Origin of the sequence: Zobellia barbeyronii (assembly GCF_018603515.1) — a bacterium.
Lineage (GTDB): Bacteria > Bacteroidota > Bacteroidia > Flavobacteriales > Flavobacteriaceae > Zobellia > Zobellia barbeyronii.
Map to the genome: position 1 here is coordinate 288,358 of NZ_JACATN010000002.1, position 230,686 is coordinate 519,043.

173 protein-coding genes and 1 tRNA gene (2 of these 174 running past the window's edge) are annotated in these 230,686 nt (G+C 36.3%); 84 read left to right on the plus strand and 90 right to left on the minus strand.

All coding sequences use genetic code 11. The features are described 5' to 3' along the window. The 3 genes from HW347_RS05795 to ccsA (HW347_RS05805) all read right to left on the minus strand — a co-directional run. Positions 1-279, minus strand: partial view of a FecR family protein gene (locus HW347_RS05795; protein WP_214610977.1) — the 5' end (the start) only. It extends 849 nt beyond the left edge of the window; only the first 279 of its 1,128 coding nucleotides appear in the window; the start codon lies at positions 277-279; the stop codon falls past the left edge of the window. 188 nt (positions 280-467) lie between these two features. Further along, positions 468-1,037 carry an RNA polymerase sigma-70 factor gene (locus HW347_RS05800; RefSeq protein WP_214610978.1) on the minus strand — a complete coding sequence of 190 codons (570 nt, stop codon included), beginning with the start codon at positions 1,035-1,037 and terminating at the stop codon, positions 468-470. 123 nt (positions 1,038-1,160) lie between these two features. Next, positions 1,161-4,340 (minus strand): cytochrome c biogenesis protein, encoded by a 3,180-nt coding sequence (gene ccsA, locus HW347_RS05805; protein ID WP_225901831.1) that lies wholly within the window; start codon positions 4,338-4,340, stop codon positions 1,161-1,163. 288 nt (positions 4,341-4,628) lie between these two features. Between ccsA (HW347_RS05805) and HW347_RS05810 the strand changes: the two genes are divergently transcribed. The 12 genes from HW347_RS05810 to HW347_RS05865 all read left to right on the plus strand — a co-directional run bounded on the left by HW347_RS05810 (position 4,629) and on the right by HW347_RS05865 (position 25,082). Further along, the gene (locus HW347_RS05810; RefSeq protein WP_214610979.1) at positions 4,629-5,393 is read left to right on the plus strand and encodes a Rossmann-like and DUF2520 domain-containing protein; all 765 of its coding nucleotides are present in this window, start codon (positions 4,629-4,631) and stop codon (positions 5,391-5,393) included. After that, positions 5,377-5,904 (plus strand): KdsC family phosphatase, encoded by a 528-nt coding sequence (locus tag HW347_RS05815; protein ID WP_214610980.1) that lies wholly within the window; start codon positions 5,377-5,379, stop codon positions 5,902-5,904. Before HW347_RS05810 ends, HW347_RS05815 begins: the two co-directional genes overlap by 17 nt. A 3-nt stretch (positions 5,905-5,907) precedes the next feature. Continuing rightward, on the plus strand, positions 5,908-6,489 hold the full coding sequence (locus tag HW347_RS05820) for a Maf family nucleotide pyrophosphatase (protein WP_214610981.1): 582 nt from the start codon (positions 5,908-5,910) through the stop codon (positions 6,487-6,489). Positions 6,490-6,525: 36 nt separating this feature from the next. After that, entirely contained in the window at positions 6,526-7,473 is a 948-nt protein-coding gene (locus HW347_RS05825) for a septum formation inhibitor Maf (RefSeq protein ID WP_214610982.1), read from the plus strand. A gap of 4 nt (positions 7,474-7,477) precedes the next feature. Then, positions 7,478-8,032, plus strand: a complete 555-nt coding sequence (locus tag HW347_RS05830; RefSeq protein WP_214610983.1) for a mechanosensitive ion channel domain-containing protein — start codon at positions 7,478-7,480, stop codon at positions 8,030-8,032. 150 nt (positions 8,033-8,182) lie between these two features. Further along, on the plus strand, positions 8,183-10,708 hold the full coding sequence (locus HW347_RS05835; protein WP_214610984.1) for a PIG-L family deacetylase: 2,526 nt from the start codon (positions 8,183-8,185) through the stop codon (positions 10,706-10,708). A 107-nt stretch (positions 10,709-10,815) separates the two neighbouring features. Beyond that, the gene (locus HW347_RS05840; protein ID WP_214610985.1) at positions 10,816-12,549 is read left to right on the plus strand and encodes a sodium:solute symporter; all 1,734 of its coding nucleotides are present in this window, start codon (positions 10,816-10,818) and stop codon (positions 12,547-12,549) included. 141 nt (positions 12,550-12,690) lie between these two features. Then, on the plus strand, positions 12,691-13,731 hold the full coding sequence (locus tag HW347_RS05845) for a LacI family DNA-binding transcriptional regulator (protein ID WP_214610986.1): 1,041 nt from the start codon (positions 12,691-12,693) through the stop codon (positions 13,729-13,731). A 172-nt stretch (positions 13,732-13,903) separates the two neighbouring features. Next, positions 13,904-16,957: a SusC/RagA family TonB-linked outer membrane protein gene (locus HW347_RS05850; protein ID WP_214610987.1), complete on the plus strand. Its 3,054-nt coding sequence runs from the start codon at positions 13,904-13,906 to the stop codon at positions 16,955-16,957. A 28-nt stretch (positions 16,958-16,985) separates the two neighbouring features. Continuing rightward, positions 16,986-18,545, plus strand: a complete 1,560-nt coding sequence (locus HW347_RS05855; protein ID WP_214610988.1) for a SusD/RagB family nutrient-binding outer membrane lipoprotein — start codon at positions 16,986-16,988, stop codon at positions 18,543-18,545. Between the two features lie 103 nt (positions 18,546-18,648). Further along, positions 18,649-21,948: a VCBS repeat-containing protein gene (locus HW347_RS05860; RefSeq protein ID WP_214610989.1), complete on the plus strand. Its 3,300-nt coding sequence runs from the start codon at positions 18,649-18,651 to the stop codon at positions 21,946-21,948. Further along, entirely contained in the window at positions 21,948-25,082 is a 3,135-nt protein-coding gene (locus tag HW347_RS05865) for a DUF5107 domain-containing protein (protein WP_214610990.1), read from the plus strand. Before HW347_RS05860 ends, HW347_RS05865 begins: the two co-directional genes overlap by 1 nt. A 54-nt stretch (positions 25,083-25,136) precedes the next feature. Here HW347_RS05865 and HW347_RS05870 read toward each other — a convergent pair whose 3' ends face one another. Then, positions 25,137-25,985 (minus strand): DUF2911 domain-containing protein, encoded by an 849-nt coding sequence (locus HW347_RS05870; protein ID WP_214610991.1) that lies wholly within the window; start codon positions 25,983-25,985, stop codon positions 25,137-25,139. A gap of 298 nt (positions 25,986-26,283) precedes the next feature. Here HW347_RS05870 and HW347_RS05875 point away from each other — a divergent pair, with 298 nt between their 5' ends. Genes HW347_RS05875 through HW347_RS05885 form a run of 3 tightly spaced genes read left to right on the plus strand, consistent with a single transcriptional unit; the run spans position 26,284 to position 28,799 of the window. Beyond that, positions 26,284-26,781 carry an SRPBCC family protein gene (locus HW347_RS05875; RefSeq protein ID WP_214610992.1) on the plus strand — a complete coding sequence of 166 codons (498 nt, stop codon included), beginning with the start codon at positions 26,284-26,286 and terminating at the stop codon, positions 26,779-26,781. An 11-nt stretch (positions 26,782-26,792) separates the two neighbouring features. Then, positions 26,793-27,485 carry an SDR family NAD(P)-dependent oxidoreductase gene (locus HW347_RS05880; RefSeq protein WP_214610993.1) on the plus strand — a complete coding sequence of 231 codons (693 nt, stop codon included), beginning with the start codon at positions 26,793-26,795 and terminating at the stop codon, positions 27,483-27,485. A 3-nt stretch (positions 27,486-27,488) separates the two neighbouring features. Beyond that, positions 27,489-28,799 carry a cryptochrome/photolyase family protein gene (locus HW347_RS05885; RefSeq protein ID WP_214610994.1) on the plus strand — a complete coding sequence of 437 codons (1,311 nt, stop codon included), beginning with the start codon at positions 27,489-27,491 and terminating at the stop codon, positions 28,797-28,799. Between the two features lie 9 nt (positions 28,800-28,808). Here HW347_RS05885 and HW347_RS05890 read toward each other — a convergent pair whose 3' ends face one another. Beyond that, positions 28,809-29,858 carry a DUF6340 family protein gene (locus HW347_RS05890; RefSeq protein WP_214610995.1) on the minus strand — a complete coding sequence of 350 codons (1,050 nt, stop codon included), beginning with the start codon at positions 29,856-29,858 and terminating at the stop codon, positions 28,809-28,811. 320 nt (positions 29,859-30,178) lie between these two features. On the opposite strand from HW347_RS05890, the gene HW347_RS05895 reads away from it, so the two are divergent. Further along, a complete protein-coding gene (locus HW347_RS05895; protein WP_155596105.1) occupies positions 30,179-30,628 on the plus strand; it encodes a VOC family protein in 450 nt (149 codons plus the stop codon). A 55-nt stretch (positions 30,629-30,683) separates the two neighbouring features. On the opposite strand, the gene HW347_RS05900 is transcribed toward HW347_RS05895, so the two are convergent. The 4 genes from HW347_RS05900 to HW347_RS05915 all read right to left on the minus strand — a co-directional run bounded on the left by HW347_RS05900 (position 30,684) and on the right by HW347_RS05915 (position 33,387). Further along, positions 30,684-31,004, minus strand: coding sequence for a GNAT family N-acetyltransferase (locus HW347_RS05900; RefSeq protein WP_317195304.1), 321 nt, complete (start codon positions 31,002-31,004; stop codon positions 30,684-30,686). 26 nt (positions 31,005-31,030) lie between these two features. Beyond that, positions 31,031-32,338 carry a UDP-N-acetylglucosamine 1-carboxyvinyltransferase gene (gene murA, locus HW347_RS05905; protein WP_214610996.1) on the minus strand — a complete coding sequence of 436 codons (1,308 nt, stop codon included), beginning with the start codon at positions 32,336-32,338 and terminating at the stop codon, positions 31,031-31,033. A gap of 16 nt (positions 32,339-32,354) precedes the next feature. Continuing rightward, a complete protein-coding gene (locus tag HW347_RS05910; protein ID WP_214610997.1) occupies positions 32,355-33,017 on the minus strand; it encodes a DUF4290 domain-containing protein in 663 nt (220 codons plus the stop codon). Between the two features lie 82 nt (positions 33,018-33,099). Next, positions 33,100-33,387, minus strand: coding sequence for a DUF493 family protein (locus HW347_RS05915; protein WP_214610998.1), 288 nt, complete (start codon positions 33,385-33,387; stop codon positions 33,100-33,102). Positions 33,388-33,456: 69 nt separating this feature from the next. Between HW347_RS05915 and HW347_RS05920 the strand changes: the two genes are divergently transcribed. The 5 genes from HW347_RS05920 to HW347_RS05940 all read left to right on the plus strand — a co-directional run bounded on the left by HW347_RS05920 (position 33,457) and on the right by HW347_RS05940 (position 38,040). After that, complete coding sequence (locus HW347_RS05920) at positions 33,457-34,038, plus strand: AAA family ATPase (protein WP_214610999.1); 582 nt, start codon at positions 33,457-33,459, stop codon at positions 34,036-34,038. Further along, positions 34,038-35,936 carry a RecQ family ATP-dependent DNA helicase gene (locus HW347_RS05925; RefSeq protein WP_214611000.1) on the plus strand — a complete coding sequence of 633 codons (1,899 nt, stop codon included), beginning with the start codon at positions 34,038-34,040 and terminating at the stop codon, positions 35,934-35,936. Before HW347_RS05920 ends, HW347_RS05925 begins: the two co-directional genes overlap by 1 nt. Positions 35,937-35,973: 37 nt before the next feature. Then, positions 35,974-36,921, plus strand: coding sequence for a methionyl-tRNA formyltransferase (gene fmt / locus HW347_RS05930; protein WP_214611001.1), 948 nt, complete (start codon positions 35,974-35,976; stop codon positions 36,919-36,921). 174 nt (positions 36,922-37,095) lie between these two features. Next, the gene (locus tag HW347_RS05935; protein ID WP_155596098.1) at positions 37,096-37,368 is read left to right on the plus strand and encodes an HU family DNA-binding protein; all 273 of its coding nucleotides are present in this window, start codon (positions 37,096-37,098) and stop codon (positions 37,366-37,368) included. Positions 37,369-37,479: 111 nt separating this feature from the next. Beyond that, a complete protein-coding gene (locus HW347_RS05940) occupies positions 37,480-38,040 on the plus strand; it encodes a YqgE/AlgH family protein (RefSeq protein WP_155596097.1) in 561 nt (186 codons plus the stop codon). Between the two features lie 20 nt (positions 38,041-38,060). On the opposite strand, the gene HW347_RS05945 is transcribed toward HW347_RS05940, so the two are convergent. Next, positions 38,061-38,906, minus strand: coding sequence for an aminotransferase class IV (locus tag HW347_RS05945; RefSeq protein WP_214611002.1), 846 nt, complete (start codon positions 38,904-38,906; stop codon positions 38,061-38,063). A 57-nt stretch (positions 38,907-38,963) separates the two neighbouring features. Continuing rightward, positions 38,964-39,347: an START-like domain-containing protein gene (locus HW347_RS05950; protein WP_214611003.1), complete on the minus strand. Its 384-nt coding sequence runs from the start codon at positions 39,345-39,347 to the stop codon at positions 38,964-38,966. A gap of 137 nt (positions 39,348-39,484) precedes the next feature. Here HW347_RS05950 and HW347_RS05955 point away from each other — a divergent pair. Further along, positions 39,485-39,558: transfer RNA gene (locus tag HW347_RS05955), tRNA-Met, on the plus strand. A 56-nt stretch (positions 39,559-39,614) separates the two neighbouring features. Continuing rightward, positions 39,615-39,893, plus strand: coding sequence for a hypothetical protein (locus HW347_RS05960; protein ID WP_214611004.1), 279 nt, complete (start codon positions 39,615-39,617; stop codon positions 39,891-39,893). A 46-nt stretch (positions 39,894-39,939) separates the two neighbouring features. Here HW347_RS05960 and HW347_RS05965 read toward each other — a convergent pair whose 3' ends face one another. From HW347_RS05965 to HW347_RS06010, 11 genes are all read right to left on the minus strand, one after another. Further along, on the minus strand, positions 39,940-41,388 hold the full coding sequence (locus tag HW347_RS05965) for a DNA/RNA non-specific endonuclease (RefSeq protein ID WP_214611005.1): 1,449 nt from the start codon (positions 41,386-41,388) through the stop codon (positions 39,940-39,942). 237 nt (positions 41,389-41,625) lie between these two features. Next, positions 41,626-42,846, minus strand: a complete 1,221-nt coding sequence (locus HW347_RS05970; RefSeq protein WP_214611006.1) for an McrC family protein — start codon at positions 42,844-42,846, stop codon at positions 41,626-41,628. Beyond that, positions 42,839-45,208 (minus strand): McrB family protein, encoded by a 2,370-nt coding sequence (locus HW347_RS05975; protein WP_214611007.1) that lies wholly within the window; start codon positions 45,206-45,208, stop codon positions 42,839-42,841. Before HW347_RS05975 ends, HW347_RS05970 begins: the two co-directional genes overlap by 8 nt. Positions 45,209-45,289: 81 nt before the next feature. Beyond that, on the minus strand, positions 45,290-46,312 hold the full coding sequence (locus tag HW347_RS05980; RefSeq protein ID WP_214611008.1) for a PD-(D/E)XK nuclease family protein: 1,023 nt from the start codon (positions 46,310-46,312) through the stop codon (positions 45,290-45,292). Beyond that, entirely contained in the window at positions 46,313-46,732 is a 420-nt protein-coding gene (locus tag HW347_RS05985; protein ID WP_214611009.1) for a hypothetical protein, read from the minus strand. A 200-nt stretch (positions 46,733-46,932) separates the two neighbouring features. Then, the gene (locus HW347_RS05990) at positions 46,933-47,904 is read right to left on the minus strand and encodes a hypothetical protein (RefSeq protein WP_214611010.1); all 972 of its coding nucleotides are present in this window, start codon (positions 47,902-47,904) and stop codon (positions 46,933-46,935) included. Next, complete coding sequence (locus HW347_RS05995; RefSeq protein WP_214611011.1) at positions 47,901-50,141, minus strand: AAA family ATPase; 2,241 nt, start codon at positions 50,139-50,141, stop codon at positions 47,901-47,903. Before HW347_RS05995 ends, HW347_RS05990 begins: the two co-directional genes overlap by 4 nt. Beyond that, the gene (locus HW347_RS06000) at positions 50,138-51,448 is read right to left on the minus strand and encodes a restriction endonuclease subunit S (RefSeq protein ID WP_214611012.1); all 1,311 of its coding nucleotides are present in this window, start codon (positions 51,446-51,448) and stop codon (positions 50,138-50,140) included. Before HW347_RS06000 ends, HW347_RS05995 begins: the two co-directional genes overlap by 4 nt. Beyond that, positions 51,438-53,066: an HsdM family class I SAM-dependent methyltransferase gene (locus HW347_RS06005; RefSeq protein WP_214611013.1), complete on the minus strand. Its 1,629-nt coding sequence runs from the start codon at positions 53,064-53,066 to the stop codon at positions 51,438-51,440. Before HW347_RS06005 ends, HW347_RS06000 begins: the two co-directional genes overlap by 11 nt. A gap of 8 nt (positions 53,067-53,074) precedes the next feature. Next, positions 53,075-53,848: a hypothetical protein gene (locus tag HW347_RS20635; RefSeq protein WP_225901832.1), complete on the minus strand. Its 774-nt coding sequence runs from the start codon at positions 53,846-53,848 to the stop codon at positions 53,075-53,077. After that, positions 53,838-56,138, minus strand: a complete 2,301-nt coding sequence (locus tag HW347_RS06010) for a type I restriction endonuclease subunit R (protein WP_225901833.1) — start codon at positions 56,136-56,138, stop codon at positions 53,838-53,840. The genes HW347_RS20635 and HW347_RS06010 overlap by 11 nt, the downstream gene beginning before the upstream one ends. A gap of 671 nt (positions 56,139-56,809) precedes the next feature. On the opposite strand from HW347_RS06010, the gene HW347_RS06015 reads away from it, so the two are divergent. Then, a complete protein-coding gene (locus HW347_RS06015) occupies positions 56,810-57,709 on the plus strand; it encodes an SMP-30/gluconolactonase/LRE family protein (RefSeq protein WP_214611014.1) in 900 nt (299 codons plus the stop codon). An 81-nt stretch (positions 57,710-57,790) separates the two neighbouring features. On the opposite strand, the gene HW347_RS06020 is transcribed toward HW347_RS06015, so the two are convergent. Beyond that, positions 57,791-58,201: a hypothetical protein gene (locus HW347_RS06020; RefSeq protein ID WP_214611015.1), complete on the minus strand. Its 411-nt coding sequence runs from the start codon at positions 58,199-58,201 to the stop codon at positions 57,791-57,793. Between the two features lie 424 nt (positions 58,202-58,625). On the opposite strand from HW347_RS06020, the gene HW347_RS06025 reads away from it, so the two are divergent. The 3 genes from HW347_RS06025 (at position 58,626) to HW347_RS06035 (ending at position 61,760) form a co-directional block, all read left to right on the plus strand. After that, complete coding sequence (locus HW347_RS06025; protein WP_214611016.1) at positions 58,626-59,930, plus strand: sugar phosphate isomerase/epimerase family protein; 1,305 nt, start codon at positions 58,626-58,628, stop codon at positions 59,928-59,930. Positions 59,931-59,956: 26 nt separating this feature from the next. Then, positions 59,957-60,718, plus strand: coding sequence for a ThuA domain-containing protein (locus HW347_RS06030; protein WP_214611017.1), 762 nt, complete (start codon positions 59,957-59,959; stop codon positions 60,716-60,718). Positions 60,719-60,992: 274 nt separating this feature from the next. After that, positions 60,993-61,760: an exodeoxyribonuclease III gene (locus tag HW347_RS06035; protein ID WP_214611018.1), complete on the plus strand. Its 768-nt coding sequence runs from the start codon at positions 60,993-60,995 to the stop codon at positions 61,758-61,760. Between the two features lie 13 nt (positions 61,761-61,773). Here HW347_RS06035 and HW347_RS06040 read toward each other — a convergent pair whose 3' ends face one another. Together HW347_RS06040 and HW347_RS06045 are read right to left on the minus strand one after the other, a co-directional pair. Next, positions 61,774-62,223, minus strand: a complete 450-nt coding sequence (locus tag HW347_RS06040) for a pyridoxamine 5'-phosphate oxidase family protein (RefSeq protein WP_214611019.1) — start codon at positions 62,221-62,223, stop codon at positions 61,774-61,776. Between the two features lie 87 nt (positions 62,224-62,310). Continuing rightward, the gene (locus HW347_RS06045) at positions 62,311-64,536 is read right to left on the minus strand and encodes a PAS domain S-box protein (protein WP_214611020.1); all 2,226 of its coding nucleotides are present in this window, start codon (positions 64,534-64,536) and stop codon (positions 62,311-62,313) included. A gap of 437 nt (positions 64,537-64,973) precedes the next feature. Here HW347_RS06045 and HW347_RS06050 point away from each other — a divergent pair, with 437 nt between their 5' ends. The 5 genes from HW347_RS06050 (at position 64,974) to HW347_RS06070 (ending at position 69,118) form a co-directional block, all read left to right on the plus strand. Next, a complete protein-coding gene (locus HW347_RS06050; RefSeq protein ID WP_214611021.1) occupies positions 64,974-65,741 on the plus strand; it encodes an SDR family NAD(P)-dependent oxidoreductase in 768 nt (255 codons plus the stop codon). 104 nt (positions 65,742-65,845) lie between these two features. After that, positions 65,846-66,280 carry an RbsD/FucU family protein gene (locus HW347_RS06055; RefSeq protein ID WP_214611022.1) on the plus strand — a complete coding sequence of 145 codons (435 nt, stop codon included), beginning with the start codon at positions 65,846-65,848 and terminating at the stop codon, positions 66,278-66,280. Between the two features lie 193 nt (positions 66,281-66,473). Continuing rightward, complete coding sequence (locus HW347_RS06060) at positions 66,474-67,121, plus strand: DUF6796 family protein (protein ID WP_214611023.1); 648 nt, start codon at positions 66,474-66,476, stop codon at positions 67,119-67,121. A 1-nt stretch (position 67,122) separates the two neighbouring features. Beyond that, entirely contained in the window at positions 67,123-68,751 is a 1,629-nt protein-coding gene (locus HW347_RS06065; RefSeq protein WP_214611024.1) for a CRTAC1 family protein, read from the plus strand. Continuing rightward, positions 68,741-69,118 carry a hypothetical protein gene (locus HW347_RS06070; protein WP_214611025.1) on the plus strand — a complete coding sequence of 126 codons (378 nt, stop codon included), beginning with the start codon at positions 68,741-68,743 and terminating at the stop codon, positions 69,116-69,118. Before HW347_RS06065 ends, HW347_RS06070 begins: the two co-directional genes overlap by 11 nt. 75 nt (positions 69,119-69,193) lie before the next feature. Here the strand turns inward: HW347_RS06070 and HW347_RS06075 are convergent, their stop codons facing one another. Further along, the gene (locus HW347_RS06075) at positions 69,194-70,066 is read right to left on the minus strand and encodes an RNA polymerase sigma factor (protein WP_214611026.1); all 873 of its coding nucleotides are present in this window, start codon (positions 70,064-70,066) and stop codon (positions 69,194-69,196) included. A 61-nt stretch (positions 70,067-70,127) separates the two neighbouring features. Next, positions 70,128-70,877, minus strand: a complete 750-nt coding sequence (locus HW347_RS06080) for an SDR family oxidoreductase (RefSeq protein ID WP_214611027.1) — start codon at positions 70,875-70,877, stop codon at positions 70,128-70,130. A 392-nt stretch (positions 70,878-71,269) separates the two neighbouring features. Here HW347_RS06080 and speB point away from each other — a divergent pair, with 392 nt between their 5' ends. Further along, positions 71,270-72,046, plus strand: coding sequence for an agmatinase (speB, locus tag HW347_RS06085; protein ID WP_214611028.1), 777 nt, complete (start codon positions 71,270-71,272; stop codon positions 72,044-72,046). Positions 72,047-72,082: 36 nt separating this feature from the next. On the opposite strand, the gene HW347_RS06090 is transcribed toward speB, so the two are convergent. The 8 genes from HW347_RS06090 to HW347_RS06125 form a co-directional block, all read right to left on the minus strand. Next, entirely contained in the window at positions 72,083-74,644 is a 2,562-nt protein-coding gene (locus HW347_RS06090; RefSeq protein WP_214611029.1) for a cyclic nucleotide-binding domain-containing protein, read from the minus strand. A 248-nt stretch (positions 74,645-74,892) separates the two neighbouring features. Further along, positions 74,893-75,996, minus strand: coding sequence for a DUF4056 domain-containing protein (locus HW347_RS06095; RefSeq protein ID WP_214611030.1), 1,104 nt, complete (start codon positions 75,994-75,996; stop codon positions 74,893-74,895). Then, the gene (locus HW347_RS06100; RefSeq protein WP_214611031.1) at positions 75,993-76,751 is read right to left on the minus strand and encodes a tetratricopeptide repeat protein; all 759 of its coding nucleotides are present in this window, start codon (positions 76,749-76,751) and stop codon (positions 75,993-75,995) included. Before HW347_RS06100 ends, HW347_RS06095 begins: the two co-directional genes overlap by 4 nt. Further along, entirely contained in the window at positions 76,721-77,821 is a 1,101-nt protein-coding gene (locus HW347_RS06105; RefSeq protein WP_214611032.1) for a glycosyltransferase, read from the minus strand. Before HW347_RS06105 ends, HW347_RS06100 begins: the two co-directional genes overlap by 31 nt. Next, positions 77,822-78,439: a 1-acyl-sn-glycerol-3-phosphate acyltransferase gene (locus tag HW347_RS06110; protein ID WP_214611033.1), complete on the minus strand. Its 618-nt coding sequence runs from the start codon at positions 78,437-78,439 to the stop codon at positions 77,822-77,824. Positions 78,440-78,441: 2 nt separating this feature from the next. After that, positions 78,442-79,101 carry a carotenoid biosynthesis protein gene (locus tag HW347_RS06115; protein WP_214611034.1) on the minus strand — a complete coding sequence of 220 codons (660 nt, stop codon included), beginning with the start codon at positions 79,099-79,101 and terminating at the stop codon, positions 78,442-78,444. Continuing rightward, positions 79,102-80,562, minus strand: coding sequence for a 1-hydroxycarotenoid 3,4-desaturase CrtD (crtD, locus tag HW347_RS06120; protein ID WP_214611035.1), 1,461 nt, complete (start codon positions 80,560-80,562; stop codon positions 79,102-79,104). Then, a complete protein-coding gene (locus HW347_RS06125) occupies positions 80,559-81,257 on the minus strand; it encodes a lycopene cyclase domain-containing protein (RefSeq protein WP_214611036.1) in 699 nt (232 codons plus the stop codon). Before HW347_RS06125 ends, crtD begins: the two co-directional genes overlap by 4 nt. A gap of 587 nt (positions 81,258-81,844) precedes the next feature. Here HW347_RS06125 and HW347_RS06130 point away from each other — a divergent pair. Continuing rightward, positions 81,845-82,840, plus strand: coding sequence for an alpha/beta hydrolase (locus HW347_RS06130; protein ID WP_214611037.1), 996 nt, complete (start codon positions 81,845-81,847; stop codon positions 82,838-82,840). Between the two features lie 136 nt (positions 82,841-82,976). After that, a complete protein-coding gene (locus tag HW347_RS06135; RefSeq protein WP_214611038.1) occupies positions 82,977-83,576 on the plus strand; it encodes a GNAT family N-acetyltransferase in 600 nt (199 codons plus the stop codon). Here HW347_RS06135 and HW347_RS06140 read toward each other — a convergent pair whose 3' ends face one another. Further along, on the minus strand, positions 83,577-84,959 hold the full coding sequence (locus tag HW347_RS06140; protein ID WP_214611039.1) for an exonuclease domain-containing protein: 1,383 nt from the start codon (positions 84,957-84,959) through the stop codon (positions 83,577-83,579). 140 nt (positions 84,960-85,099) lie between these two features. Beyond that, entirely contained in the window at positions 85,100-85,543 is a 444-nt protein-coding gene (locus HW347_RS06145; protein ID WP_214611040.1) for a DUF4199 domain-containing protein, read from the minus strand. Between the two features lie 310 nt (positions 85,544-85,853). Between HW347_RS06145 and HW347_RS06150 the strand changes: the two genes are divergently transcribed. The 6 genes from HW347_RS06150 (at position 85,854) to HW347_RS06175 (ending at position 96,027) form a co-directional block, all read left to right on the plus strand. Continuing rightward, on the plus strand, positions 85,854-86,615 hold the full coding sequence (locus tag HW347_RS06150; RefSeq protein ID WP_214611041.1) for a threonine/serine exporter family protein: 762 nt from the start codon (positions 85,854-85,856) through the stop codon (positions 86,613-86,615). Positions 86,616-86,618: 3 nt separating this feature from the next. Continuing rightward, the gene (locus HW347_RS06155; RefSeq protein WP_214611042.1) at positions 86,619-87,131 is read left to right on the plus strand and encodes a threonine/serine exporter family protein; all 513 of its coding nucleotides are present in this window, start codon (positions 86,619-86,621) and stop codon (positions 87,129-87,131) included. 149 nt (positions 87,132-87,280) lie between these two features. Next, the gene (locus HW347_RS06160; RefSeq protein WP_214611043.1) at positions 87,281-87,799 is read left to right on the plus strand and encodes an NUDIX domain-containing protein; all 519 of its coding nucleotides are present in this window, start codon (positions 87,281-87,283) and stop codon (positions 87,797-87,799) included. A gap of 529 nt (positions 87,800-88,328) precedes the next feature. Beyond that, complete coding sequence (locus tag HW347_RS06165) at positions 88,329-89,516, plus strand: glycoside hydrolase family 88/105 protein (RefSeq protein ID WP_214611044.1); 1,188 nt, start codon at positions 88,329-88,331, stop codon at positions 89,514-89,516. A 44-nt stretch (positions 89,517-89,560) separates the two neighbouring features. Next, positions 89,561-92,755 carry a chondroitinase family polysaccharide lyase gene (locus tag HW347_RS06170; RefSeq protein WP_214611045.1) on the plus strand — a complete coding sequence of 1,065 codons (3,195 nt, stop codon included), beginning with the start codon at positions 89,561-89,563 and terminating at the stop codon, positions 92,753-92,755. 65 nt (positions 92,756-92,820) lie between these two features. Next, positions 92,821-96,027 carry a chondroitinase family polysaccharide lyase gene (locus tag HW347_RS06175; protein WP_214611046.1) on the plus strand — a complete coding sequence of 1,069 codons (3,207 nt, stop codon included), beginning with the start codon at positions 92,821-92,823 and terminating at the stop codon, positions 96,025-96,027. Between the two features lie 39 nt (positions 96,028-96,066). Here the strand turns inward: HW347_RS06175 and ccsA (HW347_RS06180) are convergent, their stop codons facing one another. From ccsA (HW347_RS06180) to nrfH, 3 genes are all read right to left on the minus strand, one after another. Next, positions 96,067-99,189: a cytochrome c biogenesis protein gene (gene ccsA, locus HW347_RS06180; RefSeq protein WP_225901834.1), complete on the minus strand. Its 3,123-nt coding sequence runs from the start codon at positions 99,187-99,189 to the stop codon at positions 96,067-96,069. 88 nt (positions 99,190-99,277) lie between these two features. Continuing rightward, positions 99,278-100,771: an ammonia-forming cytochrome c nitrite reductase gene (nrfA, locus tag HW347_RS06185; RefSeq protein WP_214611047.1), complete on the minus strand. Its 1,494-nt coding sequence runs from the start codon at positions 100,769-100,771 to the stop codon at positions 99,278-99,280. Between the two features lie 11 nt (positions 100,772-100,782). Next, positions 100,783-101,379 (minus strand): cytochrome c nitrite reductase small subunit, encoded by a 597-nt coding sequence (gene nrfH / locus HW347_RS06190; protein WP_214611048.1) that lies wholly within the window; start codon positions 101,377-101,379, stop codon positions 100,783-100,785. A gap of 182 nt (positions 101,380-101,561) precedes the next feature. Here nrfH and HW347_RS06195 point away from each other — a divergent pair, with 182 nt between their 5' ends. Beyond that, entirely contained in the window at positions 101,562-102,041 is a 480-nt protein-coding gene (locus HW347_RS06195; RefSeq protein ID WP_214611049.1) for a DUF7738 domain-containing protein, read from the plus strand. Between the two features lie 86 nt (positions 102,042-102,127). Beyond that, complete coding sequence (locus HW347_RS06200; protein ID WP_214611050.1) at positions 102,128-103,420, plus strand: alginate export family protein; 1,293 nt, start codon at positions 102,128-102,130, stop codon at positions 103,418-103,420. Positions 103,421-103,476: 56 nt separating this feature from the next. Here HW347_RS06200 and moaA read toward each other — a convergent pair whose 3' ends face one another. The 5 genes from moaA to HW347_RS06225 all read right to left on the minus strand — a co-directional run bounded on the left by moaA (position 103,477) and on the right by HW347_RS06225 (position 107,469). Then, positions 103,477-104,481 (minus strand): GTP 3',8-cyclase MoaA, encoded by a 1,005-nt coding sequence (gene moaA / locus HW347_RS06205; RefSeq protein ID WP_214611051.1) that lies wholly within the window; start codon positions 104,479-104,481, stop codon positions 103,477-103,479. 1 nt (position 104,482) lies between these two features. Beyond that, a complete protein-coding gene (moaCB, locus tag HW347_RS06210) occupies positions 104,483-105,394 on the minus strand; it encodes a bifunctional molybdenum cofactor biosynthesis protein MoaC/MoaB (RefSeq protein ID WP_214611052.1) in 912 nt (303 codons plus the stop codon). 6 nt (positions 105,395-105,400) lie between these two features. Beyond that, positions 105,401-105,841, minus strand: a complete 441-nt coding sequence (locus tag HW347_RS06215) for a molybdenum cofactor biosynthesis protein MoaE (RefSeq protein ID WP_214611053.1) — start codon at positions 105,839-105,841, stop codon at positions 105,401-105,403. A gap of 94 nt (positions 105,842-105,935) precedes the next feature. After that, positions 105,936-106,277: a winged helix-turn-helix domain-containing protein gene (locus HW347_RS06220; RefSeq protein WP_155596019.1), complete on the minus strand. Its 342-nt coding sequence runs from the start codon at positions 106,275-106,277 to the stop codon at positions 105,936-105,938. Positions 106,278-106,287: 10 nt separating this feature from the next. Beyond that, complete coding sequence (locus HW347_RS06225) at positions 106,288-107,469, minus strand: molybdopterin molybdotransferase MoeA (protein ID WP_214611054.1); 1,182 nt, start codon at positions 107,467-107,469, stop codon at positions 106,288-106,290. Between the two features lie 314 nt (positions 107,470-107,783). Between HW347_RS06225 and HW347_RS06230 the strand changes: the two genes are divergently transcribed. The 7 genes from HW347_RS06230 to HW347_RS06260 all read left to right on the plus strand — a co-directional run bounded on the left by HW347_RS06230 (position 107,784) and on the right by HW347_RS06260 (position 115,334). Continuing rightward, positions 107,784-108,017 carry a hypothetical protein gene (locus tag HW347_RS06230; protein WP_214611055.1) on the plus strand — a complete coding sequence of 78 codons (234 nt, stop codon included), beginning with the start codon at positions 107,784-107,786 and terminating at the stop codon, positions 108,015-108,017. An 11-nt stretch (positions 108,018-108,028) separates the two neighbouring features. Then, the gene (locus HW347_RS06235; RefSeq protein ID WP_214611056.1) at positions 108,029-110,356 is read left to right on the plus strand and encodes a molybdopterin-dependent oxidoreductase; all 2,328 of its coding nucleotides are present in this window, start codon (positions 108,029-108,031) and stop codon (positions 110,354-110,356) included. A 3-nt stretch (positions 110,357-110,359) separates the two neighbouring features. Continuing rightward, the gene (locus tag HW347_RS06240; protein ID WP_214611057.1) at positions 110,360-111,082 is read left to right on the plus strand and encodes a nitrate reductase cytochrome c-type subunit; all 723 of its coding nucleotides are present in this window, start codon (positions 110,360-110,362) and stop codon (positions 111,080-111,082) included. Beyond that, positions 111,072-111,701: a cytochrome c3 family protein gene (locus tag HW347_RS06245; protein ID WP_214611058.1), complete on the plus strand. Its 630-nt coding sequence runs from the start codon at positions 111,072-111,074 to the stop codon at positions 111,699-111,701. Before HW347_RS06240 ends, HW347_RS06245 begins: the two co-directional genes overlap by 11 nt. A 10-nt stretch (positions 111,702-111,711) precedes the next feature. Continuing rightward, the gene (locus tag HW347_RS06250) at positions 111,712-112,848 is read left to right on the plus strand and encodes a 4Fe-4S dicluster domain-containing protein (RefSeq protein WP_214611059.1); all 1,137 of its coding nucleotides are present in this window, start codon (positions 111,712-111,714) and stop codon (positions 112,846-112,848) included. Positions 112,849-112,928: 80 nt separating this feature from the next. Next, complete coding sequence (gene dsrP / locus HW347_RS06255) at positions 112,929-114,155, plus strand: sulfate reduction electron transfer complex DsrMKJOP subunit DsrP (protein ID WP_214611060.1); 1,227 nt, start codon at positions 112,929-112,931, stop codon at positions 114,153-114,155. A 171-nt stretch (positions 114,156-114,326) separates the two neighbouring features. Continuing rightward, the gene (locus tag HW347_RS06260) at positions 114,327-115,334 is read left to right on the plus strand and encodes a hypothetical protein (protein WP_214611061.1); all 1,008 of its coding nucleotides are present in this window, start codon (positions 114,327-114,329) and stop codon (positions 115,332-115,334) included. A gap of 263 nt (positions 115,335-115,597) precedes the next feature. Here HW347_RS06260 and HW347_RS06265 read toward each other — a convergent pair whose 3' ends face one another. After that, positions 115,598-117,361 carry a DUF262 domain-containing protein gene (locus HW347_RS06265; RefSeq protein ID WP_214611062.1) on the minus strand — a complete coding sequence of 588 codons (1,764 nt, stop codon included), beginning with the start codon at positions 117,359-117,361 and terminating at the stop codon, positions 115,598-115,600. A gap of 152 nt (positions 117,362-117,513) precedes the next feature. On the opposite strand from HW347_RS06265, the gene HW347_RS06270 reads away from it, so the two are divergent. The 3 genes from HW347_RS06270 to HW347_RS06280 all read left to right on the plus strand — a co-directional run bounded on the left by HW347_RS06270 (position 117,514) and on the right by HW347_RS06280 (position 121,195). Further along, complete coding sequence (locus HW347_RS06270) at positions 117,514-118,038, plus strand: hypothetical protein (protein WP_214611063.1); 525 nt, start codon at positions 117,514-117,516, stop codon at positions 118,036-118,038. 428 nt (positions 118,039-118,466) lie between these two features. Continuing rightward, entirely contained in the window at positions 118,467-120,509 is a 2,043-nt protein-coding gene (locus HW347_RS06275) for a M13 family metallopeptidase (protein WP_214611064.1), read from the plus strand. 71 nt (positions 120,510-120,580) lie between these two features. Next, entirely contained in the window at positions 120,581-121,195 is a 615-nt protein-coding gene (locus HW347_RS06280) for a hypothetical protein (protein ID WP_214611065.1), read from the plus strand. A 158-nt stretch (positions 121,196-121,353) separates the two neighbouring features. Here the strand turns inward: HW347_RS06280 and hxlA are convergent, their stop codons facing one another. Together hxlA and hxlB are read right to left on the minus strand one after the other, a co-directional pair. Next, complete coding sequence (hxlA, locus tag HW347_RS06285; protein ID WP_214611066.1) at positions 121,354-121,983, minus strand: 3-hexulose-6-phosphate synthase; 630 nt, start codon at positions 121,981-121,983, stop codon at positions 121,354-121,356. A 53-nt stretch (positions 121,984-122,036) separates the two neighbouring features. Then, positions 122,037-122,621 carry a 6-phospho-3-hexuloisomerase gene (gene hxlB / locus HW347_RS06290; protein WP_214611067.1) on the minus strand — a complete coding sequence of 195 codons (585 nt, stop codon included), beginning with the start codon at positions 122,619-122,621 and terminating at the stop codon, positions 122,037-122,039. Positions 122,622-122,849: 228 nt separating this feature from the next. On the opposite strand from hxlB, the gene HW347_RS06295 reads away from it, so the two are divergent. Next, on the plus strand, positions 122,850-123,692 hold the full coding sequence (locus tag HW347_RS06295; protein ID WP_155596005.1) for a helix-turn-helix domain-containing protein: 843 nt from the start codon (positions 122,850-122,852) through the stop codon (positions 123,690-123,692). A 201-nt stretch (positions 123,693-123,893) separates the two neighbouring features. Next, positions 123,894-124,079 (plus strand): DUF4269 domain-containing protein, encoded by a 186-nt coding sequence (locus HW347_RS20820; protein ID WP_394370273.1) that lies wholly within the window; start codon positions 123,894-123,896, stop codon positions 124,077-124,079. An 85-nt stretch (positions 124,080-124,164) separates the two neighbouring features. On the opposite strand, the gene HW347_RS06305 is transcribed toward HW347_RS20820, so the two are convergent. Together HW347_RS06305 and HW347_RS06310 are read right to left on the minus strand one after the other, a co-directional pair. After that, a complete protein-coding gene (locus HW347_RS06305; protein ID WP_155596003.1) occupies positions 124,165-124,569 on the minus strand; it encodes a hypothetical protein in 405 nt (134 codons plus the stop codon). Positions 124,570-124,846: 277 nt separating this feature from the next. Beyond that, a complete protein-coding gene (locus HW347_RS06310; protein WP_214611068.1) occupies positions 124,847-125,986 on the minus strand; it encodes a Gfo/Idh/MocA family protein in 1,140 nt (379 codons plus the stop codon). Positions 125,987-126,217: 231 nt separating this feature from the next. Here HW347_RS06310 and HW347_RS06315 point away from each other — a divergent pair, with 231 nt between their 5' ends. The 6 genes from HW347_RS06315 (at position 126,218) to HW347_RS06340 (ending at position 133,778) form a co-directional block, all read left to right on the plus strand. After that, positions 126,218-126,502: a hypothetical protein gene (locus HW347_RS06315; protein ID WP_155596001.1), complete on the plus strand. Its 285-nt coding sequence runs from the start codon at positions 126,218-126,220 to the stop codon at positions 126,500-126,502. A gap of 70 nt (positions 126,503-126,572) precedes the next feature. Continuing rightward, positions 126,573-127,043, plus strand: a complete 471-nt coding sequence (locus HW347_RS06320) for a hypothetical protein (RefSeq protein ID WP_214611069.1) — start codon at positions 126,573-126,575, stop codon at positions 127,041-127,043. Between the two features lie 11 nt (positions 127,044-127,054). Beyond that, positions 127,055-127,741, plus strand: a complete 687-nt coding sequence (locus HW347_RS06325) for an SGNH/GDSL hydrolase family protein (protein ID WP_214611070.1) — start codon at positions 127,055-127,057, stop codon at positions 127,739-127,741. Positions 127,742-127,851: 110 nt separating this feature from the next. Continuing rightward, on the plus strand, positions 127,852-129,573 hold the full coding sequence (locus HW347_RS06330; RefSeq protein WP_214611071.1) for a phytoene desaturase family protein: 1,722 nt from the start codon (positions 127,852-127,854) through the stop codon (positions 129,571-129,573). A gap of 112 nt (positions 129,574-129,685) precedes the next feature. Continuing rightward, positions 129,686-132,988, plus strand: coding sequence for a DUF5107 domain-containing protein (locus HW347_RS06335; protein ID WP_214611072.1), 3,303 nt, complete (start codon positions 129,686-129,688; stop codon positions 132,986-132,988). Between the two features lie 19 nt (positions 132,989-133,007). Continuing rightward, entirely contained in the window at positions 133,008-133,778 is a 771-nt protein-coding gene (locus HW347_RS06340; protein ID WP_214611073.1) for a carbohydrate-binding family 9-like protein, read from the plus strand. Positions 133,779-133,787: 9 nt separating this feature from the next. On the opposite strand, the gene HW347_RS06345 is transcribed toward HW347_RS06340, so the two are convergent. The 4 genes from HW347_RS06345 to HW347_RS06360 all read right to left on the minus strand — a co-directional run bounded on the left by HW347_RS06345 (position 133,788) and on the right by HW347_RS06360 (position 141,523). Beyond that, complete coding sequence (locus HW347_RS06345; RefSeq protein ID WP_214611074.1) at positions 133,788-134,948, minus strand: mandelate racemase/muconate lactonizing enzyme family protein; 1,161 nt, start codon at positions 134,946-134,948, stop codon at positions 133,788-133,790. A gap of 30 nt (positions 134,949-134,978) precedes the next feature. Beyond that, on the minus strand, positions 134,979-136,280 hold the full coding sequence (locus tag HW347_RS06350; RefSeq protein WP_214611076.1) for an MFS transporter: 1,302 nt from the start codon (positions 136,278-136,280) through the stop codon (positions 134,979-134,981). 258 nt (positions 136,281-136,538) lie between these two features. Beyond that, complete coding sequence (locus tag HW347_RS06355) at positions 136,539-138,290, minus strand: RagB/SusD family nutrient uptake outer membrane protein (protein WP_225901835.1); 1,752 nt, start codon at positions 138,288-138,290, stop codon at positions 136,539-136,541. 17 nt (positions 138,291-138,307) lie between these two features. Beyond that, complete coding sequence (locus HW347_RS06360) at positions 138,308-141,523, minus strand: SusC/RagA family TonB-linked outer membrane protein (RefSeq protein WP_225901836.1); 3,216 nt, start codon at positions 141,521-141,523, stop codon at positions 138,308-138,310. 283 nt (positions 141,524-141,806) lie between these two features. Here HW347_RS06360 and HW347_RS06365 point away from each other — a divergent pair, with 283 nt between their 5' ends. From HW347_RS06365 to HW347_RS06375, 3 genes are read left to right on the plus strand one after another with little or no spacing between them, the layout of a single operon-like run. Beyond that, a complete protein-coding gene (locus HW347_RS06365) occupies positions 141,807-145,187 on the plus strand; it encodes a VCBS repeat-containing protein (protein ID WP_214611077.1) in 3,381 nt (1,126 codons plus the stop codon). A gap of 14 nt (positions 145,188-145,201) precedes the next feature. Then, the gene (locus tag HW347_RS06370) at positions 145,202-147,037 is read left to right on the plus strand and encodes a CRTAC1 family protein (protein ID WP_214611078.1); all 1,836 of its coding nucleotides are present in this window, start codon (positions 145,202-145,204) and stop codon (positions 147,035-147,037) included. A gap of 47 nt (positions 147,038-147,084) precedes the next feature. Further along, positions 147,085-148,362, plus strand: coding sequence for a glycoside hydrolase family 117 protein (locus HW347_RS06375; protein WP_214611079.1), 1,278 nt, complete (start codon positions 147,085-147,087; stop codon positions 148,360-148,362). A 71-nt stretch (positions 148,363-148,433) separates the two neighbouring features. On the opposite strand, the gene HW347_RS06380 is transcribed toward HW347_RS06375, so the two are convergent. The 13 genes from HW347_RS06380 to HW347_RS06440 all read right to left on the minus strand — a co-directional run bounded on the left by HW347_RS06380 (position 148,434) and on the right by HW347_RS06440 (position 167,201). Next, positions 148,434-150,974 carry a glycoside hydrolase family 2 TIM barrel-domain containing protein gene (locus HW347_RS06380; protein WP_214611080.1) on the minus strand — a complete coding sequence of 847 codons (2,541 nt, stop codon included), beginning with the start codon at positions 150,972-150,974 and terminating at the stop codon, positions 148,434-148,436. Between the two features lie 97 nt (positions 150,975-151,071). Next, positions 151,072-152,091 (minus strand): L-rhamnose/proton symporter RhaT, encoded by a 1,020-nt coding sequence (locus HW347_RS06385; RefSeq protein WP_214611081.1) that lies wholly within the window; start codon positions 152,089-152,091, stop codon positions 151,072-151,074. Positions 152,092-152,137: 46 nt separating this feature from the next. After that, entirely contained in the window at positions 152,138-153,181 is a 1,044-nt protein-coding gene (locus HW347_RS06390; protein WP_214611082.1) for an aldose epimerase family protein, read from the minus strand. A 35-nt stretch (positions 153,182-153,216) separates the two neighbouring features. Then, positions 153,217-154,311 carry a mandelate racemase/muconate lactonizing enzyme family protein gene (locus HW347_RS06395; protein WP_214611083.1) on the minus strand — a complete coding sequence of 365 codons (1,095 nt, stop codon included), beginning with the start codon at positions 154,309-154,311 and terminating at the stop codon, positions 153,217-153,219. Next, positions 154,312-155,766: an aldehyde dehydrogenase gene (gene aldA, locus HW347_RS06400; protein WP_225901837.1), complete on the minus strand. Its 1,455-nt coding sequence runs from the start codon at positions 155,764-155,766 to the stop codon at positions 154,312-154,314. Positions 155,767-155,772: 6 nt separating this feature from the next. Next, positions 155,773-157,167 (minus strand): sulfatase, encoded by a 1,395-nt coding sequence (locus HW347_RS06405; protein ID WP_214611084.1) that lies wholly within the window; start codon positions 157,165-157,167, stop codon positions 155,773-155,775. A gap of 45 nt (positions 157,168-157,212) precedes the next feature. Continuing rightward, positions 157,213-157,977, minus strand: coding sequence for an SDR family NAD(P)-dependent oxidoreductase (locus HW347_RS06410; protein WP_214611508.1), 765 nt, complete (start codon positions 157,975-157,977; stop codon positions 157,213-157,215). A 30-nt stretch (positions 157,978-158,007) separates the two neighbouring features. Beyond that, positions 158,008-159,024 carry a zinc-dependent alcohol dehydrogenase gene (locus HW347_RS06415; protein ID WP_214611085.1) on the minus strand — a complete coding sequence of 339 codons (1,017 nt, stop codon included), beginning with the start codon at positions 159,022-159,024 and terminating at the stop codon, positions 158,008-158,010. A 16-nt stretch (positions 159,025-159,040) separates the two neighbouring features. Further along, on the minus strand, positions 159,041-160,186 hold the full coding sequence (locus tag HW347_RS06420; protein ID WP_225901870.1) for a glycoside hydrolase family 117 protein: 1,146 nt from the start codon (positions 160,184-160,186) through the stop codon (positions 159,041-159,043). 123 nt (positions 160,187-160,309) lie between these two features. Next, a complete protein-coding gene (locus HW347_RS06425) occupies positions 160,310-160,999 on the minus strand; it encodes a helix-turn-helix domain-containing protein (RefSeq protein ID WP_214611087.1) in 690 nt (229 codons plus the stop codon). A 283-nt stretch (positions 161,000-161,282) separates the two neighbouring features. Then, positions 161,283-162,080 (minus strand): IclR family transcriptional regulator, encoded by a 798-nt coding sequence (locus tag HW347_RS06430; RefSeq protein ID WP_214611088.1) that lies wholly within the window; start codon positions 162,078-162,080, stop codon positions 161,283-161,285. A gap of 93 nt (positions 162,081-162,173) precedes the next feature. Then, entirely contained in the window at positions 162,174-163,817 is a 1,644-nt protein-coding gene (locus HW347_RS06435; RefSeq protein ID WP_214611089.1) for a tetratricopeptide repeat protein, read from the minus strand. A gap of 3 nt (positions 163,818-163,820) precedes the next feature. Beyond that, positions 163,821-167,201, minus strand: coding sequence for a VCBS repeat-containing protein (locus HW347_RS06440; RefSeq protein WP_225901839.1), 3,381 nt, complete (start codon positions 167,199-167,201; stop codon positions 163,821-163,823). Positions 167,202-167,394: 193 nt separating this feature from the next. On the opposite strand from HW347_RS06440, the gene HW347_RS06445 reads away from it, so the two are divergent. Continuing rightward, the gene (locus HW347_RS06445; RefSeq protein WP_214611090.1) at positions 167,395-167,979 is read left to right on the plus strand and encodes a transglycosylase domain-containing protein; all 585 of its coding nucleotides are present in this window, start codon (positions 167,395-167,397) and stop codon (positions 167,977-167,979) included. Between the two features lie 3 nt (positions 167,980-167,982). Here the strand turns inward: HW347_RS06445 and HW347_RS06450 are convergent, their stop codons facing one another. The 10 genes from HW347_RS06450 to HW347_RS06495 form a co-directional block, all read right to left on the minus strand. After that, positions 167,983-169,443, minus strand: coding sequence for an FG-GAP repeat domain-containing protein (locus tag HW347_RS06450; RefSeq protein ID WP_214611091.1), 1,461 nt, complete (start codon positions 169,441-169,443; stop codon positions 167,983-167,985). 170 nt (positions 169,444-169,613) lie between these two features. Further along, positions 169,614-171,230 (minus strand): RagB/SusD family nutrient uptake outer membrane protein, encoded by a 1,617-nt coding sequence (locus HW347_RS06455; RefSeq protein WP_214611092.1) that lies wholly within the window; start codon positions 171,228-171,230, stop codon positions 169,614-169,616. A gap of 28 nt (positions 171,231-171,258) precedes the next feature. Continuing rightward, on the minus strand, positions 171,259-174,270 hold the full coding sequence (locus HW347_RS06460; RefSeq protein WP_214611093.1) for a SusC/RagA family TonB-linked outer membrane protein: 3,012 nt from the start codon (positions 174,268-174,270) through the stop codon (positions 171,259-171,261). 661 nt (positions 174,271-174,931) lie between these two features. Next, positions 174,932-176,536 carry a sulfatase gene (locus HW347_RS06465; protein WP_225901840.1) on the minus strand — a complete coding sequence of 535 codons (1,605 nt, stop codon included), beginning with the start codon at positions 176,534-176,536 and terminating at the stop codon, positions 174,932-174,934. 159 nt (positions 176,537-176,695) lie between these two features. Next, on the minus strand, positions 176,696-177,580 hold the full coding sequence (locus HW347_RS06470; RefSeq protein WP_214611094.1) for a phytanoyl-CoA dioxygenase family protein: 885 nt from the start codon (positions 177,578-177,580) through the stop codon (positions 176,696-176,698). 65 nt (positions 177,581-177,645) lie between these two features. Next, positions 177,646-178,440, minus strand: a complete 795-nt coding sequence (locus HW347_RS06475) for an alpha/beta hydrolase (RefSeq protein WP_214611095.1) — start codon at positions 178,438-178,440, stop codon at positions 177,646-177,648. Positions 178,441-178,446: 6 nt separating this feature from the next. Then, complete coding sequence (locus HW347_RS06480) at positions 178,447-179,565, minus strand: Zn-dependent alcohol dehydrogenase (RefSeq protein WP_214611096.1); 1,119 nt, start codon at positions 179,563-179,565, stop codon at positions 178,447-178,449. Between the two features lie 42 nt (positions 179,566-179,607). After that, entirely contained in the window at positions 179,608-180,864 is a 1,257-nt protein-coding gene (locus tag HW347_RS06485; RefSeq protein ID WP_214611097.1) for an NAD(P)/FAD-dependent oxidoreductase, read from the minus strand. A gap of 5 nt (positions 180,865-180,869) precedes the next feature. Continuing rightward, a complete protein-coding gene (locus HW347_RS06490) occupies positions 180,870-181,178 on the minus strand; it encodes a 2Fe-2S iron-sulfur cluster-binding protein (RefSeq protein ID WP_214611098.1) in 309 nt (102 codons plus the stop codon). Positions 181,179-181,183: 5 nt separating this feature from the next. Then, complete coding sequence (locus HW347_RS06495) at positions 181,184-182,347, minus strand: cytochrome P450 (protein ID WP_214611099.1); 1,164 nt, start codon at positions 182,345-182,347, stop codon at positions 181,184-181,186. Positions 182,348-182,532: 185 nt separating this feature from the next. Between HW347_RS06495 and HW347_RS06500 the strand changes: the two genes are divergently transcribed. The 9 genes from HW347_RS06500 to HW347_RS06540 all read left to right on the plus strand — a co-directional run bounded on the left by HW347_RS06500 (position 182,533) and on the right by HW347_RS06540 (position 192,907). Continuing rightward, positions 182,533-183,372 (plus strand): AraC family transcriptional regulator, encoded by an 840-nt coding sequence (locus HW347_RS06500; RefSeq protein WP_214611100.1) that lies wholly within the window; start codon positions 182,533-182,535, stop codon positions 183,370-183,372. A 170-nt stretch (positions 183,373-183,542) separates the two neighbouring features. Continuing rightward, entirely contained in the window at positions 183,543-185,084 is a 1,542-nt protein-coding gene (locus HW347_RS06505) for an alpha-L-fucosidase (protein WP_214611101.1), read from the plus strand. Between the two features lie 173 nt (positions 185,085-185,257). Next, complete coding sequence (locus HW347_RS06510; RefSeq protein WP_155595966.1) at positions 185,258-186,274, plus strand: zinc-binding alcohol dehydrogenase family protein; 1,017 nt, start codon at positions 185,258-185,260, stop codon at positions 186,272-186,274. 51 nt (positions 186,275-186,325) lie between these two features. Beyond that, complete coding sequence (locus HW347_RS06515; RefSeq protein WP_214611102.1) at positions 186,326-187,978, plus strand: UxaA family hydrolase; 1,653 nt, start codon at positions 186,326-186,328, stop codon at positions 187,976-187,978. Between the two features lie 39 nt (positions 187,979-188,017). Further along, positions 188,018-189,466, plus strand: coding sequence for a tagaturonate reductase (locus HW347_RS06520; RefSeq protein ID WP_214611103.1), 1,449 nt, complete (start codon positions 188,018-188,020; stop codon positions 189,464-189,466). A gap of 26 nt (positions 189,467-189,492) precedes the next feature. After that, positions 189,493-190,320: an amidohydrolase family protein gene (locus HW347_RS06525; protein ID WP_214611104.1), complete on the plus strand. Its 828-nt coding sequence runs from the start codon at positions 189,493-189,495 to the stop codon at positions 190,318-190,320. Between the two features lie 78 nt (positions 190,321-190,398). After that, on the plus strand, positions 190,399-191,193 hold the full coding sequence (locus HW347_RS06530; RefSeq protein WP_214611105.1) for an SDR family oxidoreductase: 795 nt from the start codon (positions 190,399-190,401) through the stop codon (positions 191,191-191,193). 24 nt (positions 191,194-191,217) lie between these two features. After that, complete coding sequence (fucP, locus tag HW347_RS06535) at positions 191,218-192,561, plus strand: L-fucose:H+ symporter permease (RefSeq protein WP_214611106.1); 1,344 nt, start codon at positions 191,218-191,220, stop codon at positions 192,559-192,561. Positions 192,562-192,565: 4 nt separating this feature from the next. After that, positions 192,566-192,907, plus strand: coding sequence for an L-rhamnose mutarotase (locus HW347_RS06540; protein ID WP_214611107.1), 342 nt, complete (start codon positions 192,566-192,568; stop codon positions 192,905-192,907). Between the two features lie 91 nt (positions 192,908-192,998). Here HW347_RS06540 and HW347_RS06545 read toward each other — a convergent pair whose 3' ends face one another. The 4 genes from HW347_RS06545 to HW347_RS06560 form a co-directional block, all read right to left on the minus strand. Further along, on the minus strand, positions 192,999-194,678 hold the full coding sequence (locus tag HW347_RS06545; protein ID WP_214611108.1) for a sulfatase family protein: 1,680 nt from the start codon (positions 194,676-194,678) through the stop codon (positions 192,999-193,001). A gap of 162 nt (positions 194,679-194,840) precedes the next feature. Further along, complete coding sequence (locus HW347_RS06550; protein WP_214611109.1) at positions 194,841-195,944, minus strand: NHL repeat-containing protein; 1,104 nt, start codon at positions 195,942-195,944, stop codon at positions 194,841-194,843. Between the two features lie 59 nt (positions 195,945-196,003). Continuing rightward, positions 196,004-197,521 (minus strand): DUF1501 domain-containing protein, encoded by a 1,518-nt coding sequence (locus HW347_RS06555; protein WP_214611110.1) that lies wholly within the window; start codon positions 197,519-197,521, stop codon positions 196,004-196,006. Between the two features lie 26 nt (positions 197,522-197,547). Next, positions 197,548-200,796 (minus strand): DUF1553 domain-containing protein, encoded by a 3,249-nt coding sequence (locus tag HW347_RS06560; protein ID WP_214611111.1) that lies wholly within the window; start codon positions 200,794-200,796, stop codon positions 197,548-197,550. 231 nt (positions 200,797-201,027) lie between these two features. On the opposite strand from HW347_RS06560, the gene HW347_RS06565 reads away from it, so the two are divergent. Next, the gene (locus HW347_RS06565) at positions 201,028-201,891 is read left to right on the plus strand and encodes an AraC family transcriptional regulator (RefSeq protein WP_214611112.1); all 864 of its coding nucleotides are present in this window, start codon (positions 201,028-201,030) and stop codon (positions 201,889-201,891) included. A 3-nt stretch (positions 201,892-201,894) separates the two neighbouring features. Here HW347_RS06565 and HW347_RS06570 read toward each other — a convergent pair whose 3' ends face one another. The 6 genes from HW347_RS06570 to HW347_RS06595 all read right to left on the minus strand — a co-directional run bounded on the left by HW347_RS06570 (position 201,895) and on the right by HW347_RS06595 (position 217,565). After that, positions 201,895-203,217, minus strand: coding sequence for a Gfo/Idh/MocA family protein (locus HW347_RS06570; RefSeq protein ID WP_214611113.1), 1,323 nt, complete (start codon positions 203,215-203,217; stop codon positions 201,895-201,897). Then, positions 203,214-205,049: an arylsulfatase gene (locus tag HW347_RS06575; RefSeq protein WP_214611114.1), complete on the minus strand. Its 1,836-nt coding sequence runs from the start codon at positions 205,047-205,049 to the stop codon at positions 203,214-203,216. The genes HW347_RS06570 and HW347_RS06575 overlap by 4 nt, the downstream gene beginning before the upstream one ends. A 9-nt stretch (positions 205,050-205,058) precedes the next feature. Beyond that, positions 205,059-209,279: a two-component regulator propeller domain-containing protein gene (locus HW347_RS06580; RefSeq protein ID WP_214611115.1), complete on the minus strand. Its 4,221-nt coding sequence runs from the start codon at positions 209,277-209,279 to the stop codon at positions 205,059-205,061. 26 nt (positions 209,280-209,305) lie between these two features. Beyond that, complete coding sequence (locus tag HW347_RS06585) at positions 209,306-212,764, minus strand: VCBS repeat-containing protein (protein WP_214611116.1); 3,459 nt, start codon at positions 212,762-212,764, stop codon at positions 209,306-209,308. A 147-nt stretch (positions 212,765-212,911) separates the two neighbouring features. Continuing rightward, positions 212,912-214,468, minus strand: coding sequence for a RagB/SusD family nutrient uptake outer membrane protein (locus HW347_RS06590; RefSeq protein WP_214611117.1), 1,557 nt, complete (start codon positions 214,466-214,468; stop codon positions 212,912-212,914). 16 nt (positions 214,469-214,484) lie between these two features. After that, entirely contained in the window at positions 214,485-217,565 is a 3,081-nt protein-coding gene (locus HW347_RS06595; protein WP_214611118.1) for a SusC/RagA family TonB-linked outer membrane protein, read from the minus strand. Between the two features lie 375 nt (positions 217,566-217,940). Between HW347_RS06595 and HW347_RS06600 the strand changes: the two genes are divergently transcribed. From HW347_RS06600 to HW347_RS06615, 4 genes are all read left to right on the plus strand, one after another. Continuing rightward, positions 217,941-218,747, plus strand: a complete 807-nt coding sequence (locus HW347_RS06600; protein ID WP_214611119.1) for an SDR family oxidoreductase — start codon at positions 217,941-217,943, stop codon at positions 218,745-218,747. 56 nt (positions 218,748-218,803) lie between these two features. After that, entirely contained in the window at positions 218,804-220,006 is a 1,203-nt protein-coding gene (gene uxuA, locus HW347_RS06605) for a mannonate dehydratase (protein ID WP_214611120.1), read from the plus strand. 386 nt (positions 220,007-220,392) lie between these two features. Continuing rightward, positions 220,393-221,103, plus strand: coding sequence for a Bax inhibitor-1/YccA family protein (locus tag HW347_RS06610; RefSeq protein ID WP_214611121.1), 711 nt, complete (start codon positions 220,393-220,395; stop codon positions 221,101-221,103). 92 nt (positions 221,104-221,195) lie between these two features. Then, entirely contained in the window at positions 221,196-221,624 is a 429-nt protein-coding gene (locus tag HW347_RS06615) for a YybH family protein (protein ID WP_214611122.1), read from the plus strand. A 29-nt stretch (positions 221,625-221,653) separates the two neighbouring features. On the opposite strand, the gene HW347_RS06620 is transcribed toward HW347_RS06615, so the two are convergent. Further along, on the minus strand, positions 221,654-222,607 hold the full coding sequence (locus HW347_RS06620) for a hypothetical protein (RefSeq protein ID WP_214611123.1): 954 nt from the start codon (positions 222,605-222,607) through the stop codon (positions 221,654-221,656). Between the two features lie 123 nt (positions 222,608-222,730). Continuing rightward, a complete protein-coding gene (gene dnaK, locus HW347_RS06625) occupies positions 222,731-224,638 on the minus strand; it encodes a molecular chaperone DnaK (RefSeq protein WP_214611124.1) in 1,908 nt (635 codons plus the stop codon). 317 nt (positions 224,639-224,955) lie between these two features. Between dnaK and HW347_RS06630 the strand changes: the two genes are divergently transcribed. From HW347_RS06630 to HW347_RS06640, 3 genes are all read left to right on the plus strand, one after another. Then, positions 224,956-226,383 carry an L-serine ammonia-lyase gene (locus tag HW347_RS06630; protein ID WP_214611125.1) on the plus strand — a complete coding sequence of 476 codons (1,428 nt, stop codon included), beginning with the start codon at positions 224,956-224,958 and terminating at the stop codon, positions 226,381-226,383. Positions 226,384-226,623: 240 nt separating this feature from the next. After that, complete coding sequence (locus tag HW347_RS06635) at positions 226,624-227,403, plus strand: DUF3050 domain-containing protein (protein ID WP_214611126.1); 780 nt, start codon at positions 226,624-226,626, stop codon at positions 227,401-227,403. 130 nt (positions 227,404-227,533) lie between these two features. Further along, a complete protein-coding gene (locus HW347_RS06640) occupies positions 227,534-228,331 on the plus strand; it encodes a DNA/RNA non-specific endonuclease (RefSeq protein WP_214611127.1) in 798 nt (265 codons plus the stop codon). Positions 228,332-228,392: 61 nt separating this feature from the next. On the opposite strand, the gene HW347_RS06645 is transcribed toward HW347_RS06640, so the two are convergent. Further along, entirely contained in the window at positions 228,393-229,325 is a 933-nt protein-coding gene (locus tag HW347_RS06645) for a 3-keto-disaccharide hydrolase (protein ID WP_214611128.1), read from the minus strand. A 449-nt stretch (positions 229,326-229,774) separates the two neighbouring features. On the opposite strand from HW347_RS06645, the gene panB reads away from it, so the two are divergent. Both panB and HW347_RS06655 read left to right on the plus strand, forming a co-directional pair. Beyond that, the gene (gene panB / locus HW347_RS06650; RefSeq protein WP_155595938.1) at positions 229,775-230,593 is read left to right on the plus strand and encodes a 3-methyl-2-oxobutanoate hydroxymethyltransferase; all 819 of its coding nucleotides are present in this window, start codon (positions 229,775-229,777) and stop codon (positions 230,591-230,593) included. A 33-nt stretch (positions 230,594-230,626) separates the two neighbouring features. Continuing rightward, positions 230,627-230,686 carry the start of an RluA family pseudouridine synthase gene (locus tag HW347_RS06655; RefSeq protein ID WP_214611129.1) on the plus strand. The gene runs 639 nt beyond the window's last position, so 60 of the gene's 699 nt are visible here — the first part of the coding sequence; it begins with the start codon at positions 230,627-230,629; its stop codon lies beyond the right edge, outside the window.

The following is a 230,686-nucleotide window of genomic DNA, read 5'->3' on the forward strand; positions in this document are numbered from 1 at the left end:
ATTGAAAACCATGGCAAGTCCCACTAAACCAATAAAAATGGCCGCGTACTTTAGTATAAAACCGTTGAAGTTATTTTTATTTGCTTGTGGAACCTTAGTCTTACCTGCAATTTTCTGCCAAACCTCTTCTTTTGTTTCGCTATCAAATCTAAAATCTGACGTTGGATTACTCTCACTTTGGTATGATTCAAGAAAACGCTCCATTAAGTCTCTCTCTTCCTGAGAACACTCATTGTTCACATATTTTTTAAAGAGCTTTTTTGCTTTTTTTTCGTTCATTTATATCTCAATTAGAAAACGATATCACAACTAAGTACCCAAACTAATGCGATGGTACACGTTAGAAGTCCATTATTTTTTAAAATCGATAAAATAAAAGTGAAAAAATTAAGGAATACACATTACTGATGTAACCTAAAAGAATGTTAAAACCCTAATAAACAGATATTATAAGCTGATGATAGTTTCTAATGAAGAAGGATAAGAGAAATAATAACAGCTTCTTCTAATTGAAGATTGTTTCGTAGAAATGCCAATGCTTTTGAAATTTGATTTTTTACCGCCTGTACGGATATCTCAAGTTCTTCCGCTATTTCTTTATTCGATTTATGATCATACCTGCTCAACACAAAAATATGACGACATCTTTTAGGCAATTTTGCTACTTGATCCCGAATGATTTGATTAAGCTCAGAATATTCTATTTGATCTGAAACGTTCATTGAAACGTCTATAATATTCAATCTGGTCAAATCTTCAGTTGAAAATTTGTTATTTCTGAAATGATTGAATATTTGAAATTTTACAGCTTGAAAGAGATACGGTTTTAGAGAAGATATGTTACTAGTCTTTCTTTTTGCCCAAAGCGATATAAAAACCTCCTGAATAATATCTTCACAAATTACCTTGTCCTTTATAATGTTGTGAGCGTATATAAACAGAACTTTAGAGTATTTCTCATAAACAGCCTTGAAAGAAGAATTATCGTCTTCCTTCATGCCTTCTAAGAGCCTTATGTCTTCAGTTATCATTTTCATCTCACCGCGTAACAAGATGCTAAATCTATAAAAAATAGATTAAATATTACGACAATGGTAAAAAGAACACTTATTTTTAATTAAATACCTTACAATTCTAACTAAAAATTAGAAATACGCCCCCTATTTACTATAGTTAATCTTATACCTCCAATAACTTATAGCACCAAGAATTGCGGCTGCCAGAACTATATACCAAATATAATCTGGCGTAATAGCGGCTGCGCCACTTTGCCCGTAACTATGTAAACCTACCAAGTAGTAGTTTACTCCAAAATAAGTCATCATGATACTTCCAAAAGCAATAACACTAAGAAAGTTGAATGCCCATCTACTTCGCAAAGCAGGTACCAAGCGGGTATGAATAACAAAGGCGTATATCATAATAGATATTAGTGCCCATGTTTCTTTTGGATCCCAGCCCCAATACCTACCCCAACTTTCGTTGGCCCATTGGCCACCTAAAAAGTTACCAATAGTTAACATGACCAAACCTACTGTCATGGACAATTCATTGATTATCGTCAATTCTTTTATATTCAAGTCCATTACAGCCTTGTTTTTCTTATTGGTAAAAATCATAAGTAATAGAGAAACTAAACCTAGAATCATTGCAACAGATAACGGTCCGTAACTAGCCACAATAACCGCAACATGAACCATTAGCCAATAACTATCAAGTACCGGAACCAAAGTAGAAATTGCTGGATCCACCCAGTTTAAATGGGCAATTGTCAATAACATACTGGTAACAAATGCAGAAGCTGCAATAGTCATATCACTTTTTCTGGCAAAGAGAAGCCCCATTCCCATAGTTGCCCAAGAAACGTACAGAATACTTTCATATGCATTGGTCCAAGGAGCGTGACCTGAAATGTACCATCGCAAAATAAGACCTGCTGTATGCCATAAGAACAAGATGAAAATAGTACCCTTTAAGGAGTAAACTGCCATACGCCAAATGGAGCGGTCTTTAAAAATTTGGAATACTAAAACAAAAAACATGATTACGCCAACTAAAGCATATAGCTTATATAGCATATTGAAAATATTCAGCTTATTGTAAATTACTTCGGCATTGATCTTATCTTCTGAAGGGAGCACCTCTGCTCCGTGGTTTTTTTGGTTTTGCTTGAATGCTTCTAACAACTTATCCGCATTGGCATAATCACCCGTCTCCTTTGCTTTACGCAAGGTCATTAGATAATAAGGCACCGAGTTTTTTATAAAATTAGCATAAAGCGAATCTGAAACTTGGTACTGCCCTCCCCTATATTCTATGGCTGAAATCCATTTGTTATTTTCATCATTCAATAAAGGGAAAACCTTTATAATACGACCACTTAAAGCTTGATCCAAAAGACTTAAACGAATGTTGGCTTCTTTAATATCCTTATCAAACTGATTAGGGATATTGGTAGATGTAGCTTTTGCTAAAAATGGCTCTAATTTGTAATTACCTTCCTTATCAAAGAAATCAGTTGCTTTTACAAATGGTTGTCCTTCTGGTATACCTATTACGTGACGTATACTATCGTTCTTTCCTTTTTTATCTACAGCTAAAAACTCTGCATTATACCAAGCGGCCGGACTTAACATCATGGATAAGAATACCTGATCAGCATTCATATCTTTATAAACATCCTTTAAACTTAGCTTCCGAAGCAATTCTGAAGAAAAGGTATTTATTGGCTTCATCCGCCCTCCTTCATCTTGAATCACAAGTTTTCCGAACTTCTCCGCATGCTCTTCAGAAACAATCGTAGTTTGTAAAAGCGAATCTATTTGGGACTGTGTAGGCGCCATATTACTATGGTCATGACCATCATCTGCGGAATGTTCTTGGGCATTCACATTTAACAACATACCCAAAACAAGAACCGCTGTCAGTTTTGCTTTTTTGCTTTTCAATTTATCAAGAGAAACGGCTAAATCCTTAAACCTTGTTTTTCCAAAGAACATAATACCCATTAAGCCAATGTACAGCAAGAAGTATCCTAAATAGGTAATACGCGTACCCCATTGATCATGATTTACAGATAGAACAGTTCCTTTTTCATCTGGACTAAAACTAGATTGGAAAAAGCGATACCCCTTATGATCAAGAATATTATTCATAAAAATGCTATAGTCAAAATCCCTGTCGTCTTCAACAGTAACCTTACTCATGAAAGATTTGTACCCCTGCTCTGTACCAGGATATTTTTCTGCTATAAAATCATTCAGTTTAATACTAAAAGGAAGTTCATATACTTTGGAACCATAGCTCAGACTAAAATCCAGTCCGCCTACATTTACTTTCTCAGAGAAATTAGAAATACCTTTCCCTCCCAATAATTTTTGCTGAACGGTTTCTCCATTAACCGTAATATCTACTATCATGGCATCCAGAGTAGCATCAGTCATTTTTTCCTTTGAGACTTTTACAACACCATAAGAACCCTTTACTACAGGTTCAGGAACTACAAATTGCATTCCTGCCGTTGAGTATAATGAGCGTAATACAAATTCTTGAAGACTATCCTTTGCGACCTGACCTTTAAACTGGTCTGCCATTCGCATATAATTACCCTCAAAAGGAGTTCTTATAGTATAAGCCCCATCCTTTTCAAAAATGTTAATGGCACCTTCAGTGTCATTGTTCAATGAAAAAAGCACATTGTGAATGCTAGAAACTTTGCCACTTTCTAGAAAGTGCTCATGTCTTTGCCCATCACCTGCCTCAACAATCTTTAAATACGTTTTTCCGTTTTCATCTGGAATTAATCCCTCTTCTGCCCCATCAATAAAACCTGCATAAGAAATAGTAAAGGGTTGACCGTTAAAATCTGACTTCCAAGGTAATCTAGATTTTATATCCTCTGCCGTAACTATTAAATCTTCCTGTAATGTTTTTCTTTTAGCCTCTCCGTTAATGTCACCGTCTACATAAGCGGTTAGATAAGTTTTGTCCGAATAGAATACTTTTTCCGATTTGCCCTCACGAATAGGCATCATACCCTCGTAACTGATATAACGGGTTACAAATGCTCCAATTATGATAAAAATCCATGAAAGGTGAAGTGTTAGAACTGCCCATTTTTCCCAACGTAGCAAACGGTATCTGAACATGTTACCAATAAAATTGATTACAAAAAAGACCATAATAGCCTCAAACCATGTGGTGTTGTAAATCCAAATTCTAGCTGTTTCAGTGCTGTATTTACTTTCTATGAACGTTCCTAGCCCCATTGCAATAGCAAAGACTATAAAAAGAACGGACATTAAACGGGTGGAGAAAAAGAATTTTTTGAGCATGTTCATCGGCAGCAACTAAATTGGTTTTCAGCAGGCAAAAATACGCCCTTTTTCTTATTTACAGGAAGATAGAGCAATCTAAAGTCTTGCGAAAACTGTTAATTATAAGTGAAAATTTTATGGGATTCATTTTAGGGAAAGTAGATTTTTTTATAGACCGAAATAGATAATAGTCTTTATTACAAATTCCATAGAAACGGGAGTATCATTTTCTTCTCCTTAAAGTAAAATGTTTGAATTATTTTTCAGCAAAACAAAGTCTCTTTTACGTAATTATATGCTTATTTTCGCCTCATGATTAAGGTAAGCATTTTAGGTACCGGCAATGTTGCAACCCACCTTTTCAAGGCTTTTTCAAAGTCGGACGAAATAGAGATTGTTCAAGTTATAGGTCGAAATAAAAAAGCGCTTCTAGCTCTTGCTCCAGAGGAAAAAATAACCTCTGATTTCTCTAATTTAAATGAATCTGATATCTATATAATCGCTTTAAGTGATAATTCTATAAAAACTGTATCAGAACTACTTACACATAAAAATAAATTAATAGTTCACACTTCTGGAAGCACGCCAATGAACGAACTGTCTCGCCACGAGAGACATGGTGTTTTTTACCCACTGCAGACCTTTAGTAAATCTAACGAACTAGATTTCAAGAAGGTTCCAATCTGTTTAGAAGCAGAAAACAAAGAAGACTTGGTGCTATTGAAAAAGCTAGCAAATCTTGTTTCAGAAAACGTATACGAAATACACACGGAACAACGCAAAAGCCTTCACCTTGCTGCCGTATTTGTAAATAATTTTACCAATCACCTTTATCATATGGGTTCTGAAATTTGTAAGGAAAATAATGTTCGTTTTGAAATTTTAAGCCCGCTTATACAGGAAACGGCAAGAAAAATCGAAACCTTATCACCTTACGAGGCCCAAACTGGTCCTGCTAGGCGAAACGATTCAAAAACCATTGCAAACCAGTTAGAACAAATAAAAAAACAAGAGCTCAAGGCAGTCTACGAACTGTTGAGCAAATCTATACAAGCAACTTATGGAAAAGAGCTATAAAGAATATTTAAAAAACATAGACACCTTTGTTTTTGATGTGGATGGTGTTTTCACTGATAGTACATTGCTTATAACCTCGGAAGGCGAAATGCTTCGCAAAATGAGCGTGAAAGATGGCTACGCCGTTAAAACCGCACTACAGAAAGGTTATAAAATATGTATTATTTCTGGAGGCACAAATGAAGGTGTAAGAAGCCGCTTGCAAGCTTTAGGCATAAAGGATATTTATTTAGGAGCACACCAAAAAATGGATGCTTTAAAAGAATATATGGACAATCATAATATTGACGTCAGCACTATGCTTTACATGGGTGATGATATTCCTGATATCCCCGTAATGAAAGTGGTTGCACTACCTACCTGCCCACAAAACGCTGTTCAGGAAGTAAAAGCTGTATCTATGTATATTTCTCATAAAAACGGCGGAGAAGGCTGCGTAAGAGATGTTATTGAGCAGGTTTTAAAAGTAAAAGGAGACTGGATGACAAATTTTAGCGCCGCAAACGATTAAATTATGTTAGACTTAAATAATCACTCCATAATTCTAGCTAGCGGCTCACCAAGAAGACATCAATTTTTAAAAGAAATGGGGCTTCCGTTTGAAGTACGGTTAAAATCTGTGGACGAAGTTTATCCGCCTGAATTAGTAGGAAGCCAAATCAGCGATTATTTAGCAAAACTAAAAGCAGATGCTTTTGAAGGTTCTTTAGAAGCCGGTGAAATCCTTATTACATCAGATACTGTAGTTTGGCATAATAGCGTATCACTAGCCAAAGCAGCAGATGCTAAAGAAGCATTTGAAATGCTGAATGCTCTTTCCGGAGACTGGCACGAGGTGATAACTTCGGTTTGCTTCACCACTTCTAGCTCACAAAAAGTTGTTCACCAAGTAACCAAAGTGAAGTTCAGAGAGTTATCTGATGAAGAAATCCACTACTACATCAACAATTTCAAACCTTATGACAAGGCTGGTGCTTATGGTATTCAAGAATGGATAGGCCTAACAGGTATTGAAGAAATTAAAGGATCTTATCCTAATGTTGTAGGCCTACCTACACAATTGGTATACAAAACGTTAATAGAAATGGTCAAGTAGTTCTTTTTGGTTAATTTTAAATAAAATTACTACCTCATGAGAATTATTACCAAACAAGCCCTTCCTCTAACATATATAGCTTTACTAATTTCCTTTACGCAATCTTGCCAAGAGGTTAAAAAAGAGACTAGTGAAGACGTTGCTGTTAATTCCGAAAAAACGGTAGAATTACCGAAGAAAGAACTTTCGGGCGAATTTAAGAAGTATTGGTACGCCGGTGATGCCGAAATTACATCTTACAAACTTCAACTAGCACGATATGGTGAAATAAGAGACGGCAAAGCTGTTCTTGTTTTTGTTACCGAACCTCTCCTAAAGGATAAGCAAGTGAAAGCAGATGGAAACAACCCAGATAATATCCCTGTTTTAAAACTGAATGTAACCAAGAAATATCTCACCGGAATCTACCCTTATTCCATAATGACAAGTACTTTTTATCCGGTTCATGATAACGACCATGCGGTAAAAGTTTCGTTCTCTGCACAGGAGTGGTGCGGACAGGTTTATGCACAGCTAAATAACCGTGAAAAATTTGATATAATGTCTCATTCGTATTTTGAAAGTGAAGCGGACCAAGACTTCAAATTAGAAAAAACCGTCCTTGAAAATGAGCTATGGAACAAGATTAGAATTTCACCTGAAACACTACCTGTAGGAGATTTAAAAATTATACCTTCTCTAGAGTTTATACGGTTGTCTCACAAAGAATTAAAAGAGTATGAATCAACTGCTAGTTTAAATAGTAAAGATGGTATTTCAACTTACCAAATAACTTATCCTGAGTTAGAAAGAACCCTAACAATTAACTTCACAACAGCTTTTCCTTATACTATCGAAAATTGGTCTGATACCTTTAAAAGCGGCTTTGGAGAAAATGCCAAATCCATGACTTCTACAGCCACAAAAATAAAAAGTTTAAAGACTCCTTACTGGCGACAAAATGGAAATAAGGATTTACCTTTGCGCGACAGTTTAGGCCTATAAGTTTATGCAAGAATTTTTTTTAACGTACAAGCACGAAATGATAGCTACCGCCATAACATTTGGCGTGCTAATCATCCTAAAATTCATTACGGATAAAACCATTCGGAAAATTGGTAGAATCAGTGACATTGTAGAGGCACGAACATTATTAATTACTAAGTACGCCTCTATTTTACTCATGCTTTTAGGTTTTGGGGTCATATCATTTATATGGGGGGTGAATTACAAAGATATTGGTCTTGTCTTTTCTTCTGTATTCACTGTCATAGGAGTCGCTTTATTTGCTAGCTGGTCTATTTTAAGCAATATTACTGCAGGAGTTATCCTATTTTTCTCGTTTCCATTCAAGATTGGTGATCGCATAAAAATTTTAGATAAGGATATTGAATCGGAAGAACCATTTTTAATTGAAGATATTAGGGCTTTTCACGTTAGCTTAAGAAAATCTAACGGAGAATTGTTAGTTTACCCTAATAACTTAATGATGCAAAAAGCGGTTACATTAATCTACACTTACGAAGAGACAGCAGAAACACCAGACGGAACTGAAGAAGCATAATTGCGTTTCACAAGATTCCCTATAGTACATTCCTAAATTAATTTTTGTTAAAGAAGTTTTAAAAAACCAGCTAAGCCCTTTAAACTTTCTATCTTTGGTATGGTGTCGCTTCTGTAAATCATTGGCTTCTTCCAGACTAAAACCAACTTTATGCGCTATTTTTTGGCATTCCTTGCCGGAATACTCTTGTGTTCAAATATTACCAATGCACAAAAACCTGTGCAACAATCCTCTTCTGAAATATACCATTCACTTGAAAAATTGAATTTCTTAGGTACAGCACTTTACATTGCTGCGCACCCAGATGATGAGAATACAAGACTTATTTCTTACCTATCTAATGAAACTAAAGCCAGAACAGGATATTTATCCTTAACCAGAGGCGATGGTGGACAAAACCTTATTGGACCTGAACTTCGTGAGCTTTTAGGTGTTTTACGTACACAAGAGCTTTTAGCGGCCAGACGTATAGATGGCGGCGAACAGTTTTTTTCGCGAGCTAATGATTTTGGTTATTCCAAACACCCAGATGAAACCCTAGAAATATGGAACAAAGAAGCAGTGCTAGGCGATGTCGTTTGGGCCATTCGTAATTTTAAGCCAGATGTAATCATCAACCGTTTTGACCATAGAAGTCCCGGCACCACTCATGGGCACCATACTTCATCGGCCATGTTAAGTTTTGAAGCTTTTGATTTGGCTAGCAATAAAAATGCCTACAGTAAACAATTAGAACTTACAGAAACTTGGCAACCACAACGGTTGTTTTTCAACACTTCATGGTGGTTTTATGGCAGCCAAGAGAAATTTGACGAGGCCGATAAATCAAAAATGGTCAATTTAGACATTGGTACCTACTACCCTATTTTAGGAAGGTCTAATAACGAAATTGCCGCTTTGGCCAGCAGCCAGCATTTATGTCAAGGTTTTGGCCGCTTATCTCAAAGAGGCACAGAAAATGAATACGTTGAGCTATTAAAAGGTTCAATGCCAAAAAATGCTAATGACATTTTTGAGGGCATAGATACTTCTTGGTCTCGTGTACCCGGTGGTAAAGCTGTTGGAGAGATTCTTTACGCTGTTGAAAAGAACTTTGACTTCGCAAACCCATCAAAACATTTGCCGCAACTGTTAGAAGCTTACGAACTACTTCAAAAAGTAGATGACCAGTATTGGAAAGCTTTAAAATCACAAGAGTTAAAGAACATCATTTTAAATGTTGGAGGCCTTTATCTTGAAGCTTCCGCCGAAACAGCTTTCTCTAACCCTGGAGGAAAGTTGAAAGTAAACATTGAGGCCGTTAATAGAAGTTCTGCGGATATTGTTTTGAAAACTATTTCTATCTCTTCTACGGATAAGGAGTTAAAACCTTCCATCGCCTTAAAAAATAATGAAAAGCAAACTTTTGAAATCGATTTAGATATACCTGAAGCCACGGATTATACGAGTCCGTATTGGCTTAAAGAAAAAGGTACTCTGGGTATGTACAAAGTAGATGATCAAAAACTTATTGGAAAACCTGAAACGCCACGAGCATTTTTAGCAAAATTCCAACTTGAATTTAATGGTAAGACCCTAACTTTTGAAAAGCCTGTTATTTATCATTACGCAAAACCCGATAAAGGTGAATTGTTTCAGCCTTTTGAAATACTACCAGAGGCTACGGCAAGTTTTAGTGATAAAGTATTAATTTTTGCCGATGGCGAGCCTAAGAAAATTTCGGTTACAGTCAAAGCTCATGCAGATAATATAAAAGGCGAACTGCAACTAAGCCATTCCAAAGGATGGGCAGTAGATGCCGAATCAAAACCTTTTGAAATTGCTAACAAAGGTGATGAACAAACACTAATTTTTACACTAACCCCACCTGCTGACGAAGACGAAAATTTTATTTCTCCGGTTATAAAACTAAACGGCAAAGAGATCACCAAAGAGTTAGTAATGATAGATTATGATCACGTTCCTACTCAATCCGTTTTACTGCCCTCAGAAGCAAAAGTAGTACGTTTAAATATTAAAAAATCAGGAGAACACATTGGCTACATAGTTGGTGCCGGAGATGAAGTTCCTGAAAGTCTAAGTCAAATAGGTTACATCGTTCACACCATAGAACCTAGCAGTATTGCAAAAGGTTCGTTAGACAAGTATGATGCTGTAGTTGTTGGTATTAGGGCGTACAACGTGGTAGATGAATTGAAATTCAAACAGCGTTATCTTTTTGATTATGTTGAAAAAGGAGGTAATCTTGTAGTGCAATACAATACAGCAAGCAGATGGGGCAATCAGTTTGAAAATCTGGCTCCCTACCCTATTACATTATCTCGTGACCGGGTAACGGATGAAAATTCCGCTGTAGAAATAATAGATAAAAAGAATACCTTAGTAAATTATCCGAATAAAATTGATGCTGCTGATTTTAATGGATGGGTACAAGAGCGCGGACTTTATTTCCCTGACAAATGGGCTAAAGAATTTACTCCTGTTCTTTCTATGAGCGATAAAGGAGAATCCGATAAAAAAGGAAGTATCTTAATAGCGCCTTACGGAAAAGGAAATTACATCTATACCGGATTAAGTTTTTTTAGAGAACTACCTGCCGGTGTACCTGGAGCATACAAGCTATTTGCAAATATGCTTTCTGTTGAAAAAAATGTACAACCTACGAAATTGAATTAAAGCTATGTTAGACAAGTTCGATTGGAAAAAGGAATACTCGTTAGTACTGATACTTAATATCATATACATACTTGTTTTTAGTTACTTAATGACTGCATTTACCTAATATGGGAACATTAGACTGGGTTATTTTATCGAGTACACTGCTTTTCATAGTTGCCTATGGCGTTTGGAAAACCAGAGGAAGTAAAAGTGTAGATGACTACGTAGGTGGTGGAAAAGATGCCAAATGGTGGACCATAGGTCTGTCTGTAATGGCAACGCAAGCCAGTGCCATTACTTTTCTATCTACCCCGGGGCAGGCATTTCATGATGGCATGGGTTTTATTCAGTTTTATTTTGGGCTTCCCATAGCCATGATTATAATTTGTTTGGTTTTCCTACCCATTTATCACAGGTTAAAGGTCTATACCGCTTACGAATTTCTCGAAAACCGTTTTGATTTAAAAACACGGTCATTGGCCGCTATCTTATTTTTGGTACAAAGAGGTCTAGCTGCAGGTATTACTATTTTTGCGCCTTCCATTATATTATCTGCTGTACTAGGTTGGGATTTAAGAACCTTAAATGTTATTATTGGAGTTCTGGTTATTATTTATACCGTATCAGGTGGTACCAAAGCGGTAAGCGTTACCCAAAAACAACAAATGTTCATTATCATGACAGGAATGTTCATCACTTTCTTTTTTATATTAGGATATTTACCTGCCGATATCAACTTTGGAAAAGCACTTAAGATAGCTGGTGCCAGCAACAAGTTAAATATAATCGACTTTAGTTTTGACACCAAAAGCAGATATACTTTTTGGAGTGGTATTACAGGCGGACTATTCTTAGCTTTGGCTTATTTTGGTACCGATCAAAGTCAAGTACAACGTTACCTTTCAGGGAAATCCCTTCGCGAAAGTCAGTTAGGTCTAGTTTTTAACGGCCTGTTGAAAATACCAATGCAGTTCTTTATTCTATTGGTAGGTGTTATGGTATTTGTTTTTTATCAATACAATCCTTCGCCTTTAAACTTTAACCCTGCAGCTACAGAGGCTGTGATGAGTTCCGAATACGCCAAAGATTATGCTATTCTTCAGGAAGGACAGGAAAAGCTAGAGGCAGAAAAGAAAATGGCCCAAAATAAGTTTTCTGCCGCTTTAGAGTTAAAAGAATACAGCGCTGTAGAAGAGGCAAAACAAGAAATTATCAGCTTAAACATAAAAGACAGTACTAATCGTGCGGCTGCCAAATCATTAATAAAAGAGGCTGATAGTACTGTTGAGACCAATGACAAGGATTACGTTTTTATCCACTTTATCCTTCATAACCTCCCAAGAGGATTGATAGGACTACTTTTAGCGGTTATTCTATCCGCAGCAATGTCATCCACCGCATCTGAACTTAATGCTTTGGGCACCATAACTGCTTTGGATTTGTACAAGAGAAACATAAAAGGAAAATTGACTGATGAGCACTATGTTAGAGCTACAAAAGCCTTTACTCTTTTATGGGGTATAATAGCAATTTCCATAGCAAGTATTGCCAACCTATTTGATAACCTTATTCAACTTGTTAATATAATCGGTTCCATTTTTTATGGTAATGTCTTGGGTATATTTCTACTGGCCTTTTTCTTTAAGTTTGTTAAAGGAAATGCTGTTTTCTTTGCCGCATTGCTCACACAACTTATCATCTTTGTGCTTTTTTATAATCTTATTTTTATTCACCCTACGGGCGAAGAAAAACTGGGATACCTATGGCTTAACTTCATAGGAGCTGCTTTGGTAATTGCTATGGCTATTGCTTTTGAAGGCTTTGATAGGCTATTAAAAAAACAGCCCGTAAGTCGTTAGAATATATTTAGTTACAGCTATTTACTATTTTATTTTCGATTAAAAATTAGCCGAAAACGCTTTCTATAAGTTATATATCTATAATTTAGTGAAGAATTTTCTCTCACCCCAACCGATAACTAAAGCCTCTTTTATCCTAAAATGACCAATAAAAAAAAGACAATTAAAGATATTGCCAAACTTGCAGGGGTATCCAAAGGAACAGTAGATCGCGTACTACACAAAAGAGGAAAGGTATCTAAAATTGCACAGGAAAAGGTTGAAAAAATATTAAAGGAAATAGAGTATCACCCCAATCCAATTGCAAGAAGTCTCAAAGAGAATAAAGCCTATAGAATTTCTATACTCATTCCAGATTCTGAAATAGATATTTATTGGCAACCAGCACATGAAGGAGTGAAAGTTGCGGAAAAAGAATTTGGGCCTTTTGGTATTGAGGTTAAAATATTCATTTATAATCCTTCCAAAAAAGAAGACTTTTACCAGAAATCTATTGAAGCTATCAACGTTTCTCCTGATTTACTGTTAATGACCCCATTGTTTGAAAAAGAATCTTTTCAAATAAGTCAAGCCTGCAAGGAGAACGATATTAGAGTGGGTCTTTTCAATAACCACCTAAGTACAAATAAAACTCAAATTTTTATTGGGCAAGATTTAGTGCAAAGTGGGAAAATAGCAGCAGACCTTATTGATAAAACTGTGGCTCCTCAATCTGATATAGGTATAATACATATAGACAAAGAACCTCACCTACTACTAAAAGAACAAGGGTTTAAAAACTACTTTGATAATAAAAAAAGTTCACATAGGATTCTAGAAGCAAAGAACTTCAATTCGGATAACCAATCTAAATTTGAACAAGACATAGAGCAATATTTTCGTGACAATCCAAATATAAAGGCTCTTTTTATCACAAACTCTAAAGCATACAAAGTAGCCGAAATAGTATCAAAATTAATGAAACCATGCTCCCTAGTTGGTTACGATTTAGTACCAAAGAACATTTCTTACCTAAAACAGGGCAAGATTGATTTCTTAATTCATCAAAGACCAAAAGAACAGGCTTATTTAAGTATCAGCCATTTTGCAGAATTTTTCCTTTTTGGCAAAAAAGTACCTCTCCAAAACCTACTTCCTATTGACATCGTTACTTCTGAAAATGTGGATTACTATATAAATTAGGATAGTTTTTATTGACTTAGGACTCTAATACTATCATTAATACTATTCTCATAATCAAAAGTGTGTTCGAGCACATTTAACTTAAAAAGCGTTTGGTTTCTTAAAAATTAAGTTTACATTCACTAAACTTTAAGAAAACATTTAGAACTAACACCTTTTTAAAACTAACACTATGATGAAAAACATTTTAATGTTCCTAGTACTAATAATGGGTACTCACCCCATATTGGCGCAGGACAAAACGGTTACCGGTACGGTCACCGACGCTAATGATGGAATGCCATTGCCTGGTGTAAATGTATTAGTACAGGGAAGTACTACAGGAACACAATCAGATTTTGATGGTAATTATACCATAGAAGCTTCTACTGGTGATATTTTGATTTTTTCCTACATTGGAATGAAATCTCAAAATGTAACCGTAGGTGCAAATAGCACTATCAATTTGGGAATGCAGGAAGATGCAAGCGAACTAGATGAAGTGGTAGTTACTGCTTTGGGTATAAAAAGACAAAAGAAGTCGTTGACCTATGCCACACAAGGGGTAGACACCAAGAGTATTGATGAAGCTAGACCGCAACAAGATCTTGTAAATAGTCTTCAAGGAAAAGTAGCTGGACTATCTATACAAACATCAGGAAATGGTGTTAGTGGATCTTCTAAAGTAGTTCTTAGGGGTAACCGTTCAATAGCAGGTAGTAGCCAAGCACTATATGTTGTAGATGGTGTGCCATTAGGTGGTGATATTTCTAACTTAAGCCCTGATGACATTGCTTCTATTAACGTGTTAAAAGGAGCTAATGCTGCCGCACTTTATGGAGCAAGAGCAAACAACGGTGCTATTATAGTTACTACAAAAACAGGAACAAGTGATGTAACTACCATTGACTTTAGTTCTACTCTTACTGCAGATACAGGAAGAATTATGTATGATTACCAAAATGAGTATGGCCAAGGTAGTGGTGGTCTTTTTAATAACGCATCCACTGGTTCATGGGGTCCTAGAATGGATGGGTCTTCAGTTGCTAACTGGTCACCAAGTCCAGATATCAATTCTGCAACTCCTTACACTGCACAACCAAATAATGTTACTGATTTTATGCAAACGGGCTTTAATATGGCCAATAACGTTTCTATACGATCTGGTAATGACAAGAACAGAACCTTTTTTGGGTATACTAACGAAAATAGAAAAGGTATCGTAGCGGGTAACGAATTGAAGAGACATAACGTTACACTTAAAATAGACAACAAATTGTTCAATGACAAGCTTGAACTTAGTGCTAAAGCAAACTACATTAGAACAGAAACAGATAACATATTAGAGACGGGAGAATCATTCGCTAATCCATGGAGACATGCATACAGGCTACCTAGAAACATACGTACTTCGGATGCAGAAGTTTTTGAATATTTAGCTTTGGATGGGAGTACAAAACAAAACTATTGGAAACCTAAAGATAATGGTGGAGCGAATCCTTATTGGACTACCAATCGTAATCTTAACAATTCTATTAATAATAGAGTAATAGGATATGCTTCATTAAAATACAATATTCTTGACAACCTTAGTTTAATGGTGCGTACTGCTGTAGATAACAGTACTACTTTCAGAGAAGATATTGATTATAATGATACTTATGTACTTGCTGATAATGGAAACTATGAAACAAGAAATAGTATTGACTTAGAATGGAATTCCGATTTCTTGTTGAGCTACGACAAACAAATTAATGACGATTTCAATTTTAATATCAATTTTGGTGGTAACAGTCGTATGGCAGAAGATAAGTTTGTATCTACCAATAATAAAGGATTGAATGCTCCTAATATTTTTGCGATTAGCAATGCTTTAAACCTTGCTTCAGAGCAAGATTATAATAAGAAAAAGGTAAATTCCCTTTATACTTTTGGACAAGTAGGCTACAAAGATGCTTTGTTTTTAGATCTTACTTATAGAAGTGATTGGAGTTCAACTCTACCAGTTGATAATAATAGATTTGATTATTACTCTGCAGGTCTTAGTACCGTAATATCCGATCTTGTAAAATTACCTGAAGTTATTTCATATCTTAAGCTAAGAGGTTCTTATGCAGAGGTAGGTAACGATACTGACCCATACAAGATTTTCCGGACCGCATCTTCTGTTGCAGGTGGTTTTATTCAATTAGACCCTGCACTTCCTAATACAAATTTAAAGCCTGAACGTACACAATCTTTAGAATTTGGTGTTGATGCCAGGTTCTTAGATAACCGTCTAGGTATTGATTTAACTTACTATAAGAGTAACAGTATAGATCAGTTATTCCCTGTGAGTGTTGATCCTGCTTTTGGATTTAGTACCCGATTTGTAAATGGAGGTGATATTCAGAACAAAGGGGTTGAAGCTATTTTAACAGGAACACCTATTCAAACTAATGACTTTAGTTGGAATGTCTCTGTTAACTTTAGTAAAAATGAAAGTGAAGTGCTACGCCTTTCTGGAGGGTTAGAAACTCTTATCCTTGATGCTGGCAATCCATTTTTCAGACAATTTGAATTGGAAATAGGTGAACCATGGGGTAATATGTATTCCAGAGGTTTTGAAAGAGACGACCAGAATAGAGTTATTGTAAATGCAGATGGTACACCATCCGTAACTGACGGTAAAAGCGTTTTAATTGGTAACTACAACCCAGATTGGTTAGGTGGTATTAGTAACAGCTTCCGCTACAAAAACTTAAGTTTAAGCTTTTTAATAGATATTAGACAAGGTGGTGTAATTGGCTCGCTTACAAATGCTATTTTGGCTTCAGATGGTGCACTTGATGTTACCACTATTGGTCGTGATGGGACTCTGGTATTTGGTGATAATGTTTTTGGAGACTTAGAAGTAGTTAAGGCCGATGGAACTCCAAATGATATCCAAACAAATGCTGAAACATTTTGGGCTTCTATTGGTGGAAGAAACGCTCCTGTTGGTGAAGCTTTTGTTGAAGATGCATCCAACATCAGGATGAGAGAAATAACATTGGGTTATAGCCTACCTTCTTCATTAATAGATAAAACGCCTTTTAGAAACATAAAGCTGACGTTGGTAGGGAGAAACCTTTTCTTCTTCTCGAACAGCGCAAGTGTTGACCCAGAGGTAATCGTTGACCCTACACTTACAAGTGCAGATGGTTATGAATCTTTTTCTCCTCCATCAACCAGAAGTTTAGGTTTGAACCTAAAATTTGGATTTTAAAAAATTGTTTATATAAAATATGAAAATCATGAAAAATATAAGTTTCTTACTTGTTACGGTCTTGCTACTAGCGAGCTGTACCGATGATTTTGAACAAACCAATACGGACCCGCTTTCATTTGCCATACCTGGAATTTCTGAAAGTGAACTATTGCAAGGGCAAGCTTTTGCACAAGCTCAGTACACATCATTAATGGGCCAAGATTGGAGGTATCAGATTTCAGAAAATCTATTTGCTGATATTTGGTGTCAATATTTCACAACCACTGCATCAGGCTTTGACTCTGACCGTTATGTACAAGTTGGCGGTTGGTCAGATTTAGCGTGGAACTCTTTTTATCAAGAAGCAGTGCCTCAGATAATCTTAGTAGAAGACATAACCGAGGCCAATGAAAATGCAGTAGGTAATGCAATGATTAAGATATGGAAAGTAAATGCCTTTCATAGAATTACAGACTATTGGGGACCAATACCATACTTAGAAATAGGAAATACAGAGCTTGAAGCTATTCCTTACGATTCTCAAGAAGCTATTTACAGAAGCTTTTTTGTGACATTGGATGAAGCTGTTGCTCAATTAGAATCAAACCTAGACAAATTATCATTTTCTGGTAGTGACCGCACCTACGGCGGGGACCCTGCAAAATGGTTAAAGTTTGCGAATAGTCTTCGTCTTCGTTTAGCTATGAGAGTAAAATATGTTGATCGTGCGTTGGCACAATCAGAAGCGGAAAAAGCAGTAGCGGCTGGAGTTTTTCTATCTAATGGAGATAATGCCTATGTTTCTGTTGATGAAATAAATAGAAACCCACTAGAAACTATTACAGATTGGGGTGAGTTTAGAATGAGTGCTACAATGGAAAGTATATTAGAGGGCTATGAAGACCCCCGTCTGCCTCAATATTTTGCTCCAGCAGTAGATGGTGATAGCGATGGTGATGGAAGCCCTTACGAAGGGTTGTTAAATGGACAAACGAAAGTTTCTCTAGAAACAAGTAAAAATGCGAGTCATTCCGACCTTGCTACTATATATATTGATGAAGCATTAGGAGGAATCAACCCTCCAATAGAAGTGATGACCGCCGCTGAAGTTTTCTTCTTACGCGCTGAGGGTGCTTTAGAAGGCTGGGCTATGGGTGGCACAGCAGAAGATTTGTATGCACAGGGAATAGCAACATCTATGGAGCAAAGAGAAGTTGGTGATGCCATTTCTATTGCTGCATATATTTCAAGTACGAATACACCAATAGCTTATGAAGTGGGTGCGGCAGCAGTTGCAGATATTCCTGTTGCATTTAGTTCCGACCCAGAAACTCAGCTTGAACAAATCATTACTCAAAAATGGTTAGCCCTATACCCTAACGGTTGGGAAGCATGGGCAGAATTAAGAAGAACGGGGTACCCTAAACAGTATGCACGCGCACAATCTGAAAATTCTGATGTAGCGGTTGACGAGATTATGAGAAGAATGGTTTATGTCTCAAGTCAATTCGATACTAATGCAGAATCTGTAGAAGCAGCCATAGCTGGACCTGAACTTAACGGTGCTGATAAAAACAACACTAAACTTTGGTGGGATAAAAAATAATTACACATGAATTTATAAAAAAGCACCAACTTAAATATTGGTGCTTTTTTTTTACTATTTATTTCATACTATCTTAGAAGTCCTCTTCAAACAAAGTAAAACTATGTGTTTCAGAATACTTTTCACTCTTATCTTTTTATTGATTTTTCTTTCGTGTAACGATAGTGATGATAAAAAACTTTTCACAAAAATAGAGTCTTCAAAATCTGGTGTGAAATTTAAAAATATTCTAAAAGAAACAGAACAATTTAACGTCTTGGAATATGGCTACTTATATAATGGCGGAGGTGTATCCGTAGGTGACGTCAATAATGATGGGCTTACAGATATTTATTTTACCGGAAACATGGTAGGTAGCAGACTTTATATTAATCAAGGGAATTTTGAGTTTAAAGAAATAGCTCAAGAAGCTGGTGTTTTTGCAGAAGGGCTTTGGAATACAGGAACCACCATGGCAGATGTAAACGCAGATGGTTTTTTAGATATCTACGTATGCCGATCCGCAGCTCCAGACGCCAATAAAAGAAAAAATCAACTTTTCATAAATAATGGTGACTTAACATTTACGGAGAGTGCATCAAAATACGGCGTCGATAATTCTGGCTACTCTACTCAAGCTTCATTTTTTGATTATGATAAAGACGGGGATTTAGACCTCTATATAATTAACCACTCTACTCAAGAATATGCAGGTTTTGGTCAGATTACTGGCTCGTTAAAGAAAAAAAACAACCCCGCCTACTCAGATAAATTATACCGTAATGATAACGGAAAATTTAAGGATGTTAGTTCTGATGCTGGTCTAGTATCAAATGTTCTAGGCTTTGGATTGGGTTTAGCCGTTTCCGATATTAACAATGACGGTTGGCAGGATATCTATATCTCCAATGACTACAATGAGCAAGATTACCTCTACATCAATAATAAAAACGGTACGTTTTCAGAAAGTCTAGAAAAATATATTGGACATACTTCGTTATTTTCAATGGGCTCGGATATAGCCGATATTAATAATGATGGCTTTATGGATATTATGACCTTAGATATGTTACCAGAAGGTAATTATCGTCAAAAAATGGTTTCAGGCCCTGATAATTACGATAAGTACCAACTCTTGGTTAATTCTGGTTTTTACAACCAAACCATGCGTAATATGCTTCAGCTTAACAACCAAGGAGAATCGTTTTCAGAAATAGGACAGCTTTCTGGAATATCCAATACAGATTGGAGTTGGGCTTCCCTTTTTGCGGATTTAGACAATGATGGTTTTAAAGATGTATTTATAACCAATGGGTATAAGAGAGACTATACTAATATGGACTTTATTAATTATGCCGTCCAAGCAAAATTAGAGGAGAATAAAACCGGAAAGCAAACGGCCATTATGGAACTTTTGCGAAATATCCCAGCTACAATAGAAGAGAACTACACCTATAGAAACAACGGAGATTTAACTTTTTCAAAAGTCAACTCTGAATGGGGCTTAGACACTAAATCTCTTTCAAACGGTGCTGCTTACGCCGATTTGGATAATGATGGTGATTTAGATTTAATAGTCAATAATATTGAGGAAGAAGCTTTCGTATACAGAAATAACAGTGAGAAATTCAATAAAAATAATTTCCTCAGAGTAAAATTAATCGGTAGTGGTAAAAATACCTTTGGTATTGGCTCAAAAATAACCATTGAAAGTAAAAGTCAAATTTTAGCTCAGGAAGCAATTTCCACAAGAGGTTACCAATCCTCCGTTGATCAAACGCTGGTATTTGGTTTAGGGAAAAATGATACAATAGATAAGCTTACTATCGTATGGCCAGATTTTACAGAACAAACTTTATCAAACCTACCAAGCAATCAAACGCTAAATCTAAAACAGTCTGAAGCTCTTTCACCCAAGAATGAAGCTAAAATAGACAGCCTTGGCATTTTAGTTGACGTTAGCAATGATAGTTTAATACGTTTTCAACACAAAGAGAACAACTATATAGATTTTAAAAGCCAACAACTACTACCTCATAAACTTTCTACTCAAGGTCCAAAAATAACAAAAGGTGATATAAACGGTGATGAGTTAGAAGATTTGTTCATTTGTGGCGCTAAAGGACAAAGTGGTCAACTATTTCTACAAAATAAAAAAGGTGAATTTAATAATGGGGCGGTTGCTTTTGAAAGCGATATGGCTTCTGAAGACACCAATGCTCTTTTCTTTGATGCAGACAATGACAATGACCTAGATTTATATGTGGTGAGCGGCGGAAATGCATTTAACCAAGACTCCAAAGAATTACAAGATAGACTCTATCTGAACAATGGCAAAGGTAAATTGAAAAAGTCAACAACCTCCTTGCCTACTATGCTTACAAGTGGTTCCTGTGTTAAAGCCAATGATTTTGACAATGATGGAGATCTAGACCTCTTTGTTGGTGGTAGATTAGTGCCTGGTAACTATCCATCTAGCCCAAGAAGCTACTTGCTTCAAAATGATGGTAAAGGTAATTTTAAAGACATTACTACAACTGTGAACTCTTCTTTAGAACATATAGGCATGGTTTCAGATGCGCTATGGAGTGATTTTTCGGGCGATGGTATTGATGACCTTATCATAGTAGGTGAATTTATGGCCATAAGAGCTTTTGAGAACACAGGCGGAAAGCTGGTTGAAATCAATAATTCTACTCTAAGTAATGCAAAAGGATGGTGGAACAGTATTGAACAGGGCGATTTTGATAATGATGGTGATATAGATTATGTCATTGGAAATTTTGGTCTGAACTCTCAACTAAAAGCTTCCGAAAAAGAACCCGTAAAGTTATACGTAAAGGATTTTGATAATAATGGCTCTATAGACCCTATTCTAACATCTTATATAATGGGTGAAAGTTATCCCGTGTTTTCTAAGGATGATTTAATTGGGCAATTAAGTTTTCTAAAAGGAAAATACTTGAACTACGCAGATTATGCCGACCAAAAAATCACCGATATTTTCTCAAAAGAAGATTTGGTAGATGTGGAAGTTTTGGAGGCTACAACTTTCGCTACCAGCTATCTTGAAAATTTAGGTGATAACATTTTTAAAATTTCGCCACTCCCCGCCTCTGCTCAATTTGCTCCAATTTATGGTATTCTTGTAGAGGACCTTAATAGCGACGGAAACTTAGATGCCATATTAGCTGGCAACTTTTTTGGGACACGGGTAAAGTATGGTAGATATGATGCCAACAAGGGAACTCTCCTCATGGGAAAAGGAAAAGGAATGTTCCAGGTTCTTAATCAAAAAGAAAGCGGACTAAACCTAAATGGAGAAATCAGGGATATTAAGTCCATTCCATTAGCCAACAAAGAAACCTTACTAATTTTTTCTAGAAATAATCAAGTTCCTACAACATATAAAACTCATTTCTAATGTCAAAACATCTTCAATTGGCCCTATTGCTTTTAGCGGTTGGCCTATCTTTTAATTCTCAAGCACAATCCATATCAATAAAAGAAGAAATAGTTTCTATAGATACTTATGATTTCGGAGAACCTAACCCTGTTCCACTATTAGTTAATAATACCAAGATTCACCCGTATTTTAAGTTTGAGGGCTATCAACATAAACCAAAGAAAAAAGAGTGGAAAGTTGTAACCTTAGAAAACGATTATATTAAAGTGATGGTGCTACCCGAAATTGGCGGGAAGATTTGGGGAGCTATTGAAAAAAGCACAGGTGAAGAATTTCTCTATAAAAATGAAGTAATTAAATTCAGGAATATAGCTATGAGGGGTCCGTGGACCTCAGGCGGTTTAGAATTCAATTTTGGGATAATTGGTCATCACCCGTCTACATCAACACCAGTAGATTATGTAACCCGTACCAATACAGATGGTAGCGTTAGTTGTTTTGTTAGCAACGTAGATTTACCATCTAATACAAAATGGACTGTTGAAATTCGTTTAGAAAAAGATAAGGCCTATTTTGAAACCAACGCATCTTGGTACAATGCCTCTCCCCTAACGGAATCTTATTATAATTGGATGACTGGTGCTGCTGAAGCAACAAATGACTTAGAATTTTTTATTCCGGGCAATGCATATGTAGAACATAATGGAAATGCGCATTCTTGGCCAATTGACCAAGAAGGTCGCGACCTAAGTAGTTACAAGAATAATAATTTTGGGCCGGCAAAATCATACCATATTGTTGGTGAGTTTAACGACTTTTTTGGTGGTTATTATCATGATAAGGAGTTTGGTTTTGGCCAATGGTCTCTTTACGAAGAAATGCCTGGGCAAAAATTATGGCTTTGGGCCTTATCCCGCTCTGGTGGTATTTGGGAAGATTTACTTACGGATACAGATGGGCAATATATTGAATATCAAGCCGGAAGACTTTTTGACCAATATGAACCATCAGGAGCTATCAACCCCATAAGTCAGGTAGGTTTTGACCCGTTTGTCATGGACAAGTGGAGCGAAATATGGTTTCCATTTAAAAAAATTGGCGGTATGGTAGATGCATCGCCACATGGAGTCTTGAACGTTGAAATGGTTAATGGAGAAACTATTATTAGCGTAAACGCACTGCAAGATTTAAAATCAGAAATCCATATTAATGTTGGAGGAGAAACTACAACCCAGAAATTGATTTTAAAACCAATGGAAGTGTTCACGAAAACTATTTCTATTGATATCGCACAAGGAATAGAAGTTTCTATAGATGGTACTGAATTATCATACAATACCAACTCTAAGCTAAATGAATTAAAAAGACCTTTTAAATCTGATGAAGATTTAAATATCTCCGAAAGTGAAAAATTGCTTTTTGCAGGAATTGAGGCTTTAGAGTTTCGAGAATTTGAGAAGGCACGAAAATATCTATCCAAATTAATTAACATTGACCCTTCTAATACATCAGCATTAGTGAGATTGGCAGAGTTGGAGTATAGAAGAAGTAATTATGACCTTGCTTTAGAAAAAGCGAACACAGTTCTTAAAATGGATACCTATAACTCCAGTGCAAATTATATGGCAGGTATAGCTTATCGCGCTAAGAATGATACTGTTAATGCTTTGGAATCTTTAGGTTGGGCAGCTCGTGATATTAAATATAGATCAGTAGCGTATGCTCAAATGTCCGAAATTTATCTAGCTGACAAAAACTATGATAGAGCTAAAACCTATGCTAACAAATCTCTAGATTTTAATACTTACAATCTTAACGCCAGAGAGGTTTTACTCTTATTGAGCAAAGCAAATAGTAATCAAGATGAGTTTAAAACCGAGAAGGAACGTATTTTAGCTATGGATCCTTTAAATTATCTAATTGCTATTGAATCCCAATTGTCCAAATTTAGTAATGGTGATTCTAAATTAAACTTTACTATTGAAAATGAGTTTGTAGAAGAGACCTACTTATTCGTAGCGCTACGATACAGAGAGCTAGGTTTTAATCCCGAAGCACTAGCGATACTCTCCTCTGAAAGTATTGAGAGTCCTAAAAACAACCTGTGGATAGCTTATTTACAAAAAGACTCCAACCCTGATCAGAGTAAGAAAATCTTAAGTAAAGTAATCAATCCCAACATTGATTTTGTTCTTCCATATCGCAGAGAAACTATTCCGGTCTTGGAGTGGGCTGTAGAACAAAATGTAAACTGGAAACTGAAGTATTATTTAGCTCAAAATTACATAGCAGTTGGTTTAAAAGACAAGGGAATTTCTATTCTAAAAGAATTACAAAATGAACCAGATTCGGATGTTTTTTATCGATTTAGAGCGAAACTAAATATGGCTAACCCAAATGATTTTCCTTCCAATTCTGCCACTGAAGATTTACAAAAAGCTTTGGACCTAAAACCAAAAGATTGGAAGGTATGGGAAGAAAACATACTAGTTAACCAAGAACTTGGTAATGACAAACTTGCTTACGCTCTTTCAAAAAAAGCATTTAAAAAATTTCCTGAAAACTACAATATAGGTTTAGCACATGCAAAATCCTTATTAAGCCTTGAACATTATGAACAGGTTTCAAGTGTTCTTGAAAACATAGAAGTTCTTCCTTTTGAACATGCAAGTGAAAGTAGAAAAATATATGAAAAAGCGTATATAAGAACAGCTATCCAAGAAATCGAAAAAGAGAATTACTCAAAAGCGCTATCCGTTCTAGAAAAAGCAAAGCAATGGCCAGAAAATATTGGCGTTGGCAAACCGTACGCCCCTGATGAAAGAACAGGTGATTATCTAATTGCTATAGCCCTAAATAAAACTGGCAAATACAAAGAGAGTAAGCAAGTTTTACAATCCATTATAGATTACACAAAAGAGCACTCCGGCAGCAATAGTACCAACCATATATTTGGTTTGTTAGCAGCTAAAAAGATTGGAGAAGACACAAAGCCGATTGAGGAACAATTGAGCGTAACGTTAAATAATGCTAAGACTCAAATAGCCTTGGCTATTTTCAATGAAGATGTAAAAGTTACTGCGGAGCTCAACGAAAAAGTCAAATTACCTGAGCAAGAATTAAAATTCTTAAAATCACTTAAAAATTTATAAATAAAAAAGCCCTGATTTTAAAAATCAGGGCTTTTTTTCTACTGGAAGGGATACTTATTTAGCACTCCACTCTTTAATAGACTCTGTATTCATTTTAATGTAATCATCGTTACCGGCTTCTTTTGCTTTTTCCAAAGACTTTTTAGCAGATTTGATAGCCGCTTTTTTGTCACCAGATTTTGCTTGGATAAGCGATTGCTGACGCAATTGCCAGAAAGCAGGCTCTTCCGTCATAGACATAGCTTTATCCATCCATTCAGATGCTTTTTTAATTTCTTTATCTTCACTTGAAAAGTATACGGCGGCAGCATAATAGTCATCTGCTTTTGGAGAACCAGCTAATACTTTATCAATATCAGCCATAACCTTTGCGTCTGTAGGAACTTCAAAAGGAACAGCCACATAGCTTTTCTCCCACATCATACCCAAGTTGGCCGAACCACTTGTCATATCATCTATAGTAATTGTGAAAGCTTCAATATCTACAGGTAAAGCGTAAACTTCTGCAGTAGCCTTAGCTACCACTTTACTGTCATCCCACTCTTTTGGTGTTCCTCCACCATCAATATCAGTATAAAAGAACACTTCCCAAGAAGTTGCTCCTGGTTTAGTGAAAACAGAATATGTACCTGCTTTTACATCTTGACCGGCAATCTTAACGTCATCACTAAAAGTAACTTTAGTATATCCGTTTGCTCCTGTTCTCCATAATTTACCAAATGGAACAAGCTCACCAAAAATGGCCCTTCCACGCATAGATGGTCTTGAGTAATCTACAGTTACCTCGGTTAAACCTACAGTCTGCTGTAACTTAGAAGCTGGACTAGGTGCTGGTGTGCTTATTTGTGCCTGCATTGTTACAGAAGCAAATACTACACTTGCTAATAGAATAAGTTTTTTCATTTGAATCGATTTATTAGTTTTCACAAAACTAAATATAAAGCATTCCTTATCTGTTAATGAAATCTTAAATAAGACATCTAATTATATAATGACTTTTCTTTAGACAAGGGAGTTTTTCAAATTAATAAATATTGAAGATATTCATCGTTATTCCTTCTTCACAGATATCTTTTGATATAAGTAATGTCTTTATCTAAAAAATAGAATGTAGCTTTAAGAATTGCCACAAATCTGATTAAAGTTATTTTGTTTATCAATAAAGTAAATAACTTCAACAAAATGTTTTTACATTTGTAATATGAAATTATATCAACTGCATTCCAAACAATCCTTTCCTATAAGTGTTGAAAAGGCATGGAACTTTTTGTCCGACCCGAATAACCTAAAAGTAATTACACCCCAGCACATGGGTTTCAAAATACATTCAGGTAATGAACGAGCTATGTTTGCCGGTCAAATTATTCAGTATACTGTTTCTCCATTCCCAGGTTATACTACTAAATGGGTTTCGGAAATAACGCATGTAAAGGAAGGTGAATATTTTGTTGACGAACAACGTTTTGGTCCCTACGCACTTTGGCACCACAAACATTTTATAAAACCTGTTGATGGTGGGGTTGAAATGGAAGATATCATTGATTATAAAATTCCGTTTGGCATTCTTGGACAACTTGCCCATCCTATTTTGGTTAAAAAACAATTGAAACAAATTTTTTCCTTCAGGGAACAAAAGCTTATCGAGCTTTTTGGCAGTTTAGAGAACAGCACAAAAGAGCTTCATTTTAATTCTTTCTAGATATTTTCAATATGAAAAAAAATATACTTTTAATTGGTGGTTCTTACGGAATTGGACTTGAATTAGTCAAACAACTTTCTGAAGATTATTCGGTTTATGTGGCCTCAAGAACGTCCGAAGGATTGGAAGGAACCAGTGCAACTCACATTACTTTTGATGCAAATACAGACTCTTTAGATATTACTGCGCTACCCAATGAGATTCATGGTTTTGCCTATTGCCCGGGCTCAATTAATTTAAAGCCTTTCAAAATGATGTCTTTAGACACTTTTGAATCAGATATGCAACTCAATTTTTTCAACATGGTTAAGATTGTAAAAGATACTCTACCTTTAATGACTGCAGGCGGTGCTATTGTACTTTTTAGTACGGTTGCCGTTGGTTCAGGTATGCCTTATCACACTAGTGTTGCTGCTGCCAAAGGAGCTGTTGAGGGCTTCGCAAAGGCATTGGCTGCAGAATATGCTCCCAATATTAGAGTAAATGTAATTGCGCCTTCACTGGTAAATACGCCATTGGCCAAACGCCTATTGAGTAATGACAAGAAAATAGAAATGATGTCACAAAGACACCCTTTAAAGCGGATTGGCGAAGTGGAAGATATTGCGAATACAGCAGCATTTCTACTCTGCGAAAAAAGCTCATGGATTACCGGTCAAGTTATTGGTGTAGATGGCGGAATGTCAACTTTAAATTTAAGCTAGTTTATGTCAGATAAAATATCGGTTTTTTGGTTCAGAAGAGATTTACGTTTAGATGATAACGTTGGCTTTCTTGAAGCTCTTAAGAGTTCTCATAAAGTCTTACCTATTTTCATTTTTGATACTGAAATTCTTGAAAACCTCCCCAAAGATGATACCCGTGTAACGTTCATTTTTGAAAACTTGCAAAAAATGCGAGATACGCTTCAAGATGAAAACCAAAGTTCAATTGGTATCTATCATGGTAAAACAACAACCATATTTAAAAATCTTATAGAGGAATATAATATTGATGCCGTTTATACGAATCACGATTATGAACCTTATGCCAAAGAGCGAGACGAAGAAATTAAAAACCTACTAGAAAAAAATGAAGTCTCTTTTCTCACATTTAAAGATCAGGTCATTTTTGAAAAAGATGACATTCTCAAGGCCGATGGTACTCCGTACATTGTGTACACCCCGTTTAAAAATAAATGGAAAGAGCATTTTAATCCAGAGGAACAATTAAACATACATTATACAAGTCAATATAGAGATAACCTAATCCAGAATTCTAGGTTACCTAACCTGTCATTGTCCGAAATGGGTTTTGAAACATCTTCCCTTAAAGTTCCGGACTATACCGTAACTCCCACTTTAATAGACAACTACGAGGATACAAGAAATTACCCTGCAATTAAAAATGGCACATCATTATTAGGACCACATTTACGGTTTGGTACTGTTTCTGTTCGTAAAATGATGAAAAAGGCCATTGCCGAAAAAAATGAAGTCTTTTGGAGCGAACTCATCTGGCGTGAATTTTTTATGCAGATTCTTTGGCATTTTCCAAGGACGGTAAACGAAGCATTCAAGAAAAAATACGACCGTATTAATTGGAGAAACAACGAGAAAGAATTTGAAAAATGGAAAAATGGTGATACTGGTTATATGCTGGTAGACGCAGGAATGCGCGAACTCAACGAAACAGGGCATATGCACAACCGCGTGCGAATGTTAGTTGCTAGTTTTCTGTGCAAGCACTTACTTATAGACTGGCGCTGGGGCGAAGCTTATTTTGCCGAGAAGTTACTGGATTATGAAATGAGTAGTAATGTAGGTAACTGGCAATGGGCTGCCGGTAGTGGTGTTGATGCCGCTCCGTACTTCCGTATTTTCAACCCAATGACCCAAGTAGATAAATTTGATAAAGACAAAAAGTATATTTCAAAATGGGTTCCCGAGCATGCTACTGACAAATATGTCAGTAAAATGGTAGACCATAAAGAGGCTCGAGAACGATGTTTATCTACTTACAAAGAAGCATTAAGCTAAACTTAGAACCTAGCGAGAAAGTTGTCGATCTAATTGGCGTTGCTCAGATATACGATACTTAAGAACATTTACATAACGTAGGGCTTCATCATTATTATAATCCGTATACGATTTTGAGGCCCATTCCATTGCCTTTTCAAGATCGCCGTTAATTTCATTTATAATAGCCATATTGTAACAGGCTCTTCCGGCTACTTTGCCGTCTGGGTTATTTACTTCTTTTTCCCATAATGCTGCAGCACCGTCCCAATCACCTGTTTGTGCACGTCTTTTTGCGATTACAAAATTATCTGAGCCTTTAACAAAGTAATCTCTAGATATTCGTTTATTTAGAGGGCGCACATCATAACCGTAAGAGTTACCTACGTTGCTGCTACGTTGCAAAACGGCTTCTTTTCTGCCTATTACCGCCTCAACAGCTTTCATTGGGTTGATACCTGATCCAATAGATGTAACATGATTATTATTTATATATTCATCAAGTACCAGTTTACTTTGTGGGTCATACACTCTCCACCCGTTTTTAATTGCCGTGTTAAGGGTAACTTTGTGGCCTGGTAATGCAGCTTTAATACCTAAATCATTTGGTATATTAACCGTTGTAAGCTTGTAGTCTACTTGCGTATCTGTATCATAAAACTCTAACGAGAACAATACGTCTACATTATTAGCATCGCAAATCTCTTGAACTGCCTGCCAATTTAAAGCCGCAGGAAAAATACCCAATCCTTTTCTTTGAATATCAGTATCGTTAATTATCGTGATTGTTTCAAAACGATTATTACGTGTGAGTTCATCAAATAGTCCGGTTACAGCAGATTCTGCTCCTTCTTTGTCCAAATTGAGTCCCTCTAATGAAAGAATCTTATCTATTTTATCTACTACCTTATTTTCTTCGGATGGAATACTTCTGTTGATTAAACCAATGCGAACTGCATTAGACGGTAGACTAATCCTAGCTGGCTCAGTCACACCCATTGTTAATTTGTTAGTTGATACACAACTGGATAAAAGAAGTAATATAGCACCTGCGGAAAGGAATCGGTTAAGATTTTTCATAGGACAAAAGTTAAATCGTTATACTTTTCAAAATTTTTCAAAAAGCTAAGTAGGTTCGATATAAACTAAAACTGACCCTAATTATTGCCTTTAGCTCAGCTATGGTCAATAAACTCGACCAACTACATAATATAAGATGCCGTCCATAAAAAATATAACTCAGTAATACTTCTACTCTATTCTTTTATACCCATTAAAAAATAAACAGGAGGAAGTAACCAACTCTAACTTTTAAAATGCTTTTGTATCTTACACCTTTAGAATACAGCCTCAACACTGTTTTATTTCAATTCAACAATTAACTCTTTAGTCCAAACCAAATGAAAAAATTATTTCTTGCCTTACTTTTTGTAACCAGCTCCACCCTACTCGTTGAAGCTCAAACTTTCGACTTTAAAATTGACCATTTTGCTTTAGTAGTTGAAGACTCAGATGTAAGTGCAGATTTCTATGCCAACATTCTAAAATTAGAAGAAACTCCTCATCCGGATTTAAAACCTGGTTTTCGTTGGTTCGTGGTGAGCGGAAATTCTCAAATACATCTTATAGAAAAGGAGTTTGCTCCTTTTGAGAAGAATAAATCAATGCATTTGTGTCTTTCTACACAAGATTTAGATGGTATGATCGCCCATCTTGAAGAAAACAACATTCCTTATTGGGATTGGCCAGGTAAAGAAAATGCTGTCACCCTTCGCACTGATGGTGTACGACAAATATACCTTCAAGACCCAGATAAGTATTGGATTGAGATTAATACCGCAAAACATTAGAAAACAAAAAAGAGGCCAATTGGCCTCTTTTTTTATTATGATAATAATTTGTTATTCAATCAATAAAATACCCTTCTGCCAAAATAGCTTTTCCAGCTTCTGGATGACGTTTAATGTACGCAGCTACAAACGGACATAAAGGTGCCATTTTCATACCACTATCTGCTATAAACTGGAACACTTTAGAAACTAAAGCACTACCAACTCCTTGTCCTTCTAAAGAAGTAGGAACTTCAGTATGCGTTAAATAGATGATATCCTTTTTAGAAATCATATAATCCATAAAGGCAATTTGGCCGTCAATTTCTATCTCAAACCTACCTTTGTCACCTTTCTTATTTACAAGCGGTATATTGGTATAATCTCTTCTAGCCACAAGAAAATTGCTAAGCGTTAATTATTTTAAACTCTAGTAATTTTTGCTCCAATAGCTTGCAAACGTGTTTCAATATCTTCATACCCACGATCTATCTGCTCAATATTATGAATAGTAGAAGTACCTTTTGCAGATAGCGCTGCTATTAATAAAGAAACTCCCGCTCTAATATCTGGCGATACCATAGTAGTAGCCTTTAAGGTTGATTTAAAATCATGGCCTATTACTGTTGCACGGTGCGGATCACAAAGAATAATCTTTGCACCCATATCTATAAGCTTATCTACAAAGAACAAACGACTTTCAAACATCTTCTGATGAATAAGCACCTCTCCTTTAGCTTGAGTAGCTACCACAAGAATAATACTTAATAAATCTGGTGTTAAACCTGGCCAAGGAGCATCAGCAATGGTAAGAATAGAACCATCTATAAAGTTCTGTATCTCGTATCCGTTAATGTGCTTTGGAATAAAAATATCGTCTCCTTTTCGCTCTACCGTGATACCCAACTTTCTAAATACAGTTGGTATCTGGCCTAAATCATCCCAACTTACATTTTTGATAGTAAGCTCACTTTTAGTCATAGCAGCAAGTCCAATCCAGCTACCAATTTCAATCATATCTGGAAGCATTCTGTGGTCTGTTCCACCTAAGGACTCAACACCTTCAATTTCTAATAGGTTAGAACCTACACCAGAAATTTTGGCGCCCATACGATTCAACATTTTACACAACTGTTGCAAATAAGGCTCACAAGCAGCATTGTAAATAGTTGTCTTACCTTCGGCCAAAACAGCCGCCATAAGAATATTGGCAGTACCGGTTACGGAAGCTTCATCCAGTAACATATAAGTACCCTTTAGTTTCTTAGCCTCTACACCATAGAAATACTCTTCTTTGTTGTATCTGAACTTAGCTCCTAATTTTATGAATCCTTCAAAGTGTGTATCTAGACGTCTACGTCCAATTTTATCACCGCCTGGCTTAGGAATATATCCTTTGCCAAAACGGGCAAGTAATGGACCTACCAACATTATAGACCCTCTAAGACCACGACCATCTTTTTTAAATTGGTCTGATTGTAGGTAATCTAGGTTGATATCGTCTGCCTTAAAGCTATACGAACCCTTTGCTTTTTTCTGGATTTTTACACCCAAATCTTCAAGCAATGAAATCAGCTTATTGACATCTACGATGTTTGGAATATTGTTAATGGTAACCGTTTCGCTAGTAAGTAGTACGGCACAGAGAATCTGTAAGGCTTCATTTTTAGCGCCTTGTGGCGTAATTTCACCAGAGAGCTGGTGACCGCCTTCAATTATAAAGGTACCCATGTAAGATTGAGGAGTATTAATATCGCTTTTTACCGCGATTGTTATTGTTATTGCTACGTTGGTTATTTTTCTTTCCTGTATTACTGTTCCTAGGAGTTTTAGCTACTCTGTTCTTCAAAAACTGACCACTATCCGTAAGCGTTTCTCCGGTCATATCTATTTGACCATCACTAAGCTCAAGAAGGTGTTTAAAAATAGCTTTATCGTCTACAGTATCTTTGTTCCAATTCAGGTAACATTTTTTCATGTGGTTGGCAATGGCATATTCTAAACCATCACGCATATCTCCCTTTTCCCATTTTACGGCAACATCAATCATTCTTTTAATGTTGTTTCCGTAGAAACGATATTTTGGAAAATTCTGAGGATATTCTAACGAATCTGGACGTTGTCTTAAAACCTCTTTACTGGTAATAGGAAAAGGCGACTCTACATCCAATTTAAAATCGGACATAATAAACAACTGATCCCAAAGTTTATGCTGAAAATCAGGCACATCTCTTAAATGCGGCTGAATATTACCCATAACACTAATGATAGATTGGGCCACTTTATTTCTCTCTTCATCGTCCTCAATGGAAATGGCATGATCTACCATTTTCTGAAAATGACGCCCGTACTCTGGAATGATCAATTTTGACCTTTCCGTGTTATATTCTAGGTTTTCTACTAAATTCAAATTGAAAAGTTTTGCTTAAAAATAAATAAGGAAGTGTTCTTATAACGTCTGCAAATTAAGAAAATTATGGGTCAAATACTATTTATAGGGATATTACCCCTTCAACCTTGCCTACTTCTTGGTATTTCTCGATTACAGCATCGGGATTTTTCATGTCTACTGAGATGGAAACACTAGTATACTTTGCGTTTTTAGATTTCTTCAATTGTATTACGGCACCGGTATTATCAAATATTTCGTGAATACTTTTTATTTTTTCAGGCTCGCTTTTTACTATAAATTTATAGAGGTAATTAGAAGGCCAAGTAGATGTTTCCTCTAACTGTTTGCGTAAGTGTTTGTAGAAATCTTCTGGAGATTGATTTTCCATATATCCGTTTTTTACAAAGATAACGGTAAACGTTCAATTTTAAAATCATTGCGGAATGATTACTTTTGCATGAACAACAATTATCTATTGGATCTTAGAAAAGTAGTTATTACAGGTGGCCCAAGTACAGGCAAAACATCAGTTATAGAAAACCTTGAAAAAAATGGTTTTCCGGTTGTACACGAACTTATACGAAGCATGACTTCGTTAGAAAAAAATGAGGATGACGCTAATGAATTCGCGGTTAACCCTATTCTTTCCGTAAAGGATCCTAAGAAATTTAATCAGAGTCTTTTAGATGGCAGAATAAAACAATATGTAGATGCCGAAAACATTACTGAAAATATTGTGTTTTTTGATCGAGGAATACCTGATGTACACGCATACATGAACTGTTTTGGACAGACGTATAGCGAGGAGTTTGAGAAGCCTTGTCACACCTATCGTTACCATCAAATTCTACTAATGCCACCATGGAAAGAAATCCATGTAGTAGATAACGAAAGGTTTGAGTCTTTTGAGGAAGCCCAGCAGGTTTATGAGCATCTTAAAGCTACATATGAACAAGTAGGTTACCCTATTACTTTAGTACCAAAAGGAAGTATTGAAGAACGTACAAGCTTTATTCTAGAACTGCTAAACTTAAAATAATGCAAGAAGACCCGATATCCATTTTACGGCAATATTGGGGCTTTGATAGCTTTAAAGGTTCCCAAAAAGAAATAATAGATGCCATTTTAGATAAGCGAGACGTGTTGGCCTTATTACCAACAGGTGGCGGCAAATCTGTATGCTTTCAAGTTCCTGCTATGGTACAAGAAGGCTTGTGTATTGTAGTCTCTCCTCTAATTGCACTTATACAAGATCAAGTAGAAGGTCTCAAAAAAAGAGGTATTAAAGCCATAGCGCTTACTGGTGGAATTCCTTTTAATGAACTTTTGGACCTTTTAGACAACTGCTTATATGGTGGATATAAATTTGTATACCTATCCCCAGAGCGTTTACAGCAAGAATTGGTTCAGGAGAAAATACGTCAGATGAACGTAAATCTTGTAGCTATAGATGAAGCACATTGTATTTCTCAATGGGGGCACGACTTTAGGCCTGCTTATCTAGAGTGCGCAGAACTACGCAAACTCCTACCCCAAACACCAGTGGTAGCATTGACTGCCACTGCAACGGATAGAGTTGCCCAAGATATTGTGGAGAGCCTACACTTAACAGCTCCGGTAATTGTTACAGATTCGTTTGCCCGAAAAAATATTGCTTTCAAGATTTTATGGGAAGAAGATAAGCATTACAGATTAGCACAGCTTTGTTCACAAATTAAGAAAAGCGGAATTGTATATGTGGGTACCCGGAGAGGCACCGTAGAGCTGGCTCAGTTTTTAAACTCCAAAGGATGTAGCGCTACTTTTTTTCACGGAGGGATAACAAAAAAAGAAAAAGAGAAAAAATTAGACCACTGGCTTACAAATAAAATCCAAATTATGGTGGCCACAAATGCCTTTGGTATGGGGGTGGACAAGCCAGATGTTTCTCTAGTGGTACATTATCAAATACCAGATTGTCTTGAGAATTATTATCAAGAAGCAGGAAGAGCAGGTCGTGATGGAGAACCTGCGGAAGCCGTACTGATTACCAACCCGAATGATGAAGAGCAACTGAAGAACCAATTTTTAAGCGTTCTACCGGATACTGCCTTTCTAAAAAAAATATATAACAAACTCAACAATTACTTTAGAATAGGATATGGCGAGGGCAGCAACGAAACCTTTCAGTTCAATTTTAATGAATTTGTGAGAACCTATAGCTTAAATTCATTTTTAGCCTATAACGGTCTCAAAATCCTAGACCGCAACTCTGTGGTTTCCCTTTCGGAATCATTTTCAAAAAGAACAATCGTACAATTCATTTCTGAAAAGGACGCCATTTTTGATTATCTAGATTTACATACAGATGCCGCTAGTATTATCCAGACCATTTTAAGAACCTATGGTGGTATTTTTGATTTTGAAACAAAAATCAACCCTGGTATCATTGCCAAGAAAACCAATACTTCAGAAACACATGTTTTCAAGGTTTTGGAACAACTTAAAAAAGATGGCATCATTACCTATGAAGCACACCAAAGCGATTTAGAAATTACCTTTCTTGTTCCTCGTGAAGATGACCTAACGATAAATGTCTTCGCCAAAAAAGTACAGGAACAAAACCAAGTTAAGACGGAAAAGGTTTTTCAAATGATAGACTACATTAAGAATGATACCAAATGTAGAAGCAGACAAATTTTAGAATACTTTGGAGAAAATAATACGGAAGACTGTGGCATATGTGATGTTTGCCTAAAAAAGAGAACACCCAAGCAACCTACATTCATTGAGGTTTCAAAGGAAATCACCTCCATATTACAAGATTCGCCACATACATCAAGAGCACTAATAGCCGTAATGACCTATAGAGAGAAGCTTGTTTTAAGAGCTTTGCAGCTTATGTTAGAAGATGATGTTATTGAGATTAATACAAAAAATGAGTATCGAATAAAATAGACCTTATATAGTATAGGTTAAAAAATAAAGGAACACAATGAAAGATTTACGCATCGTCTTTATGGGAACGCCAGAGTTTGCAACTACCATTCTAGCGAAATTAGTGGATAATAATTATAACGTAGTTGGTGTCATTACGGCACCGGACAGACCAGCCGGAAGAGGCAGAAATCTGCAACAATCTCACGTAAAAAAATACGCACTAGAAAACGGATTAAAAGTACTACAGCCCACCAATCTTAAAAATGAAGATTTCCTAGCTGAATTGAAGGCCTTGAATGCAAACCTTCAAATTGTGGTTGCTTTTCGCATGTTGCCAAAGGCGGTATGGGCAATGCCCGAGTATGGAACATTCAACCTTCATGCTTCCCTTTTACCAGATTACCGAGGTGCAGCCCCAATAAACTGGGCTATCATCAACGGAGAAAAAGAAACAGGAGTAACTACCTTCTTTATAGATGATAAAATAGATACCGGAGAAATCATATTACAAGACTGTACAGACATAGAAGAAAACATGTCTGCAGGAGAACTACATGACAAATTAATGGTCATAGGTGCCGATCTTGTTCTAAAAACGGTAAAAGCTATTGCCAAAGGACCTGTTGCCACAATTGCACAGCCTATTTCAAAAGAATTAAAAGAAGCTTTTAAAATACATAAAGATACTTGTGAAATTGATTGGAAGAAATCTATTGATGATGTCTTTAACCATATAAGAGGATTGAGTCCTTATCCAGGTGCATGGACTACATTAGTAAACGGAGAGGAGAAGGTATTTGTAAAAATATATGATACCCAGAAAGAAATAGCTGACCACCAATTAAATGTAGGAGAAATAGAATTCACAAAAAAAGAACTTAAAGTTGCGGTAGCTGGTGGGTACATAAACCTACTAGAAATACAGTTGCCAGGTAAGAGAAAAATGAAGATTCAGGATGTTCTAAATGGTCTAAACTTGCAAAAAAATGCCCAAATGTTGTAAAGCCTTGGTATCATTGGGCTGCGAGAAGCGTAAAAAAACCCCTACTTTATCAACAAACACCCATAGTTATTAACAAAAACAGTGATTTCCCCCCATTTTACTTGCGTTGGAAGGAAATCCCTATAAATTTGTTTAACATTAAAATACGTTTAACAACAATTAATTAATTAAATTATGAACAAAACAGAATTGATCGATGCAATGGCAGCAGACGCCGGCATCACAAAAGCCGCAGCAAAAAAAGCATTGGAATCTTTCTTAGGAAATGTTGAAGGATCTCTTAAAGGAGGTAACAGAGTTTCTTTAGTTGGTTTTGGATCTTGGTCAGTATCTAAAAGAAATGCAAGAGAAGGAAGAAACCCTTCTACAGGTAAAACTATCCAGATTGCAGCTAAGAACGTTGTAAAGTTCAAAGCAGGATCTGAATTGGCTAATTCAGTAAACTAGTCTTACTAGCCTTAATATTAAAAAGCGTCTACATTGTAGACGCTTTTTTTTTATTCATACTTGCTTTTTATAAGAAATGTCTTATTTTAGTTATCATTAGTTCATATAATTATGGTAGACCTAAAACCAGAAAAGGGCAAGCTCCTTATTGCAGAACCAACCTTGACCGGAGACGTATCCTTTAATCGCTCCGTAGTTCTCTTAGCGGAACATAATAAAGAGGGCTCAGTTGGCTTTATTTTAAATAAACCATTAGAGTACACCATTGGCGAACTTATAAACGAGATCGAGATACCTTTTCAAGTTTACAACGGTGGCCCTGTAGAACAGGACAACCTTTACTTTATACATAAAGTTCCAGAATTGATTACCAATAGCATTGAGATTTCCGATGGTATTTTTTGGGGCGGTGATTTTGAGGACACTATAGATCTTATAAATCAGAAAGTTATCTCAGAGGAAGACATTCGTTTTTTCCTTGGTTACTCCGGTTGGTCTTCACTTCAACTGGATAAAGAGTTATTATCCAAATCATGGGTGGTTGTAGAGAACGATTATGATAGTGCATTAATCCATAAATCATCCGAAGCATTTTGGAAAGAAAAAATGGTAGAATTAGGAGGAGATTACCTTCTTTGGTCAAATTCTCCAGAAAATCCAAGTTTAAACTAGGTACTCCCCTATTCTTTCTGCTATGAAAGCCTTGCGGTGGCGTTTAGCTTACCCAAAAGCTCTTTTGCTACAGTACTTCCAAATTCTTTCTTTCTGTACCTTGTAATGGGTTGTATGCCCGCAATGCTATTTGTAATAAACAGCTCATCTGCCTTTTGAAGTTCAAAAGGAGATATTGAGGCCTCTTCAAACTTATACCCTTCAATTTTACCAAGAATATCTATCAACTTTTTACGGATGATTCCGTTTAGGCAACCATCTTTTAAAGGAGGCGTTTTTATCACACCATTCTTAACTAAAAAGATATTCCCGTTCAAAGCTTCAATTACTTGTTTTGAACTATTTAAGAGAAGGCAATTTTGATAGTCATTTTCTTTGGCAAAAATACTACCTACAACATTTATGATTTTGTTGTTTGTCTTTAAGGTTGATAACATATCTGCATTAACATAGAAATCCTTAAAGAGCTCAACCTCATAAGCATCTTCACTAAGCACATAAAAAGGATTTTTAAGCGGCAGAGCTTCTATGCAGTAGCTAATTTCATTAGTGGTAGGTAAATATAAACCTCCCTTTTCCCTAAAAACGGTAAAGCGGATGCGCGCCTGAGAGTTAGACAAACTGTTTGCTTCAACCGTTTCACTAATTTTTGACTCCAAGAATTCCATTGTGAAATCCATAGGTATCTCCATTCGCAATACGCGCATAGAGGCCATTAACCTAAGATAATGGTCTTCCCAAAAGAACAGTTTTCCGTTAACCATTCTCATGGTTTCAAAAAGAGCATCGCCATAGCGTAAGCCCCTGTTTTGGTGGTCTAAAAATTGTGTATTTTCCTCTAGTAGATTTCCGTTGTAATTAACCATAAAAAAAGTCCCGATGATTATCGGGACCAAATATAAGGTGATATTAGAAGAATACGATTACTTAGAGCCTAAAACCTGTTTAAGATCCGTTACTTGATTAGTCCAAAGCATTTTTGCTTCATCTACTTCGTCTTCTTCTGCAAAGTCAGTTATAAAAAGTGAAACATCTTTGGTAATTTCATCTACGATTATTTTCAATTCAAAAAACGAATCGTCATCATTTTCCACCCATGAGAATTTCACAAACTCGTCACTTTTACGTTTTAATAATTTGGCTTCTTCTTCAGAACCGTCCCATATAAAACTGAACACTTCACCCTTCAAATTCACATTATCAGCAAACCACTCTGAAAGACCTGATGGGGTCGATAAGTATTGGTATAGCAATTGTGGTGAAGCTTGTATTACAAATTCTAGTTCAAATTTTATTTTATCGTCCATTCTTTAGTGTTTACGATGGGCAATATATAGATTTCCTTATGATAAAAAAATAAAAGAGATAGAATAATTTTATCAAAGTATTGCCGAGGAACAAGAAATAAACTTTACATTTGCAGCCGTTATCAAAATAATTATGCGGCGAGGTAGCTCAGTTGGTTAGAGCGTCGGATTCATAACCCGGAGGTCGGGGGATCGTGCCCCCCTCTCGCTACAAGGCTTAGAGCCATTAAAAAAACAACGGTTTAGTTCATTCTAAACCGTTTTTTTATGTCCATATTTTTCAGGGCAAGCAGACAGGTTACCAATATTTCTGCCTACCAATACAATCTTCTAAAACTCTCAACAGAAGGCTATAGTCCATTCTATACCAAATCTTTTACAGATCAAACGAATGACAAGGCCAGTGAGAATGTCTTTGCGTGGTCTGCAGATCTAATCAGCACAAAACCTGAACCAGAATACAATCAGAGCCAAAAGTGCAGGGAATTTCATTATAAGAGGCTTTTGATTTTTTATTTAGTTGTACCCATGAAGCACCCTAAGTAGTCACCTATGCTAAATTAAATCTCCCTCAATTAAAAAAACCTGCTTGCTAAACTGACGGTTCAGTGTCCACAGTAGACTCTAAAACAGATTCTATAGTATCGGATATATTCTCTAAAAGATCATACCCCGTTAAGTTCTCTATATTATCTACTGTAGTTTTAAATTGTGTCCAATCCGTATTTATATCTTGGTCATTGGGTACCAGTACAGCTATTACCCTTGTGGATGTGGTCACACGTTGAATATCATTACTACCGTTAGGTAAAATTAACGCTACTTTCCAGAAAGAATCCGGCACGTTTATTTCTCCATTTGATATGGTATTTGCAGATCCATTACTTCCCGTTCCACCGGTGCCAACAACCCCAGAAATAATATGGACTTCATTGCCCTCTAAAGTCAGCGAACGTAAATAACTCTCAAGATTGGCCCATGACCTACGGTTATTGTCCGGGGCTTGTGGTGCTATATTGGTCATATAATAAGTATTCTCATTTGAGTCCTCGCTCCCATTTCGGTCCGCCGAAGGGCATAAATGGCCCCTATCAAACCCAGAATTGGTATAGTCACTGGTTGTTGCTCTAAAGAAAGTACTAGGCAAAGTTGTATCCGACTTGAAACAGTTACATCTTGAAGTTGTACCCGTCCATGCCGTACTCAAATGCCAGCTAACCCAGTTGGCGGTTCCGTTGCTATTATTATATGAAAGGCTGAAATCTGGTTTAGAAAGGAAATAATTATCGGGAGAAGAAGCAGCATCTGAGGGATTTCCAAAAGTAAGGTTGCTATCCATAGATGGACTATCCCCTCCACCTGATGTATCTACATCAATTTCAATATTATCTATATTGATTCTATTAGAACCTCCAGAAATTTTGTAAATACCATACCGAACACTTTGGGTATCATTCACCTCAAATGTAACCGTATTCAATGTCGTGGAATTTGTGGTTATCGTGTCTCCAACAAAATACCAGGTTACACCATCATCGTACGATGATACCAACCTCCAATTAGATGCTCCATTACTACCGTAGGCAGCATGACGAACAAGAATACTGCTAGCTCCATTATCCATATTAAAACTCATGGTTAATGAACCGCTATTTCTAATTCTTACGGACTTAGACCCAAACTTTCGGTCATTCGTTAAAGAACCTAAAAGGGCATCATCAAGATACCAATCTCCCGAAGGGGATAAACTTACACTACCTCCGGCATAGCTTCCTTTTGAACCGGACTCAAAAGTTTCAGTAAACCCAACATCTTTTGCTGTTAAGCTTTGAGATTTATGTTTATGTGGACCTTGATTATCATAGTAATAGGTGGGAACATCCAGTTCTCCATTTATTGTAATCCCTTCTAATGGAGTTTCTTCTATTGGAATTTCCTCATAAATAGAATTATCCGGATGATATTCATCTTTAGAACAACCAATTAGAAAAAAGGATACGAGAGTAAAAAAAGAAACGTAATTCGGGGCGAAATACTTCATAGGGTTAGTTACTTTTATAGTTTACATTAGATTAAAATGTAAATATAATGTAATACTTTACCTACTTTAAATGTAATGTGTAGAATACTCTGATATTAATACAAATAGTAAAAAATTAGATTCTAGTTGAACCATACTATCTCCATACCAGCGCAACCTATGCCCATAACATCAGTATACCTAGAGTAATTGACCAATCTGTCATAACAAAGAAAAATATACCACTGCTAGAATATTTCAAGAAAACCACTCCATTATTTCATCCCCCAGTTTATCATTAAGTTTATCCCCATTAAGAATATTTAATTTACCAATAGCACATTGATGTTTTTCTTCGCCCTCAAAAGCTATGAAATCAGGTTCTTCAGTTTTTAATGCTGGATATAACAATAGTGCATTGAGTGAATCCCAGTATTCATTGTAGACATACATTTGCCTTAAATCATGTGTAGAAGGTTTACTACCGCCTATATTTTTCCATTTGGTATCTATTACATAGGTCTTGTCCCCTTTATGAATAACAATGTCAGGTCTAATACTGGTGCTGTTCCAAAAAGATTTTGATTCCTGACCTTTGACTTCTAAACCTTCAATATCAAGTGCTTTCAATTTTATCAGAACATACTCCTCCCATAAATCATTCATATTAAACAACAGTGCAAGCATTTTCTCTTTACCACTTGAAACATTAGGAGCAAAGTTTAGTATAATGAGCCTGGCAATATCTAATGCGGTTTTATACGGGCGTGTCTTCCTGTTAGTACTTAACCTTTCAAAGGTGTCTTTACTTGCTTTAATCTTAGAAACTTCAGGAAAGTTAGCCTGAACCTGTTTACACTTAGAATACAAATGTGTTCCTGTTGAAAACTGACTTATTATATCTAAAGCCAGTGCTAAAATTTGATGAATTTGATGATCATGATTGTATACTTGATGAGACGTATGAAAACGTTCTTTGTGAATTAAATTCTGATTAATATGAGCCGCGAACTCTAGCTTCCCTTTTAGCGCCTTTACATTACCCGTACTGACTCTATATTGCTTTATTAAACCTTGATGAACCAGTAACTGAATCTCGCTTAAAAACCATTTAAAATAGATATCTAGCAGGTGTATTTGCTGCTTGTTTACGTTGGCATTGCCAACTTTGTTCACTTTTAAGCGTTTGGTAGCTTTCAGCATTTGGATAAGCACTTGCTGCCACAAAGACTCATCGGAAGAGGCACCATCTATCTTTGGAAGAATCTCTATAGTTAAACCATCAATCTGAATAACGCCTACATACTGCGAGAATTTAATGCTCTTATGCCTTAGAGTAAAATATTTATCATTGTGGAGCTGATTTAGCTTTGCCAAAGCATTGAAGTGTTTTTCTTCAAAACGTACCTTGTCATAGTTTTGTCCAATACGTAGTGTACTGTGTTCAAAAACCTGCAATATGTTCTTACGCTTATTCATTTACCGCACCCAATAACAATTGAACGGCAGTTTCTATATCTTCTATAGTATTACTAAGTTCAAAGGTGATATTGCTTTCAGGCTCTTCAATATTCTTAAACTTTGGGAAAATGTTTTTGACGATGTCTTTTTCCTTTACGAATCCACTACCTAATACTAAAGCTATCTTTTCATAATCATTATAAAAATATTCTTGAAGAAGCGGTATAATATTATTCTTAAACACACTTAATAGTCCTTCTGTATCACCACTCTCTAGCTTAATGAAATAGGAATGACCTATGGTGTGGTCTCTATCTAACAAAAGCTCTATTCTCTGATTAATTACCTCCAAGACTTCCTGTAAATTAAAACCTTCAAATTCAATATCATTTAGCAGTTCTGGTTCAGGCATAACCTCTTCAAAAATGAACCTTCTTCTTAATGCCGTATCCAGTGCTTCAACGCTTCTGTCTGCCGTGTTCATTGTGCCAATGATGTAAAGGTTAGAAGGCACGCCAAATGATTCATCTTTGGAATAAGGTAATTTTACTCTTATTTCTTCAGCAGCTCCTAAACGTTTATCAGGTTCTAATAGCGTTATTAATTCTCCAAAAATTGCTGAAACATTACCTCTATTGATTTCATCAATAATTAACACATAAGGTTCTCCTGTTTTGTCTTTATAATCTTCTTTACTGAGAGATTTTACAACTTGAATCTTATCTTCCCATGAAAATTTCCTATCAACCCTATTGCTGTTTTTAGATACAAAAATATTTTGGCGAATTGCGTTTAAAACGGCCCAGTTTATTGTAGAGTTACTGCCTCCTATTACAGATCTAAACTCTTGGTCAATATTATTAATTTCAGTTAAATTTGGAAAAGCTGCATGCAAGCGTGATAACCGCTGTTTGGATGCTGTGTAAGTGTTTCCTTTCCCTGGATGTTTAAGTATAAGGTTTCCTTGCTGAGAAATACCTTCTACCAACACCTTTCCTTTATTTTTGGTAATTAACTCTATTATTTCTTCGGAAGCCAGCTTTTCTTCAATTTCTTGAACAAAATCATCAAATGCTAAAGAGAAATCAAGTACATTTTCCGATGCTAACGATTCCTTTTCTCTGCTCAGTGAAAAAGTTGCTTGAATAGAAAGCCTCTTAAAAATCCCTTCTACAACACGGTAAATAATAGGGTCTCCTTCATTTTCTGGTTCTATTGGCTTTATACCCTCTACAAAGTCTTCATAAGACATACTCTGATGAAAAGTTGTAAAGTTTATTCGTCCTTCTGAAACTAAACTATCAAATCGAAATTTCAATTCCTCTCGATTTAGGCCACTAATATCTACTCCGCAACATTCTAATGCTTTATTAATGGTCTTATATGTTTTACCAGTTCCAGGAGGGCCGTAAAGAATAGAATTTATAGGTGACTGTTTCGGGGGCTTAATCTTCTGTGTATACGTGGCAATGCCATGTCCTTCTTTTGTAAATTGAATAAACTCCTTTATAGCAGCAGAAAAAAACCTATCTCTTCCATAAGAAGGTGCTTTTTCATAATGATACTTTCCGTTTTGTTTTCTTTGATTCTCTAATAAATCTTGATATAGTTCCGTAAGTTCTGCTATGTCTTTAATGGCATAGATATCTATCCGTAATATCTCATTTAAAATATCAATAGCCCTTAAATAAGATTGTGCCTTTTTACTACTTTCAACCTTGTCTAACCATATAGCAAAACTCTTACGAACAGCTTCAGACCGTTCCTCATCCTTCTTTCTATGATTATACTTCTTAAACCTACTTTCTAACTTGCCTTGCATTTTATTAAACTCTTTTGGAGTAATACGATGTGCCACAAACTCAGGGTTGTTTTCTTTTTCCTTTAGTATAGCTTTATCTACCACTGGCATTAAGACTTCTAAGTCTTTCCAAATATCAATTAGCATTTTTTCTAAAGAAGTATATCTCTCTTGTCTTTGACCAATTTCCAATTTAAAAATCTTGTTGTTCTCAGCGCTTGGTTTAGTATTCAATGTATTAATTGAAATACCTTCTAAAATTCTAAGGAAGTTTAAAACTGATTGGTTTTGGCTGTTGTGTGGTGAGTTTGTTTGCTTCAATTCAAAATGATACTCATAAACGTCATTATTAGAATCAAATATGAGATTGATGCAATCACTGGAAGAACCTGGGTATGCTATTGGTAAAGTCCAAAAAGTAGTTGCAAAATAATTAGATTTCTTCGTGCCAATGAAATAGTCTAATTCTGAGCCTTTTGAACCTTTTACTCTAACAGAAAATGTAAAATTTGGGTCTGCTTCATGTTTCTGCATAAACCATTGATATACTTCCTTTTCATAATCTTCGTAATCAATCATAATTATAATACTTTATTGAACCCTGTATTCTCTGCGTGCTTAATCTTCAACATTTCGACAATGGTTTAAACTATACAGATATTATCTTGTTAAATTCCATGGCAACTCTTTATCCTGATTGATAAAATCCTTTAATTTCTCAAAACTACTTGTAAACCAATCTTGAATTTCTTTATCCGCATTTTCGTTGTTTAGAAACCTACCCAAGTCCTCTTCCAATTGAAAAACAGTACCGATTTCGTATTCAATTTTTTTAAATCCTGAAGAATTTCCAAGATTAACATAGGTTGTAAAATGTTCATGTTCTTTATTCACAAGTACTCGGGTAAACATTTTTAAATTTTCAAACTTAATACCATATAATATTTCGGATAATTTGCCCGTCTTTGATAGCAACACCTTCTCCACCGAGTACACAATTCTATTGTGATTTCTAATTTGGTCCCAATTAAAGTTCTTGTTATAATTGACTTTGCCAAATCTCTTGGTAAATTCCGGTTTGCTGTTTTCTATATGAAATTCAACAATTTCAATAGTTTTTCGCATACTTTCCATAGCAATTAGATTATCGCTCCTTAAAGTGTTGTCTTGGGCCATTTTATGTTCTTTTAAAAATTCTAAGTATAAATTTACTACTGGCTTATCTTCAAATGTTTGTAAAAATTTTGCTACTTCATACCATCTAAATTGGGAAAAGTCAACATTGTCTTTATGAAAATCTTCATTAATATTCTTAGGGTCAGAATATTTTGTGCAATACCGTAAATACTTGCCTTTTCCATCATGATGTTTAATTAACGCTTTAGCATAACGTTCCAACTGTTTATCTCCTTCTGAAGATTCAACTTTGTTTTCTACAAAGCAAACATTAGTATCGCCAATAAAAACTAAGTCTATAAAGCAATTGTGTTCGTTGGGTATATCCTGAAAATATTGTGTATCAACTGTATACTCCTCTTCTGGCAGATTCAAAAACCCTGAACAAAAAGCAGCACAAATATCAGGGTACATTTTGAGAATGCCCGCAAAAGATTCAGTATTAAAATCCTCTAATGGATTCTTAATACTACTGTTTCTGTATAATTTGTATAAACTGTTAAACATTTAATGTCTGCCGCAGTGTGGTTTAAAATGCCTAGCAACTGCTTTTTCTAAAAGCTTTAAATAATCATCTCGTAAATTACTAAACTCAAATACTTTCAAAGTTAAATTAATATCAAGCCCACTGGCATAGCTAGATAATTGTAACCCCTGTGTTGCATCCGTACCATAGTAACCTAAATGTTGATTAATACGCCCAGCAATATTAGAATGTTTTTGTTTTGTTTTTTCTCCCTTACCTGTCCTAATTCCAACGTAAATTACATTGCTTTGAGAACCCTCGTACGCTTTTAAAGCTTTAGCCGGAACATTTCTATAACCTTCGTTATTTTTATTCTCTCTATAGTTATTTAATAACTCTATAAGTGTATCTCTTTTTTCTTTATCCTCAATTTCAAACCAGTAAAGACAGTGATTTTTCATTTCTTCTAGCTTTTCAAATAGATCAAAAAATGCTTCTCTATCATAAACTTCATTAATATTATTCTCATACTTTTCTAAGGTTTTAGTATTGAATACAAACTTATAGCCCTAAGAATGATTTATGGATTTGTCCGTAATTTCAGCTACTATATCGTTAATGAGTTGATTTATAATTTAGTAGTATCCCCTAAAACCATATATCAACTAATAACTTTTAGCTCTTTTAAAATATCTCTCTTAAACTTACTTAGTGGACGTTTATGATAGTTATCTTCAGTAATTTCAATACCAAAAATCAATCTAAACCTCTCTTGCTCTGAAATTTTGAGATCACCAAAAGTCTTTTCTAACAAAATATTCAAGTAATTTTTGGAATATTTATATTTTAAATCAATTAAATCTTGAAGTTCTTTTTCTGAATGACCTTCATAAATCAACGGAAGATTTAATGCATTGACGGTGTTAATACCTTTCGTAAACACACCCATCTTTTTAAAAACAATTTTATTAGAATTAACACCCGTTGGGAGATAGCTAAAACTATATGTTGAAGATATATTTATATCAACATATGGATTTAAAAAATCTTGCAGATTAAATTTTGCAGCAGACTTAATTGTATTACAAGTAGCACAGGATGGAATTAAATTATAAAATGACAAGGCCAACAAAGGATAATCAGTTTTAGAGAACCAATGATCAAATTGTGGAACCATACCTTTGCCACCAGCCTTATTTTTATAAACGAAAATATATTCTCTGTTGCAGTAAGTACAAGTGTGTTGATTTAATAAGTCAGCTAACCAGTAGTTTTTTTTCTCATTTAAGAACCAGTTTGTATAGCCTGAATCTAAAAATAATTCTTTGCTATACTTTTTAAAATCAGGTTTTGTTTTTCCGGGGATAGAAGTATATATAATTTGCAATCTATTTAAAAGGGCAAAAATTATTGGAGGCTTCCCTTTTATGATTTCTTCTATGACCTTACTTGTAAACAAATCTCTAAACTCTTTATCTAATCCCTTTCTTTTTTTTCCGGTTCCATTACACAAAGAACATGTAGAAATACCGCAATTATAACCAGACCTACCTCTAATTTTAATATTAAGCCAGCAAATTACTACCTTGCTATACTCATCCAATGCATAAATCTGATTACCTAAATAAATCATTCTATATCATTTTTTAGGTCATTAATATTGAGCCCCGCATCATCTAAAATTCGCTTTGCCCTAGAAAGTGCATCATTTCTGTCAATTTCATCAGGGAATGCTTCATAGAACATTTCCTGCATTTTATATTTTAAAAGCGGTTCATCAATAATCTCTATTATTGATTTTAAATATTGACTTTCCCTAGGAACGAGTTTTTCCTCCAAATCCTTAAATTCTTTTTCTTTTCTTTCTAATGACTCTTTATTGATTGATTTCTGACTATCTTTAAGTTCTATTATTTCTTTTTTTAGAATTTCAAAATTCAAATTATCAATTGTTTCCTGAATCTTTTCTTTAGCAAACTCTCCCATGAAACCATCGTCTAAAAAGAAACTATGAGCTAAAAGATCGTGAACATTTGCGCCAAATGTTGCTAAATCAACATCCTCATTACGATTTATAATTAATGACTTATTTTCAGTGATATTTCTATCTATAAAAGTGACATTATCAATAGGTATATCTGATAAGGTTAAAGGATCATGGGTAGTAAAAATAATCTGAGTTTTTAAATCACTAAACTCAGCAGACTCCGTATCGAATAAATTTCTATTTGGATTAAGTTTACTAAATAAAACGGGGATTGATTTAGTAATAGCATCAACAAATTTTCTCTTCCACACTGGATGATAACCTAGCTCTGGTTCGTCAAGTAAAAGCAAATAATAATTAAATATTGGTTGGTGAGATGCGTTTTGTCTATTTATCCTGTCATTGATTCTAGCAAAGAAATTAAGTAATGCTTTTTCACCTGAAGATAAGGGGTATCTAGATCTTATAGAAAGTAAATCTAATGAATAAACAAAGCCACTGGTCTCTCCTATAACTTTGTTATAATTCGCAATTAAATTATAAAAATCTTCCTCATTGTGCTCTTCAATATTATAAACCAAAGATTCTTCCTTGATCTCAAATTTATTTTCTGAAATGATATCTATTATATTCTGATAAAGATCAAAAAAGACTTTGAATCTCTCTAAATACCTTAGCATTAATTCAACTGCATCAGACGATTTAAAACCTTTTTCAGTCCACTTTTTATGGATATCCTCATTAATTATACCTTTTATTAACTCATAATCTTTAATAGAAACTCGTTTTAGCTTATTTTGAATAATATCTCTAACTATGCCATAAATACTAACCATGTATAAATCGAAGAAAGCATTAAATCTATCTTCAAATGATTCCTTTTCAATAATGGTTTGAAAATTCCCTGTCCCTTGAAAAGGTGTTTGAGGGAAAGTAGCGTCAACAATGAAATAAGAGAATAATGTAACTTCAAAGTTTTTTATGAAATTATTACTGTTATGAATATTTTGTGAATCATCTAAATTCTTATATTCCTCTAACTCCCAAATTCTATCAAATAAAGAATTTAATCCCGAATCATTTATAATAGCGATATATCTTTTTAAAAAATTGTCTTTAATAAAATCTTTACTATTTAGAATATTATCCCATTTTTTTGAATCTAAATCTTCAATATCAGATTCTATATAAGTTTTTAATACTGTTGATCTATCTTGACTGCCCAAATTAGCCGAGGCATAAAGGTTTTTGAAATTAAATTTTCGGTGTTGAGCAATCTTAATTTCAAGTTCTTTATACTCTGGAAAATCTGGATAAACCTCCTTTAGTGTTTTTTTTACAGGATCATTTAACAAAATGACATCTTGAAGTAACTGCTTTAGATAAAGTTGATCAAGATTTTCTTCACCTGTAGAAACAAGTCCTAATTGCGATAAAGTATTTATTTGTTCAATATCAACAATTGGTGTATAGTATTGCTTAACAGAACTTAAGGCATTAGAGTTTATTTCTTTTATTTCAAAATCAGAGGTTACATTTTTTTTTTCTAATTCATTGTAGTAAAACCATGATTCTTCAGTTTCTTCGAATAAGTAAAATACATCCTTCTTTTTTTTGTCACCATCCGAATGTAATGCTCTTAAAATACTTGTTTTACCAATACCATTTCTACCAACAATCGCTGAAATATTAGATATATCTTCTCCCCAAAAATCCGGAATAAAATTTTCGTTTACTGACTCTATTTTAACTTCAATTGCTTTACTAGTCTCAACGATATCATAATTGTTAATTCCTCCAAAATTTAGAGTAATTCCTTCATGGTCCTTTCCGAACAAGTGTGGTAAGACATTTTTTGGTAAATAAACAGCAGCTAACCTCATAAACTATCATATTTAGCATTCTCCTCCGCAACCATACCCAACTCCTGCTCTGCCTCACCAACAGTAACCTGCCCATTCATTAACATAGGCAACAACCAATCTCTAAGCTCTGAGAGTTTTTGGTTTTCTTTAGAGTTAACTACTATTTTATCATGAAAAGGATCAGCTATTTTCTTAAATTGTTTTAAGACATCTTTATTAGGAATACAAAGTTTCAAATTGAATAAATCAACTTTTGTGATAGAGCCAAATGTTGTTCCTGAAGTATTTCTTCTATCAAAAATTTGCTTAAAATATTCCATTTGGCTCCATAAAAAAGAAATAGAACCTTCTTTTTCTCTTAACGCAGCTAAACCACGTCCAATACAACAGCTTTCCATTGCTTGGTTTAAAGTTCCAACAGGTGCTCTTACTGAAAGTAAAATATCATTTTCTTCTGCCATTCGAGATGGTTCTGTTGTATATTTTCTAACTGTAGGAAACCTTGAACCAAAATCTGTAGAACCTTGATAAAAAACGGTTCCTATTCCATCTTCATTATATGAACTTCCTGAAGGCGATTGTCCCATTGTGATATTGGCTATATCTGTAAGTACTCCATCCTCCCAACCCTCAGGAATCTCACGTTTCAATTCCTTATTAAAAACCATTTTGCCACCAGATGATTTATAAGGTTTACCATTAGCATCTGGAAAATCGAACTGTACAAACCAATAATCGTAAAGCGTTTTTGCCATCGCTTCTAACTCATGGTTTATTTTCTTGTTGACTTCAATTTTGGCGTCTAATGATGTTAATATATCAGCTATATCATCTTGGATATTTATGGATGGTAGCCAAAGCGGCAATCTATCTAAGATTTTTTGATTTAATGAGGGCATAGTAGAGCCAGTACTATTTTGCAACAACCATTTTCCTATTGCATTTTGCCTAAGTTGGTAACTGATAAATTTGCTGTTAATTTCCTTTGACAGTCTTAATCGAATTCCATCTGAACCAAGAAACCAACCAACTTGATTTTTTTTAATTATTGCATTTCTATCAATCGCTCCTTTTCGTCCAAATACTATATCTTCCAATTGCAAAACGAATTGTGGCAACCTGTTAGTTACTCTCTCTGGTACAAATGGAGTCCTATGTGATAATTGAACAAACCCTTCTCTTATTTCACCGGTTGAAATTACAGGGACTCCAATATCAGAAAATTCAGAAGCTTTAAGCACTGTGCCAAATGGACCTGTCTGTACATCAGCAAACCCTTGTTTTTGCAATTCTCCCAAAGAGGTTTTATTAAATCTATGCGTCATATTTAATATCCTCTAATTGCTTAATTATCTCTTCTTCGAGAATTTTAGATTCCACAAATAAGCTTTCCAAATTACTTTCAAACCCCTTCATTTTAAAAGTAAACTCTTTCGCAGTAATATCTATATATTCAATTTTAACTTCAAAATATTGTCCTGCGCTTAGGCTATAATTTTTGGCTTTTATTTCGTCATAACTTACCACAACCGATAAATCGTCTTTGGCTTCTTTCGTATTAAAAACATTTATAATATGTTGTTCTTCTTCAGGGCTTAAAACCGTTTTTTGGTTTTTACCTTCTTTTACCTTGGTTCCTAATTTAGAAGCATCTACCAATACCACATCTTTTGTATTGGTTTTATCTAAAAACAAAATACTAACGTTTGTTCCTGTGGTTGCAAAAATATTAGAAGGCATAGATACTACACCTGCTAGCATTTTACTTTCTACTAGTTTTTGTCTTATTTTTTTATCGATACCAGATTGTGCGGTTATAAACCCTGTAGGCACTACAATAGCAGCTTTACCTTTTGCTTTAAGGCTGTGCATAATGTGCTGTATAAACAACAAGTAAATCGCCATAGAATCTTTCTTTTTTGCTGGCACATTGGGAATGCCAGCAAAAAAACGTTCTTTATTGGTTTTACTGTCTAAATCTGCGCTGTAATCAGAAAAATCTAGCTTAAATGGTGGGTTAGAAACAATATAATCAAACTGTTCTACTTGTCCGTTCTCTTGTTTATGATAAGGACTTAAAATAGTATTACCTTGTATAATATTTGGTATGGAATGTACTAGATTATTTAAAATCAAATTCAGTCGCAGCAATGCAGACGTTTTTCGCGAAATATCTTGTGAGTAAATGGTACACTTATCTTCACCTATGGCGTGAGCCAAATTCATTAATAACGTTCCAGATCCAGCACTTGGGTCATAACAAGTTACATTAGTTATATTAGCATCTGTAACTAAACAAGCTGCCATAATTTTAGCAACTGCATGAGGTGTAAAATATTCGGCATAAGTTCCACGACTATTTGAATTGTAATCTTTAATTAAATATTCAAAAATAGTAGCAAAAAAATCAAAATTCTCGGTAAAAATATGCTCGAAACTGAAAGCAACCATTTTATTTACAAGTGCTTTACAAAAAGAATCTTTATTATCGGTTACGTGATTACTTAGAGCTTCAAACAAGACTACTTTTTCTCCTCCTTCTGAAAGAACTGAAAAAATATCGATATTATCTTTAGCAATACTTACTAAAGTATTATCAAAAATAGATGCAAAATTAGGTTGATTTTGCTGTTTAAATAAGTTCGATAACAAGTTTTTAGGAGCAATTCGTGCTGTGTTTTTACTTATCTGCATGCTTAACAATTCTAAGTCACCCAAAGGTATCTGTTCAAGTGCCTCGTCAAAATTTTCAGCTATAGCCAAAACTGGTTCGAGTTGTTTTAATTCGTAAACATATTTATCATTTAAGAATTTATATAAAAATACTTGAGTAATAATTGCAAACTCGTAAGTGTCATTTCCTAAACCATAATTTCTACACACATTTTTAAGATCGTCTATAAGTGCTTTGGTTTGGGTTTCAAATTGTGCTGTGGTCGTCATATTATATTTTAGGCTACAAAGCCATTGTATTCGTTCATATATTCTTTTACAATAATACGGTTGATACGTCTTACATCGGTAGTATTAATATCTATTTGTTGCTCCTTTTTAAATTGGTTTACAACTAATCGCATTACCATTTTTTCTACATAGCTCTCATTCTCTAAGATTTTAGAATTTTGTGTTATCTCCTTATCTACCGCCGTCTTTAATCCTATTAAAGCATCAAATAATTTACGCTCATTATCTGTTAAAGGGTCTTTTTCCATTAATCGTTTATGAATGCGAGCATACTTGGCGTCATACTCATACTTAGCTCTAAGCAATTGGTTTTCACGCTCTAGCTTTTTAGCACTATCATATATGGCATTTAAAGCTTTGATGTTGGCTTCCATTTCTTCTTTGGTGACCTCACTAAGATTTTTCTTTTTAAAGAGTCGTTCTAATTCTTCCTTTAAAGAAATAAAGACCGGGTCTTTTTGGTCAAAGTTACCTCCTAGCATTTCACGAGTGCGCTGCAAAGTATTTTTCAACTCATCTGCCAGTACCATTTCTTCTTCCTTCACTTTTGTAAAGGCAAAAATAACATCTTCCAAAGCCGTGTTCAGAATATTGTCTGTACCTACATTATTTTCTAATGCCTCTCTTGTATTAATCAGCGCCAACCTATCATTAGTGAGCCTAGATAAAACCGCCAATTTTTTAAAATCTAGTTTCTCCAACAATTCAAAATTACCGGATAAACGAATTAAATTATATAACTCTTTAGCACTATTTGGCAATTTGGCGTATTTCCGTGCGTTCGTTTATTTCTGAAATTTGCTCCCCAAATACGGTAGCATTTTTGGTGTTGAACTTAAAAAGTACATCTTTAATACCCTCTATCTCTTCCTTAATCTCACTGGCCGATTTAAATAAATCTGTATAATGCTGCATCTCATCACCAAGTTCAGATTGCAGTTCATTAAAATAATCTTGGTTGGTCTTATCAAACTCTTTTTGAATATCGGCAAAGTCAACTACAAAACCATATTTATGGTTCTTATAGGTTCTATTGACACGCGTAAGGGTTTGCAATAAGTTATGCGACTTTATTTTACGACCTATATAAAGCTTCTTTAAACGTTTGGCATCAAAACCCGTTAAGAGCATGTTATAGACAAATAACAAATCTAATTTTCCAACTTTAAAATCGGACACCCAATCTCTACGTTCTTGTTTTGTTCCAACATCATACAAAATGGTCTGGGCTTTTTTCACATCACTAGCTTCCTTCTTTTTATCACCATATAATGCCCGTTCTTCAGCAGCCATGTCTAAAGAGGATTCTGTGCTTTCCGCATATTTATCCTCAAATATTTCGAGCATCATTTTAGCTTGGTCAGAAGAGTCACAAACCACCATACCGCCAATTGTATTGTCGTTCATGGCAATTCTAGCCTGTTCCATATCTTTTATGATATAGTCCAACATAGGCTCTACGAACTTATGGTGAGCGTAAACTTTATTCTTATCTGCATTCCCCTGAAGGATTTTAATCTCTTCTAAGGTCTGCTGTAAAGTCAACTTATAGTTGGTCTCTATCTCCTCCCTAATCAATCGTAGGGTGTACCCATCTTTAATAGAGAGGTTGTAGTAATATTTATGAATATAATCTCCAAAAAGGGTCTTAGAATTATATTCAGAACCCAATAATGGCGTACCTGTCAACCCTATTTTAATGGAATGGATATCTGCTAATTCTAAGTTAGCCAAGAAACTACCCTTAGGGTTATAGCTCCTATGAACTTCATCTAGAAAGAAAATGCGTTGAATACTTAAATTATAATCCGTGTTTTTGATGACATCCGGATCATCCTTAAACTTTTGAATATTCACTACCGTAATTTCCGCCTTCCCCGAATTGTTGTGAATTACTTCGGTTGACTTAATATCTTTAGTAAATGACTCTCTTGAATCTATTTTGTGAACCACTAGACCTCTAGCCGTAAACTCCCTAGATGCCTGAATCAGTAAATCTAACCGGTCTACAATAAAATAGAACTTTGGAATTATATTTTTCTTCTGATAATAATCAGTCAGGTGTTTTACATTAAAATACGCCAAAGCCGTTTTACCCGAGCCTTGCGTATGCCAGATGATACCTTTCTTAACCCCATTTTCTAGTTTGTTTTCTATAGCTTTTGTAGCAAAAAGCTGTGGATAACGCATTACATGCTTCTCCAACCCCTTTTCTTCCTCTACGTAGGCGAAAGCATATTGTAAAATAAATTTTAACCGGTCCTTCTGAAAAAGTGAAGTGGATATGGAGTTAGTGGATGTATTTGGTTTTTTATTGGATATATACTCGTTCGAGTTTTTTATGCTCAATAAGTTGGTATCCTTTAGCACAAAATTTTCAACCTCTTCATTTAAAGGGGCTAGTATAGTTTCTAGGTTAATGGTTTCTTCTTCCCTAAAATAATTAAAGATTGGTCTATGGTAATTAGTTGTGCTATAGAAAGCACCCTCTAACATTTGAGTATCCTCGTCGCTATATTTCATGTTATTAGAAAACACCATGAGTTGAGTGAGGTTGATGAATTTTCGAAACTTTTTGTTTTGAAAACGAGTTTTCATTCGTCTATGCTCCGCTAAAATACCGTCCCTATTATTTGGTTTTTTAACCTCAATGAATACTAAAGGCATCCCATTAATTAAAAGAATGATATCCGGCCTAAAAGACTCATCATCCTTTTGGTAAGGCAGTTCCGTTACTACATGAAAAGAATTGTTTTCTTCAAAATTTTCAAAATCAATTAGCTTAACGCCTGATTGGTCAATTAACTTATTATAGAAAGCACGACCTAAGTCTTCATTTTCTAAAGAAAGAGAAACTTCATCGTAGACTTTATCAATATCGCTTTCAGATAGACCAGGATTAATTTCACCTATTTGCTTTTGGAATATTGTGGTAAAAATATTAGTACTATGGTCCCATGAATCATGCTTCAATGATAGGTATTGATAACCTAATTGAACCAGATGTAATATAGAGGGTATTTTTACTCTAGAATCTTCGTTATGAATCATTAATGGTAACGGTAGGTTTGGAAAACTAAATATAAAACAATTATTCTTTTAAAGGTAATTCTGACACTAAAGAACCTATATAATTTGTGCAATTTAAAAGGAGTGTCTCTACATACATAACACTCCCAAAAACTTTAGTGACAGCCAGTGCTTATTCCATGCAACTTAGCGCCTTTATTCCGATTATTTTTACAGATTTCTGTAATGTAGACGAGAATCTTTTTAGCGCCTTAATTAAAAAAGAATACTAACTCAATTTTCTAAGATTCTCTCTTTCCTCTTTAGGGAGTTAAAGAAGAACTTTTCTTTCCCAAAAATCTATACCGTAAAAAGCGACGACTCTGAGAGACAATACATTTATCTATCATTTAGGCAGCCCGTCACCAAAAATTCAATTTTGCTGCAATAGCCTTGGACAACGAATTTTAAAACCAAACCACTTCCTTCTACAAACCTTCCGTTTTCAACGAAATAATATAAACGTCTGAAAAGCTAAAATACCCCTTCAGCTAATTGCAGAAGTGGCTTTCAAGAATATGTTTTCTTTTCAGAACGATACAGAACCATCCGCGACACAATTTTGATAGTATTCGCTTCAAAATTACCATAATCATATATTACTGATCATTAAATTTGTAAAGCATCAATATTTAACATTAAAAAGTACAGTTATGACAATCAAGCAAGTCGTATTAATAATCGCTTTAACATTCGCCTTTATAGGTCAGGCGCAATCTGAGATAGCATTTCCGATTGAGGTGGGCATGAAACCTGAGAGTATCACAAAAGGTTTCCACGACAATTATTATGTAACCGTAATGAACGCAAAAGAACCGGGCGATGGCGAATTGGTAGAGATATCCAAAAACGGCGTAAAGGTTTTTGCCAAAGGTTTTGATGAGCCCAAAGGAATTGTCTACTTAAATGGCAATCTGTATTTCTCTGATGTTACCCGTATTTGGAGAGTTGATAAAGAAGGGAACGCTAGCATTTTTGTAGATAAAGCAGATTTTCCAGAAACAGTTCTCTATTTAAACGATGTTTCATTAGATGGCAAAGAAAACGGGATGTATGTAGCCGATATGGGAGCTACCCAATATATGCGTGATGCTAATAATGATTTATGGCCGCTAGATAGCGAAGAAGCCGAGAAAGTTCCTGAGTTGGGACGTATTTACCATGTAGATTTGGAAGGGCATATTACCATAAAACAAGATACTTCACCTCTTATGCTAAACCCTAATGGCGTAGGAGTTGACAACGATGGAAACATTATGGTAGGTGCTTTTTTTAAGGGTAATTTTCTAGTTACTAAAAATGGTGAGCTTAGTCCGCTTAAAGGTGAATTTAGAGGAGCTGACGCCGTAGAACAAGATAGTAAGGGTAATTACTATGTAAGTAGTTGGGTGCATGGAAAAGTTTGGAAAATAGACCCCAAAACCGAAACGTCTACCGTTCTTATTGAAGGTCTAGAATCTGCTGCAGATTTTTATCTTGAGGAAGATAAAGACAGATTATTAGTGCCCGATATGATGGCAGGAAAAATATATGCGGTACCACTTAAAAACTAGTTTTAAAAAACTTAGTTCTACTAACTCATCCAAATTGCTTTAAACTGTTTACAGAGAAACCTGGATGAGTTAGAACACTACTTAATAACTTACTTTAGACTTATTGTCCAACTTTTCTTCCATAAGCGGGTACAAATCATAGGTAGGATAAAATTCGGTTTCGAACGCTTTCCAAGCCGTTTTTTCTATCGCCAAATTTACGTCCCTAAGTTTGGAAGCCGGCAACTCCAATACCACCATTTGCCCTATACCCATTACTACGTACCAATTAACGACCGAAACGCCTTCTGGAGGAAAACTTTTATAAAACCCCTGTTTGGTCCTGACGTCTTCAATCTCACTTAAATTCATTGACTGATCATGTTTTAAGAAAATGGTTAAAAGCATTTTCTCCGTGTCTGCTTCATCTCCATCTTTCTTTTCAGAAGATTGGGCATAGGTAAAGTTTGTTAGGCATAACATAGCCAATGCGGCAAAAAGGATATTTTTCATGAGTTGTATTTGTTTAAATGTTTATAATTAAAAATTCTTCTGTTTTACGATTTTTTAAATTGATTCTTTTGTGAATTTTGGCTTTTTGTCTCCCCCTTACAAAAGCAGATAATTTGATTCCATTATTGATAAGGGAGCTACTTATTCTTCAAAGTTAAATGTTACGCTTTCCCTATTCTATAATAAATTATGCATTGTATAGCATCAATGTGGCATTCCTTCTTATTTGCAAGTGTATGCCCTGCCTCAATCGAATTTATCAATCCACATATCAATGTGTATAGGCAATCCAATTCTAATGACTTATCAGCTAGCTTCCGTTAAACAGAATTGTCCATTTGCAACACCAGTTGCAATCATAGCTTCAAGGTTTATAGTCATAGACAAGCAACTCTTTTAAATTTACTACCATAAGATTTAAAGGATGAATTACATTTTTAGTTTACATCGGTTTACCCATAAAACCATACTACTGCTTTTTATAATAGGAACAAATGCTGTGTTCTCACAAATGCCTATTTCAAAACAATCGGAAAGGTTGCAGCAGTATGTAGGGTTTTGGGTTAGTTCCATTGATTATAAAACGGATAGTGTGGCCAACGCGCCTCTAATTAAAATGAACAACTATCCTAAAATAGATAACACCGCAATGTCTGTTGATGTATTTCAAAAGGATGGGGAAACCTACAACCATACCTTAACAGAGCTAATTGGGCACGACGCAAAGACCGATTCAATTTTTGCTTTGGGTAAAAGTGCGCAAGGTGATATGTTCTTGGGTAAAGGTGGATTTACCAGCGAAACAGACTGGATAATGAAAGACCGAGACTTTACCGGCAAAGAAACCATGACGGTTACCTTTGATTTTAAGAATCAAACCGATGTTCTTTTAAAGGGCGTAAACCCACAGAACGAAATTCTTTGGCAAACCCGCTATATAAAGAAAAATCCAAAAGATAAAAATATAGGCATCCAACTGGTTTCTGTTCATGAACAAATGCAAAAAAATCCTGAAGAGACTTTGAAGTACCTTGATAGAATGGGCTATAGTTATATTGAAACCTTTGTTTATAAAGACCGCTCTTTTTATGGATTAACCCCTTTAGATTTTAAAAAATTGGTAGAAGATAATAACTTGAAATTTACGGGGTCGATGACCTTTTACAACCTCCCTTCCGATGACAAACAAGCTTGGAAAAAAGCGATGCAATGGTGGCGAGAATGCATAGAAGACCACAAACAAGCAGGTGTTGAATACCTAACGATATCAAACAATCAAATTAAAGAAATTACTACCCTTGCCGAACTGAAAAGGTATGCTGAGTATTACAATGCCATTGGAAAACTTTGTATGCAAAGAGGGATTAGATTTGCCTACCACAATCACTCCGATGAATTTAAGACCATAGAGAACCAGGTGGTTTATGACTACTTCTTAGAAAATACCAATCCGGAATACGTTAGTTTCCAAGCCGATTTGTATTGGATGCATTTTTCAAAAGTTGACCCAATTGATTACTTCAAAAAATACAAGAACAGGTTTATAAGCTGGCACGTAAAAGATTACGAAGAACTGGGCCAGAGCGGCAAAATGGACTTTGAGCTCTACTTTACATACGCAGAAACCGCAGGCCTCAAATATATTGTGGCAGAAGTAGAAGCCTATAATTATCCTGTATGGTATAGCATTAATTCTGCATGGAACTATCTATACTTTAAAATTTTATAGTTATTCACTCTCAACACGTAAATCTTATGAAATCTAGAATTTTACAATTAACATGTTTTATCATTATAACTTTTAACCATATGGCTTTTGCCCAAGACCAATTTAAGGTGTTGTTATTCACCGTACAAGACACCTGGCATTATGAATGCATTCCCAATGCAGTGGATGGTTTTCATAAAATGGCAGCAGAACATCAGTTTAAGTTTGATTGGACGCAAAGTCCCGAAGACCTTGCCAAAAAATTACCATCTTACGATGTGGTTGTATTTTTAAATGCGAATGCCGATAATTTAACCAACGAACAGCTCGAAGTCCTAAAAGCACACATCAACAGCGGTAAAGGTTTTGTGGGAGTACATTCCACTTCCGATAGTGAGGTTAGAAATCCTTGGTTCGATAATCTTATAGGCGGAGTTTTTAAAGACCACCCCCAATTTCAAGCAGCGGTACTAACCAATCATGATGCAAATTTTCCATCCAATCTACACCTACCAGAAAAATGGTTGTGGAGTGAGGAATGGTACAATTTTGAACTCTTAAAATCAGAAGATATTACCGTGCTTCTTTCCGTAGACGAAAACACGTATGATTATAAGAAAGGGTATGATGAAATTCCACTTAAAGGTATGGGCGAAAATCACCCTATAGCATGGTATCAATTATACGAAGGAGGACGTTCTTTCTATACCACCCTTGGCCATAAACCAGAAGCTTTTCAAAATCAGACGTATTTAGACCATTTATTTGGTGGTATCTATTGGGCGGCTAAAGGCGAGGTAAAACAATAATAGTATTGACTAATTACAGAACGATTTTTCTCTTTTGCCACAGGCTTTCATTTACTTAATTTCACTTCATACATTCAAAGGGTAGGTATATCATTATTTTGGTATACCTACCCTATTTTATTATTGGCATTCGCTTTTAATGATTTTTTTGTAGACAAACTATCATAGATAATTATTACATTGTTAAAACGTATCTTATCTTTAACTGCAGACAACCTATGTTGTAAATCAGTAAAGCATAAATTAGAGTTTAATTACTAAAAAATTATAGGAAATGAATATTATTTCTTGGAATGTAAATGGCATTAGAGCTATTACTAAAAAGGATTTTTTTAAAGATATTGAGACTTTAGACCCGGACATTCTTTGTCTACAAGAAACAAAAGCTCAAGATAACGAAGTTGAAAAAACCTTGACCACTTTAACCGAGAAGTACCATATATCCTATAATTCCGCAGAGAAAAAAGGATACTCCGGTACCGCCATACTTTCTAAAACAGCGCCAATTTCCATTACTAAAGATATGGGTATTGAAGCGCATGATAATGAAGGAAGAGTGCTCTGTGCAGAATTTGAAAATTTCTATTTAGTAAATGTATACACCCCTAATTCTGGACAAGGATTAAAGCGATTGGATTACAGAAAAACATGGGATGACGATTTTTTAGACTATATAAAAAACCTAGAAAAAAATAAACCGGTTATTACTTGTGGGGATTTTAATGTTGCTCACCAAGCTATAGATTTAAAAAACGATAAATCTAATTACGACAAAACTGCCGGGTATACTCAAGTTGAAATAGATGGAATGACGCATATTATTAATGCTGGTTTTGTAGACTCCTTTAGATACCTGCATCCAGACGAAATAGCGTATAGCTTTTGGAGTTATCGTTTTAAATCTAGAGAACGAAATACGGGTTGGAGAATTGATTATTTCTTGTTGAGTACTGCTTTAAAAGACAAAATAAAGGCTGCAGCAATTCTTACCGATTATTACGGATCTGACCACTGCCCTATTCGCTTAGAAATTGAATCATGATATAAATGAATACTTACATTTTTTCGTAACGCCCTGTTTTTTCGGTCAATTCAATTCTGTACACAACACCTTGCATTGCTTCAACAGTGTTTTTGTGTGAATCCCTTAAAGAGTGACTAATGGTAGTTTCGCCCGTTATAAAAGGCAGTACCCTGTCCATTAATATATTCATGCCTTCTTTTCGTTGTTCCGAAGTTTTAAGCTCTTCAAATTTACCCCATGCAATAACACTTCGCCAATTGCTCATATTTTCCAAGTCATCAACCTCAAAACAAACCATAGGATTTTTTCGCATCATATCAATTTTCATCCCTTCCTTTGTGTGACCGTATATATACTTTCCATCATAAGCAAAAGTTACGGGAACTATATATGTTCTATTGTCTGCATGGCAACCAATTCTGCCAACGATTAAACTGTACAATACATTCTCAATTTGTCTACTGTTTAAGTTGCCTAACATGGTGCGTATTTTATTAGAAAATGATGATTCACTAACAAAATAAAGCTGAAAAAATAAATTATGAAATGACTTGGATCAGTTTAATTTTTAAATTTTGTCTTGTTGGGTGGTAGATACTATTTTACTGATTACTTCATCTAATTCCTTAGCGGAATCCATTATATATTTTAAAACTTGCTCCTTCTCATCGGCGGTTTGGTCTTTGGCATTTAGCAAATCTATTAACCCCATTATACTTGTAAGAGGTGCTCGGACCCTATGCGATTGCGTCCAAGCAATTTTCTTAAGCTTTTTGTTCTGCTTTTCAATAGCCTGAGTATGCTTATAACGCTCGGTAATATCTGTTGCTAAGGCAACTTTTACTACTTTCCCTTTATAAGATAGAATGTTAGTTCGGATTTCAACAACAATCTCCTTTCCATTCTTTTTTTTATGAATAAACTCGCCGTGATAATAAGATTCTCCCTTTTGTTGCGAATGATTTGATGGAGCTTCAAGCTTGGGTATTTCAGATTCTGGCCTAATATCTCTCAAGTCCATGTCCATAAACTCATCGTAAGAATAGCCATAGTGCTTAATGGCAGCTCTATTAACATCAAGAAATTCTAAAGTTATGATGTCATACACCCACATTGGCTGTGGGCTAAGATGAAATATATCTGAATAGCGTTGCTCAGACTCTTCTAGAGCTTTTTGAGATTTAACGCGGGCGGTTATATCAAGACCTATACATTGTATTTCCGTAGGGACTCCCTCTTTATCTACAGTACACACAAAATCCCAAAGCGTGGTAACCATTTTGCCATCACTACCGGGCTTATCAAGTTCTATTTTAAAAACCTTTCCGGGCTCCGCAATACAATGGCCTACTACATCGTGTGTTTTTTGATGATGATAATCAACAATTGAAGACAAACAGTTTTTACCTAGTATTTCTTCATCAGGATAAAGCCAACCAAATTCCTCAACAAACTTTTTATTTACGTAGGTGTAGTTTCCATCCATATTGGTCCTAACCACATAGTTCGTCTGCGAATCGTATAAAAGCCTGTAATAGTCTTCACTCTTTTTTAGCTTTTCTTCTGTAAGTACCCGTTCAGTTACATCTCTAGAATTAGCTACCAAACCACCTACGACAGGATTATCAATCAGGTTTGTAACAATAGTTTCAATCCATCGCCATGAACCGTCTCCATGTTTAAATCTGTAGGGTCTAAAAGTGAATTGTTTTTCATTTTTTAAACGTAAAAGACCCTCTTGAATAAATTTCTTGTCTTCAGGGTGTATGAATTCAAATGCATTTTTACCTATAAAATCTTCTGGGGGAATGTCTAATATTTTTATAGAAGTAGGACTGGCATATTGGTAATTTCCTTCAAGGTCTATGATAACAATTAAATCAGACCCATTCTGTACGAGCCCTTTAAATCGTTTTTCGCTTTGTTCAATTACTAGTTCATTTTCTTTTTCTTTCGTGATGTCTGTATGTGTTCCTACCATAAGTAACGGTTGCCCATCTTTAGACCAACTAATGACCTGGCCTCTATCGTGAATCCACACAGCATGACCTTTTTTATGTAGAAAGCGAAAATCACCCACGTAGAAGTCAGCTTTTTTCTCAAAACATGCAGCATTCATTTTATTAACAGAGGGAATATCTTCTGGAAATACCATCTTGTGAATACTCTTAGAATTTATTGGTTGTAACTCATCAACTGTATAACCTAACATACTGGCCCACTGTTCATTTATAGTAACCATGTCTGTAGCAAGATTCCATTCCCAAGTGCCCACTTGCGTAGCCTTAATAATATTTTCTAAGCGATCAGATTCAACAGCATGGTTTTTCGCCATTTCTTTGATCTTAACCCTATTGTTATGAAGCTCGAACATATTTACCACCTGATTGGACAATGATAGTAGCGCGTCTATTTGTTTTTGTTCCAGCTTCTGCGGCTTCGTATCAGTAACGCAAAGCGTACCCAATACACTACCGGTCTTGTTTATTAAAGGCATTCCCGCATAAAAAACGATACTAGGTGCACCTGTAACTAAAGAATTATTCTTGAAGCGCACATCTTTTCGCGCATCTTCCACAATGAAAATTTCTTGAGGAACTTTAATTGCATGAACACAAAATGATTGATGAAGAGGTGTTTGGATATCCGTAACTATAAAAGACAATGAAATAGGAGTGTCGCATATGAAAGCTGTTAGATTGCATATATCATCGAATTCTTTTTTGGTAGAGGTATCCAAAAGATTTATGGCTTTTAGATCTTTGAGCTTGCTGCCTTCAAGATTATCTAACATAACTTAGTTTTTGATGAGATTAGGGGATTATAGAAAGGTAGAAAAATAAAGTATGGTTTACAAGTAGTAATTCATTGTAGATACAATCTCATGATTTGAAAGAAGAATCTATGGCAAGCTTGCTATTTACAAGAGAAGGTTGGTTTTTAATAACAATAGACGAAACTACTTTTTAGGTTTTATATTGCCTCCGTTATACTGATGAATATTCCAGAACAGAAATTGGGTTTACTACTATAAAAAGATTAGGAGTATAATCCCTATTAGTAACCAATTGCCATTATTATATATAAGATTTTAGGAAAAATGACACATATTGCTTCAGTTTTTATATAAACGAGCCTTATTAAATTATATTTGAAAAAATAAAAGTTGTTCGTCTATAGAGACAAGTAGTAATTTCACTACGATTATCAAATTTATTAATTAGGAATACCATGGAAAACAATAAGATTGCTGGAAAAAATGTTCTCATCACCGCTGGCGCTCAAGGAATTGGAGAATCAATCACTAAACACTTTATTGATAGCGGAGCCAATGTTGCCATTCACTATTTTTCTAGCGCTGATACCGCAAACCAATTGGTAGAATATGCCACCAGCAAAGGACAAAAAGCAATTGCTATTGGTGGTGACCTAACCAAGGAAGCCGATGCAAATGCAATGGTTCAAAAAACGGCAGAAGCGTTTGGTGGTCTGGATATATTAATTAACAACGCAGGTTCTCTTGTTGCACGCAGAATGTTGAGCGAAATGGAGGCTGAATTTTGGCACAAGGTAATGGACATTAACCTTACCTCTATGATGTTTGTGACGAAAGCCGCAGCTCCTTATTTAGCTAAAAATGACAATAGTAGTATTGTAAACTTAGCATCACTAGCCGGACGTAAAGGTGGGCACCCAGGGTCATTAGCCTACTCTACCAGTAAAGGAGCTATCCTAACATTCACAAGAGCATTATCTGCAGAATTAGGACCTCAGGGTACTAGAGTAAATGCTGTCTCTCCAGGTCTTATCCTTGGTACTTCTTTTCATAATACACATACAACAAAAGAATCTGCGGCAGAAACAACGGCCGGTATTCCAATACAACGTGCAGGTAATGCAGCAGACGTAGCCCGTGCAGTTTTGTATCTGGCATCTGAATACGACGGTTTTATTACTGGTGCAACACTAGATATTAATGGTGGTGTTTACAATATGTAGGTACTTATTACATATAATATGATTGTTCGTTAAGAACTATAAAAACACTAGGAGCCGAATAGCACCTAGTGTTTTGTTTTAACCCTTTTTTTAAAAATAAATTTATGCTAAAGACTCCGGTAATACACCCAACAATTATGGAAGCGCTTGCGCGTTCTGGTCATTTTGCACAAGTTGTCATTGCAGATGGTAATTTACCCGTTGGCGCTATGACAGGGCCTAACTCCACCACCGTACATCTTAACTTTCGTCCAGGACTTTTAGATGCGCTTACCGTGCTTGAAGGTATACTAGAAGTTTGCCCAGTACAAGGTGCAATTGTTATGGAAAAGCCTGCAGAAGCTAATGCAGAGATACATGACGCCTATAAAAAATTATTGGGAGATGTAACCTGGGATGAGATGGAACGTTGGGCTTTCTATGACAAAATTAGAGACCCTAACACTACCCTAATTATCCAAACGGGAGAACAGCGCCGTTTCGCTAATTTAATCCTAACCGTTGGTGTAGTGAAAATGGCCGAAGAAAGTGGTTTTTAAGGGTTTGAAGTTCGTTAACAGAAAGTTGAGTTTAGTGTTTTTGATTTAATTTAAAAACGAAAATAAAAGTTTTGGCTAAGTGACTGATTGAAAGTTAACTATTAATTTCCGTACTAACCACTGCCAAGATGCTAGCCATCATTACTAAGGCAATTAATTTACAACGGTGATTTTTGATTAGAAACAGTTAATTATGAACAACAAAAGAAATATTAAAATTCTAATACTACTTGGTCTATTGGGTTCTGTACTAGTTGGTATTGGCGAATATTTATTGCACTTTTTACCTGGAGGTCCAGAAGGTGAAGTAAGTATGTTAGAGCACGTACCTTTAAAGCGAGCAAGTATAGGACATTTTTTTGCAGTATTTGGAGCTCCTTTATATTTTGCTGGTTATTATGGGCTTAGAGATTTTTTTAAAAAATCTAATGAAACCTTAGCTAACCTGCTTATGATATTAGGTGTTTTAGCATTTTTTATTGGTGGTATTTGGATATCCTCTAGATATTTTGCTGCTGAAGTATTACAGCGAAGTCAAGGTACTGCTGACTATGCCTTTTACCTTCAATCTTATGAAGATCATTATCAGGTTTTAGTCTGGGCTTTAAGAATAATAATAGCCCTTTTATCTGTGGTATATGTATTACTGATTATGAAAAACAAACAGGGGTTGCCTAAATGGTTGGCTATATTTAACCCTCTAGTACTTTTGATAATCATAATTTCTTCTTTGGTCTGGCTTAAGCCTTTAGGTATTCACATTGCGCCTATAGCTATGAACGTAACCCATTGTATTTTCTTTAGCATTCTACTATTTCAACTTAAAAAACAAACCAATTAATATGAAGATTTTAAAGTATTTATTTTTTAGCGTTTTAGGGCTAATTCTGTTAATCATATTGTTTGTGCTTTTTCGTTTTGGAATGGATGGCAATAACCCTTATAATAATGAGATTGATGATAATTTAATTCCCACATTTAGTGAAGCCTCTATTGAGTTTATACAACAACACAACGGAGAAGAATCTCTTCCTGTAATAGCTTCTGCTTTAATAGATATTGATAATGACGGTGTAGATGAATTGTTTTTAGGTGGTGGGTATAATCAACAAGATGAACTTTTTAAATACAAAGACGGTTCTTTTACCTCCATTTCAAAAAGTGTGAATCTTAAAGAAAAAGAAAACCTTACCACCTTAGGCTCTGCTTCTGCTGATTTTGACAATAATGGCTTTTCAGACTTAATCATTTCTCGTGAAGACGGTATAACCATATACTATAATACTGACGGAAAATTTACACCTAAAAAGGTAGACTACCCTTTAGCGGATAACGCTTCTCCACTTGGATTTGCATTAGGAGATGTAAACAAAGATGGGAATATTGATATTTTTATCTCAAACTATATCCGTAAAAAACAAATGGTAGGCCAAAACAACTTCAGTAAAACATATGGCCCAATAAGTCAATTATTATTTAATAATGGAGACAACACCTTTAAAGACATTACAAAGGAATCTGGCTTAACATACCAGCACAATACCTTTATGGGAATTTTTGTAGATATTGATAATGACTCTTGGCTTGATTTGGTTGTTGCTCATGATACTGGTGAAGTAAGAACGTACAAGAATAATGGTGACACGACTTTTACTATGAAACCTAACCCAACTACAGACAAATACGGCTACCCCATGGGAATTGCGGTAGGAGATTATAATAATGATGGTAATGTTGATTTTATGTTTTCTAATACTGGTTCAACAGCTCCTCATTTTTTAGCAAGAGGCACGGTAGATGAAAGTGATTTTGATTCTGATTGGATATTCTTTGAAAATAAAGGAAACTTTATTTTTGAAAATGTAGCCAAGAAGATTGAGGTAAGTGATTATGAATTTTCTTGGGGAGCAGCAATGGCTGATATGAATAACGATGGCTTTCAAGAACTGATTGTTGCGGAGAATTACGTAGAATTCCCGCCACATAAACTTTTTAAATTACCTGGCCGTTTTCTTACCCAAAAAGCCGGCCATACTTTTGTAGCTACAGAAAGTAAGAGTGGTGTTGTAAATAAAAACTTTGGAATTACACCACTGGTTAGTGATTTTAACTTAGATGGGTACCTAGATTTAGTATGGGTAAATATAGCTTCACCCACAAAAGTATTTATGAATACTGGTGGTAAAAACAACTATATTAAATTGCGATTTGCAGAAAACGCTAAGAACATAGGAGCAAAAGTTATAGTAACTACCAACTCAGGGAAGATCCTTACTGAAGATTATATCATAGGAGAAGGATTAGTGTCCGATCAATCAGCAAGTGTACATTTTGGTTTAGGAAAGGAGCAGATTAAAAATATCCAAATAAGATATATAAATGGTGAAACGCAAAATTTAGAAGATTTTAAAATTAACACAACAACTCTTGTTCCCGAGATTATAGTAAAGGAGACCACAGATGTCCAGTAAAACAATTAGTATACTTATTACGCTTGTTTTCAGTTTTGGAATCTATGGAGCTGGCGGGTTAGTCAATAAAGAGTACATGCTAAAGCAGGTATGCCCACAAATTTTGGGCATACCTGCTTGTTATATTATTATGGCATGTTTAATTATTCCACTTATAGCACATCTATTCAAGTTAAGTAATTATGTATATTTTATTGGAACAGGTATTGCTTTAACAATTGCAACTTATGGCACTATATCTCAATTAATTGGCATTGCAGATTGCCCCAAAACCAGTAACGGCATACCCATGTGCTATATATCTTTCCTTATATTTTTGACTTTAGTTGTTTTAAAATGGATTAGTGTTAAAACAACGGATGCCTAACAAAGCCTTTGGTCAAAACGGGCTTTGAAACTTAAACTAAAGTTTACACCTATTCACTACTTTGAATACAATGTTCTATAATTCTAAAATCGATTTTATTAAATCGTTATTTAAAATATCATTAATAATTTTTGATGATTGTAAAGGTGTTTGTGCAGGATGACTTTGAAATACTTTTTTATTCAGTTCATCTACCGTATTAGTAAATGTAATAGCTTTCTTTTTTGAGATTTCACTAATTTTAGATGTATGCCTCGTATTGAATTTTAAATTATCAGGATCTACTTTTCCTTCACTTATATAACCTCTTGTTTTTTTGGAACATCTACAAGGGTTATCAGAATTAACCAATCCACATCTCTTGTTCATCCAATTATAAAGTTCTTTTCGAGTTCTGGTTAGTTTAACTCTAAAATTACCTGGTGTAATTCCTAAAATTTCTCCTCCAAGAATATGCCCTATTTCAAACATTTCTCCTAGAATATAAATCATTCTTTGTTCTTTTGATAAACAAAGTAACATACCTGTGGTACAATTAATTCTAATCTCTTCAATAGTGTCTTTAAGCTCCTTTTCTTCCTGCTCGTTTAAATCGGAACTAGGAACGTTGTCTATAGTATTAAAATAGTTTTCAAAGCTTACAAACCTCAATTTTGAGCTTTGCTTTTTACTATTAATAAAATGATTAACCGTAATTCTATATAACCATGTAGTGAATTTACTTTCGCTTTTAAATTTTGATAAAGCTGTAATTATTTTTATAAAAACTTCTTGCGTTAAATCTTCTGCATCCTCAACATTACCTACCATTTTAAGGGCTAGGTTATATACAAAAAGTTGATGACGAATAATAAGAGTCTGAAGTGCTTTCTTATCACCATCTATTGATAATGTAACCAATTTAGAGTCATCAAAGTCTGTATAATTATCTGAAAGTAAATCTGTCATCTCATTAAAATTTTTAAAAGCCTCATTCTTAAATGTATTAAAATGAGGCTAATGAATAGTATTATATAGAGTTAATTCCTCCATGTACAGGAATCTCTTCACCAATTATATATGAAGAATCGTCTGAAGCCAAAAACAATACTGCTTTTGCTACTTCTTCAGGATTTCCAAAACGTTTTAATGCCGTTTGTGCTGTAATAGCTTCTGCTGCACCGGCAAGTACATCATCTGGCAAACCAATTTTACCCCAAAATGGTGTTCCTATTGGACCAGGGCTTACTGCGTTTACGCGTATTCCTCTGTCTGCAAGTTCTGCAGAAGCAACACGAACTAATGATCTTAAAGCTGCTTTACTAGCACTTAATAAACTACTCCCACCAAAACCAACTTCGTTTAAATAAGACGTAGTTATAATTACGGAAGCATTATCATTTAAATTTTTAATTCCTTTTTGTAATGTAAAAAATGACCCTTTAAAGTTAACATCCATCATGTCATCAAAAAATGCCTCATCTGTATCTGCTACAGGGGCTAATTTTCCTTTTCCTACATTAATGAATAATGTATCAACTCTTCCAAATTTAGATTTGGTTTCTGCAAATAACCTTTCTAAATCAGCATGCTTTGTAACATCTCCTTTTACAGCATGGCTATTAGACCCTAATTGTTTTACCGCAGCATCTAAAGCTTCTTGACCTCTACTAAAAAGAACCACTTTTGCTCCGTTATTAATAAATTCTTGAGCTGTTGCTAAACCAATACCACTTGCACCTCCTGTAATAACGGCTACTTTACCTTCTAATTTTCCCATTGCTTTATTTTTTTTTAATAAGTTGAACATAATTTCATTGTTATATCTATTACTAGGACAATGAAAAAGAAGAGGTGTTACAAAACTAGATGAAAACAGAAACGCATTAAAGCACGGTGCATGATTAATTAACTGGTTCTATACTACTTATAAAACTACAGTAGATTTCCTATTGGGTTTTCTTTACTGAGTTCGTTGCTTAACAATAGAAAAACCATTGAGGATATGCCACAACTCTACCCCTGGTTCTTTTGCTTTTGCCAACTTTACTACCTACTTTAGATAACTATACACAACTGGGTATATATTCCGGAAATCACAGTAATATTATACTCTGCAGGCTGTGTCTTTCGTGAGATATACCTGGGCTGTTGCCCAGTAATAGAAATAGAATGCAAAAAATAAGTATACAGGGAATAAAATTCGACGAAAAATCTTCTTATCAAAAAGGACCTAAACTAGCTCCGCCAATAATTAGAGAAGCTTTGAATTGTGGTTCTGCAAATATGTATGCAGAAAACTTAGTCAGCATAGAAAATTCAGCAATTGATGATAAAGGTGATTTTGACATAGCTGAATACTTTGATATTGAGCGAATAACGAAAAAACACCTTAATTCTGGTGCTAAGATTTTAACTCTTGGTGGGGACCATTCCATAACATTCCCTATAATTAAAGCTCATAACGAGAAATACCCCAAATTGGACATTCTTCATATTGATGCACACTGTGATTTATATGACCATTTTGAAGGAGATAAGTATTCTCATGCTTGTCCTTTTGCAAGAATTATGGAAAATGGATTTGCTGTTAAATTAGTTCAAGTTGGAATTAGAACATTAAATACACATCAGGCCCAACAGGCCGATAAATTTAATGTTGAAATACATCAAATGAAGGATTTGGATTTAAGCCAAATTCCAAAATTTAAAAACCCTTTATATATCTCTTTGGACATGGATGGTTTTGACCCAGCATTTGCTCCTGGAGTTTCTCATCATGAACCCGGAGGATTAACTTCTAGAGAAGTAATAAACTTAATTCAAAACATTGATTCTGAAGTCATCGGAGCCGATATTGTTGAGTACAACCCAAATAGAGATTTTCAAAATATGACAGCCTTTTTAGCAGCTAAAATGATGAAAGAAATATTAGCGAAAATGCTATAAATAATCACCCATTTTTTAAATACAATAGGCGGAGTTTTAATTTTCTAATTCTAACAAAGCTACAGACTGCAATGCATCTCTAATAACGCTGCTCCAGATGGTATACCCTTCTTTGTTAAGATGTAATCCATCTGACAAATATAGTTCCGGTATGGGCCTGTTATCACTGCTGATCATATGGCTAAACACATTTATATACTGTGCATTTAAATCGGAAATTATATATTTTGACAGTAACAAATTAGTTTCTATAATCAACGGAATCATCTGCTCCCGCTCAACGCTTGGTTTTAAACTTATCAAGGCCAAAGCTACGTCTGGATATTTGGCTTTAATCATGCCCACTAATTCGTGACAATCTGCCAATACTTCTTGCGGAGTCCTTCCTTGATTCAAATCATTCTCACCTGCGTAAAGAACTAATTTATAAGGGTTTACCTCTTCAAATATTTCATCAAAATAATGAATACACCAAGCAAATGTAGAACCTCCAAAACCAAGATTTACAGTATTAAAAGGGAGCAAATCTCTTTGCATATGTACCCATAAACGCACTGAAGAACTTCCATAAATTGCAATGAGATTTTCTTGGGTCTTCAATTTTGTTACCCTTCTTTTTAATCTTTTAATTTCATTGGACCACATTGCAGGCGGCTCTTCCTTATTGACCTTCCCGCCTGGAGATACAAATAACTCCTCTGCCCTATTTCTTGCTTTTTGAACATCAATTTTATATTGCGCTTGATACTCTAGCACAAACGCATAAATATCATCGTTCTTTTTTGATGCTACCTTTTCACTTAATAAAAACGGCTCCCCTATTTTACAATAAAATAAAGACCGTCCTATTCTATCATCAAAATTTACCATGACTATAGGCACTATAAGCGGTTCTTTTTCCTGACCTGCAGCCAATTTAAAAGCTCCCATTCTAAAGGGGCCAGGAGATTCCTCGGTTCTATAAGAGGTTCCTTCTGGGCTAATAATTAGATTATAATTGTTGCTTAAGTGTATAGAAGCTTCTTCATAAAATATGTTTCGCGCTTGTTCCATATGTTCAGATGACGTAAGCTCGGAATCTTTGGTAAACACATTAATGTGGCCCAAATTGTCATAATAATTTTGGTGACCATATTCTTGCCCTCTACCAATACGGACGGTTCTAATACCAGGTTTTCCATATTTTTCATGCAGGACCTTCGCACTTATAAAATGCGAATCCAATGTAATTTGAAAGCTATTATTTAACGTATAGTGTGTATCATTAACCAAGTGGTTATAGGTGAAAATATGGCCTGTAGTCTCGGGTAAATTTTCCCATCCCTCAATTATATAAGGTACATTTTCAAAAACTTCGTTAGTTAATTCGGCACAAATTTTTCGATTCAAATCAAGGTCTGTGGTATCCCTTTCCGTAACATTTGAATAGATTTTCTGCAATCCGTTTATAAAATTACACTCCTTCTGATCTTCCGTCAACAATTCTAAACTTAAAGATGCAATATGTCTTTCTAAAGCACTACCATCATCTAATAAAGAAGTTAATGCATCATAAGCCAGTTTTTTAGTGTTATTACTTTTTAAAAGATGAGATACTTGGTGCAAAGGAGATGAAACAGATAAGCGTGATTCATTGTTCTTAATTAGCTGAAATACCGCCTGAAGATTATGTTTACCAAGTAAGCCCACATACCTTATGAATGCAGCGTTTAGTTGGTTACCCATAAGCCATATTAAACGTTGAAAAAAATGACCTTCAAACTGATCATCTTTTTGAAACAACCCCATTAAGTCGTGGTCATGAATAAAATAGGCAGAAGTTCTGGTTCGGGTAATTGCAGAGCAGCTATCCTTCTGTTTTAACAGACAAGACCAACCAAACACAAATCCTGAATTCTTAATGGAACGTTGTTTAATTTCAATTGAATTCTCGATCCGCTTTATTGCCACTTCGCCATCAATCAAAATAAACAACCCATTACTAGAGCCATCTTGAACATATAAAACTTCATCTGCTTCATATTCTCTTCGTTCTGCAAAAGATGCCATGGCAGACAATTGTTTCTCCTCAAAACAATCTAAAAAGGGAGAACGTCTCATAAGAGAAACAATTTGTTCCTTTTCTGCTACTGGTGAAATATGAAATTTCCGGTCTTCCACAAAAGGCTGAAACCGAACCGGATTTAATAATTCCGATTGCTTTAATAATGCCGTGTGTAAAAGGTGATATAATTTTGAGCCTATATTTTTAAGTAGCAAATTTTGGTGTCCTTCTTGCAAATACGTTTCAATTTGCTCAAAAGGAATTTCAAAGAATACCGCTTTTTGAGAAGCTACCAACACTTTGTAAACATAGCGTTTTGCAGTAGTAAACCCATTAAGTCCTAAAGTAGAAAATGGCTCCGAGTTCTGACAAACCAGCACATCTTTATCAGGATTTTCAATAGAAATATAATACGCTATGCTGCCCTCTAAAAGCCACCTAAACGTTCTTACCTTCTTATGAATAAAGCATATGGTATGACCCTTTTCATAATTTTGAATTTTTCCATTTGGAAATTTTTCCTGCAGTTGTGAAATACTGATTTCTTCTTTCAAAAAACGATGATTTTAAGTCTGTCCGACGTACTAACATATTAAAGTCTGACTAAGAAAAGAAGTATTCCTTTTATTAAAATCGATATATCATTTACCGCCGTTTATATTATAAAAATCCATAATATATGATATCGATTTTCCCGAATCACTTAATACCTAAAAGATTAGGGGTATTGTTTTTTACCGCAGTATTGGGAGAATTTTTGTTAACAACAATCAATCTTTATAGATACTTACAATCAAAAGCATTATTTACTCTCCGCCAAGGTATTTTCTTCCATGATTTCTAAATCATTCGTAATTCTATTCAGTAGTACACCAAAATCATCTTGGTTGATGAGGCTACTTTCACGATTTGGAAAAATCTCCTCCACAGGAAACCTGTGATTCAAATCAATGGTAAACTGATAAAAATTGGTAAGCAACTCACCCTTAGTATCTAAAAGAGGAACATCTAAAGTAATTGGATTACTATTAACATTGGTCTGATCAGGAACTATCCAGGGACGACTTGAGTTAAGAACATCTGAATCTCGCTTTATGGTAACACTTTTCCGAGGTATTCGCTTTTTATTCGTGTACCATTTATGATTAACCGCATCATAGGCATCGTAAGTTTCTTGTGCCGTTTTAACAACAGCTAAACTATCTAATGTAGAAACGATAATCTGTGTTGCTGCAGCATTAAAAGGGAGCTTAGAATGCAAGGCTTGCATGCCTACGTGAATGCCTAGTAGGTTGGAATATACATCCTCTACCGAAAAACTAGAAAATTTCTCTGGCATTAAAGGAATAGTCGATGCTCCAAACCAAGTAGAGATTTCGTGCCATAGAGAAAAGTCATATGTTATTTTTCCCGCTAATAGAATACAGTCGCTATTAGTAAGCTCTGCTGGTATATTCAAATATAAAGTCTTGCGTCCTGCTTCGTTCCGCAAAGGCAATATCACTTCTCCTTTACCTCTACTGTTTAAGATAACGGTATACAAATAGCGCGTCCAATCAATTTGATCTCGTAAATGTCCTATGTCTATAAAACCTCCTTTATGGGAATAAATGGTTCCAATACCTTCACTCTTATTACCCATATAGTGATGCTCGTTTAAATCGTCTACACTAATCACCTGATCAATATTTACAAATGGCACGCCCCATAATTTTAGGTCATATCCAAAAGCACAACAAGCCCTAATAATACGCGGAGGGATTTTCTCTAGATCAACATCATCAGGAATACCTTGGGCACAAGTAGTTGCTGGATTAACAACAAAAGCCAATAGCAGTAGTAATTTTATGCTATATAATGTTGTTTTGTACATATCAATTTTCATGGTGCTGTTGCTAAATATCATAGATTATTACGCTTCAGCATATCAGGATAGAGTTCATCTTCAACCCACATAAAGTTAGGAAAAATGCGAATTATTTTTTCATAACACAGTTTGGCTAGTTGTATTTGATCGGTGGCTTCGTAGGCTTGACCTAAAGCTGTCATGGTGTTTATATACATCCAATTATTAACCACCAGTCCTTGTTTTTCAAAACTTTTAACCGCCTTTACATAGTATTCTATTGCTTCCGTCTTATCTCCACCAAAAACCGCTGGACGATAATACATTGAATTCCCCTTCTCTATATTACCTTGAATATTCTCCGGATCTAGCTCTATAGATTCATTTATATACCGCATGCTTTTGGGGCCCAAGTAAACAGCCTTAAACTTTGAGATACCAATGGTAAAGGCAATGTAAGCTCCTTTGTAGGCCAGAAGGGTTGCATTTTTTGGTGATTGATCTAATAACTTATCAATAATTTGCTCGGATTTCTCAATGTAATCTTCTGCAGTATCATATTTTTCGGCACCAATTAACCAAGCCGTATACCCGTAATAATAACTGATGAGCTCTAATTGCTCTTCTAAATTATTCTCATTTACATTCTTTTCGCAAGTCTGCATGAGCTCATACCACTTATGCATTTTACCTCTAGAATATGCTTTGTAAATTGAATCGCGGTAGGTGGTACTCTGAGAAAAACCAGATTGCATTGTAAGCAACAAAGTGAAAATCACAATAACTAATCTTGTAATATATTGCGGCCTTTCCATATTAATCGCTTCTGTTGGTTGTTAATGAGTCCTTTTATTATGATTACAAGAAATACTAAGTGTTGGGGTAATGCCAATACTATATTTTGAAAAACTGATTGTTGGCTCGCCAAACTTACAAAAAAACGAATTGACACTATGCCAACCATATAAGCGGTAAACCACCATATACCCAAATTAACATAGAGTACGAATGGCGCAATTGTGGTTATAATTCCAAAAGAAATCGTTACCAAAATACTATTTCCAAAAAATTGAAAAATGTTTTTTGTAAATCCCTCAACAGCAGTATCTAACCCGTCATACATACGGCAAGAAATATCAGCATCTCCTAAGAGCGTATCACAGGCTAAATCTTTCTGTTTAAATAATTTTATAATAGCAATGTCTTCTACCCTATGGGCCTTACATTTTTCATGCGGCCATATATCTTTATAAGTAACTGCTTTAAACATGATGAATTGCCCATTGGCGGCTGAAAAGGCTTCATTCTTTGAATTCCTAATTAGAGAAAGTGGCAGTAAACTCAACAAAATCCAGTTCATTAGAGGTACTGAAATTTTTTCTCCAAAAGACTGCACTATTTGCTTTGGGAATATAGAAAGTAACTGAAGCTCATATTTCTGGAAATGGCTAATGCTGCGTTTAATCAAATCTTTTCTTACGCTCACGTCTGCATCTAAAAAAAGTAAAACATCTCCGGTAGCAGCTTGTGAGAGTTGATTACAGGCGTGATTCTTTCCTAACCAACCCTGTGGAAGTTTTCCTCCGTTTATAAGTTTAATGTTGGGGTTCTTTGTTTCCCACTGTTTAACGATGCTTCCCGTTCTATCGGTTGAGTTATCGTTATATACGATGATTTCAAGAGCGCTGTACTCCAACGTAGATAATTGCTCTAGTAAGGTCCCAATGTTCTCTTCCTCATCGCGAGCGGGTATTAAAATGGAAATATTAGGCTCATTGGCCAATGGAGCCACCTTTGGTAAATAAGCAAACGAAAGGTAATTAACGAGCGCTACAAGCAACCTGATAATGAGCAAGCCCATAAGAAAATAACAGAAATAAATCATTTAGGCTCCTAGTTTTGTAAAACACGTTTTAGCAAAACGATTAAATTCTCTTTCTACATCTTCGGCAGTGGTATCTGCATTTATGGTCTGTGTTTCATAATACACACATAAATCTGGTCTAAGATTGGTTCCATAATTAATCAAGTTGATATTAAAAACCAACTGAAAATCGTTTTTTACGTTTTCTAAAACATGTGTAAGTAAGCCTTTTTCAAAAGTAAACTCTCGTATGTATATGCTCTTAATCTTTCCTTGCGGAAAAAATAGAAATAGGTTTTCTTTATCCTGTAACAATTCAACGGCATATCCCAGACTCTCTAAACTAGACCGTTTCCCTTTACTAATAGAACTAGCTCCTATTTTGGTTAACAGCATATTTTTACTCAACTCTTTTTCAAGCATCATAAAATAAAACCTGCGGTTAAAAACCTTGAAGTTTAATAAGATTTGGATAAAGCCATCGTAAAACGAAAAATGATTACTTAACATAAGAATAGGAACTCCTTTTTCTTCGTAATCACCAGTATAGTTAACATTGCCAAAAAAAAAGCCGATAAATATTTTTGTATAATATCTAGATATTTTTACCCATAATTTACTATGATTGGCTCGTATCATTTCTAATTTATGTTGAATTCATTTAGAATAACTATACCAATAAAAAAGCCGAATTGAATGAAAAATAGCCAGCGAGCCGGTCTGTTATGCGTGTCTATTTTAAAATACTGAATTGCCCAATTAAACAATAGAGCCAAAAGAAACCAAACCACATAGTTATTTATGGGAGGGTCGTTTTTTGAAAATTCCCACATGTCCATTAAAGGCGCTACTTTTTCAAGTAAAATATCGTAAAGTATCATTAGCGATGCTCCACCTATAATAATCGGGGCGCTTTTAGATGTGTATTTAGAGATAATACCATTAGAGGCATACACTAAGAAAACCCAATTAAGACCAATAACAACGGGTACATCTATTATTTTAATACCAAGCCCTTGCCCATAAGCATACACCCCAAATAATTTGCCGGTTGCTACACCAATAATTTCAGTTATGATACTCAATATAAAAATACTTGCTAAAACTGCAATCGTTTTTATATTCCATTCTTTATGATGCATTAAAATGGCCCCTGTTACTAAAACCAAGGTGTACGGAGTAATTAGCTTAAATAAATCGTGCGTGAGCGGCATAGCATATAAGACCAAACCAACACAGTAAAAAACTATAAAAGTTTTTGGAAGACCCTCGTTAACTAAATATTTAATTATCCGGTTCATCTATGATGCAGGTATTTCATTAGCAACAATTTTAGCACTGGCCAAACAGAGCGGTATTCCGCCACCGGGGTGGACGCTTCCACCAACAAAATACAAGTTTTTTACACTTTTAAGAAAGTTTGGGTGTCTTAAAAATGCAGCAAACATAGAATTAGAAGAATTACCGTAAAGCGCTCCTCCTTTACTAAGGGTATTTTGCTCAATGGTTATGGGAGATGCAATCTTCTCATATTCTATATAATCTTCAATATTTGTTTTAAGAGATTTATTGATTTTATTAATAATGTTCTGTTTGGTAGCACGTATCAGTTCATCCCAATTCTCCTTGCTGTTAGAAGGAGCGTTCACCATTACAAACCAATTTTCGCAATTTTTAGGAGCATCACTTTTAACCATTTTTGAACTCACAAAAATATATACTGTAGGATCATTATGAATGGTTTTCTCTTGAAATAGATTCGTAAACTCTTCTTTATAATCACCGCTAAAAAGAATATTATGCAAGTCTAACTCTGGAAATTCTTTGTTCACTCCCCAATAAAATACCAAGGCAGATGATGAAGGTTCCAAACGCTCTATTCGCTTTTTTTGTGGGTGATCCATCAGATTATTAACCACATAATTAATATCCGAATCTGATACAACGCTATCAAAAGCAAACTTCTCGTCCCCTACGCTTACTCCAACCGCTTTATTATTTTTTATATCGATGGATGTCACCAACGAATTAAAATTAAAACGAACCCCTTTTTTTAAGGCGAGCTCATAAATGCTCTTTACAATAGAATACATGCCTTGTTCCGGAAAATAGGCTCCCAGATTGTTTTCTAGATGCGCTATTACATTTAGTGTTGCAGGTGCCTTATATGGATTAGAGCCGTTATAAGTAGCATACCTATCAAACAATTGAATAAGCAATGGACTTTTAAAACTGCTCTTATTATCTTCATGCATGGTTTTATAAAAGCGAATCTTATGAACTTGAAGCAGCGATTTTAAAACCGAAAACTTCAACAAGTTCTTAACTTTATGCAAGGAGTTAAAAAGGAAAATATCTGCGGTAATTTTGTAAATCAATAACGCACTTTTAAAATATCTAGTGACATTAGAAGGGTCTTCTCCTAGTTTTTCTACACATTCATCCGTGAATTTTTGCTGATCAGACCAAGCAATAAGATTTTCACCTGATTTGAAGAAATACTTGCATAGCACATCAAGCTTTTTATAAGCAAAAGTTGCTGGAACTTTTTCACCAGCTGCACCATAAAGCTCTTCTACTAATTCTGGCAATGTAAATAAAGATGGTCCGGTATCAAAACGATACCCTTCCATATTAATCTCACTTATTTTCCCGCCAGGAGAATCGTTTTTTTCAAATACAGTTACTTCATGTCCCTTAGATGCTAATCTGCACGCAGTAGCCAAGCCACCAATTCCAGAACCAATTACAGCAATTTTCATGCGTTCTTAGTTTTTTTAGATTTCGTTTCAAAGACTTGAGTTAACGCCAATGGTAATAAAAGCAACGAAAAATTATAAAACATATCTTCTATAGGAACTGAAAGAATACGAATCCCTAATATGGCCTGAGGACTATAATCAAAAACAGGTTGTTCAATTCCTGTACCCGTTAAGATTCCGTTTATGATAAAAAATGGAATTAGTAAGATAAGATAGATAGCTAAATAATATTGTAACACTTCTCTAGCAAAATAATAGCTGAGTAAGAGTATCACTGGCAAAACAAGTAAAACAACAAAAGTATAGGTATAATCTCTATTTATAATTGACATGAGAACTGATACTACCGTTAATAGAAAAGTTACAATTTTTGTCCACCGTTCATTCAACTTGAATTTTGGAAAATGAAATTGAATTGCGTAAAAAGAGAACGCACAAGCATACGGAATGACAATAAAAAACAAGTACTCTTCCAAAGGAAGCTTATTTATATAAATTCCCGAATTATAGATTGGGTTAAAAAACCAATATCCATTATGCGTGAAAATAATATCCCAAACAACAAAAATAAACATCGTTATTAAAATTGCAGGAAGCAGATATTTCCAACGCTTATAGAGTCTAAGGTTTTTCTCGAAACTCAACGCTAGAGGTCCGGCAAGCGAAAATAGAAGTATAATTAAATAGAGCGACATAGTTAAAGTTTTTCCTGTATGCTATGCCAGTGAAAGTTTATTGGTACTGTAATTATAGATTTTATGCCCAGATTTTAACCCCATTGGGTATTGGAATTCGCTCATTAAATAATTTCTATAAAGGAGTGCAATTTATCTTAACCGTAACATTACGGTAGTTGAAGATAGGTTGCATACACTCCGTTTTTATTGAATTGTTAGGCAGTAGGTTAATCCTCTCTAAAGCAACTCTAAAATCTTAGTAAATGTCTGTTGCAAAAGTAATAATCTTTTTCAAACTCGCCTATTATTTAAATAGACGCTTACACTATTATAAAAACCTTTCTAACTGCTGTTTAGTTACTTTTGGAGCGTATGCTTCTTTTTAGCGATCAAACCTAACCTTCACTGTATTACGTTCTTTTAAAAACCGGCTCAATTCAATATTTACCGCAGCTCTTCTTGCCTCTCTTTTAATTTGTGTATACTCCTTTCCAATTCTAAGCAAGTATTACAGTTCGTACCTAAAAAACTACGGTTCAGAATCTAAATATTTAGATTTTAATCAGGTTCAAATAAGTTTGTCTAAACTTTATGAATAACCTTATATGAACAAAATTGCAAAGCGGATTTTTAAATTTGTACTAGTCAATTGCATCCTTTTTATTACTGTAAGCCTTGTACTTATATATTGGCCTATTCCGAAGAAAGAAAATCTAGAAAATTATGATTACAGCTCCATAGACAAAACTTCTCATGGCATAGACACAACTACTACAGAAAAATGGATTGAAGCTAGGGATGGTCAAAAATTATTTAATAGAGTTTATCCTAGTCACACTAAAACAATTTGTATTCTAATTCACGGGTCTGGTTCGGATAGTAGGTATTTGAGTGATTTATCAAAAGATTTATCCACCAAAAATATAGCAACAGTTATAACCCCGGACTTAAGGGGACATGGACGCAATATTCAAAATGAAACAGATATTGAATATATAGGACACTTGGAGGACGATATTGAAGATATCATTGCCTATGCGAAAGATAGTTTAGAGGCTAAGAGGATAATTTTGGCAGGACACTCCTCTGGCGGAGGTTTAGTTTTAAGATATTTAGCCAATAGTGAACTTACCCCAGTAGACAAAGCCATTATGATTTCACCCTACTTGGGTCATGACGCTCCTACAGTAAAATCTAATAGCGGAGGATGGGTTACCGTTGGTGTAAAAAGGTGGGTAGGAATAACAATGTGGAACACTCTTGGAATAACATTTTTCAACAAAATGCCAGTTTTGTTTTTTAATAGACCAAAAGCATATGAAGATGATTTGCAGGTTAGTTTTTATTCTTATCAAATGGCAGTAAACTTTGCTCCAAAAAGTTATAAAAATGATATAGAACTTCTTAGTACAAAATCATTGGTGATAGTCGGAAACAATGATGAAAGCTTTTATCCAAATAAGTTTAAAGAGGTATTTAAATTGAAAGAAGATATTACAAAAACCTATGTGATTCCCAATTCCAATCATTTAGATATTGTAAAAAATTCCGAAGCAACAGATAAAATAATTAATTGGATATCACCTGGTACAGATTTATGACAAATACATTTAATGCAATTAAAAATCAACGACCTTTTCCCCTTATGATGGTCCCCACAGATTCTCTATTAGGTTTTTAATTTCTAAATGACGTTCTTAACCAATTAACTAATAACGTTGGCAACAAGCTTAAAAAATGAAAGTAAAAATTCTAAAATCAGACATTCAACTTGAAAACGATAGAGTGTTGCTTCTCCCTTTTGATAATCCAAGAAATGAAGAACTCAAAGATATCATCTTTGATAAAGAAATTTGGGAGTTCATGGGCATGAGCGTGAATAATGAACAAGGGCTAAAAAACTATATCGCAAAAACGATTAAAGACAAAAACAACCGTCTTTGTTATCCTTTTTTAATTATAGACAAGGAAACTAATAAAGTTGCTGGTTGCACAAGATTCGGAAACGTAAATGCCGCAAGTAAAAAATGTGAAATTGGCTGGACTTGGTATGGAACAGATTTTCAAGGTACAGGGTTAAACAAAGCCTGCAAGTATGAATTATTGAAGTTTGGTTTTGAAACGATTGGATTTAAAAGAATACAATTTAGTACAGATAGAGATAACCTAAGGTCTCAAAAAGCAATAGAAAATCTAGGTGCTCAGAAAGAGGGTGTTTTTAGAAATAACTACGTGGCTGCAAATGGAGAAAGCAGGACTGATGTGTATTACAGCATCATAAAAGAAGAATGGAATACACTCAAAGATGAAGTTTTTCCTGAATTTTTAATCTATTAGTTAAACCAATACATCACTATCTAGATATATAATTTTTGACTTGTTCTGTGGCTTCCTGATAAACGTATCAATTATACGAGTAGTATGATAAGAGTGCGTTTTATGGACAAGGTAATTTTCAAAATCTTCCGGAGAGGCTATTTGATCATTCATTCCCACAAAACCAAATCCTGCATAGACACCGTCACGGACTAATACAAAACCCATTTCCCCCTCTTTTCGTCCTTTCAACTTAATTGCGAAATTATTGAGATTGGATTCTAGAAATTTCAATGCTGTTTTTACTCTAGCATTATAATTTTCAGGGTCCTCCTCTCCCATGCAAGCAGAGGGGCAATCTGATATCTTTTCATGGTTGCATTTACCCTGAATTCTATGGAATCCAGAAAATTTTGGGCAAAGGTTATATTCCTTGCAAACCTCCATGAGTTTTTCCGCAACAGAATTTCTATTATAATATACCTCGTTAACAGAATCCGGAAAATCCTTTCGAACAATAGAAAGTTGCAGATAGCCCTTTTTATTTTCCTTAGAAGCAATAATGAATGGCGCGGTAGGTTTCTTTTGGGCTATATTATACTTAGGATGATGTAGATTTATCTCATCAGATTCTAATAGTTCTGCTATTAGATTACTACCCGTGTAAACAAAATCTATATCCGCCGTTTCTTCGCAAAGAGTATACTCCCGCTCCAATTTGCTGTTAAAATGACTTTTAACCCTATCTCTTAATCTTACGGCCTTACCCACGTAAATGATTGCGTCATTACTATCCTTAAAGTAATAGACCCCAGGTTTTCGTTCTAAAGAATTAAGTTCTCTTTCACGCTGTTGATACAGCATTCTTCTGTCATAATATTCTACCGCATGATTTTCATTTTGATTACTATTTAAAACCAATTTATCTAACCATGCTGCGGTCCATGTGGCCATACCGTCACAACGGTTTAAATCATTGACTGGAATACTAAAATGTTCGGATAGCCCCCTTAAATCCATTGATTCTTCCGGAAAGCGCTCATTTATTAGTTTAGAAATATATAAGGTGGGGTGTACAAACTTATATCCAATTTTCTTAAACTCGCTTCTTAGAACCCTATAAGCCAAATCCGAAAAAGAGACTAAAATAGTCCCTTCAAGAAGACGTAATATTTCTTCTGCTATTTCACGAAAAACAGGCTCAAACTGAACAGTCTCATTATCCAAACCAGTAACCTCGGTTAATTCAGTACCAATATGCATTTGTGGATTTAGTAAGCTTGTGAACCGCTCCACTTCCATTTGGTTAGTAATCCGTATAACACAGATTTCTATAAGCCGATGAAAATGTTCTGTAACTGCTACCGTATTTACGGCAACGATGGCATAGGACTGATGAGACATTGTTTCTTATAAATTTTTGGAATACACAAAATTAGGAAATATTCCGGCACATTGGATATATTCCATATTTCATATGCTTTATTGTTTTTATAATGCCATTAGAATTGCACGTAAAACAAAACCCATTTTTGTTAAAACCTCTATTTCTTAAAATTTCTAGAGGTTTTAAAAAGTTGCATAAAAGAGAGTGTTAGTACAAGAGAGGTGGCGAATCCCATAATCGCTACAGTAAAGAATACAATGCCTTCAAAGCTTAGGTTTTTAAACCACTTTTCAGAAAGCGCAGTTAAGAAACCCTCATTTATTTCAGTTGCATAAAATGCGAAAAATATAGTAAAAATAAGTGAGGCCATAAACCCAGTAACTATACCTGTGGTAAACCCTTTACCATAATTAAAATTTCTACCCTCCTCTAAACGCCTATACTTTATAGCTTCATAAATTCCAAATCCTGTAATAACTCCATTAAACAAACTATAGAAAACATTGGTATGAAGATTAAACAACGATAAAACTAAAAAGTAGGCAACTAGTGATCCGCTTGTAGCAAGACCAAAACGGATAGGTAAGCTTAAATTTTTCATGTCTTTTAGATTAGATTTACTCTAAAAATACCGAAATACCATATAAGACAGCTAACATAAACGGAATAATGTTTAATATTTATTCAAAAACGTTAAACATTATTATTTTGTAGTGGTCAAAAGCCATTTTAAACCTTACTCTGCAACAATTACACTATTAGATTATACAAAGAATCTAGCGTCCCCATCACATCAGTTTTAATTTTTACTTGTGCGCTACTTATATCATAACCTTTTTTAGACTCAGCATTCCTAAGCATTTCAATTCAAAATTTGTTGGTATATAGTTACTTTTACCAAAACGAAAAAGTTGGAAAATAATGAAATTCAGAAAATTGGAATGATTCTACTAAGAATCAGTTCAATGTTGCAAAGTTCAGGTGCTTGTACCGCTCGCATAAGAATTATTTTGCACAGAATTGCCAACGCTTACGACATGAATGCCGATGCACTCATTACGCATAGAGCAATTATATTAACGTTACTAAACAACCAAGAAGAACCTGTTTTCAATAATATAAAACGGACTATACCTATAGGAGTTAATTTTAAAATCGTTTCAGGAATCAGCCTAATAGGTATGAGTATTGAAAATGATAAATGGGAATTAGACCGAATTAGCAGTGAGCTTGATAAGCTAGAAAAAACACCTTCATATAATCGGCTAGTTATTTTAAGTGCAGTTTCGTTGGCGGGTGCGGGGTTTTGTTTCCTTTCTGATGGAAACCTCTTTTCAATGGCCGTTTGTTTTGCTGCTACCTTTATTGGGCTTTTTGTTAAGCAAGAAACAACCCGTATTCATTTAAATCCAAACTTGTGTGTATTCCTGGCAGCATTTACAGCAACGATGATAGCAGGCACTTTCAGACATTTCTTTCCAGAAGGAGGCTTAGAACAAGGATTTGCCACTTCGGTTTTATTTCTTATTCCGGGTGTTCCTTTAATCAACTCCTTTATCGATTTTATAGATGGAAACTTGTTAAACGGAATAATACGGCTTACCAATGGATTAATATTTTCTATTATGATTGCCATAGGAATGATTTGTTCAATTGTAATTTTCAACTTCTAAAACATGGACTATATTCATCTTATATTAAAAGCTTTTGCCGGAGGAGTTGCTGCCATTGGCTTTGCTGTTTTGCTTAATGCAAATCGTTCTTCACTAGCAACAATATTTTTTCTTGGTGCCACAGGTGTTTTTATAAAGACAGGGTTACTCTTTTTCAATTTTAACATTATTATTGCCTCTTTTTTTGGTGCTATAATGGTTGGGTTTTCTAGCTATTTTTTAGCCCTTTACATTAAAAAACCACCATTAACTATTGCTATTCCATCTGTAATTCCAATGATACCCGGTCTCTTTTTGTACCGCATGATGATTGGTTTTGTGGAACTTGCTGGTAGCAAAGAATTTAGTGAACATGAGTTTGTTAAATTACTTTCATATACCTATTCTAATGGGATAAAAGCCATATTCATATTATGCGTTTTGGCCATTGGAATAAGTTTCCCTTACCTCATTTTTAGAAAAAGTTCAATGCATTATTTACGAAAAAGGGAAGCAAAAAAAGGTGTTGTAAAATGAAGATTTTGCCCATATCCTAAAAGCTAGGAAATCATACTTAAGCCGTACTTAAAGAATGTAAAAATAGGTATAGCTTTGACTCCGCTAAAAGACGACGTACAAGAAGTAGCCCTCCTTATTATTTTCAATTTAAAAATTTGAATTTCTGAATGCAAAATTTGAAAACCCATTACCATCCTGAAGTAAAAACGTTAGAGAATAAATCTATTTTCACGAGGTTAGCTACAAGGAGTATCGCAATTCAAGGAAATACCATTCTCCTACTCTACACTGAACGATACGAAGATTATAGCCTTCCAGGCGGAGGTCTAGATTCTGGAGAAGATAAAATTGAAGGAATGATGCGAGAACTTAGTGAAGAGACTGGAGCGCAAAATATTAGAAACATTAAGCCCTTTGGCGTATATGAAGAATACAGACCTTGGCACAAGCCCGGTTTTGACGTTCAACATATGATTTCTTATTGCTACACATGCGATATTAGCAAAGAACTGGGCATTCCAAATATGGAGCAATACGAAACAAAAAATGGGATGAAAGCCAAATGGATCAATATCCACGAAGCCATAAAACACAATACAGAAACAATGGCCACAAGTGATAAAAAAGGAATGTCTATTGAACGAGAAACTTTTCTGTTAAAGCTTATCGCTGAAAGTATCGATTAAGAGCTTATTCTATTATTTTTTTTTTAATCGCTTCAATGGTAGATTGAGATTAAAATAACTCCAACAAAACACCTATAATTACACTAATGAAAAGAGCCATTAGTTCCGCAAGATATTTAGGTTTTCACTAAACCATAAGAATTATATTGCTGATTTAAATCTTCAAAAAACAATCTGAGTTTGATTGGTTTCCGCCTGCTACTTCTAGCATAGTAATTGTTTTATTTAAAACCGTACTGACTTCAAATAGGCCTGTAAGGCCTTTTTACAGACACCTGAGCGTGATTACCCCCCTCTTTTCAAACTATTACCCCCTCCCTATTCTTGTATTCTCATCATATTTTTAGACTAGAGTTAGAAACACCAATTTCAAGATTATAAATTTATGGATGAGTGTTAAACAAGCCCATTTATTAATTGAATTTGAAACAGCTATTACTCTTTAAAAAAACAGTGTTGAAGTCAATTATTAGCCATATAAACCCATTCCATTTTTCTTAGAATAATACCTAAATAAAATCACTTTTAAATGAAAATACACAAAACAATATGTTCCCTAATTTGCATTGTCCTATGGGGGTGCAATAGTAACTCTTCCGTAATTACGCCTAGCCAGGTTTCAAAAAGTAACACCGCAATACAGGATATAGACCCTATGTCTCAGAAAGGTGTTTTAGAGTTGATGGATTTAACCTCCACTTGGCAAATCAATAACCTACCCCATGTCATGTATATCCCCGGCGGTATTATTGAACCGCTAACCACACATAATTGGGTAAGAGCAACTTTTTTATCGGGCATGATGTCTTATTACGACCTTACCAAAGACCAAGAGATTTTTAATTATGTTGATGGGTTGTGTCAAGAGGTAGACTACAAATTGGGAGAACGCCAAAGACATGCAGATGAATTTGCTATAGGCCGTGTGTATACTGATATTTTTCTAGTAAACAGAGACCCTAAAGTATTGGAAGATATGTATAAGCGAGTAGATTACATCATCGATAATCCTAAAAGAGGACCTGTTGTTGGGTGGAACGGAGACACTAACTGGTCTTGGGCAGATGCCTTATTTATGGCACCTCCTGCATGGTTAAAATTATACACCTCCTCTGGCAAAAGAAAATATTTAAATGAAATGGATGTGCGGTTTTGGGATACCTATGACCACTTGTACAGTAAAGAGGACCATTTGTTTTATCGTGATGACCGATTTAAATGGAATAAAGAAGGAGATGTTCTAAAAACCGAAAACGGTAAGAAAGTATTTTGGGGAAGAGGTAACGGTTGGGTCGTTGGAGGCCTAGTGGATATGCTTACTTACACTCCTGGAGATTTCCATAGCCGAAAAAAATACAAGCAGTTATACCTAGAGATGATGGAGGAAATTGCCTCGCTACAGGGTGAAGATGGTATGTGGCGTACTTCCCTTTTAGATGTTGAGCAATACCCGGTTAAGGAATTTAGTGCCAGCGCTTTCTTTTGTTATGCCATGGCATGGGGCGTAAACAATGGAGTATTAGATAAAGAAGTGTACCTACCTCATGTAAAAAAAGCATGGAGCGGACTTGTGAAGTGCATAAACGCCGATGGAAAAATCGGATATGTTCAAAAAGTAGGGTCTAGCCCATTTGCGCTCAGTGAAAATGACACCGTAGAATATGGTTGTGGTGCCTTCCTTCTTGCTGGGAAACAAATGCATGAATTATTTGAATAACAATAAACCGTACCAATAGTAACTAGGTGCAACAATAGTTCTATATGAAAAATCTCTTTTTATTACTTCTTACCCTTGTATTGAGCCACTCCCTGTTTTCACAAGGTTCCACCCAACCAGCTTCTACCTATGAAGATTTTGAACAGGGCATTCCCAATGGAATATCCGCCACAGGAGGCAAACTAGAATTGGACTCCAAACGCGTAAAAGATGGTAAAAATTCTTTAAAATGGAATTGGGTTCCGAACGATACTCTAATTTTCAATACCCCTATAGGCTTTCATCCTCAAAGGCCTATCAATACTTTAGGGTATGATAAGGACCAACTTAAAAATGTGCACTCCAACACCAACTCTACCAAAATAATTTTAGAGGCTCCAAGAGGTTTCTTTATGTGGATTTATAACGAGATTCCCCGTAATCAAAGTCTCATTTTTCAATTTGGGCGAGGTAATAAAGTTGACACCCATTTTGACTATAACTTAGACTTTAAAGGGTGGAGAACAGTCTATATTCACTACGACCGTGGTGATATGAAAGGTGTTCCACAAGAGGACATGAACAAACTAAAGATTGTTGCCCCAGCAATAGGTTCAGGCGCTTTTTATATTGATGTAATCAATACATCCATGCAAATGTTCGCGCGTACCAAGAGCCCTAATCCTCAGTTGCCACACATACAGCCCCATAACAGAAAGTCTACCAATTATGCATCACTGATTTATGAGTTCAGCAAATTCAGACCTAATTTTCAGTTAGAAGAGCTAAATCCTGAACTAGTTAAAGCAATGGATGATATGGCTGTAAAAGCTGATGAGTTCATTCTCCCCTCATATGAGCGAGAGCTATTACAAAAAAAGCCCATTTCTGATTTAGTGAAGAAGTACGACGCCTATGGAATTGTTAGGGAAGCCGACGAAATTTATGGTAAACCTTTAATAAAAGGAAACTTGATAAAGGGTGATTTTGCGGACAGCGGAATGAAAAACAAGGAAGGTGTTTTTGATTGGAAGGAATATGGCCAGTTATTGTTGGGTATATCCAAGCGATATCAATCCATTACAACTCCCCAAGATAAAGCTACTCTAGAGAAAATGTTTTTGGATTTAGTAGATTATGGTATTGACCAAGGATTTGCCAAAGGTGCAGGGTTAGGATGGATTCATCATTATTCCTATGAAGTTCGCGAACATGCGCCAGCTTTCTTTTTAATGCGGAATGTATTAGAGCAAAATAATCGTCTTGAAGAGATTACGGACCTAATGAAGTGGATGTACAGTTTCAACCAAGTCTACAGGGAAGATATGGCTTATATGGTCAAAGGCCGGGTTGGAAATGATGCAGATGATGCTCAAGGTTTAATTCGCCCTAGATTGCTGAGCGCGTTGATTATGGAGAACTCACAAGAAAAAGTGCGCGATCTTCGTCATTATTCTTCTTATTTATCTAATGTTTCAACAGCTTATGCAGGTGCTTTAGACGAAATTTTAAAAGCAGATGGCACGGTTTGTCGTCATGCAGGCCATACCTTGGGATATGGCGGCCGTGGGGCACATGGGTTAATATCTGTGGCCTACCTTTTGGCAGATTCGCCTTTTAATATGAAGGATGAATCTGTAGGACGTATAAAAAAGGCTATCCAAACTTATTTTAACTGTGTGTTTACACCAGAACTTAAAAACCCAAGAGCTTTTGATAACATTCGTTTTAGCCCATATACCGTACCGGAGCATTTTTACAATCTTCCTGCTTTAGCAGCACTTTCCGGCAGCACATTTGACCCAGAATTGGCAAATTTATACGATTGGCTAATCTCGCTACGGAAAAAACCCGACCCAATGGATTCTTATTGGACCAATAAATTGAATAAGGCATCCGTAGAAAGAAAGAGTTTTGAGCAACCCAAACTACAGATAATGTCCTATTCCAGTCTTGGGGTAAAGCGTAATGAAAATAAATGGATGACTACCGTACGTGGGCATAGCAAATACGTATATCCTTTTGAAAGTTGGGGACCTAGCTATTTTGCGTATTCCTTGTTTATTGCTAACGGTTTTTTAGATGTTACGTATTGGGATGACCTTGGAAGTACTAGTCCAAAAGATGGTGTTTGGATAAATGGGTACGACTGGCACCGTTGGCCAGGAGCCACAAGTGTTCGTCTACCGTATGATAAAATGATTACCAATCCTGGTCAAATAAAAGATGAAGGCGGAGAGTATTTGTTTTCTGACCAACCATTTGTTGGAGGTGTTTCTTCACAAGAAGGAAATGGTGTTTTTGTTTTCCCTTTTAAAGGACATGACGCTTTTAATATTCAGTCATTTTCAGGTAAGAAATCTTATTTTTTCTTTGACGATTATGTGGTTTGCCTAGGAACTAATATTAAAAGTGATTTAGACGAATATGATGTTGAAACGACCATTCTACAAAATGAAATAAAGGGAAGTACACCTTTAGCTTTAAGCACAGAGAATATTTCTGCATTTCCCTACGAAAAGACATTGAATTCTACCAAACCTTTTTGGATGGTAGATAATAGAAATACGGGATACTACATTCCCTCTGTTCCTAAAAACACTACCCTAAATTTTCAGCGTAAAGAACAGGTAAATCCTGATGCACATGGGCGTGAAGATGTGAAAGGGAATTTCACTACAGTTTGGTTTAATCATGGTAAAGCACCCCAAGATATTAGTTATAGCTATGCCATCATGGCGGACTCTGATTCCCAGAAAATGGACGCCTTTGCTATGGCAATGAATAGTAAGGAGAAACCATACGAAATACTTCAACAAAACGAAAAAGCACATATTGTAAAAGCGCCAAAACTTAAATCTACAGCGTATGCTATTTACGATGAAAGTGTAATCCTCAAAAAAGGAACAGTTACGAAGGTTAGTCGTCCTGCGACATTTTTAGTAAAAGAAGAAGCTGAAGGCATAAAACTGGCGCTCTCAGATCCCGACTTTAATATTTACGAAGGTCAAGATGATAGGTTACCAGATGGCTCACGCGTAGAATTAGCCATCTATGGACGTGAATGGTTTTATTGGCCTACACGCCCTACTACTGTTCAGATTACATTAAAAGGCCTGTGGAAAATAAAAAACCAGATAGCCGAAATTGAAACGGTGGTTAACAAAAAAGCGAAGGTGATTTCTTCCAACAAAAATGAAACAGTAGTTGAGTTTGAATGCCGAGATGGGTTAAGTGCTGAAATATTCTTGATTAAATAAATAGTTCAACACCATCTACCTACTTTAAAATGGCAAAAATCTAACACTATTAAAAGTCTCTTATAATGAATAAAATATTGTTTTTCTTAATCGCATTGTTATTATCCATTACGATTAATGCTCAAGACGAATATCAACCCAAAAAACTGATGGAAAGCTTTGAAGAAGGTATTCCCCCGGAACTTTCGGCGCTCGGAGGCCAATTAAGTATTGACTCCTTGCGTATGAAGCACGGCAAAAAATCCTTGAAATGGGATTGGAAAGGCAATGATGCCCTTATCCTCAATACGCCTATTGGCTATCACAAGCAACGTGATCTATCTAAACTGAAACCTATCGGAAGGGACAAATATCTGATGAACGGCCACTCCAGTTATGACAACAAGGTCGTTCTTGAGTTTCCCCGTGGCTTTTTTATGTGGATTTATAATGAAGAGGCCAGCACTCGCCGTATTACTTTTCAATTTGGACGTGGTGATGTAGTAGATTGTGAGTTTGAATATAACTTAGATTTTGTTGGTTGGCGTACGGTAAGCATAATGTATGACCGTGGAGATATGCGTGGCATTCCAAGACCTGATATGGACAAAATGACCATTCTATCCCCTAAAACCGGTAAAGGAACTTACTACATTGATGCCATAGGTCTTTCGTTGCCCATGAATCCTAAGACCATAAATGCCAATCCTCAATTGCCCTATATCAAACCCCATACACGATTGGTAACCCAATACGAACATCGCTTGTTCGAGTGGTCTCATAATACCCCTTCATTTCAATTAGAAAAGGTCACTCCAGAAATGGTAACAGCTCTTAATGCTTTGGATAAAAAAGCAGAAGAGTTTATTCTTCCATCGTATCAGCGAGAAGAACTGAAAGATGAATCGATTCATAGTATAGTAAAACTCTACGAGCAATTCCAAATTAGGCGTGATGGCGATAAAATATATGGACTTCCATTAGTGAAAGGCAACATATATCCCGAGCATTTTGCGGAAATGGGATTAGGTAAAAAGTTCAATGAAGGCTGCATGACCTGGAAAGAACATTTTTCAAAAGCGCTAATGAAAATTGCTTCACTGTACCGTTCTACAGAAAATGAACAAGACAAAGTCCGCTTAGAGGAAATGTTCATCAATTTATTCGACTATGGTGTAGACCAAGGTTTTGACGTTGGTGTAGGTCTTGGATGGATACACCATTATTCATATGAAATAAGGGAAGTTGGCCCTGCTTTTTATTTGATGCGTGATGTGTTGGAAAAGAACAATAGACTGGAGAAAGCAATTGGCATCATGAAGTGGTTTCACGGTTTTGGTCAAGTGTATCGTGAGGATTTAGTATATGGAGTAAAAGACAGAGTTGCTGCTGATGCAGATGATTCCCAAGGTTTATTGAAACCACGGTTGTATTCCGCATTAATCATGAAAAACTCGCCCGAGAAGGTACGTGACTTACGACATTTCTCTTCTTTCTTTTCTAATATAACAGCCAATTACGCAAATGGATTAGATGAGATATATAAACCAGACGGGGTTACGTTTCACCACGCTGGCCACGCCCAAGGCTATGGAGGAAGAGGTGTTGACGGTGGTGTTTCTATTTTATATTTGCTAAGTCACTCGCCATTTAAAGCCTCTGTAGATGCACAGGCTAGAATGAAAAAAATAACTCAAACACTTTTTGACTGCCTGTTTACCGATGATTTTGTGGGGCCTCGTGCTTTTGCTTCTATCCGATTTTCGAGTTATCAATTACCTAGTCAGTATTTCAACTTGCCTGCTCTAATTGCATTGAGTGAGGATCAATATGACGAAAAAATGGCGGGCTTTTATAAGCAACTAATAGAAGCCAAAGAGAAGCCTACTCAAACAGATACCTATTGGATGGAAAAACTGGAGCAAAAAGGGGAATTTAAAACCTATAATTACCCGAAATCTAGAATGTTATCTTATTCATTAGTAGGTACACGAAGAGAAAACAATGATTGGATGGCAACGGTTAGAGGACACAGCAAATATGTATATCCGTATGAAAGTTGGGGACCAAGTTACTTTGCCTACCCAACATTCATTGCCAACGGATACCTTGATGTTAGCTACCCGGAAAGTTTGGACAGTACAACACCAAAAGAAGGCACATGGCATGATGGATACGATTGGCACCGTTGGCCAGGAGTTACCTCCGTTTATACTCCTTACGAACAAATAATAACCTCTCCGGGACAACATAGGGACGAAGGCGGGGAATATCCCTTCTCCGACCAAAGCTTTGTGGGAGGCGTAGAGACTGTTGATGGGAATAGTGTGTTTGTATTTCCTTTTAAGGGTCATGACATGTTCAAACTACAATCGTTTACAGGTAAGAAATCCTATTTCTTCTTTGACGATTTTGTAGTGTGCTTGGGTTCGAATATCAAAAGCGGAATTAAAGAGTATCCTGTAGAAACAACGATTCTTCAGAACAAAATACTTTCAGTTGACAACGGACTGGTTACAAGTAATGGTACAATAGCCGAATTCCCTTTTAAAAATTCGTTGACCAAGACGAAACCATTTTGGCTGATTGATAATAGAAATACAGGGTATTATATTCCCAAGGTTCCTAAAAATAGTTCGTTAACTATTCAGCGTGAAAACCAAACGAACCCTCAGTATCAGGCTAAAGGAACTACCAATGGTGATTTCACAACAGTGTTATTCAATCATGGTATTGCTCCTCAAGATGCCGAGTATGACTACGCACTTATAATAGATGCCGATGAGAAAAAAATGGAGCGTTTTAATACTGAAATGGCCAGTAAAAACAAACCTTACCAAGTTATTCAGCATAATGAAAAGGCTCATATTGTAAGCTCTCCTAAACATGCAACTACAGCTTACGCCATATACGACGAACATGCAAAACTGGAATCTGGCTTGGTAAAATCCGTAAATCGTCCATCTACATTTGTTGTAAAAGAAGAGGCTAACGGAGTTAAACTAGCCGTATCCGACCCTGACTTAAATATATACGACGGTCAAGATGATTTAATGCCTGACGGAACCCGAATAGAGTCCTCTATATATGAACATGAATGGTATTACTGGCCAAGTCGTGCAAGCAAAGTACAGCTTACATTAAAAGGAGAATGGAAAATAAAAGAGCAAATAAAGGAAATGGAAACCGCTACTAACAAAAGAGCTAAAATCATTTCATCCAACAAAAAAGAAACGGTTATAGAATTTGATTGTAAAGATGGCTTGAGTGCGGAAGTTTTACTAGAGCAATAAATTTCTCTAGTAAAATTTCACACTTGCAAAAACCTAAAATTATACTTTTCTCCTATTTCTAAAATACGCCCATACCGCAATAATAACCATAAAGGCTGCTAGAAAGTAAACAAACTGAGGGATTGGCACTGGATCTCCAGCCGCATAACTATGTAATCCTGATAAGTAATAATTAACTCCAAAAGAGGTCATTATTATAGACCAGAAAGCGAACATGCTTGCCACGTTAAGCACATATGTATTTCTTAAAGCAGGAATGAACCGTAGATGTAAAACAATGGCATAAACAATAATACTAATTAGAGCCCAAGTTTCTTTTGGATCCCATGCCCAGTAACGTCCCCAAGATTCATTGGCCCAAACACCTCCTAAGAATGTACCCACTGCCAGAACAAATAAGCCTATGGTCATTGAGGATTCATTAATGTAGCTAAGTTCTTTTATTTTTAAATCTATAATATCTTTAGTTTTTGGCGTTCTAATAATCATTAAAATAAGCGCCATTAATCCCAAAACAGCAGATAATGCCAAAGGTGCATAACTACTTACAATGGTTGCCACATGTACCTTTAACCAATACGATTTTAGTACTGGCATAAGATTGGTTATTTCTGGATTTATCCAATCCAAATAACTCACAAATAATAACGCTCCAGAGAATAAGGTGGCAAGTGGTAATGCAAAATCTGACTTTCTAAAAACAAGAAAACCGCAAAGCATAAGTACCCATGCCACAAAAATCAACATTTCATAACCATTACTCCATGGGGCGTGTTGCGCCACGTACCAACGTAGAATAATATTTCCCGCAAAGACTATGAAACTAAGAAGGGCTAGAATAATTAAAATATTCCAAACGTATTCTACACTTTTCTTTTGTGTAAAAATCTTTACCATAGCCAAGACCAACAATAGCAAACCTAATATAAACAACACCTGAAATAGCCAGAAATTCAGGTTTAAGTCATTGTACCACAACTCAGCTGCTATTCTTTTATCACTAGGGATTATATCCTCACCCAAGACATTCTGATACATACTAATATATCCCAATTTCTCTGATGCTCCTTCCCAATTCTGAGCGGCCACATCTGAGAAATAAGTCGGAATTATAGTTTTTGCAAAACGCCCGTCTTCTTCAGGAAAATCCTTAAAATCATGAGTGTAGGTAAACCACGTATTATTCTCATCTAGGCTATTAGGAAACACTTTTAAATAGTTTCCAATAAATACATTGTAAAGGATATTAAAACGCTCATCTACTTTGATGACTTCTTTATCAAATTCATTACGCTCTGCCGGTTTCTTCTGATTCGCTTTTTCAACATCTTCTACAAAAATATATTTCCCAGTTTCCTCCAACAAATTCTGAAAGGATATTAGACCGTTTTCACCTAGCTTTAAATCTTCATATGCCGTCCCTAATTTTTTCTTATCAATTTTGATAATCGGAACTTGTTCCCAATACTTTGCAGAAACATGCATTGCCAAAAACGTTTGGTTAGCATCTAATTTTACCGTTGCTCCATTTTGAGTAAGCTGAAAATAAGGCCTACCAGAAATTTTACGTAAAAACTCCGATGTAAGCGTGTTTATAGGTTTTATTCTACCATCTAAATCTTGCACCATAACCCTACCAAATAGTGCGGCATGGTCAACATCTATAATTTGTTCCGGACCACTCTCCTGCCCTTGTATGGCGCTAGCTTGAATCATACTAACACCCAAGAACAAGACTACTAAAAGTGCAGCTTTATTCTTCTTTAGTTTGTTCAACTTTTTATTTACTTCTGTAAATCTTGATCCTTTTCCAAAAAGCGTAAAGAACATACCTACACCCATTAATATATAACCCAAATAGGTAACCCAAGTACCTATGGCATCATGATTTACAGATAGCACCGTACCTTTCTCATCCGTATCATAACTGGCTTGGAAAAAACGATAACCTTTATGGTCTAGCACGTTGTTCATGAATATGCGGTAAGGCGTTTTTACACCCTCATCTATAACTGTAACTTCACTTGCATATGCAGATGGACTTGTAGACCCCGGATACCGTTCTAATTGAAAATCATTTAGCTGAATAGAAAACGGAATTTCCTGAGGTTCGGCACCATAAGAAAGTAGAATAGACAAATCATCAAATTCCGCTTTATGTTCTGTTGGCAGAAACCCCTGTCTATATAGTAAACTCGTAGTTTTTGTTTCTCCTGCAATATTGACATCTACCAACAATGCATCATCTTTATTAGGGTCGTTATCCTTTAATCTATCCGAAGTACTAACAATTTCTATTTTTGCTTTTGGATGATATGCCGTTGGTACAAAAGAGGCATCTCCATCTCTATATAACGTCTTAAGTGTCATATTCATTAAGGTGTCTTTCTTGATTTTTCCCGCCGTTTGAGAGGCCATAATAAAGAAGTCTAAATCTCTTGGCGTATACATTTTAAAGGCACCATCTTTTTCTACAATATTGATTACCCCTTCTCCTTCTGCCTCAAAACCAACTAAATGTTTATGCTCTCCTATTTGCTCAATTTCACCCTTTTGCAAGAATACGGTTTCCCTACCGTTCCCTGCAGTTACTACTAGCTCTAATAATGCCTTCCCTCCTTCTACATCATCTTCTATTTTTGGTAGCGCATCGGCAACAAACTTGTTGTACTTAATTACTATGGGTTTAGAATTGAAATCGGTTTCTATAGTAAAATCATTATTTGTCAACGGAGAAAAACTCAACTTTTGAAGCACCACTTTTGTAGTCTTTCCATCAGATATTTTTGCTTTGACATAGTTGGCGTCAGATATAATAATATTTGAAGAAGCACCCTCTCTAACACGCATTACACCGCCATAAGAAGTATATCTTGTAATACCGGCCCCAACAATAATGAGTACAAAAGACAGGTGAAAAAGAAGAATTGGCCACTTCTCTTTTCTCAGTAATTTATATTTAAAAATATTTAGAATAAAACTAATGCATAGCCCCACCATTACGAGTTCAAACCATAGGGCATCATAAATTACTTTCCATGCCGTGGCGGTACCAAAATCATTCTCCACAAACGTAGCAACAGCCATTGACACCCCAAAGGTTAACAAAAGAAGTAGTGCCAAAATTGGTGAAGCAATTATTTTATATAGTTTTCTTCTCATATCTCTCTAAAAAAAACTTATCCTCATACACTATAAGAGTGATGAGGATAAGTTATATAGTTGTTTTTAATCTATCCGAATGCGAAACCTAATTCATAGAAACAGACTTCGTTTCCATTTTAGCTTCACGAGCTTTAGCAGCTTCCATCCATTTAGGTAATAAGTTCTCTTTGAATTCTTTCTTTTCAGCTTCTAATTTCTCTATATCCAAACCAATATACTTCTGTGCTTTTTCTTTTGAAGAAATGTCTGGCATATCTACTGGTTTGTTATGACCTAAATCTGCTAAAAGACGGGCGAGTTTAACTCTTGCTTCCGCAGCAATATCTAAACCTCCACCAATTACTCTAGCAATTTCTACAGGAGAGTGAAAAGATGCACCATGAGATGCCGCTGAATAATCCCAACGCCATTGTCCGTGACGAATATCTTGTAAAATTGGTTTCATTTGTTCGTCCGTTGCTCCCAACTCCCAAGCTTTACCAGCTTCTACGTGTGCTTTAACCAATAAGTCCTCTAGTTTTATACGGTTTTCCGTTGCCTTGCGCTGACGCTCGTAAACGTTTTCCATTAACTTGGCCGACTCTTCTCTGTGACATGCTTGGCAAGCATTGGCCATATTATTTAAAGGAGATTGTACATGGTGGTCTGTAAATTTCTGTCCACCTTCACTCTTATAAGGCATGTGGCAATCTGCACAGGAAACTCCCCTATCTGCGTGTACTCCCGTTTTAAAAGTTTCGTATCCAGGATGCTGCGCTTTTAACATTGGCGTCTTACTAATCTTATGTGTCCAATCTGCAAATGCTATATCATCATAATACTTCTCCATATCCTCAACAGCCATCCCATCTTTCCAAGGGAAAACTAAATATGGTACGCCTTCTTTGCCCGGCAAGTTTTTATTGAAATAGTATTCAACGTGACACTGAGCACAAACCAATGAACGCATTTCTTGGTGCGTAGCTTGGTTAATATCTTTGCCCATAGCATCAAAAGCTTCTACCAGTGCAGGACGCGTAATCTTAAGTTTCATATTCCCTGGATCATGACAATCTGCACAACCAATAGGGTTTACGATCTCTTCTCCTTTATCTGCCCATTTACCTTTGTAAAATTCCGTTACGCCTATTTCACTCATTAACCTTGGTACGTCAGGGCCTTTACAAGTCCAACATGTTGCTGGCATTGGTCCATCTCCTTTTCCTTTTGGCCCACCGGTTCTTAAGCTATTTCTAATATCTTCAACTGCATATGAATGCCCTCTACCTTGATTGTAATCTTTAGAAAAACCATAACCGGCAAAAAGCACCACTAACCTTGGGTCTTCTTCCAATACATCTCGCATGGCAGAACCTCCTTGAAAACTAGCAAATGTAGTATCTGCCGTTTGTAACCAAGACTGGTATTCTTGGGGATAGTTGTCTCCCCAAACTTTACTCCTAGGTTCGTTTTCACCAATATTTACCTTTGGTACATACTCGTATTTTGCCTCACTTTTTCTGTTGATTATACTAGAAGCCAATAGCCCTAATAAAAAAACAGCTATAATAGTTACTACAAATAAGACCTTGTTTTTCATATTCCTCGTCTTTATTTATTCTTTTCTTTTTCTAACCAAGCAGGTATTACAGCTTCTTCTTGATCGGTTGGTAATGGTGCTATATTGTATCGTAATGTAGAAATACCTTGAACTTTTCCGTGTGGAATTTCCCTATGACAACTCCAACATTGTCTATCCGTTCTATTCTCGGCATGGTTATCTATCCAACCATCATATTTAGTCTGAGTAACTTGTTGCATATGACAACGTATACAGTTTGCCTGTACCACTTTCTGAGAGGCTTCTTGCATTTTTATGACGTCCGGCTCTGCTCTTAATGTAAATATCGTTGCATGGTACAACCCATCTTTTGCTTTGAAGAAATACTTATTCACGACGTTATCATGAGGTACATGGCAATCGTTGCAATTAGCCCACTCTCTATGTGAACTATGCATCCAACCATTATAAACTGGAGTCATAACATGGCAATTAACACATGCCTCTGGGTTATCTGACAAATAAGAAACAACCTCTCCTTCTTTAGCCAAGAACAAGCCTATACCAATAAATACAGCAATGAGAAATACAGCCGTAGTTCTCCATCCAGAATTTTTTTGGGGTAGTATGTTAGGGGTTTCCTTCAATTTTGGCGGTTAATTTGAAACACGAAAATAATTAAAAAATACTTTATACATGCCTGATTTACAGTATTTGTTAACAAAAAATTAAGTTAAAAAAAATCCACCTATTTCATGATCAATATCATATTTTTTACCATAAAATAATCAGAAAACACCTACTGATAATAAACTTTAAATTGCCTACAATGCTCAAAAAAAGAAATATCTTGCATGGTATGGGAATATTTGACTTTAGAGATCCGAGCAAAAGAAAAAAAAAGAGTGATACGGTTACTATAGAATGTAATGCTAAGGAGATATTTCTTAATAATACGCTCATTAGTTTCCCTACTAACTACACAGTTCTAAAAAATCTATTTGGAGAGGCATCACGTATTGAGCCTATTAAGCAAACAAAAAATAACGTGTATTTATGGGATGACCTTGGTATCTATTGTTCTACACCCGATCCTGAGAAAATGTTAATGCTCCTTTTGGTAGAAGACAACAGATACGGCCTAGGTCACCAACCCTTGAAAAATTTTACTGGAGATGTCATTATAGACGGTAAACCTATGCAAGAAACGATTCAGAGCGTAGATACGGACAGACCTTATATGATACGGTCTATTATAAAGGAGAAAAAACAAGTAGCCATTGCACTTGGATGGAATCCCGGTGTTTGACGTCCATCTTTTATAGATGATAAATGTCATGTTTATTGAGGTTTAAATAGCGAATCTTTGTTGCCAAATGTAATAAATCAACTATTATGACCATACAAAGACTTCAGGTAGGTATCCTATTTTTACTTATTTTCAACTTTATTCCAATAACAGCACAAACGCTGGAAGTAGATGCAGATGTAAGAGCTCGCTTTGAATATCGCCACGGATTTAATAACCTTTTTCCTAATGATGCCGATCCTGCAGCATTCGTAAACCAACGTACCCGTCTTAATATTGGGTATTCCGATGAAAAACTAAAACTATTTATTGCCGTACAAGATGTAAGTACCTGGGGAGATACCCGCCAAATATTAGCGGTAGACGGTAACGATTCTTTCTCTTTGTTTCAAGCTTGGGCACAATTACAATTCAATGAAAATTGGTCTACCAAGTTAGGTAGACAAGTAATTTCTTATGATGATCAACGTATTTTTGGTGGTTTAGATTGGGCAATGCAGGGGCGTTTTCATGATGCTGCCATCATAAGCTATAAGAAGGATGATTTTATGCTTGACTTAGGTGGAGCGTTTAGCCAAGAAGCACCAAGTAATGAAGGAACTGCTTATAATATTCAAGGTTTTTTTACGTATAAATCCATGCAGTATGCCTACCTCAAGAAATCTTGGGAAAAAAGTTCTGTGAGCTTTCTTTTTCTAAACACAGGTTTTCAAGATTTTACGGGTGATGCCAATGATATTGCAGATGGCGTTTCCTATAGACAGACTACGGGTTCTTATTTTAAATTCCCAGTACAAAAAGTGAATTTTGCCGGTAGTGCCTACTATCAATTTGGGAAAGCGAATGCTACAACAGATTTAGCTGCTTATCAATTGGCTTTAGAGGCTACTTATAAATCTAATAAAATTCTTTACGGATTAGGTGTTGAACTTTTAAGCGGAACTGATCAAGACGGTGACTCTAAAAACAAATCGTTCTTTCCTCTTTACGGCACCAATCATAAGTTTAATGGATTCATGGATTATTTTTATGTAGGCAACCATGCTAACAATGTTGGACTTAATGATGTATACGGGAAAATTGTATTTACTACAGGTGAAAAATCTAACCTATTGTTAAAAGGACATTACTTTAGCGCCAATGCAGACCTTACCGGAGATGCAGATGCTTACCTAGGAACGGAATTAGATTTAGTATATACACAAGCTCTAATGAAGAATGTAAAACTAAATGTAGGGTATTCGCATATGTTTGCTTCGGATAGTATGAGTCTTATAAAAGGTGGCAGACCAAGTGATAATACCAACAACTGGGGATGGGTTCAACTAACAATCAACCCTAATCTTTTTAAAACAAATTTGAGTAAAGCAGCAAATTAAGAATACAACTACCTCAACATAGTAAAGCTGCAATCTTTTGGATTGCAGCTTTTTTTTTATCCACCTATAGCAATCATACTCCGGTTGTTATGAGAATCAGGGTCTTTAAATTTTTCTAGCGTATCCATTCCGCTACGTACTTTTTGCTTTGCTTGTACGGCTTTCCCAATTACTGTAGTTATTGATTTTCCTTCACGAAGCGGCGTAAGTAAATCAGATTCTGTGGTTGAGAATAAGCAGTTCTTAAGTTGCCCGTTTGCCGTTAAGCGCACTCTATTACAACTATCACAAAAAGGATTGGTTACAGAGCTTATAACAGCAAAAGTCCCCTTATAACCTTTTATTTGATAGTTTTTGGCCGTATCATTAGGCGCGTCGTCAAGTCTTATAAAACTGCTTGCATCATACTTGGCATATACTTGTTTCAATACTTCCTCGAGCGAAACCAGTTTTTCCAAATCCCATTTATTACCATCAAAAGGCATAAACTCAATAAAACGAATCTGCAACGCCTGCGTCTTGGTAAGCTCTATAAAATCGATAATCTCATTTTCATTAAACCCTTTTATTAAAACACAGTTTATCTTCACCTCAAAACCCTCTTTTACCAACAATTGTATGTTGTCATAGACCTTTTTGAAATAGTCCCTACGGGTTATAAAAGTATTTTTATCGGTGTTCAAAGAATCTAGGCTCACATTAATTTTCTTAAGACCTATTTTCTTAAACGTATCAATGAACTTATCTACGATAACTCCATTGGTGGTTATGGCCAATTCAATAGGAAGTGAAGCCAATTTCTCCATAATTAAAGCGGCATCCTTTCGTACTAATGGCTCGCCACCTGTAAGCCTTATTTTAGTGACTCCGTGGTCCACAAACTCTTTTGCTATGGCGTAGATTTCCTCATACGTCATAATATGAGATTTTGGTGAAAGCGAAATACCAGCTGCAGGCATGCAATACGTACAACGTAAATTACAACGCTCCGTAAGTGAGATGCGCAAGTAGGTATGTTTTCTACCAAATGTGTCCGTAAGGATATTTTTAGATTCCGTCATATTAATCGTGTCTTGCTCCTTTTAAAATTCTAAAAACATGTAAAATGGATGGAAAAATAGCATCCATAGATTCTTTTGCGCCATTTGTAGAGCCAGGCAAGGCCAACACCATAGTGTTTTTTATGGTTCCCGCCATACTTCTAGAAAGCATAGCATAAGGCATGCGGTCCTGTCCGTATTTTCTAATAGCTTCTTCTATACCAGGAATAGTTCTATCCAATAATGGTTTTAGAGCCTCTGGTGTAATATCGCGCTGAGATAGCCCTGTTCCTCCTGTATAAATTATTAAGTCCGCTCCGTTGGCTTGATAGTGTTTGGCCTTTTCTTGAATGATAGCTTCATCATCGGGAATGATAATATAATCTTGAAGCGTAACTTCGCATTCTTTTAATTTTGCCATAACGGCTTTACCAGCTCTGTCTTCTTTTTTCCCTTCTGAAATGGAATCAGAACATACGATAACAACAGCATTTAAATCGCGTCTAAACTTATCCTTAAAACTAGACTTCCCTCCTTTTTTCTCTATCAGCTTAATATGATGTAATTCTATGCCCTTATCTATAGGCTTAAGCATATCATACATATTAAGAGCTACCACACTTGCCCCATGCATAGCCTCTACCTCAACACCAGTTTTATAAATGGTCTTTACGGTTACTAATACTTTAATTTCAAGTCCATCTATCTCATATTCAATACCTGTGAATTCTATGGGTAATGGATGGCAGTCCGGAAGTAAATCCGGTGTTTTCTTAACCCCCAGAAGTCCAGCTGCTTTACTCATGGCAAAAACATCACCCTTGGGTACGGTTCTATTCTGGATAGCATCAATGGTTTCCTGACGGCTGACTTTTACAATTGTCTGAGCTGTTGCCGTTCTAAGAGTATTACTTTTATGTGTAATGTCTACCATATACGGCTAGCTATTTACTTTCCATTGCGAAGATTCATCCTCAAAAATTTCCTTCCCAAAAACAGGTACATCTGCCTTAATGGCTTCCACCACGTATTCCAATGCCTTAAACACTTCTTTTCGCCTTGGGGATGACACAAAAACGAATAGACATATCTCCCCGGATTTTACCTCTCCCAAACTATGGTAGATATGCATACAGGTAAGATTGAATTTTTCAAAAGTAGCTTCCCTTATATCATGGAATTTCTTATTTGCCATGTCTTCATATGCGGTATACTCAATTGCAGCAACTTTTTTATCGTCTACAACATCTGCCCGTACTTGGCCTAGAAAAATATTATGTGCACCAATGCTGGTTTTAGATTGATGCTTGGCAATAGACTCCGCTATAAATGTTGAAGAAATTGCTCCTGGTTTAAATACGTTTTTATAAGTAGTGCTCATTTTCTAATCCTATTTTCTTTACTATAAATTGATGGTGTTATTTCTATTGACCTTATAGGTCTTTTGCTATAGAAATAACTTTGATTCGTTTTTCTTAAATTCCGTTTAGGGTTTCAAACTCTTCGTCCAGAAACTCCCAACACTTTTTATTAATTCGTTCAAAAGCGGCTATTAAGTTTTTTCCATAGGGTGTAATAACCGTTCCTCCTCCTTTTTGACCGCCAACAGATGTAGTCACTACCGCTTCTTTGGCAGATTTATTAACGGCATCTATTAACGTCCATGCTTTCTTATATGACATTCCAATAGACTTCGCTGCTTTTGACAATGAGCCTTGTGCTTCAATTTCTTTTAGCAACTTCACTCTACCTTCACCTACCAGAACGTTATCCCCTACTTCTATCCAAATCCTACTTTTAATTTTATAATCGCTCATAATACATAGTCTATTTAGTGGGTAGCAATATGGTTTTTACGTTTTGGCCTTTTTTAATTTCCGCTGAGTTTCTAGGCAAACAGACCAGAGCATTGGCATCTCCAAAAGCCCGCACCATAGCAGAACTCTGTCCTCCTAAAATAGTCACTCCTGCACCTTCTATCCGTGCTTTGAGAAATTGTGCTTGAGTTCCTTTTACCGTGTAATCAAATAATAAAGGCAAAGAAATAGCTGGAAGGTTCATATGCTCCGCTCCTTCGTACTTCTTTAAAAGGGGATACACATAGATATAAAAACAACTAAGCGCAGCGGCAGGGTTTCCGGGAAGTCCAAATATTGATGTTCCTTCCTTCTTTCCAAAAAACAAAGGTTTCCCCGGTTTTTGCTTCACCTTATAGAAAATCTCTTGTACGCCAATGGCATTTATTGCTTTTCCAACAAAATCATAATCCCCTACAGATACTCCGCCTGTAACAATAACTACATCATGTTTCCCTAGGGTATCTTTTAATACTTTTTTTGTTTTATCGTAATCGTCCTTTATAGTAACAACAGAGGTATTCTTGTAACCCAATTCTTTAAGCACAGCGGTTAGCATAGCGCCATTAGATTCGTATATCTCTCCATAAGACAATTTATCTCCAGGACTTACAAGTTCGTTACCTGTTACTACTATAGCTATTGACGGCTTTTCACAGACCGTAATTTTCGTAACTCCCAAACTGGCCAGAAATCCTATATGAACTCCCTTAATTGTTGTCCCTTTGTTTATAGCAACACCGCCTACTTTTATTTGCTCTCCTTGGAGCCTAATATTTGTATTCTCCTTTGGAGATTCTTCTATGCTTATTTTATTCCCATCTACGGTGACTTTTTCTTGCATCACAACCGTATTTGCCGTAACGGGCACCGGAGCTCCTGTAAAAATTCGAACAGCTTCGCCTTTATGTAAAGTGGGATTGTTATTGTCACCTGCTTTTACTTCCCCGACCATGCTATAAGTAACATCGTCCCCTATATGTAATGCATAACCATCCATAGCAGACTGCCTAAATGGAGGCATATCTATTTCTGAAATTACATCTTTGGCCAGAACATAATCTAGTCCATCTTTAAGGTCAACCTCAAGCACTTTTGTGCTCATAGAACCATGTAATAAAACCAATTCTAACGCTGTAGTAGTATCTATCATTATCCGTGCGTTGTGTTAGTTTTTAAACTAGTGTCGGGCATTTGAAAAAGGTGTTTTCACATACAGCATCCATCATAATCCCATGGTATTGTTTTAATAATCACTCCTAAATTCCCCTTTCAGAAAATTTACTATTTCCTAACAGGGGATGAATATACAAAATCGTTATTTCCGTTCAAATATAACGATAGCTTTATTATTCATTCTATGACATTTATCATCTTTTCAAGAACAATACTCACCTATTTTTGCTAAATTGTTAAACAACTGTTAATGAAAACTCCTAGTTTTCAAACACATATAACCGACCCTGAATGCCTATTAAAAGCTACCTAGCTCACCCTATTACAGGAAGAAAAGAAGAATTAATGACCGCATTAATCAGTCTTGGTCAATGTGAAGTTATTCCTGCCGAGAACCAAAACATTTTGGCATTGGTTACCGATACCCAAACCGAAAAAGAAGACGAAATTCTAAAAGAAAAAATTGAAGCCCTAAGCAGTCTAAAATTACTGGCCTTAGTTTCTGGCTTTAACACCCCTCAATAATTTATATAGCTATGTACGATTCTGTAACAAATAGAAGGAGTTTTATAAAAAAGATGGCCATGTTGTCTGCAATTACGGCAGCTGCGTCTATGTTCCCCGGTATTGTGTTTGCCAGCGAGCAAGAAAAAGGAATTCCTGAAAATGCGAACCTAGATTGGAAAAAAGGTCCGTGTAGATTCTGCGGCGTAGGTTGTGGTATACTTGTAGGTACTGAAAACGGAAAAGCTGTAGCTGTAAAAGGGGATCCAAACTCTTCTGTAAACAAAGGGTTGTTATGTGTAAAAGGATATCACCAAATTATGTGTATCCAATCTAAGGATAGACTTAAAACGGCCTTAGTAAAGAAAAACGGTAAATACGTAGAAACCCCATTAAGTGAAGCTTTAGACCTTGTTGCTTCTAAAATGAAAGAAAGCATTGCCCAAAACGGTAAAGATTCTGTGGCCATGTATACTTCCGGGCAGTCTACAATACCAGAAGGCTATATTGCTTCTAAATTAATGAAAGGAGCTATAGGTACCAATAACCTAGATTGTAATGCACGCCTTTGTATGGCAAGTGCCGTAACAGGATTCTTAACCTCTTTTGGAGCGGATGAGCCCATGGGTTGCTATGAAGATATTGATCACGCAGATTACTTTGTTACTTGGGGAAACAATATGGCAGAAATGCACCCGGTTCTATTCTCAAGAATGCTAGAACAAAAAGCAAAACGTGGTGCTAAAATCATAGATTTTGCCACACGAACTACACGTTCAAGTACAGCTTCTGACAAATCAATCTTATTTGAACCTCAAACGGATTTAGCGGTAGCAAATGCTATTTGTTATGAGATTATACAAAACGGGTGGGTGAACAAATCCTTTGTTGAAAAGCACTGTAGCTTTAGTAAAGGCCTTACCAATATTGGCTATGGTCTAGAAGACAAGTTTAAGTTTACGGATAAGCCGGAGAAAATAGATTTTGAGGCGTATAAAGTATTCCTAGAAGATTACAGTCCAGAAAAAGTGGCTAAGTATTCTAAGGTTTCCGTTAAGGATATTAAATACCTAGCAGCAATTTACGGGGACCCAAATAAAAAAGTAGTGTCTTATTGGTGTATGGGAATGAACCAACACACCAGAGGAACATGGATAAACAACCTTGTTTACAATATTCATTTACTTACCGGTAAAATATCGCAACCGGGCAACGGTCCTTTTTCATTAACAGGTCAGCCTTCTGCTTGTGGTACCGCACGTGAAGTGGGAACTTTTACACACAAATTACCACACGGGGTTGTAATGAATGAGAAAGATAGAGAAATGGCCGCTAAAATCTGGAAGGTTCCGGTGGACCGTATTCCTTCTAAGCCTACCTATCATGCCACTGAAATGTTTCGCGCAGTAGACCGTGGCGATATTAATTTTATATGGGTACAGGCCACCAATCCTTTAGTTTCTTTGCCTAAGACCAGTCGTTACCGTCCAGCAATGGAAAAGAAATCTTGTTTTGTTGTGGTTTCGGATGTATTCCCTACACCTACTACGGATGTAGCAGATGTTATTCTTCCAGCTGCTTGGCATATTGAGAAAGGTGGACTCTATGGTAATTCTGAGCGAAGAACGCAGTATTGGCAAAAAATGGTTGATGCACCTGGAGAGGCAACAGCAGATACTTGGATGTTTATTGAAGTAGCAAGACGAATGGGATTTGAAGATCTATTCCCTTACAGCAAAGAAAATCACGTAGAAGAAATATACAACGAATACAGACAATTTCACGAAGGTGCAAAACACGGAATGGCACCACTAGAAGTCTTAAAGAAAGAGTCCGGAGCTATCTGGCCTTATGTAAATGGCAAGTCTACGCAATGGCGATACAATGCCAAATATGACCCTGCCTGTTCAAATGATGAAGACTTTCATTTTTACGGGAAACCAGATGGTAGAGCCGTAATCTGGCAACGTCCGTTTGAAGATGCCCCAGAGAAACCAGACCAAGAATACCCATTCTGGCTAAACACAGGTCGTGTTGTAGAACATTGGCATACAGGGTCTATGACTCGTAGAATTCCAGTACTACATCAAGCTATGCCAAATGCTTATGTAGAGTTTCACCCAGATGATGCAAAGTCTTTAGGAATTAGAAACGGAGAAAATATTAAAGTAACCTCTCGCCGAGGTTCTTGTACATTACCGGCATCCATCAACGAAAGAGGTCTGCCTACAAAAGGGCAAGTGTTTGTTCCTTTCTTTGATGAGAACATGCTCATTAACGATGTAACCTTAGACTCCTTCTGCCCTATTTCTAAAGAACCAGATTATAAAAAATGTGCGGTTAAAGTTGAAAGAGCATAAACTATGAAAAAGAGACTTGGAATCATATCGTTTTTTGTAGTAATCTTCATAGCGTTTATCGTTGTTTGGAACTACAGCTATGAACAGGGTTTGGAAGAAGCCTATACACCTGTTATTGAAACGCCTACCGGAAACTTTATTCCATCGGAAAGTGGCGCTTTTAGACGATTTGATGATGCAGGTGCAGGTTTAGATTATCTAAATATGCCTGTAGATGAAAACCACCAACGAACGCTAGATACGTATTATGATAATAGAGCCTATCCAGGAGCACCACCAAGTATTCCGCACCCTGTAGCAAAAGAGCGCAGCTTTGGAGGCAATACATGTATACAGTGTCACCAGAACGGTGGCTTTGTAGCAAAGTTCAATGCCTATGCCCCTGTTACGCCACATCCAGAAATGGTAAACTGCAGACAGTGCCACGTTACTAAAAACACCACTAGCGACTTTAAGGAAAACGGATTTGTAAAACCGGAGCCGCCAAAAGTAGGTGAAGGTGCAAATAATGCATTGGTAGGAAGCCCTCCAATGATACCGCATCAATTACAAATGAGAGAAAGTTGTATTTCCTGTCACGGAGGACCAAGTGCGCCTAAAGAGATTAGAGTTTCACATCCGGACCGTATTAATTGTAGACAATGCCATTTACCAAAACATAGTGAGCAATCAACTGTTGATACGAATACATTTCTAAGACAATTCGATAAACTAAATGAAAAATAGAACGCTAATATATTCCGTAGTAGTACTTCTAGGGGTATCCTTATTCTCTTGTAAAGGCGAAGAAGAGTACCATTCCATATCCGACAAAATAGAAGGGGAAAGTAAACCATATCATGGCGCACTAACCTCCGAACAATTATTAGCGGATACGGAGTTAATTGAAATTACGGAAGGAGAACATACATTCCTTATTCCAGAACGAAAGGGACAAATAAAATCATTTGCCTGTATAGAGTGCCATAGCAAACCTGTCTCGCAAATGATTGGTAAAGATGCGCCAAAAGCACACTGGGATATTAAAGTGAATCATGCCAATAGTGATGCTATGAACTGTGCTACCTGTCACAACGGAGAGGACATGAACCAGCTGAATACATTAACAGGAAAAAACATAGATTTCAATTTAAGCTACAAACTATGTTCGCAATGCCACTCTAGTCAATTTGAAGATTGGAAAGGTGGTGCTCACGGTAAAAAAGTAGCAGGATGGGCTCCTCCACGAGCATCCAACACCTGTGTAAATTGTCATAATCCACACAGTCCAAGTTTTGAAAAAAGATGGCCGGTACAGTTCAATACAAAAACGGCAATAGAACGTAACGAAGGTTTAGGTCATTAAAAATAAAGGTATGAGCGATAATAAAAAATGGTACTCTCTAGACCTAGGTCTAAACAATAAAAAAGAATCTTCGGGTTCTTGTGGTTGCGGTAAATCTGAAGGAAGCTGCAGTAGCACTCCTAAGGAACAAGTAGAAGAAGAATTAAGTCCAGAAGAATTTTACGAGGCTGCCATTAATGCATCTATTGGTGAAGAAAGGCACCGCGATGGTTTTGAGCAGGTTTTTGATGTGAAAATGGACAGAAGAAGCGCCTTTAAAAAGCTAACAGCTAGCCTATTAATTGGTGCAGGTGCAGTAACTACTTCATGTAGTGTAACCACCGGAAGCGATACCAAAGAAAAAGCTCAGATAGATTGGGAAGAGCAGTTTAAAGGAAACTATAAACTAATGACCGATGAAGAGAAACAGGGCACTATAAATAGACTTATGCGTTCGTATGAATTAAGAACGGATAAGAAAATAAACATGACCGCAGAAAATGCGGCAGAAGACGTGCTCTTTGGTTATGCTTTTAATATATCCAAATGTCAAGGGTATATGAATTGTGTAAATGCCTGTGTTGAGGAGAACAACCAAGACCGAAATTCCGAAATGCAATACATCCGTATTCACGAGATGAAAGATGGTGAAGGTTTTAAGTTTGATAAAGCGGATGATAACTATTACCACGAGGTACCTGCGGAAGGTCATTTCTATATGGGAACACAATGTTTTCATTGTGACAACCCTCCTTGTGTTGAGGTTTGCCCCGTACAGGCTACTTGGAAAGAGGAAGACGGACTTGTGGTTATAGATTATGACTGGTGCGTTGGCTGCCGTTATTGTATGGCCGCTTGCCCTTACGATGGTAGACGTTTTAATTGGAGCAAACCTGAAGTTCCTGAACCAGAAGTAAATAAAAATCAACATTACTTAGGGAACAGAATGCGTAAAAAAGGCGTCATGGAAAAATGTACTTTCTGTGTGCAACGTACGCGTAAAGGAAAAAACCCGGCCTGTGTAGAAGCATGTCCTACCGGAGCTAGAATTTTCGGTAATCTATTAGATCCCAATAGCACCATAAGATGGGTACTAGAAAACAAGAAAGTATTTAGACTAAAAGAAGATTTAGGCACAGAACCCAAGTTCTGGTACTTCATGGACTAAAAACGTCATAAAAGAAAGCACTGAATCGTAACGCTCAGAATATCAAAAATTCTTAGCCAGCAGATTTAAAACAATATACAATGGGAGCATTTAAAGTATTTAAAAGTTTGGTGGTCGATAGTTTAGATACCATAACCAAGGGGTCTAAAACGTATCACCTTTGGATGGGGTTTCTTACCCTTGTAATGCTAATTGGCATGTATTGTTATTCCATTCAATTAGAAGAAGGGCTTAGCGCTACGGGAATGTCCGACCGTGTTAGCTGGGGACTATATATTTCTAATTTTACTTTTTTAGTCGGAGTTGCCGCGGCTGCCGTAATGTTGGTAATGCCTACCTACGTTCTAAAAGATATTGATTTTAAGCAGGCCGTATTAATCGGAGAAGGACTGGCCGTAGCGGCTTTAATAATGTGTTTGGCCTTTGTAGTTGCCGATATGGGCGGACCATCCGTGTTATGGCATATGATTCCTGGAATAGGGGTTTTTAACTTCCCGAACTCCATGCTGACTTGGGATGTTATTGTATTAAACGGATACCTTTTTATTAATATTAGTATTCCGTTTTATATTCTCTTTAAGCACTATCAGAATAAAGAAGCTAAGAAAAGTGTCTATGTACCGGGTGCAATTATATCCGTATTTTGGGCCGTAGGTATTCACTTGGTTACTGCCTTTTTATACCAAGGTCTGCAAGCACGGCCTTTTTGGAACAATGCATTGTTAGGGCCTCGTTTCTTGGCATCGGCATTTGCAGCGGGACCTTCACTTATTATTTTGGTTTTAGCCGTCATACGTTCTTTTACAGCATTTAAGATAGAAGATAAAACAATCAAAAAAATAGCCATGATTGTAACGGTAGCTGCTCAGATAAATTTAATCATGCTGGTCTCGGAATTATTCAAGGAATTTTATGCCCCTACACACCATAGTGAAAGTGCGTATTACCTTTTCTTTGGCCTACATGGTAAAAATGCATTACTACCGTGGATCTGGACTGCTATTCCTCTAAACGTTCTTGCAACAGTGATACTCACGTTCAATAAGTTTAGAAATAACCTGAAAGTATTGTACGTCTGCTGCTTTATGCTATTTGTAGCTATATGGATAGAAAAGGGGTTTGGCTTAATCGTTCCGGGCTTCATTCCCGGACCTTACGGTAAAATAGTAGAATATCTACCCACTGGCGTAGAGATTGGAGTTACGATTGGTATTTGGGCAATGGGCGCCTTTGTATTTACCATTCTTGCCAAAACCGCTATTGGTATTGAGCTGGGAGAGCTACGGTATAAAGATAAAAAGGCTTAAGCCTCACAACCCTTTCTAAAATATAAGCACAGGTTCCTTTACTAGTAATATAGTAATGGAACCTGTATTGGTTTATATACTTTTAAAATGAATAAAATTGGTTTAGATTAGTGGTGAATTTAAAATAGAGATATGTGTAATTGTACACATAACCGTACGTTCGCCGCAATTATGAAAATCCAACCCGATAAGGAACATAAGTACAGTTCTGAATGTGCAATTGATATTTTTCTAAGTACATTTCAAATTTTACAGCAAAGTGAATTAGAGTTTTTTACTAAGACGCAACAGATTTTTAATAAGACAAACCCTTGTAACATTTATTTTATCCTAAAAAGACCAAAAACTACAATAAACCCAAGTTATTTAAAAGTTGATAAAAACTGGATTGAATTAATGTTTTATATCCAAGTTCAAGAAAAAAAGGAATCTAGGTTGTTAAGAATTCCAAATAATGATAAAACGCAGAATATTAAATTACATTCGGAGTATCCCTACAATTATTTTACATTAATAATTAATGAGAGACACTCTGATTCATTTAAGGTTGGAGCATTGATTGACCAAGTACAATTCGAATTACCTAAAGTAGAACCTTTGCTAGACTATGAAGTTCTATATATAGGTCAAACATTTGGTAAAAATGGAGAAAGAACACCATTAGAAAGAATTTCTTCCCATTCAACTTTACAGTTAATCTACTCAGAAGCCATTTCTAAAAACCCTGACTCTGATATTTGGATTATGCTCACTTCGTTTAGTCAAAAGAATATTGCAAGCACAGATGGTCGAATAAAAATACCAAAAAAAAACGAACCAATTGATTTAAAGAGATTTTTAAATTTTTCAGACCCCAATTATGTTCAATTTACTGACAAGCAAAAGATTAATTTCACAGAAGCTTCTCTAATCAAAGCTTTTAGACCAAAATATAATAAAGAATATAAAGACACTTTTCCTAGTAAAACTCATAAAACATATAGTGAATGTTACGATTTAGACATTAATGCTATTGTTATTGAAACGGACACTTCAGCTCTATCAAGATGGTTATATACGGATAGTAAGCCAAAAGGGAAATTAAATGATAATGGACTTTTCAATTATCGGCAGTACGAAACTTTTCATTTTGTAACAAGTGATGATAGACATAAACTATTTAATAATGAGTACATATAAATCGTGCCACAACAATGTATACAACTCATATATAGATAGTTATTTAATTTAAAGTTAAGGCATATTTGCAAGTCCGCCAATTTTTTTAATTTGGCTTATTGAAAAAAAGATAATAAGAAAATTCGGCTCGTGCTTAACCGAAAATAAATTTATAATATACACGCTGAGAGCCATATACAAGACCGTTAGCATTAATTGATGGTTAGGATAGAAAAAGAACCAAACGTTTTAGCCTGGTTCATACGTGTCAATAAAACATAAAATTAATTTTCTTTAAGAATCTCGTCTTGAAAATCTAATAGTTCAGACTTAATAGAAGCATAAATTAATTCAAAACGATCACTAATAAATTGTTTATAATCCGTATTATAACTTCCGTCAACAAGCTTTTCGTAGTTAGGTATTAAATGAGTATCCAAGCACTCCTTCATTCTGCCATTTACTGAAAGTGGAGTTTCAGTTAAATAGATGGATGGTGCCTTAGCTCCATATTTCTGATTGGATAACTTCTCAATTACAGCCTTATTCAAAATAGTATCAACGTTTTCTGACTCGTAAGACTCTTCTCCAAATTGTTCCGAAACGAATTTTTTAGGAAAAATATGATGAACATCAATCTTTACGGATGTGTTTACAAGCACCGTATTACTCCAATTTTTAAATCTATCCTTATGATTAAGTACAGACATTATGCCATTGAACGAGGCCCCTTTGCTTGTTAAATTAATTAATTCATCTTTGTCAATTTTTATCTTCAATTTCTTAAACTCATTTTTAGTAATTACTCTATTGATTGCCAAAGATTCTAGAAGTTTACAATCTTCAACAATAACATTGTTCGTAGATCCAGCCATGCCTCCACCATACCTCATATTTATTAGACTCGAATAGAACCAAAAATTAAAATATTTGAGCTGAATTTGGGTCATCTGAGAGAAGTCTTGATGAGGAAGATTCTTAAGAAAGTGTGCCATTGGAATGAGCATGGTTTTGTAGTTTAACCATGAAAAATTAATGACCAAACCATCAGACAATAAATAACTATGCACCTTATCAAAAAGTTTAGCTATAAGCTCCCAATGTTTATTAAAATGAGCGGCTTCTAACTCAGTTAAAATAGTTTTTTTATCTACTTTATCAGCTTCCAAGAACGAGATGTAGCGTATAATCGACTCCACAATACTAGAATTAATAGGAATAGTATAATCTTCAGAAAGCTTCTCAACTTCTTTTCCTAGTTTAAATCCTACATAAACTTTAGCAGTAATAATATCTGTAAAATTGAGGTTTACGCCTTTAGAATTACTGCGTTCAAAGAATAGACAAAACTTTTCCAAATCCATATCTAATAGAAAAACTGATAGAAGGGTCTTATCATCCAATATTTTGTTGAATTCATGCCTAATATTTAATAGGCAATCGAAATATTCTTCTTCTAAATTAACATATTCAGGATTATCTTTGACTGTTTCCCATTCACTGTCAAATATGCCCTCCCTAAGTACTTTTTCTTTACTCGCTGGATTTTTGTAAATTTCATTAACCGTAAAGCATAGTCTATCGTCAATTTTTCTAAAACTAAACCCGTCTATAACTTCTATAATGTCCGGTTGTTCGATTCCAACGGATGGAAGTTCACTTGGCTTTTTCAAGATGAAATAAATGTCATCAATTCCATATAACGCTCTATATAAACTCGTAACTCTTTGTTGCCCATCTAAAAGCACATAGTGATCATTATTATCGAAATCCTTAGCCTTGAAGTTAAATTCTTTCAGTTTAGCTCGACTTCCTCTTCCTTTTCGCGGACGGTTATCAATTTCTCTACAGGAAAGTGGAAACTTGGGTTTCGATTCAATCAAAGCACCAATAAAAATTCCTCGAGCAATTGAATCGAACAAATCAACAGATCTTTCAATGTTCCAAGTAAAATCTCTTTGAAACTCTGGGAGATATAGATGTTTATCTACCAATTTATTCATTAACATTCTAATCGAATTTGGATCTCTTGTATAATTGACGCTCATTTCTTTTGATTTATTCTTTAAAATTAACTTATTTATTCATCTGTCTATGGCTTTAATAGATAATCCTTCAAATAATCTCAAATCTTGAAAATCTTTTCAACAAGAATTTTAAGGAGATTCAACATCCTTCAATTGGTCAATGACTGGATTTATTGAAAACAGAAAATCCAGACGTTTTTAGTCTCAATGAACAAAGAACTGTTAAACTTTATAACCAATCTATTCTTTCCAGTTTCGAAAATGCAAAAAATAACGAAAGGCTTGTGGAATGCTATGAAAAAGCAATTGAACTAAACTTTAACGAAACCAAAATTATTAAAGGATTTGCCAACGACTTAATATCATCATTTGAAAAAATCAAAAGCGCAATTAGGTTTATCGAAGACTCAAAGATTCAAATAATAATTCTGACTTATGATTTTGAAACATACGCTTGGATAAGTGGGTTTGGAGAAGGTAATTATCCTATTTTAGAAAAACCTGAATTGAGTATCCTTCTTCTGCTTGCTCATATCTTCAAAGTCTGCCATATTTATTTTCCGAAGTGTTGGGATGCTTTTCAAAATCAAATAGATATAGATAGCTTTTACATAAAAAAAATAACACACAAGTCAATTACACGTACCGTTAGATTTTCAAAAAAAAAGTTTTATATTGCAGTAGCACTTATGGTGTAATCTCCCCCTACATTTTGGTAACAAAACAGCTATACGTACTACTTACGATATGCATTGCTATTACAAAATAATCGTACGAGTAGATATAGCCAATTGTTGTTTTTCAATATAACCAACCAATAACCGATGATAAAATTCTTTAGAAAATTAGACAAAACTTACTTTCAAAAGGAAAAAATGGAAAGTATTTTAGATACGCTGTTGGAGAAATTATGAATTCCAGAGAACTAATGAATATAGAAAACGATGGTATAAGATTTTCATTAATAGCACTCGAACTTTCTATGGAATTAGTAAAGTTTCAAGAGAATACTCTAAATGCATTACAAAAGAAAATATTAGGGCCAATAAGTCTAAATGAAATCATAGCCTACTATCTACAGGCTATACTTATATACTAAACGCTAACCACTATTAAAACTAATCCTATGAAAGCAAAATTTGTAATTAAAATTTTATCGCTTTTTGTAGCGCTTGTAAGCATAAGCTGCAAAAGTGATAGTAAAGAAGAAAAAGAGATAGTACTTACCTCTGGAGTTTTAGGGGAATATATGGATACTTCTGTGAAGCCTGGCGATAATTTTACTGCTTTTGTTAATGGTACTTGGATGAAAAATACTGAAATTCCTTCGGATAAATCTTCTTATGGTATTGGATACATACTTCATGAAGAATCGGAAGATAGTGTAAAGGAAATTATAGAGGGATCAGCAGACGGAGAATTTGAAAAAGGTACGGATGAACAAAAAGTACAAGATCTTTACAAGTCATATATAGATCTTGAAACAAGAAATCAACTTGGTGCTTCTCCTTTGCAACCTGAATTTGATAAAGTTGATTCCATAAATAATTATGATGATTTGGCCACCTATTTTGCTTATGCTAATAAATATGGCATTAGCGTACCATTAACTCTATTTGTATACCAAGATTTAAAAAACCCGACTATTTATACTGTATATACTTATCAAGGAGGTTTAGGATTGCCAGATCGTGAATATTACCTTAAAGATGATGATCGTTCTAAAGAGATTAGAGCAAAATACGTTGAACATATTAAGAAAATGTTTGATTTAGCAGGTATACAGGCTGCTGAAAAAGCTGCTGTAAAAATAATGTCAATTGAAACAGCAATTGCAGAAAAGCACTTAGAAAAGGAAAAAACTAGAGATTTAGTTAGTTTGTATAATATGTTTCCAACGGATACGCTTTCTAACATTATGCCAAATTTTAATTGGACGGGCTACCTTGAAGAAGCTGGTATAAAAGATGAAAAAAATCTTGGGGTATTAATGTTGGATTACACAAAAGCTTTAGACAAAATCATCACATCCACTAGTATTGAAGATTGGAAAATCTATCTAAAATGGAGTGCCCTTAACACCTATGCCTCGCGTTTGAGTAAAGCAATTACAGATCAAAATTTTGATTTCTATAGTAAAGAATTACGTGGTACACCAGAGCAAAGACCTTTATGGAGACGTGGCGTTTCAACTGTAAATGGCACTTTAGGAGAAGTGGTCGGTAAAATTTATGTAAAAAAACACTTTCCGCCAGAGGCCAAAGAAAGAATGGAAACATTAGTATCAAATCTTTTAAAGGCCTATGAACAAAGTATTAAGGAACTTGATTGGATGAGTGCTGACACCAAAAAAGAAGCCTTAGATAAACTAAGCAAATTTACTCCCAAAATAGGGTATCCAGATAAATGGAAATCTTATGATATAGATATTAAGAGAGAGGACCTTTTTGGTAATTTGCAAAGAGCTGCTTTGATGGAATACAATCGTGAACTGGCTAAATTAGGCCAACCGATTGATAAAACCGAATGGGGTATGACACCTCAAACAGTGAATGCTTATTATAATCCAACATTGAATGAGATTGTATTTCCGGCTGCAATTTTACAACCTCCATTTTTTGATTTAAATGCTGAGGATGCCATAAATTATGGTTCAATTGGAGCGGTTATTGGCCACGAAATAGGACATGGTTTTGATGATAAAGGAAGTACTTTTGATGGAGATGGTGCAATGAGAAACTGGTGGACAGAAAATGACCTAGAAGAATTTAAAAAACGAACTTCTGCTTTAGTATCTCAATATGATTCATTTGAAGCTCTACCTGGTCTAAACGTGAATGGTGAGTTTACCCTAGGCGAGAACATAGGAGATCTTGGTGGTTTAAGCATCGCCTTAAAAGCATACAAAATTGCCTTGAATGGTAAGGAGTCTCCTGTTATGGATAATTACACTGGAGAGCAGCGTGTATTTATCGGATATGCACAATCTTGGAGAAATAAAATAAGAGATGAGGCCTTACGAGTGCAAATTAACACAGATCCTCATTCTCCAGCCAATTTTAGAGTAAACGGAGTGGTCAGTAATATTCCAGAGTTTTATACAGCCTTTAATGTTCAGAAAAGTGATTCCTTGTATTTAGCACCAGAAAAACGAGTGAAAATATGGTAATGTATTAAAGAATCATTGGCTTACAGCAGGTATGAAAAATAGCGAAAATATAAATTGAAGTAAATATTAATATGAGAATCTTAAAGAAGATAGGAAAAGGGTTCTTGGTTTTAATTATTTTAGTTCTTTATTCGTGTGGAAGTGCTAAATATAGTTGCCTTTTTGATACTGGAAAGGAATTGGATTTTAGCAATGGTAAATGGCTTCTAAATAGAACTGAATCCAACTCAAAAATATTCGATACCGAACTCTATCACAACTCACTTAAAAATTTTAAAAATATCCTTGGTGACTCTTTAATTGAAATAAACGATTTAAGAAGTACGAAGCTTGTTGCCCCAAAAATTAAATTTGATTTATCAACTTTAGATTTACAAGAACTAAAAAGAGACACGGACTGTGATTACATTATAAATATTGGAGGTAACGTCATTAGTGATGGTGCAGGAACATTGACATTTTCAAACCAAAATGAAAACTCTAGTAATAGGGCATCTGTTTCAATTTCAATCTATGACCTAAATGCAGAAACTCTTATATCTTCATCTCTAGTTTATGGGAAAACAGAAAATCAGGCTTCAGCTTTTGACAATAACGACAATTTACCTACCATAAACCCAAGTTCGCATATGATTATGCTAAAAGGAGCTAAAAAGCTTATAAAAAATACGAAAAGAATCAACTGAAGTAGTAATAATATCTTGGAGAATTTTTTATTTAAACGCAAGCTTAATAACCTATAAACAATCCATGCTTCGGGCTAAACAAAAACAACAAATTCCCGTAAAAAACATTTTACGGGAATTTGTATAATTTAATAAATCGGCTATCATTTGATAGCTTCTTATGCTAGCAACAACTCTTTTAATTCTTTGGCAGCTTTAGCTGGGTCTTCTGCTCCGTAGATAGCTGCTCCTGCAACGGCTACTGTAACACCAGATTCCTTAACCGCTGTAATACTACTTAGGTTTACACCACCGGCAATAGAAACTGAAACTCCAGCTCTCTTAGCTTCGTCTATCAAAACCTGGATTGAGTATCCTTCTTCTGCTTGCTCATCCAAACCTGCATGCAGTTCAACAAATTCCGCTCCTAAAGCAATAGCTTCTTGAGCACGTTTTACTCTGTCTTTAACACCAATGGTATCTACAACAACACCTTTACCATGTGCTTTTGCAGATTTTACTGCACCTGCTATGGTAGAATCTCCTGTTGCTCCCAAAATGGTAATATAATCTGCTCCGGCACCAAAAGCCATATCAGCTTCCAATTCTCCTGCATCGGCAGTTTTAAAATCGGCTAGAACCAATTTATCAGGAAAAGCATCTTTCATCTTTCTAATTCCTGATAAACCTTCACTCTTAATAAGTGGTGTTCCCAATTCTATAATATCTATGTAAGGCGCTACTTTAGTTGCTAATGCAATTGCGTCTTCTATTTTTAATAAATCTATTGCTACTTGTAATTTTACCATAATCTTATATTTAAAATGTTCTCTATTATTTACCTATTATCATTTTGTAATACCTACTCCATATTGGCATGACGCTTCCATAAATCCGAAGCCGGACTACCGTCCAATTCCCAAAGCGCTTGAATAAGCGCATCCATAACCAATAAAAGCGACTGCTCAAAAAGACTACCTGCGTATTGCTTGGAAACATCCTCATCTCTTTCCTGCTTTTGTGCAGCAGGTATCTTAACGCTGTGGTTTGCCAATAATGCCAATGGAGAGTCCATATTGGTCGTAAAGCACACAACCCCTGCTCCTACTATTTTTGCGGTTTCCGCTGCTCCTACAATTCCGCCAGTGGTTCCAGAACCAGAGCCTGCAATAAGCACATCTCCTTTTCGTATGGCGGGTGATGTTGTTTCGCCAACTACATGAACTTTATATCCTAAATGCATGAATCGCATTGCTGCTGCTTTCATCATGAGTCCGGTACGTCCTGCTCCCATAATAAAAATATGTTCGGCTTCTGTTATTACCGGAATTAAAGCGGCTATATCCTCATATTGGATAGCTTTTACCAGTTTCAGGTGTTCTTCCATAATGGTGTTCATGGCACGCTTAACTAGTTCAGTATCCTTTTTTTTGAGTGTATTTTCCATATCTAAATCGACTTAAAATCTTTTGGTCATTAAAACCTGATACAAAATTAGAGAGGCTTCTTCCGGTAGAGTTACACAATCTGATAGATGTCTGGTACAATCTGCCCATACCGACTTTTTAGATGGTGTTATTAGCTATTTTTGTGGTATATTTTGGAAACGGGTAGTTTTCTAGTCGATTATATCGATTAAAAAATACGTTACGAATTCAATCAAAAAACAGGTATTATGCTCAGTGATAAAGTTTTATATATAAGAGATTTGGGCAACTGCCCTCCTGCCTATTTAAACGACCCTGCGCGAAGAGATTTCTTTGAAATTGTATGGCTACGAAATGAAGACGCGCTTCACGTTCCTCAGCATGATTTCCAAACCTTAAAAGGAGATTGGATTTATTTAATTCCGCCATACAGAGTTCACCAGTTAAACAAAGCCGGAAAAAATGGTGTGTTGATTTCCTTTAAACAGGAACTTTTGGAAGGAGATTTAAAAGAATTCTTATTGGATGTTTTTAGAATGTTCAATATACAGGGGGAATTTTCTTGTCTGCAGGTGAATGAGGAGAGCTCAAAAGGATTGGTTTCCGTTCTTCAGCTTTTGGAGCAAGAATACAACCAAGAGGCTATTAATTTAATAATGATGAAAGCGCTTTTAAAAGTGTTTTTATTAAAACTGATACAACTAAAAGAACAGCACTTTACATTGCAGGACATTAACGAAAAGCGGGTTTACGAGTTTATGCTTTTGCTTGAAATGAATTATCAAAACGAACGTAATGCCGATTTCTATGCAGGAAAACTGGGCATTAGCGCAAAGCGATTAAATCAAATATTAAAAGAAAAACTTGATAAAACAGGCGTACAGCTCATTCACGACCGCCTTATATTGGAGGCAAAAAGGCAAATTATACATAGCGAGAATACCATTAAAGAAATAGCCTATAACCTAGGTTTTAAGGATCACTCCTACTTTAGCCGGTTTTTTAAATTGCATGCGGAGCAAACTCCTCAAGAATTTCAAGCTAATGTAAAAAAGCATGTCATCTCACACGACAATACTTTATATAGTTAGCGTAATTTTGAGCTGAATTTCATTCATGAAAAGGAAAGGTTTCTTTTGAAGAAGACATCTCAAAGCCTAAACTACAAGACTAGTATCGCATCCATTCAACAAAAATACAAAGAGCAAAAATTGATTGAGAATTTTAAAAATATTGAATAGCTGAAGTCTGGAAACGAGAGACAAAAACTCGCCTATGCTGAAATTAAGAAAATTCAAATTCTAGAGAAACTCAAAGAGTATAATCCTATTTTAACGGGAACCATTCCAATAGGGATTGACCTACCTGAAAGCGATTTAGATATCATTTGCTATTGCAAAGACCACTCAACTTTTAGTTTTTTCTTGCAACAAGAATTCTCGCATAAAGAAGGTTTTAAAGTTTACGCAACAACGTAATCTGGATAACAAACGTAGCTCTCAATAGAATTATAATAATCTTAAGCTTAGTGGAAAATTTAAGGTGAATCTAACTTACACCTCCCTATTCCATATCCGTATCTATATCACTCTTAGGTTGAATAACCATACTAAAAGAAGGTTCAGTTTCGGTAATACTACCCGCGCCTTTTCTATTGACTTTAAAAAGAACATCCTTTTTTGTAGAAAATAATATAACAGAAAAGAAATGACTTTTAAGATGAGATTTCAACACTTCAAAAGCCTCATCCAAAGTAAGTTCTTCTTCCCTGTCTTCGGTATCTTTAGATCGGTAACGAAATTTTAACAAGACCTTAAAACCATTTTTAGAATAGACCGGTCTTAAAAAGATATTTTTCAGATTAGGCTTCCCAATAGTCTTGGCCATAGTTAACTTGGCAAAGCTGCCTTCTTCAACACTTTCTTCTACCTGATTCCAGAATTGAACAAATACATCTTGATAAGGCATAGACTATAGATTATTAAGGTGATTTTTTGATGCTTCAAAAATAATACTAATTATTTGTTTTATCATCTTGCTATTCCTCTATAGATAAAATGACTGCAACCAAAACTGTTGTAGAAACACACAATCAAGCTATATTGATTGATACATTTAACCATATGCTAACCGTAATAAGGGTTTAAAAAACCTCACGCAAAAATCTATAGTCCAGTTCTCTAGAGTTCAAAAAAAAGGACGATTTAAAAACCGTCCCTTTCAAATCTATATATTACGTAATAGTTTACTGTCTTACAATTCCCATATCTCCTAAGTCCAATGCAACCTTGCTTCCACCTTCCTTAATAGATTTATAAATGGCTTCTACAATAATCATATCTCGTTTGCCCATTTCACCAGGCGCATAGTTTGTTGTTCCTAACATAATGTGCTTTGCAAAATCATCCATCTGAAGCTTTTGCATACTTTGATGAGGAAACTTTATTTCTTTCCCATCTGATGTGCGTCCGGCCAAAGGTCCGTAATTATGGCAAGGATTTAGCTCTGCCCATCCTTTTTCAAATGAAACAAATAGTCGGTTTGCATTCGCATTATGCGAGGTATATAAATTACCCACTACCCCATTTGGAAATTCCATCTGTGCGGTAATAGTTTCATCCGTATCTTTAAAATATTCCGGTCTTGAACTAAATTCTTGTGCAGAGACAGAAATAGGATTTTGCCCCGTACCGTATATATTACTCTGTATAGAGTATACGCCCATATTCATCAAAGCACCACCACCGGAAAGCGCATGGTTCAAACGCCATTGGTCTGGGTTTCCTCCAGATATATATCCCGCATCAGAAGATACGTAACGAACACTTCCATACGGCTTCTCCTTTACCAAACGTTTAATTTCTTTGGTATACGGATCAGATTGCATGCGATAGCCAACAGACAATTTCACACCAGCCTCGTTACAAGCGTTAATTATAGCGTCGCATTCTTCAACGCTAACTGCCATTGGTTTTTCGCAGATTACATGTTTACCGGCTTTTGCTGCGCGAATACAAAACTCCGCGTGCATGCTATTAGGAAGCACTACGTAAACAATATCAATATCTTTATTTTTAGCAATGGATTCAAAGTTCTCATAGTTGTATACATTCTTTTTAGGAATGTTGTACTTCTCCATCCACTCCTTTTCTTTTGCCGGAGTTCCCGTAACAATACCTGCCAAATAACAATTTTCAGCATCTTGTAATCCTGGTGCCAATTGTCCGCCACTATAACTCCCCAAACCCACTAAAGCTATACCCAGTTTCTTTTTATCCTTTCCCGAAGAAAATCCATATCCCAAACCAATACTGCTCAAAAGAGCGGTCCCGGCTATGCCTTGCGATAGTTTTGTATTAAAGCTTCTTCTTGATATATTTTTCATTGTGTGTTCCTTTTAAAATTTCCTCTCCTAAAATACATATAAATTAGATTCCTCTTCTAACATCCTTTAAGATCGCTACCAAAGAAGTATCAATTTGTAACATTTATGCTAAAACCTATACATATAGGTAAACTACCTCGGGGCAAGCCCACGAGGCATTAAAAGGAATACACTTTGATTTCGAGTCAAACCTCGGAGCATTTAATCTCAATTATCGAGTAAAACTAAATTATGGCAGGTGAAGGATTCATGGCGCATGCCATAAGCAGTTTAAAGCAAAATAGAGCTCTTCTTAAGAAACGTAAATTCAAAGACTTACGCGAACTCTACAAAAATGGGGTAAGTAAAACAGAGGTTGAATTTAAAAAGCTAGATGCTAAAGAATGGGCCGTGCTTAAAGAGAGTATTAAAAAACAGCATCAAAATAATCTTCGTATTGAGCTAATGATTTATATCCTATCATTGGTAATAACATTTTGTATTCTCTACTATATATACTGGTTCATCGTTAATTAACGCCTGCTCAATTAATTTTTATCTTTCCGGTTGAAAGGCTACCTTTATAAACAGCTAAACTTTAAAATTAATGGCGGCAAAACCTTCGGAATCCCTTAAGACTTTATCTATAATTCACCTCGCACTAGTAGGAACTATCCTTGCCTTTGGGATTTTTAAATTTGTTAGCAATGGCACTTTCATTGCTAATGCAAATCCAAATGATATCTTCATTTACGTGATACCTGTAGTGGCTGCTTTTGGTTATTTTATGAGTCAATTTATGTTTAAAAAACAATTATTAGCCATAAATAAAACTGACACTCTAACGTTGAAATTGGCAAAATACCAAGCTGCATCCATTGTAAAATATGCGTTTATAGAAGGACCTGCCTTTCTTGCCATAATTGCCTATGGTTTTAACGGGAATGCCCTTTTTCTGGTTATTGCAATTTTCTTAGTCGTGTATCTTTTTATGCAAAAACCCAATCAAAAAAAGTTTATGGAAGATGTGCCCTTGACCATAGAAGACAAAAAAGAATTTAAGAACACCAATAGATAATTACCTAAAGAATGAAACTCAAACCAACATTACTTGCTATATTAATGGGACTAGGAATAATTAATGGAATAAAGGGACAGGATTGGCCAAATTTAAGTCAGTTTCAAGAAGACAATACCAAACTGGCAAAACCAACCGCTAATGAAAACCGAGTCGTTTTTATGGGCAACTCCATTACTATTGGATGGATTAATTCCCGACCGGAGTTTTTTGCAGATAAACCCTATGTGAACAGAGGAATCAGCGGACAGACTACACCGCAAATGCTCGTTCGGTTTAGACCAGATGTAATTAACCTTCAGCCTAAAGTAGTGGTCTTATTGGCAGGTACAAATGATATAGCAGGAAATACGGGGCCATCAACCTTAGAAATGATTATGGATAACATTAAATCCATGGCAGATTTAGCAACCGCAAACGACATAAAAGTAATTTTGTCCTCTACCCTGCCCGCTTACAAATATCCATGGAAACCAGAGATGCAGCCCGCTCAAAAAATTATTAATCTAAACAAAATGATTAAAGCTTACGCCGAAGAAAAAGGTCATATTTATCTTGACTATTTTTCTGCTATGGCAGATGAGCTTAACGGCTTGCCAAAAAAATATGCCAATGATGGCGTACACCCAACAGTTGAAGGTTACAAAGTAATGGAACCTCTGGTAGAAAAGGCTATTGCCGAAGCTTTACAAAATTAAAAAGTAACATACCAATTTTAAAATAGGGCTTTAGCATAAAAAGTGATTTCTGTTTTTATGCATATCTTCGATAGTGATTCTATTTTTATTATCATTCTATAATCCTGCGAATGCAAGAAACAGTACAAAATTCCGGTTCAACAGATACCAAGAACCAACCCAATGCATACGATTCTATAATCATAGGTTCTGGAGCGGGTGGCTTGGCTACAGCTATTTGTTTGGCTAGAGCTGGCAAAAAAGTTTTGGTACTGGAGCAACATGACGTGCCTGGCGGTTGGTGCCATAGTTTTTACTTAAACGGACACCGATTTACTCCGGGCGTTCATTACGTTGGATTAATGGCCGAAGGTGAGGCCACCAATGATTTATATAGAGGTTTGGGCATTGCTAACGAACTTGTGTTTTTTAGAATGAATCCCGATGCGTACGAACATGTTCGTATTGGTAAAGAACGATTCGATTTTCCGGCCAATTTTAATTTGCTTGTAGAACGACTTTCCGCTCGCTTTCCGAATGACAAAAATCAGATTCACAAATACCTTAACCTAACTAGAAAAGTAAGTGAAGAGCTTTACTCACTCCCTTATTTTAAAGGGTTCTGGCAAAAATTGACCATTCCCTTTAAAACCAAACATTTTGGTAAATATGGGATGTTCAGCGTGAGAAAAGTAATAGGGTGGCATATAAAAAATCCGCTTTTGAAAAACATATTGAACATCCAGTGTGGGGATCACGGTGTTCAGCCAAAAAAGGTTCCTTTTGTATTGCATAGTGCATTAATGTACCACTATTTTCAAGGTGGATATTACCCCATGGGTGGCGGCGGTGCGCTCATAAAAGCTATGACCAATACGCTTAAAAAACATGGAGGAGAACTACGCACAAGTACAGCGGTTACAAAAATAATTCTAGAAGGCGACCAAAGGAAAAAAGCCGTTGGGGTTGTTTTAGAAAATGGGCAAGAAATTTATGCCGATACTATTGTATCCAATGCAGATGTAGGTATAACCTATAATGATTTGGTCGGAAGAGAAAACCTCAGTGCTAAATTTCAGCAGAAATTAGCTAAAACAAAATATTCCAGCACCTCATTAATGTTGTTTTTGATTGTTGATATGGATTTGCGCAAAGCAGGTCTGGACTCTGGAAATATTTGGATGATGCCCAATAAAGACACGGACGATTTTTACGATAGCATGTTAGAATCTGATATTTCAAAAGGAGATGCTTTTGAAGGAATGTTCATTAGCTGTACCACTTTAAAAGACCCTTCTAGTTTTGACGGAAAGTATCATAGTATAGAAGCCATTACTCTGGTTGACTATAAGGCTTTTGAAAAGTTTAAAGATGAAAATCAGGAACGTTCGCAAGAATACTTGGATTTCAAAGAATTGTTGATGCAAAAAATGATAAACGGATTAGAAAATGCTATTCCAGGTATCAGCAAGCACATCATTCAAAAAGACTTGGGAACTCCGTTAACCAATAAGTACTACGTTAATACCACGGACGGTAATATCTACGGCACCGAAAAAAGCCTAAAACATATTGGTCCGTTTGCCTACAAGGCAAAAAGTGAGATTGAGAATCTCTATTTATGCGGAGCTAGCATTCTTTCTCACGGTGTGGCAGGAGTTTCACACTCAGGTGTGGATACCGCAGCTCAAATTTTAAATTGCGACCCGGATGAGCTCAAAAAACCACAAGAAGACCAACATATAAGAATCTACGAAGCTGAGGATGCTACGGATTATCCAGAATGGATGTTGAAAAAAATAGCGGTGAAAACAGCAAGGGCAAAAAACAAAAGCGAAGAGATTAATACATAAAATGTATACTAAGTCACTTTTTACAATTTATTATACTCGCCAGACCATTTGTTATACTGTATTCTAGTAATCCTTCTTAACTTTAAGAAGAATAGTATTATACAGACAAATTATGCCAAACAAAAATCGTTTTCTTTCAGCACTACTGCTCTTTTTTTGCATTTCTCAACTTCAAGCTCAAGTAAAAGTTTACGAAGGTCAAGAAACCATTCCAACCTATAAAATTGGAACGGATGAGTTGAGTCCCATTTTTTATAACGGTCGTGGAGTTCAAGGCGCACAGGGTAAAGTATATCCGTACGCATCACAGACTAAATTAGGCGATTCTTTGGTTGATGTCACTTATGACATGGTCTACTTAGAAAATGAATATATTCTTGTAAAGGTTTTACCAGCCTTTGGAGGCCGTCTTTTTTCGGCTATTGACAAAACCAACGGACACGAATTGTTTCATACCAACAGCGTAATTAAGCCCGATTTAATTGGTACGTTGGGTGCTTGGGTTTCAGGAGGTATAGAATGGTGTTTTCCACATCACCACCGTACGACTACCATGCTTCCTAGTGATTATAGAATGATAACTAACGAAGACGGTAGCGCCACAGTTTGGATCGGAGAAACCGAAAAAACTAGGGATATGCGCGGCGTTATAGGCATGACCTTAAGACCTGGTCGTTCCTATATAGAGGTTGATTATCGCATTAATAATACTAGTGATGTTACTACTACTTTTCTTTTTTGGGCAAATGTAGCCATAACAGCGAACGATGATTTTAGAACGTTTTGGCCTCCAAGTCAAGAGATTGGAGTATATCATAACAACAGTAGCTTTATTAATTGGCCATTATCCAATAAGACTGATGATTATGGGCGTACCAGTTATGAAAAAGGTGTAGACTTAACCTGGTGGAAGAATCATCCTAATCCGGTTTCATTTTTTATGTGGGACATTAAAGAAGGATTTATAGGAGGATATGATTACGGACAAAAAGCGGGAACCGTTCACGTAGGGAATCCCTTTAAGAACAACGCTTCAAAACTATGGCAATTTGGTCCAGGATTACAAGGACAAAATGCAAGACGAAAACTAACCGATGACGGAAAGGCGTATGTAGAATTAATGACCGGTACGTTTTCTAACAATCAACCGGATTATAATTGGATTCTCCCCCACTCCGCTAAAGACGCAAAAAATTACTGGTATCCTGTTCGAGATTTAGAGGTGGTTAAAAATTCAAATACCGATGCTTCCGTTACGCTTCAAATGCGAAATGTAAAGACCGTATTTTACGGATTCAACACTACCAAAGATTTTAAAGGAGCAAAAGTTATTCTGAAAAATGGTGATACTGTTTTAGAGGAAAAAACGATAGATATTGATCCTGCCCATCCTTTTACATCGACTTATAAAAACAGAAAAGCTTTAGATGAGTATCAGATAACTGCCCTTATTCAAGATGCACAAGGAAACGAACTTATTTCATACACACCCTACAAACCAAAAACTCCACAACTTCCAGAAGTTCAAGAGAAAGTAAAGAAACCGGAGGAGCTCAAAACTGTTGAAGACCTTTACCTAACAGGACGTTTTGTAGAACAATTTAGAAGACCGGGCATTGAACCAGACGATTATTACTTAGCCGCTTTAGAAATATCACCTAACGATTACCGTACGAATCTCGCTTTAGGTATGCGTAAGTTCAATCAAACCAAATATGACGAGGCATTAAAATATCTACAAACCGCAGCAGATAAATTAAAAGTAAAATACTATCAGCCCAAAGAAGGTGAAATATTCTATTATTTGGGTTTAACGCACCAAGCATTAGGTCATGAAGAGGAAGCGTATTCCAATTTGGCAAGATCAGCTTGGTACTACCAATGGTTCTCCTCTGGTAATTTTAAATTGGCACAAATTGAAAGCACAAAAGGAAACTATCAAAAAGCACTTGAATACGTCCAAGAAGCCTATACTACAAATAATCGCGATGGTAGAATTGTAGTATTGAATGCCGCTTTACTCCGTAAACTCAACCGCCAAAGCGAAGCCGTGACTCTTCTAGAGCAGCAGATTGCTTATGACCCTTTAGATTTTTCAGTCCTTTATGAAATGGAACTGGTAAAAGGTAATAGCTCTATGGAAACTTGGAGAAACAACATGCAAAACCCAGAGAACAATTATCTGGAAATCGCTACGAACTACATGAATGCAGGTATTACCGAAGATGGTATTGCGTTATTGTCTGACTTAAAAAGGGTATCTAGCCCGCTTGTTCACTATTACAAAGCTTGGTTTTATACTGAAGCAGGTGATTCTAGAAAAGCGAAAGAAGCCTTGGCTGAAGCAAAAAATGTATCCCTAGATTATGCTTTTCCGTATCGTACGGAAACCGAAACTGTTTTAAATAAAGCACTTGAGATTGATGCTAATAACGCCACTACTTTTTATCTTTTAGGGAATCTACTTTATGACAAAAGACCAGATGATGCTATAAAGTATTGGGAGAAGGCTGGTGCTATAGATACTAGCATTCCTATGGTATGGCGTAATCTAGCATTTGGAGCATTCTATCACCAAAAGAATCCTTCACAAGCTATAGATTTTATGACCAAAGCAATTTCGCTAGATAATTCAAATCCGCTTTGGTATTCAGAGCTTTCTAAATACTACGATGAATCGGATGCGGATTTTAGAAAGAATCTTGAAATCTTAGAAAGCAATCTTGATATTGTAAGACAAGACGTAGACGCTCCTAAAACCTATGTAGAATTACTCAACCTAGCAGGTGATTATGATAAGGCTATTGCCTTTCTAGACAAACATCATTTTAGAACTTGGGAAGGCGGCAGAGAAACCTATTGGCATTATGTAGATGCGCATACTTTAAAAGCTAAGCAATTAATAGCTGAGAAAAAGCCACAAGATGCTATAGCACATTTAGAGCGCGCCTTGCAATATCCTGAGAATTTGGAAGTAGGCAAACCTACCCATGACGAAAAAAATGCCATGATTTATTACTATATGGGCGAAGCTTATAAACAACTGGGCGATTCAAAAAATGCAAAGTCTAGTTATCAAAAAAGTGTTGCTGCCCAAAACGGAAGAGGCATGAATGATCTTATATTCTTTCAGGGGAAATCTCTTGAGAAATTGGGTGATTCAGAAAAAGCCAAGTCCATGTTCCAGAGCTTAATTGCAAAAGGACAATCTATGCGTGAGAGCGGAAACGGTAATACGTTAGTTGCTGTTGAAGAAGCTTCTGCCACAAACAATAAATTTATCTCCAACTCTTATTATCTGGAAGCATTGGGGAATGCTGGACTGGGAAATACAGACGAATCAAAGAAAGAATTACAAAAAGCTCTAGACGTTTATAAAAACAATCTGTGGGCCAAAGTTATGATTGCTAATTAATATGAGCCACTCAAAATATATGTTCAGAAACACCAAAATTTTAATCGCTTTATCCTTTCTAACCACTTCTACTTTTGCACAGCAGGAAAAGAAGCTTTCTTTAGGTGAACAGCCTGTCTTTAAGGTTTCTAAAGTGAGTGAGCCCATGGTTATTGATGGTAAAATGGATGAAGCAAGTTGGTCAAAAACCGAAGCTAGAACGCTGGATTACTTTTATAGGGTTGACAAGCCAACGGACCAACAAAAATCGACCTTTAGAATGCTTTGGGGAAAAGAAAAATTCTATGTGTTTTTTGAAATGGAAGACCAATATATTACTGCTAGAGAAACCAAAAGGGACGGACAACCTTACTTAGATGACTGTGCCGAAATATTCTTTATTACTACGCCAGATAGTTTAGACACCCATTTTGGATATGAACTAAACCTGAACAAGGCCGTGAACGACTTCATTTTTTTTAATGATTATGTAAAGGGAAAAGATGTGGCTTACAAAACTTTCAACCCAGACTTTGAGGTTGAAGTTACCTATGATGGAACTATAAATGATAATTCTGATATTGATAAGGGATGGACCATGGAAATGGCCATCCCCTATTCAAACTTTGGTGAGCTTGGTAAAGTTGTTGCGATTGAACCCGGAAACAAATGGGCTTTCCTCGCTATTAGACAAGACCGAAATGATGCCGAGGGCGACAGACGGTCTACTTCAACGATATTTCCTATTTATGACATTTCTAAAAATGTACATCAAGCCAACCGTTTTGGCTTAATGGAATTCGTTGAATAATATATTTGATTACCAGTTGGTAAATGACCCATCTTTACGACGTAATCTTGGTATTTCAATAGGTTTAAAAGTTTGTTCTAATGCCAGTTCTTCATTGAACTCTACTCCTAGTCCAGGAGTATCTAGTATGGGATATGTAGGTCCGTCCAATATAGGTCTCACAGGATAAAACTCTGGAGCATCCGTACCCATATACTGTGCAGGCGTATTCATTTCTTCCAACCAACCAAAGTTAGGACAGGCTGCAGCCATATGAATGGTAGCCGCAGTACAAATTGGTCCTAATGGATTATGCGGCATCAAATCTATATAATGAGCTTCTGCCAAACTAGCCACTTTCATAGCTTCAGTAATTCCGCCAACATTACAAATATCAATACGTGCGTACTGCGTAAGGTTTCTTTCTATAAAAGGCAAAAATTGCCATTTGCTAGAAAACTCTTCACCTATCGTAAAAGGAATATCTACCATTTTCCTAAGGTTCTCGTAGGCTTCAGGATTTTCATCACGAATAGGCTCTTCAATATAATCCAGCGTTCCAGGTGGCATACGGTTTATAAAAGAATATGTCTGTGCCGGCGTAAGTCTTGTATGATAATCGATACCTATGGTTATAGCTGAGCCAACTTCTTTTCTAAGGTCAGTAAGCCATTCGGCGATTGTAGCAATGGATTGTCGTGGTTCAAAAAGTTCCTTATCTCCTTCTGCTTCAAATTCTGCAGGAGCCAAGCGTAACATAGTCCAACCTTCTTTAATACAAATTTTAGAGTACTCAAAAAGCTCTTCTCTAGTTCTAAAACGAACCGAAGCAAAACAATCTACATAATCACGATGTTTACCTCCCAATAATTCATATACAGGAACACCAAGGGCTTTTCCCTTAATATCATAAAGTGCAATATCTATAGCTGAAATAGCTGCTGTAAGTACACGTCCTCCTTCAAAATACTGACCACGATACATCTCTTGCCAAAGTGCACCAATGTTTCGTGCGTCTTTACCAATCAAAAAACCTTTAAAATGTTCAATTGCGCCAATAACGGCCAATTCCCTACCAGAAAGACCAGAAGCTCCCCATCCATAAATTCCTGAATCTGTTTCAATCTTAATGACTAGCTGACTTCCAAAACCTACGTTTATAGGAAAAGTTTTAATAGCTGATATTTTCATAAATGCCTATTTACTATTATTTAATATTTTTTATTTTTTTGGAACGATACGTTCTACTTTACCTACTATAAAAGTGTAAGATATAAAGCCAAGTAGCGCTATACCTCCTATGAAGAAAAGAGCAGGACTAAAATCCCCATCTTCTACCAAATAACCTATTACTATTGGCACAACTACACCTGCTAAACCTCCAATGAAGTTAAATGCTCCACCGGTAAGTCCTATTAATTTTTTAGGTGCCATAAGAGAGATAAATATCCAAGCAATACTTGCCAAACCATTACCAAAAAAGGCCAAAGCTAAAAACAGTATTACGAAGAAAGTACTATCTGTATAGTTCGCTCCAATAATACAAGTAGATAAAAGCATACCAATGATAATTGGTGTCTTTCTTGCGATCTCAACGGAATACCCTTTCTTAATTAAATAGTCAGATGAAAAACCAGATAGAAGCACTCCAAAGAAAGCTGCTAAAAAAGGAATTGAAGCCAAGAATCCAGATTTCAAGAAATCCAATCCTCTAAACTCCACCAAATACGTTGGAAACCATGTAAGAAAGAATATAGTTGTAGCTCCCAAGCAGAATTGACCAATATAAAGTCCCCAAAGTTTTCTATAAATGAAAGCTTGCTTGAAATCATTCCACTCAAATTTTTTCTTCTCTTCTTTTTTTACATCGTTCTTACCAATAAGTCCGCCACCTTTCTCAATATGCTCAAGCTCTGCTTTATTAATTGATTTGTGGTCTTGTGGATTACGATAGAAAAAATACCAAATAGCAGCCCAAACAAGACCTATAATACCTGAAATAACAAAAAGACCTCTCCATCCAAAATAGCTTTGAATTGCCACTAAAACCGGGGTTAGAAAAGCAAGGCCCAAAAATTGACCAGACGTATATATAGCAATTGCCGATGCTCGCTCGTTTTCAGGAAACCATCTGGTAACCACTAAATTGTTGATAGGATAAGAAGGAGCTTCAAATATCCCGATACTAGCTCTTAGGCCAATTAAAGCACCAAATGAGCTAACCATACCCTGTATAAGCGTTGCCACAGACCATAAGGCCATCATTATGGAATACAAAATTCGTGTAGGAAATTTGTCTGCTATGATTCCTCCAGGAATCTGCAAGCAAGCATACGTCCAACCAAAGGCAGAAAACACATACCCCATTTGCACATTACTAAGCCCCATATCTTCTTTCATTGCAAAAGCAGCAACAGAGATATTACTTCGGTCTAAATAATTAATAACCACGGTAATGAAAACCATGGCCAATATATTATAACGTTTCCGCGTAGGATTTGCGGTTTGATTTAAGTTGGTCATTTACTTAGTTGTATTATTTCTTAATTAAAAGGTCCGGTTGTTATTCTGTTATTTATTATGAAATGAGCAAGACGAAATATCCTACTTAAATTTAAAAAGTGTCAATATAACAATTAATAATTGTATTCTAAAGTGTAGAAACAACAATTAATTTTGATTGGGTCAAAAAAGTTGATACTAAAAAGAAACGGCAACAGGACTAAACACCCTGCTGCCGCTTACAAACAACTAACTCAACTAGTTTATTTTATGTCCTTTTTAATAGGCTGGATCTTGTGTTAGTACTCCTTGTTGTAAATCAACTTGGGTCTGTGGAACTGGCCAGTGATCATCTTGACCGCCGGTATAATTTGCCCCTTGCAACCAAGGAAGTTTATCATTACCTAACTCTGATTGTAAATATTTGTTAATGGTAGTCTCATCAACTCCCCAACGCACCAAATCTTGAAAACGCATTCCTTCTAAAGCAAATTCCAAACGCATTTCGTGATAAATTGCTTTTCTAGCGTAGTCCTGATTAGGAAATGATGTATACAGCCCTAAATTATAATTAGCAGCAGGCTGATCTTCATCTATGTCTAACTCATACCCACTTTCAAAAGTGGTGTTGTTTACTTTACCCATTACCAAATCATCTTGAGCACGCTCACGAATTTCATTAACCAAATCCATAGCTGTTCCTAGATCGTTTTCTTCCATGGCAACTTCTGCTCTCCATAGAATAACATGGCTCAACCTAAATAAGCGCCAGTTGTTTCCATTTAAACCATTGGACCATGTAGGACTAGAAATAGATATAACCCCTTTATTTCTTTTATAGAACATAATTTTTTTGTTCAAAAAAGGTCCCATACCAGCTTGATCTAACATCCAATCACTCCCGGACATTGGTCCCCAGTCTAAAAACGGAATACCTCTTCTACCAATAGTCCAATCTACTCTAGGATCAAGTGACTCAGCAGTAGGCGTAAAAGGTTCGGTATCCAAAACTCCATAATCTTCTAACAATAAATCATCTTGAAACGTATCAAATAAAGGCAAACCATCTGCACCTGTTTTAAAAGCATTAAACAAATCAAAACTAGGTGCACTATACGCACAACAAGAACCAACATCTGCCCCTCTTGGGAACAAAGTTCTATGGTCAGAACCGGCATTGGCATCACCAGCGCCATCATTTACGGTATATTGAACTTCTATAATACTCTCTGAATTGTTTTGCTTTTCCTCATCAAAATTATCATAATAATGATCCATTAATGTAAATGGCCCATTGTCTATAATATCATTTAAATAAGGTTTTGCTTCTGTAAACTCTTGTTGAAACATGTGTACACGAGCTAAAAGTGCTTTGGCTGCCCAACGCGATGCACGGCCTAACTCTACCTCTTCTGCCATACCGTTGTCAATACCCCATTTAAGGTCAGTTTCAATTTTATCCCAAACTTCTGCATCATTGGTTACTTCTTTTGCAACTACATCGTCTGTTATATAGGGTATTTTTTCAATTTTGGTGCGAAGTTGAAAATGATACCAAGCACGCAACCAACGGGCTTCAGATTCTAATTGAACGGCCACAGCAGGCTCAACATTATCTCCTGCTTTTTTTAATACCGTAATTGCACTATTAGCTCTAGCAATACCATCATAATTTGCTGCCCACAAACCTTCTATCCACGGGTTAGAAGCATCAGTCTCATATCTTTCAATGAGATTAATAGGACTCCAACCCCCAGTTTGATCACCACGGTGCATATCATCAGAAGGTACATCTCCCCAGACCCAGTTAGTGGCAGATGCCTCTCCCTGAGCGCCAGATTCTCCAGCAGAATATCCATCAATTCTAGAATATGCTCCTACAAGAAGAAGATCTACACCATTTTCATTTGTTAATATTTCTTCACTTACGGCTCCTTTTGGTTTTTCCTCAAGAAACTCTTCTCCACATGACCAAGTAAGGGCCATTACCGAGGCAAGCAATCCGGTTTTAATCAATATATTATTTTTCATTTTTTACAATTTTTATTTTACAATGAGATATTAAGACCAAATATGATTTGTCTTGGAGAAGGCCAAGTACCCAAATCCAAACCTCTATCTATATCACTTGAAAACCCTGAATCAGGATCATTATATAATGCGATTTCTGGATCAAGACCAGAGTAATCTGTTATAGTAAATAAATTTGTTCCCATAACATAAATCCTCATTTTTGAAAGGTTAATTTTATCTAATATACGCTGTGGTACATTAAATCCTAACTGAGCATTTTGTAAACGAAAGTATGATGCATCCTCAACCAAATCTGAATGAGTATTCTGTTCAAAACTTGTCTGAGAAGATGCTTTAGGTAAAACAGCATCGGCATTATTCTCTAAATATGGACTACCCCACGACTTATACAATCTATCAGAACTTTTAGGTCCTTGAAATAATCCGTATCTCGTGAAACGGTTATAGTAATTGATAGCATCATTACCTTGACTTGTATAGAAACTAGCAGAAAAATCAAAACTTTTATACTCAAAACCTATATTAAGGCCAGCAGTGAAATCCGGATTAGGATTACCTATAAAATCTCTATCCTCAGAATCTATCTTACCATCGTTATTAACATCCCTAATGATTAGATTACCGGGCTTATTATAATCTGCCGCTTCATCTTCATTATGATTAGGATGTGCTTCTGCTTGTGCTGTAGTTTGAAAAATTCCATCTACAACATAACCATAAAATTCTGGAAATGATCTTCCTTGTTCTACTCTTGAATACGTCTGAGATCTTTGACTTCTACCAGTAATAAATTCATCGTCATTCCCACTAAGTTTTTTTACAGTATTCTTATAGGTAGAAAATACTACCCCAACATTGTATCTAAAATCTCCATCATCAGATCCACCACCATTATAACTTAATTCAACATCAACACCCTTGTTTTCCATGTCTCCGATATTTACACTCGGAGCCGTTGCAAAACCTTCTACAGCAGGTATGGCAATAGGGAATAACATATCTTTCGTATCCTTTCTCCAAACATCTACTGTAAGATTAAGTCGGTTAAATAATGTAGCATCAACAGCAAAATTAGTAGAAGTAGTTGTTTCCCACTTCGCATCAGGATTACCTATTGCAGTAGATTGAAAACCTTGTTTAATTATACCATCTGCCCCTCCAAGCCCATAAAAAGAGCTACCTAGATCAGATCCAAATGTACTGAATCCATTATAGTTTCCAATTTGATCATTACCTGACTGACCCCATCCTGCACGGAACTTCAAATAATTTAACCAGCTATTGTCTGCTAAGAAATTTTCTTTGGAAACAACCCATCCACCAGAAATTGCTGGGAAATTACCCCATCTGTTATTGGTCCCAAATCTTGAAGAACCGTCACGTCTTACCGTAGCTTCAACCATGTACTTATCATCATATGAGTAATACAAACGGCCAAAATATGAGTTTAAAGCCCATGCAGCAGCTTCGCCACTGTTCGTTTGGTTTTCCGATCCTGAACTAAGAATAAAGAAATCATCATCAGTAGAAATAAAGCTTTCTCTACCTGCTGAGATTTGATCATATCTAAATCTAGTAGACTCCGTTCCAAGTAGAACATCTAATTTATGTACGTCATTAAAGGTCTTACTATAACTTAAAGTGTTGGTAAAATTCCAAGTTAGATTATCTCCTCTAGTTTCATTTAAAGTATGTCCCGTAGTACCATTTGTATTTTCAGAATCACCAAACCTTGGATCATGATTTGAATACCAGTTCATGTTGTATCCCAAAAGAGATTTGAACGTTAGGTTGTTTACTGGTTTTATTTCTACAAATACATTACCCGTTACATTTAGAGTTGTTCTTTTATCTTTGCGCTCTCTAAAGTTATTACCTACAGGACTAGGACCATCATTTAAGCCACCACCTACTATACCGCCAGCAAAATTACCTGCAATATCTCTTACAGGAATTAAAGGACTCGTTTCTATAATACTATTAAAACCTACAGTATTTCCTTTTGATTCACTCAAAGTAACACCCAAACGTTCACCAATTTTCAACCAATCTTTTACGTCAGAATCAATATTGGCTCTTATAGCATAACGATTATAGGAGTTATCTTTCAATACCGCCTCTTCTTTAAAGTAATTAGCACTTAAAGCATAGGTAGTTTTTTCTGACCCACCTGAAACAGAAAGCACAAAGTCCTGCAAGAGAGCTGGTTGGTATAATTCTTCCATCCAGTCCGTACCTTGCTTATTGGTTTGGGTAATAGGATAGTTTCTTTCCTCATATAACGCGGGGTTTGTTGATGCATCTCCAAAAGACGCCCCATTAGGAAACAAATAATCATTTACTTGAGTTGCGCGAATGTTGTTTGGATCAAATCTGAAGTGAGGGTGACTTGGAGCAATACCATCATTAGTCTGTTCTAACCAGAGTTGCTGACCCACTAAATTAGGATCTGTTACAAGGTCATATCTAGAATTGGCAGTACCCATACCTGTTCTTAGATTAATATCTATTTTGGCTGGTTGTGCTTTTCTACCTGTATTTGTTGTAATTAAAATTACACCGTTTGCACCTCTTGAACCATAAATAGCCGTTGAAGATGCATCTTTAAGCACTTGCATGGATTGAATTTGATTAGTAGGTGGCGGTGTTGCACCAAAAACCCCATCCACAACATACAAAGGTCCGTTTCCGTTAATCGTACCTAAACCACGGATTCTTACCTGAGCACTTTGCCCTGGTCTAGCAGAAGCATTTACAGTAACACCAGCAGCACTACCTTGAAGTGCTCTAGTTGCATCGGATGAAGCTTGCTGCTCAATATAAGCGGTTTTTACGGTACTTACCGCACCAGTTACGTCTGCCTTTTTTCTGGAGCCGTAACCTATTACCACAACCTCGTCCAATAATTGGGAATCTGGCTTTAGCTGTACATTAATAGTTGATCCAGTTTCTGCAGTTACTTCTTTACTGGTATATCCGGTATAAGATATTACCAAAACATCTCCTGTTTTTGCTGCAAGGGAGAAGTTTCCATCAAAGTCTGTTACTACCCCGTTCGTTGTTCCTTTAACCAGAACATTTGCTCCGAACATGGGTTGATTAAGTTCATCGGTAATAGTTCCACTTACATTAGAGTCTTGTGCAAATCCAATAGAAGCACAAGTCAACATAAGCCCAAACAATAACCAATGTTTGCGTTTTGTGAGTTGTTTAAATAAACATTCTTTCATAATCATGCCTGTTTTTTGTTAGTTAGTATTTTGACCAAACAGCAGAAATAAGCTAAAAAAATTAGGATTTTCACTTCAAAAACCTTTCTCTGATGAGGAATCAATAATTATGTTGTCAAAGAAAGTATTTTACATTTATTAGGACTCGGCAATAAATGGTCAAAATCGGGTAATTATAGGTCACACTGTTTTTATTGACCTGTAATTACCTGAGCATGATCTTATATTACCCATTCTGTTAAGAGTCTTTCCGTATTTTGACCATTATTACACAAACTCTATTATGTTTAATTTCTCTTTAAAAGATGTAGCAATTATTACTTTGGATTCTATGAAAACAAGATGGAGTTTGGGATTGCTCGGTTGTTTGCTTTTTTTATTATTTTCTTGTGATAAAACGGAACAAAAATCGGTTGATGAGGCGAAGACATTATTCACCTTAGTAGACCCAAAAGATTCGGGCATACATTTTTCAAATACCTTAAAAGAAACTGCCAAGGAAAACCACCTGGTAAATGAAAATTTTGTTACTGGTGCAGGTGTAGCTATTGGTGATATAAATAATGATGGTCTGCCTGATATTTATTTTTCCGGTAATCAGGTAAATGATAAACTATACCTTAATAAGGGAGATATGAGATTTGAGGATGTCTCTGATAAGGCTGGCATTCTAAAAAGTGATAGCTGGTCTACCGGTGTCACTTTTGCAGATATTAATGGAGATGGATATCAGGACATCTATGTATGTAAAAATGAGCAAGGCGATAGAAACAAGAGTGCCAATTTACTTTATATAAACTCTGGCAACGGTACATTCAAAGAAATGGCTGCACATTATGGTTTAGATGATAAGGGCTTTTCTATTCAGGCCAGTTTTCTAGACTATGATAAAAATGGACTTCTTGACCTTTATGTAATAAACCAACCTCCCGGATACGGTAATAGACAAGGCGGCAAAAAAAGACGAATAGGCTCCAACCCCATGTACAGTGATAAACTCTACCGAAATCTGGGGAAGGATATTGGTTTTATTGAAGTTTCTCCCATCGCCAAAACAGAGAACATGGCTTTTGGTCTTTCCGTAGCGGTAGGTGACCTTAATAATGATGGCTGGCAAGATATGTATGTTGCTAACGACTATAATGAACCGGATTTTTATTATATAAATGACCAAAAAGGAGGATTTAAAGAAGACCTGAAAAATCACTTTAAACACATTTCCAATTTTAGCATGGGTACTGATATTGCAGATTTTGATAATGACGGCAACCTAGATATTATGGTGTTGGATATGGTTGCTGAAGACCATAAACGTATCAAAACTAATATGGGCGGTATGAACCCAGAAAATTTTTGGAACATGGTTAATGAAGGTGGGCATTACCAATACATGTTCAACACTTTGCAGCGCAACAATGGCAATGGCTCTTTTAGCGATGTTGCACAAATGGCAGGCGTATCCAATACAGATTGGAGTTGGGGACCATTAATTGCCGATTTTGACAATGACGGCCTAAAAGACATTTTCGTTACCAATGGCATTAAGCGGAACATGCGTAATAGTGATGTAAATAAAAAGTACGAACGTATTTTAGATAGCATTGATAAGGTTGCAAAAAAGACAAATAAAAAATTTGAAGATGTAGTAGATATTTTGGCGTTGACCAAAATTGCTCCAGAAGACAAGCTTCAGAACTATGCTTACAAAAATAACGGTGACATCACTTTTACCAAACAAAATAAAGAATGGGGATTTGAACTTGAAACCTTATCGAATGGCGCGGCATACGCAGATTTAGATCAAGATGGAGATTTAGACCTTGTTATAAATAATATAGACGAAAAGGCATTCATCTATAAAAATCATACGGTAGAGAAGAATATTGGAAACTATCTTAGATTCAACCTCCACCCCACTTCACAAACTGAAGCTTTAAGCAGTAAAGTTTCTCTTTATAAGGACACCAATCTTTGGCAGACCATAGAAGTAACCAATGTGCGGGGTTATATGTCAAAAAGTGAAAATACGGCTCATTTTGGGGTTAGCACCTTGAAAGAAATTGAAAAAATTAGGATTCAATGGCCTAACGGCCAAATAAGTGAGCTTAAAAATGTTCGCTCAAATCAGTCGTTAGATATTTATCAGAAAAACGAAGAATTTGTAAATACTTCAAATATTCTTATCAAGCCTATTTTCAGTGAGAAAACAATCAAAAAAAATCTAAAGTACAAGCATACAGAAAATGAATTTGACGATTACCAGAAACAAGTTCTTTTGCCGCACAAGATGTCTCAATTTGGACCAACTATAGCTGTAGCAGATGTTAATTCGGACGGACTGGAGGATTTTTACGTTGGTGGGGCTTCGGGTAAAAGCGGAGTGTTATTCGTTCAAAACACTAGGGGTAATTTTGATTCAATACCACAACAAAATTTTCTAATCGATAAAATGTCCGAAGACTTAGGCAGTGTCTTTTTTGATATTGATAATGATGGTGACCAAGACCTATTTGTTGTTAGTGGCGGGTACGAATTTCAGGAAAATAGTAAAAACCTCCAAGACCGAATATACATTAACGATGGAACAGGCTATTTTAAAAAAGATAGCAGTAGACTACCAAAATATTTGGATAGTGGCTCACAAGTTATTCCTGCGGATTATGATAATGACGGAGATGTAGACTTGTTTATAAGCGGTAGACAAATACCTGGCAAATACCCCTCACCTGCCCATAGTACTTTATTACAAAATGAAAATGGATATCTAAAAAACGTAACAGCTGCTAAAGCACCTGGTTTTAAAAACCTGGGTATGGTGACATCCGCTCAATGGGCACACATAAATAATGATGAAAAACTAGACCTAATTATTGTGGGTGAATGGATGCCTATTACCACATTTTTACAGACCGAAAGCGGAACTTTTGAACCCGCTTCATTTGAAGGTTTAGAAAAAACCGATGGCTGGTATTATAATGTTACCAAAGCAGACATGGATGATGATGGTGATGATGATTTCATAGTAGGTAATCTGGGTTTGAATTATAAATATAAAGCATCACCGGAGCATCCTTTTCAAGTGCATAGTGCGGATTTTGATAAAAATGGAAAACAAGATATTGTCCTTAGTTATTTTGAAGAAGGCGAAGTTTACCCTATTAGAGGCCGGTCTTGTTCCGTTGAACAAATACCGGAGCTAGACACTAAATTTCCCACTTTTGAATCTTTTGGAGATTCTGATTTACAGGACATTTATGGAGACCAATTAAACAACGCGCTTCACTTATCCGCATATACTTTTGCGTCCTATTATATTGAAAATATTGATGGAAAATCATTTCAACTACACGAGCTACCAAAACTGGCGCAAGTATCTAGCATAAACACCATCCTCGCAGAAGATTTTGATAAAGACGGTCACAAAGACTTATTGATTGCCGGAAATTTATTTACCTCCGAGATTGAAACTCCAAGAAACGATGCCGGCGTAGGTCTTTTTCTTAAAGGCAACGGAAAAGGAGATTTTACTCCTATTACAGCCACACAAAGTGGGTTTTACGCTCCTTTTGATGTCAAAGACATGAAAGTTATTAAGACTGCAGATAAATCCAATATACTGGTTGGTAACAATGACCATTACTTACAGCTTATTGAATTTAAATAGAATAATAAAAACATATGATAATAAAATACTATTCAAAATCATTCTTATTGCTGCTTTTTCTTGTAGCAAGTAAGCAAACCTATTCTCAAACATTTCAAAAAAAAGACATTCGCCTATTTTCAGAGATGACCGGTACCGGCGGTAATGCCGTGGCCGATTTTGACCAAGATGGAGACCTTGATGTTTTCATGGTTTCACGGGGCTCCTTTAATACGGGAAATAAAAATTCATGGAGCAGACTTTTAGAAAATAGAGGAGGTTTTTTTATTGATGTAACTGAGTCTTCTGGCTTTTCAAAGCAATTTGCGGGCAAAGTTACCGGTGGCGTAAAACTATCTGCTTCTTGGGGAGATTATAATAATGATGGGTATCCAGATTTGTTTTTGGGGCATCAAAACAAATCACAACTATACAGAAACAATGGAGACAAAACCTTTACCGAAGTTACCGCAGAAGTTGGTATTACTTCTTGTTCTCCTTGCAACAATACAGGAGGTATTTGGTGGGATTATAATAATGATGGTCATTTAGATTTGTATATGGCCTATTTAGGAGAGCCTAACCGCCTTTATACTAATTTAGGGAATGGTACTTTTATGGAATCCGTTAATGCATTGGGATTAAACGATCCTGGTAGAACATGGTCCTGCCAACCTCTGGATGCCAATAGAGATGGTTGGATGGACCTATATGTGATTAACGATTTTGGATTGAGCAATTTTTATATAAACGAAAAAGGAAAGTCGTTTGTAGATGCCACCGAAACCTACAATCTAAAGAACACAGGTGATGGAATGGGGTCCTCTATTGGTGATTTTAATAACGATGGTTTTTTTGATATTTACGTAACCAATATTTCAGAAATAAAGAGTAACCCATTGTTTGCAGGTTCATCAGAAGGTCCTTTTAAAAATGTAGGACAAGCGCAAGGAGTTGGTAATGCCCATTTTGGATGGGGAAATCGTTTTTTTGATGCTGATAATGATGGTGACCAAGATTTATATGCCGTAAACGGAATGGCCGATTTAAAATACGACAACAAATTCTTTAAAAATTTGAAAGCAAATGGTACTGATAAATTTACAGATTGGTCTTCTGCATCGGCCACTGATGGTCACGGGAATGGTATGGCCGTAGAAGTATTTGATTTTGATAGCAATGGTTTTCTAGATATTCTTGTTTCAAACGTTAATGATGAACCATATCTGTACCAAAACAATACCGCTAATCCCAATAAGTGGTTACAAGTAGACCTAGAGGGTATAATTTCCAACAGAGATGGATTAGGCGCAACAGCCATTGCCTATACAAAAGATAATGTCATACACAGACTAAAATTTGCTGTAGGCGTTATGGGGCAGAGCATAAAACCTTTACATTTTGGTCTGGGAGAAACCCAAAAAATAGATAGTTTAAAAATTCTTTGGCCAAGCGGAGTAAAAGAGGTGGTTCATAATATTTCAACAAATCAAAAAATCAAAATTTTAGAAGAAAAAGGAATGGTCGTAGGAGAATCATTCAATGAAGAAGATATTCAACCAATTGCCGTTAATGACGCTTTGCCGGTAATTGATAAAACAATGGAAATGAAAGCTTATTATGATGTTCAAAATGGAGCTGTCACTTTTAAAATAAAGAAAGCTGTTGAGGGAATTATATCTCTAAATATATATTCATTACTAGGAAAATCTATCTATACCATCAAAGAAAAAACAGTAATTGACCAAGACTATACCTTAGAATGGGAAGGTCATTCTAAACAAGGACAAAAACTACCTTCGGGGGTTTATATTTATAGGCTTGAGCTTGAAAATAAATCATGGTATGGAAAAATGCTCATAGGTCACTAAAGTATATTAGTATTCAAGGTATAATATTTAAACTCATACAATTAAAAATGAAGAAAACCCTATTTAGCATGGTGTCACTAACACTGTTGATATCCTGTAACCAATCAAAAGAAGAAAGCCAAAATAAACCAACAACCCCAGAAATAGTTCAAGAAGATTTCCCTTATGGCAACGTACCCAGAGAAAAGCCGGACAGAAAATTAAGTGCTGCCTTTGAGCGTATATATGATGGTACATATGGCGGACTAGAAGTAACTTCAAATGAGCTTTTTTCAAACTTTAAATACACCCCCTTAGAAGGTTTTGACTACCACGGTCACGATGGCACAGTTTCCCGTAGAGACGCTAGTAAAGTAATAAAAGTAGACGACACCTATTATTTTTGGTATACACATCGTGAGACCAGTGTTCCTCCTGATGAAAATGGTGGAAATGATACTATACCTTCCCGAGACTGGGATTTATCAGAAATATGGTATGCAACAAGTAAAGACGGTTTCACTTGGAAAGAACAAGGTGTTGCTGTTACAAGAACTGAAAAACCAAACCCAGGCTGGCGCTCCGTCTCAACACCAGACATTTTAGTTTACAAAGGAAAATACTACTTGTATTACCAAGCTTATTTAAACATGCCAGGCGCACCTGGAACTAAAGGAGACGATTGCCCAGTAGCAGCATCTGTTGCAAATTCTCCTAATGGCCCTTGGACACCTTCTAACAAAATTGTTCTTGATAATGGCCCCGAAGGTTCATGGGATCAATATGTAATTCATGACCCTTACCCACTTGTACGTGACGGAAAAATATATATCTACTACAAAGGAGAGATGGGCGGTAACCCTAAAGTTCGTGCTCAAGGTCTTGCAATTTCAGAGAATCCTTTTGGTCCATTCAAAAAACACCCTTTAAATCCAGTTATAAATTCTGGTCATGAGACTGCGCTTTTTCCTTTTAAAGAAGGACTTGCTGCATTGGTAAGTCGTCATGGTCTAGAACACAATACTATACAATACGCACCAGACGGTGTAAATTTTGAAGTAGCCGCTATTACAGGGTTAATGCCAATTGCACCTGGCCCATATGTTCCTGATGCATTTACCAACACAAAAGATGGCCGTGGTATTTCTTGGGGACTGTGCCATTTTAGAAATGTAGGGAAAGCAGAAGGTAAAAGCCATAGCTATTTTGCAAGGTTTGATTGTGACCTTAGTTTAGATGTAGACGACCCGCTTATGAAAGAAAGCGACATATTAAATCACCCAGATATTTATTTCAAATTTGGGCTTACCGATGAACAACGAAAGCGCATTAATCAGACGAAATAACTTTAATTCCAAAATAAACAAAAGCTCAATTTCCTAAGAAATTGGGCTTTTGCTTTTGTAATAACCTTGTGCTATTTATCGGCCTTAAACTTCAATATTAATTCACCTGTTTTTAATCCTTCAGATTCTGCTGATATCGTTACGTCTCCTGCACCAAAATTAGATTGTACTACAAGAAGACAGCGGCCTTTATCCGTTACAATTTTAGTAGATTGATAATCTTGAACATTCCTAGCGGAACCATTATCTACGCCCAATAATTTTACATCCCCAGAAATAGAGAAAGAAATTTCGGAGTTGATACGTCTTACAGGGTTACCATCTACATCTATAATTTGAGCCACTATATGGGCCACATCATAGGCATTGGCAGACAATTCACTTTTATCCACGGAAAGTTCTACGGCAAAAGGAGCTTCAGCCGTTTTTATCCGTGCTTCAGTACCCGCTTTTTTTCCATTAATATAACCTTCTGCCCTAAGTTCTCCAGCTGCAAAAGGAACGGACCATTTAAAAATACGATCATCAAAATCCGTAAGCTTTTTTCTCCCTAGCGAAGCATCGTTTAAAAAGAGTTCTACTTCTTCGCAATTGGAGTATACCTCTACTACCGTAGATTCATTAGCACCATAATTCCAATGTTCATTAGTCTCATGCCAAAACCACAATGCTTTTTCCCACCCATTCTCTTTCTTTTCTACAGGTTCGCCGGCACCATTCAATTTATAGATTGATTTCTCTAAAGACTGGGTAGTTATGTGCAAATGTGGAGCGTCGTTCCACAAGGTTTTCATCATGTGGTACGATGTCTTCTCAAAACCCGCCTGATTCAATAACCCGCTTTGAGTACCTTTTTTAGGCCAACCTCCATTAGATTCTCCCATATAATCAATTCCTGTCCACAGGAAAAGACCAGAAATAAACGGACGCTCCATAACCGCTTTCCACTCGTGCCATTGGGGAAGATTCTCAGTTCCCATTATAACCTTATTCGAATAGTTCTTGTGGCCATAATCATAAATCACCCTTCGGTAACTGTAGCCTACTACGTCCAGCGCATCGGCATAGCCTGAGAGATGACTTGCAGAAGGTAAAATACAATTGGCGGTAACATATCGTGTAGTATCCAATTCCCTAGTCCATTTTGCCAATTTTTTTGCAGTTTCCCCTATATCATATTTCTCTTTGGGCAAGGTATTTAGTTTCTCTTTTATCTGTTCTACTGAATACGGAGGTTCTGAAAAAAAGTAATTGCCCTGCCATCCCATATTATTAAAAAAACCGGTGGCTTCGGCATTTCGTGGATATGTCCATTCTATTTCATTCCCTATACTCCATTGAATAATACTTGGGTGATTTCTATGAGCCAAAACCGTATTCTTTAAGTCCTTTTCGGCCCACTCTTGAAAATGTTCTGTGTAGCCTCTGGTAATATAGTCTACACTCTGCTCGTTCATGTTTTTTCGTTTGTCCTTTGGATTGTCCCATTCATCAAAAAACTCGTCCTGAACCAGAAACCCCATTTCATCGCACAAGTCTAAAAATGCTTGTGAACCAGGATTGTGTGAAATTCTAATGGCGTTGCACCCTGCTTCTTTTAATTTCCCCAGACGTCTTCTCCATACGTCATCGGGAACGGCAGCGCCTACCAGTCCGCCATCGTGATGCAGGCAAACCCCTTTAATTTTTCTATTCTTTCCGTTTAGAAAGAAACCTTCATCGGCATCAAAACGGATGGACCGAACGCCAAAAACAGTTTCTTGTTGGTCTATGATTTTATCATCATAAAGAATTGAAGTTACCGCTTTGTAGCGATAAGGATTATCAACATCCCACAGAACTGGATTTTCAATGGATACCGACTGCAAGGCTGAGGTTTGGCTATTCCCTAGTGTTTCAATAGGGGTTGTATCGTCATTTACCTTTTGTCCTTCTTGATTGTAAATCTCCGTTCGCAGTTCTGCTTTTTTATCCTCAGGAAAATCATTCTTAATTTGAACTGAAACAGATACTTCTGCCGTCTTCTCTTCTATTTTTGGGGTGGTCACGAATACACCCCAAATAGGTATGTGCAATTTATTCTTCACCAATAGTTTTACATTCCTATAAATACCCGAACCTGTATACCAGCGACTATCCGCATAACGGGTTCTATCTACTTTCACCTCGATTAAATTCGAATCCTTTTCCGTATTTAAATAAGATGAAATATCGAAGTAAAAAGGAGAATACCCATACGGATGAACACCAACTTTTTCTCCGTTTAAAACTACTTCTGAGTTATTATAAACGCCATCAAACAAAATGTATGCTTTCTCATCTGGTTGTAATTGAAGTGGGAATTTTTTCTGATACAATCCCGTACCTCCGGGAAGATAACCTGTTGCCCCTTCTCCATTAATAGAATCAAAAGAAGCTTCAACGCTCCAATCATGTGGAAGCCTAACATCTTTCCATTCTTCAGCTTTTCCTGTAGTATCTAGCAACTGAAACTGCCAATCATAATTGAAATCCGTAGATATCTGCGTTAAGTCGTTTTGAGATTGATTACTGGTATTACAAGAAGTAAATAAAGAGCCAATCAGCACAAAATATAAAAGATAATTTTTCATGAACCAAGTGTTAACTATATGAGTCAAAAAAGCCCAATTGAAAAGCTAATAACAACTGGGCTAACTACTAAAAAATATTATTGATTAAAGAGTTAATTTACCCCAAACCGTTAGCATAAGCCACAATTACAATACCTGCAATCATACAGCTAAGTCCACCATACAAAAAATTTCTAGCTTTTGGGGATGCGCTTACCCATTCTTTGGTAATCAAACCACTAACAATTGCCGTAGCAACACAAGCTGTATTAAAAATAGCATAACCAACTGTATTTCCTGATTTTCCTAGTTTAAATGCCGCATACGCAAAAAGAGCTGAGGCGGCATAATGGAAAACAGCCATGATTAGAATAAGAAATAAATTCTTTCCAAAAGCCGGAGTTTTAAAATCTCCCCATGCTTTTTTAGCATTTAGTTGCCATAGGAAGTAAGCCGTCATTACAATGCCACCACTTAAGAAAATAGGAAACATTACGGCTACCGCAGTTATCCAATCTGCATTGCCTTGTGCTATACTTGCTTCATGCAGATAAGGTCTTCCTACCGCATTGGCGTAACTAAAGCCGGTAGCTAAAAGACCCCCAACTACAGCAATCGTAATACCGGTTACCATTGAACCTTTGGTAGATTTACCTTCGGCAGATGCTATTTTTGCTTCATCCTTTTCACGGGTAAGACCTGCTTTCCCGTTTAAGATAACACCTAATAAAACTACCAGAATACCAACTAAAATAAAGGTCAATACATTTGATGGTGGTAACCCGTCTTCAATAAATGGTAAGAGTGAACCTACCAATATAATAGTTCCTATAAAGATTGAAAAACCAAGCGAAAGCCCAATATGGTTAATTGCCTTACTCCACATCATAACTCCAATACCCCAAAGAAAACTGGTAAGTCCCATTTTTACCCAGATATCAGTTGGCATATTTCCAAAAATCTCTCCAAACCCCTGAATTAGGGTTAACGAAGCAATAATAGGCACAACGAACATGGTCAGGAGAAAAAAGAGACTCCATGTATTTTCATACTTGAATCCTTTTGTAAACTTTTCAGGAAGGGCGTAAAGTCCCAACATCAATCCGGCGAAAATCGCCAATAATACTCCTTCGGTCATAATTTGAATATTTAATTAAGGTCTAGCGTACATGACCCTATTTTATTTACCAGTTGAATTTGAAAATAGTAGTACTGTCATAAGGTTCTCCCGCTTTCAAAATACTCTTAGGAGCGTTCTTTATATTCATTCCGTTCGGGTAGCGATGCGTTTCACAACAGAAGCCACGGTATTTTCCGTATTGTAATCCTGATTCCCGTTGTAGCTCATCAGAAGTATATTTACCTGTGTACAATAACATTCCAGGTTCTGTGGTAAAAACTTCCATAGAACGTCCACTTTTGGGCTCTGTTATTTCTGCTACCTTATCCAGTTCAAATCCTTTGTCTTCAAAAAGATAAAAATGTTCAAAACCATCTCCCATAGCCTCATGAACTTCTTTTATGGTCTTGGCAGATTGTAAATCATCGGCTTTGCCAACAACAGAAACATTTTCTCCCGTTGCAGCACCTGTCTCATCCCAAACTTGTTTGGTACTTGAATTTATCATTACGGAGTGACCCTCAACATTTTCTGCAAAACCCGAAAGATTAAAATACGAGTGATTCGTAATAGTGAAAGGCGTGTCTTGGTCGGTTATTGCGCCATACTGTATTTTAAGTTCGTTCTCGTTTGTTAATGAGAAAGTCACCTGAACCGTAATATTACCTGGAAAACCCTCTTCAAGGTGTTTACTTTTTAGTTCCATTTGAACAGTAGCTAATTCATTAGAAAACGAATTCACTTTCCATATTTTCTTATCAAAACCAACTTTACCTCCATGAAGGTTATTGTCTCCTACAATTTTTGCCAGTTCATATTCCTTTCCGTTCAAAGAAAATTGAGCATCTTTTATTTGCGAACAATAACGACCTACAGTTCCGCCAAAATAGGGAGCATTTGCTTTGTAGGCATCAGAAAAATAGTTCTCGAAAGTATCAAAACCACAAACAATTTCTTCTATTTTGCCATTCTTATTTGGTAACAAAATAGAAGTTATGGTAGCACCATAAGTAGAGATTTTTACGCTTACCCCATTATCATTTTCTAAAGTATATTGGTGGATTGCTTCTCCTTCAAGTACACCGAAATCCGTTTGCGTTGTTTTCATTTTCGTAAGCGTTTTGAAATATTTTAATTCGATGTTTAATTAGATTGATAAGGAGCTAATTTCTCCCAATCAAACTCCACTCCCACTCCTGGCGAATCTGGTGCCACAGCAAGGTGGTTCTCAACAACCAATGGTCTGGTAGTATACTGGTCAATAGGAAAACTATGTACCTCTAACCAACCGGAATTAGGTTGCGCAGACACTAAACTTACGTGTAGCTCCTGCATACCGTGGGAACAAGCCGGAATGTTATGTTTATCTGCCAATCGTGCAGCTGCCAACCAACCTGTAATACCGCCACAGTTAGAAGCATCAGGTTGCACGAAAGATAGTTTTGCCTGATCCATAGCATACTCAAATTCATGGATGGTATGTAGGTTTTCACCCATAGCCAACGGAAAGCCCGTTGCATCTGAAATTTGTGAAAAGCCTATATAATTATCCGGAATGATAGGTTCTTCAAACCATGTGATATCATATTCTTTAAAGCGATTAATGGCTTCAATAGCTTTATCCACAGTCATTGAATAATTGGCATCTACCATGAACGTGATATCTGGACCAATAAATTCTCGCACTGCTTTTATGCGTTCAATATCCTCGTCTAGATTTTCACGACCGATTTTAATTTTGACCGCATTGAAACCAGCCGCCAAATAACCTTCCATATTCTTTAAAAGTTTAGGAATAGGAAACTGTAAATCTATTCCACCGCAATACGCCTTACAGGTCTTACCTGCTCCACCGGCCATTTGCCAAAGTGGTTTTTCTGCTTTTTTACAACGGATGTCCCACAGTGCAATATCAATCGTGGAAACGGCAAAAGATACAATACCCCCTCTGCCAACATAATGCATATGCCACTCAAGAAATTCATAGATTCCCTCTATATCTGTACCATCCTTACCTATTAAGGCCGGTGCAATATCATAATCCACCATCGCCTTAATGGCATTTCCACCTTTTCCACCGGTATAGGTATATCCGGTTCCAGTGCTACCATCTTCTAAAGTAATAGTAGAAGTGATTAGCTCAAAATGCGTATGGTCTCCATGTTTAGCATCGTTCATGACTTCCGGCAACGGAACTCGGAACAACTTACACTCAACCGATTTTATACGTGTACTCATCTATGCCTTGTGTCTAATGTAAAATGTCTTTTTCTCCATGTATTGCTCAAAGCCATACTTACCATCTTCACCACCGGAACCACTTAATTTGTAACCGTTATGAAAACCTTGGTGCTGCTCCCCATGACCTCTGTTTACGTATATTTCGCCGTACTCAAGCTCATCGTTACACTTCATTATAGTGCTCATGTCATTGGTAAATATCATAGCCGCAAGTCCGTATTCACAGTCGTTGGCATACCCAACCACTTCATCAAAAGTTTTGAATTTCAATACTGGCAGAATAGGTCCAAAAGACTCTTCGTGAACAATGGTCATGTTCTGCGTTACGTTGGTCAAAACCGTTGGTTCAAACCAATATCCCTTTTCAAAAGCGCTTCCTTCTGGTTTTTTACCACCTGTAGCCAATGTAGCACCTTCTTCAAGACTCACGGCAACCAAATGCTCCATATGCTTTAATTCAGCTGCATTTACTTTAGGTCCCATATCAGTTTCCGCTAACATTGGGTCTCCCACTTTTATAGCCTTTGTTTTGGCTATGAATTTTTCCATGAAAGCATCATAAATACCCTCATGCACATACATTCTTTCATTACAGGTGCAAACCTGTCCACAGTTATCAAAACGCGAGTGCAAAGCAGAATCTACAGCGGCATCAATATCTGCGTCTTCAAAAACAATAAAAGGAGCTTTTCCACCAAGTTCCAACTGAACATGTGTAAGGTTTTGTGCTGCAGCCCTAGCAATAGACTGGCCAACTGGTGTAGAACCTGTCATGGTCACCATTTTAGTAATAGGACTCTCAACAAGAGCATTACCCATAGCCCTACCTGGACCTGTCAAAATATTAATAACTCCATCTGGAATACCTACTTTCTTAGCCAAATTACCCAACTCAAGAGTTGCCAATGGTGTTTCAGAAGTTGGTTTTATAACGATTGTATTTCCAGCAACTAAAGCAGGACCCAATTTACGACCTGCCAATGCCAATGGAAAGTTCCAAGCTGTAATGGCAACAACAACACCACGAGGTATTTTCTGAATCCAAATTTGCTCATTAGGATTATCCGAAGGAATAATATCTCCTTCAATTCTTCTGGCGCCTTCACAAGCATACTCAATAAATGAAGCCGTAACTGCAACTTCACCTTTGGCAACTTTTAGTAATTTACCTTGTTCCTTAACCAAAAGTTCGGCCAAGTAATCTGAGTTCTCTTTTATTTCATTTGCCAATTTATATAATAAATCAGCACGAGAACGAGCAGGTAATTTTTTCCATTCTTTTTGAGCCTTTTCAGCAGCTTTTAGTGCTTGATGAGCCTCATCTACTGTTCCGTTCTGTACTCTTGCTACTATCTCTTCAGTAGTTGGATTTACAATGTCAATGGTTTCTCCTGACGTAGATGTCACCCATTTTCCGTCTATAAATAGTTGGTATTCTTTAATTGCTGACATGTTCTTTTATGATTTATGTTTTCTATATGTATCCATTCTTTCGGCTGCTTTGCCCTCAAATCTTCTTTCTAATTGCCAAAGTGGTCGCTCTAAAGTGAGTTCCCAATTAAAAAGCATCTTATAAAGTTCCCGCACTTTCTCAGGATGCTCTGTAGCCAAATCGTTTACCTCTGAAATATCTTCTTTAATGTCGTAGAGTTCTGCCGGACGATCAGGAAAACGAACTAGTTTCCAATCGTTGTGCCTAACAGCACCTCTAGCCTCTTTTTTCCAATACAAAGTTTCATGTGGCTTTTCTGTTGTATTCTCCGTTAGAAAAGGAATAAGATCTACTCCGTCCAAATCTTTAATACCACTAACATTACCACCAGCTGCAGTAACAAAAGTTGGCAGTAAGTCCAACGTGCTAATTGGATTGTTATAAACCGTATTAGGTTTTAACTTTCCTGGCCATGACATCAAAAATGGAACCCGTATACCGCCTTCTAAATGGTTTGCTTTGGTTCCACTTAAAGGGTTGTTAGATGATTCATTTGAATCTGACGGCCCACCATTATCATTCGTAAAAACAATAAGCGTGTTTTCATCCAGACCCAACTCCTTAATTCGGTTTAAAACTTTGCCACAGGCTTTATCCATAGCGATAGCCATAGCAGCCAAAGTTTTCCTTTTCCCAGTTAGGCCTTGTATCTTCTTCAAGTCCTCTTCCTTTGCTTCCATTGGCGTGTGTACGGCATTGAAAGCTAGATAAATGAAAAACGGGTTCTTCTGGTTTCTTTCCATAAAGGAAATAGCCTCGTCTGCCAAACCATCCGTTAGGTAACCTTCATATTCTTCATACTCCCCAAAACCTCTTTCTAACCTATCCTCATCTCTCTTAGTTTCATTATCAGTCCCATAAGGCATATAACTTCTTGCGCCCCCACGGAAACCATAAAACTCGTCAAAACCTCTTTTAGTAGGATGAAAACGGTCTGCATTACCTTGATGCCATTTTCCAAAAACAGCTGTTTTATAACCTTGTTCTTTAAGGTAATCTGCCATTGTCTTCTGATCTAACGGAAGCCCCATGTCATCTCCGGTAGTTCCGTTTTTACTCATCAATCCAGGTACGTTATTCTCTTCAAAACCGAATTTCTGCTGATATTTTCCAGTCAGAAGCCCAGCTCTTGAAGGACCACATACTGCCGCAGAGACATAAGCTTGGGTAAAGAGCACCGAATTTTTGGCGAATTTATCCAGTTCAGGAGTTTTAAATTCTTTACTCCCCTGAAACCCAAAATCGGCATAGCCTGCGTCATCAGATAATATAAAAACGATGTTCGGTTTGTCTTGTGCCCAGCCATTTATAAGCGCAAAAAAGGACACTAAGAACAAGAATACCTGTCTTGGCAATTTCATTTTTCAGTATTTTTCTATTGGAATTTCTACTCTTATTTAAGGTAATTATCTACCCATCCAACCGCCATCTACCAACATGGTAACGCCGCTCATATATGCTGCCGCATCTGAACTTAAAAAGACTATAGGTCCTGCGAAATCTTCAGGTTTACCCCATCTACCAGCTGGTATTCTAGATAAAATAGAAGCAGACCTTTCTGGGTCGTTTCTCAACGCCTCCGTATTATCTGTACTAATATAACCTGGTGCTATTGCATTTACATTAACACCTTTACTTGCCCATTCGTTAGCAAATGCCATTGTCATTTGACCAATTGCGCCTTTACTAGCTGCGTAACCAGGCACTGTAATTCCACCTTGGAAGGTTAACAATGAAGCCGTGAAAATAATTTTACCTTCACCACGAGCCACCATTTCTTTACCTATTTCACGGGTTAAAACAAATTGTGCTGTTTGGTTTATTTCAATAACCTTATCCCAGTATTCATCAGAATGCTCAACTGCAGGAGCTCTTAAAATAGTACCCGCATTATTCACCAAAATATCAATTACGGGAAAGTCGCTTTTTACTTCCTTTATAAACTCATACAGTGAATCTCTGTTACCAAAATCACAGGCGTATGCTTTAAATTTTCTTCCAGTAGCCTCAACTTCTTGTTCTACCATACTACCGTGCTTCTCTAACGTAGCACTAACCCCAATAATATCTGCTCCGGCTTCTGCTAATGCTACCGCCATAGCTTTACCAATACCTCTTTTACAACCTGTTACTAAAGCTGTTTTTCCCTTAAGGCTAAATTGATTTAATATGCTCATTTTCTTATGCGTTGTTTCTCGTGATTATTGTTGACAATCCATTAGTACTTTCATACCATCAGGGTTATTATCTATGTTCTCAAAAACTTGTTGAATATTCGTCAGCGGCTGTACATCCGTGATCATATCTTCAAAAGGAAGCTTGTTCTCCGTAATTAGTTGAATTGACTTCTCATAATCTTCCTTCTCATAAACACGAGCACCGATCAAGCTAAGTTCTTTCCAGAAAAACTTGAAAAGGTCTACAGGTTTTTTCTCTCCGTGAATAGCTACCATCAATATTCTACCGCGAATACCAGCAACTTCACACATAATATCTAAAGCAGGTTGTACACCGGCCACTTCAAAAACAACATCTGCACGACGGTTGTCCGTTTGTTCTTTTACATATTCTACCAAGTCAACTTTCATAGGGTTTACAGCATGTAACCCCATAGATTTAGCTTTGGCAATACGTTTTTCGTTCACTTCAGAAATAATAACATTTGCACCCACATCTTTGGCAACCATAGCCACCAAAAGACCTATTGGTCCACCACCCAAAACAACAGCAGTTTCACCAGCAACCAATCCGCTTCTGCGAACATCATGCGTAGCAACAGATAATGGCTCTATTAATGCGGCCAATTTTAAATCGGTTTCCGCTTTTAGTTTATGAAGTACAAATGAAGGTACGTTCCAATATTGTTGCATAGAACCCGGACTATCAATACCAATGAATTTTAGTTCTTCACAAATATGATTGAATCCTTTGTCCGAAGCTTTCACCTTACGGTCATCCAACGGACGAACAACAACCTTGTCCCCTACTTTATAATCTTGTACACCTTCACCAACGGCATCAATTACACCAGACATTTCATGACCGATTGTCTGAGGCATAGCTACCCTTTTATCCATCATACCATGATAGATGTGCACATCTGTTCCACAAACACCAGAGTATGCTACTTTAATTCTAACATCTCCTTTAGCTGGTGCCTCTATCTCTTTTTCTATGACCGAAAACGTTTTGTTTCCTTTGTAAACTGTTGCTTTCATTAAATATATCTCTCTATTATTTTTTAACTCCTTTAGCTACATGACGTGTTTTTCTTTCCGAAGAAAAGCGCATGATACTCTGGTAATCACCATTATTATAAATATGCGTCAAACCCCATCTTAAAATTTCAGTTGGCTCTTTCTCCACATCAGCAGTTCTATTTAGACCAATAGCATGAGCATTTACACCTGGAATTACAGATTTAATGTCAAAATTGATACCGTCCGGCGCCCACTGAATTGTATTTTTTTCTGGACCGTCTGTTGTAATCAAAGCTGCTACACCACCGTTATAAGGCCAAACACAGATTTCATGACCACTATTACTTATTGGGTTATAAAGCGATTTTACATATGGTCCTTCAGGTTTATCCGCAATAGCTACACCGTGACGAATCTGTCTTCCACCAAAAGTAATCTGCTCGCCCATTTGCTCTCCTTTATAGTATAAGTAGAACTTTCCTTTATAAGGTAAAATACAAGGGTCATGTACCTTATGACTATCAAAATCTCCTTTTTTAATTACGGCAAAACGATCTTGCTCCTCACCTTTCCAAACTCCATTATCAGCAGGGCTTAAAATAGGCTCCTCACTTTTAGTCCAAGGTCCGTTTGGAGAATCTGCCCATGCCAATCCAACTTGATTTTTAACACGCACATTATATGGTGACTTTACCGTTTGGTAGCTTAGATAATATTTATCTTCCCATTTCATGATTTCCACAGTAAAAACAGAACGATCATCATATGCTCCTTTTTCTCCTCTAGTTACTGCAGGACCTTCTTCTTTCCATGTCCAACCATCGTCAGAAGTAGCATACCAAATATCACAACGATCCCAAGGGAATACTTTTTCCGTTTCTATATCACCTCCAAAACCTTGAGTTGGACCCGTACTTTTGGTATACCAAACATAGTACTTACCATTCTCCTTAATTATAGCACTTGGATCACGACGAACAACTCCTTCTTCATATGCCAAATCACCCTTTAAAGGCTCAAGTCCGTTAAACTGAATAAACCATTCGTTACCCAAATCTGTTGGCCATTTCAATGCTCTTTTTGATGCAGCACTTAAATGGTTGGTATCCGTAATACCAAGGTGATCAATTTGCTCGGCGGTAAATGTCACCTTCTCATCATTACCTGAAGTAGATTTCATTTCATTAGTAGTTTTGGGAGAATTGCATGCAGAAACCAGTACAGCAGCAAAAATTAAAAAATGTGAATATTTGTTCATAATTATGGTTACTTGATCTAAGTTTAAATTTAAGGATTTCGTGTTTTAACTAGCGTTACTTAACACACTATAATCAGATGGTGACGTGCCGTAAAACCTTCTGAAACATTTACTAAAATAATTAGGATCACCAAAGCCTACTTGATAACTAACCTCTGCAATACGCAACTGCCCTTTCTCAAGTAATTCACCAGCCCTAAGCAATCTTATATTTCTCATATAATCTTTTGGAGCGTGACCCGTAAGCTTTTTTAATTTTCTAAAAAAAGTAGACCTGCTCGTATTCATATCAAAAGAAAGGTCATCTACCCAATAGGTGTCATCAGACATGTTTTCATCCATATATGCAGTGATTTTATTTAAAAAATCCTTGTCCCGTGTATGTAGAGATGAAAATTCTGAAACCTTCTTTTCGAATAAAATTTTTCGCTTCGTGGCGTTCTTTAATACCGTTTTATTTTCGGCATGGTCCTTAAAAATCTTGAAACGCTTGGACAAACTATTATCAGCCTCAGTCTCTAAAACTTTAATTTTCAGTCCTAATGAATTTAACGCCCCTAGTAGAATAGCGGGCATATTTAGTCCCTTGCTAAAGACTTCATTATAAACTGATACATCAGTTCCGCCATTATCAATAAAATCAACTTTTATGCGTAGTTCTCCATTTTCAAACACTCCTACGCCATTTTGCGTAGTACCAAGAGCATTCTCTTCTTTAAAAATAGTTGCTTCCATAAGGTGTTCTTTTTATTCAAATATGAAACTAGTTTCTTATTTGAACCAAAAATATATAAAAAATTGATATATCGATATTATTTATATGTGTTTTTTTAAGATTTCTTTCACAAGTGCCCTTGAAAAAATCAAAATGAAGATTTTGACTACAAACCGGTGATAGCGCTCACACCGACGTAGACCTATTAAAATAGGCTATTTCATGACCTAAATACGGCCATAATCAACTAGTTCACTTACACATTGAAGTGAACGAACTTATTTAATGAAATTGAAGAATTGACTATAAGGATTGGGTCAGATACCCTAATTTGGCGGAAATTTTCATGGCGTACTTCTGAATAATCTTGCCTTTACTCTCAAATTGAGAAGCTGGTAATCTACCATAGGGAGCAGTAATCCACAGTGCTGCAACAGGATAACCGTGTTCATTAAAAATTGGAGCTCCTACACAATTAATCCCTTGAATGTCTTCACTATTATCTACAGCATAACCTTTGCTCTTAACTTCTTTGAGCACTGCCTTAAACTCCTTTTTAGAGGTGATGGTATTCTCTGTATACTTGGTTAGAGTTTTACCCCTTAAAGCTTCATCTGCTTCTTCACTAGGAATGTTTGCCAATACACATTTACCTCCTACAGAGCTGTGAAGATCAAACTGAGTGCCTGGCTCCACGAAAAGTTTTACCGGGTATGAAGATGGTACTTGTTCCAAAATAGTCCCTGTAGAGCCTAATAACACCCCTAACATAACAGATTCCTTAAGCTCATCTCTTACAGCACGCATAACATCTATAGAATGCTCTACTAAACTTTGCTCGTTCATTGAAGAAATACCGAGCGTTAACATCTTTCTGGAAAGAGTTATTTTTTTTGTAGTCTCGTTCTTTTGAAGATAATTTTTAAATATTAAAGTACTGACAATACGAAAAGCACTTGACTTGGCAATTGATAGTTTTTCAATTATTTCTGCCAAAGTAAGGCCTTTTGGCTGAGTAGCCAATAGTTCTATAATAGATAGTCCTCTTTCTAAATTTGGGACATTATAAGTTGATTTTAACTCTACCTTCTCTTTCTTCATTACACAGAATATTGCTGCAATTTAACACCTTTACTACTGTTTTTCCTAAAATTGTAAGTAGTTCTTTCTATTTGACTTACAATTATCTAAATGCTAGAGCGATGAAATATATTCTTCCAAATTCACCCCTCTCTCCAATTTCATCTTTTTTCGTACTCTATACCTTGTCGTATGAACAGATTCTACAGAAATACCAAGAAGCCTAGACATCTCCTTACTAGAGAAATTTAATTTTATAAGAGCACATATTTTCTGATCAGCTTGGCTGAGTTTTGGATACATAGTGGTAATCTTATGATAAAAAGTTTCATTTACCGCCGTAAACCGAAGCCTAAACTCTTTCCAATTATCTGATCTATTATGAGAAATAGATTTGAGCACTTGCTTTATTTCTGGTTTTTCTGTGGTGCCTTCCACTTCTTTCAATCTGTCTGCAATATCTTTTAAGAATTCATCTTTTTCAACCATTTGCAAAGCAGTAACCGCTAATTCTTTGTTCTTTAATGCTAAAAGTTCTTTCCCTTTTTTAATTTCTAGTTGCCTGTTTTTTCTTAAAAGTTGCTTTTCCGCTAGATGTTTTGTCCGCATATATTGAAAAAAACCTATCCCTATGATTATCAAAAAAATAAGGGAGCCTAATAAAATAACACGTTGTAGAAAAGAAATTTCATCTGCTTGTTCTAATTTTTCCAAGCGCTGCTTTTGTACTAGCCGTTCTTGATTTTCTTTTTCAATCCTAAACTCATCTTTAATCTCTAACAGACTTTGATTTATTGCTGTTCTACTATCAAAAAATTGAGCATCGATCTCTCTAGCTTTTTTTTGATTTTTAAAAGCTTTTTCAAACTCGCCATGCGCTTCAAACAGATTGGCTAATTTTTCATGAACTAAAGATGAAAAATCAACATGACTGTTATATTTTATTGACACTTCCAAGGCTTTTTTATAATAGGTTTTACTCTGTTTATAGTTAGATAGATTTGCATATACATCACCCATATCAGAATAAACCAAAACTAAATAGGAAGGCCTGTTTTCAATAAACCAAGGCTCTAACTCCTCTAATAATTGCAATGCTTCTTCATTTTTGTCGTTCACTGATAATTGAAAAGCTTTTTCAAAATGAAGGTAAGCCATAGGTAATTGACCCTTAGCAGGAGCATAGTTAACCAAACAACTATCTAGGTAAATTTTTGCCATTTCTGGCTGATTCAATACTCTATGTGTTGCGCTCAACAGATAATAGTTCCGTACTAAATCTGCTTTTTTCAATTGGCCTTTTTCAACCAGTTTACGATTAATATCAAGAGAGTTCTGTAGATATTCCAAAGCTTCATCCTTCCGCTTAAAAAAGCTATACAGTCTGCCCAGCCAATTGTACACAGAAGCTTTTAACTCATCATTGTTAGCCTTGTCTGCCAAGAATAATGCAAACCAAAGCGTGTCATAAGATTTATTGTAATCTACATGTTGTCCATAAATATATGGCATTTCCAGCAAGGCTTTTACGGCATTTACAGTGTCTCCTTTTTGTAAGAATTCCTCGTGTTTAGACTCTAGTAGAACTAAAGCACTATCAGGATTATCACGCCTTAACTTTTTCGTTTGATTAAAAAAGACATCGGCCAGAGAATCATGTTTCTTTTCGGAATTTTGCTGCGCACTTAACCGACTCGTTGCCGTACAAAGCAAAAAGAAAAATCCAAAAAGTAATATATTCCTTATTGGCAATCTCATGTTTTAATTAGTAGCTGTTTTTACTTTGAATAAATCATGCTTGTCATTATTATTGACCACCAGAATAAAACTTCCTGCTTTCGTATTTAATGTGGTCATATTGCGAACATCCTTATCAGCAAAAAAACCTGACTTTAAACTTGAAATTACGACAAAATCGCCTTTACCATTTCCTTTAAGGAAATTACCTATTCCCGCATCCGCACGCGTAGTTTCAACCTCAGATTGGTAATTGTTGCCCGCCAATAACAGATCTTTTAAACCATCGTTATCAAAATCTTGGAACAATATACTATTGATGGGTGCTATCTGAATTCTATTTTCAAATGGTTGAAAACTAAATTTATCTCCATTGTTTATAAATATTCCTGATTTAAATTCTTTTGCCTTATAATGAAGTGCCGTTTGAAGCCCCTCTCCAACAATACCTTTTAAATCCTTACTAGCAAAGTCAGTATAAGTTGGTATGGTTTGCGCCAGATGTGGTAATTGCTGAGTCATACAACCTTTACCCCTAACAGGAACTTGTTTGCCATGGTACTCTTTTGCCAGTATAACATCTTCCGACCCGTTCATATCAAAATCCGATGTATAGATTTCAAATGGTTTTTCATAAGAAGCATGAAACTTAGAATTTAAGCCCAAGTTCCCTGCAACAATATCTTTGTCCCCATCGCCATCTATGTCATCTATTAAGAGTTCGTTCCACCAACCTACGGCATTTGCTAATTCTGGATATGCATCACTACGTTCTAGCTTATTATTTTTATTAAGAAATACTTGAATCCCCATCCATTCACCAGTCACAACCAAATCAACTTTTTGGTCATTATTGATGTCTACCCATTTGGCATCAGTTACAAGACCTAACCCTTGTAATTCCGGAGCAAGGTTTTCATTTTGAATTGTAAATTTACCTGCATCATTTACCAGTAATAAACTACTTGCTGGATGCGGATATTTACCCGTAATAAGTCTTCCGCCAATGAACAAATCTATATCTCCATCACCGTCATAATCCGAAGGAACCACAACAGAACCCGAAATACCTACTTCTGGAATAGCATTTTCAGCTTTTTTAAAATTACCTTTGCCGTCGTTTAGATATAACCTATCTACCAACATCCTAGGGTTCTCCTTGAACTCATAACTGCCGCTAACTACGTAAAGGTCATTATCTCCGTCGCCATCTGCATCAAAAAAGGCAGCGCCAACATCTTCATAAGAGCTATCCTTTCCAAGAGCAGATGAATTCATCTTTTTAAATGTATTTGACTGGCTTATTAGTAGTTGTCCTGGTTGATCTTTTCCTCCTCCTATAAACACGTCTTCTTGCCCATCTCCATTTATATCAGCTTTTGCCAAAGAAGGCCCTAATTGCGACAATTTATGAGGCAGTAAAATCTGTAAATCAAAATCGTTAAAGTAAGGGTCCGAATGACGGTTGTCAAAAGCGACTTTAGTAAAAAGTAAATCGGCCTTATTTTCTTCTTTTACTTTGGTTTCCGCAAAGCGATAATTTAACTGTAAAGATTGATTGGCGTCTACATCTTCCAATTCCTGAATTTTTCCGTCAGGCCAAATAACCTCCATCCGTTTTACGGACAAATGTTTACCTAGACCAAAGTAAAGAGAATTTGGAACCGATGATAAAAAACCTCTTGTTGGTGTAACTTGGCGCGTTTGTTTTGTATCGTCTTCAAAGTACAAATTTACTGTTGTACCTACTCCAAAAGTATTCTTTCCGGCAGCAACCAAATCTAGCTCTAAATAGTATTTACGTTGGTTATCAATAGCCCTGTTTTCTAGAAAAGTAGCCTTATCATTTATATTATTCACCACGATATCCAAATCGCCATCATTATCAAAATCTGCATACGCCGCTCCGTTTGAGAAAGAAGGTTCACTTTCTACCCACGATTCACTCGTATCCTCAAATGTCAAATCTCCTTTATTCCGATAAAAGAAATTCTTCAATTTTTGCTGCGGAAGCATCTGAGCAAACTTCAGAAAATCTTCGGCTGTGGGCTTTCTTTTATTCGTTCTTAAAATTTCTAAAATTTCATTGTTCTTATCGCGGTCAATAACATCTCTATACACACCATTAGTAACGTAAACATCATTAAAACCGTCCAGATCAAAATCTGCCGATAACAAAGCCCAACTCCAGTCCGTATTGGCAATCCCAGCCATATTCCCGATTTCGCTAAAAGTGCCGTTACCATTATTGGTCTGCAACATATTGTGCATGTATTGATGGTGATACCCCTTCTCTACCATGCTTTCAAAATCTGCTATAGAAGTCATGGCCATAGTAGTTTTAGATCTAACATAATCTTGCGGATTCATGTCTAAAGTCATTAAATCCAAAAGGCCATCATTATCTATATCAGCCATGTCACTACCCATACTATTGAACGACATATGCTTGAAAAGTTTATCGCGCGACTCTGTAAAAGTTCCATCACCATTATTTACATAAGCCAAATCGGGCACGTTGAAATCATTACTGATATAAATATCATCCCAACCGTCATTATTTAAATCACCAACTTGCGGATTAAGTCCAAAGCCAATGTCATAGAGTAAACCAGCTTTTTTGGATACATCCGTAAAATGTCCTGTACCATCATTTTCATAGAGCTTATCACTACCTTTAAGCTCTAAACTTTTAGGGTCTTTTTGAGTTTTGTTTAAATCGATTATTTCTGATCTACTCGTAATATCCGGTGTGTTTGACACATACACATCCAAATCATTATCCTTATCATAATCAAAAAATGTAGCTTGAATAGTTCTATTGGCATCAGCAAGACCCAATTCTTCTGCTCGTTCTGTAAATGACACTCCGGCATCGCCTGAAGGCCCATTATTTATGTAGAGGAGATTTTTAAATTTATTACCATCATCTTGCCATCCGCCTCTGGAAACGTAGATATCCAGAAGTCCATCTCCATTTACATCGGCCATAGTAACACCGGTATTAAAACCAGGTTTTTGTTCTATGCCTGCGGCTTCAGTAACATCTTTAAAATTAAGATTGCCTGTGTTTAGATATAATTTATCTTCTGATGAATTGGATGTGAAATAAATATCATCATAACCATCATCGTTCAAATCACCAACAGCAACACCACCACCAATGTAGGTGTACATGTATTGATAATAATTAGATTCTAATGACTCTTCTAAATGATTTACAAAATCAATGCCTGTTTCTTCCTCAGAAATTGAAACAAATAAATACTCTTTCGGCGTCTCATCGTTGATTTTTTTTTCATTTTTTTTTGAGTTTTCACAAGAGATAAAACCTAAAAAAATCACACTAAAAATAAAATACTTAGCTAAACTTTTTAGCCCGTGAGTCATTCCTGAAAACATCATAAAAAAGTATTTAAAATATCTATTATTTTACAACCTACAAAATACGAAGTTTAATGCTAAATCCCTTGCTCTACAACGGTTTTTTAAGATAAAATAAATGGTATTTGCACTCTCTATAATTTGTTGATAAATAGATAATTAATTAGCTTCGTTTTCTACAAAACCATCACATCTAATAATTGAAATAAGAGCCATGACAATTAAAAAGAAAATACTGAAATTTACATTTTTTATCGTGGCCGTTGGTCTTATTTTTTCACTTGGCTATTATTACTATTTAAGAAGTTCTTGGAATAGCTTTGTTACTGAAAAAGAATTGACCGAATTTGTCACAAAAGTAAAGTTTGCAAAAGAGTTACCAGAACGATTTTATGAATTGTACGAACAAGAGCATCCCAATATTTTAACTTCTAGCTTGAATCAACAAATAGGAAGTGGTTTGTTTTCAAAAGACTTTATCAAAAGTCCAAGCCTTTTGGCCGCTATGATTTCTGAATATAGCCGACAAAACGGTGACACTACAAAACTGTCAAACAAAAAGGCCTACGTTTTAGCTTGGAAATTAGAAGAAGAAACAACCCAAAAGGAGTGTTTAAACTGGGTTTTAGAGAACTATAAATTTGATTTGTATATTCATGGAATCAATGAAGTTTCTAATTTTTACTATAAGAAAGAGGTTTCAAAACTTAACGAAAGAGAATTGAGTGACATCATAGCATTAATGCAGAAACCCAGTATTGTTAATGTGCCGGATCGATCTAATGAGGATTTACATTGAAAATTAATGCAAAGTATTTTCTAATCTTGCCCAAGAAATGTTTTGATTACCTGAAGTACTTGACTCTTCCGGCCCAATGTTTAAATTGAACGCACCTAAAAAAAAATCTAAATCACCGTCATTATCAAAATCGTTTACATCAATAGTTTGCCACCTAAAATCTGGGAGCCCGTTAATTGATTTTGGTATGAATTTTAGTCCTCCCTCATTTAATAGAAGTTGAACACTTTTAAACTTAGGATTTGTAAAATCTCCAAAATTAGAAACCGTAAGGATATCATTGTCGCCATCTAAATCAAAATCTTCTACCACTACTTTACTTACTCCGTGAATAGGAAAGAAATAACTTTCAGTAAATTCTTTATCACCCTTATTTAATAGAACACGTACTCCATGAAAATTTTTAAGAACCGTTGATAAATCCGAATTATCGCCATTACCTATAATAATATCCTTTAAGCCGTCCCCATCCATATCCTTTAACTCAAAATCTACTGAACCAAAGGCTGGTTGATATTGAACTACTTTTTTACCACTGAATTCATTATTTTCATAATCCCAAATCATAATAGATTCATGTTCTTGAGCAAATAAAACCACAATTTCATTTTCATCATCGTCATCCATATTCGCCATTTGCACCTTTATTGCACCAGATAGCGGTTGTATTAGTTTTTTGCTATAAGTTCCATTTTTTAAATTTTCGAATAGGGAGAAATCTCCAATATTGTTACCGTAGTTACACACAAACACATCATCATATCCATCAGAATTTATATCGTAAATCAAAAAATTTACTGGTCTTCTCAGACCATCAATGACATTATTCCCTATTTTTAGTTTTCCTTTTGCTTCATCTGAGGGATTCATGGAACCTATTGTCAATACGTAATCTAAAGAATCTTTAAATGCTACTTTAACAGGTGGACTATCCAGTTTTTGGTTGTTAAGAATATGGCCATCCATATCTACTGTTAATAATTCAGAAGTACTAGCATTCCCTAAAAATAAATTTTCGCCTTCATCGCTATAAGAAGTCATTGAAAGCACTGATAAAGAATCCTGTAAAAACAGATGAGCTTCGAATAAAGTACTTTTCTCTTGATCTTGAATCAAATTTTGAGGATTACTATTCTTTGATTGATTTAAATAATAATGGACTATATTATCCCAGTCTTCTTGAGACATAGTAGGGCTTAAGCTGTCTTGTGTTTCAGAATTTCTATAGCTATAAATAGGTCCGTGAGACATGCCCATTTTCAACCCCATATTTGGTAAGATTTTTTCACCCCACACTCTTCTAGGCAATATTGAAGGTTCTGGAAAGACATGACACGATGCGCAATGAATCTTAGCCAATTTCCTACCTTCTTCATGCTTATCCTTATTGGTACAGTTTGTTAAAAAACAAAAAAGTACCGCCCCAAAAGCAATTTTAATCTTCAAAATATTCTTTTCGCTCATTAACTTATATTGCATTTAGAACCATTGAATTTATATTATGAGTGTTGTTGTTGTTGAACAACAATCTTAAAAGTAATTCTAAAATACATTACCAAACTCCATGAAAAAATAAAACGGCAAGATTTTTTAAATCTTACCGTTTTACTCAAACTAACTCAACAACTTTATCTTTAATTACTAAGGTTAGGGTTTTTCTCAATTTCCTGCTGTGGAATCGGCGCATAATAATTGTCCGTTGCCAAAGAACCTAAAATTGGGTTTTGTGCAGTAGTTAAGGGTTTAGGTGAGCCCACACCATTTTCATCATAAGATGTACCTATAGAAACTTGAGGGTTTCTAGCACCTAATGCTTCTTGTACTTTTTCTTTTCGAACCAAATCGTTCCAACGGATAAATTCACCTGCGAATTCCCATTTTCTTTCTGTAAAAGCCAAATCTTGTATACTACCATCTCCGGCTGTTAGATCACTCGGGTCCGGAGTATTAATATCAAGACCTTCAGCTCTTCTATGCACCATGTTTAATGCTTCCCATGCATCAGCACCAGAAGATCCTGCTTCACCTGAAGCTTCGGCATAAATCAACAAAACCTCTGCGTATCTCATATACAAATCACTTCTTAGCGTCTGAAATTGAGCCCAGTCTCCATCGGCTAAATCCCCTACTATTTTCCTAAGTATAGGACTTTGTTGATCTTTAAATTCTTCCCACTTAAGTATTTTAGTAGGATTATCTAAGTTAATAGCGCCATCATCTCCAACTGGTAACTCGGCGTAATATGTTGCATCTTTTCTAGTGCCTTCAGGCATATCTTCAAAAAACCTAATTTCAGCAAATGTCTCTTGCCAACCGTTCAAACCTGGATCAGAAGGAAGTCCTAATTTTCCCATCTTACGATTGGTTAGATTACCAGCAGAATTGCTATAGGCGATAGTAAATACACCTTCTTGACTAAACCTTCCTGCCAATGACCATAATTTAGCTAAATCAGGCTCTAAACCAAATCCGTGAGCAGCCGCATTGTCTATTACTGATTTTGCACTCGCTGCTGCTTGTGCATATTTGCTGGCATCCTTTAATGGGAATCCAGCCCAATCCATGTACAATCTTGCCAAAAAAGCCCTGACAGTTCCTTGACTTGGTGTTGTAGATCCTGCAAACGGGCTCTTAACCGGTAATCTTGATTCAGCTTCTAGAAGATCACTCTCTATTTGCTCAAAAACTTCTAATTGCGAAGCCAAAGAAGGTTGCTGAAAGGGATCAATTTCAAGAACTAAAGGAATTCTACCATGAATACGCATTAAATGATTGAACATTATTCCTCTCAAAAAATACGTCTCCCCTATTAATCTATCTTGCTTACTCGCATCTGAATCGGAAAGTGTTACTCCTTCTACACTTTGTAAAACAGTATTGGCGGCACGTATCATCTCATAGACACCATTCCAATTTGTTTGTGTTCTAGAGTTTTCAGGGGTAATAAATCTTTGATCATATTCCCTAAAATCCGCCTTATTACTAGCAACGTGCGTTGTAATATCATCGCCCGACCAACCATTTACATAAAAGGTTGACATCCAAGCTGCCTTGTTTAGCTTACCATAGATACCTGTAACACCCAATTCTAGTTGTGCCATTGAGCTATACGTTACAACTTGCAACTCGGAAGCAGCAGGGTTTTCTTCAATATCAAACTGTTCACAGCTATTGAAACTGAATGCAAGCATAGCTAGGACAACTATACCCAGTAGCTCTTTAAATGCTTTTTCTACTTTTAATTTTTTCATATTTTCTGTATTTTCTATTAGCTTTTTTTTAGAATCCAACTTTTACCCCTAATGTGAAAGTTCTTGGAATAGGATAAGCTCCAACATTAATACCCGGAGCAACATCTGCATTTCCTTCGTTCGCTCTTCTAGAGGAGGATTCTGGGTCATAACCGGTAAAATCAGTAATTAAAAACAAATTCTGACCACCACCATAGATCTTAACGTTAGCGCCTCCTAACCAATCTAAATCTTTCAAGGTATACCCAACAGTAAGGTTGCTTAACCTTATGAAATCTCCTTTTTCAATATATCTTGAAGAATTGTACAACTGAACGGTTGCAGGAATATCAGTTTCATTGCTAGGTGTCCATTGATTGATTTGGTCTGATGCCAAAAAACTTCTGGAATCCCCAGCACCGCCAGTAATCTGTGCCTGAGTTAAATTATAAACATCAAATCCATGTGAACCATTTATAAAAAAGTTGAAATCAAAGTTTTTGTAAGATATCGTATTATTGAAACCCCACGTTAGTGTAGGCATACCATTACCAATAGCACCAAACGCTATTTCTCCATCCGCATCCCTTAAATATTTTGCGTCACCAGGTTTTTTACCAACTGCGTCAGCTGCCGTCGCCTCCGAACTTTTCCATGTACCTAAGAAAGTAGCTCCTTGAAATTGCCCTAAAGGCTCTCCCAATTGTATAATATTGGCTACCCTAGCCTGCCCACCAGGAACTTGGACTTCGCCATCAATTTGATCAAGACCTCCATATAATTCAGTTACCTCATTTTTTACAAAGGACATTGCTAAATTTGCATTCCAATTAAAATTATCGTTTTGAATAATATCATAGCCCAAGGCGATATCTATACCAACATTTTCAACTGCACCAATATTTTGATTTACATTTCCACCACCGTTAGTTCCTGATACCGGTACACTTAAAAGTAAATCTGATGTTGTTTTTTTATACCCATCAAGACTAAAATTACCTCTACTGTCATTAAAACCAAAGTCAATACCAACGTTGGTCTGACTAGTGGTTTCCCAAGAGAGAAATTCATTTGCAAAACTAGTTATAAACGTTCCTGGAGAAGGAGACCCTCCTTCATAAGCATAACTGTTGTTTCCTAAATTAGCATAAGTTCCAAAAGGATCTATTGCTTGACTACCTACTTGACCCCAACCGGCACGTAACTTTAGGCTACTAACAAAACCTGAATCATCACTTGGATTAATAACATTATACCCTGCAGCAAAAGACGGAAAGAAACCCCATTTCTTACCTGTCCTAAATACAGATGTACCATCGTAACGCCCTGTTGCTGTAATCGATAAATTATTTGCAAGGATGTACTCTGCACGTAACATAAAAGACAATATTTCTCTTGGCACTAAATTATTGCTGATAGAAAATCCTGCTGCAGTCTCTGCAAAATAAAAACCGTTGGGTAAAAGAAGATTATCTGCATTATAGGTATTTCTCTCATTCTTCTGATTAGAATATTCGTGAACACCGGTTATTTTCAAATCATGTTTATCATTATAAAGATTTTGCCATGTAAATATGTTACTCATTTGATACGAGGTGAACTTATTTGTGGAAAAATTTGCATCTGGAGTATCATTATCCCCTTCTACAGTGTATCGCTGTACGTTATAATTGTTAACCTGCGTTCCGGCAACCAAAGAATAGCTAAAATTATCAGTTATTTTATAATTAGTGTTTAACGTAGCACTTAATCTTTCATCTACATCGCTTGCCTGCGTTTCGTTTAAGGTAAGAACTGGATTCAAATTCAATGATCCAATACCCCTCGTTGATCGTCTATTGTATTCACCATTAGCATCGTAAACCGGAGTTGAGGGATCCCAAGTCAAAGCCTTAGCTATTAAACTTCCCTGCCCGTTACCAAAACTTTCAAAATTATTTTTCTTTTCTCCCCGACTACCAAATATGTTAAGGCCTACTTTAAATCTATCTGTTACTTGGGCTTCTATATTTGATCTCAGGTTTAATTGTTGAAAATCTGTATTAATTACTATACCTTCTTCATTTCTATAATTTCCAGATAGAAAATATCTTATTTTACCTTCCGAACCACTTGTTGAAATTTGTAAGTTTTGGCTAAATCCCGTTCTTAAAATTTCATCTTGATAATTAGTTCCACCATTAGAATCAAGAGCAGCTATTTCCCCATCCGTAAACGTAGGGTTTTGGCCAATACTTAACTTTCTTAAATTTTCTATTCTAGCAAATTCACCAACATTATCTGCCAAAGTTGGAAGGTAATTCTGTACTTGTGATACTGTTGTAAAAAAATCAACATTTATTTTACCTTTTCCAGTTCCTTTTTTTGTTGAAATAAGAATTACACCATTTGAACCTCGTACACCGTATATTGCCGTTGCAGAAGCATCTTTCAATACATCCATAGATGCGATATCATTTGGATTTAGTGTACTAAGATCCCCTCCTAAAACACCATCAATTACAACCAACGGATCGTTATTTCCAGTAATAGAGTTAACCCCTCTAATACGCACCTTTATACCAGCACCTGGCGCTCCGTTAGCTCTTGCTACAGTCACACCGGCAGCCCTACCTTGTAATGCCTCATCAACCCTTGTTAATGGTTGATTTTCAAAAGATTCCGCAGTAACACGGGATACGGCTCCTGTAACATCCTTTTTCTTTGTAGTACCATAACCTATTACGACAACTTCTTCTAACTGACTAGCATCTTCAGCTAATTGTACATTTATAGATGTCTGGTTGCCAACGGTAATATTCTTTGTTGCATAACCTATATAGGAAAATACTAAAACATCCTCCGAAGATGCCTCTATAGTATAATTACCATCAAAGTCCGATTGAGTTCCGGTTGTAGAACCTTTTATTACAATATTTGCTCCTGGAACAGGAACGCCATCCCCATCTGTAACGTTTCCTGTGACGGCCTGTTGAGCATACAGCCCCTGCATACCCACTGTTGTTAGAAAAAGTGCTAAAAGGCAGCCTTTCCTTAATAGTTGTTTAAAGTGTTGTTTCATAATTGTTCTCTTTAGTTTAAAATGATTGAGTTAATACATTTGGTTATTTAGTACTGGTCTTGTTGAATTTTTCTTAAATATTTCTTAAAAGGAAGTTAGCGTTTTTTGCCTTTGAAAATGAGGATATAATAATTATACGCTGATGAAATTATGAATATAAAGATGTTAATCACTATAAACGTCCTAGACAAAAACTAGACAAGTACAATAAAACATTATTTTTAGATTAGATAATATTAGTAAAGACTCCTTAAGATTTAACCTCTAATTAATTTGATTAACCACCCTTAAAAACTAAATTAAAATATTGATTATCAATTAAATAACCAACAAAATGAATTTTTAAAAATTGATTTAAAATAACTGAATTGCAAGTTTACAGCTAATAGAAAGCATAAATTTTTAATCAATAAAAATCTTCTGAAACTATTACATTCAAACTTAAGACTAGACAACATGGGTACATGAGTCCTATTTAACCTATCGTAGCACTATTTTACCTTTTGAACATATGTTATACTAATCTTGACATATCTTATATCTAAATATTATGTTAAAAGATGAAGCGAGCGACTATTAAACACAAAAAAGAGGTGAAAATCACCTCTTTTTTTTTATAAAATGCTCTATTTAAAGCAATTATACCATAAAAATAATAGCATTAATCATTGGTTACTTTACTTCCCCACCAATCATTTTTAGGGTCAAAATCGGGAGACAAAAAGTGGAGTCTTTGTTTTTCTAAGGATGGTAGTTTCTTCTCTACTATTTCCTTAAGATATGCCTCTTCTTTTTGTAAACTATACTCAGGGTCTTTTGATGGGTATCTTGCCCCAACTTCATCTAAATAGGCGAATAATTGTTCGCTTAATTGTTTTTGTAAATCTGTATGTTCCGAAGCAACATCTGTTAACTCCTCTAAATCATCCTTTAAGTTGTACAGCTCTTCTCTATCGTCTTCATAATAATGGATCAGTTTCCAATCCCCTTTTCTAATAACTGAAGACGGCTCACCTCCTTGATTACCGTAATGCGGATAATGCCAAAACAAAGGACGTTCCTCTAAACTGCCTCCTTTTAGAATTGGTAATAAACTTTTACCATCTACATGTTGTTCGGGTTTTAAATCAACACCGGCTACATCAAGAATTGTTGGGTAAAAATCGGCTCCGGTTACGGGTTCTGAGGTAGATGCTCCTCCTTTGACCAACCAAGGAGCTTTAATGAAATATGGCTCACGGATACCACCTTCAAATTGATATCCCTTCCCCCCTCTTAACGGAAGGTTTGAGGTTGAGAAAGAATCACCCGCAGAAACACCACCATTATCTGATGTAAAGACGACCAATGTATTCTTATCAAGACCTAAAGAGTCTAAAGTTTGTAACACTCTACCCACGGCATCGTCCATAGCTTCTACCAATCCTGCATAAACAGGATTATCCTGCACTTGGCGTATCGGAAGGAATTTAGCCATTTTATATCCTGTATCGGCAATACCATTTTTCTCTGCTTTTTTCTGATACTTTGCCCATTTCTCCTTGGTAGTCTGAATTGGTCCGTGAACGGCATAAAAGGAGAGATAGGCAAAAACAGGCTGACCTGTTTCCGTTGGGTTGTTCTCTTTAAAAAAGTTAACGGTTTCCTCTGCTAAGCGCATGGTTAGATTCTCTCCGTCTTTATGATGCTCCAAATTTGGGTTGATAAAAGGTGCAAAATAACCTCCGTTTGGACTACCTACATCCCAACCTCCTTTATTGATATCAAAACCATGGTCTTCTGGCCACGAACCTTTTTCTCCTAAGTGCCATTTTCCTGCAAAGAAAGTCTTGTACCCTGCCGCTTTCATAGCCTCTGGCAAAGTAGTTTCTACAGTGGGAAGATTGTGTTCGTACTCTGGTGGAAGTAACTTATTAAACCTACCTGCTTTTCTCCAATCCGTACCAACCTTTGCTCCGATCCAATCCGTAATTCCATGTCTTGCCGTGAATGTTCCAAGCATGATACTAGCTCTAGATGGGCTGCAAACCCTACTGGCCGCGTAACCATTAGTGAAATTCATACCTTCATTGGCAATTCTATCAATATTGGGTGTTTCATAAAACTTACTCCCCGTAACACTTAAGTCATGATACCCATAATCATCTGCTAAAATGAATAACACATTTGGCCTAACGGCCTTTTCTTCAACTTTCTTTTCGTTATTCTTACAACTCGTCAGAACCATACCGGTTACTGCCAAAATCGAACAGAGAAAATGCTTCATACGTTTCTTAAATTTTAACGGTGGATAATTTTTTTCGATAGGAAAGATACTAAATAATAGTGTTGACGGAATCTCACTTCTTACTATTTCTTCTTCTTAATAAAAGGTTACAAAACGACACTGCCTCTTTAAAAGAGGCAGTGTAATACTTCGTAAATTTTATTTCTGATCAAAAAGGAGAGGAAAAAACTTGCCTTCCATTTTTTCTCCTTTTGGCACCCTAATTGGTGTGCCTCTTAACATTTCCCCATCCGTATCACTCACAGTTCCATCGGAAAAAGCATTTAGAACAAAAGCTCTTCGGCTAAAATTAGACTTATTCTCATAAGATCCATGAATCATTAATGGATGATGAAAAGAACCATATCCCTTTTTAAGCTCAATGGGAACAGGATTGAAATTCGCCTTTTGTTCATCGGTCATAAACTCCATAAGGCCTTCCATCTTTCCTGCTAGTTCGGGCTTTTGTAGAAGTCCCCATTTGTGACTTCCTGGCACATAATAAAGACAACCGTTTTCTGTAGTGGCATCATCCAGACCTGTCCAACAGGTTAAATGCTGCATAGGGACCGTTCTAATCCAAAAAGAATAATCTTGATGCCAAGCCACTACACCACCATGGTTGGAAGGTTTGCAAAACAATTGATCATGCCAAAACCTAACATTATTGTTGCCCAACAATTGACTTGCTGCCATTGTAAAAGCGGGATTCCATAACAAATCATGAAACCCTTCTGTAATTCGCCAGTGCCCAAGAGAATGAAAAAGTACCGTATTTGGGTCTGTAGATTGGTTCCCATGAAATTCATAAAAAAGCTCATGAGCCGGATGCTTAGGGTCACGAATTTCTTCCAACTCCTTTCTCAATACTTCTATCTGAGCTTCGTCCAGCAATTTTATTCCCGAGACATAGCCATACTCATGAAAATGGGCTACTTGCTCATCACTAAGCTTATACTGTTCCCATTCTTCAGCTGTTTTTGGCTGCTTAAAAAGGTCTGAAATCAATTCGTGGCGGTCCGCCAAATCTTTTACTAACTGCATTACTTTTGGTTCTTTAAATTATGGTTGATTATTTATATATGCACTCTAAATACTCTAGGAATTATTTATTTATAGTTTCTTGCAAAAAATCTTAGTGTATCTCTTACATGTTCACTCCAATAAGACCATTCATGAGCTCCTTTAAACTCCTCATAAACATGAGGAATGTTATTCTCTTTTAACTGTTTATGCAGCTTCCTGTTGTACTCAATAAGCTGATCTTCACTACCACAGTCAAACCGTAATTTTGGTAGATGCTTTTTATTCTTTTCTATAAGACTCCAAACTGAATTCTCCGAAGCAACTTCCTGCTTATAATTATCCAAGGATTCTTCTACAAAAAGATTCATCTGTTCTATATCGGTAATGGACGAATGTCCGGAAATGGCCTTAAATCTATCACCATATTTCACCCCCAAACGCAAAGCTCCGAAGCCTCCCATGGAAAGTCCGGAAATGAATAATTCTGATTTTTTACTTACGGATGTAATATTCTCGATAACAGCATTAGGCACATCATCTACAATCCAACTTTCAAAATCTTTTTGATTATGCGGAAGATAACCGGAACCATCTCCCCAAAGTCCGTCTGAAGGCATAGCTATTACCATGGGTGGAATCTCTCCTTTCTCCATCATCTCTAGAGCAGAAATATGCACTCCTGCCTTCTGAGACCACACCCAAGCACTACCATAAACCCCATGTAACAAAATAACAAGCGGCAAGTCTTCTAGATTTGCCATTGGTGGAACAAATACACAAATATCTCCTCTTCCCTTTAGCTTGTCTGTTTTAACCGTTATGAACCTAAGGTTTGCACTCTCGTAGGCCGCATCTGAAATTTCTGTGGTTCTGAACATGTTTATTTAATCGAAAACTATTACACCTTTTGCATTTTTACCGGCCAACATATCATCCAACGCCAGTTGCAAATCGTCTAGTTTATATTCTTTGGTTATCATTTCGTCCAATTTCAAATCCCCTTTTTTATAAAGTCGCACCAGTTTTGGAAAGTCTATTTGAGGTCTACATTTTCCATAAAGCGGATTGATGTAAATTTTATCCCATTCAAAAAGACGCATATCTATTGTAATTTCCTCTTCAATACCACTTACCTGAACGGCCGTACCGGCATTACGAATCATCGCTAACGGAGCAGCGCCTAAAGCAGGAATAGCTGTACATTCAAAAGCATAATCTGCACCTCTACCGCCAAGCATTGTCTTTACCTGTTCAGCAACATTGGCCAAGCCTACATCTGCCTTATCGGCCAAAATAACATCCGTAGCTCCAAATTGTTTGGCAAGCTCAAGTTTGTTAGGGTTGATATCTACTGCTATTATTTTACCTGCACCTGAAATTTCACAGGCATTGATTACATTAAGTCCAACTCCACCACAACCTAAAATTACAGCAGAACTACCCGCAGCCAGTTTTGCTGAATTAACAACAGAGCCGTAACCTGTCATCACGCCACAACTAATAATACTTGCTGCAGAGAAATTCAAATTTTCCTCTTCTATTTTTACCACTGCAGATTCTTTAACCAAAGCATATTCGCTTAAAGTACCTAGGTTAAAAGAGCGTTCAATAGGTTTTCCTTCCCACTGGCTACCTTCTAAATGCGCATGACCTGGAGTATGACCGTTTCCACCAGCTACTACAGGAGAATTGTTTTCACATATATGTTGATTACCTTCTTGACACTGAAAACAGCTTAAACAAGGCGTTGCCCAATTTAAAAGAACTTGATCACCTACTTTTAAACCTTTTATTTCGGAACCTACTTTTTTAATAATTCCCGCACCTTCATGCCCCATTACAATAGGCTTGCCCCAAGTAAGAGAATCATAATCTGTATGACAAAGACCGGCTGCTTTTATTTTTACAAGTAGCTCGTCCGCCTTTGGTTCTGCAACGGTTACGTTAGTAATTATAAAAGTACCATCTCCTTTTGCTACTGCACTTTTTGATTGAATAGACATGTATTATGCTTTTACGTAGTTCTGGACTACTTTTATATTTTGTTATTGAGCTATGAGATTTGCCGGTTTGAACTCCGCCGTTGGGTCACTCAATTTTTTCTTATCAATTTTCTCTCCTCCTTTAATGAATTTTGTACCGTACACATAGGCTTTTGCATTATTTACCGCATCTACGGATAAAAGTGTATCACCTTTAAAATACCATACAGAAAAACAGTTTGGCTTATCTGCTTCCTCACGTACAACTACTTCATCGTAACCTTCTGAAAGACCTACCATTTGTAATTTTACATCATATTGATCGGACCAAAACCAAGGTATGGCGTTATAACAACATTCTTTACCCGCAATGGCGGCCGCTGCAATTTTAGCCTGGTCCACGGCATTTTGAACGGATTCTAGCCGGATATGTCGATTGTAATGAATGTTATGGTGAAACGTACAATCACCAATTGCATAAATAGATGGATCACTAGTCTGTGCCATTTCATTTACCTGTATGCCATTCTCTATGGTCAAACCAGCCTTTTCAGCCAATTCTTTATTTACGTGAATACCCACGCCAACAACAATCATATTAGCCTCATAACGGGTTCCGTCTGAGCACACCACCGTGTTCTTATTCTGATTGTTTTCTATGGAAATTACGTTCTTTTCTGTCAGCACCGCAACATCATTATCCGAGTGAAGTTTCTGAAAAAAAGCGGACATTTCCGGGGCCGTAACTCTGGCAAGTATGCGCGATTCCCGTTCTAAAACGGTAACAGATGCGCCTAGTTTTTTTAATGAGGCGGCAGTCTCAAGTCCTATATAGCCCCCGCCAATCACAACTACTTTCAGCGCTTCGTTCTCAACAACCGTCTTTCTAATATTGGCCACATCTGCAGCGGATCTAAGCGGAAAAAGATTCTTTGCCGTGTCTAAACCGGGTATGGGCGGCATAATGGGGCGTGCCCCTGTAGCTATCACAAGTTTATCATAGTCCAGTGTCGTGCCATCAGCTAAGACTACCTTTTTGTTTTCTCGATCTATAGCATCAACCCAAACTCCTAACTTAAGCTCAATATTCTCCTTTTTATAGCTCTCCTCGGACTTAAGCAAGTTTTTCTCAATACCATCCTCACTGGTCAAATAGGCTTTTGACAATGGTGGTCTGTGGTATGGTAGAGTTGGGTCTATATCAATTAAGGTAATAGAACCCTGCCAGCCTTCGCGCCTTAGAACGAAAGCAAAGTTCACTCCAGCATGACTAGCACCTATAACCACACAATTTTGATCGGTATTTTTACTTTCTGACATTTCTTTTATTTGGCTACTTTCAACACTACACCATCAATAGCATCAGTGATATCTATTTGACAACAAAGTCTACTGTATTCATCTGCATTATCATCAAGCTCAAGCATATCGGTCTCAATTTCGCTAGCACTTCCCGTTTTCTCCATATCCTCTGGAGCTACATGTACATGACAGGTAGCACAAGAACAAACTCCTCCACAATCGCCATCTATTCCGGGTATTCCATTATCAACGGCAAGAGCCATTACAGAACCGGATGTTCCTTCTAAGGTTATTGTTTCTTCGTCACTGGTTATAAATGTGATTTTTGCCATGGATTTTATTTTGTTAAAGGGTTGAATTTCATATTAATACTGTGGAAGCCCACTTTACGTTTAAAATGATGCAGGTCTTCTATATTCTCCTTGCAATCAAATATTTCAAACGAACCTACTTTCTCTGCCAATGTCTGAAGTAATATTTTCATTATCTGACGGGCATGAGTAGCTCCCAAACAATTATGGTGACTAAAACCAAAACCTACATGCGGATTAATTTTACGGTCCATAACTATTTCATTAGGGTTCTCAAAAACCTTGGCGTCTCTATTGGCAGACGCCCAACATAAGGAAACTCTAGTATCTGCTTTTGCCGCATGTTCGCACACAAAAGTATCTTCGGTAACCACACGCCCCATTTGAGTAAGTGGTGAAAAATAACGAATCATTTCCTCTACGGTCTTACCTGTAATTTCAGGTTCTTTACGCAAACGCTCCAATGATTCCGGGTGTTCCGCCAAATACGCAATGGCATTGGTAACGGCATTTATGACCGTATCTCTACCTCCTGCAAAAGTTAATACCATTACCCCCTTAACCTCTTCTTTAGTCAATTTTCGACCTTCAAATTCAGAATCAAGAAGTATAGAATACATATCACCCGTAGGGTTCTTACTAGCACGTTCTATTTCTGCGTCTATATAATTGTAAAGGATATTCGCCTTATCTCCATCTAACGCTTCGCCTTCACTTCTAAAAACATGGGTTCCCCAAGAAATCCATGTTTCCGACTCCGAAAAAGGTGTGTTTAAAAGTAAAGTCAATGCTCTGGACTGCAATTTCAATGCAAAATCGGTTACTACTTCAACAGAATCTTCTTGAAGCACTTCATCAACTATATTTGCTATTTGCTCCGCTAATTTCTCTTGGTACTCAGGTTGCAAAGGTCTTTTGAACCAAGGTTCTACCAACGCTCTATAAATGCCATGAACCGGTGGATCTACCTCAAAAGGTATTTGACGCGTTTCACGAATGTTTACCTCCGAAGGAATTACAATCCGCCCTGGCGTAGCACCAGACTGAAATGTTTTGTAATTATGAGCGCTTTTACGAACGTCCTTATGGCGTAAAAGCATAGTTACAGGATCGTCCTGGTCGTCCATTTCACCATAACCTTTTGATTCTCTTGTATTTTCAAACGGATCTGGAAACTCACTTTTTTTCATATTGGCGGTATTAACTTTTATAGTTCACTTTCTGCGGAAACACAAAAATGATTATTCTGCGGGCGCTTTCAGTTGCCTTTTTTAGCAAATAAGTACCCTATTCTGTACCTTAGTATTAATTTTTACGTATTTTCAAACAAAATAAACAATAGTCAAAGTATCTTACTCCTCAATTTTCATATAGAATGGAACCTGTATTAGAGCCCATACATTTAGATGAAAAACGCACGATTACAAGTTTTTTTCATTCTAAAAAAGACTTTGAAACTCCGTGGCATTTTCATCCGCAACATGAACTTACCTATATTGAAGAAAGTGTGGGTACTAAATTTGTTGGCGACTATGTTGGTCCTTACCAACCGGGAGAATTGGTTTTATTACGTTCTAACCTTCCCCATTGTTGGAAAAACAATACACAACAAAGAGGACTATCCAAATCCATTGTCATACAATGGAATTTAGGTGTATTCCCAAAAGTTCCGGAATTAGCCTCTTTATTTCAAATGCTAAGAACTTCTTCTAAAGGATTATTGTTTAATAAAAAGGAAACGGCTTCTCTTATACCCCGATTAAAGAAATGCCCAGAATTAGAAGCTCATGACCTATATATAGAACTGCTCACCATTTTGGTAAAGTTGTCTAGTTGTAGCTACAAAACATTATCAAGCGCCAGCTTTGTAGAAGATTTACCTTCTGAATATGGTAGTCGTATGGCGCAGATTCATGATTTTGTAGGCTTAAACTATAACCGTAAAATTTATTTAAAAGAACTAGCAGATCTCGTGAACATGTCCGAGCAGTCTTTTTCTAGGTTTTTTACTAAAATGATGGGGCGTCCTTTCTTTACTTTTTTAAACGAGTACCGTATTAATATTTCCGCCAGAATGCTTCTGGACACTCATGATTCTGTCTCCCATATTGCTTTTGCTTGTGGTTACGAAACACTCCCTTTCTTCCATAGACAATTTAAAAAATTCATGGGCTCCTCTCCCCTTGCTTACCAAAGAAAATATGCAAAGGCCTAAAAAACTGCATGTTACCAACCCCTCAAAAACACTACAAATCAAATAAATAACCATTTGTGGTACTTATTTGAACAATTCGCTCTTTCGTTTGCTCTATTAAATTGCAATTTAGCAGCTCATTAACAATGCTATTTTCGGGCATCACTAACCAACCCTTTTAAATACTTTCAATGAATAAAATATTCACACTTTTATTGACCGGTGTAGTTCTTACTTCATGTGGATCAAAAACGGATAAAAAGAAAGAAGAGCCAGCTGCACAAAAAACTGCGGCTACATACGAAGCTAATTGGGAATCTATAAAAGAACATTATAAAGACCCTGAATGGTTTAATGATAGCAAATTTGGTATTTTCATTCACTGGGGTGCCTATGCAGTACCAGCGTATGGTTCTGAATGGTATCCAAGACAAATGTATATGGATACAGCTACTTTTAGTGCTCAGTTAAAACTGGGTCAAAAAGGACCTAACGCCACATATCTTCATCATAAGGAAACATACGGAGGTCAAAAGACTTTTGGATATAAAGACTTTATACCAATGTTCAAAGCAGAAAAATTCGATGCTAAAGAATGGATTGATATTTTTAAGAAATCAGGAGCTAAATATGTAATTCCTGTAGCGGACCACCATGATGGTTTTGCTATGTATAAATCCAACACAACTAGATGGAATTCAGTAGACATGGGTCCAAAGCGTGATGTTTTGGGTGAGCTTTTTAAAGAAGGTCGTGAGCAAGGCATGATAATGGGAGCTTCTTCCCACTACGCCTTCAACTGGTCTTTCTATAATAAAAAAGATAAATTTGATACGACAGACCCTGAGTTTGCCGATTTGTATTCCGCTAAAGGAAAAGACCTTACGGAGCCTGTATCCGAAGAGTTCAAAAAATTATGGTGGGACAGAACAACAGATCTTATAGATAACTATCAGCCAGATATTCTTTGGTTTGACTTCTATCTTGATATTCCAGACTATAAAGAATACCGTCCTAAAATTGCAGCATATTACTATAACAAAGGTCTTGAGTGGGGCAAAGAAGTAGTGATTAATGATAAGAATTTTGACCACGAGGCCTTTCCTGAAGGTTCTGTAATCTACGATTTGGAGCGAGGTAAGCTACCAGGTATTAGAAAACTGCCATGGCAAACGGACACCTCTATTGGAAAGAACTCTTGGTGTTACGTAACCAACTGGGAATCGCGCACAGCAAATAGCCTTGTAGACGATTTGGTTGATATTGTTTCTAAAAATGGAAACCTATTACTTAATGTAGGTCCAAAAGCAGATGGTACCATCCCAGAAGATCAAAAAGAAATATTATTCCAAATTGGAGACTGGTTAAATGTAAATGGCGAAGCTATTTATGATACGGAATACTGGAGCACTTTTGGCGAAGGTCCTACCGAGGTTAAAAAAGGTCACCATAGTGAGGGACAGAATAAAGGTTTCACCGGTCAAGATATTCGTTTCACCAAAAAAGGAGATAAGCTTTATGCTATTATGATGGAGTGGCCAGAAGGCAACAAAGTAGATATCAAATCATTGGGTAAAGCTAGTAAATACGGTAAAGACCTAAATATCAAAAATGTAAGATTACTAGGAAGTGATGCTAAAATCTCCTTTGATGTGAAAGACGATGCGCTTTCAATTTCTAATCTAGGAAGCAAAACTGGAAATTTTGCTCACGTGCTTGAAATATCATTATAGCACCTTAATAAAGAAGTTAGTTGAGTTAGTTTTTTTAATTTAGGAGCGCACCTTAAAAGTGCGCTCTTTTTCAGTACTACACAAAATGAATAGGTGATAATTTGTTAAGCGGGATAGTACTTAAAAGAAATAACTCGTTTTAATATAAATGTGATCAAAAAAATAAATTACACATGAAATATATTGTATGCGAGAAGCCGGGAGAGTTCATTCTTAAAGAGAAAGAAGAACCTACAAGAAAATCCGGAGAAGCTATATTAAAAGTAAAAAAGGTAGGTATTTGCGGAACGGACTTACACGCGTATGCAGGTAACCAAGCATTTTTTACCTACCCCAGAATTCTTGGTCACGAACTGGCTACCCAAGTAGTTGAAATAGACGAGAATCCTCAAGGTATTAAAGCAGGAGACAATGTTGTAGTTATGCCTTATGTAAGCTGCGGCACTTGTATTGCTTGTAGAAACGGGAAAACAAATTGTTGTACGAATATCAAAGTTTTAGGTGTTCATACAGATGGTGGAATGCAGGAAAAAATAACTGTTCCTACCAATTTACTTATCCCTGCGCAACAGTTAACAGATGACCAAATGGCTGTTGTTGAGCCATTGGCTATTGGTGCGCATGCTATTCGTCGTGCCAATGTTCAACCTGGGGAAACCATTGTTGTTGTTGGTTGTGGACCCATTGGTATTGGCATCATGAAGTTGGCGCAAATTGCCGGAGCAAAAGTAATTGCAATAGATATGAACCAGCAGCGTTTGGATTATGCTAAAAATGACATAGGTGTTGACTATGTTGTTCTAGGAGGAAAAGATGCCGTAGACCAAGTGTCTGAAATTACTAATGGTGATTTAGCTACTGCGGTTTTTGATGCAACAGGTCATAAAGGAGCTCTTGAAGCAGGTCCTGATTATATGTCACATGGCGGAAGATACGTTTTGGTTGGCCTTTCTAAAGGCGAATTGGTATTTACCCATCCAAAAATCCATGCTAAGGAAACAACTATTATGTGCAGTAGAAATGCGACCTTAGAGGATTTTGAACATGTAATTTCTGTTTTAGAGAAAGGCGGTTTTCCAATTGATTCTTTCATCACCCACAATGTTCCTTATACTGAAATGATAGCCAATTTTGATGGTTGGTTAGACCCGGCAAACGGAGTTATTAAGGCTACTGTTGATTTTGAGTAAACCAACGTTCATCAACCATACAATTAAGCACAGACAAAAGTAAAGAACACTATGTCAAAGCAATTTTTGCAAATACATCCAGAAGATAATGTTCTGGCAGCCCTTAAAGATATTTCTAAAGGTTCTGAAATCGTACATAACAATGACCGTTTTCAGTTAACGGTTAACGTAAAGGCCAAACATAAGTTTACAACTACCAACCTAAATGTTGGCGATAGTATTATTATGTACGGCTCATTGGTGGGCAAGGCTACAAAACCTATTGCCAAAGGTGAAACCATTACTACTGAAAATGTTGTACATGCTTCTTCGGAATATGCTGTAGGTCAAGAAAAACTGAGTTGGACGGCTCCGGATGTCAGCAAGTGGAAAGATGTTACTTTCAACGGATACCATAGAGCAGACGGAAGTGTGGGCACAGCCAATCATTGGTTGGTGATTCCCTTGGTTTTCTGCGAGAATAGAAATGTAGATGTAATGAAATCTGCATTATTAAAATCTCTAGGTTACCACACCACTACCGACTTTGTAGTTGATACCGAGGTTCTTGTAAACCAATATAAAAACGGAGCTTCCGATGATGAACTTTTATCTTCGGACATTATTAAAACTCCTGAAGATATAAAGCAAAACCGGACCTTCCCAAACGTTGATGGTATCAAATTTTTGAACCATGACGGAGGTTGTGGAGGTATTCGTCAAGACTCAGAAACCCTCTGTAACCTGTTAGCTGGATACATTACACATCCCAATACTGCAGGTGCAACAATTTTGAGTTTAGGTTGCCAAAATGCGCAATTCAAATTATTAGAAGCTGCTATAGCTAAGCTTGACCCTAATTTTAAAAAGCCGCTACATATTCTAGAACAACAAAAAAGTTCTAGTGAACGTCAGTTTATAGAAGAGGCGGTTAAAAAGACATTTGTAGGGTTGATAGAAGCCAATAAAACAGAAAGAAAACCTGCTCCACTAACCAAACTTGTTTTAGGTTTGGAATGTGGTGGGTCTGATGGTTTTTCAGGAATATCTGCGAATCCATCTTTAGGTTATGCTTCGGATTTGTTAGTGGGTCTTGGAGCTACTACCGTCCTTTCAGAATTCCCTGAACTGAACGGTGTTGAGCAAGAACTCATTAACCGTTGTGAAACGGAAGAAAATGCAACCAAGTTTGCTAAACTAATGCGCGCTTATTCGGACAAGGCAGTTTCTGTTGGCTCTGGATTTGAGAATAACCCTTCACCTGGAAATATAAAAGACGGACTTATTACCGATGCCATGAAATCTGCCGGTGCGGCCAAAAAAGGCGGTACAAGTCCCGTTACCGATGTACTAGATTACACGGAGCCAGTTAGAAAGAAAGGCCTAAATCTTTTATGTACACCTGGTAATGATGTAGAAAGCACAACAGGTCTTGCCGGATCAGGATGTAACGTAATCTGTTTTACAACAGGATTAGGTACACCAACCGGGAACCCTATTGCTCCGGTCATTAAACTATCCAGCAACAATATACTCAGTAGCCGCATGAAAGACATTATCGACTTTAATACGGGAACGGTAATTACGGGCGAGGATACTATTGAGACCAAAGGCGAGGAACTACTTGAATATATTATTAAGGTAGCCAGCGGAGAGATTATTCCTGCTGCAGTGCGCTTAGGCCAAGAAGACTTTATTCCTTGGAAACGAGGCATATCGCTTTAAGTATCTCAACTAAATTGTAACTTGACAAACAGCTATTTAATGCAAATTTTAAATCATACTACCGTACCAAACAGAGTGCAACGCCCATTGAAGGTTATGCAGTTTGGCGGTGGAAACTTTTTACGTGCCTTTGTAGATTGGATGGTACACGTACTCAACCAAGAAACTAATTTTAACAGTGACATTGCCATTATAAAACCAACAGCAGGAGGTGATTATGCCGAACTAAAAGGGCAAGACGGACTTTTTACCGTTGTTCTTGACGGAATTAAAAATGGAAAACTCGTTGCCGAAAAAACATTAGTTACCGAAGTACAACAAGTAATCCACTCCTATAATGAATGGGCCGCTTATCTAAAATTGGCCGAAAACGAAGATTTACGTTTTATCATTTCCAACACTACCGAAGCAGGAATTAAATTTAATGCCGACGATAAGTTTGATGTAAGCCCACCAAAAGAATTTCCAGCGAAATTAACGGTTTGGCTTTACCACCGTTTCAAGCATTTTAAAGCAGACCCTTCAAAAGGATGCATATTACTTCCGTGTGAATTAATTGAAGACAACGGAGCTGCTTTGAAAAAAGCAGTTTTACAATATGCTGATCATTGGGAATTAGAAGATGGTTTTAAGAATTGGGTCAATACATCTAATCATTTTTGCAGCACATTGGTAGACCGTATTGTTTCTGGTTACCCTTCTGATCGTGCAAAAGAAATTGAGCAAGAACTGGGTTATAAAGATGACCTTTTAGTTGCTGGTGAGTACTATCACAGCTGGGTAATCCAAGCTAATGAAACCGTACAAAAAGAACTTCCGTTTGCTCAAACAGACCTTAACGTAGAATTCGTAGATGACCTTGCCCCGTACCGTGAGATGAAAGTTCGCATTTTAAACGGTGCTCATACTTCTATGGTTCCTGTTGGATATTTGGCAGGCATTCGTTTTGTAAAAGAGGCGATGGAAAATGAAGAAGTAAGTAATTTTGTGGAGAGTCTTCTTTTAGAAGAAGCCGCAAAAACACTGGATTTTCCTGATGATGTAAAAAACAAATTTGTTGCAGACGTTCTTGACCGTTTTCGCAATCCACTTTTGAAACATCAACTTATCAGCATCTCTTTAAATAGCACTTCTAAATTTGTTGCTCGTTTATTACCTACCCTAAAGGATTACTACAACGCACAAGGTAAGCTCCCAAAACGTATTGTTTTTGGACTTTCGGCTATGCTCCGTTTTTATAAGGGTGAGTTTAATGGTGAAAACATTGCTCTTAATGATGACAAGTCCGTACTGGATTTCTTTGCATCAGAATGGCATAAAGTAGACGATGGCACTTCTAGTTTAGCTGCATTTGTAAATATAGTCCTTAAAAACACCACTATTTGGGGTGAAGATTTAACCCAAATTGACGGCTTAACAAATAGTGTAGCCAAGAACATTGAAAATATTGAAGCAGATGGAGTTGCTGTCTGCTTAAAGAATTTATAATCAAATTCGGTTTTAAAAATTAAAACATGACAATAGATAGTCACCAGCATTTTTGGCGCTACGAACCGGTTAAACATTCTTGGATCGATGATAGCATGTCTAACATACGGAAAGATTTTCTTCCGGAAGATTTACAAAAAGTGTATCAAGAAAATGAGATTGATGGTTGTGTTGCCGTGCAAGCGGACCAAACTCTTGAGGAAACCGACTTCTTATTAGACTTAGCCAAACAAAACGATTTCATAAAAGGAATTGTAGGTTGGGCAGACCTTAGGTCTGAAGATATTGATGCTGTACTGGAAAAATATAGCTCTGACAAAAATCTAAAAGGTTGGCGACATGTCGTGCAAGGTGAGCCTGATCCTAATTTCTTGCTACGTCCAGATTTTTTAAAAGGAATTTCAAAGCTGGAAAAATATAATCACACCTATGACATTTTGGTTTTTCCTCATCAATTAGGGGCTGTTTTGGAGTTTGTGAAAAAATTTCCAAACCAGAAATTCGTTATAGACCATATAGCCAAACCTTACATTAAAGATAATTTTTATGACGGTTGGGCCACCTTAATGAAAGAAATAGGAAAACATGAAAATGTGTCTTGTAAACTTTCAGGTATGATTACCGAGGCTGATTACAATTTATGGACGTCAGAACAACTCCAGCCCTACATGCATTTGACCTTAGAGGCCTTTGGAAGTGAACGTTTAATGTTCGGTTCTGATTGGCCGGTATGTCTGGTTGCCGGGAATTACGGACAAGTAAAAAGTATTGTAACGCATTTTATTTCAACGCTTAGTAGCCAAGATCAGGAAATGATTATGGGTAAGAATGCACAAGAATTCTATAATTTATAAACCAAAATTGTATGGGCATACTTGAGCGCTTTTTTTGCTAGTATACACCCCTAACAATGCTTAAAATAAGAGAACCTAATGGATTTAAATTTAAAAGGAAAAGTAGTCGTAATTAGCGGTGCTGCCGGTAAAGAAGGAAGCATAGGAGAAACAATTTTACAACGTTTAGCTGAAGAAGGAGCTATCCCAGCCGTAATTGATCGTAATGCTCGTGGTTTTGGTTATGTTGAAGCAATTCAGAAGAAGGGTATTGATGCTATTTTTTGCCAGACCGATGTGACAAATCCTGATCAGATTGAAAACGCCGTAAAAACAATTGCAGAAAAATATGGCCGTATAGATGTGGTTATAAACAATGTGGGAGTAAACGACGGTGTTGGTCTAGATGCTAGCTACGAAGAGTTTATGGATTCTCTTAAACTTAATATGGTGAGCTATTTTCTTATTGTAAAACATGCACTACCCTTCCTTATAAAATCAAAAGGTAATATTTTGAACATTGGTTCTAAAGTGGCCTTAACGGGACAAGGTAGGACTTCTGGTTACGCTGCTTCTAAAGGTGGTGTTTTAGGTCTTACCCGTGAGTGGGCAGTAGATCTGATCAAACATGACATACGTTCTAACGCAATTATAATTGCGGAAAGCTGGACGCCATCTTACGACACATGGATCAGAACTTTACCAGACGGTGAGGCAAAATTACAATCCATCGTAAAGAAAATTCCTTTGGAAAATAGAATGACGAGCACCAATGAAATAGCGGATACTTGTTTATTCACAATCTCGGATAGATCATCGCATACTACAGGTCAGTTTATTTTTGTAGACGGCGGATATGTGCATCTAGACCGTTCATTATTGACTGAAGATTAAACCAACCCACTCTAAAATATACCAATGACAAAAAACACCAAAACACCTGTAGTACCAACGCACTTGCTGGTACCCTTCATAGCTGCAACTTCTATTTTTGCACTTTGGGGTTTTGCCAATGATTTGACAAACCCAATGGTTTCGGCTTTTAAAAAGGTAATGATTCTTTCTAATGAAGAAGCTTACAACGTACAGTTCGCATTTTATTTTGGGTATGGTGTTATGGCGATTCCAGCCGCATTGTTCATTCGTAAATTCAGTTATAAATCAGGACTATTACTTGGTTTGGCACTCTATGCTTTAGGTGCCATCCTGTTTTATCCTGCAGCTGAAAATGGTTCATACACCTATTTTCTTATCTCACTTTTTGTTATCACTTGTGGACTGGGCTTTCTAGAAACTACTTCCAACCCCTTAATTCTTTCTATGGGAGACAAGGAAACAGCTACACAGAGACTAAATTTGGCGCAATCCTTCAACCCTATTGGTTCATTGACAGGTATGCTTATTGCCAAATTTGTAGTGTTGGATAGAATTCTATCCGCAGATTATGCAGACAGTTCTGAAATTGTAGCCCTAGGTTCCGAAAAAGCTGCAGAAATAAAGGCTTTTGATTTGAATATTATCAGTGGCCCGTACATAGCCGTAGGTGTTTTTGTAGCCTTGGTATTTTTTGTTATTTGGAAAACTAAAATTCCTGCAATGACAATGGGAGACCATTTATCCATTAAAGAATCTTTAGACCGTATTTTTAAGAGTAAGACTTTTGTATTGGGTGTAATAGCGCAAATGTTCTATGTTGGCGCTCAGATTATGTGCTGGACGGCTATCTTTCAATTAGTTGAATATTTAAATGAATCTCAAAACTTAGGTGTTGATGCTACCTGGTGGAATATTACCGCCATGGTGTCTTTTGTTGTTACTCGTTTTATAGGTACGGCATTGATGAAAAAAATAAATCCCGCTAAAATGTTAGCCTATTTTGGCTTGGCAGCTGCACTTATGTGCGGTGGTATTATAATGACCTCGGGCATTCTAAGCTTAGTGTTTTTAGTACTAGTTTCCGTATTCATGTCTATCATGTTCCCTACCATCTACGGTCTTGCGCTAAAAGATATGGGCGAAGAAGCAAAACTGGCTTCATCCGGACTTATTATGGCCATTGTAGGAGGTGCCTTTTTACCGAAGCTACAAGCTAGTATAATGGATTTTGGCGATACCGTAAACGGACAAGAGGTTTTTGGCGATAAAATAGCCGGAAACATTACAGAAATTCATTTTTCGTTCTTGTTGCCTATGATATGTCTTCTTTTTGTTGCATTTTACGGTATGTACGCTTATAAAGTAACCAAAACTAAAATTGCTTAATATCATGCAAACAAAAAGATACTGTTACTCTTGTGATCTTAAAGATGATCCAAAACTTATTGCCGAGTACAAAGAATACCATGCTGAGGGTAACGCCAGACCAGCTATAACCAAAAGCATTAAAGATGCCGGTATTGTAGATATGCAGATTTTCTTGACCGGAAACCGTATGTTTATGATTATGGAAGTTGATGAGACCTTTGATGCCAAAAGAAAAGCTGAAATGGATGCCAGCGACCCTGCTGTACAAGAATGGGAACAACTAATGTGGAAATACCAACAAGGTCTCCCTTGGGCTAAAAATGGAGAAAAATGGATTGAACTAGAGCGTATTTTTAAGCTCTAAACATACCTCATAAAAAAACTGAGCGCAGTCGAAAACCTGAATATTTTGGTTTTCTTCTGCGCTCAGCTATTTGTTCTAAACTGTACTTTATCTAATCGTTCCAGTGGGCATCAATAACCTTTTGAATGTGTGGATATTTTTCATCCGTCTCATTCAAGTCTTCACGAAGCCTCAACAATTCTTTCTTCAAATCTGCTATGGTTTCTGCATAAGCAGGATCTGCATAAGCATTGTTCATTTCCTTTGGATCGTTCTTTAAATCATAGAACTCCCAAGCTGCAGGTGTATCCTGATCAAAGTCATTGCCCCAGTTTTCTTTATCCCATTCAGCATTTGGGTCACTAGTATCTACATAGTACTTTCCATAGAAAAAGATAAGCTTATGGTCCTTGGTACGAACTCCAAAGTGGGCAGGGTTTTGGTGACGGTGTGCCATATGCATCCAATACCTGTAATAAGTGGACTTCTGCCAATCTGCTGGCTCCTCACCTGTTTCTAAGATTGTTTTAAAGCTTTTTCCTTGCATATAATCAGGTGTGCTTCCGCCAGCCAATTCAATAAGCGTAGGTGCAAAATCTGTATTGTTGATTATAGCATCGGTGCGAGTTCCTGCTTTGATTTTTTCTGGGTAACGTACAAAAAACGGCATCCGCATAGATTCCTCGTACATCCATCTTTTATCAATAAAATCATGCTCACCTAACATAAATCCTTGGTCTCCGGTGTAAACAATTATAGTATTATCCAGAAGACCTTCCTTCTCTAAATAATCCATTAAACGTTTTACGTTATCATCAACCCCTTTTACACAACGTAAATATTTTTTTACGTAATCTTGATAAACTTTACTGGCATGTTTCTTTTCTGCATCATCCATCTCCCATTTTACAAATTCCTCAGGGCGAATATCATCTGCATTTCGGTAAACACGGTGAACAGAACTATCTACATAGATATTCATAGCTTGGTTACGAATCATATTTCTATGTGAAACAGATGAACCTATTATTCTAGTCAAAGAATCATTCTTACCACGTGTGGCAATTGAACCGTTGTTTCCCCTTTCGTAAAGACTTTCTGGTTCAGGAATAAATGTATCTGCTAAATACTCTTCATAACGAGGAGCATTTTCAAAATCATCATGAGGTGCTTTAAACTGATGCACTAAAAAGAAAGGCTTATTAGGGTCTCTTTCATTCTTTAACCAATCTAAAGAAATATCGGTAACCATATCAGAAGAATGCCCTTTAGTCTGAACCGTATTTTTAGGCCATGGCTTATCTCCACGAACCCTAAACTCTGGATCAAAATATTTTCCTTGCCCTGGTAGAACCTTATAATAGTCAAAAGCTGCAGGCTCTTCTTTTAAGTGCCATTTACCAACAACAGCAGTTTGGTAGCCCAACTTTTTCATTTCAATTGGAAGAAACTGGCGCGCCGGTTCAATACGGCCATCTAAATCCAAAACTCCATTTAATTGGGAGTTCTGACCCGTAATAATCGCCGCACGACTAGGCGTACAGATAGAATTACTAACAAAGCAATTGTCAAAGATGATACCTTCCTTGGCTATCTTATCTAATGTTGGAGTGGGGTTTAATTTTGCCAACCGGCTACCATAGATTCCAAAACCTTGGGTAGTATGGTCATCAGCCATAATATAAATGATGTTCGGTTTTTTTTCGGTGATTACCGCCTTCTCTTCTTTACAGGAAGAAAACACAATAAGCAACAAAAGAGCATACAGTACATTGTTCTTTTTGTAGCGCATTTAACTTTTGAATTATGTTAATAAGAGTTTGATCAAAGTCGAAGACTTTAATCTGAAAATTACGATTATTTGAAAGAGAGGAATAAAAGAAATGATCAATTATTGACAACAAATGTCTTTAATTAAACTTCCAAAATTTGATTATTAATAAAGCAACAGTAGTTACACCCTTTCCAATTTAATAGGTGCCGTTCTGTTAGCGTTCCATTGGCACACGTAAAGGTTCTTATCCTCATCTACAAAAACATCGTGGCCATGATTAAAAACAGCTTTTTCAGACTGATACATTTGCTGAAGTTTACCATTTTTATATTCTGGAGCATCTCCTCCAGGGTTAGAAACTACTTTATTCTCGCCGTCCATAATGGTTACAAAACCAGAATCGTTAAAACGATTACCCTGTTTGTTCTCTGACCAGCATACACCTGCATAGACATTATCATCATCAAGAACCGGTCTACAAACATAAGCTCCTGGTAATTCTACGGTCTTAATAAACTTACCATCTAGAGTGAAAAATTTAAAGCTTTTATCTGAACGTGAAGTAACTATTAAGACTGGATTTTGTTTATCTCTGTAATCTACTGCTACACCATGCGCGTTGTGTAGATTATAATTCTTATCACTATTATCGTGACCACCCCATTTGCGGATGAATTCTCCTTTATGATTAAACTGAAGAATAAAGTCAGAACCATAACCATCTGCAACATATACATCCCCATTAGGGCCTATTGCGGTTTCAGTTGGTAAATATTCTTGCTCTTTAGTATAGACACCAATGGTATGAGGGTCAGGTAAATTGAATAAAAGTCGCCCGTCTATTGTTGTCTTACTAACGGTTCCGGCTTGTTTGCTCCATTTACCGGTGCGGTCTACAAACCACCCACAATCCACAATGTATAGCATGTCCTCACCACCTTCATCATGAAGTGTAAGTCCGTGCCCACCAGGATAACGCGTACCCCAATAGTCAAGTAATTTTCCAGATTTATCGAAAACCAAAATATTATTATCCGTATGGTCTCCCAACATAATAAGCCTTCCCTTACTATCCATCTGCATTTCGTGACAGTTTAATATAGGATTATGAGCTACAGACATTTTTGCCCAGTCTTTAACCACCTTATATTTAAAATCACCGTGACCTATAATTTGTTCTTCCATTACATTTTTCTTTAAAATACTAAAACCGAAAGATGATGCAGTAGACAAAGCAGCGGCGCCTAAGACAGATTTTTTAAGAAAACTTCTTCTTTTGGTCATATGATACTGATTATTTTAATTGGTAAATTACAATGAAAGTTAATAAACAGTGGGTAAATTTAGGTCAATAAATCTTTGACCACATGCCCGTGAACATCAGTAAGACGGTAGCGCCTACCTTGATGTTTGAAAGTCAACCTCTCATGATCTACTCCAAATAAATGCATAAGGGTAGCATGAAAATCATGAACATGAACAGGGTCTTGGGTTACATTGTAACTAAAATCGTCCGTCGCTCCATAGGTAAAACCAGGCTTCACTCCTGCTCCTGCCATCCACATTGTAAATGCTTTTGGGTGATGATCACGTCCGTAATTCTCGCTGGTCAACTGACCTTGAGAGTAAACGGTACGCCCAAATTCTCCACCCCAAACTACGAGTGTATCTTCAAACATGCCTCTTTGCTTTAAATCCTTAATTAAAGCTGCAGTTGCTTGATCTGTTTTTTTAGATTGACTTTTTACACCTCCTGGGCAATAGTTGTGCTGATCCCACCCTTGGTGATAGAGTTGTACAAATTTTACTCCTTTTTCAAGTAGTTTTCTTGCCATTAAACAGTTGGCAGCATATGTACCCGGGTCTCTACTGTCTTCTCCGTACATATCAAAAATATATTCCGGTTCGTTGGTCAAATCGGTTACTTCAGGAATAGAAGTTTGCATTTTAAATGCCATTTCATACTGAGACATTCTAGATTGAATTTCAGGATCACCATAGGCATCAGTCTGTAATTCATTTAAATGTTTTAAGTAATCTAGCATATCCCTTCTATCATTACCATCGTAATTTTCTGGATCACTTAAATACAGTACGGGATCTTTACCAGATCTAAATTGAACACCTTGGTGCTCCGTTGGTAAAAAGCCATTACCCCATAAACTGGCTTTTAACGGTTGTCCTTTACCGTTTTTAGAGACCAATGCTATAAAGGTTGGCAAGTTTTCATTGTCAGAACCTAAACCGTAGCTTAACCAAGAACCTATTGCAGGTCTACCAGGTAATTGATTTCCTGTCTGCATAAAGGTAATTGCAGGGGTGTGGTTAATCTGGTCCGTTTGCATACTTTTTATGAAACATAAATCATCTACAACCTCAGATAAATAAGGCATGGCATCACTTACCCAAGCACGTGATTCTCCATATTGATTGAATTTAAAAGTAGATGGTGCTATAGGCAAAGTACTTTGGCTACCACTCATTCCCGTAAGTCTTTGACCACTTATAACGGAAGGAGGTAATTCTTGGCCGAACATATCACTAAGCTTCGGTTTGTAATCGAACAAATCCATCTGGGAAGGCCCTCCACTTTGAAAAAGGTAGATTATTCTTTTTGCCTTTGGTGCATGGTGAGGTAATCCTAATCGGTTTTTATTATAAGCCTTTAAAATTTCTTCTTCCGTACTCTCTTTACCAATACCGGCAAATGCTTTCTCGGCTCCTAGTAAACTGCCCAAAGCTATGGCACCAATACCAAGTGACGTTTGTTTTAAGAAATGTCTTCTATCTAACTGCTTCTCGATTTGTTGCAAATCTTTATTTGTAGAAGTCAGTTTGCTATGGTGATGATTATTACACATACGTTCTTTTCTTAGCTGTTAACAATTTATCTTTTGGTGATACTGGCATCTGCATTCATAATAGTACTTGCCACTACTGCGTTGGCAGCTATTGATGCTTTATCATCTGTCTCGGAAATTTTAAAGGCTCCCGTTTGCAACCAACCTTTGGTTTTGTCTAAGTTTTTATTAAACTTTTGATATTCCTCATTTTGCAACTTAGCCAGTACATCTAGCTCTTTATCAGTGATATTTCTGCCCGCCAGTTTTTTAAAGGTCATTGCAATACCTGTTCTTATATCCTTAGCCTCCGTCATTTGCTTACCTAAAACCCTTGAAGCTTCTATATAAGTAGGGTCGTTTAAAATCACCAATGCTTGTAACGGTGTATTTGTTTTTTGTCTTCTACTGGAACACAAATCTCTGGTAGGCGCATCAAATGTTGAAATTGTAGGGTTAGGAACGGTACGTTTCCATATGGTGTACATACTTCTTCTGTAAAGACCTTCCTCGCCATCTTGCACGTAGGTACCTCCATTTACTTTCCATAAACCATCTGGTTGGTAAGGCCTAACACTTTCTCCTCCTATAGTTTCATTTAATAATCCTGAAGCATAGAGCGCATTATCTCTTAACATTTCTCCTGACAAACGTGCTGAAGGCCCTCTAGCCAACCATTTGTTTTCTTTATCTTTTTTAAGAAGTTCTTCGCTAATGACTGAACTCTGCTGATAGGTACTGGACAACATTATGGTCTTATGCAATGCTTTCACATCCCATCCTGATTCTACAAATTGAATGGCCAACCAGTCTAATAATTTTGGATGACTAGGCAACTCTCCTTGGTTACCAAAATCTTCTGAGGTCACGACCAGTCCCCTTCCAAAAAGGTTCTGCCAATACCTATTAACAGCTACTCTGGCAGTTAACGGATTATCTTTATCAGTTATCCATTTAGCCAATCCCAATCTATTTTTAGGAAGGCTGCCATCTATTGGAAATATTTCTGTTGGCACGTTTGGAAACACGGAGTCTGTAGGAGAATCATAATTACCCCTATCCAAAATATAGCTTTGTCTGGGTGTTTCTCGCTCCTTCATTACCATAATCTGTTTTATTGGCTCAATACTATCTACCAGAACCTTACGGTCATTCTTTAAAGCTACAACTGCCTCATTGTATGTTTTAGAGTAGTTAAATAAATAATACTTCTCAAGTTGCTCCTTGTCTTCGTCAGTAAGTGTAGCATATGATTTTTCGACCAAGTTTTTTAGCTTATCAGTAGTACTGATCTGCATTACCTCAATGTCACTTATCTCTTTATCAAAGACCAATAAATCATCAACAATGGCACTACCAATTCCCTTTCCTCTCCATATGGCACCTATTCTAAGACCTGGTTCTACAGTTCCTTTATAGATAGGGTCTCTCATTTTATTAAAAACAATATCCTTGTAAAGATTATCAAAAGTGGTCTTTGTCTGCAGCTTTTCTCCATCCATGTAAACTCCTATTCCATCTGCCTTACTAGAACCGTCATAGGTTAGGGTAACCTGTACCCATTTTTCCTTTGGAATCTCTTTTATAGATTCTACCACCATGGAATTGTCTGGCCAAACATGAGCAAACAAAGCTTCTAATTTATTTTCTTTAATTTTTAAGTGATAACCTCTAAAACTATGTAGTTCCGGCCCTTGCATTTTGTGGAAAATAACTCCCTCTTCAAGATCCTTTGGAATAAATACTTTTATAGATATACTGAAAGGTTCGTTACGCTTATAAACCCCAATATTATCCAAGTCTAACCAGGTATCACCATCCATAAAAAGCCCTTTACCCGTGGCTCCTTCTTTGAAAACGGCTTTCTCATTGTCCACAAATTGTTGACGCATGCGAATATGGTTTTTACCATTTCCGCCAGCCTTATTTACCAGCTTTTGATTGTTAAAATCAATAGCCGCTACCAAGCCCTTAGGGCGATTTTTTATAGGAATATTTTTGAAAGAATTACTTGAAAGCCATTGCTCAAATTTATCGTTCTCAGTCTTGGCCGTAATCTCTAATTTCTCTTCAGATTCGTCTACGATTTTTTCCAGATAGGCAAGAACACCTTCTTGTTCTTTTGTGGGCAACATCATAGCTGGTACCGGGGTTGCCAAATCCCAAGGAATCAATCCTGTCTCATCTACATTATTGAAAAAACTATACATTTCAAAATAGTTCTTTTGCGAAATAGGATCGTACTTATGATCATGGCATTTGGCGCAAGCATATGACAAGCCTAATATACCTTGACTAACCGTAGCTGTTCTATCTGCAACATATTCTGATCTAAATTCTTCATCTATAATACCACCTTCTAAATTCTGAGGGTGTAGCCTGTTAAATGTTGTTGCCAAAAGTTGCTCCTTTGTGGCATTTTCAAATAAATCACCCGCCAACTGCCATGTAATGAATTCATCATAAGGCATATTTTTATTGAAAGATTTAATTACCCAATCTCTCCAAGGCGAAGTATCTCTATATCTATCATTACTATAGCCGTGGGTATCTGCATAACGGGAGACATCCATCCAATCTAAAGTCATCTGTTCACCATAATGTGATGAAGCTAGCAAACGGTCAATTTGCTTCTCAAAAGCATTTTCAGAGTTGTCCTTCACAAAGGATTTCATCTCTTCCAAAGTAGGTGGTAAACCTGTTAAGTCTATGGAGGCGCGTCTTAATAATAATTCCTTATCCGCTCTTTTAGATGGAGAAATTCCTTTCTCTTCTAAGTTGGCCAAAACAAAATTATCAATAGGACTATTCACTAAATCCGTTTGCTTCACTTTTGGAATTTCGTGATCTACAGGTTTTAAAAATGCCCAATGATCTTTGTATTCCGCCCCTTGTTCTATCCATTTTACCAACATGGCTTTTTCATTGGGAGATAAATTTAAATGCGATGCAGGTGCTGGCATTATAATTTCCGGGTCGTCCGTCAGTATACGTCTTACAACCTCACTATTTCCAGGGTTTCCTGGGTCTATAGAATACAGCCCGGGCGTATTCGGAGATTCCGCATACGCTAACTCAGGATCATGCAATTGTAGCCCTCCCTTAATTTTTGCTTTATCCGGCCCATGACAGATAAAACATTTATCTGATAAGATGGGTTTAACGTGCTGATTAAAATCTACTTTTTTCGGCAGCTTTGTATAGGCTAGTTCTACATCTTCAGGAAGGTCTGGACCTCCGCATGAAAACAGAACTAAAGCTAAAGAAAAGACGATGTAGTTTGTTAATTTGAACATTATTTATGACAAAGTTTATGTTTTCCACAAACTTAAATCATTTGTATTGCCGATTTCTTGTATAAATCAGGCTATGAGTTGTACATATCCGACATTTTTTTAACAGTGTATTGCTAGATACTAAAATGAAAATTTTATCAAAAACACCTGAAAACCAATTATTATAAGCTTTATTCTTATCTTTAATTCTTAAAGAATAGTATTTAAAATCCGATAAAACACATTTTCCTTATGAACAAGATATTACAATCATTGAAGCTTACTTTTCTTCATGGAGGTTACTCAAGGCTAAATTCTGAGTGGGATTATGACAATGTTATCAGTCCTTTTTCCCGGTTATATTTAGTGACCAAGGGCACTGCCAAAATGTACCATAGTTATGAAGAATTTGACCTTGAGCCGGACCACATTTATCTTGTTCCAAGTTTTACCTATAGCCGTTTTAAATGTGATGATCATTTAGAGCTTTATTATATTCACTTTATTGAAGAACTAGGAGATAGACTTTCTATTTACGACGTAAAAGATTTTAGATATGATATTGAGGCCACAGATGATCATTTTAGTTATTTCAAAAACATTATACAACTTCATCCTAAGCGTTATCTAGTAGATGATGACCCTAAAATTTATGATAATCAAAAGTTTTTGGTTGAAACAGAAAGGAAAAACGATTTGCTATCTGCTAAATCATTTATAGAAACCCAAGGGCTTCTCCAACTCCTGTTCGCTTCTTTTGTGCAAAATAGCAAAAGTTCAAAATTGAATATAAGAAGTGATTTTCATGAAGTCCTTAACTATATAAAAGGACATTTACACGAACAGCTTACCGTTGCAGATCTTGCAAAGTATTTTAACCTTAGCCCCGATCATTTTTCTAGGGTTTTTCAGCAAAAATTTGGGATACGGCCTAGTAAGTATATTCAGACTATACGCATTGAACGTTCAGAGACGCTTTTACTTACCACAAATAATACTTTGGCAGAGATAGCAGAAAAAACAGGACTTGGCACCGTATCCTATCTTTCTAGAATGTTTAAATTGAAAAATGGAATAACCCCCGGAGCTTTTCGGAAAAAAAGGCCCGGAGGTTAATCTTTAATATTTTCTGTTTTTTCTACTTTTCATTTTATTAGCCTCACTGTCACCCACAAATTTTTCCTTTTCTGGATTCCATTCTAAAGTGCGTCCTAGTTGATACGCTATGTTACAGATATTACCAACGCTAGCCGAACGATGACCTATTTCAACATCAGCTATTAGTGGTGTATCCTTCTTAATAGCATCTATCCAATTTTGGTAATGGTTGCCTCTAGATTTTAAATCATCTTCTGGTGTTACCTGAGATTCTAAAATACTTGGCGGGTCTGTTTCAAGATAACTTCTACTAATATCTAGATTGCCTTTACTTCCCATAAAACGAACTCCCCATCCTCTTCCAAAGTCTTCATGAACCATTTCAACTCCGTTTTCATAAAACATCTGCATACCCCTCACCGCTTTTTTATCTGTAGGAGGTATAAATTTTACCGGGCCGGTTCTGTCCATGCCCAATCCCCATTGAGCAATATCAAACATGTGCGCACCCCAATCCGTTAATATACCACCACCGGTTTCACTAAAAAGTCTCCAATCCGGAAAAAATGCAGCACTTGTTGATGGCGATAATCTTTCATTATAGGGTAATAGTGGCGCTGGACCGCACCATTGGTTCCAGTTGACTTCTGATGGTACTGGTTCAGATGCCATATTAAAAGGAATAGCTGGATCACCAACATTTACCAATACTTTTTTGATATCTCCCAAATGACCGTTTCTTACCATTTCAGTAGCCTTTTGAAAGCTGGTCCAGGAACGTTGCATACTTCCCGTTTGAAAAACTTTACCTGTGTTTTTCACTGTTTTGACTACATCTATACCTTCTTGTACCATTAGGGTCATGGGCTTTTCACAATATACATGTTTCCCAGATTCCATAGCGCCAATAGCTTGGATAGCATGCCAGTGATCAGGTGTTGCTATAACAACTGCATCTATATCATCTCTTTCAAAAAGCTCTAGATAATTACCTGTAGTTGTCAGACCCTTATAGTTCTGTTGCCTTCTTTTATCTGCATATAATTGGCTTACATGCGCTTTAAACCATTCGTTTTTTGTTGTCCATACATCAGAACCGGCAACAATTTGTGCTTGATCCGTATTTGCTATAAAAGCGTTAGAAAGAGTTATACTTTGTTTTCCTAAACCTATGTAACCTAAATTAACCCTGTCACTAGGTGCCGTAAACCCTCTACCCAATACGTGACGAGGTACAATACTTATTGCTCCGGCAACTAAAGCAGTTTTAGATATGAACGACCTACGTGATAATTGAACATTTAAACTTTGCTTTGTTTCAACGTCTTTTTTGGTCTTTTTCATAGATTCGCTTTTTTATTAATGACTATATAATATGCAGGAATTCTACCTCCCTCTACCGTTAAAAAATCACTGTGGAGTTCGTAGCTTCCTTTTTTCAAATTCCCTTCTAGTTGAACATAGGGCCTATCTACATCTGCATTTTCTTTAAGTGTAATATCTCCCAATTGCACTTCTGCTCTTTCAAACACAATGCTTCTCCCTACCGGCAACTCATCAACTGTAGAAGAAGCCATAATTTCATCTGAGGCTGCATTTAACGATAAGCCAGATTCTGGTGGATACCTGTATAGTTTAAATTCATAATCTCCATCTTCAACAATATTTACGCTATAGTACCCATTTGGCGCATATTCTCCTTGCCGTATTTGAACCTGGTTCCAAGGAATATTATTTGTAGTGTGCATGTCATGAACCGTTATTGTAACAGGGTTTGCTTCTTTATGACCTACAGGGATTTCTGCATACCTCATTTCTGGTTCTATGCTTGTCCACCATGAATCGTAAAATGACTGCATCTTTTGAACAATTTCCGGGTGTTCAGAAGCCACATCGTTTTTTTGACCTGGATCTGTTACCGTATTATATAATTCAGCTCCATCTATTAATCGCCATTCTGTGCTCATTACACAGCTGTTCTTTCCTTTTTCCGGCCATTGACCTCGTTGGGTGTCAATTACCAGCATACGTTCGGAATCATTCCCTTTTGCTGTTAAAACCGATGTCATATCAGTCCCGTCCAATGGCTTTTTAGATTTGAAAGAAACTCCCGCCATTCTTGTAAGAGTAGGTAATAAATCAACATTTGCCACCAACTCATTGCTCACAGCTCCTTTTTCTATATCCCCATCTGGCCAACTAATGTAAAACGGAACCTTATGGCCACCATCATAATGACTTCCTTTAGTACCTCTTAGACCAGCATTGTAGCCTGAAACACTACCATCCTTATTCTTTGCGATTCCTGCTGCAGTACCATTATCCGTTGTGAAAATGATTATCGTATTATCGAATAATTTTTCATCCTTTAGAAAAGAAACCAGCTTTCCAAAGTTCTCGTCAATATTGGTAATCATACCATAAAAACGTTTCTGTGCATCCGTCAATGGTGCGTCTTCATACATTTTGGCATACTCTTCCGGCACATTAAATGGTGAATGTGCTGCATTAAGAGGTAAGTACAAAAAAAAAGGTTCCTCTTTAGTACGTTGTACATATTTAATTGCCTCGTTAAACCATACATCCGTAGCGTAACCCTTTACTTTTTCTGGTTCTCCATTTCTAAAATACGTATCATCAAAATACGTATTGTTCCAATAATCCGGTGTTTGCTGAACTCCGCCTCCACCATTATAAAGTGTTTCTTGAAAACCTCGATCAAAGGGTCTAAACGGATAATTATCACCCAAGTGCCACTTTCCGAACATTGCTGTTTTATAGCCGCCTTCTTCAAAAACTTGCGCTATAGTTTTTTCATCTTCCAATAAAATTGAACACCCTCCAATAGTATGCCATGCATTATTCCTATTACCATTACGCCCGGTCATAAGACCAGCACGACTGGGTGCACAGGTGGTACCAACGTGAAAATTGGTAAGCTCCATAGCTTCCTTTCCAAAAGCAGAAAGATATGGTGTTTTTATATATGGATTACCGTGGGCCGCTAAATCTCCATACCCTTGGTCATCCGTAAAAACTATTATGACGTTTGGTTTCTCTTCCGCAGTTATTAAAGTAGGAACGGTACCTTTTTCTACTTTCTTTTCCTCTCCACAAGAAATGCATACTAATAGACAAGCTAGAAGGCTAATTTTGATGAGCATATTATTTTTCATAGTATCAATCTAAGAGGTTGTCTTTTTTTCTTTTAGTTTGGAAACATATTCACTGGGAATCACTCCAAATTGCTTTTTGAAGCATTTTGAAAAATACGACGCCGTGTTAAAACCGGTCTTGTACATAATTTCTTTAACGGATAAATCACTCTGCTCAAAAAGCTGCACAGCTCTTTTAAGACGAATGTTTCTGATGAACTCACTAGAAGAAAGCCCCGTAATCTCTTTAAATTTCATATAAAGGTTACTACGACTATACCCCATTTCCTTCACCAGCATCTCCACATTAAAATCTGTATTCATCATGTGCTTCTCTACAATTTCAATAGCGGTTTGCAGAAAAGATTCATCTACGGAAGTTACGGTAATCTCCGTTGGCTGTAAAGTTATATTCCGCGTAAACTGTCTACGAAGTTGATCTCTTTGTTTTAAGATATTTGACAGTGTTAGTTGAAGGAGCTCCATATCAAAAGGTTTTCTAATATACCCTTCTACCCCCATTTTTAAGTTTTCTATCTCACTTTCTTCAGATGCTTTTGCTGTAAGCATGACTATAGGAATATGGCTTGTTTCCTTTTCTGTCTTCAATTTTTCTGCAAACTCAGTACCATTCATTACGGGCATCAAAATATCTGTTAAAATGATATTTGGCATAAGGCTCTTTGCCATTTTTAATGCCTGTTTACCATTTTCAGCTTCGCAAATGACGTATTCACTATCTAGCGCTTGTTTTACCAACGTGCGGATATCTGCATTATCATCAACAATAAGTAATATAGGCTGTTTAGGACGTGATTTTGAAACATCTTCATCAAGAATTTCATCATTGATACCAATGGCAAAAGACTCCGTTTCGGAAGAACGTACTAAGAAATCACTTTCCGAAACTTCTTTAATACTTACCTCGGGAATATTCATGAATGTTTCCTTATCCATTGGAAGTCTCACCACAAAATCGGTTCCTTTATTCGGCTTACTTTTAACTACTATGGAACCTTGGTGCAGTTCTATTAGGTTTTTGGTAAACGATAAGCCAATACCCGCTCCCTGTAGATTTCTTCGGTCTTTTTTATCTTGAGTATTAAACCGCTCAAAAATAGTATTCACCCTATTTTTTGCTATTCCAAAACCAGAATCCCTAACTTTTATAACTACGTTTTTGGTCTGCCCCGTAATGTTAGTGGCCTCTTCTGTTGATATCTCTATATTTATATGACCACCGTCTGGTGTATACTTAAAAGCATTGGACAAAAGGTTGTTCATTATTTTCTCTAGGGCATCATGATCAAACCAGGACATAAGTGGGTCCTCTGTAGAAGAAATACTAAAATCTACATTTTGTTTGTGTGCCAAAAATTGAAATGGCTGCCCCACTTCTTGTATAAATTCAACTACATTACTATTACGTACTACCAAGTGCATTTTTCCTTGATCAATCTTTCTAAAGTCCAATAACTGATTTACAAGTTTGAGCAAATAATTAGTGTTCTTGTACATAATATTGTACTGCTCCTGAACCTTGGTCTGACTTACTTTTGAACCATCTTTACGCAAATACTCTAGCGGTCCTTTTATTAAGGTTAATGGTGTTCTAAACTCATGAGAAATGTTAGTAAAAAACTCCAGTTTCACCTGCTGCATTTCTTCGGATTTAGCTTTCTCTAGATGATTTAATTCCAGCTGATGCTTCTTACTCGTCCTAATAAAAGTATATCTCCAAAACAACCAAAGAACTCCTAAAACCAGAAGTCCATAAAACAAATACGCTCCAGAACTTTGCCAGATCGGAGGTGTAATCTTAATTTTTATTTTAGAAGGAGACTGATCCCAAAGACCGTCATTATTAGAGGCTTTCACCTTAAAAGTATAATCTCCCGGCTCTAAGTTGGTATAGGTTGCAAATCGTTTGCCAGAAGTTGTTTGAACCCAATCGTTATCAAAACCTTCAAGCATATAAGCAAACTTATTTTTTAAAGGAGCTGCATAATGTAGAGCTGCAAATTCAAAAGAAAAGTTGTTCTGTTCGTAGCTTAATTGAATATTATCAATCTGATTAATACTTTTTTTCAAAAGAATATTATCGTTTACTTTTTCTCCGACCCTTACGGACTTATTGGAAATCAGTAAATCTGTAATTACGGTTTCCGCAGGTTGTTCATTATCACTTATCTCTTCAGGATAGAAAGCATTAAAACCGTTTATACCTCCAAAAAGCATCTCACCATCACTCCTTTTTACACAGGCCAATTCTTGAAATTCATTATCCTGCAGACCATCACTTTCATTGTAGTTCTTAAATGTTTCATTCTTAGGATTAAATTTGGAGAGCCCCATATTGGTAGAAAGCCATAAATTTCCTTCCCTATCTTCTAAAATACCTTTAATAACATTATTTGGCAGCCCATCTCTAATGGAATAAGAAACAAAAGTATCTTCCCCTCCTTCTTTACGGGGTACAAATTTATTAAGCCCACCACCAAAAGTACCCACCCATAAAACTCCTGCTGTACTTTGATATAATGAGAGTATGTAGTTATGACTTATAGATTTAGCATCTTTCTTGTCGTTTTTGTAGGTTACAAATTTTGGCTGTTTTTTATAGCGTTCAACAGCATTCAACATGCTTAGACCATCACCCGATGCAAACCAAATATTGCCTTTATCATCCTCAAAAATATCTCGTATAATATTACTAGGTAACGCATTGGGCTGTTTAGGATAACTTTTAAAAACTGATTTATTATAACCCTTACCATCTTCATTTTTAATCCACCTGTGAATACCCGAAGTATACGTACCAATCCACAGGTTTTGCTTGGAATCATTTAGTAGGCTGAACACTCCATTCATCAGGTTTTGAGGAACTATGTCTGACTCTCTTACTTTACTTGGGTTACTAATATCCAAAAGGTATAGACCAGGAGTACTTTCCGCTCCAATAAGTAAAGTCTTCTTATTATCTATCTTGGTTTCAGTTATTGCAAATGTTCTTGAAATTGAGCTAAAGTGCTTAAACTTATTATAATTTCCGTCGTCGTCCGTTTTAAGTAACATGTTGAGACCTCCACCTTCGGTACCTACCCACACCGTTCCATTACTATCCTCATACATTGCTCTAATCTTGTCATAGCTTAAACTTTGTGGGTCAGGTGTGTTTCTGACATTCAAGAACAACTTTTTACCAGGATCAAAAGTATTAACGCCACCTCCATTGGTACCTACCCAAATGATTCCGGTATTATCTAGGTACAATGATTTTATTATGTTCTTACTAATACTTCCAATATCTCTAGAATCGTAAGTAAAGCGTTTGACAAACTGAGGGATTTTATCCGGTGAACTATTTTCAAAATAGAACAAGCCTTCATTGGATCCTGCCCATAAACGATTGTTATTATCCACCAAAACATTGTTGAAATTGGTGTCATCAATCTTCGCAAGTGTTCTTCCTCTACCTTTTATTTGGCAAAAAAGCCCTGCGTTTGTTGCTATAATTAGTCGTCCTAAATTATCTTCGGTAATACCTTTTACGACGCAGTCTGGAAGCCCTACAGATTTGCTGACATTGCCAAAATAATCTCTACCGTTCGAGTCCTTTTTCAACTTAAAAAGACCAGCAGCGCCGCCAACTAAAATTTGTCCGTTCTTATCTTCATAAATGGAATAAATAGAGCTACCATCCCAACCTATAATGAACGGATCTTGCTCTGAATTAAAATGTTGGAATTTGACCTTGTCCGGAGAAAGATTAAGGTCTATCATATCCAAACCATCACGAACACCAATCCATAACCGGTTTTTACTGTCCTTAAACAAAGTTGTAACATGATTACCTATCAAGCTAGACGGATCATCCTCATCATTGAGGTAAGAAGTAAAATTACCAGTAGCTGCATTATAAAAATTAAGTCCACTCCCTGTTGTGCCCACCCAAAGGTTACCTGTTTCATCTCCAGTAATATCAGAAACTAAATTACTACTAATACGATTTGGTTTATTTGCACTTGGGTTGTATCCCGTGAATTTATAACCATCATACTTATTAAGACCATCATGCGTACCAAACCACATAAAGCCCTGCTTATCTTGATAAATGGTATTAATATCACTCTGTGAAAGGCCATCACTGGTTGTAATGTGTTTGAAACTGATGTGGTTTTGGGCACTACCCAGAATGGTATATAAAGTACCAATAATTACAAGTGTATAATTAATAAGTTTTCCTTTCATATTGGTATTTCTGCGCTTTCGTCTTCCTAGTTCATGCTATCTACCACAACTTCTCTACTAATTCCATCCCTATTATAAATAATTACCTTATCCATAGATTCATGAACCTGAATTATGTTTGATGGTTGAGATAAATAACCAGCTCCAAAATAATACTCCTGTTTTTCTACATTTCCATTTTTAAAATAGATTTTGGCATTAACTTCTCCCGGCTCCAATTCTATAATTGGAAATTTTATTTTTTGCTTAAAACGTTTTACTTTATTGGAATTTACAGACGCAACCCACAACATAGTAGAATCATTTAAGGGCACACTTACCAAAGCCCGAGCATCTTTCTCTACTTTAAAACCAGTTTCTGTATGTGGCATTGAATTAAAGTTACCATGATTATCTCCTTTTAAAATTACACCTTTTCCAGCGTCATACCAACCAGAAATCACCTCTGTTGGATAATAGTTACCCACTCCTATGATGTCATCAAATCCATCATAATCAAAATCTCCAGACCCCAGTCCAAACAAAGGTGAAAACTGAGATTTTTGAGGTAAGGCAGTAACAGTAAAAGTACCATCACCTAAATTTTCAATATAACTGGAACTAAGGTAGTTTACCTCTAAAATTCGCATTTGAGTTGTGTCCAATGATTTAAGTAAATCACTCATTTCAGCTTCGGCATACTGATCGTAACTTGGGAAAATTCTGTTGATAGCCACCAACTGCTTTGCTAATTCTCCTCTAGGGGCCCAAGGCACCTCTTTACCTTTTAAATATCTAGTTACAATTGGATCTATACTAGAATTCAAGTCAAAGTCCTTTGCGTATACCCGCATAGGCTCTTCTTTACTTACTTTAAAGGCTGTATTCTCACCATGATTACCTGCAATATAATCTATATCTCCATCCTGATCAAAATCCTTACCTATTAAACTATTCCAAAACCCACTGAAGTTTTCAAGACCACTATTAACCACCTTAGTCAAGTTACCTTTGTTGTTTTGAAATATGGTTATGGGCATCCACTCTCCTGCAACAATTAAATCCAAATCGTCATCATTGTCATAATCTGTCCATAGCGCAGAGCTCACCAAACCTATATTTTGTAAGGTTTCTGCCTTACGATTGGTAATGTCAATAAATTTTCCATTTTCGTTTTCTAAAAGATAGCTATTAGGAATATTGGGAAAATTACCCGGAACAATCATACCTCCTATAAACAAATCTAGATCTCCATCTGAATCATAATCGGCAGCAACAACACATGAACCACTGGCCTTTATTTCCGGTAGTGCTTCTGGATTATGTTTAAAAGTACCATTGCCATCATTAAAATAAAGTCGATCTTGATAATTACCTTTTTCAAAATATTTAACAGAGCTACCTCCACTAACAACGTAAAGGTCTAAATCATTATCTCCATCAGCATCAAAAAACAGTGAACCCAAGTCTTCATATTTTTCAGAGTTCTGTAGATTAATAGAATCGAAAGTTCCATTTTTATTTTGAAGGAAAATTTTACCCGTATAATTTCTAGCCCCACCTATATAGACATCCTTTTTGCTATCGCCATTTACATCTCCTGTGGCAATTCCCGGCCCATTAAAGTCATTTAAATGCAGTAACAAGGGTTCTCCTCTAAAGTCGCTATTATCATTTTCCTGATGAGAATAGCCTAACACTTCCTCATCCTGTATCTCCGTAAATAGAGAGTTGTTTGAGACTAAACCGATACTACCTTTTTGTTCTCTTATTTTTGCAGAATTATATTGAATAGTATAAAAAGTATCTACCTGGAGATTAGTTAAAATCTGTTGTGCTCCATCTTGCCAATCTACTTTAAGAGAATCTATTATGTCTATTTTACCTAAACCAAGATGAATGTTAGAATTAGTTGAAGACATATAACCCTTAACTGGATTATATTCATAATACTGTTTATCCCCAGTAGATAAATATGCCGTAAGTTTAGTTCCTATGCCATTTAAATTACCTTGAGCTCCCTTTAATTTAATATCTACAAAGTGGTTCTCCTTATTTTTATCTGAGTTGTTTTTGTAAAGAAAAGCAGGAGCATTTATATTATTAACAACTAAGTCTAAATCGCCATCATTATCAAAATCCGCATAAACTGCTCCGTTAGACAAAGAGGGTTGGTCCATTCCCCAGGATTTAGTTTCGTCCTTAAATTTTAAGTTTCCGTCGTTGGAAAAAATATAGTTGGGTAGAAAAATACTATCTAAAACTTTTAACCGCGCTACAATTTTATTTTCTGATAGCTTACCAGTTCCTTTCTTAAATATGTCTGCTTGATTTGAATACTCGGTAAAATCATGGTTGGTAATATCTCTTCTAAATCCATTGCTGATAAATACGTCTTTTTGACCATCATTATCAAAATCTGCTATTAATGGAGACCAGCTCCAATCCGTTTGATATAAACCAGCATATCTGCCAACCTCACTGAACACCGGCTTCCCTTTTTCATCTTTACCTCGGTTTAGTTGCAGCGTATTACGTATAAACTGCGGAGAGAACCCCTCTCGTAAAGTTTGTTTAAAATGCTCATGGTTCATATTGGCTGTCATGGTTTTTTGCCTCTTATTAATTTCAGGAAGCATATCCATTACCAAAATATCTGGTAAAGCATCATTATTAATATCTGATACATCTACCCCCATTCCATTTCTTGACGTATGCTGAACATATTCCGGCAACCTATTCGTAAACGTTCCATCTTGATTATTCACATAGAGTAAATCATTGGCCACAAAGTCATTGGCCACGTAAATATCTGGCCAGCCATCTTGATTGATATCCGTTATAGCAAGACCTAGACCATACCCTTCAATTAAAACACCCGCTTTTTTTGAAACATTTTCAAAAACAGGGTGACCGTTTTTACCATTACCTGTATTCTCATATAATCTATCCGTACTAGGACCTGAACCATCCTTTTTGGTGTAAAGTTTCTCAATTTCTTTTGGCCCTTCATTAGCATGTGTCATCACATACAAATCTAAATCTCCATCACGGTCAAAATCAAAAAAAGCCGCTTGTGTAGAATGACCCGAATCAGCAACACCATAACTTTCTGCGCTCTCCGTAAATTTGAAATTGCCATTGTTTATGAAAAGTTTATTCTTTCTTTCCTGCTTATTAGCAAACCCACCAACTGAAACATAAATATCCATTAAACCGTCTTGGTTAATATCAATAACAGAAACCCCGTTTGCCCAATACTCACCTTCTATACCTGATTCAGGTGTACTATCTTCAAAAGCAAAATCCCCTTTATTCCTATATAATTTTGAGGAAACCTTATTTCCTGCAAAAAAAACATCGTTTAACCCATCATTATCAAAATCACCAACTCCTACCCCTCCTCCAATATAGATATATGGAAAACTGAAATAGTGTAATTCATTTGTTTCATCTATAGTATTGGCAAAATCTATACCTGAATTACTAGCGGAAATCAGTTCCATTTTTTTTTCCTGTGTACTACAAGAAGTAAGAAATATAAGGGCTGAGATAAAAAATAATTTTTTCAATCTATTGAGGTTCTAGAATTCAATTTAAACAAAAAGGAACCATCTTACAATGGTTCCTTTGAAAAAATAAAGTAAGTTACTTTAGTACCCTGGGTTTTGTTTGAAAACCGGGTTAGCATCAATTTCGTTTTGAGGAATTGCAATATACTCCCTACCTGGTCTGTATGAGCTTGTGCCCGCACTCTCTGATTTTAATTCAGGCTTATTTACAATGTATTCTTCAACTTTACCCCATCTAAGAATATCAAAATATCTAGTACGTTCCAAAGAAAGTTCTTTAACTCTTTCATCTTCGATATCTTGCATAGTTATACTAGTTAAAGCAGGCATATCTACTCTTGCCCTAACTTCGTTTATAGCATCTAGAGCCGTTGCAGTAGAACCATTAAGCATAAATTCTGCTTCTGCAAACATCAATAAAACATCTGAATAACGTAGTAATCTTAGATTATTACCAGATTGGTGCCATCCGTTATCTTGCGAGCCGGTTTTATCATCAAAAGTGATATCTAACCATTTGTTACCCCATACTAAGTCTGAGCCTTCAAATACATCTTGGTAACTTTTATCACCATATGTTTTAGACGCTAAAGTGTCCCCTTTATAGATTGTGGTTTCATCTGTGTCAAAAAACAACGTAGTAAATGCTCTCGGGTCAATTTCATCATTAACTGTTTTCTCATCTAAAAATAAATCAAGAACCCAGTTGTTAATACGCATCCCGTCTTGGCCTGTAAAACCTCTAGGTGCTATGTCTGGATGAAAAGCAGCTCCTTTTCCTTTTCCTGGATCATCTCCACCCCAACCAGTATTACCATCATTAACCAATTGAACCTCAAATAAAGATTCCTTGTTATTTTCTGATGCTTCAGTAAAATTATCTGCATAATTCTCCATAAGCTCATAGCTACCATCCATTACTTTGGCAAACTCAGCTTTGGCTTCAGCATATTTCTTTTGATACAAATAAACTTTCCCCAAAACACCAGTAGCTGCTCCAGAAGTAACTCTTCCTTCCATTGCGGCAGGCCAAGATTCAGGAGCCAATTTCTGTGCTTCAATTAAATCTTTTTCTATTTGAGCCCATACATCAGCAGGATCTGCTTGTGGAACTGCCTTAGGATCTTCCAAACTTCCTATTGGATCTGTTATTAGTGGTACATTCAACCATCCATTTACAAGATTGAAATAGTTATATGCACGTATAAAATGAGCTTCTCCTAAGATATTCTTCTTAGCAGTTTCATCCATTTCTATTTCTGGAACATTTGCTATTACTTCATTTGCCCTGGTAACTCCCTGATACATGGCGCTCCATACCCAAAAAGCACCATTACTTTGTGGAATTCCATTAAATGAACCAGCCGCTGTACGTTCTGATGTAGCAAAAGCGTTTACTACATCATCTCTATAATCCGAAAGGAAAATTTCAAAACGTGTATAGTACCAAATGTGAGTAAACGGACTATATGCTCCTATGATTCCCTTGTTTGCATCCTCCTCTGATTTCCAAAAAGATTGAGGGGTTACTGCGTTAGGGTTTTCTTGTTCTAGTATGTCTTTTCGACAGCTATATGACGTCACCAGTAGCACTACGAGTGCTGCTAATAGACTTTTTGATATAATATTATTTTTCATGTCTTTTTTGTTAGAGTTAGAAAGAGATTTGTACACCCAATTGAATAGTTCTAGCTGTTGGGTAAGCACTTTCATCTACACCTGAACTAAATATCCTTCTGGAAGACCTTGTATTTCTACCCACTTCAGGATAATAACCTGTGTAATCTGTAAGCGTGAACAAATTAGTTGCCGAACCATATATTCTAAGTTTGGTCATCATCATTTTCTCAGATATATCAGATGGAATCGTGTATCCTAATTGCATGTTCTTCAACCTGAAATAAGCTCCATTTTCCAAATAAAAATCTGATGGCCTTCTATTAAAACCAGGATCTGACTGTGTACTTCTTGGAATATTTGTATTTGTATTTGTTGGAGTCCAAGCTCTTAAAGCATCAGTAAGATAAGGTCCTTCCGTATCAAAATAACCTCTGTATTTATTTCCGTTCAGTATTTTATTACCGGAAACACCGTTAAAGAAAAGGCTCATATCAAAATTTTTGTACGATGCAGAAATATTTAAACCATACTCAAAATTAGGTGCTGGATTACCTAAAAATGCTTGGTCATTCTCATCTACAATACCATCAGGGCCCGAACCATCAGGACCACCTATATCTCTAAACTTTAAATCTCCTGCTTGTGGGTTATTATTGTCATTTGCGGCTAAAGCCTCAGCATCTGTTTGATAAATTCCATCAACTATATAACCATAAAACGAAGAAACGGGCTGACCAACATCTGTTTTAGTTCCTCTTAATCCATTGGAAGTAAACTGTCCTTCTATAATAGGTGTTGCATCTCCTAAAGCAGTAACTTCATTGTTAAGTGTTGTAAAGTTTCCACTAATACTAAAAGAAAAGTCTTCACTTAAACTATCAGAATAATTAGCCAAAAATTCGAAACCTTCATTTTCTATACTTGCCGTATTAAAAGGTACTCTGTTTCCAAAACCAGTATATAATGGTAGTCCCAATTCAACAAGAACATCTTCTGATTTCTTTTGAAAATAGTCCATTGTTATGCTCAACTTTTGATTTAGCATTCTAAAGTCCAAACCTATATCAGTTGTTTTACTAGTTTCCCAAGTAATCTGATCATTGATACCTTTAGTAATTGAATATCCAGTGGCTCTTTCTTGACTTTCTCCTATTGGATACTCACTATTAAGATTTAATTCCGGACTTAATGAATAGATAGGTACGTTATCAGAACCTACTTCTCCATAACTGGCTCTAATTTTAATATCGGTAATAGCAGTTACATTCTCCATGAAACTCTCATTTCCTAAATTCCACCCTATTGCAAATGATGGAAAAGTACCCCATCTTAAATCCTCTTTAAATAATGACGACCCATCTCTACGAATTGTAGCTGTAAATAGGTATCTACTATCATAAGCATAACTCAATCTACCAAAATAACTTTGAATAGTTTTGGTCAAATCTAGAGATGGAAAATTAACCTTATCCTCTGCAGCAGAAGCTACACGAACATCGTTAGAAGGAAATTTTCTAGCCAAAGCTCCAAGAGATCTTGTATTTGACACTTGATCAGTATAACCAGCAACAAAGTTTATATTATGCTTGTTGAATTCTTTGCTGTACGTTAAAGTATGTTCAATCAATGTTGAAAGAAAGTTGGTATTGGTTTCTGCTAATTCTGCAAATTGATTGTTACCAAATGTTGCTGTATTAAAAACATAGGTTGGAGTAAATCTATAATTATTGGTCGCAGAGTAATCCAATCCTAAATTTAACTTATAAGTAAGACCGTCAATAATTTCAAAAGACCCAGCGATATTACCAAGTATGCTATTTTTTGTAACCGTCCTATCTTCAACAGTTGCCAAACCTAGAGAATTCCCTACATTTCCAACACCGTAAAAAGCACCTACTGCAACATCTGCAGGTTGATCGGTAGCACTAAAGTTACCTTCGTCATCATAGATTCGAATGGTAGGCACTAAATCTCTCTCTTTATTAAAATACGGATTAGGATTATCAATTGAACGTGTTAAACCAACAGTATTCTCAAGTTTAAACCTTCCTTTCGTAAGAGTTGCATTAATTCTAGCCGTTGTTCTCTTATAATCTGATTGTTTAACAATACCATCTTGATCATAATGATTTAAAGACAAGCTATACGTGCTATTTTCTGTACCTCCGTAAATTCTAGCATTTGCATTCATTACCCCTGCAGTACGAAGTGATTCTTTTTGAATGTCACTATCAATGTTTGGGTTAAACTGACCGTCATTAGCAGGAAACCTTGCATTTCCATCATTATCTCTAGCCGCATTCACTATAGTAGCATAATCTCTTGCATTTGCCCAGTCAATGTTTTTAACTGAAGATTGAAGACCATAACTATAATCTAAATCTACCTTTATACCTCCACGAGTACCTTTTTTAGTAGTTACAATGATTACACCATTTGCAGCTCTTGAACCGTAAATAGCACTAGCTGAAGCATCCTTTAAAACAGAGATAGTTTCAATATCCCCTGGATTCAAGGTTGTCATATCTCCCGTAAGCATTCCATCAATTACATATAAAGGACCTGCATCAGATAATGTGCTTGAACCACGTATAGTCACAAGGGCATTAGCTCCAGGAGAACCTCCATTAGATTCTACTCTAACACCAGCCGTACGACCTTGTATAGCTTGAGCGGCATCATTATAGGTAAACTTGTTTATTTCTTCGCTATCTACAGTACTTACAGCTCCAGTCAAATCCGACTTTTTCTGAGAACCATACCCTATAACAACAACTTCCTCTAATTGACTGGCATCTTCTGCTAAAGTAGCATTAACAACAGATTGTCCATTAACAGCTACTTCTTTTTTAGTAAACCCTATATAACTGAATACCAAAGTGGCACCACCATCAGCTGAAATAGAGTAGTTACCATCAAAATCTGTTTGAGTACCACTAGTGGTGCCTTTTACAAGTACATTGGCACCTGCCAAAGGTATACCTGAATCATCTGAAACCGTACCACTTACGGTTACTTCCTGTGCGTGACCAAAAGCTATTGCTAAAAGCCACAACAATCCCGACAGATATCTGTAGGGTTGCCATTTCTTAATTTTAAAGTTAGTTCCTTTCATAAGATCTCTAGTTTAATTGAGTAGTTAACATTTGTTTAAGTTTTTCAAAAGTGATGTTTATTTAACCATTCTTTAACAACATATGATCAGATGAGTGCAACAAATGGTTCTGTAGCGATAAACAAGTGTATTTACTACACAAAAAGAAGCTTAACACCAGCAATATCAGCTAATATGGAAACAACTACTGTGTTCCAAAAAGTAGATTTTGGACATATATATTCCACAAAAAAGGTAAAATCACTATAATTAAGCTTCTAAAAGTTTTATTTATATTAACTAAAACAACTAGATGCTTAATTCGTATTTCATGTGATTCTTGCCTCTCTTTTAGAGTAGATTGTTTTATCTTGGGCTTTATTAAAAAAAGAAAGAATGTTTGATATAGATAATAAGATTGCTGTTATAACTGGAGCTAGTGGAGCTTTGGCAGGTAGTGTTGCTAAAAGTTTAGCAAAATCAGGGACAAAATTGGCTCTGTTAACACGAAAAAAGACATCGGTTCAATCGCTTTTAGATGAAATTAAAACCGTGGGCGGACACGCTAATGTGTATGAAGCAGATATTTTAAGTGAAGAATCTTTAGAAAAAGCTAAAAACCAGATTTTATCAGATTTTGGAAGAATAGACATTCTTTTAAATATCGCTGGCGGAAACCTTCCCGGAGCAACGGTGGCGCCTGGCCAGACCATTTTTGATATTAAGATTGCGGACTTTAACAAGGTAACGGAGCTTAACCTTAACGGGACGCTTATCCCCTCTTTGGTTTTCGGTAAAGTAATGTCTGAACAAAAAGAAGGTGTAATTATTAACTATTCTTCTATGGCGGCAGATAGGGTTATTACAAGAGTAGCTGGTTATTCTGCTTCCAAGGCGGCAATGGAGAACTTCACTAAGTGGATGGCAGTAGAAATGGCTACTAAATTTGGTAGCGGCATACGAGTTAACGCTATTGCTCCTGGTTTCTTTATCGGAAAACAGAACAAAGCATTGCTTACAAATGAGGATGGCTCGTTTACACAGCGTGGGGAGACTATTATAAAAAGTACACCAATGGGTCGTTTTGGCGAAGTTGGGGAACTAAACGGTGCAATTCAATTTTTATGTAGTGATGCGTCTAAGTTTATAACGGGTATCGTATTACCTGTAGATGGTGGGTTTAGTGCTTTTAGCGGAGTGTAACTTATTGCATTCTACATTATATAAAACATATATCAACTAATTAAGAAGTACCGAATATGGAACAAACATGGAGATGGTATGGGCCCAATGACCCTGTTAGCCTACAAGATATTAAACAGGCCGGTGCCACAGGAATTGTAACCGCATTGCATCACATACCCAATGGAGAAGTTTGGTCGGTTTCTGAAATTGAGGAACGCAAAAATCTTTTAGAAAAAAATGGTTTGGTATGGTCCGTTGTGGAATCATTACCTATTCATGAAAGTATTAAGACACAGCAAGATGGTTTTGAGCAACTTATAGAAAACTATAAGCAGAGCTTAAAAAATCTTGCTGAATGTAATATTAATGTGGTCTGCTATAATTTTATGCCGGTACTTGATTGGACACGTACAAGCTTAGATTACGAAGTAGAAGATGGTTCAAAAGCACTTTTTTTTAACGCAACAGCTCTAGCTGCTTTTGATTTGTTTATCCTTAAAAGGCCTGATGCTGAAAAAAGCTTTACAGAAGCTCAAATAGAAGCCGCCAAAACATATTACAACAAAATGTCTGAAGATGACATTTATAAACTGGTGAAAACCATTATCGCTGGTTTACCAGGCTCTTCAGAGAATTACCAAATACCTAAGACCGGTTTTGACCTTAGTCCGTTTCAAGCCACTTTAGACACCTACAAAGGCATGGATGAGGATGACATGCGCAACAACCTTGTTTATTTTCTAAATGCAATAATGTCTACTGCTGAAGAAAATGGCATGTTAATGTGCATTCACCCAGATGACCCACCATTTTCTATTTTAGGGTTACCACGTATCATGCGAAATGAAGCTGACTATGCATATATTTTTGATAAGGTAAAGTCCATTAATAATGGTATTACTTTCTGCACGGGATCCTTGGGCGCTAGAGCAGATAACGATTTACCTAAAATGTTTAAACGATTTGCTGACCGTGTTCACTTTTTACATTTACGAAGTACTAAACGCGATGCAAATGGAAACTTCTATGAGGCGAATCATCTAGAGGGAGATGTTCCTATGTACGAACTTGTAAAATTGATTCTTGCCGAAGAACAAAGAAGAAAAGCAGAAGGCAGAAAAGATGCATTGATTCCGATGAGACCTGACCACGGCCACCAGATGTTAGATGATCTTCATAAAAAAACCAATCCCGGTTACTCAGGTATAGGTCGCTTACGCGGATTAGCCGAATTACGTGGATTAGAGTTAGGAATTCGAAAAGCTTTTTTTGAATAATACTTTTTAGCTAAAGTTAAAATTATCCTTACATAATTTTCTAGGCCAGCAAAATCTTTGTTGGCCAGAAAATCTTCTCTATTGTCTTCCAAAAATTAGGGTTACAAATAAATAGTGGACATTTATTATTCGTTTATTCTACCTTATAATTTTCCATTACATACCACAAATTATTGGCTAATGCTCTTTAGTATCGCTATAAACAACTGTTATATTTTCTTAAGGTAAAATGTAAGATTCTATTGGTTTCGCAGCTCTATTCTGTCCCCGCTATGCATTGAAAACAAGAATGTTAGACCAAAAACGAATAAATCTGTAGTTCAACAAATAATTAGCCACACTTAGCGTAATATTTTTTTATTTGTATTTACGCCAAAACCACCACCATGAAAGACTACCAGAACACTACCACGTACCAAGTGGCAAGCTTGGTTACCGAGACTGAACGAGCTGTCTTCTACAGAAGAACATATGCGCATCTAGCAGGTGCGGTACTGCTCTTTGTTCTAATTGAAACCTTATTTTTTCAAATTCCACCAATTTTAAATTTTGCACTTTCACTTACCGATGGTTATAGTTGGTTAATTATGTTGGGCGGTTTTTTGTTTATTACAAATTATGCCGAACGTATTGCCCTAAAGAGTAAAAGTAATAACAAGCATTATTTAGCTCTTTTAATTTACGTAATTGCAGAAGCATTCATTTTTATTCCGTTAATATTCATAGCCCTTACATATACAGAAAATGGTTCCCTTGATATTCTTAATCAAGCAGCTATAATGACTCTATCTTTATTCACAGGACTTTCTGCCATTGTTTTGATAACTAGAAAAGACTTTTCGTTTTTAAAATCCATATTGGCCGTGGGTTTTGCAATTGCGCTTGGACTTATTGTAGCCGGCGTATTGTTTGGGTTTAACTTGGGTCTTTTATTTAGTGCTGCCATGGTTATTTTGGCTTCTGGATCAATTCTATACCAAACTTCTAATTTGGTTCACAGATACAAATCACACCAATATGTAGCAGCTTCTTTAGGGCTTTTTGCCAGCCTTATGTTGTTATTCTGGTACATTCTTAATCTTCATACAACAGATTAATTTTTAGTGTTTACGTTTTTAATGTGAAAAGCCCTGATATAATTATCAGGGCTTTTTTTAACTTACCACTTCATCAACTTACAAATTGAATTATGAAAATTAAAACGGTATTGCTCCTCGTGTTTTTGATAGGATTTAGTTCTTTATCTGCTCAAAATAATGATATTGAAACCATAGAAAATATACTTCACACCCAAGAAACGGCATGGTCCAATCACGATTTGGAAGGTTTTATGCAGGGCTACTGGAAATCTGATGAGCTAACTTATTATAGTGGTGGAAAGGTTACCAAAGGTTGGCAAACGACTCTGGACAATTACAAAAAAGGATATCCTACTAAAGCGGACACTGGAAAGTTGCGCTTTAAAATAGACCAGATTACTAAAATTAATGAAGCGTCCTATTATGTTATGGGACAGTACTTTTTGACGCGAGAAGTGGGTGATGCCAATGGTACTTTCATGATTATATTTGAGAAGATAAATGGCGAATGGAAAATTGTAGCAGATTCTTCTTGCTAATTGTTATTCGTCTAAACTCATTTAAAAATCTAATTCTTCCCCTCTTCTACTTCAGTTTCAATTACTTCTATTGTTTCAATTTTGGCAGAAGGGTAATACTTGATGCGCCTTGTGGTGTATGAGTTATTTGGAGTTATAATTTCTTTTACCCAGTTATTGGCCGGCGTACCATCAAACTGATAAATATATTCCTGAGTTAAATCTCCAAAACGTTTCTTAGTCTTAGTGGTTGCTAAAACTCCAGTTTCATCGTACAAGTAGCGCTCTTCTTTTTGTGGTATCCACTTTTTTGTAGAGCTATCATACATTAACTCTTTATGTAAAGTTAGCTTGTTATTAACATCAAAAACCTCAACAGTTTTTGCAGTAAGGTTTCCTTCGATATAATTTTCAGAAATCACTTTTTTAAACTTCTGTCCATTTTCTATCACCTCAGATGTTGTAATCAATTTAGATAATAGCGTATTTAGAGTTTTGCGAACTATAGTAACACTGTCGTTATTGATATACTCAAAATCACTCTCATCTATGCCACTGGTATTGGTACGGACAAGCTTAATTAATTTCTCGTCCTCTCCATAAGTGTAAATATTCTTCTCTAAAAGTTCTTTTTCGTAAGAAACTATATTTTCAGTTATAGTTTTAGCTGCCGTTGTATCTATTTCGTAAAAATTAGCAATAGACGTGGCACGGTCAAAACTACCGTCCATATAATTTTCTATTCTACGCTCTTTTAAGAATCCATTTATGTATTTATAGTTTGTAGTCTCGTAATCTGTATCATTATAACGAGTAACGGACTTCGTTAAAAACCCGTCTGGATTAAAATAGTATTCTTCCTTACCGTAGTCGGTAATGACAAAACACGACTCCACTTTTCCCTTCAAGTTAAAATCGGATACTTTAAAAATCTCGATGTCCTGAGAAAACACCATTGAAGATATTCCCCATACTAGACATACAAACAAGAATTTTTTTATCATACTGCAAAACTACTTGATATTCTGTGAACTGGAAACAAAAGGCGTACCAAATCTATAAAACGAAAAGACCCGCTCAGTTAAATAACTGAGCGGGTCCTATATTCGTAGCGTTAAACGCTTAACTTACTTTACTTCTTCGAAGTCTACATCTTCTACGTTATCGCCTTCTTTTGGCTCTTCAGCAGAAGCAGCATCTCCTTCTGGAGCTGCACCGTTTTGTTGTCCTTCGGCTTGTGCCTTGTACATTTCCTCAGAAGCAACTTTCCAAGCTTCATTGATCTTATCCAAAGCTGGTGTAATAACCGCTAAGTCTTTAGATTCATATGCTGCTTTTAATTCGCCTAAAGCATCTTCTATTGGTTTTTTCTTATCATCAGATAATTTTTCACCAAATTCTTTCAGTTGCTTTTCTGTTTGGAAAATCATTCCATCAGCTTCATTCAACTTATCAGCAGTTTCCTTCGCTTTTTTATCAGATTCAGCATTAGCTTCAGCTTCAGCTTTCATTTTCTTGATATCCTCTTCTGTTAATCCTGAAGAAGCTTCAATTCTAATATCTTGCGTTTTGTTCGTTGCTTTATCCGTTGCAGAAACTTTGATAATTCCGTTTGCATCAATATCAAAAGTCACTTCAATTTGAGGTGTACCTCTTTGAGATGGTGGAATACCGTCTAAGTGAAAACGACCTATAGTCTTGTTATCAGATGCCATTGGGCGCTCACCTTGCAATACATGAATCTCAACCGATGGCTGATTATCTGCTGCTGTAGAGAACACTTGAGATTTCTTAGTAGGAATCGTAGTGTTAGCTTCGATCAACTTAGTCATTACACTACCCATGGTCTCAATACCTAGAGATAAAGGAGTAACGTCTAATAACAATACATCTTTAACATCTCCTGTAAGAACACCACCTTGAATTGCTGCACCAATAGCAACAACCTCATCTGGGTTAACACCTTTTGAAGGTTTCTTACCAAAGAATTTCTCAACAGCTTCAACAACTGCAGGAATTCTTGTTGAACCACCTACTAAGATAATTTCATCAATATCACTTTTAGAAAGTCCTGCTGCTTTAAGCGCAGTCTCACATGGAGCGATAGTTCTTTTTACCAAGTCACCGATCAATTGCTCAAATTTAGCTCTTGTAAGTGTACGTACTAAATGCTTAGGTCCTGAAGCGGTAGCAGTAACGTAAGGTAAGTTGATTTCCGTTTGTGCAGAAGAAGACAATTCTATTTTTGCTTTCTCAGCAGCTTCACGCAAACGCTGTAATGCCATGGCATCTTTACGTAAGTCAATGCTTTCGTCTTTATTGAACTCCTCAGCTAACCAATCAATAATCTCTTGATCAACATCATCACCACCTAAGTGTGTATCACCATCAGTAGACAATACTTCAAAAACACCATCACCTAATTCTAGTATAGATACATCATGCGTACCACCACCAAAATCAAAAACAACTATTTTCTGATCAGTATCTTTCTTATCCATACCGTAAGCCAAAGAAGCTGCGGTAGGTTCATTTATAATTCTCTCTACAGTAAGACCAGCAATCTCACCTGCTTCTTTAGTTGCTTGACGCTGTGCATCATTAAAGTAAGCAGGAACAGTAATTACCGCACGGGTAACATCTTGTCCTAAATAGTCTTCTGCAGTTTTCTTCATTTTCTGAAGAATCATTGCAGAAAGTTCTTGTGGCGTATATAAACGACCATCAATATCAACACGTGGTGTGTCGTTATCTCCTTTTACAACTTTATAAGGAACTCTTCCGGCTTCTTTACTAGACTCCGAAAATTTGTTACCCATAAAACGCTTTATAGAATATATAGTGTTGTGAGGGTTGGTTACCGCCTGTCTTTTTGCAGGATCTCCAACCTTAATCTCTCCACCTTCTACAAATGCAATTACAGATGGTGTAGTTCTCTTACCTTCTGCATTAGGAATCACTACCGGTTCGTTACCTTCCATAACGGAAACACAGGAGTTGGTAGTACCCAAGTCAATACCTATAATTTTACTCATGTTATATGTTTTAAATATTAGTGTTCATTTTTAGAATCGATTACTAATTGTCAAACAATATGCCAACTGATAACAACCTGACATGATGTCATTTCTATATTTACAGACAGCTAAGAACACGCCATAAATAGGGTTTTCTTGAACAAAAAGCGACAGTATGATACCTATTACATTAAAACTAGAGTCATCTTACTTATCATATTTCTGTAAATGTCTGTTCAACAGGCTCTAATTTGTTAGTTTCTATGTACCCTAATTTTTGGCTTTGCCTAATGCGGGCTTTATCTATCTTTATACCATAAACGAGTTTATAATTTATGGAGTCTATTAGTATTTTTGACATGCTTAAGATTGGTGTTGGCCCTTCTAGTTCTCATACCTTAGGGCCTTGGCGGGCAGCAGAACGATGGATTTCAGAACTGAAATCTGCACAATTATTTGATGAAGTCGTTAGTATACGAGTACATGTATATGGTTCTTTAGCCTTAACAGGTAAAGGCCATGCCACAGATTACGCCATTATGTTGGGCCTCTCTGGAACGGACCCCGTAGAAATCCCCATTAAGGATATACATTCTATTGTTGCAGATATTCAGGAATCCCATGTTCTGAACTTTGGGAATTCAACATCCATTTCCTTTGACCCAAAGACCGATATTTTATTCCACAGGAAGTTTTTAGAATTTCATGCCAACGGACTTCAGTTTGAAGCTACTTTAAAATCAGGAAAGACCAAAAAGAACACCTACTACTCTATTGGTGGCGGATTCGTAGTGGTCAAGGAAAGAAAAAATGCCAAGCGTAACATAGCCACGTTTAATAGTTTTCCTTTCCCCATTCAAAAAGGTACGGAGCTACTCGCCTACTGCCAGAGTGAAAACAAAAGTATATCTGAGATTGTTCTTGAAAACGAGCGCTCGTTACGGAGTGATGCCGAAATAAACGAAAAACTAGACCACGTATGGAAAACCATGCTAGAATGCATGTATATTGGTTGTCATACAGAGGGTAAACTTCCGGGAGGCTTAAATGTCACCCGTAGGGCTTATGATATCAATAAAAACCTTTTATACGGCTCACATGTTTATGATTCACCAGAGGTTTGGTTATCTACAATACGAAACACAGAGGTTAAATTCCGTCAGATTTTAAAATGGGTGAGCTGTTTTGCCTTGGCCGTTAACGAAGTGAACGCTTCTTTGGGGCGTGTGGTAACCGCTCCTACTAACGGAAGTGCTGGAGTCATTCCCGCTGTACTCATGTATTATATGGTGATAGAAAACCATGAAGCCGATTTTGAACATATTAAAAAGTTTCTTTTCGTTGCCGGTGAAATAGGTAGCATCTTTAAAAAAGGAGCAACCATCTCCGCAGCCATGGGTGGCTGCCAAGCAGAAATTGGAGTCTCTAGTGCCATGGCAGCAGGTGCGCTTACCGAGTTGTTGGGCGGCACACCAGAACAAGTACTTATGGCAGCTGAAATTGCTATGGAACATCATCTAGGACTTACCTGTGATCCTATAGGCGGACTTGTACAAATACCTTGCATAGAACGCAACAGTATGGGAGCCATAAAAGCAATTAATGCCGCGGAGTTAGCTTTAGGTTCCGACCCTAAAGATGCCAAGGTTCCTCTAGACAAAGTAGTTGAGACCATGTGGGCCACGGCAAAAGATATGAGTTCTAAATATAAAGAGACTTCCGAAGGAGGCCTGGCTATAGGAATTAATATGAGTGATTGTTAAGATTACCCCTTCAATTTAAAGACGGATTGAACTTTGACTCTTTACACAGTTCTTTTTGGTATTTTGGTTTTTAATGACCCAGCCAACTTCTGACCTATTTTCTTTATTGTCACTCCAATTAGCTCAATCATCGATTTATAATTTGTAGTCCAATACAACAATAATTGTAGTCTATCAATTCAAATGTTTATATTGCACTTCACAAGAAAACTTGCTTTCACCAAAAACTAAAAACCAGTCATGACTAAGATTGAACACATTGAAAATGAAATCCGAGATTTAAGAACTCAGCTTCAAAATCACCCCCTTTATCAAAACTTAAATAGTATAGATGATATTAGAACTTTTACAGAGAACCATATCTATGCTGTTTGGGACTTTATGTCTCTCCTAAAATCTCTTCAACTTTCGTTAACCAACATTAGTATTCCCTGGACTCCCTGTAAAAATCCTATTCTTGCAAGATTCATTAATGAAATTGTACATGGCGAGGAAAGTGATATAAATGAACTAGGGGAACCTAAAAGTCATTTTGAGATGTATCTGCAAGCAATGGTACAACTAGGCGCTGATACCTCAAAAATAAATAAGTTCGTACTTCTTTTAAAAGAAGGCAAAACAGTTGAATCTGCCTTAGCCGCCATTGATATTCCAAAGAAAGTAGCCGGTTTTGTTCTATTTTCTTTCGATATTATAGCTACTGGAAAGCCTCATCTAGTAGCCTCTGCATTCACCTTTGGCCGTGAAGATGTTATTCCCGATATGTTTATGGAAGTTCTAAAAAGTGCTGATGCAGATAACAAGCAGTACAACAAACTCGTTTACTATCTAGAAAGACATATTGAGCTGGATGGTGATGAACATGGACCATTATCTCTTGAAATGGTAGCTGAACTTTGTGGAAATGATGAACAAAAATGGCAAGAAACTTTAAATGTTGCTCGGCAGGCATTAAGTAAAAGAATTCAGCTCTGGGATGCTATTAACGAAGCTATTACCACTCCTATAATGGCAGAATAACCTGTCTAATTAGAAATAGCCATTATTCCCAACACAAGAAATAATCTTAATTTAAAATTACTAATGCCCATTGTGTTGGAAATGTTTTGCATTTTTGATTCATAATCTTCGTAAAACAATAAACCTTCTTATGGCATTTGACGCAAATTTTTTGAGTACCGCTATACAACCTCCTAAATTGAAACAAGCAGACGACGCTTTTCAACTGGACGGTTCTGAAATAATAGATTACACCCATTTTTCGTTGGCGCTCAGCAGTCAGACTAAATTCGCTATTTGGGTAGCGTGGAATATAGATGGTATGAATCTAAAACGAATACCTAGAAAAGGTTCTAGTTTTTTTGAAGATTCTAGAATACCATCGGAAAGCCAAGCCGGAAACAGATTGTACAAGAGCAACCCTTTAGACCGTGGGCATCTTGCGCGAAGAGTAGATTTAAATTGGGGCGATTATGCCGAGGCAAAAAAAGCAAATTCAGATTCGTTTGTTTTTACCAACATTGCTCCGCAAATGGATAGCTTTAACCAAAGTGGAAAAGGCGGTGTTTGGGGCGAACTAGAAAACTCTCTTTACGACCAAACAGAAATGGATAGGTCTCGTGTGAGTATTATAGGTGGTTGCATTTTTCATGAAGATGACCGCGAATACAGAGGCTATAAAATCCCAACGGAGTTTTACAAAACTGTTCTCTACGAAGAAAGCAGTGTACTAAAGACAAAATCGTTTATACTTACCCAAGATTTAAGCCGATTATCTTTTCTAGATTTAGAAGCTTTTAAAACATACGAAGTAGCTCCTTCTGAAATAGAAGCAAAATGCAACTTCACTTTTGATGATGCCATTCATAAAGCCAATGAATTTGACTTGAATTCCTTTATCCAAACAGAACGGAAGCCTTTGATTTCATCTTCTGAACTTAATTGGTAATAAACAAAAAACGCCCGCTGTTTAAAACAGCGGACGTTTTTTAAATACTCTTAACAGGCAACTACTCTACTCTTGGAGTAACCTCAAATTTTCTAAACATAATAGGACCGTGATCACCTTGAATCAAAAACGGACCCGCTTCGCCTTCATTGCTATCTAAAGCACCTCCAGTAATACCAGGTATATTTTGATTGTTAATGATAGTTTTACCATTTGCAACAATTGTAACACGACGGCCAATTAATGTAATGTCATACGTCTGCCACTCACTTGCATCGTTAGCAGCCATTTCGTTTGGCGTTAAAAAACCATAGATTCCGCCAAACAATACACTAGATGGATCAGAACCTTTATCATCTGTAATCTGAACTTCATAACGGCCTCTTAAGTATACGCCACTATTACTTCCTGGTGGTACTTTAAATTCTACATACAATTTAAAATCTTTAAATTTTTCATTAGAAACCAAATTGGCCCCAGACTTTGGACTTGTTAATACTCCATCTTCAATTATCCATTGATTTTCACCCATGGCTTCCCATCCAACTAAATCCTTACCATTAAAAAGCTCTTTGGATTTTCCCCATTTTACTTTTTCCGCATACTCCAATTTTGGAGCTCTTACGGCTGTCCAACTATAGGGCTGTCCATCTGTATAAATCATGGTTCCTTTAAGCTCTTCACCATCTATTAAACCTGTAAAGGTCATATCACTACCTTCTGGCTCCCATTGTCTTGGGATAACAAAGCTAAAAACATCATTTTTCAATTTAACTTCGGCAACAGGTCTAGCGCTACCAAATGCATATACAAAACGTCCTACCAAAGTATTGGTACCAGAGTGCGAAATCTCCAACCAAGATGGCAATTGTTTACCATCTTTTTCAATTGTTAAATCCCATCTGCCTTCTAACGGATTTGCTTCTTGAGCGTTTACAACCGCTACGGCCGACAGCAACATACCTGCCATAGCCGAAAATAATTTTAATCTCATTTTCATATTCTTAAGTTTTTCGAAGTCATAAATATAGGGAATACCAAACATTTACTTTGGTATTTATTTATCCAATCATGATACTATGACCTAGTCTGGTTTTTATTTTCTGTCCTTGTTTGTTAAGCATTTCATGATACCACTATTATCCAATAACATTTTCTTCATAGATTAAGAATCTTGTGGACAAAAGCTGCAAAAAAAAAATATGCTTACATTCTTTGGAACGGCCCTATCTTAGACTTTTTGTGCTAAAAAAATCAGGCTAATAAGAAAAAAGGCCATTACAATAGAATTTTCTTCGGTTTCAATTATATCAAACCTCATTAATATAACGTTTAGAACGAGCATGTTAAAAAGGTCTGAGGGGTTACAATCTATAAGAAGCCCACGTGTCACCTTTAAACCCAACATTTTCCTTACATTTATCACATCAAAATAAAACCACTATGTCAACGGCAAAGAAAGAATATAAAAGAGTAACAGTTAAGTCTCTAGTAGACATGAAAAAACACGGCGAAAAAATATCTATGCTTACTGCATATGATTATTCTATGGCCAAGATTGTAGATTCGGCAAATGTTGATGTTATTCTTGTAGGTGATTCTGCCAGTAATGTTATGGCAGGTCATGAGACCACTTTACCTATTACGTTAGATCAGATGATTTACCACGCTGCCTCAGTTATTCGTGCTGTAGAAAGGGCTTTAGTGGTGGTTGACTTACCTTTTGGTAGCTACCAGAGTGATTCTAAGGAAGCGCTTCGTTCTGCAATTCGTATTATGAAAGAAAGTGGTGGCCATGCTGTAAAACTTGAAGGAGGAGAAGAAATAAAAGAGTCGGTTAAAAAGATACTAAAAGCAGGTATTCCTGTTATGGGTCATTTAGGACTTACTCCACAATCCATCTATAAATTTGGGACCTATACCGTTCGTGCCAAAGAGGAAGAAGAAGCCGAAAAACTAATTGAAGATGCCAAACTTCTTGAAAGATTAGGTTGTTTTGCTATTGTATTGGAGAAAATACCGGCTGCTTTGACCAAGAAAGTTTCTGAAAGTATCTCTATACCTACCATAGGTATTGGTGGAGGTAAGCATGCGGATGGGCAAGTACTTGTTATTCACGATTTATTGGGAATGACACACGAGTTCAATCCAAGGTTTTTACGCCGTTACATGAACCTATACGAAGAAATGGGTAATGCTATTTCTCAATATGTTACCGATGTAAAAAGCAAGGATTTCCCGAACGACGAGGAGCAGTATTAATTGCATTTTTCTAAACTCTAATCCTTTGTTCTAGTGGCCGATAAAGTTATTTCCGACCCAAAAAATCTATTGGTATTGTTTGAAGACAATCAC

Excerpts from the sequence above, each read along its gene's own strand:
- HW347_RS05800 (WP_214610978.1), bottom strand. The coding sequence starts at position 1,037 with ATGAAAATGATAACTGAAGACATAAGGCTCTTAGAAGGCATGAAGGAA.
- ccsA (WP_225901831.1), bottom strand. The coding sequence starts at position 4,340 with ATGAACATGCTCAAAAAATTCTTTTTCTCCACCCGTTTAATGTCCGTT.
- HW347_RS05810 (WP_214610979.1), top strand. The coding sequence starts at position 4,629 with ATGATTAAGGTAAGCATTTTAGGTACCGGCAATGTTGCAACCCACCTT.
- HW347_RS05815 (WP_214610980.1), top strand. The coding sequence starts at position 5,377 with ATGGAAAAGAGCTATAAAGAATATTTAAAAAACATAGACACCTTTGTT.
- HW347_RS05820 (WP_214610981.1), top strand. The coding sequence starts at position 5,908 with ATGTTAGACTTAAATAATCACTCCATAATTCTAGCTAGCGGCTCACCA.
- HW347_RS05825 (WP_214610982.1), top strand. The coding sequence starts at position 6,526 with ATGAGAATTATTACCAAACAAGCCCTTCCTCTAACATATATAGCTTTA.
- HW347_RS05830 (WP_214610983.1), top strand. The coding sequence starts at position 7,478 with ATGCAAGAATTTTTTTTAACGTACAAGCACGAAATGATAGCTACCGCC.
- HW347_RS05835 (WP_214610984.1), top strand. The coding sequence starts at position 8,183 with ATGCGCTATTTTTTGGCATTCCTTGCCGGAATACTCTTGTGTTCAAAT.
- HW347_RS05840 (WP_214610985.1), top strand. The coding sequence starts at position 10,816 with ATGGGAACATTAGACTGGGTTATTTTATCGAGTACACTGCTTTTCATA.
- HW347_RS05845 (WP_214610986.1), top strand. The coding sequence starts at position 12,691 with ATGACCAATAAAAAAAAGACAATTAAAGATATTGCCAAACTTGCAGGG.
- HW347_RS05850 (WP_214610987.1), top strand. The coding sequence starts at position 13,904 with ATGATGAAAAACATTTTAATGTTCCTAGTACTAATAATGGGTACTCAC.
- HW347_RS05855 (WP_214610988.1), top strand. The coding sequence starts at position 16,986 with ATGAAAAATATAAGTTTCTTACTTGTTACGGTCTTGCTACTAGCGAGC.
- HW347_RS05860 (WP_214610989.1), top strand. The coding sequence starts at position 18,649 with ATGTGTTTCAGAATACTTTTCACTCTTATCTTTTTATTGATTTTTCTT.
- HW347_RS05865 (WP_214610990.1), top strand. The coding sequence starts at position 21,948 with ATGTCAAAACATCTTCAATTGGCCCTATTGCTTTTAGCGGTTGGCCTA.
- HW347_RS05870 (WP_214610991.1), bottom strand. The coding sequence starts at position 25,985 with ATGAAAAAACTTATTCTATTAGCAAGTGTAGTATTTGCTTCTGTAACA.
- HW347_RS05875 (WP_214610992.1), top strand. The coding sequence starts at position 26,284 with ATGAAATTATATCAACTGCATTCCAAACAATCCTTTCCTATAAGTGTT.
- HW347_RS05880 (WP_214610993.1), top strand. The coding sequence starts at position 26,793 with ATGAAAAAAAATATACTTTTAATTGGTGGTTCTTACGGAATTGGACTT.
- HW347_RS05885 (WP_214610994.1), top strand. The coding sequence starts at position 27,489 with ATGTCAGATAAAATATCGGTTTTTTGGTTCAGAAGAGATTTACGTTTA.
- HW347_RS05890 (WP_214610995.1), bottom strand. The coding sequence starts at position 29,858 with ATGAAAAATCTTAACCGATTCCTTTCCGCAGGTGCTATATTACTTCTT.
- HW347_RS05895 (WP_155596105.1), top strand. The coding sequence starts at position 30,179 with ATGAAAAAATTATTTCTTGCCTTACTTTTTGTAACCAGCTCCACCCTA.
- murA (WP_214610996.1), bottom strand. The coding sequence starts at position 32,338 with ATGGGTACCTTTATAATTGAAGGCGGTCACCAGCTCTCTGGTGAAATT.
- HW347_RS05915 (WP_214610998.1), bottom strand. The coding sequence starts at position 33,387 with ATGGAAAATCAATCTCCAGAAGATTTCTACAAACACTTACGCAAACAG.
- HW347_RS05920 (WP_214610999.1), top strand. The coding sequence starts at position 33,457 with ATGAACAACAATTATCTATTGGATCTTAGAAAAGTAGTTATTACAGGT.
- HW347_RS05925 (WP_214611000.1), top strand. The coding sequence starts at position 34,038 with ATGCAAGAAGACCCGATATCCATTTTACGGCAATATTGGGGCTTTGAT.
- fmt (WP_214611001.1), top strand. The coding sequence starts at position 35,974 with ATGAAAGATTTACGCATCGTCTTTATGGGAACGCCAGAGTTTGCAACT.
- HW347_RS05935 (WP_155596098.1), top strand. The coding sequence starts at position 37,096 with ATGAACAAAACAGAATTGATCGATGCAATGGCAGCAGACGCCGGCATC.
- HW347_RS05940 (WP_155596097.1), top strand. The coding sequence starts at position 37,480 with ATGGTAGACCTAAAACCAGAAAAGGGCAAGCTCCTTATTGCAGAACCA.
- HW347_RS05945 (WP_214611002.1), bottom strand. The coding sequence starts at position 38,906 with ATGGTTAATTACAACGGAAATCTACTAGAGGAAAATACACAATTTTTA.
- HW347_RS05950 (WP_214611003.1), bottom strand. The coding sequence starts at position 39,347 with ATGGACGATAAAATAAAATTTGAACTAGAATTTGTAATACAAGCTTCA.
- HW347_RS05960 (WP_214611004.1), top strand. The coding sequence starts at position 39,615 with ATGTCCATATTTTTCAGGGCAAGCAGACAGGTTACCAATATTTCTGCC.
- HW347_RS05965 (WP_214611005.1), bottom strand. The coding sequence starts at position 41,388 with ATGAAGTATTTCGCCCCGAATTACGTTTCTTTTTTTACTCTCGTATCC.
- HW347_RS05970 (WP_214611006.1), bottom strand. The coding sequence starts at position 42,846 with ATGAATAAGCGTAAGAACATATTGCAGGTTTTTGAACACAGTACACTA.
- HW347_RS05975 (WP_214611007.1), bottom strand. The coding sequence starts at position 45,208 with ATGATTGATTACGAAGATTATGAAAAGGAAGTATATCAATGGTTTATG.
- HW347_RS05980 (WP_214611008.1), bottom strand. The coding sequence starts at position 46,312 with ATGTTTAACAGTTTATACAAATTATACAGAAACAGTAGTATTAAGAAT.
- HW347_RS05985 (WP_214611009.1), bottom strand. The coding sequence starts at position 46,732 with ATGAAAAATCACTGTCTTTACTGGTTTGAAATTGAGGATAAAGAAAAA.
- HW347_RS05990 (WP_214611010.1), bottom strand. The coding sequence starts at position 47,904 with ATGATTTATTTAGGTAATCAGATTTATGCATTGGATGAGTATAGCAAG.
- HW347_RS05995 (WP_214611011.1), bottom strand. The coding sequence starts at position 50,141 with ATGAGGTTAGCTGCTGTTTATTTACCAAAAAATGTCTTACCACACTTG.
- HW347_RS06000 (WP_214611012.1), bottom strand. The coding sequence starts at position 51,448 with ATGACGCATAGATTTAATAAAACCTCTTTGGGAGAATTGCAAAAACAA.
- HW347_RS06005 (WP_214611013.1), bottom strand. The coding sequence starts at position 53,066 with ATGACGACCACAGCACAATTTGAAACCCAAACCAAAGCACTTATAGAC.
- HW347_RS06010 (WP_225901833.1), bottom strand. The coding sequence starts at position 56,138 with ATGATTCATAACGAAGATTCTAGAGTAAAAATACCCTCTATATTACAT.
- HW347_RS06015 (WP_214611014.1), top strand. The coding sequence starts at position 56,810 with ATGACAATCAAGCAAGTCGTATTAATAATCGCTTTAACATTCGCCTTT.
- HW347_RS06020 (WP_214611015.1), bottom strand. The coding sequence starts at position 58,201 with ATGAAAAATATCCTTTTTGCCGCATTGGCTATGTTATGCCTAACAAAC.
- HW347_RS06025 (WP_214611016.1), top strand. The coding sequence starts at position 58,626 with ATGAATTACATTTTTAGTTTACATCGGTTTACCCATAAAACCATACTA.
- HW347_RS06030 (WP_214611017.1), top strand. The coding sequence starts at position 59,957 with ATGAAATCTAGAATTTTACAATTAACATGTTTTATCATTATAACTTTT.
- HW347_RS06035 (WP_214611018.1), top strand. The coding sequence starts at position 60,993 with ATGAATATTATTTCTTGGAATGTAAATGGCATTAGAGCTATTACTAAA.
- HW347_RS06040 (WP_214611019.1), bottom strand. The coding sequence starts at position 62,223 with ATGTTAGGCAACTTAAACAGTAGACAAATTGAGAATGTATTGTACAGT.
- HW347_RS06045 (WP_214611020.1), bottom strand. The coding sequence starts at position 64,536 with ATGTTAGATAATCTTGAAGGCAGCAAGCTCAAAGATCTAAAAGCCATA.
- HW347_RS06050 (WP_214611021.1), top strand. The coding sequence starts at position 64,974 with ATGGAAAACAATAAGATTGCTGGAAAAAATGTTCTCATCACCGCTGGC.
- HW347_RS06055 (WP_214611022.1), top strand. The coding sequence starts at position 65,846 with ATGCTAAAGACTCCGGTAATACACCCAACAATTATGGAAGCGCTTGCG.
- HW347_RS06060 (WP_214611023.1), top strand. The coding sequence starts at position 66,474 with ATGAACAACAAAAGAAATATTAAAATTCTAATACTACTTGGTCTATTG.
- HW347_RS06065 (WP_214611024.1), top strand. The coding sequence starts at position 67,123 with ATGAAGATTTTAAAGTATTTATTTTTTAGCGTTTTAGGGCTAATTCTG.
- HW347_RS06070 (WP_214611025.1), top strand. The coding sequence starts at position 68,741 with ATGTCCAGTAAAACAATTAGTATACTTATTACGCTTGTTTTCAGTTTT.
- HW347_RS06075 (WP_214611026.1), bottom strand. The coding sequence starts at position 70,066 with ATGACAGATTTACTTTCAGATAATTATACAGACTTTGATGACTCTAAA.
- HW347_RS06080 (WP_214611027.1), bottom strand. The coding sequence starts at position 70,877 with ATGGGAAAATTAGAAGGTAAAGTAGCCGTTATTACAGGAGGTGCAAGT.
- speB (WP_214611028.1), top strand. The coding sequence starts at position 71,270 with ATGCAAAAAATAAGTATACAGGGAATAAAATTCGACGAAAAATCTTCT.
- HW347_RS06095 (WP_214611030.1), bottom strand. The coding sequence starts at position 75,996 with ATGATATTTAGCAACAGCACCATGAAAATTGATATGTACAAAACAACA.
- HW347_RS06100 (WP_214611031.1), bottom strand. The coding sequence starts at position 76,751 with ATGGAAAGGCCGCAATATATTACAAGATTAGTTATTGTGATTTTCACT.
- HW347_RS06105 (WP_214611032.1), bottom strand. The coding sequence starts at position 77,821 with ATGATTTATTTCTGTTATTTTCTTATGGGCTTGCTCATTATCAGGTTG.
- HW347_RS06110 (WP_214611033.1), bottom strand. The coding sequence starts at position 78,439 with ATGATACGAGCCAATCATAGTAAATTATGGGTAAAAATATCTAGATAT.
- HW347_RS06115 (WP_214611034.1), bottom strand. The coding sequence starts at position 79,101 with ATGAACCGGATAATTAAATATTTAGTTAACGAGGGTCTTCCAAAAACT.
- crtD (WP_214611035.1), bottom strand. The coding sequence starts at position 80,562 with ATGAAAATTGCTGTAATTGGTTCTGGAATTGGTGGCTTGGCTACTGCG.
- HW347_RS06125 (WP_214611036.1), bottom strand. The coding sequence starts at position 81,257 with ATGTCGCTCTATTTAATTATACTTCTATTTTCGCTTGCCGGACCTCTA.
- HW347_RS06130 (WP_214611037.1), top strand. The coding sequence starts at position 81,845 with ATGAACAAAATTGCAAAGCGGATTTTTAAATTTGTACTAGTCAATTGC.
- HW347_RS06135 (WP_214611038.1), top strand. The coding sequence starts at position 82,977 with ATGAAAGTAAAAATTCTAAAATCAGACATTCAACTTGAAAACGATAGA.
- HW347_RS06140 (WP_214611039.1), bottom strand. The coding sequence starts at position 84,959 with ATGTCTCATCAGTCCTATGCCATCGTTGCCGTAAATACGGTAGCAGTT.
- HW347_RS06145 (WP_214611040.1), bottom strand. The coding sequence starts at position 85,543 with ATGAAAAATTTAAGCTTACCTATCCGTTTTGGTCTTGCTACAAGCGGA.
- HW347_RS06155 (WP_214611042.1), top strand. The coding sequence starts at position 86,619 with ATGGACTATATTCATCTTATATTAAAAGCTTTTGCCGGAGGAGTTGCT.
- HW347_RS06160 (WP_214611043.1), top strand. The coding sequence starts at position 87,281 with ATGCAAAATTTGAAAACCCATTACCATCCTGAAGTAAAAACGTTAGAG.
- HW347_RS06165 (WP_214611044.1), top strand. The coding sequence starts at position 88,329 with ATGAAAATACACAAAACAATATGTTCCCTAATTTGCATTGTCCTATGG.
- HW347_RS06170 (WP_214611045.1), top strand. The coding sequence starts at position 89,561 with ATGAAAAATCTCTTTTTATTACTTCTTACCCTTGTATTGAGCCACTCC.
- HW347_RS06175 (WP_214611046.1), top strand. The coding sequence starts at position 92,821 with ATGAATAAAATATTGTTTTTCTTAATCGCATTGTTATTATCCATTACG.
- ccsA (WP_225901834.1), bottom strand. The coding sequence starts at position 99,189 with ATGAGAAGAAAACTATATAAAATAATTGCTTCACCAATTTTGGCACTA.
- nrfA (WP_214611047.1), bottom strand. The coding sequence starts at position 100,771 with ATGAAAAACAAGGTCTTATTTGTAGTAACTATTATAGCTGTTTTTTTA.
- HW347_RS06195 (WP_214611049.1), top strand. The coding sequence starts at position 101,562 with ATGCTCAAAAAAAGAAATATCTTGCATGGTATGGGAATATTTGACTTT.
- HW347_RS06200 (WP_214611050.1), top strand. The coding sequence starts at position 102,128 with ATGACCATACAAAGACTTCAGGTAGGTATCCTATTTTTACTTATTTTC.
- moaA (WP_214611051.1), bottom strand. The coding sequence starts at position 104,481 with ATGACGGAATCTAAAAATATCCTTACGGACACATTTGGTAGAAAACAT.
- moaCB (WP_214611052.1), bottom strand. The coding sequence starts at position 105,394 with ATGGTAGACATTACACATAAAAGTAATACTCTTAGAACGGCAACAGCT.
- HW347_RS06215 (WP_214611053.1), bottom strand. The coding sequence starts at position 105,841 with ATGAGCACTACTTATAAAAACGTATTTAAACCAGGAGCAATTTCTTCA.
- HW347_RS06220 (WP_155596019.1), bottom strand. The coding sequence starts at position 106,277 with ATGAGCGATTATAAAATTAAAAGTAGGATTTGGATAGAAGTAGGGGAT.
- HW347_RS06225 (WP_214611054.1), bottom strand. The coding sequence starts at position 107,469 with ATGATAGATACTACTACAGCGTTAGAATTGGTTTTATTACATGGTTCT.
- HW347_RS06230 (WP_214611055.1), top strand. The coding sequence starts at position 107,784 with ATGCCTATTAAAAGCTACCTAGCTCACCCTATTACAGGAAGAAAAGAA.
- HW347_RS06235 (WP_214611056.1), top strand. The coding sequence starts at position 108,029 with ATGTACGATTCTGTAACAAATAGAAGGAGTTTTATAAAAAAGATGGCC.
- HW347_RS06240 (WP_214611057.1), top strand. The coding sequence starts at position 110,360 with ATGAAAAAGAGACTTGGAATCATATCGTTTTTTGTAGTAATCTTCATA.
- HW347_RS06245 (WP_214611058.1), top strand. The coding sequence starts at position 111,072 with ATGAAAAATAGAACGCTAATATATTCCGTAGTAGTACTTCTAGGGGTA.
- HW347_RS06250 (WP_214611059.1), top strand. The coding sequence starts at position 111,712 with ATGAGCGATAATAAAAAATGGTACTCTCTAGACCTAGGTCTAAACAAT.
- dsrP (WP_214611060.1), top strand. The coding sequence starts at position 112,929 with ATGGGAGCATTTAAAGTATTTAAAAGTTTGGTGGTCGATAGTTTAGAT.
- HW347_RS06260 (WP_214611061.1), top strand. The coding sequence starts at position 114,327 with ATGAAAATCCAACCCGATAAGGAACATAAGTACAGTTCTGAATGTGCA.
- HW347_RS06265 (WP_214611062.1), bottom strand. The coding sequence starts at position 117,361 with ATGAGCGTCAATTATACAAGAGATCCAAATTCGATTAGAATGTTAATG.
- HW347_RS06275 (WP_214611064.1), top strand. The coding sequence starts at position 118,467 with ATGAAAGCAAAATTTGTAATTAAAATTTTATCGCTTTTTGTAGCGCTT.
- HW347_RS06280 (WP_214611065.1), top strand. The coding sequence starts at position 120,581 with ATGAGAATCTTAAAGAAGATAGGAAAAGGGTTCTTGGTTTTAATTATT.
- hxlA (WP_214611066.1), bottom strand. The coding sequence starts at position 121,983 with ATGGTAAAATTACAAGTAGCAATAGATTTATTAAAAATAGAAGACGCA.
- hxlB (WP_214611067.1), bottom strand. The coding sequence starts at position 122,621 with ATGGAAAATACACTCAAAAAAAAGGATACTGAACTAGTTAAGCGTGCC.
- HW347_RS06295 (WP_155596005.1), top strand. The coding sequence starts at position 122,850 with ATGCTCAGTGATAAAGTTTTATATATAAGAGATTTGGGCAACTGCCCT.
- HW347_RS06305 (WP_155596003.1), bottom strand. The coding sequence starts at position 124,569 with ATGCCTTATCAAGATGTATTTGTTCAATTCTGGAATCAGGTAGAAGAA.
- HW347_RS06310 (WP_214611068.1), bottom strand. The coding sequence starts at position 125,986 with ATGAAAAATATATCAAGAAGAAGCTTTAATACAAAACTATCGCAAGGC.
- HW347_RS06315 (WP_155596001.1), top strand. The coding sequence starts at position 126,218 with ATGGCAGGTGAAGGATTCATGGCGCATGCCATAAGCAGTTTAAAGCAA.
- HW347_RS06320 (WP_214611069.1), top strand. The coding sequence starts at position 126,573 with ATGGCGGCAAAACCTTCGGAATCCCTTAAGACTTTATCTATAATTCAC.
- HW347_RS06325 (WP_214611070.1), top strand. The coding sequence starts at position 127,055 with ATGAAACTCAAACCAACATTACTTGCTATATTAATGGGACTAGGAATA.
- HW347_RS06330 (WP_214611071.1), top strand. The coding sequence starts at position 127,852 with ATGCAAGAAACAGTACAAAATTCCGGTTCAACAGATACCAAGAACCAA.
- HW347_RS06335 (WP_214611072.1), top strand. The coding sequence starts at position 129,686 with ATGCCAAACAAAAATCGTTTTCTTTCAGCACTACTGCTCTTTTTTTGC.
- HW347_RS06340 (WP_214611073.1), top strand. The coding sequence starts at position 133,008 with ATGTTCAGAAACACCAAAATTTTAATCGCTTTATCCTTTCTAACCACT.
- HW347_RS06345 (WP_214611074.1), bottom strand. The coding sequence starts at position 134,948 with ATGAAAATATCAGCTATTAAAACTTTTCCTATAAACGTAGGTTTTGGA.
- HW347_RS06350 (WP_214611076.1), bottom strand. The coding sequence starts at position 136,280 with ATGACCAACTTAAATCAAACCGCAAATCCTACGCGGAAACGTTATAAT.
- HW347_RS06355 (WP_225901835.1), bottom strand. The coding sequence starts at position 138,290 with ATGAAAAATAATATATTGATTAAAACCGGATTGCTTGCCTCGGTAATG.
- HW347_RS06360 (WP_225901836.1), bottom strand. The coding sequence starts at position 141,523 with ATGAAAGAATGTTTATTTAAACAACTCACAAAACGCAAACATTGGTTA.
- HW347_RS06365 (WP_214611077.1), top strand. The coding sequence starts at position 141,807 with ATGTTTAATTTCTCTTTAAAAGATGTAGCAATTATTACTTTGGATTCT.
- HW347_RS06370 (WP_214611078.1), top strand. The coding sequence starts at position 145,202 with ATGATAATAAAATACTATTCAAAATCATTCTTATTGCTGCTTTTTCTT.
- HW347_RS06375 (WP_214611079.1), top strand. The coding sequence starts at position 147,085 with ATGAAGAAAACCCTATTTAGCATGGTGTCACTAACACTGTTGATATCC.
- HW347_RS06380 (WP_214611080.1), bottom strand. The coding sequence starts at position 150,974 with ATGAAAAATTATCTTTTATATTTTGTGCTGATTGGCTCTTTATTTACT.
- HW347_RS06385 (WP_214611081.1), bottom strand. The coding sequence starts at position 152,091 with ATGACCGAAGGAGTATTATTGGCGATTTTCGCCGGATTGATGTTGGGA.
- HW347_RS06390 (WP_214611082.1), bottom strand. The coding sequence starts at position 153,181 with ATGAAAACAACGCAAACGGATTTCGGTGTACTTGAAGGAGAAGCAATC.
- HW347_RS06395 (WP_214611083.1), bottom strand. The coding sequence starts at position 154,311 with ATGAGTACACGTATAAAATCGGTTGAGTGTAAGTTGTTCCGAGTTCCG.
- aldA (WP_225901837.1), bottom strand. The coding sequence starts at position 155,766 with ATGTCAGCAATTAAAGAATACCAACTATTTATAGACGGAAAATGGGTG.
- HW347_RS06405 (WP_214611084.1), bottom strand. The coding sequence starts at position 157,167 with ATGAAATTGCCAAGACAGGTATTCTTGTTCTTAGTGTCCTTTTTTGCG.
- HW347_RS06415 (WP_214611085.1), bottom strand. The coding sequence starts at position 159,024 with ATGAAAGCAACAGTTTACAAAGGAAACAAAACGTTTTCGGTCATAGAA.
- HW347_RS06420 (WP_225901870.1), bottom strand. The coding sequence starts at position 160,186 with ATGAAATCTACTTCAGGTAATGATGAGAAGGTGACATTTACCGCCGAG.
- HW347_RS06425 (WP_214611087.1), bottom strand. The coding sequence starts at position 160,999 with ATGGAAGCAACTATTTTTAAAGAAGAGAATGCTCTTGGTACTACGCAA.
- HW347_RS06430 (WP_214611088.1), bottom strand. The coding sequence starts at position 162,080 with ATGAAGAAAGAGAAGGTAGAGTTAAAATCAACTTATAATGTCCCAAAT.
- HW347_RS06435 (WP_214611089.1), bottom strand. The coding sequence starts at position 163,817 with ATGAGATTGCCAATAAGGAATATATTACTTTTTGGATTTTTCTTTTTG.
- HW347_RS06440 (WP_225901839.1), bottom strand. The coding sequence starts at position 167,201 with ATGATGTTTTCAGGAATGACTCACGGGCTAAAAAGTTTAGCTAAGTAT.
- HW347_RS06445 (WP_214611090.1), top strand. The coding sequence starts at position 167,395 with ATGACAATTAAAAAGAAAATACTGAAATTTACATTTTTTATCGTGGCC.
- HW347_RS06450 (WP_214611091.1), bottom strand. The coding sequence starts at position 169,443 with ATGAGCGAAAAGAATATTTTGAAGATTAAAATTGCTTTTGGGGCGGTA.
- HW347_RS06455 (WP_214611092.1), bottom strand. The coding sequence starts at position 171,230 with ATGAAAAAATTAAAAGTAGAAAAAGCATTTAAAGAGCTACTGGGTATA.
- HW347_RS06460 (WP_214611093.1), bottom strand. The coding sequence starts at position 174,270 with ATGAAACAACACTTTAAACAACTATTAAGGAAAGGCTGCCTTTTAGCA.
- HW347_RS06465 (WP_225901840.1), bottom strand. The coding sequence starts at position 176,536 with ATGAAGCATTTTCTCTGTTCGATTTTGGCAGTAACCGGTATGGTTCTG.
- HW347_RS06470 (WP_214611094.1), bottom strand. The coding sequence starts at position 177,580 with ATGCAGTTAGTAAAAGATTTGGCGGACCGCCACGAATTGATTTCAGAC.
- HW347_RS06475 (WP_214611095.1), bottom strand. The coding sequence starts at position 178,440 with ATGTTCAGAACCACAGAAATTTCAGATGCGGCCTACGAGAGTGCAAAC.
- HW347_RS06480 (WP_214611096.1), bottom strand. The coding sequence starts at position 179,565 with ATGTCTATTCAATCAAAAAGTGCAGTAGCAAAAGGAGATGGTACTTTT.
- HW347_RS06485 (WP_214611097.1), bottom strand. The coding sequence starts at position 180,864 with ATGTCAGAAAGTAAAAATACCGATCAAAATTGTGTGGTTATAGGTGCT.
- HW347_RS06490 (WP_214611098.1), bottom strand. The coding sequence starts at position 181,178 with ATGGCAAAAATCACATTTATAACCAGTGACGAAGAAACAATAACCTTA.
- HW347_RS06495 (WP_214611099.1), bottom strand. The coding sequence starts at position 182,347 with ATGAAAAAAAGTGAGTTTCCAGATCCGTTTGAAAATACAAGAGAATCA.
- HW347_RS06500 (WP_214611100.1), top strand. The coding sequence starts at position 182,533 with ATGGAACCTGTATTAGAGCCCATACATTTAGATGAAAAACGCACGATT.
- HW347_RS06505 (WP_214611101.1), top strand. The coding sequence starts at position 183,543 with ATGAATAAAATATTCACACTTTTATTGACCGGTGTAGTTCTTACTTCA.
- HW347_RS06510 (WP_155595966.1), top strand. The coding sequence starts at position 185,258 with ATGAAATATATTGTATGCGAGAAGCCGGGAGAGTTCATTCTTAAAGAG.
- HW347_RS06515 (WP_214611102.1), top strand. The coding sequence starts at position 186,326 with ATGTCAAAGCAATTTTTGCAAATACATCCAGAAGATAATGTTCTGGCA.
- HW347_RS06520 (WP_214611103.1), top strand. The coding sequence starts at position 188,018 with ATGCAAATTTTAAATCATACTACCGTACCAAACAGAGTGCAACGCCCA.
- HW347_RS06525 (WP_214611104.1), top strand. The coding sequence starts at position 189,493 with ATGACAATAGATAGTCACCAGCATTTTTGGCGCTACGAACCGGTTAAA.
- HW347_RS06530 (WP_214611105.1), top strand. The coding sequence starts at position 190,399 with ATGGATTTAAATTTAAAAGGAAAAGTAGTCGTAATTAGCGGTGCTGCC.
- fucP (WP_214611106.1), top strand. The coding sequence starts at position 191,218 with ATGACAAAAAACACCAAAACACCTGTAGTACCAACGCACTTGCTGGTA.
- HW347_RS06540 (WP_214611107.1), top strand. The coding sequence starts at position 192,566 with ATGCAAACAAAAAGATACTGTTACTCTTGTGATCTTAAAGATGATCCA.
- HW347_RS06545 (WP_214611108.1), bottom strand. The coding sequence starts at position 194,678 with ATGCGCTACAAAAAGAACAATGTACTGTATGCTCTTTTGTTGCTTATT.
- HW347_RS06550 (WP_214611109.1), bottom strand. The coding sequence starts at position 195,944 with ATGACCAAAAGAAGAAGTTTTCTTAAAAAATCTGTCTTAGGCGCCGCT.
- HW347_RS06555 (WP_214611110.1), bottom strand. The coding sequence starts at position 197,521 with ATGTGTAATAATCATCACCATAGCAAACTGACTTCTACAAATAAAGAT.
- HW347_RS06560 (WP_214611111.1), bottom strand. The coding sequence starts at position 200,796 with ATGTTCAAATTAACAAACTACATCGTCTTTTCTTTAGCTTTAGTTCTG.
- HW347_RS06565 (WP_214611112.1), top strand. The coding sequence starts at position 201,028 with ATGAACAAGATATTACAATCATTGAAGCTTACTTTTCTTCATGGAGGT.
- HW347_RS06570 (WP_214611113.1), bottom strand. The coding sequence starts at position 203,217 with ATGAAAAAGACCAAAAAAGACGTTGAAACAAAGCAAAGTTTAAATGTT.
- HW347_RS06575 (WP_214611114.1), bottom strand. The coding sequence starts at position 205,049 with ATGAAAAATAATATGCTCATCAAAATTAGCCTTCTAGCTTGTCTATTA.
- HW347_RS06580 (WP_214611115.1), bottom strand. The coding sequence starts at position 209,279 with ATGAAAGGAAAACTTATTAATTATACACTTGTAATTATTGGTACTTTA.
- HW347_RS06585 (WP_214611116.1), bottom strand. The coding sequence starts at position 212,764 with ATGGAACTGATTTCCGCTAGTAATTCAGGTATAGATTTTGCCAATACT.
- HW347_RS06590 (WP_214611117.1), bottom strand. The coding sequence starts at position 214,468 with ATGAAAAATAATATTATATCAAAAAGTCTATTAGCAGCACTCGTAGTG.
- HW347_RS06595 (WP_214611118.1), bottom strand. The coding sequence starts at position 217,565 with ATGAAAGGAACTAACTTTAAAATTAAGAAATGGCAACCCTACAGATAT.
- HW347_RS06600 (WP_214611119.1), top strand. The coding sequence starts at position 217,941 with ATGTTTGATATAGATAATAAGATTGCTGTTATAACTGGAGCTAGTGGA.
- uxuA (WP_214611120.1), top strand. The coding sequence starts at position 218,804 with ATGGAACAAACATGGAGATGGTATGGGCCCAATGACCCTGTTAGCCTA.
- HW347_RS06610 (WP_214611121.1), top strand. The coding sequence starts at position 220,393 with ATGAAAGACTACCAGAACACTACCACGTACCAAGTGGCAAGCTTGGTT.
- HW347_RS06615 (WP_214611122.1), top strand. The coding sequence starts at position 221,196 with ATGAAAATTAAAACGGTATTGCTCCTCGTGTTTTTGATAGGATTTAGT.
- HW347_RS06620 (WP_214611123.1), bottom strand. The coding sequence starts at position 222,607 with ATGATAAAAAAATTCTTGTTTGTATGTCTAGTATGGGGAATATCTTCA.
- dnaK (WP_214611124.1), bottom strand. The coding sequence starts at position 224,638 with ATGAGTAAAATTATAGGTATTGACTTGGGTACTACCAACTCCTGTGTT.
- HW347_RS06630 (WP_214611125.1), top strand. The coding sequence starts at position 224,956 with ATGGAGTCTATTAGTATTTTTGACATGCTTAAGATTGGTGTTGGCCCT.
- HW347_RS06635 (WP_214611126.1), top strand. The coding sequence starts at position 226,624 with ATGACTAAGATTGAACACATTGAAAATGAAATCCGAGATTTAAGAACT.
- HW347_RS06640 (WP_214611127.1), top strand. The coding sequence starts at position 227,534 with ATGGCATTTGACGCAAATTTTTTGAGTACCGCTATACAACCTCCTAAA.
- HW347_RS06645 (WP_214611128.1), bottom strand. The coding sequence starts at position 229,325 with ATGAGATTAAAATTATTTTCGGCTATGGCAGGTATGTTGCTGTCGGCC.
- panB (WP_155595938.1), top strand. The coding sequence starts at position 229,775 with ATGTCAACGGCAAAGAAAGAATATAAAAGAGTAACAGTTAAGTCTCTA.